Below are 230,686 nucleotides of genomic sequence, written 5' to 3'. Positions count from 1 at the left end.
GGACCAGAACTGGACCTGTTCCGGCATCCCGTAATCGTTGCGCACGCAGCCAACCGACAGGTGCGCGCTCCCGGAAGCGTCGCCCACCTGGGTCGGAAAATCATTTTCCTCGGACAACACGATATCTTCACCACGCGCAAAGGCATCACGCGCCTCTTCCGCAGCCAGCGGGCGCATGGCTTCAAAGCTAACCATCTGCGCATGGCCGTAAAAGACAGAGGAGCGCACGCAGCTCGCGGAAATCATCAGCCCGTCGTCCTGCAAAATTTTTCGCGTTTGATCGACAATGACACGCTCTTCGCGCACGGTGCCTTCGCGATCCGGCACGAACGGCATCAGGTTAAACGCCAGCTGACGGCCAAAGAAATCGTCTTCATCAATCGGAATACCGTTGAGCAGCTTCGCGCTCTGCCCCGCCAGCGCATCCACCGCTTTTTTACCCTGCGCGGAGGCGGAAAGCAGGCTGGTGACGGTAATGCGTGACAGTCCGCCGTCGTCGATCAGCGGCTTAAGCGCGATCAGCAACTGGCTGGTCTGGCTGTCCGGAACCGCAATGATATTGCGATTACGGTAATCGGCCAGCACGAACGGGTTCACCTCCGGCACCACCAGCGGAACGTCTGGTTCGAGGGCAAACAGGCCGCTGGTATCAATCACCAGGCAACCGGCGTTGGCAGCATCCTCGGCATACGTTGCCGCAGCCTCAGCGCCCGCCACGAAAAAGGCAAGTTGCACCTGCGTCCAGTCAAAATCAGCGGCATCTTCCACGCGCACGGTTTTGCCTGCATAGCGCAGAGAGTCTCCGGCGCTTTCACTACGCGCGAGGGCGTACAGTTCACCTACCGGAAATTCACGCTCGGCAAGCGTTTCAAGCAAAGCTTCGCCTACGGTGCCCGTAGCGCCCAGTACGGCAATATTCCAGCCTTCAGACATGATGATGTACTCCAGAAATAGCGATGCTCCCCGCCCCATCAGGCAGGGAGTAAAAAAACAGGATTAACGAATGGGGTGATGAACGGCGTTAAAACCGAGCTGATGCAGCAGCGTTGCCGCCTCAGCGTCGTCGCACTGCACATATAATGAAGACCACTCGCGGCGCTCAAGATAATGTTTACGCAGCTTGTCGAACTCACCCGGTACGCCTGCCACTTTTCGCAGCGGCGCATCGTCGCGGCGCACATCATACACCAAATGCACCAGCCTTTTTAGCGTGGCTTGATCGACCGGCCCCTGCAAGGTGATGCGGCCAAATTCCGGTGCGGGCAGCAGGGTTGCCAGCGCGACCTGCTGACGCTGACCGATAAACTCGCTAAACGCCTCGAAGACCTGAGTGGTGCCACGCGCTTTGCCTTCCAGCGTGTAACCGGCAATGTGCGGCGTGCCGATATCGACCCGATCCAGCAGATCAGTCAGCAGATCCGGCTCCGGCTCCCAGACGTCCAGCACCACGCTCAACGCCTGGCCCGCCTGCAAACAGGCTAACAGCGCGGCGTTATCCACGACCGGTCCGCGACAGGCGTTAATCAGGATGGTGCCGGGTTTCAGGCGACGAATAAGCGCATCGTCTGCCAGATGCAACGTTTTATACGGCCCGTCTTTATACAGCGGCGTATGGAACGTCAGCACGTCGGCTTCCTGTACCAGCTCGTCCAGCGAGCGGAAATCGCCTGCATCACCCTGGTCGGCACGCGGCGGATCGCAGAGCAGCGTGCGCACGCCCAGCGCCTCAAGACGCTCAGCCAGACGCCGTCCGACGTTACCCACGCCCACAATCCCTACCGTGCGATCGGTGAGGGTAAAGCCATCGCGTTCTGCCAGCATCAGCAGCGATGAGAAGACATACTCAACGACGGCAATGGCATTACAGCCCGGCGCGGCGGAAAAACCAATTCCCGCCTGCGTCAGCCATGCTTCGTCAACATGATCGGTACCTGCCGTGGCGGTGCCGACAAATTTAATTCCCTGCCCCGTCAGCAGCGCTTCATTCACTTTCGTGACCGAACGTACCATCAGCGCGTCTGCACCCGCCAGCGCCGCCAGCGGGATCGGACGTCCCGGAACCGCTGTTACCTCGCCCAGACGGCTGAACAGTCCACGCGCGTAGGGCATATTTTCATCAACGAGGATTTTCACGATAAAGTACCTGTCTGAAACGAGAGATCATCAGGCAAGTGTGCCATAATCCCGCCGCCAGGCATACTCGCAAACCTGGTTGAGTATGATGACACTAAGGATCCCGAATGACGCAACCCATCTCAGGTATGCCCGCTCGCCCTCCGGGTGATGGACCTGCCACATCTTCAGTCGCCGGAGAGCAGCCGCTTTCCACCCAGCAGCGTACCGTGCTGGAGCGTTTAATTACGCGTCTGGTCGCGCTGACTCGTCAACAAAGCGCTGAAGTCTGGGCCGGGATAAAACACGATCTTGGCCTGAAAAATGAGATGCCGCTGCTGTCGCGTCATTTTCCTGCCGCTGAGCAAAACCTTACGCAGCGGCTGGATGCGGCTCAGCAGAGCCACAGCAACCGTCAGACGCTGGCGCAGCTCACCGAGCTTTTGAATCTCGGCAACAATCGCCAGGCGGTGAGCGATTTCATCCGCCAGCAATACGGACAAACCGCGCTCAGCCAGCTTTCGCCTGAGCAGCTTAAGGGCGTGCTCACCCTGCTCCAGAATAACGAGCTATCCATTCCGCAGCCGCAGCAACGGCCGGGGACCGATCGTCCCCTGCTGCCGGCTGAACATAATACGCTTAATCAACTGGTGACGAAGCTGGCGGCGGCCACCGGTGAATCCGGCAAGCTGATCTGGCAGTCAATGCTGGAGCTTTCCGGCGTGAAAACCGGGGAGCTGATCCCGGCCAAACAGTTTACCCATCTGGTAACCTGGCTCCAGGCGCGACAGACGTTAAGCACGCAGCCTGCGCCAACGCTGCACACGCTTCAGGCCGCGCTCAAGCAGCCGCTGGAACCGCAGGAATGGGATCAGCTTCAGGATCACGCCCGGCAACACTGGCAGGTGACCGCGCAGTCTGTGCTGACTACGGCACAGGTGCAGGATTTGTTGAATCAGGTCTTTTTGCGCCGGGCAGAACGCCCGCAGCATGCCCCGGAAATTGGCGATATTCAGCCGATCCATCGTCCGTTTGCGCCGTTATATGACACCGTTAAAGCCATGTCAGCGCGTCCCGGCCTGATGTTAATTGCGCTGCTCGTTGCTTTCGCTGTGCTGTGGCTGGTGCTGTAAAGGCTTGCCCCTGCGCCAGAACGGCGCAGGGACGTGATGCTTACTCGGTGGGTTGCGTGGCATTGACCTTATTCGCCGCGATCACAAACGGCAGATAGATAAGCGTTGCCGCGGCCAGACACAAAAGCCCCACCACTAACGCCATCCAGTTTCCGCCCGTACCAAAAAAGGCAATCAGTGGCCCGGGCGTGGTCCACGGCACGGCATACGCGATGGGTGGAATAATACCGGTACTAATGAAGATATAACCAATCAGCGAGCTGACCATCGGCACCAGGATAAAGGGTATAAGGAATATTGGGTTCAGAACAATGGGCAGCCCAAACATCACCGGCTCGTTAATGTTAAACAGCCCCGGCACAAAAGACATCTTCGCCAGATCGCGGTAATCTGAACGACGCGACGCGATAAAAACCGCGAGCAGCAGTCCCAGCGTCATGCCTGAACCGCCGTAATTGGCAAAGGCATCGTTTATACCCGTCCAGGTAATAGGGTAAGGCGCGCCCCACGTATCGCCGTGCTGCGCCGCCCACGACAGGTTTTCCAGATTGGCCTCGGAAAAAATCGATTCACGGATCGCCGCAATGGTATTGGGTCCGTGGATGCCGAGGAACCACAGCAGATTAGACACTACGCCGAGAATAAGCACCGCAAAGATATTGGTCCCCATATTTTTCAGCGGGGCCTGAATGAGCTTGTAGATCAGGTCGTTCAGCCCTTCCGGAGAAAGCATTAGCAACAGGTAATTGAGAATCGAAAAAAGCATCATCACCACGATGATGGGGATTAACACCTTAAAAGAACGCGCCACCGCGGGTGGAACAGCGTCCGGCATGGTAATGGTGATTTTTGGGTTTTTCGCTAACCGGCAGAATAGTTCGCTGGACAGCATCGCCACGATCACCGCGACAAATAGCCCCTGCGGGCCGAGATATTTGGTGGTCATATAGGTCTGACCACTGATTTCCTGATACGGCGTATACACCACAAAGAAAGCGCCAATGGCGGTCAGACCGCAGAGCAGATCGTCTTCGTGAAAACTTTTAGCCATATTTCTGCCCACCAGGAAAGCAATCAGGATCGACATAATATTCACCGAACCATTCATCACTGGCGTAAAAATAGCCTGCGCCTTCTCAAGGTTGGGGAATATCGCCTTCAGATGGAGCAAGGTTGCCAGAAAACCATCCGGCGATAATATGGCAAAATTGATTAATACAATGATGGAGCTGGCCATCACAATAGGAAACGATAAAATAAACGCATCACGAATTGCAGAGACATGCCGCTGCGAATTCAGTTTAATCGCCACCGGGACAAGGACTTTCTCCATCCCTCGTTCAAACGAGCTCATAAACGACATAATGACTCCTTGCTTTACAAAAACTTATCTCCTTCGGTAGCCACACTTTATTGAACGTTAACCTTTTCTTTTGTTATTTTGATCACATTTAACTACTGCAACCGCAATATTAAAGATATCTTTCACGTAGTAATATATATAAAACAAAAGTAATTAAGACCTCACATTAGCAACATGAATAATTACAGCAAAATTGCTGTAAAATATCAGCTTAAACATAAGCGTTCAGCTAATAACGTTCATTTTCGCTACCCAAACAGCGTTAATGATAAGCAGAAGTCGCCGCTCCTCTGATGGAGGCAGCGACAAGTTTTGATTTACGCTTTACGAAACGATACCAGAGTGACAATAATCCCAACCACTGCGGAGACCGCGCCTGCCAGGAAAACCGATGGGTAGCCGTATGACGTCGCCAGAACTCCCGCCAGCGGGCCGGTGAGTCCCATCGCGATATCCTGGAAGGCCGCGTAGCCTCCCAGTGCCGTGCCACGCACCTGCGGCGGTACGCGCTTCACTACTTCCACACCCAGCGCCGGGAAAATTAGCGAACATCCGGCCCCCGTCAGCGCTGCGCCAGCCATCGCCACCCAGGAGACGGGTGCCAGCCACAGCAGCGCCAGCCCGGCGGTCTCAACCAGCAGCGAGAAAATAGCCACCCTGACGCCGCCCAGACGATCGGGCATCCAGCCAAACAGGATCCGCACCAGCACAAAAGCACCGCCGAATGCGGTAAGCGTAAAGCCGGCCATTGACCAGCCGTTACTGGCGAAATAAAGGGAAATAAACGTGCTGATAACGGCAAACCCGACCCCCTGCAACGCCAGACCTAAGCCTGGCTGCCAGATAAGCCCGACCACGCTCCATAATGAAGGACGCTCCCCGCCGTGCGCAGGCACCTTGCGTACCGTGCCGTTAAAGGCCCAGGCCAGCAGCGGCAGTAACATGGTAACAATCGCCAGCGTGGCAAAACCGTAGCGGTCGTGAATAAACAGCCCCAGCGGCGCACCGGCGGCCAGCGCGCCAAAAATGGCCATCCCATTCCAGGACATCACTTTACCCGAGCGCGCAGGCCCAACCAGCCCCATGCCCCAGGTCAGGGTGCCGGTCAGCAGCTGGCTTTCACCAAAACCGAGGATCAGGCGGCCAATGATAAGCAGGCCAAATTTTGCCATTGGGTCAACAGGCAACAGCGCCGCCAGCAGCCAGGCACCACCCGCTAACGCGCAGGCGAACATGCCCTGCATCACCGAGCGTTTTGCGCCGTACTGATCGGCCAGACGTCCGGCATAGCCACGGGTTAACACGGTCGCAAGAAACTGAATACCTACGGCCAGGCCCACCATGGTGTTGCCATAACCCAGCTCCTGATGCACAAACAGCGGAATGACCGGCAGCGGGATCCCGACCGTCATGTAGGTCAGAAAAACGGCAAAAGCGGTGCGAAAAAGCGCGGTATTTCCCGACGTGGAATTGTTCTGAGGTGTTGCAGATGACATGCATTACTCCTAAATGCGAAGTAAGGCGGGAAGAAGCCACGCCCCCTTCACCCAAATAAACAGGATTAAGGTGCGTTGGATAACGTTAAACGCTTACGCATTATCGCGTTGATAATGTTGGGGCGGAATTTTGCCTGCCGGAAGCGCGGATTGTCAACACTCTACGTCATCATTACTTATCACTGCGGGCAAAAGCGCACTGATCCCCTGAGAGTTAAAGAGCGAAATAGCGCGCTGTTTCTGTTCCGCTGTCAGCTGTCTGAAAATAAAGCGCCACGTATCTTCAAGCGGCAACGTCCCGGCCTCCTCCTCGACCCGACCGTAAACAGGTTCATTAAGCAGCCAGGGGCGGACATACAGGGGAAACAGAGAAATATGGTACTCCCAGGCTTTTGAACCTTTACGCTTGCGAATAAGGTCTGGCTTGTCCTTCGCCAGTTGATTAAGCCGTTCGCGCACCGAGGGCGCTGTTGTAGGATAGCCGGGCAACGCCAGACACTCCTTCACCGTAAACCACTCTTTTGCCATCAGATCGTTTTCCTTTCCCTGATCAAGAATGTTTTTAACTTTTGTGTCACAAAATATAGTCGATGGGCTTGTATTACCCGTTTTGGTCGACAATTCGTCCTGATAAAAAAGAAAGAAACATTCTTTACTAACTTTCTTTTGTGATTTAAGGTGCCTCATTCCTGGCTCAAACAGGTATATCGGCACCGATATAATAGTAAGGATTATTCAATGGAAAGTAAAATCCAGGACTGGCATCGCGCAGATATAAAAAGCGCACTGGAAAAGAAAGGTAAAACGTTGCGCGATTTGTCGCGCGAAGCGGGCCTGTCTCCCGATTCTCTGCGAAATGTTTTCACCCGCCGCTGGGCGAAGGCCGAAGCGATTATTGCCGATGCGCTGGACGTCTCTCCTGAAGTGATATGGCCATCGCGCTATCCCTCCGCTAAAAACGACACGCCTGCTGAAAAACATTTGTCTGGAACTGATTCATAATTTAAATATATATAAGATTAAGCATTATAAATCATATGTAATTACTTCTAACTTTTTTATAACTCGCCCTGCTTCAGCATCTTTTGTAAAAAAGCGCGATCGGCACAGGCGCTTAATAAAACCTGTAACGTAAACACGTAATAGGGATTGTTATGGTCTGGAATAAACGTTCAGCAGGGAATTATGCGAAAGCAAATGCTCATGCTCACTCAATAAGAAAGTGTGCGGAATACACCCGCAAGGCGATTGCGGCGGGAGGTATTAACATTGGGAATACCTTTCATGCGAAAGATTACGGCCCTCTCCTGGAAACCGCAGGATTTAGATCTATCGGACCCTATGAGTCACCGAAGGTCGGTGATGTGGTCGTTATTCAGCCTTATGAAGGCGGTAACCCCAGCGGCCATATGGCTATTTATGATGGGCAGGACTGGTACTCCGATTTTAAACAGCGCGACATGTGGGGAGGCCCAGGCTACAGAGCGGCGCAACCCGCCTACAAAATATACAGGAAAGAATAATGCGAATACTTTTTATGCTGCTGATGATAGTCACTCTCGGTGGCTGTAGTGCTGCTCCTCATGACAGTACTGATACGGTCAGACAGTTTTATCATCACTATATGGCGCGCTACACCGCCGACGACACAACTGCTCTCGATGATTATTCAGATCCACTGTATCAACACTATGTGGCTAACGATGTCATTACCAGGCTGAAATATATCGCCAGTCTTGATGAACAGGAGATCGTCAACTCGGACTATTTTTTATATGTACAGGATTTTTCACCCGCGTGGGCGGCGACGTTCAGAGTAGGAAAAGCAAGCGCATTTCTGGGGGGGGAGCAGGTAGATGTCTGGATCGGCGGTCCGGGAGACCCGGAACAACATCTGAAGGTCTTTACCCGACGAGAAAATGGCACCTGGAAGATTTATCGTGTCAGAGACGAGGGACATCATTACGAGCAGGCCATCTACAGCGCGGGCGCGGTGGCACAGGCAGCGGCGTGGGCCGAGCAGCTAAAAAAAACATAACACCGCCCCAGGTTTCCAGAGTGAGTGCTGATGCCACCCTGCCGGGCTGTAGGTGCATCAGACACTACTTTGCAGCAGAAAAATTAAAGAGCACAACGCAGGCCCAGCTATTATTCAGCGCATGGAGCAGCATCGGGATGAGCAGACCGCCGTTATTGATCCTCACCGTGCACAAAATGGCTGAAAAAATGAAAAGGTAAATGAACGTGCTTACCGCCGAGTACTGAATGTGGATCAGCGCAAATAGCCCGGACGTGACAATGATGCCTGCCGTTTTTGCATAACGCCCCCAGCCAATGCTGCTATTGAGCACAAACCCGCGGAAAATAATTTCTTCGTTAATCGGCGCAAAGAGGCTTATCGCCAGAATAGTTGCCCACTTCACAAAGGGAGTTTGCCGAGGGAGTTCACTAAGCCACGGCTCCGGCTGAGCAAAATAGCCGTGGATATACGTCAGCACAATCAATGCAAATGCAGGCAGCAGAAAATCCTGAAAGGTGAAGCGTCCCAGCGTCAGAAATGCGTAGTGCCGGGAGTATAATTTCCACGCCAGGACGGCGAAAGGGCAAAGGATAACGGCAGTAACAAATGACAATGCCAGCCCTGACTTATAAAGCGCAGTATAACCGGGTAAAAACCATACCAGAAAAAAGCATGCATACCAGCCGATAAACCCTGCCAGGCATGACATTGTATGATTCAGGCGATCTGAGAGGCTATTCATGATGTGTTTTACGGTCCCTGTATTATCTACCCTGAAATGCAAAAAAACTGGCTACATCATATAGCCAGTTTTGTCCTTTTGCGAAAACCGCCCCGCTTACGCTTTCAGCTTGCGCATAACCAGCGTAGCGTTGGTGCCGCCAAAGCCGAAGCTGTTGGACATCACGGTTGTCAGTTCGCGCTCGGTCGGCTCGGTAACGATGTTCAGGCCAGCCGCCTGCTCGTCAAGCTCGTCGATGTTAATGCTCGGCGCGATAAAGCCATGCTCCAGCATCAGCAGAGAGTAGATCGCTTCCTGCACGCCAGCGGCACCCAGAGAGTGACCGGTCATCGCTTTCGTTGCAGAGATAGCCGGAGAGTGGTCACCAAAGACTTCACGGATCGCGCCCAGTTCTTTCACGTCGCCAACCGGGGTGGACGTGCCGTGGGAGTTCAGGTAATCGATAGGGGTATCGACACCGTGCATGGCCATCTGCATGCAACGCACCGCGCCTTCACCTGATGGAGCCACCATATCAGCACCATCAGAGGTTGCGCCATAACCAACGATTTCCGCGTAAATATGCGCACCGCGTGCCAGGGCATGTTCGAGTTCTTCGACCACAACCATACCGCCGCCGCCAGCGATAACAAAACCATCACGGTTGGTGTCATAAGTACGGGACGCTTTTTCCGGCGTGTCGTTGTATTTGGTCGACAGCGCGCCCATAGCGTCAAATTCGCAGGACATTTCCCAGCACAGTTCTTCACCGCCGCCAGCAAATACAATGTCCTGTTTACCCAGTTGGATCTGCTCTACCGCATTGCCGATACAGTGCGCGGAGGTGGCGCACGCGGAGCTGATAGAGTAGTTCACACCGTGGATTTTAAACGGGGTGGCGAGGCAGGCAGACACGCCAGAGGCCATCGCTTTCGTCACGACATAAGGACCCACGGCTTTCAGACCGCGCGGACCGCGCATCGCGTCGGCACCGAAAACCTGGAATCGTGGGGAGCCGCCGCCGGACCCTGCAATCAGGCCAACGCGCGGGTTATTCTGGTAAACCTCATCAGAGAGACCGGCATCAGCAACAGCCTGCTCCATTGAAAGGTATGCATAGATAGAAGCATCGCTCATAAAGCGCACGACTTTACGATCGATGAGGCCAGTGGTATCCAGTTTTACGTTGCCCCAAACGTGGCTACGCATGCCGGCGTCCTTCAGCTCCTGAGAGAAAGTGATCCCTGAACGTCCTTCACGCAGAGATGCCAGGACTTCCTGCTGGTTATTACCGATGCTGGAAACGATGCCCAGGCCAGTAATCACTGCACGTTTCATTCAATACCTCTGTAAGTCCACTATTTAAAGATTCGAATCGCACAATAGCGTACACTTGTACGCCGAACAAGTCCGATCAGCCAAATTATGTTGAAATTTGCTCCGGCCCGCACACATCGCTAAGATCGTGCTACTACCTGTCAGACGAGTAACTTACGTGAAACATAACGCCATACAACCCGCCAACCTTGAATTCAACAATGAGGGTACACCTGTTTCTCGAGATTTTGATGATGTCTATTTCTCAAACGATAACGGGCTGGAGGAGACGCGTTACGTTTTTCTTGAGGGCAATCAGTTACAGGAACGTTTCATCACGCATTCCCGTCCCTGTTTTGTGGTCGCTGAAAGCGGATTCGGGACCGGACTGAATTTTTTAACGTTGTGGCAGGCGTTTGCCGCCTTTCGCAACGCGCATCCGCAGGCAACCCTGCAACGGCTGCATTTCATTAGTTTCGAGAAATTCCCTCTGCGGGCAGAAGATCTGCGGCTTGCGCACCAGCACTGGCCGGAGCTGGCGACCTGGGCGCAGCAGCTTCAGGCCCAGTGGCCGTTGCCGTTTGCCGGATGCCATCGGCTGTTACTGGAGGGGGGGCAGATCACGCTTGATCTGTGGTTTGGCGACATTAATGAACTCACCGATCGGCTGGATGATTCCCTTCAGCAAAGCGTTGATGCCTGGTTTCTGGATGGTTTTGCCCCGGCAAAGAACCCGGATATGTGGACGCCGCAACTGTTTGCTGCCATGGCGCGGCTTGCCCGTCCGGGGGGCACGCTGGCCACCTTCACCTCAGCGGGTTTTGTCCGCCGGGGGTTGCAGGAAGCCGGTTTTACCATGCGCAAACGTAAAGGGTTTGGTCGCAAGCGCGAGATGCTGACGGGCGTGATGGAGCAGACGTCTGCGCCTCTCGCTCACGCGCCGTGGTTCGCCCGCACGGGAACGACCGCGCGTGAGGCAGCAATCATCGGTGGAGGTATCGCCAGTGCGCTACTGACGCTGGCACTCCTGCGTCGCGGCTGGCAGGTGACGCTTTACTGTGAGGATGCCCTTCCCGCTCAGGGCGCGTCTGGTAACCGTCAGGGAGCGCTCTATCCGTTACTCAGCGCTCACGATCGGGCGCTGGCACGCTTCTTTCCGTCTGCTTTCACCTTTGCCCGTCGTCTTTACGATGCCCTGCCCGTCGAGTTCGATCATGACTGGTGCGGCGTGACCCAGACAGGCTGGGACGCCAAAAGTCAGCAGAAGATAGATCAACTGCTGGAAATGGCCCTGCCGCCCGAAATTGCCGTCGCCGTTGACGCTCAGCAGATTGCCCGGACCACCGGCGTCGCCACTGGCTGCGGCGGCGTGCAGTACCCGCTCGGCGGCTGGCTGTGCCCGGCACAGCTCACGGCAGCCGTGCTGGCGCTGGCAGCCCGCCACGGCTTGCGCACCGTCTGGCAAAAGCAGTTGGTCACGCTGAAAAAGGCGGACGGCTACTGGCAGTTAGCGTTTGCGGATGGCGACGAGATGCAGCATAAGGTGGTTGTGCTGGCAAACGGGCACAAAATAACCCGTTTCCCCCAGACGGCAACGCTTCCGCTGTACGCCGTCGGCGGTCAGGTGAGTCATATCCCGACCACGCCGTTGCTCTCCCGACTGCGGCAGGTGCTGTGCTATGACGGCTATCTAACGCCGCAAAACCCTAATAATCAGCAGCATTGTATCGGGGCCAGCTACCATCGCGGGCAGGATGAGATTCAGTACACGCAAGACGATCAGCAGCATAATCGTCAGCGGCTTATTGACTGCTTCCCCGATGCGCGGTGGGCGCAGGACGTGGATGTAAGCGCAGGCGAAGCCCGTTGCGGCGTGCGCAGCGCCACCCGCGATCATTTGCCGATGCTCGGTAACGTACCGGACTACGAGGCTACGCTACGCGCCTATGCCGGGCTGGCGGAGAGCAGAGAAAACGCGGCCAGCGCACCGGTTTACGACGATCTGTTTATGCTGGGCGCGCTCGGCTCACGCGGTTTGTGCAGCGCCCCGCTGGCGGCGGAGGTGCTGGCATCGCAGATGAGCGATGAACCCTTGCCGTTGGATGCGGAGACGCTGGCCGCGCTGAACCCTAACCGGTTCTGGGTGAGGAAATTGTTGAAGGGTAAAAAGGTGAAAACGCCGGTGGAGTGACGGCCGCTCCATCCGCGGATGCCCGGCGGCGCTGCGCTTGCGCGGGCCTACAAGTGGATCTCATCGATTATGAGTGAGGAACACAGGCCGGGTAAGGCGAAGCCGCCACCCGGCATTATTTGCACAGCGCCAGCCGTTATTTAAACTTCGCCTGCTGATATAACGTATCCCACATCCCCAGCACCAGCGACTGATCGCGCGGAGAAAGCTCGCCGGCATGAATTGCGGTTTGCAGACTATTAGTCACCTGGGCGTAAACGGCTTCCGGTGAATGGTCATCGCCACTTTCCAGGTCCGCCACCGCCAGCGTCAGGTGCCCTCGCAGATAACCGCTGGCAAATAACTCGTCATCACTGGCGTGCTCAACCATATCATCAATTAGTGCCAGGATACGTGATTCAAACTCCGCGATCATCTTCTTTCCTCTTGTCTTAACGTGGCTACAGGTCTTCAGGCCACGGGAACTGTTCTGCCGTCAGCGACGGCGTATGATAATACTGTTGTAATGCGTTGATAAAACGTGCCGGACGTTCCGGGATCCCCTGCTCCAGGTAAGCCATCACCTGCGCATGTACGCGACGCTGGAAAACAATCCGATCCGGCTCAAAATCGCCCTCCAGGTTGTCGCAACTGACGTTAAAGGGATAGCCCGCCGCCACGCAGAACAGCCAGTCAAAGGCCTGTGGTTTGACTTCCACATCCTCAAACCTACCCTGAGTGGCCGCATCGCGACCGTCCGGGCAGTACCAGTAACCGAAATCGACCAGTTCACGGCGCGCTTTACCGGCGATGCACCAGTGAGAAATCTCATGCAACGCGCTGGCATAGTAGCCGTGAGCGAAGACGATGCGGTGATACGGCACGCTATCGTCAGCAGGAAGATAGATCGGTTCGTCGTCGCCTTTAATCAGACGGGTATTAAAATCATCGGCGAAGCAGCCGTTAAAAATCTCAATCAGCTGCTCGTAGTTATGCGTACTGTTCATTAGTTCATCCCCAACCAGTGGAGGATCTCCTGTCCGTGGCTGTCATAAAGTAATTTGGCGCTCATTACCGCAGAAACAATGACAATCATCGGGCGGATCAGCGTTTGTCCTTTACTGAGCACCAGTCTCGACCCCATGCGGGCACCGATAAATTGTCCAATCAGCATCACAAAGCCTGTTGCCCAGATGACTTTGCCGCCAAGAATAAAAAGGAGCAGGCCACCCACATTGGATGTGGCATTAAGTACTTTGGCGTGAGCGGTGGATTTGGCGAGGTTATACCCGCACAGCGTGACAAACGCCAGCGCGTAAAACGACCCCGCGCCGGGGCCAAAAAAACCATCGTAGAAGCCCACGCAGCCGCCTGCCACCAGCGCAAACGGCAAGCCATATAAACGACGCTGGCGATCGTCTTCGCCCAGTTTCGGCATCAGTAAAAAATAGAGACCGATGCAGATCACCAGAATCGGCAGGATCTGGCGCAGCAAATCTGCTTTAACAAACTGCACCAGCAGCGCGCCGCTGGTCGACCCGATAAAGGTCATCAGAATATTCAATTTCTGCTCGCCAAGATTCACCACCTTACGGCGAATAAAGTAGAGCGAAGCAGAGAGCGAACCGCCGCAGGCCTGAAGCTTATTAGTGGCCAGCGCCTGTGCAGGCGACATGCCTGCCGCCAGCAGCGCGGGCACCGTCAGTAGCCCCCCGCCGCCGGCCAGCGAGTCGATAAATCCGGCCAGCAGGGCGACAAAAAACATAACCGCCAGCATCAGCGGCGACATCATAAACAGTTGGCTAAACGTATCCATTTACAGTACATGCTCATCCAGTAGCGCCTGACAGGAAGGATGCAGCGGAGGCGGCGTCTTCTTCGCAGGTGGGGTTGTTCCAGGTTTTGCTGGCTCAAACCAGCTTTGCAGTTCGGCTCCACAACCGTCACCCGGCGGCGGCGGTGTCTGATCCTGACATTCCAGACTGTCGGCCGGGCAGCGCAGCCGCACGTGCATATGCGCGCGATGCTGGAACCACGGACGAACCTTATTCAGCCAGTCGCGGTCGGTGCCGGCATCCAGGCAAAGCTGCTGCTTGATAGCCGGATTGACGAAAATGCGTGTCACTTCGGTATCCTGCGCCGCCAGCTTGATCAGGTTGCTGATGTCCGGCTGCCACAGCGATGAGACCACGTGCTTGCCGTCGCGGGAGACGAGGTCCAGCGCCTGCGGCTTCAGAAGCTGCGCTGAGGTCCAGCGCGTTTTCGGCAGTTGCAGAAAGATATCGACATCCAGCCCCGACTGGTGGCTGGCATGGCCGCCGTTAAAGCGCCCGCCCGCTGGCATCCCCATATCGCCAATCAGCACCGTACCCATGCCGAGATTATGTACCCGGCTGGTCAGACGCTGAATAAACAGCAGCAGATCCGGATGGCCGAAGTAGCGACGCTGATCGGTGCGCATCACCTGATAGTCGTCCGATTCAAGCGGTAGCGCCTGCGCACCAATAATGCAGCCGTTGGCAAACGCGCCAATCGACTGCGGACTACCGGGGATCGGCTGGGTAATTTTCTGCCACGGCGTTGCCGCCGGGGCAGCGGCGCTGGCGAGCAGCGTCAGCAGTGCAAGAAGCGCTTTTTTCATGGTTACCAGCGTGGAAGCGTTGTCGTGACGTCAGCGTTTTGCGCGCGCTGACGCATCAGATGGTCCATCAGCACAATTGCCAGCATCGCTTCGGCAATTGGCACGGCACGGATGCCAACGCACGGGTCGTGGCGGCCTTTAGTGATCATCTCCACTTCTTCGCCGCTACGGTTGAGGGTGCGACCCGGCACGGTAATACTGGAGGTCGGCTTCAGTGCGATGTTGGCAACAATCTGCTGACCGCTGCTAATGCCGCCGAGAATGCCGCCCGCGTGGTTGCTCTGGAAACCCGCCTGAGTGATCTCATCGCGGTTCTGACTACCGCGCAGGGCGACTACCTCAAAACCATCGCCTATTTCGACCCCTTTCACCGCGTTAATGCTCATTAGCGCGTGGGCAATGTCGGCATCCAGACGATCGAATACCGGCTCACCCAGCCCCGGCGGCACGCCATCCGCGACGACAGTGACTTTTGCGCCAATAGAGTCGCCCTCTTTTTTCAGGCCGCGCATCAGCTCATCCAGCGCCTCGATGTTATCCGGATCGGCACAGAAGAACGGGTTCTGCTCAACCTGATCCCAGTCTTTGATCGCCAATGGAATATCGCCCATCTGGGTCAGGCAGCCGCGAATAACAATGCCGAATTTTTGCGCCAGGTATTTTTTGGCGATCGCCCCTGCCGCTACGCGCATGGCCGTTTCGCGGGCGGAAGAACGCCCGCCGCCACGATAGTCGCGCAGACCGTATTTTTGCTCATAGGTATAGTCAGCATGCCCCGGACGGAACAGATCTTTGATAGCACCGTAATCCTGCGAGCGTTGATCGGTATTTTCGATCAGCAGACCAATACTGGTCCCGGTGGTCACCCCTTCAAAAACGCCGGACAGAATTTTGACCTGATCCGGTTCGCGGCGCTGGGTGGTGTAGCGCGAGGTGCCTGGACGGCGGCGGTCCAGGTCGTGTTGCAGATCGGCTTCGGTCAGCGGAATGCCCGGTGGCACGCCATCCACGATGCAACCAAGCGCCAGACCGTGAGATTCACCGAAAGTGGTTACGCGAAAAAGTTGTCCAATACTGTTTCCTGCCATCACGGCTCCGTTATCGTTGTTGTGTTGTTGAGCGCCAGATTAGTCTTTGTAGATGCTGAAATATTCGCGCGCCGCCACCAGCTGCGCTTTGGTCAGCATAAAGACGCCGTCACCGCCGTTATCAAACTCCAGCCAAGTGAACGGCACATCCGGGTATTGTTCCATCAGATGTACCATGCTGTTACCCACTTCACAAATCAGAATGCCGTCGTCAGTGAGATAGTCCGGGGCGCAGGCGAGGATGCGACGCGTCAGCTTCAGACCGTCGCTGCCGGAGGCGAGGCCCAGTTCCGGCTCGTGGCGATACTCATTCGGCAGATCGGACATATCTTCCGCATCAACATACGGCGGATTGGTGACGATCAGATCGTACTGCAACGCCGGCAGGTCGCGGAAGAGATCGGAACGGATCGGCGTCACCTGATTGATCAGACCATGTTCTTCAATATTGTGCTCGGCCACCGCCAGCGCTTCCGGCGAAATATCAACCGCATCCACTTCGGCTTCCGGGAACGCATACGCACAAGCGACGGCGATACAGCTGCTGCCGGTACACATATCGAGAATGTGCTGCGGCGCATGGCTAATCAACCCGGCAAAGCGGTTGTTAATCAGCTCACCGATTGGCGAACGCGGCACCAGCACGCGCTCGTCGACGTAGAATTCGTGGCCGCAGAACCACGCTTTATTCGTGAGATAGGCGACCGGAATACGCTCGTTGACCCGGCGGATCACCCGCTCCACGATGCGGTGTTTTTCGCTGGAGGTCAGGCGCGCGCTGCGCATATCTTCCGGGATATCCAGCGGTAGCCAGAGCGTCGGCAGTACCAGTTGCACGGCTTCATCCCACGGGTTATCGGTGCCGTGGCCGTACCAGATATTTGCCGCGCTGAAGCGGCTAACCGACCAGCGCAGCATGTCCTGAATGGTTTGCAGCTCGTTTACCGCTTCATCAACAAAAATTTTATCCATCGTGCTCTCCAGGGCATGCTCGCATTAAATTCGGCGGCTAGTTTGCCACGAAGACGGTGATAAATCAGCATTCACGCGCGGTCGAAACGGGGAAAAAATGCGTTTTCGCTGAACAGGCCGCCCCGGAGTCGGGTAAACTACCCGAAAGTATTGATGAGACTGTGAAATGAAAAAGAAAGAACCACTGACCGGGGAGGATAAGGCACTGTTCCGTCAGTTGATGACCGGCACGCGCCAGATTAAGCAGGACACCATTGTTCATCGCCCCATCCGTAAAAAAATCACCGAAGTGCCGGTAAAGCGGCTAATTCAGGAGCAGGCCGACGCCAGCCATTTCTTTTCCGATGAATTCCAGCCGTTGCTGAATACCAACGGGCCGGTGAAATACGTGCGCGAGGATGTCAGCCATTTCGAGCTGAAAAAGCTGCGGCGCGGGGATTACTCACCTGAACTGTTTCTGGATCTGCACGGATTAACGCAACAACAGGCGAAGCAGGAGCTGGGCGCGCTGATTGCGGCCTGCCGCCGCGAGCATGTTTTTTGCGCCTGCGTTATGCACGGCCACGGTAAACATATTCTGAAGCAGCAAACGCCGCTGTGGCTGGCTCAGCATCCACATGTGATGGCCTTTCATCAGGCGTCAAAAGAGTACGGCGGAGATGCCGCATTGCTGGTATTGATTGAAGTGGAAGAGTGGCAGCCACCGGAGCTGCCATAGCGTTCTGGCGGGTTGCTTAAACGCTTCCCGCCGCGAATCAGATCGCTTTTGGCATCTTCAGATTGCAGGGGTTCATCTGCCAGTTGAAAGTACCTTTGCCGTCAGCATCAAGGGTAACGCTGGCAATCGCCGAGGTGGAGAACATCGGCGGCGTTTCGCCAGGGCAGAGTTCAGCCACCAGATAGCCGACCAGCGGCAGGTGAGAGACCACCAGTGCCGACGTTACGCCTTCATCGGCCAGCATCTGAAGATACGCATGAACCTGACCGACATCGCCGCCGGGCGTAAGCTCGGGCAGCACATCGACTTTTGCAGGCAGGTGCATACACTCCCCTACCACATCCAGCGTTTGTTCAGCGCGTAAATACGGGCTGACCAGAACGCGTCCAATATTCACTTTTTGACCTTTCAGCCAGGTTGCCATCAGACGGGATTCATCACAACCACAGTGGGTTAATGGACGAGCCGAGTCGCTGGCAGCCTCGAGAGCTGCGTCGCCGTGACGCATGATAAAAACTTGCATATTGCACCGCTTTTGTTAACCAGAAGCACCCAGATTTTCCGCAGAGGACATCACATTCATGCAGAAAGCCAGGTGGCCGGGCATTGTGCCTTATCCGTTTGCTCAATGAAACGCTGTGTTTTACCTTAATGGCATAAGTATAGTCAATCAGTGTTTACAAAATAACCGAATGACTCTTTACAGCGCTATCACTCTCTTATTTGACCCTCAATTTCCGGGTCAGTTTCCTTACGCGACCAAAAGGTCTGTCGTTGCTCCGCCATGCGTAACAAGGCATCGCACGGGGTAAAACGTGGACCATACTGGGCGGCAAGACGTTGCAGAACCGCAACCACTTCATTAGCCCCCAGCGTATCCATATAGCGGAATGGCCCTCCCAAAAATGGGGGGAAACCAATGCCAAAAACGGCACCGATATCACCATCACGCGCACTGCGGATAATATCTTCCGCATAGCACCGCGCCGCCTCATTTAGCATCATCATGACGCATCTTTCACTCATTTGTTGGGGTGAGAGTGCGCTGCTCTGCCCGGTGGCTCCAATCAGCGGGTAAATCGCCGGGTCGGGCTGCTTTTTGCTTTTACGCCCTTTTAGCGGGTAAAGATAGAAACCCCGGCCATTTTTTCTGCCTTTGCGATCGTCGTTCAAAATTGCGCTAATAATGTTTGCCGGCGGGCTAAAACGTTCTCCATATGCCGCCTCCAGCACCGGAATAATCTTCGTTCCGGTATCAATGCCGACCTCATCAAGTAGCTGGACAGGGCCAACCGGGAAGCCAAATTTTACCAGCGCGCGATCAACCTGGTCGATTTTCGCGCCTTCCGTCAGCAGACGCATGGCTTCATTGATATAGGGTGCGAGAATGCGGTTAACATAAAACCCGGCTTTATCGGCCACCACTATCGGCGTTTTACCCTGTTTTTTCGCCAGCTTGACGGTGGTGGCAATAGTTTGCGGCGAGGTGGTCGCATGGGGGATCACCTCCACCAGCGGCATTTTTTCTACCGGACTGAAAAAGTGCAGGCCGATCACCTGCTGCGGACGTGCAGCCTGCGCGGCAATATCGCTGATAGGCAACGAGGAGGTATTAGAGGCAAAAATGGTCGTCGGCGCGCAGTGAGTTTCAACCTCCGCCACCATCTGCTGTTTTAGCGCCAGATCTTCAAATACCGCTTCAATCACCACATCGCGATGGCGAAAGCCGTGATAGGTCGTCGTGCCAGAAATTAACGCCATCTGGCTGTTACGCTCAGCCGGTTTGAGATGGCGACGGCGGACTTTGGTATCCAGCAATTCCCAACTGTATTTCAGCGCGTGGTTAATACCCTGCGGCTTGATATCTTTGATCCGCACCGGCAGTTTGCCTTTGCTGGCGGTGACATGGGCAATGCCGCCGCCCATTAACCCACCGCCGAGTACGCCGACTGACCGCAGCGGCCCCGCTGACGCCTGCGCGCCCGGATCTTTTTTAACGTCTGTGCTGGCAAAGAAAATGGCCCGCAGCGCGCTTGACTGCGGCGTCATCGCCAGTTCACCAAAGGCGCGCGCTTCGGCGTCATAGCCGCTGCTGCTGCCCTGACTTAACCCGGTTTCAATGACCTGTAAAATCCGCTCGGTCGCCGGATAGTTGCCCTGGGTTTTATGCGCGGTTTTTTTGCCCACCACGCGAAACAGTACGTTACGGCCTAAAGGCCCGGCCAGGATACGCTCGCGCACCGGCAGGCGACGGGACGGACGCCCTTTTTTAGCCATTTCTACGGCGGCATCCAGCAATATGGAGACCGGCACCACTTCATCGACAAGGCCCACCTTTAACGCCTGCCGCGCTCTGAGTTGTTTCCCCGTCAGGATCATCTCCAGCGCGGTACTGACGCCAATCAGCCTCGGCAGACGCTGAGTCCCGCCGGAGCCGGGCAGCAGCCCAAGCTGCATTTCCGGCAAGCCGAGCACGGTTTTGGGATCGTCAGTACAGATCCGCGCATGGCAGGCCAGCGCCAGCTCGAGGCCACCGCCCAGACAGGCTCCGTTAATAGCGGCGACTACCGGGATGGGCAACGCATGGATGTCCGCCATGATTTGCTGCCCCTGACGCGCCAGGGTTTCCGCCTCCTGCGCCGTTTTGCAGTTGCCGATCATATTGATATCGGCCCCGGCAATAAAATTGTCGTCTTTCGCGGAAATGAAGACCACGCCAATCAAGGCTTTGTTATCGCGGATTTGCTTGAGGATAGCGCGTACCTGATGACCAAATTCCGCCTTCAGAGTATTCATTTTTTCGCCGGGCACGTCGATAGTGATTACCGCAATGTTGTCCGCCCGCACGCTGAGGGTAAACGCTGATGTCATCTCCATTATTCGGCCTCCAGAACCATTGCCGCGCCAAGACCACCTGCCGCACAGGCAGTCACTAAACCAAATCCGCCGCCGCGTCGACGAAGTTCATGCAGCGTCTGGGTGATCATCCGCGCCCCGGTGGCGGCGAAAGGATGACCATAGGCAATCGATCCCCCCAGCACGTTAAACTTACTGTCATCCACTTCCCCCGTGGCCTGGGTTCTTCCCAGCACCTCGCGGGCAAAGCGGTCACTGGCGAGCATTTTCAGGTTGGTTAAGGTCTGCGAAGCAAAAGCTTCATGCATATCGAACAGGGTTAAATCGGCGAGCGTTAAGCCTGCGCGCTCCAGTGCCAGCGGCGTGGCCCATGCCGGGCCGAGTAGCATATCCTGCCAGACGTCGATGGCGGTGAAAGCGTAACTACGCAGGTAGCCGAGCGGCACCAGCCCCAGCTCTCTGGCGCGCGATTCGGTCATCAGGATCACTGCCGCCGCACCGTCGGTTAAAGGGGTACTGTTCGCCGCCGTCACCGTCCCGTGTTTACGATCGAACGCCGGACGCAGTTTGGCATAGTCAGCCAGAGAAGAATTGGTGCGCACGTTATTATCGCGCTCAACGGGATCGCGGTATGGCGGTGCATAAGCCGTCATCACTTCGTCTGCCAGCTTACCCTCTTCCCACGCGCGAGCGGCGAGCTGGTGCGATCGATGCGCCAGCGCATCCTGTTCTTCACGCGTGATCCCCCAGCTTTTCGCCATCTGTTCCGCCGTATCGCCCATGCGCAGGCCGGTCGAATATTCGGCGACCGCAGGCGGCACCGGCAGCAAATCACGTAAGCGCAGGCGGGAAAAGAGTTGCAGGCGCTGGCTCAGGGTGCGGGCTTTATTCGTATCCACCAGCGTGCGGGCCAGTTTTTTACTGACGCCAATCGGTAAGACAGAAGAAGAGTCCGCACCACCGGCGATCCCGGCGCGAATAGTTCCGGCCATCAGGCTTTCCGCCACGTTTGCCACCGCCTGAAAACTGGTGGCACAGGCACGGCTGACGCTATAAGCATCGGTATGCACGCTCATGCCGGTACCAAGCACGATTTCACGGGCGATATTCGGCGCTTCCGGCATCTGCACTACCTGACCGAATACCAGTTGTTCGATGATTTCTGCTGGAATTTCACTGCGAGCCAGCATCTCACCGACCACCATTTTTCCCAGATCGATAGCCGGAACGCCGTGAAAGGCGGTTGCCTGGCGGACAAAGGGGGTCCGTAACCCGGAAACAATGGCAATGCGATCGCCCTGACGGGTGACAAGCGGTAGTGCCTGACTCATAACGCTCCCCTGTTAACAAAAATAAATCAAGTGGTCTGACCTGAACATAGTCTTAACCATTTTTTTACATTTCGCCAAGCGGAGGTGGAGAAAAGTGGGAGCTAAAACACACGGATAGAAAAGAAAACGCCTCCGCAGAGGGAGGCGCTGAAAGGAGGTTTAACGCAGGCCGAGCTGGAAAATGAGCGTTTCGGCTTCGCAGGCAAACTGGAAGTCGATATCCAGTTTTACGCCTTCAGCCACATCGGTAAAGTTTGAGGTAATCTGGCATGGCTCAGACTCAACGCCGCGTGCTCTTTCAGTCAGCGCTGCCAGCGTCTCTTCTGCGTCAGCGCGGTTAGCGAATACCCGGCTGTAAGACGCGGTGCAGTCGGTATTGTCCATAATGGTACCAACATCCATACAGCAGCAAACCGGAGTTTCATCAGCACTACATTTACTCATTGTAGATTTCCTCTTTCTATAACACCTGAACACTATTGCGTCTATTTTACGCTCTACAACTGAGGGTCTCCAGTCGTTAATTTCCTGTAAGCGGATTAGTGATGAAAATCACATTTAAAAATGATCTAAAACAAAATTCGCCATCATTAGAAGCGAGCAAAGGGGGTAAATTTGCCAGCGGGATCGCGTTTCTTAGATCATATTCGAAAAAATTTAGAAACATACTTGCAACATACCATCTGGTCAGACCTATACTCTCGTCACTGGTCTGCTTTCTCTGCCGTACAACAGACCCTACACTTCGCACTTCGTTACACCATGTAACTTTTTTAAATAAAAAATAACTCAATGAGGTTATGGTCATGAGCCAGAAAACCCGGTTCACCAAGTCTGCTCTCGCAGTGGCAGTGGCAATCGTTTCAACTCAAGCCTGGTCAGCAGGCTTCCAGCTAAATGAATTTTCTTCCTCTGGTCTTGGCCGCGCGTATTCAGGCGAAGGCGCTATTGCCGATGACGCCGGAAACGTCAGCCGTAACCCCGCTCTTATTACCATGTTTGATCGCCCTACCTTTTCCGGCGGCGCGGTTTTTGTGGACCCGGATGTGAACGTATCGGGCCGCTCTGCTGTTGGTAATGACGCCAGCCAGGATAATATTGCGCCGACCGCATGGGTACCGAACCTGCACTTTGTTGCCCCGATTAATGATCAATTTGGCTGGGGCGCTTCCGTCACTTCCAATTATGGTCTGGCAACTGAATTTAATGACAGTTTTGCCGCAGGTTCGATGGGCGGGAAAACCGATCTTGAAACACTGAATCTGAATTTAAGCGGCGCTTACCGCTTAAATAATAGCTGGAGCTTCGGCCTCGGTTTTGATGCCGTCTATGCACGAGCAAAAGTAGAACGTTATGCTGGCGACCTGCCGCAAATTATCGGCGCGAATATTCCTGCGCTGGTGCGTTCCGGCCAGCTTACGCCGCAGCAGGCAGCCGCGGTTGGCGCGCAGGCGGGTGGGATTAGCCGCGATACACAAATTGCGCATCTGAAAGGCGACGAGTGGGGCTTCGGCTGGAACGCCGGTATTCTGTATGAAGTTGATAAGAACAACCGCTATGCCCTGACCTACCGCTCAGAAATTAAAGTCGACTTTGATGGCGACTATAAGAGCAGTCTCCCGGCGACGCTGAATCCGGTCAATGCCGCGCTGGGCCTCGGTCTGCCATACGGCACCGGCGGTTCAACTATCGACGGTTCACTTAGCCTGCATCTGCCTGAAATGTGGGAAGTCTCCGGCTATAACCGCGTCGCGCCGAAATGGGCCGTTCACTACAGCCTGGCCTATACCAGCTGGAGCCAGTTCCAGGAGCTGAAAGCCAAAGGTAACGGCGGTAATACCCTGTTCTACAAAGATGAAGGCTTTAAAGACGCCTACCGTATCGCGTTAGGCACAACCTATTATATGGATGATAACTGGACCTTCCGCAGCGGTATCGCTTTTGATGACAGTCCGGTTCCGGCAGATCAGCGCTCCATCTCTATTCCTGACCAGGATCGTATGTGGCTGAGCGCCGGTACGACCTACGCCTTTAATAAAGATGCGTCGGTGGATGCGGGTGTTTCTTACATGCACGGCCAGCACGTTAAATTTGAAGAAGGTCCATACCAGTTCAAATCTGAAGGTAAAGCCTGGCTGTACGGCGTTAACTTCAACTACGCGTTCTAATTTTTTGCCCGGCGGCGTCCGTCGCCGGGTTTATTTCATCATTTTGCTAATCAGGGCGCTAAATTGCTCGCGCTCCCCGGCACTCAGTTTCGTCAGAAACGCCTCATCGACACCGTCACCTACCGGCCTGCTTTTCTCCAGTAAACGCTTCCCCGCATCTGTCAGGAACACAAACCGACGACGTTTGTCTGAAGGATCATGCTCCCGGCGCACCAGACCACGGCTTTCCATGCGGCTAAGCATCTCCGCCAGCGTGGCTTTGGTACTCACCGCCGCTTCCGTCAGCGCCACTTGTTCAATGCCCTGATGCTCTTCAATGGCACGCATCACGGCATATTGTGGTTTGGTCAGTTCAGGCAAGTCGTGCTGCCAGCGGGCGGTGTGTTGCTGAAAGAGCTGGCGTAAAAGATGAAAAGCTTCATCCCGTAATTTCATGATTGCTCCCTCGCAAGTGCTTTCTTTTATCATAACGTTTTAGGTCCTCAATAATCACCCTTCGCATATTGATTAAACGTGCGCGTCGGAGGTCAACATGTTGCCAGCCAGGGAATTGAGGTGTAATTTCTGTAAATAAAGTTCGCATACGAACAATGAGGATACTCTGCAGGTGGCCCTGCTGAGTTTTTCACAGGAGAATAAACAATGGCTTTCGATGACTTACGCAGCTTTTTGCAGGCGCTGGATGACCAGGGGCAACTGCTGAAAATCAGTGAAGAGGTCAATGCCGAGCCGGATCTGGCCGCTGCCGCCAATGCGACGGGCCGTATCGGCGACGGCGCACCCGCACTGTGGTTTGACAATATTCGTGGTTTCACCGATGCCCGTGTGGCCATGAATACTATCGGCTCCTGGCAGAACCATGCGATTTCGCTGGGATTAGCGATGAACACGCCGGTGAGAAAACAAATCGACGAGTTTATCCGCCGCTGGGACAACTTCCCCGTAGCACCGGAACGCCGCGCAAATCCGCCCTGGGCGGAGAACACCGTTGACGGTGATGCTATCAACTTGTTCGACATCCTGCCGTTGTTCCGCCTCAACGATGGCGACGGCGGTTTCTATCTCGATAAAGCCTGCGTCGTCTCGCGCGATCCACTCGATCCGGATAATTTTGGCAAGCAGAACGTCGGCATCTACCGTATGGAAGTCAAAGGCAAGCGCAAACTTGGCCTGCAACCGATCCCGATGCACGATATTGCGCTGCATCTCCATAAAGCGGAGGAGCGCGGCGAAGATTTGCCGATTGCCATCACCCTCGGTAACGATCCGATCATCACGCTGATGGGCGCCACGCCGCTGAAATACGATCAGTCTGAATATGAGATGGCGGGCGCGTTACGCGAAAGCCCCTACCCGATTGCCACCGCGCCGCTGACCGGCTTTGACGTGCCGTGGGGATCGGAGGTGATCCTCGAAGGGGTGATCGAAAGCCGTAAACGTGAAATCGAAGGGCCGTTCGGCGAATTTACCGGTCACTACTCGGGTGGTCGTAACATGACCGTGGTACGTATTGATAAAGTCTCTTATCGCAACAACCCGATTTTTGAGTCGCTGTATCTGGGGATGCCGTGGACGGAAATCGACTACCTGATGGGACCTGCTACCTGCGTGCCGTTGTATCAGCAACTGAAAGCCGAGTTCCCGGAAGTGCAGGCGGTCAACGCCATGTACACCCACGGCCTGCTGGCCATTATCTCCACCAAAAAACGCTACGGCGGCTTTGCTCGCGCGGTTGGCCTGCGCGCCATGACCACGCCGCACGGCCTGGGTTACGTCAAAATGGTCATTATGGTCGATGAAGACGTTGACCCGTTCAACCTGCCGCAGGTGATGTGGGCGCTCTCCTCAAAGGTCAACCCGGCGGGAGATTTGGTGCAACTGCCGAACATGTCGGTACTGGAACTCGACCCCGGTTCAAGCCCGGCGGGGATCACCGACAAACTGATTATCGACGCCACCACCCCGGTTGCGCCGGACAACCGTGGCCACTACAGCCAGCCGGTGCAGGATCTGCCTGAAACCAAAGCCTGGGCTGAAAAACTGACCGCTATGCTGGCTAACCGTAAGTAAGGAGGAAAAGATGATTTGTCCACGTTGCGCCGATGAACATATTGAAGTGATGGCGACATCGCCGGTAAAAGATGTCTGGACGGTATACCAGTGCCAGCACTGCCTGTACACCTGGCGCGATACCGAACCGCTGCGCCGCACCAGCCGCGAGCATTATCCTGAAGCGTTTCGCATGACGCAGAAAGATATCGATGAATCGCCGATGGTGCCGAGCATTCCACCATTGCTGGCGGCGGATAAACGCTAACAAAAAGGCCGCAAACGGTCAGGTTTGCGGCCTTTCGTTTATTCTGAGTCGATATCTTTCAAATCGCCTTCAATCGCCTTCGCGTTCGGGTTTTCCTGCGGCTTCAGCTTACCACCGTTAGCGATAAAGTCATGACGCTGGAAGTAGGCTTCACGCACCATGATATATGGGTCGGAAGACTGACGCAGCAGACCGTCTGAATCCAGCAGTTGCGCGCGGGTTTCTACGCCTTCCACTGCCCATTTACCCACTGACAGCGGCCATGTCAGCCAGGAGAGTACCGGATAGGTGGTATCCGCCATATCGCCGACGTCTTCACGCAGGGTAAAGCTGCCGTAGAAGGGAAGCTGCAAATAAGGACCATAACCCACGTCATAATGACCGAGCGTACTACCAAAACGGTGCGGTTCAACACGCTGTAGTTTCGGGTTCGCCATCCCGGCAACGTCGATAAAGCCGCCCATTCCTAATATCGTGTTCAGGAAGAAGCGGGTGAAATGCACCATCCCCTGATACGGATCGCCCTGCAGGAAGTAGTTAACCATCGTCGCCGGCTCTTCAAGGTTGCCGGTGAAATTTCCCAGGCCGGTACGCGCAGGTTGCGGCACATAATCGCGCCACGCCACCGCGACAGGACGCAGAACATACGGGTCCACCACGTTAAAGTTGAAATCGTACATGGTGCGGTTAAATCCTTCGAAAGGATCTGAACGCCCCTGTTGGTCCCCGGAGCTTGCGCAGCCCACCAGTAAAGTAGCGCCCACTGCAAGCGCCGACAGCCGAAAATTCATAGATGTCTCCCTGTAAAATATGGCTATCGCTGTTTGCCATCTGACGGAACGGGTGAAAATCCGCCTCATCGCATGCAAGTGATTGTATCAGCACGTTTCACGATGTCTACGCACGCAGGCAATATGGCTGCGACCTGCATTCAGCATAGCCTGTATTTGGCGGTCTGGTTTCACCAAAGAGTGTAAACATACGCAGAAACATTCTTAACACTATTTATGCTTTCAGACCAAAAAAAATCGTCTTGTTCCGCATCCTCGTTTCCGCGCAAAGCCGCTACGCTTAGAAGATATTTTCGAAGCAGGTGAAACGCATGGACAAGTTAGAAGAAGAAAAAATTGGTAAAGAGGAAGACGACCACGCGGTTGAGAGCGACGAAAAATCGCAGGGTAAAGACATTGAAGTTGATGAGGACCGACTCCCCTCCCGTGCGATGGCAATCCACGAACATATTCGCCAGGACGGAGAAAAGGAGCTGGAGCGCGATGCGATGGCCCTGCTGTGGTCAGCCATTGCCGCCGGCCTGTCGATGGGGGCATCGCTTCTCGCCAAAGGCATTTTTCACGTTCAGCTTGAAGGCGTGCCGGGCGGTTTTCTGCTGGAAAACCTGGGCTACACCTTCGGCTTTGTGATTGTCATCATGGCGCGCCAGCAGCTCTTTACGGAAAACACCGTGACGGCGGTGCTGCCGATTATGCAAAGCCCTACCTTGCGTAATATCGGCCTGCTGCTAAGGCTGTGGGGCGTGGTACTGCTGGGTAACCTGATCGGCACTGGCATCGCCGCCTGGGCATTTGAATATATGCCGGTGTTTGACGAGCCGACTCGCGATGCCTTTGTAAAAATCGGTATGGACATCATGAAAAACACGCCGTTTGAGATGTTTGCCAACGCCATTATCTCCGGCTGGATTATTGCCACTATGGTGTGGATGTTCCCTTCCGCAGGCTCGGCAAAAATCGTGGTCATTATCCTGATGACCTGGCTTATCGCCCTGGCGGATACCACGCATATCGTGGTGGGCACGGTCGAGGTGCTGTATCTGGTGTTTAACGGCACCCTGCCCTGGCAGGAGTTTTTCTGGCCTTTCGCCCTGCCGACGCTTGCCGGTAACATCTGCGGCGGCACCTTTATTTTCGCCCTGCTCAGCCACGCGCAGATCCGCAATGACATGAGCAACGCGCGTAAGGCGGAAGCAAAGGCACAGGCCAAAGAGCGGGAAAAAGAGGCTAAACAAGGCTGAATGGCGACTCTTTAAGCAGTCAGGCGTGCAGATGCTTAACGCAGGAACGATTTACCGTTATACTCTTGCCGCCTTGTCCCCTTAGTTAAATGGATATAACGAGCCCCTCCTAAGGGCTAGTTGCAGGTTCGATTCCTGCAGGGGACACCATAGTGACTCTTTCTGCCTTCTACGAACACCTCTCACCATGCGTCACACAGGGCTCCAGCCCGTTTCTCATTTTTATCTATTTCCAGTAAAGCGTCCCCCGGCCACGAACAGAAGCGTCACTTAACGTTAGAATTTCATGAGTGCCCTATCCCTTGACCAACATGAAAACGATACAATAAACGCGAAAAAAATTTCCCTGATCCGAAACTGCAAACCGGGCTGAATCATTAATTAAATCAATAAATACATATTAGTTTATATTTTATATTTATAGAATACATATTAATTTATATTTTATATTTATAGTTTGATGAAATTTCAAACACACCAACTTGATTTTAAAAAAAGCACTTTGACATAAGTTATCACAAAGAGTAATATCCCGAAGGATATAATATATTAATAATTTTTTTATTAAACCACTTTATAAATAACAGCGCTGGTTCATTTATTAACTCTTTTATTTAGAAAGTGGAGGGCAAATTTTGAAATTACAATACCAGAAAGGGATTTTAGCAATTGGCGCACATCCAGATGATATTGAACTAGGATGTGGTGCATCGTTGGCGCGTCTAATCGCAGAAGGCTATTATGTTATCGCAGTTGTAATGACAGCAGGCACCAGCGGTTGTAATAAAGATGTTGACCGTCACAATGAGTCCAAAATGGCGCTGTCATTCCTGGGGTGTCAGCAAATTGTGCACCTGGATTTTGAGGATACGCGAACATCACAACAGCTTGATGAAATGATTAAAGCGCTGGAGGACGTGATCAAACATCGTTTCCCTCCCCAGGTTAGACTCATCCGCGCCTATACGATGCATGACAACGATCGCCATCAGGATCACCGTGCCGTACATAAGGCTTCTATTGTTGCCTGTCGTAATATACCGCAGATACTGGGTTATGAAACACCTAGTACCTGGCTTACGTTTATTCCACAGGTTTTTGAGAATGTTAGTGAGGAAAAATTCACTAAAAAAGTGCAGGCCATTTCTTTACATCAAAGTCAACAGCATCGTGATTATATACAATCTGAACGCCTGCGTACTGTAGCTCAATTTCGCGGTCAGCAGGCTGGTTGTAACTTGTGTGAAGGTTTTGTTGTTCATAAAATGATTCTCTAAGAAAATATGAAAACTATTATTTTTATTATGATGAGTATCGGTGTGCTGCTTTGGTTTGTCACGACACTACGACGTAAACCCAGCTTAAATAAAAACAGCATTGATGCGATTATCCCAGCATACAATGAAGGACCGTGCCTGGCGCAATCGCTGGAAAACCTGCTATTAAACCCTTATTTCCACCGAGTTATTTGTGTTAACGACGGTTCAACAGATAATACAGAATCTGTCATGCAGCAAGTAAAAGAAAAATGGGGCGATCGCTTTATAGCCGTAACCCAAAAAAATACCGGTAAAGGCGGGGCTTTAATGAATGGTCTTAACTACGCGACCTGCGCCCAGGTTTTTCTCAGCGATGCCGATACCTATGTCCCTCCGGATGAAAATGGAATGGGATTTATGCTGGCAGAGATTGAGCGTGGTGCCGACGCTGTTGGTGGCATACCCTCGACCCATTTACAGGGTGCGGGTATCCTGCCTCACATACGCGCCACTGTAAAATTGCCTATGATCGTCATGAAAAGAACGTTGCAGCAACTATTGGGCGGTGCACCTTTTATCATCAGCGGCGCATGTGGGATGTTTCGCACAGAGGTCCTGCGTAAATTCGGCTTTTCCGATCGAACAAAAGTCGAGGATCTCGATTTAACGTGGACGCTGGTCGCCCAGGGCTATCGTATTCGGCAAGCTAATCGCTGCGTTGTCTATCCACAAGAGTGCAATACATTACATGAAGAGTGGAAACGCTGGCGTCGCTGGATCGTTGGTTATGCCGTCTGTATGCGATTACATAAGTCATTACTTTTGAGTCGGTTTGGTATTTTTAGTATCTTACCAATGGTATTGGTCGTTCTATATGGCATTTTTATTTATATTACGACATGGACTCGTATCACTATAGATATTGGTCCACACGGAATTATCTTTTCGCTTTTTCCTTTAATCTGGATGGGAGTGGTATGTTCCATAGGTGCTTTTAGCGCATGGTACCACCGTTGCTGGCAATTAATATTGCTGGCACCTTTCTCGGTTTTTTATGTACTTCTGGCCTATTCAATTTGGATTATCTATGGATTTATTGCCTTTTTTACTGGACGTGAACCACTCCGCGACAAGCCCACTCGCTATGCCACCACGTTGGTGGCAGCGCCAGGAAATTATTCCCTGCCAACTCCCGGTAGCGCTGAAGAGTTATCTGAAGCTTAATCAAACGGATAGCAAAGAGATATCAATAGCGTCAGGGGTTATTATTGATGAGAGCGCAGGTGAAGTTCTTATAGGTTCTGGTACACGAATATGCCATGGGGCTGTCATTCAGGGACCGGCGATAATAGGTGCGAACTGCCTGGTTGGCAACTATGTTTTCATTCGCCCTGGCACAATGCTTGGCAACAATGTCCGTGTAGGTTTTGCAACAGAAATAAAAAATGCATTGATTGAATCAGAAACGGTCATTGGTCCCCAATGTTTCATTTCTGATTCGGTTATTGACCGAGAAGTCTATATTGGTGCACAGGTAAGAACCAGTAACCATCGACTGGATCATAGCGCTATACATGTTCACATAAATGGAGAACATATCAATACCGGTTTAGAAAAACTGGGGTGCTACATTGGCCCACGGACACGAATTGGTGTTCAGGTCATTATTTTACCTGGCCGTTATATCATGGCAGATACGTTAGTTGGACCACGAATTACTATTGAGCACAATCTCAAAAAAGGAAAATATATCCTTAAACAAGAGATCCTCCAGACTGAAGGTGAAAAATAGTGAAAAGGATTTTATATACGTCAATTGCTGTTGGCTTACTCACTGCCACCGCTGAAGCAAAAGACTTAAGCTTAACAGCCGGGTATAATTTTACTGACTATTCAGGAGTTCATGGCACTCGTCATATTTCGTCGGTTGAAATAAAAAATAAACTCGAGTCCGGAGCGGCCGTATTTAATATTTCCCAGGGTAAACGCGACTATGGTCAAGGAGAATCCTGGGATGCTTTGCAGGGTCGGGGAACACTTTGGTATAACTGGAATCCATGGTTATCAAGTAAAACAGGGATCGCGATCGCCGAAAATACGCCAGTATTCAGCCGTAAAGATTTACAGCAGGATATCAGCCTGAAATTAATCCCTCAAACGCTATTGACCTTTGGTTATCGCTATGCAAATTACTTTGACGATACGAATATGAATGCCTGGTCTGGAGGTTTTTCGCTTTACACCGGGCCATTCATTACCTCCTGGCGTTATACATATTATGATACCGTAGGGATTGGTAGCAGTTATAGTAATATTATTTCATTAAGGTTAAATGACAGTAACGGTTCCGGTAATACCCAACTTTGGCTGAGTAAAGGAACAGGTGCTTATGCCTATGAATGGGATCCTGAAACACGTAAAGGAAAACTGAAAAGCATTAGCCTTCGTCGCGTACAATCACTGACTAAGCAGCTAAGTTTAGGGTTAACAGTGGGTAAGCAGTGGTATGATACCCCTGTGGATAATTACCATAGTTTACAAGGTGTGGCTGACATCACCTGGACGTTTTAATCCTTCTGTAATACTGGATTATTCACCAGAATGTAACAATCAGGTACGATAATTCCTCGCAGGTTTATCGTACCTGATTTTTAAACAATTAATTGCGAAAAAAACGCAAGAATAATGCTGTGATCTTCGTTCAGCATTCGCTATTTCCCTGTTAACATGTTACAGAGAATAGCTAACGTTTTAGATTAAAAAGATCTTCAAATCGATAAACAGAATGCATATTTTTTTACTTTTGTGCGCGACTACCTTAGACACTTATCAATGCTGAAGTCACTAGCCATTGTCTATCTTGTAAACCTAAATATATTCCTATAATGCTTCTCCCCCTCTCGTTTTTATGCCGAATTTTGTATTAAGTTCTCCTGACAAAAAAATTATTGTCAGGAGGACAACATGAAAAATACCTCTCCCGCAATGGAGAAAGTCAGTTGGGCAGGCTATCTGGCTTTTTTTGTCACCATTATCTTTTTTTCGGGTATGTTCGCGAAAAGTACAGAGTGGTGGCGAGTTTTTGACTTTACCGTATTGAACGGTTCATTCGGACAGATTAACGCGGCGGGTGAAAAAGCCATCTCCTTTCGGGGCATTGGCGGTACCGGCGCAAAAGATGGTTTTCTCTTCGCACTGGAACTCGCCCCCTCGGTCATTCTCTCGCTGGGAATTATCTCTGTTACTGAAGGGCTGGGTGGATTGCGCGCCGCACAGCAGCTGATGACCCCCATTCTGCGTCCGCTACTCGGCATTCCTGGCATCTGTTCTCTGGCGCTGATTGCCAACCTGCAAAATACCGATGCGGCAGCAGGGATGACCAAAGAGATGGCGGAAGAAGGCGTCATCAACGAGGAAGAAAGAGCCATTTTTGCCATGTATCAGACCAGCGGCAGTGCCATTATTACCAACTATTTTTCTTCCGCTGCTGCGCTGTTTACCACCATCACCGTTCCGGTTATTACGCCGCTGGCAGTGATCCTCATATTTAAATTTATCGGCGCAAACCTGCTCAGGCTGTGGATTGCACAGATAGAAAGCCGTCAGGCAGGGAGAGCGTAACGTGACCGTACAAACGCGTAAAAATATTATGGATCTCTTTACTGACGGGGCGCGGCGCGGTTTTACCATCGCCACAACCAGTCTGCTGCCCAACGTGGTGATGGCGTTCGTTATCATTCAGGCGCTGACCGTCACCGGGCTGCTCGAGATCGTCGGTAAAATTTGCCAGCCGGTGATGGCGCTGTGGGGCCTGCCGGGGGAAGCCGCAACGGTGCTGCTGGCTGCGGTCATGAGCATGGGTGGCGGGGTGGGCGTATGCGCCAGCCTGGTGGCATCCGGTGTACTGAACGGCCATGATGCCACCGTGCTTCTGCCCGCCATTTATTTGATGGGAAACCCGGTACAAAACGTGGGTCGCTGCCTGGGTACAGCCGGCGTGAAGCCAAAGTATTACCCGCACATTATTACCATTTGTGTCATCAACGCTCTGCTCTCCTTGTGGGTGATGCAGGCACTGGTTTAAAAGGAGTCTTATATGGATTTGTCAGTGCTGGGGCTAAAACTCTTCCGCCAGGCGGAGGTTTACTCACCCGATCATCTTGGCCTGCGGGATGTGCTGGTTGCCGGCGGCAAAATTGTCGCTATCGAGATGAATATCGACCCACAGGCATTACCCGATTGCGAAGTGATCGAGCTGAACGGTGCGATCCTGTGCCCGGGGTTTATCGATCAGCATGTTCATTTGATCGGCGGCGGTGGCGAAGCGGGTCCTCATACCCGCACGCCTGAGGTGCGCTTATCGCATCTGATTAAAGCGGGCATTACCTCGGTGGTTGGATTGCTGGGCACGGATGGTATTACGCGCCATCCGGAATCATTACTCGCCAAAACGCGCGCGCTGGAATACGAAGGTATCAGCGCGTGGATGCTTACCGGCTCCTACTCGCTTCCCTCCACCACCCTTACCGGCAGTATCGACCGTGATGTGGCGCTGATCGATAAAGTGATCGGCGTGAAATGCGCTATCTCCGATCATCGGTCCTCCGCACCGCAAAGCAGTGAGCTGGCGACAATGGCAGCACAGGCAAGGACCGGCGGGCTTCTGGGCAGCAAAGCGGGCATTAGCGTCTTTCATATGGGAGACAGTCCGCGATTGCTTGAACCGATCTATGAGGTGTTACAGAACTCCGATGTTCCCATCACTAAACTTCTGCCGACGCACGTCAATCGTTCAGAGACGCTCTTTTTAGCGGCGCAGCATTTTGCCCGTGAAGGCGGCTATATCGATATTACCAGCAGCATTGATGCTCCCGTCGATCCGGCGACGGCAATTGCCACCGCGCTAACGGACAGAGTCCATCTGTCACGCCTGACATTAAGCTCTGACGGTAATGGTAGCCAGCCGGAGTTTGATGAAGAAGGCAACTTAATTGGCTTCGGCGTAGCGGGTTTTGAATCAATGCCGGAAACGGTCCGCCAGTTGGTGCAGCAACATAACATCCCGCTAAACGTGGCGCTGCATCCGTTGACCCGCAACGTCGCCGAGTTCCTGGGGCTGGCGCATAAAGGCCAAATCGCAGTGGGCTGCGATGCGGATCTGGTGGTATTGAACGACGATTTGTGCGTGCAGGATGTCTGGGCCAAAGGAAAGGCCATGATGCGCAAAGGCAGTGTCTGCGTTAAAGGTACATTTGAATAAAAATCATCGCGGCGAAGGTTATCCGGCCTTCGCCCCCTCCCCCGCCTGAATCGGTGACATCTCCTGCAAATCCACATAATACCAGGTTCGCTGGATGTTGATTTATTACTTCATGAAATCAAAGTGTCGCCGATATGAGACACTCATAAGTAACTAAATTTAAATAGAAAAACGACGCTTGTCACCACACTTTTTTAGGCGTACATTAGCCCCCGTGTTGCGTTACCAGACGCAAAATTCTGGGGTGGTGCTGGTGTCAGAAAAGAGATAAATCTCAATTCGGGACGGGTGCAGCGTCAGCTCTCTATACTCAGTGAGCCTTGTTCTTTTGGCGTATCAATGGATACGCGGAGCGATGAAACGTGAAATATTTTTTTATGGGCATTTCGGTGATGGTAATTGTCTGGGCCGGAACATTTGCCTTAATGATCTGAGCAAAAATGAGTGTAAAAAAAGCGCCTGACGGCGCTTTTTTCATTCCTGCCCTGCGCTCTCCGCCAAGACCTTCGGCGCAGCAGGAAGCAGGCCATCTGCCCGGAACATGGCTTTAATGCCACGAATAGCCTGACGGATGCGATCGCGGTTCTCGATCAGCGCAAAGCGGACGTGAGTGTCGCCATAATCTCCAAAGCCGACGCCCGGCGAAACGCAGACCTTCGCATCCTGAAGCAGCTTTTTAGCAAACTCCAGTGACCCCATTGCCGCATACTGATCCGGAATTTTGGCCCACACGTACATAGACGCTTTGGGCATCTCCACCATCCATCCGGCTTCATGCAGCCCTTTAACCAGTACATCGCGGCGGCGTTTATACTGCTCGGCAATATCCTTCACGCACTGCTGATCGCCTTCCAGTGCGGCAATGGCCGCTACCTGAAGTGGCGTGAACGTACCGTAGTCGTGGTAACTCTTAATTCTCGCCAGCGCATTGACCAGCGTTTTATTCCCCACCATAAAACCGATACGCCAGCCCGCCATATTGTAACTTTTCGACAGGGTGAAGAATTCGACCGCCACATCACGCGCGCCGGGAACCTGCATAATGGACGGCGCTTTCCAGCCATCGTAGACAATATCGGCGTAGGCCAGATCGTGTACCACCAGCACATCGTAACGCTTTGCCAGCGCGACGACTTTTTCGAAAAATTCCAGCTCCACGCATTGCGCGGTAGGATTCGACGGGAAACCGAGGATCATCATCTTCGGCTTGGGATAGCTCTCCCGGATAGCACGCTCAAGCTCGTTAAAGAAATCGACGCCTTCCACCAGCGGGACGGAGCGTACCTGCGCGCCCGCTATCACCGCGCCATAAATATGGATCGGATAGCTGGGATTCGGCACCAGCACCGTATCGCCATGATCGAGCGTCGCCAGCATCAAATGCGCCAGCCCCTCTTTCGATCCGATGGTGACAATGGCTTCGCTTTCCGGATCGATATCGACCGCATAGCGATCCTGATACCAGCGCGAGATAGCGCGACGCAGGCGCGGAATGCCGCGTGAGGTAGAGTAGCCGTGCGTATCAGGACGCTGCGCCACGGTACACAGCTTTTCAACAATATGCGGCGGCGTCGCCCCGTCGGGGTTGCCCATACTGAAATCGATAATATCTTCGCCGCGCCGACGCGCAGCCATTTTCAGCTCAGCCGTAATATTAAAAACATAAGGGGGAAGACGATCGATACGCGTGAAACGGCGTTCAGGAGTGAACTCAGCCATAAATACCTCAGATTACGTTAGCGCCCGGACCGTCCGAGCGACGCGGCCACTGATGTGGCACGTTTAGAAAATAACCCGAAAAAATTCATGCTGTCGAGAGGGAAAGACAAAAATAATGGCCGCCCGTTAAAACGGGAAGTCCAAAAAAGATATTTGTTCAAATCAGGATGTATTTAGCGATAAATGAAATATTTATTTAACACAATGATATAAAATAATTCACCTCAAAGCATCCGCCTGCTCGCATGTTCCCAGCATGTATGCACACATTATCCAATCCCCTTTTAATTTTGTGGTATTTCCTCATTCATCAGCAAGACGTGCTGCTGGTCATCTGTCGCCAGGTTTTTTATCATAGTGTTTTCACACGCTTTACATGGTCGTCCCATGCACGAAATATTTACTATGCTGCTGGCGGTTTTCGATCGCGCGGCATTGATGCTTATCTGCCTGTTTTTCCTGATCCGCATCCGCCTGTTTCGCGAACTCTTGCACAAATCAGCGCATACTCCCCAGGAGCTGCTGGCGGTGACCGCGCTCTTTTCGCTATTCGCCCTGTTCAGCACCTGGTCAGGCGTGCCGGTGGAAGGTTCGCTGGTTAACGTGCGGGTGATTGCGGTGATGTCCGGCGGCATTCTGTTCGGCCCGTGGGTGGGGATCCTGACCGGCATTATTGCCGGGATCCATCGCTACCTGATCGATATTGGTGGCGTGACGGCGGTTCCCTGTTTTATTACCAGCATTATTGCCGGGATCCTCTCTGGCATCATTCACCAAAAGGTTCCCAAAGCACAGCACTGGCGCATTGGCATCCTCGGTGGAATGCTCTGTGAAACCCTGACGATGATCCTCGTCGTCGTATGGGCTCCCACTCTGGCGCTGGGCCTCGATATTGTCTCTAAAATTGGCGTGCCGATGATCCTCGGCAGCGTCTGTATTGGCTTTATCGTCCTGCTGGTGCGCAGCGTGGAGGGCGAAAAAGAGGCCAGCGCTGCCCGCCAGGCTAAGCTGGCGCTGGATATTGCCAATAAAACGCTGCCGCTGTTTCGTAACGTCAATGTCGAATCACTACGCCAGGTCTGCAATATTATTCGCCGCGATATCAATGCGGATGCGGTCGCGATCACCAATAACGATCGCGTACTGGCCTATGTCGGCGTCGGTGAAGATAACTATCATGATAACGATGATTCCATAAGCCCCACGACCCGGCAGGCGATCAATTCCGGTAAGATCATTATTAAAAACAATGATGAAGCTCATCGCACACCGGAAATTCACTCCATGCTGGTGATCCCGTTATGGGAAAAAGGCATCGTGACCGGCACGCTCAAAATCTACTATTGCCACGCCCACCAGATCACCTCTTCGTTACAGGAAATGGCGATTGGTCTGTCGCAGATAATCTCCACGCAGCTGGAGGTTTCCCGCGCCGAGCAGCTGCGGGAGATGGCAAATAAAGCCGAGCTGCGCGCATTGCAGAGCAAAATTAATCCGCATTTCCTGTTTAACGCCCTGAATGCGATTTCCTCATCCATTCGCCTCAATCCGGATACCGCGCGCCAGCTGATTTATAATCTTTCCCGCTATCTGCGCTATAACATTGAGTTAAACGACGATGAACAGATCGACATCAAAAAAGAGCTGTATCAGATCAAAGACTACATTGCGATTGAACAGGCGCGATTCGGCGACAAGCTGACGGTCATTTATGACATTGACGATGAAGTGAGCTGCGTTATTCCCAGTCTGTTGATTCAGCCGCTGGTAGAAAATGCCATTATTCATGGCATTCAACCCTGCAAAGGCAAAGGCGTGGTGACCATCAGTATTGCCGAGTGCGGTAATCGGGTACGAATTAGCGTTCGCGACACCGGCAACGGTATCGATCCTCAGGTCATCGAACGGGTAGAAGCCAATGAGATGCCGGGTAATAAAATCGGCCTGCTTAACGTTCATCACCGGGTCAGATTGCTGTACGGCGAAGGACTGCACATTCGCCGACTGGAGCCGGGTACCGAAATTGCGTTTTATGTACCGAACCAGCGCACGCCGCTTGCCGCGCCGGCAACGCTGCTGACCTGACCGGAGAAAACAATGAAAGTCATTATTGTCGAAGACGAAGTTCTGGCACAGCAGGAGCTAAGCTGGCTTATTAAAGCGCACAGCCAGATGGAGATTGTCGGCACGTTTGATGATGGTCTCGACGTGCTGAAATTTCTTCAGCACAACAAAGTCGATGCGCTGTTTCTTGATATCAACATTCCTTCGCTGGACGGCGTGTTGCTGGCGCAAAATATCAGCCAGTTCGCGCATAAGCCGTTTATTGTGTTTATTACCGCCTGGAAGGAACATGCGGTAGAAGCGTTTGAACTGGAAGCGTTTGACTATATCCTCAAGCCTTACCAGGAATCGCGGATTATTACCATGCTGCAAAAGCTGGAAAGCGCATGGCAGCAGCAAACGGGTACTGGCGTCAGCCCCGCCGTCATCCGTGAAAATGACACTATCAATTTGATTAAAGACGAGCGTATTTACGTCACCAGCATCAATGATATTTATTACGCTGAAGCCCATGAGAAAATGACGTTTGTCTATACCAAACGCGAATCCTGGGTGATGCCAATGAACATCACCGAGTTCTGTAGCAAGCTGCCTGCGTCGCATTTTTTCCGCTGCCACCGCTCGTACTGCGTGAATCTGAATAAAATTCGCGAGATTGAGCCGTGGTTTAACAACACCTACATTCTGCGCCTGCGCGATCTGGAATTTGAGGTGCCGGTAAGCCGCAGCAAAGTGAAAGAGTTTCGCCAGTTAATGCATCTGTAGACGAGTGCCGGGCGGCGCGTCGCCCGGCATATATTACAGGGTCTGTCCCAGAGTCTGACGCAAATGCGCGCCGGAGCCGAGCAGGCCAGGGTTATCGTGAACAATCAGATACACCGGGATATCCTGAACGTAGGCTTTGAAACGACCTTTATCTTCAAAGCCGCCGCGGAAACCTGACGCTTTGAAAAATTCCAGGAAACGCGGCACGATGCCGCCGGCAATATACACCCCGCCAAAGGTGCCGAGCGTGAGCGCCAGATTACCGCCAAAACGGCCCATAATGACGCAGAACAGGGATAATGCACGACGACAGTCGATGCAGCTATCTTCCAGCGCGCGGGTGGTAATATCTTTCGGTTGCAGGTTTTCCGGCAGCCGTCCGTCGGATTTCACAATGGCCCGATACAGATTTACCAGCCCAGGTCCGGAAAGCACGCGCTCGGCGGAAACGTGTCCCAGCTCGGCACGCAGTTCTTCGAGAATGATCGCTTCTTCTTCGCTGTTTGGCGCGAAATCTACGTGACCGCCCTCGCCCGGCAGGCTGACCCAACGCTTATCAACGTGCACCAGATGCGCGACGCCAAGACCGGTTCCCGCACCGTATACGGCAATCGGTTTACCCGCCACGGCCTGCGCGCCGCCAAACTGGATCAGATGCTCGTCTTTCAGCATCGGAATGGCCATTGATACGGCGGTGAAATCATTGATGATTTCCAGGTGCGCAAAGCCGAGGTTTTTTTTCATTTCGGCAATCGAAAACGCCCAGGTATGGTTGGTCATTGCCACCCAGTCATCGGTAATCGGGCAGGCAATAGCAATACAGCCGTCTTCAACCTCAACGTTATGTTCCTGCAAATAAACGCGCACCACCGCTTCAAGGCTGGGGTAATCCAGCCCTGAATAGGTTTTGGCCTGGGAAATTTCACCCGTGGTGACATCGCATAATGCCAGGCGCGCGTTCGTGCCCCCCACGTCCCCCACTAAAGCATATTTTGTCATTCTTTTACTGCTCCGCTAAAGTCAGAATAATCTTTTGGCACACTGTAAATTCATGACGAGCTAACAACAATGTCCATGTCATAAGTGCCCCCGGATTATAGATCTATATCACATAATAACTTTACCGTTTCAGCACTAGTTGCACTAACGCTCTGTAAAAGTTTGGGCACAGTGATGCCCGAGCTCAGTTAAAAGGAAATCATCATGCTCCATCCGCGAGCCAGAACCATGTTGATATTGTCTGTCCCCGCCCTGTGCATTGGAATCGCATCCAGTCTGATTCTGATAGTTGTCATGAAAATTGCTGCCGTGTTGCAGTTTGTCCTGTGGACGAGCGTGCCTGCACGGCTGGGGATAGCGCTCGACTCCTCAGTGTGGATGGTGCTGATACTCACCCTGACCGGCGTGGCGGTGGGTTTAGTGATCCAGTTTAGCGCTGGTCACGGTGGGCCCGATCCGGCAACCGAACCGCTGATCGGTGCGCCGGTTAATCCCGTGGCGCTTCCGGGGCTGGTGATAGCGTTAATTCTCGGGCTGGCAGGCGGCGTTAGCCTCGGGCCGGAGCATCCGGTGATGGCGGTGAATATTGCGCTGGCCGTGGCGCTGGGCGCGCGGTTTTTCCCGCGGGTTAACGCCCTGGACTGGACGATCCTTGCGTCTGCCGGGACGATAGGTGCCCTGTTTGGCACGCCCGTCGCGGCGGCGCTGATTTTCTCCCAAACGTTAAGCGGCAATAGCGAGGTCCCGATGTGGGACCGACTGTTTGCCCCACTACTGGCCGCTGCCGCGGGTGCGCTAACGACCGGCCTCTTTTTTCATCCACAGTTTTCGCTGGCGATCCCGCATTACACCCAGCTAAAGCTGGTTGATATCGTCAGTGGCACGGTGGTGGTCGCCATCGCTATCGCGGTGGGGATGGTCGGGGTCTGGTGCCTGCCCCGTCTGTATACGCTGATGCACCGGCTTAAATACCCGGTGCTGATCCTCGGCGTTGGGGGATTTGCCCTCGGCCTGCTGGGTATCATTGGCGGTCATATTACGCTGTTTAAAGGGCTGGATGAGATGCAGCAGCTGGGCTTCAGCCAGACGCTGAGTGCCTCCGACTTTTTACTGATCGCGGTGGTGAAACTGGCGGCGCTGATCGTTGCCGCCGCCTGCGGATTTCGTGGTGGACGGATCTTTCCGGCGGTCTTTGTCGCGGTAGCGCTGGGACTGGGGCTGCACGCGCATGTTGACGCTGTGCCCGCAGCCATTACCGTTTCCTGTGCCATTCTCGGGCTGGTGCTGGTAGTGACGCGCGACGGCTGGCTAAGCCTGTTTATGGCGGCGGTTGTCGTCCCGGACACGACGCTGCTGCCGTTGCTGTGCATCGTGATGCTTCCGGCATGGCTTTTACTGGCGGGTAAGCCGATGCTCATGGCATACCGTAAGAAAGAGTAACAAGATTATCGGGTTACATCTTAGCTTCACAGGGACAACAGTCTGAGAAACACGCTTTTTTGTGAACACCGTCAGGTAATTACGCCTGAAAACGTGTACTGTGTAAACGCATACATTTGTCTTTTGAGAAGGATAAAAGCATGGTTTACCAGGCAAATTCCGCACGTTATGAGACCATGGAGTATCGTCGCTGTGGGCAGAGCGGGCTAAAACTTCCGGCGGTATCGCTGGGGCTATGGCACAACTTCGGCGATGCAACGCTGGTGGAAAAAAGCCGCGAGCTTTTGCAGCACGCGTTTGATCTTGGCATTACCCATTTTGATTTAGCCAACAACTACGGCCCGCCTCCGGGATCGGCTGAAAGCAATTTTGGCCGCATCCTGCGCGAAGATTTTCTGCCCTACCGCGATGAGCTGATTATCTCTTCCAAAGCGGGCTATACCATGTGGGACGGCCCTTACGGCGACTGGGGCTCGCGCAAATATCTGATTTCCAGCCTCGATCAAAGCCTGAAGCGAATGGGGCTGGAGTATGTGGATATCTTCTATCACCATCGTCCGGATCCGGATACGCCGCTAATTGAAACCATGCGCGCGCTGGATCATATCGTGCGTCAGGGAAAAGCGCTTTACGTAGGGATTTCCAACTATCCGGCGGAACTGGCGCATCAGGCGATAGATATCCTTAACGATCTCGGCACGCCATGCCTTATCCATCAGCCTAAATATTCGATGTTTGAACGCTGGGTGGAAGGCGGATTGCTGGACGTGCTACAGGAAAAAGGCGTGGGCAGCATCGCGTTTTCACCGCTGGCAGGCGGCCTGTTAACGGATCGCTATCTTAACGGCATTCCGCCGGACTCCCGCGCCGCCAGCGGCAGCCGCTTTTTAAATCCTGAGCAGATTACCGAAGGCAAAGTCGAAAAAATCCGCCAGCTTAACGCGCTGGCAGAAAAACGCGGGCAGAAGCTGTCGCAGATGGCGCTTGCCTGGGTGCTTCGCGGTGACCGCGTGACGTCTGTGCTGATCGGTGCCAGCAAAACTGCGCAGCTTGATGACGCGGCAGGCATGCTTAAAAACCGCCATTTCAGCGAACAAGAGTGCGCCGCCATCGACGCGATTCTGAACCGCGCTGACTGACACGTTTTTTAACAAAAAATGCGCCTGAACGTAATTTAAGAGTTAAACCGATGCTACGGAGCTTTACTGCCCCGTAATATTTGTTTAACAGGCCGATATCGATCCGGTCGTGAAGGAGAAAATTATGTTCAGGTCGCTGATTCTGGCTGTGGTACTGGCCGCCTCAACCGCCCCGCTTGTTGCCAGCGCGGAAGAAATTACCCTGTTGCCATCGGTTAAGTTACAGATTGGCGATCGCGATCGTTCAGGTCACTATTGGGACGGCGATCACTGGCGCGATCGTGATTACTGGCACCGGAATTACGAATGGCGGCAAAACCGCTGGTGGCGTCATGAACCTCCACGTTACCGGGGATGGGATAACCGCCGCGCTTATGAACGCGGCTATCGCGAAGGCTGGCACGACCGCAATGACCGTCGTGGTCCTCCCGGACGCGGCCATCACGGACACCATCATTAAGATAAAGCCGTGGCCTGGATCAGGTCACGGCGTTTTATCAGGCTAAATCCAGTAATGTTCCCACCAGCAGCCAGCCGTTAAGCACCACCACCAACACCACAATCGTCCAGCCGGTCCGCTTAACCAGGGTGCTATTGACCAGCTCCCCCATCAGTTCACGGTTACTGGTAAACACCAGCAGCGGCACCAGCGCCAGCGCAATACCGAAGCTGAGCAGCACCTGGCTCATCACCAGAATCCGCGTCGGATCCAGCCCCATCAGGATCACAATAAACGACGGCAGCATCGTCACCGTGCGGCGCACCCACAGCGGAATGTGGAAACGAATAAAGCCCTGCATCACCACCTGCCCGGCAAGGGTCCCGACAACCGTTGACGACAGCCCGGCGGCTACAAGACTCAGGCCAAATACCGTTGCCGCTGCATGGCTGAGCAGCGGTTCCAGCGTCAGATATGCCTCTTCCAGATCCGCAATCCCGGTGTGGCCGTTGAAGTGAAACGCCGCCGCCGCGGTCGCCATCATCGCCAGGTTAACGAATCCGGCGATAGTCATTGCAAACGCCACGTCCCAGCGGGTCGCGGAGTAACGCTCTTTACGCGTACCGGCGTGTTGATTCTGGGTCAGAGAAGAGTGCAGATAAATAACGTGAGGCATTATCGTCGCGCCCAGCACGCCAGCGGCAAGGAATACCGCATCCGTACCCGGCAGCGAAGGGATAATCATGCCGCGCGTCAGGGCTGCCATTTCAGGCCGGGAGAAGATCAGCTCAACAATATAGGCCGCAGCAACAAACAGCAGCAGTCCACCGATCACCACTTCCAGCGGTTTTTGCCCACGACGCTGGAGCATCAGGATTAAAAAAGTCGCGATCCCGGTCAGCACCGCCCCCTGCAACAGCGAGACGCCCAACAGCATTTTAAAACCAATCGCGGCCCCGATAAACTCCGCCAGATCGGTCGCCATAGCGATGATTTCCGCCTGCACCCAGTAAAACCAGACCAGCGGACGCGGATAGTGATCGCGAATTTGTTCCGCCAGGTTTTTGCCGGTAGCGATACCCAGCTTGGCGGACAGCACCTGGATCAGCATTGCCATCAGGTTCGCCCAGACCACCACCCACAGCAGCTGATAGCCGAAACTGGCCCCTGCCTGGATGTTAGTGGCAAAGTTACCCGGATCGATATAGCCGATAGCGGCAATGAACGCTGGCCCCATTAGCGCCAGTCTTAGCCTGCGCGCGGCCCTGCCGGTACTACTCTCAACGCGACTGTTGCTCATTCTTTGCCTCTAAATATAGCCTTTGCTATGTTTCATGCTATCAAAATGAGAATGATTATCAAGATCATTTATAAAGTTGAAATTGATTTCTCTGATAGGCCGAAACAATGGCCGGGCTGGATGTCTGGTGGAATGGTATTTGTTTTAGTTATCGGTGCTAATGTTAACAGAGTAGTACATCAGCGCAACATTTCACCCTTTCCGATGACATAATTAAAATGTCTGGTAGATCACTATTTTTGAGATTGCTCACAGGAACTTACTATATTGCGGGTTTGATCTCGTTTTCTTTGGTGTTGTTACATAGAATGTGCACGAAAACTAAACCTGCCTCATATTCGGAGCAAATATGTCCGCCGTTCTGCACTTTATCCTGGCGTTAGTCGTTGTTGCGCTGCTCGCTCTGCTGGTCAGCAGCGACCGTAAAAAAATTCGCATTCGCTATGTCGTTCAACTTCTGGTGATTGAAGTTTTACTGGCCTGGTTCTTCCTTAACTCGGACATTGGCCTGGGTTTTGTGAAAGGCTTCTCCGAAATGTTCGAAAAGCTCCTCGGCTTTGCGAACGAAGGGACTAACTTTGTCTTCGGCAAAATGAATGATGAAGGTCTGGCATTCTTCTTCCTGAAAGTGCTGTGCCCTATCGTCTTTATCTCCGCGCTGATCGGTATTTTGCAGCATATTCGCGTGCTGCCGGTGGTGATTCGTGCGATTGGTTTCCTGCTCTCCAAAGTCAACGGCATGGGCAAGCTGGAATCCTTTAACGCCGTCAGCTCGCTGATCCTGGGACAATCCGAGAACTTTATCGCCTATAAAGATATTCTCGGCAAGATGTCGCGTAACCGCATGTACACCATGGCGGCAACCGCAATGTCTACGGTATCCATGTCTATTGTCGGCGCGTACATGACCATGCTTGAACCTAAGTATGTTGTCGCCGCGCTGGTACTTAACATGTTTAGTACCTTTATCGTCCTGTCGCTGATCAACCCTTACCGCGTTGACGCGCATGAAGAAAACATCCAGATGTCGAACCTGCACGAAGGCCAGAGCTTCTTCGAAATGCTGGGTGAATACATTCTGGCAGGGTTTAAAGTGGCCATTATCGTTGCGGCGATGCTGATTGGCTTTATCGCTCTGATTGCTGCGCTGAACGCCCTGTTTGCCACCGTCACCGGCTGGTTCGGCCATAGCATCTCCTTCCAGGAAATCCTTGGCTACATCTTCTACCCGGTTGCCTGGGTGATGGGTGTTCCGGCACATGAAGCGTTGCAGGTTGGTAGCATCATGGCAACCAAACTGGTCTCGAACGAATTCGTGGCGATGCTGGACCTGCAAAAAGTGGCCGCTACGTTGTCGCCGCGTTCGCAGGGCATTATCTCCGTCTTCCTGGTATCCTTCGCTAACTTCTCGTCTATCGGGATTATCGCGGGTGCCATCAAGGGCCTGAACGAAGAGCAAGGTAACGTGGTTTCCCGCTTCGGCCTGAAGCTGGTCTACGGCTCAACGCTGGTGAGCGTGCTGTCTGCGTCTATCGCCGCGCTGGTACTGTAATCCCCTCCTGAATAAGCCGGGACGCGTTCCCGGCTTTTTTACGCCTGTCGTTTATCCCACACCATAAAAAGCGTATGCCTTGCCATTATGGCAGTCAGCGCGATAAAGAAATGATGCCGGAAGGCGTTGTCTGTTTTTTCTGCCGGAATAAAAAAACCCCCGCCAAAGGCGAGGGTCTGAATGGTGGTGGAGCTAAGCGGGATCGAACCGCTGACCTCTTGCATGCCATGCAAGCGCTCTCCCAGCTGAGCTATAGCCCCACATCATCTTTACGCACCAAACCTGATGGGAGCAGGATTTGGTGGAGCTAAGCGGGATCGAACCGCTGACCTCTTGCATGCCATGCAAGCGCTCTCCCAGCTGAGCTATAGCCCCGTTGCGTAAAGCTTGTCGAGTAGACGGGCGGCATAATATGAATTCCCTTCCTCAGTGTCAACGGCAAAATGGGTTTCTGCCTTTCGTTTGCTGAAAAAGCAGGCAACCCCAAATCAGGTTGCGAGCCGCCTCGCAGCACGCCGTTATTCTTATCACGCTTTCCAGTAAAATGATGCTATAACATGACCTACTAATTCCACACACCAGGTCAGGGAATAGTATGATCAAGGAACGAATGACGCCGGATGAAATCGCGCGTCTCACCGGCTACAGCCGGCAGACTATTAATAAGTGGGTACGCAAAGAAGGGTGGGAAACCTCGCCAAAACCAGGCGTACAAGGTGGTAAAGCGCGGCTGGTTCATGTCGATGAACAGGTACGGGAATTTATCCGCAGCGCCCGCCGGGCTTCAGACAATACGGCAACCTACCATGCAGCGGTCAATGACACCTCGTTTGACATGCTGCTCCTCACGCTAGCCAATGAAATGACCGATACCGAACAAAAACAACTCACCTCACTTTTACTACGTGAAGGCATCACCGGTTTGCTGGAACGTCTTGGAATTCGTAGCCAGCCATCATGATCACATTACAAAGTAAAATGACAACCGATGAGTTAGCGGAATGCCTCGGTATGACGAAGCAAACCATCAACCGCTGGGTCCGCGAGCAAAAGTGGCGTACCGAGAAAATTCCGGGCGTAAAGGGTGGACGTGCAAGGCTGATTCATATTAACCAGCAGGTGTGCGAATATCTGACCAATGTCCCGGCGCTGCGCCACCATACGATGCCTCTTCTGGCCAACGATGTCGGTCATGAATATGGCGTGGTTGACGTGAACACTCCACTTCATCAGATTTACCAGATCCTGCAAAAATTGACGCCGACGGAGCAGCAACAGCTCAATGTCTTTTTAGCGCGGGAAGGGATTCGCGTTTTTCTGAATCGTCTGGGGATTGGCGACGAAAGCTAAAAGGGATGCCTGAGGCGGGTTACCTCCTCAGGCATGATTGACGCGGTTACTGCTGTTTTTCACGCTCAGCAATAAAGGCGAGCGCTTTATTGATGCGCTCAATGCTGCGGGTCTTACCAATAGCATGCACCGTCACGTCCAGCGCCGGAGACTGCCCTGCCCCGGTTACCGCTACGCGCAGTGGCATACCGACTTTACCCATCCCGACTTCCAGCTCGTCCGCCGTCGCCTGAATGGCGTGGTGCACGTTTTCCGCTGTCCAGTCGGAGAGTGCAGACAATTTGTCGCGTACCACTTCCAGCGGCTGACGCGCTACCGGGCGCAGGTGTTTTTTCGCGGCATCCGCGTCAAACTCAGTAAAATCTTCGTAGAAATAGCGGCAGCTCTGCGCCATCTCTTTCAGCGTTTTGCAGCGCTCGCCCAGCAGTTGCACCAGCTCACTCAGCTGCGGGCCGGTACGGGTATCGATATTTTCCTGCTCAATATGCCACTGTAAATGGGTAGCGACATATTCCGGTGCCAGCGTGTTGATATAGTGGTGGTTCAGCCACTGCAATTTTTCGGTATTAAATGCACTCGCCGATTTGCTCACCGCGTTCAGGGAGAACAGGTTAATCATCTCTTCACGGGTGAAGATCTCCTGATCGCCGCTCGACCAGCCCAGGCGCACCAGATAGTTCAGCAGCGCTTCCGGCAGGTAGCCGTCGTCACGATACTGCATTACGCTTACCGCACCGTGGCGCTTGGAGAGTTTTTTGCCGTCGTCGCCGTTGATCATGGAAACGTGAGCGTAGACCGGCACCGGCGCGTTCAGCGCTTTCAGGATGTTGATCTGACGCGGCGTGTTGTTGATATGATCTTCACCACGGATGACGTGAGTGATTTCCATATCCCAGTCATCAACCACAACACAGAAGTTATAAGTCGGCGAGCCGTCGGTGCGGCGGATAATCAGATCGTCCAGCTCCAGGTTACTGAACTCAATCGGACCACGGATCTGATCGTCAAAAATAACCGAGCCGTCCTGCGGGTTAGCAAAACGCACCACGCACGGTTCGTCATCCGCATGATGTTCATGACCGTGGCGGCAGCGGCCGTCGTAGCGCGGCTTTTCACCTTTCGCCATTTGCTCTTCACGCAGTGCGTCCAGACGCTCTTTAGAGCAGTAGCACTTATAGGCGGTGCCTGCTTCCAGCATCTCGTCAATCACCGCGTTATAACGGTCAAAGCGTTTGGTTTGATAGTATGGGCCTTCATCCCACTCCAGGCTCAGCCAGTTCATCCCGTCCATAATGGCTTCAATAGCTTCCGGGGTGGAGCGTTCAAGGTCGGTGTCCTCAATACGCAGCACAAACTCACCGCCGTGATTACGGGCAAAAAGCCAGGAGTAAAGAGCAGTACGTGCACCGCCGACGTGCAGATAGCCGGTCGGGCTGGGCGCGAAGCGAGTTTTGATTTTCATGAAAAGGCCTTACGTTTATAAAGATGCCGACAACCGGCAAATCCTGAAAAATGCGAGGCGGATATTCTATCACTCCCGCCTGATTCCTCAATGTTGTTACCGTTGGAAGGTCATGCTTTCCTGTTTTTGTTTAGAAATCATGCCGAATTGCGCCCTCAATCATGGTTTTGTTTAATTTTACGACGAACGAACAAAAACTTAAGAAAAGGCGTTGACTCATTTTCAACTCTCCCTATAATGCGACTCCACACAGCGGGGGTGATTAGCTCAGCTGGGAGAGCATCTCCCTTACAAGGAGAGGGTCGGCGGTTCGATCCCGTCATCACCCACCACTACTTCGGTAGTCTCCGCCGTGTGAAGCAAGAAATTGAGAAGTGGGTGATTAGCTCAGCTGGGAGAGCACCTCCCTTACAAGGAGGGGGTCGGCGGTTCGATCCCGTCATCACCCACCACTTTCTCACCAGCTGGATTTCTTGCAGTAAATTGAAGTACCGAAGTGGGTGATTAGCTCAGCTGGGAGAGCATCTCCCTTACAAGGAGAGGGTCGGCGGTTCGATCCCGTCATCACCCACCACTTCGGGTCGTTAGCTCAGTTGGTAGAGCAGTTGACTTTTAATCAATTGGTCGCAGGTTCGAATCCTGCACGACCCACCAAATTCAAACAAAAGCGCCTTCTGGCGCTTTTGTTGTTTTCAGGCACCGCGCCACAAATCCTGATCGTTATCTTGCCCGGTAGCCATAGCCTGCCGGGCAATAACGCCTTCAGTAATCGCCTTTACTCCACCAGCGAATGGCAATTAACGATGGTGTTTCATCGTTTTCTGCCGATAACCCTTATTTACAGCCAAAAGGGTAAAAATCATGACGACCATTTCCTCCGCTTTACCCGCGCAAAGCAGCGGCAGCGCCTCTTCCGAGATCGCCGGAATTTACCGGCAGATAACCAAACTCACCCAGCAGCTTAAAGAGCTGGCAGATTCCAGCCTCGGCGCGGATGAGAAGCAAAAGCAGCAGGAGTTGATCCAGTCGCAAATCGCAATGCTTCAGGCGCAGCTGGCGATGCTGCAAAGCAAGCAGCTGGAAAAGTCACAGCAGGAACAGGCGCAGGCAGAAAAAGTCGAAGGCGTTAATCGCCCCTCCGCCGACAATCAGATCGATATTTATATTTGATAGAGCGGATCCTGCGCCCGCCCGGCTGCCAGCTCACCTGCCTGGGCGCGAACGATTTCCCACAGCGCTTGCGCGGCAGTGGAGAGTGAACGGTTTTTCCTGCGTGCCAGCATCAGTTGCCTCTCCATTCCCGGCGTCAGACGCTTGACGATCAAATGACTGTCCTGCGGTAATGGCAGCGCCAGCGCGGGAAGCACGCTGATGCCGATCCCCGCTTCCACCATCGGAAACAGCGTGGCCGGGTGACCAATCTCCTGCACAATTTGGGCGCTCACAGAGAAGTGAGCCAGCGCGGCATCAATCAGCGGTCGGCTGCCGGAGGCGTAGTCCTGAAGGACCAGCCGCTCAGACTGGAGATCGTGCCAGTCGATGCTTTCGCGGCGGGCAAAGCGGTGATCCTGACGGCACAGCAGCAAAAAAGGTTCGGAAAGGATCGTTTCACACTGCAAATCGTTGACCGCGCCGGGATCGATAACAATACCAAAATCCACTTCGCCCTGACGAATGCTCTCCAGCACCCACTGCTGCGGGCGATCGTGCAGCACAAAATCGATCTCCGGATAGCAACGGTTACTTTCAGCGATGCACTGGGGGATAAGATGCGCGGAGATGGTCTGGCTGGCGGCGATCCGGACCTTCCCGGTTAGCTGCGTGCCCACCCGCCCCGCTTCCCGCAGCGTGCTGTGAAGTTCATCCAGCACTCGCTCAAGCCGCGAGGCCAGTTGTTGCCCGGCCTCGGTCAGCGCTACTTCACGCGTGGTCCGGTCCAGCAGGCGCACGCCGGTTTGTTGCTCCAGCTCCTTAACACTATGGCTGACAGCCGACTGACTTAATCCGACGATCTCCCCTGCCCGGCTGAAACTTCGGGCATGAGCGACGGTAACAAAAACGCGAAGCTGACGGAGTGAGTAATTCATCTGTTTTATTCATGAATAGATGCAATAAATCAATTTTATTTCTCAAACCGGAAGAAGCACAATAGGAATATCGATTTTCAGGAGCCTCTATGAAACTTTTTCGTATCCTCGATCCCTTTACGCTTACCCTGGTCTGTGTGGTGTTGCTGGCCTCCTTCTTCCCTGCGCGCGGCAATTTTGTGCAGTATTTCGAGTGGCTGACCACGGCGGCCATCGCGCTGCTGTTTTTTATGCACGGTGCCAAGCTATCGCGTGAGGCCATTATCGCGGGCGGCAGCCACTGGCGGCTGCATTTGTGGGTCATGTGCAGCACGTTCATCCTGTTTCCGGTTCTGGGGATACTGTTTGCCTGGTGGGCACCGGTGAATGTCGATCCGCAGATCTATACCGGCTTCCTCTATCTGTGCATTCTGCCTGCCACGGTGCAGTCGGCGATTGCCTTTACGTCTCTGGCGGGCGGTAACGTTGCGGCGGCCGTCTGCTCTGCTTCGGCCTCCAGCCTGCTGGGGATCTTCCTTTCACCGCTGCTGGTGGGGCTGGTGATGAATATGCACGGTGCGGAGGGAAGTTTACAGCAGGTCGGCAAAATTATGCTGCAACTGCTGCTGCCGTTTGTCCTCGGACACCTTTCTCGGCCGCTGATTGGCGACTGGGTGGCGCGGCATAAAAAGTGGATCGGCAAAACCGATCAGACCTCGATCCTGCTGGTCGTTTACTCTGCCTTCAGCGAGGCGGTGGTTAACGGCATCTGGCATAAAGTCGGGCCGGGTTCACTCCTCTTTATCGTTATCGTGAGTCTGGTACTGCTGGCGATCGTCATTGCGGTGAACGTTTTTGTTGCCCGTAAAGGCGGCTTTAATAAAGCGGATGAAATCACGATTGTGTTCTGCGGGTCGAAGAAAAGCCTGGCGAACGGCATTCCGATGGCCAATATTCTTTTTCCGGTGTCGGTGATTGGGATGATGGTTTTACCGCTGATGATTTTCCATCAAATTCAGCTGATGGTATGTGCGGTGCTGGCGCGTCGCTATAAACGCCAGACTGAGAAGTTGCAGGCGCAGGCGCAAACCCACGCCGCAAAAGTTTAAAGCGGACGTTTCAGGGGCTGCACCAGCTGTGTCAGCCCCTCGGTTTTGATTAGCAGCGTTATCGCCATCAGTTCGCCCAACCGCCCGGCAGGGAACGCATCTTTGCGGGCGAACCACAGCAGATACTCCTCCGGCAGGTCGATCAGCCTGCGCCCCTGATATTTACCAAACGGCATCACCGTATTGGCAATCTCGATAAGCTGCTCTTTCTCCACTTAATCCCCCAGCAGGCGGATCATTTCCGCTTCATCGATAACCTCAATCCCCAGCTCCTGAGCTTTTGCCAGTTTGGAGCCTGCGGCTTCTCCGGCAATCACCAGATCGGTTTTTTTCGACACGCTACCGGACACTTTTGCCCCCAGCGCCGTCAGACGATCTTTGGCATCATCGCGCGACATCAGGGTCAGGCTACCGGTCAGCACCACCGTTTTTCCGGCAAATGGGCTGTCGATCTCTTCAGCTTTAACAATCACCGGCGCGGGCCAGTGGATACCCACGTCCTCAACCAGCTGGCGGATGACGTCACGGTTGCTGTCTTCCTCAAAGAAGTTGAAGACGTGTTTTGCGACAACCACGCCGACATCCGGCACTTTTTGCAGATCGTCCACCGTGGCCGCCGCTAACGCCTCCAGGCTACCAAAGTAGCTTGCCAGCCCCGCTGCCGTAGATTCACCCACTTCACGAATGCCCAGCGCATACAGGAATCGGGCGAAGGTGGTTTCTTTAGCGGCGTCCAGCGCGTTAACCACGTTCTGCGCGGATTTAGGCCCCATTCGATCCAGCCCGGTCAGTTTTCCTGCCGTCAGACGGAACAGATCAGCCGGAGTATGAACATACTCTTTCTCCACCAGCTGATCGATAATTTTGTCGCCCATGCCGTCCACGTCCATAGCCCGACGCGAGACGAAATGCTTGAGCGCCTCTTTACGCTGGGCACCGCAGATCAGGCCGCCGGTACAGCGGGTAACCGCTTCGCCCTCAACGCGTTCAACGTCAGAGCCGCATACCGGGCAGTGGGCCGGGAACACAATGGGACGCGTTTCATCAGGGCGCTCGGAGATGACCACGTTAACGACCTGCGGGATCACGTCTCCGGCGCGGCGGATAACCACTCTGTCGCCAATGCGCAGCCCAAGGCGCTCAATTTCATCAGCATTGTGTAAGGTCGCGTTGCTGACCAATACGCCAGCCACCTGCACCGGCTCCAGACGGGCGACCGGCGTGATGGCTCCGGTACGTCCTACCTGAAACTCAACGTCGCGCACCGTGGTCATCTGCTCCTGAGCGGGGAATTTAAACGCCACTGCCCAGCGCGGCGCGCGGGAGACGTAACCAAGCTGTTCCTGAAGCGCCAGAGAATCCACCTTGATTACTACGCCGTCAATGTCAAAACCCAGCGTTGGACGATCTTCACCCACCTGATGATAGAAGGCCAGCACCGCTTCCGGAGAATCACACAGACGCACGCGATCGCTTACCGGCAGTCCCCAGGCTTTGAACTGCTGCAAGCGCCCCATATGACTGGCGGGCAGCTCGCCACCTTCCAGAATACCGATCCCGTAGCAGAAGAAGGTCAGCGGCCGTTTTGCTGTAATGCGCGGATCGAGCTGACGCAGCGATCCTGCCGCCGCGTTGCGCGGGTTAGCGAAAACTTTACCGCCCTTTTTACGCGCCTCTTCGTTGATTTTCTCAAACCCGCTTTGCGGCAGAAAGACTTCCCCACGCACTTCCAGACGCGCCGGAATGCCCTCGCCGTGCAGCTTCAGCGGGATCGCGCGGATCGTCCGCACGTTGGTGGTGATATCTTCACCGGTGGTCCCGTCACCACGCGTTGCCGCCCGCACCAGCACGCCATTCTCATAAAGAATGCTGACCGCCAGACCATCAAGTTTCAGCTCACAGCAGTATGTCAGGGCATCGGTGTTCTTGAGTCGGTCCTGCACGCGCTTGTTAAACGCCAGAAAGCTCTCGTCATCAAAAACGTTGTCCAGTGAGAGCATCGGTACTTCGTGGCGAACCTGACTAAACGAGGTCAGCGGCGCGGCACCGACACGCTGAGTAGGCGAGTCCGGGGTGATCAGATCCGGATGCTGTTCCTCAAGCGCCCGCAGTTCGCGCATCAGCCTGTCGTATTCGGCATCGGGCACCTCCGGCGTATCCATCACGTGATAAAGATATTCATGATGGCGAAGCGTGGTTCGCAGCTCAGTCAGTTGTTGTTCAATAGAGTCCATATCACACCATCAATATAAAAAACCCCCGACATGCGGGGGTTCAGAAGGAAGAGTGAAGCAGCCAGCCGTTATGCGTTGGCTTCTTTCACCTCGCGAATACGATCCTGATACTCACGCAGTTTTTGCGGGGTCATCATCCGACGCTGATCGTCGAGTACGACGCCCCCTACCTCATCGGCAATATATTGTGCGGATTGCAGCATCAGTTTGAAGTTCTGCAATTCGTCGCCGTAAGAAGGTACCTGCATAAACATGGTGACGCCTGGGGTAACAAAGTCCGTCATTGATTCAGACTCGAAGAACCCTGGTTTAACCATGTTTGCCAGGCTGAAGAGCACCGGACCACCGCCATCAGTACTCAGATGACGATGGAAGATATTCATTTCGCCAAACTTGAAGCCCGCCTGTTGGATGCTGTTGATCAACAGCTCACCGCTGATCTGCGCGCCCTGATGTGCAGAGACGTTCATCACAATAACGGTTTCGGCACGCTTCGGCTTTTCAGGTGCGGGAGCCGCTTCAGCCGGTTGTGGCTGGTGCTGCGGTTCAGGTGCAGACTGCGGTTCATGTACCGGCTGCGGCGCGTGTTGCGGTGCTGGCGGCTGCGGTGCCTGGCGCACGGGCTGCTGCTGCACCGGTTGTTGAGGCTGTACGGGCTGCGCATGCTGAACGGGTTGCGGCTGCTGAACAGGCTGCTGCGACTGCATCGGCGGCTGTTGCTGAACGGGCGGCTGACGCACCGGCGCTTCCTGCGGTACAGCAGGCGGGACCTGACGTGGCTGCGCCGACTCATAAGGCGGCTGATAACGGTGCTGCGGCTGTTGAGGCACGTCATGTTCCCCAGGCGCGGCGTTAACCCGGTGGACGCGCACTTCTCCTACGCTTTCAACGTCATCGTCGAAATCGCGGTTATCAGACTCGTCATCATCACGCTGCGACTTCATGCGCTTAAGTGGGCGATCGCGAAACATAGAAGAGCGCTCTTTACGGCTGGTCCAGAAACCGTGAACCAGTAAAGCGATTATGGCGATCGCGCCAACAATGATTAATATCAGACGCAAATCCTGCATCATTATATTCTCTGTTGTTCTAACACCTTGCCACCACGGCAAACATTTACACCTTAAGAGTATTTGCCGATTACGTTGAGTGCAAGTGCGCTCGCGGATTTCACCGCATAAAGATGAACTAAATCGTGCCTTTTGCTGTTTTTTCGAACATTTCTCATCTGGTCATTGTCACTCAACCGGATAATATAGGCGCGTTACTCATCTGGCAGCAGTAAAAGGAGCTTTGCCCGAACATGACGTCCTCCTCTTCAACCTCCTCACGAAGCGGCATTTTTTACTTTTCTCAGGGATGGAAATTGATCGCGCTTCCAGGTATCCGGCGTTTCGTTTTTATGCCGCTACTCATTAACGTTCTGCTGATGGGCGGGGCGTTCTGGTGGTTATTTACCCGCCTCGATCGCTGGATCCCTGCCCTGCTGAGCTATGTGCCCGGCTGGCTACAGTGGCTCAGCTATATTTTATGGCCGCTGGCGGTGATCTCCATCCTGTTGGTCTTCGGTTATCTTTTCTCAACGATTGCTAACTGGATTGCCGCGCCGTTTAACGGCCTGCTGGCAGAACAGCTTGAGGCTCGCTTAACCGGGGCAACGCCACCTGATAGCGGCATCCTCGGGATTATGAAAGATCTGCCACGGGTCATGAAACGTGAGTGGCAGAAACTGGCCTGGTATCTGCCCCGAGCCGTAATCTTACTGATTCTCTATTTTATTCCTGGCATCGGGCAGACCGTAGCCCCCGTGCTCTGGTTCTTGTTCAGCGCCTGGATGATGGCAATTCAGTACTGTGATTATCCTTTCGATAACCATAAAGTACCGTTTCGCACCATGCGCGAGGCGCTGCAAAAACGCAGGATGACCAATATGCAGTTCGGAATGGTGGTTAACCTCTTCACTATGATCCCGTTCGTCAATCTGATTATCATGCCCGTGGCGATATGCGGGGCAACGTCGATGTGGGTAGACCAGTACCGTCAGGATCATGCTTTATGGCGATAAGCACAGCGGCTGGATAATTCCGCGTCTTATTCCATACTGGACACCATTATTTCCCGGTAGCATATAGATATGCGAAATCCTTACTTCCGCATATTGTCTGAGCAGGTATGCTGGTGCCGTCATCCCAAATTTCAAACAGTTAAGGACAGGCCATGAGTAAGATTTTTGAAGATAACTCGCTGACTATCGGTCATACGCCACTGGTTCGACTGAACCGTATCGGTAACGGACGCATTCTGGCGAAGGTAGAATCACGTAACCCGAGCTTCAGCGTAAAATGCCGCATCGGTGCCAATATGATTTGGGATGCCGAAAAACGTGGCGTATTAAAAGCGGGTATCGAACTGGTCGAGCCGACCAGCGGTAATACCGGGATCGCGCTGGCCTATGTCGCTGCCGCGCGTGGCTATAAACTCACGCTGACCATGCCGGAAACCATGAGCGTTGAGCGCCGCAAGCTGCTTAAAGCGCTGGGCGCGAATCTGGTACTGACCGAAGGCGCAAAAGGCATGAAAGGTGCCATCCAGAAAGCGGAAGAAATTGTCGCCAGCGATCCGTCTAAATATCTGCTGCTTCAGCAGTTCAGCAACCCGGCTAACCCGGAAATTCACGAAAAAACCACCGGCCCGGAAATCTGGGAAGATACCGACGGTCAGGTTGATGTTTTCATCTCTGGCGTCGGTACCGGCGGTACGCTGACGGGCGTAAGCCGTTACATTAAAAATACCAAAGGTAAAAGCGATCTGATCACCGTGGCGGTTGAGCCAACCGATTCACCGGTCATCGCGCAGGCGCTGGCTGGAGAAGAACTGAAACCGGGCCCGCATAAAATTCAGGGTATCGGTGCAGGTTTCATCCCGGGCAACCTGGATCTTAAACTGGTCGATAAAGTGGTCGCCATTACCAATGAAGAGGCGATTTCTACGGCACGTAAGCTGATGGAAGAAGAAGGCATTCTCGCCGGCATCTCTTCTGGTGCAGCCGTGGCGGCAGCCCTGAAATTGCAGGAAGATGAAACCTTTACCAATAAGAATATTGTGGTTATCCTACCCTCTTCGGGTGAGCGTTACCTGAGCACCGCACTGTTTGCCGATCTGTTCACAGAGAAAGAGTTGCAACAGTAGTGCCAGGTTGTAAAGAATGCGTAAAAAAGCACCCTCCCGGGTGCTTTTTTTGTGGCGTACTTCAAATTTTTGCCCCCACGGGCATTGCTTCACCCCGCCAGGTCTGGTATTTAACCAGCAGAATTATTTTGATCCGCGAAATTATTCAAAAGTGGCTTTTCCGCAGGCTGAATCGATTTTATGATTTGGTTCAAATCTTGCTTTCGCGGCATAATGTTTAATGACGCGCTAAACGTCTACGGCCAGTAGTTCCTGTCCCGGATTACGTTTACAGGTAACTGTGTCGTAACCGTTAACGCAGGCGCTTATTGATCCAGGCTAAAGTTTGACCGACAGGCTAAACTTTAGATCCACAACACTAAACCTATAAGTTGGGGAAATATAATGTTCCAGCAAGAAGTTACTATTACCGCTCCGAACGGTCTTCACACCCGCCCTGCTGCTCAGTTTGTGAAAGAAGCGAAAGGTTTTACTTCCGAAATTACTGTGACATCTAACGGCAAAAGCGCCAGCGCAAAAAGCCTGTTCAAACTGCAAACTCTGGGTCTGACTCAGGGTACCGTAGTCACCCTGTCCGCTGAAGGTGAAGACGAGCAAAAAGCAGTTGAGCATCTGGTTAAACTGATGGCTGAACTCGAGTAAGTTCACGGGTTCTTTTCAATATCAGTCACAAGTAAGGTAGGGTTATGATTTCAGGCATTTTAGCATCCCCGGGTATCGCTTTTGGCAACGCGCTGTTGCTCAAAGAAGATGAGATTGTCATCGACCGGAAAAAGGTTTCTGCCGACAAAGTCGATCAGGAAGTTGAACGTTTTCTGAGCGGTCGCGCCAAAGCGTCTGCCCAGCTGGAAGCCATTAAAACCAAAGCTGGCGAAACTTTCGGCGAAGAAAAAGAAGCCATCTTTGAAGGGCATATCATGCTGCTCGAAGATGAGGAGCTGGAGCAGGAAATCATAGCCCTGATTAAAGATAAATACATGACTGCGGACGCCGCAGCGCATGAAGTTATCGAAGGGCAGGCAACTGCTTTAGAAGAGCTGGATGATGAATACCTGAAAGAACGTGCGGCTGACGTACGTGATATCGGTAAGCGTTTAATGCGCAACATTCTGGGCATGCCAATTATCGACCTGGGTTCTATTCAGGACGAAGTCATTCTTGTTGCTGCCGACCTCACCCCGTCAGAAACTGCACAGCTGAACCTGCAAAAGGTGCTGGGCTTTATTACTGATGTTGGTGGCCGTACTTCCCACACGTCTATCATGGCGCGTTCCCTTGAACTGCCGGCCATCGTGGGCACCGGTAGCGTAACGGCTCAGGTGAAAAACGGCGATTATCTGATTCTGGATGCCGTAAACAATAAAGTTTACGTCAACCCAACTAATGAAGAAATTGAGCAACTGCGTGCCGTTCAGGAGCAGGTTGCCAGCGAAAAAGCTGAACTGGCTAAACTGAAAGATCTGCCGGCTATCACCCTTGACGGTCATCAGGTTGAAGTGTGTGCCAACATCGGTACCGTGCGTGATGTAGACGGTGCTGAGCGTAATGGCGCTGAAGGCGTGGGCCTGTATCGTACCGAGTTCCTGTTTATGGATCGCGATGCCCTGCCGACCGAAGAAGAACAGTTCTCTGCCTATAAAGCGGTTGCTGAAGCCTGTGGTTCTCAGGCGGTAATCGTGCGTACCATGGATATCGGCGGCGATAAAGAGCTGCCATACATGAACTTCCCGAAAGAAGAAAACCCGTTCCTCGGCTGGCGTGCCGTACGTATCGCAATGGATCGCAAAGAGATCCTGCGCGATCAGGTGCGTGCGATCCTGCGCGCTTCTGCTTTCGGTAAACTGCGCATTATGTTCCCGATGATCATCTCTGTAGAAGAAGTCCGCGCGCTGCGCAAAGAGATCGAAATCTACAAACAGGAACTGCGTGACGAAGGTAAAGCCTTTGACGAGTCAATCGAGATTGGCGTAATGGTGGAAACACCGGCTGCGGCAACTATCGCACGTCATCTGGCAAAAGAAGTCGATTTCTTCAGTATTGGTACCAATGATTTAACCCAGTACACCCTGGCGGTTGACCGTGGTAATGATATGATTTCACATCTCTACCAGCCAATGTCACCGTCCGTACTGACGCTTATTAAGCAGGTTATTGACGCTTCTCATGCAGAAGGTAAATGGACAGGCATGTGTGGTGAGCTTGCAGGCGACGAACGTGCTACACTTCTGTTGTTAGGGATGGGTCTGGATGAGTTCTCAATGAGCTCCATTTCTATCCCGCGCATTAAGAAAATTATTCGTAACACGAATTTCGAAGATGCGAAGGTATTAGCAGAGCAGGCTCTTGCTCAACCGACAACGGACGAGTTAATGACGCTGGTTAACAAGTTCATTGAAGAAAAAACAATCTGCTAATCCACGAGATGCGGCCCAATTTACTGCTTAGGAGAAGATCATGGGTTTGTTTGATAAATTGAAATCTCTGGTTTCTGATGATAAGAAAGACACCGGAACTATTGAGATTATTGCTCCGCTGTCTGGCGAAATCGTGAATATCGAAGACGTGCCGGACGTTGTTTTTGCTGAAAAAATCGTTGGTGATGGCATTGCTATCAAACCAACCGGTAACAAAATGGTTGCACCGGTTGATGGTACCATCGGCAAAATCTTTGAAACCAACCATGCGTTCTCTATCGAATCTGACAGCGGCATTGAGCTGTTCGTACACTTCGGTATCGACACCGTTGAACTGAAAGGCGAAGGCTTTAAGCGTATCGCGGAAGAAGGTCAGCGCGTTAAAGTTGGCGATCCGGTTATTGAATTCGATCTGGCACTGCTGGAAGAGAAAGCCAAGTCTACCCTGACGCCGGTTGTTATCTCCAACATGGACGAAATCAAAGAGCTGATCAAACTGTCCGGCAGCGTGACCGTTGGTGAAACTCCGGTTATCCGCATCAAGAAGTGATTCTTGCCGCAGTGAAAAATGGCACCCTCGGGTGCCATTTTTTTATGCTTTGCGCTCTGTCGGAGGGAGAATTAATTCGTCACAACCGCATTGCTGTGTCCAGGTCATGACCTCCAGCACTCGCTCTGCGGCATGCTGCGTCGCAAGGGTCAGCGGAACACCCTTAACGATACCGCTAATCAGTTCGGCACAGAACAGATCGCCCGTCCCTTTAAGATCGGTTTTCACCCGAGGATGCTCAATCACATCAACACCCTCCGCCGTCACTACCGCCACATTGATGGTATCGCCGGTTTCACCTGGCGCACTGGTGATCACAATCCACTTCAGCGTGTCCGAAAGCAGCGATGTCGCCGCAGCTACCGCCTCTTGCAGCGTGCCGCACGGTTTTCCACTCAGCATTTCCAGTTCAAACACATTTGGCGTCAGCCCTTCTGCCAGCGGCAGCAGGTGGTGGCGATAAGCTTCTGGAATTTCCGCTTTTACGTACATTCCGCTATCGGTATCGCCGATCACCGGGTCGACCAGAATCGCGACCTCCGGATGGCTTAGCCGCACCGTTTTCAACCACTCCGCCAGTAGCGCAATTTGCTCCGCGCTGCCCATATAACCAGTCGTTACGGCTTTCAGCTCGCGTAGCGCATCGCGCTCGCTCAACGCCTGTAGATAACCACGGAACCAGTCGGCGGGAATAATCCCCCCATAATACGTTTCGTAATGCGGCGTGTTGCTGAACAGCACCGTTGGCACCGCCGTCACCCGTAAACCGTTCGCTTTGATAGCAGGTACAGCGATGCTATTACCAACGCTGCCGTACACTACCTGTGACTGAACGGCGACAATATCGGTCTGCAACGCCCGATGTTTGTCGTCAAAAAGCACTGACTGTATATCACTATCCTGGCCCACACACTTCTCCTGTCGCTGGCTCGCGGGTTAACGCCTCGCTACTAGATTATTTTCATCGTTGTATGAATGACGGTTTTCGGCTTCACCGTCTTCTGATATCAGAGGAGAGCGCTAGCCCGCCCCTGACGGGTAAGAATTTTGCGCGTTTATGAAAAAGTTAGCAAATGTCTTGTCCGCCACCGGACGCCAGACGTGCAACTTCTAACGTCGCCAGCGGTCTGACAAACGGTAACTGATTAAGTGAAAAGGATTATTCAATGAAGAAAACGATTTGTGCCGTTGTTGCCCTGCTGATGGCGCTTCCTGCGTTTGCCAAACTTAATGCCCACGAAGAAGCGCGTATCAATGCCATGCTCAATGCGCTGGCGCAAAAGCAGGATCTGACCTTTGTTCGTAACGGCGATGCGCATAACTGCGAGGAAGCGGTTTCCCATCTGCGCGTAAAACTGGGCAACACCCGTAATCGCATTGATACCGCCGAACAATTTATCGATAAGGTTGCCTCATCATCATCGATTACCGGGAAGCCTTACATTGTGAAAATCCCCGGTAAAAGCGATGAAAACGCGCAGCCGTATTTGCATGCGCTGATTGCAGAAACCGATAAGACCTTGTAACCGTAGCGCCAGGTGACCACGTCGCGGACCGATTAAATCCCCGCCCCCTGGCTGAAGTGCTCTTCGCCAAATACGCCGGTGGAGAGATAGCGGTCGCCGCGATCGCAGATAATCGCCACCACCACCGCGCCGGGCGTGGAGCGCGCCACGCGCAGCGCGCCCGCTACCGCGCCGCCGGAACTGACGCCGCAGAAAATACCTTCGCGCACCGCCAGTTCGCGCATGGTGTTTTCAGCGTCCTGCTGATGAATATCCAGCACCTCGTCTACCAGCGAAGCGTTATAAATCCCCGGCATATACTCCGCAGGCCAGCGGCGAATGCCCGGAATGCTACTCCCCTCTTCCGGTTGCAGGCCAACAATGGTCACCGGTTTTGCCTGCTCACGCAGAAAACGCGACACGCCGGTAATGGTGCCAGTGGTGCCCATGCTGGAGACAAAATGGGTGAGGCGGCCTGACGTCTGCCGCCAGATTTCCGGGCCGGTGGTGGTGTAATGCGCGTAGGGATTGTCCGGGTTGTTGAACTGATCCAACAATTTGCCTTCGCCATTTTCAGACATTGCCAGCGCTAAATCCCGCGCGCCCTCCATGCCCTGCTCTTTACTGACCAGCACCAGCTCCGCGCCGTAGGCACGCATCGCGGCGCGGCGCTCCTGGCTCATGTTATCCGGCATCAGCAGCTTCATACGGTAGCTTTTCAGCGCGGCGATCATCGCCAGCGCGATGCCGGTATTGCCGCTGGTGGCTTCGATAAGCACGTCGCCCGGCCTGATATCGCCGCGCTTTTCCGCCTCGACAATCATCGACAGCGCCGCCCGGTCTTTCACCGATCCCGCCGGGTTATTGCCTTCCAGCTTGACCCAAATTTCACTGCCGTTGTCCGGCCCCAGACGTTGTAATTTGACCAGCGGCGTATTGCCGATAGTGTGTTCTAATGTATTCACGTTTTCTGCCCAGGAAAAAGCCGGGTGGCGCTACGCTCACCCGGCCTACAAAATTATGACATATGCTGTAGGCCCGGTAAGCGAAGCGCCACCGGGCGATAAACCTGCAAATTAACCTATCAGGCGGATTCCGCCAGCGCAAGCTTCTGCCGGGATTCTATACGTTCATTGCCGTTATACAACCGGGCATTCTGTAGGCCGACAAACAATCTTTCTCCGCGAACCGGCGCGTTTTCATCCTGCATGACTACCGTCAGCGGTTCGTTATACCACCCCAGCGGCTGCACGACTAATTGGGTGTAGTGGCCTTTTGGACTGGCTTCCAGTACCTGAACCGGCAGCGGCGCATCCAGACTGGTGCGACGGCTAATATCCACTTCCCACGGGCGCAGGAACAGTTCTACCGGCCCCTGAAAGGCAGGCGTATAGCCCAGCGGCCAGCGGTGCGCGCCGACGTGGAACTGTCCGCCGCGGATCGTACCTTTTAGCCGGTTGACCTCGCCCATAAACTCCAGCACGAAGCGGGTGGCGGGTTCACGCCAGACCTGATCCGGGACGTCCACCTGCTCGATATTTCCCTGACTCATGACCACCACGCGGTCGGCGACTTCCATCGCCTCTTCCTGATCGTGGGTCACAAACACGCTGGTAAACTTCAGCTCTTCATGCAGCTGACGCAGCCAGCGTCGCAGCTCTTTACGCACCTGCGCGTCCAGCGCGCCGAACGGTTCATCCAGCAGCAAGATTTGCGGCTCCACGGCCAGCGCACGTGCCAGCGCCACCCGCTGCTTCTGCCCGCCGGACAGCTGCGCCGGGTAACGTTCAGCAAGATGCGCAAGCTGAACCATCTCCAGCAGACGGGTTACTTTGGCTTTGATGGTCGCGGCGTTCGGTCGTTCGCGACGCGGCAGGACGGTCAGGCCGAACGCAATATTGTCGAACACCGTCATATGGCGAAACAGCGCGTAGTGCTGAAAGACAAAACCCACTTTGCGATCGCGCGCGTGCAGGCGGCTGACGTCGGTGCCGTGAAAGCGAATATTGCCGCTGGTTTGATGCTCAAGCCCGGCAATAATGCGCAGCAGCGTCGTTTTACCGGAACCAGACGGCCCGAGCAGCGCCACCATTTGTCCGGAGGGGATATCCAGCGAGATATCATTCAGCACCTGGGTGCGACCAAAAGACTTCTTAATTCTGGCAATCTCAATGCTCATGATTTCCCTCCTGTTGCAGGCGGCGCTCCTGATTGCTCAACCGCCACTGCAACGCACTCTTTAAAAACAGGGTCAAAATCGCCATCAACGCCAGCAGGGCGGCGGCGGTAAACGAGCCGACGGTGTTATAGTCCTGCTCCAGCAGTTCAATTTGCAGCGGCAGCGACAGGGTTTCACCGCGAATAGAGCCGGATACCACCGACACCGCGCCGAACTCGCCAATGGCGCGGGCGTTGGTCAGCACCACGCCGTACAATAACGCCCAACGAATATTTGGCAGCGTGACGCGGCGGAACATCTTCCAGCCGGATGCGCCGAGTAAAATCGCCGCCTCATCTTCATGGCTGCCCTGGCTGAGCATCACCGGCACCAGCTCGCGCACCACAAATGGACAGGTCACAAAGATAGTCACCAGCACCATGCCCGGCCAGGCAAACATCACCTGTAGGTTATGCTCATCCAGCCAGCCGCCGAGCGGGCCGTTTGAACCGTAAAACAGCAGATAAATCAGCCCCGCCACCACCGGCGACACGGCAAAGGGAATATCCAGCAACGTCAGCAATAGCTGGCGGCCAGGAAAGTTAAAGCGCGTCACCAGCCAGGCCAGCAGCGTGCCGAACAGCAGGTTGACCGGTACGGTAATAAGAGCAATCAGCACCGTCAGCCAGATGGCGTGCAGCATGTCCGGATCGCTTAAGTTTTGCAGTACCGGCACCAGTCCTTTGCTGAAGGCCTGCACGAAGATATAAATCATCGGCACGACCAGAATGAACGCCGACAGCAGTACGCCCGCGCCGATCAGGAACCATTTCCCCCAGTTCACGCGGGGAGCGTCATAACGTTTCAATTGAGTCAATTCCGCCATTAATGACCTACCACGCGCCGACCAAAGCGACTTTGCAGCGTATTGATTGAGAAGAGCAGCAGCAGTGAGACCGCGAGGATCACCGAGGCGATGGCGCTGGCCGCCGGATAATCAAACTCCTGCAAGCGCACAAAAATCATCAGCGAGGTCACTTCCGTTTTCCAGGCGATATTACCGGCGATGAAAATCACCGCGCCGAATTCGCCGAGGCTACGGGTAAATGAGAGCGCCACGCCCGCCAGCAACGCCGGAGAAAGCTCGGGCAATACCACTTTACGAAAGCTTTGCAGCCGGGTCGCGCCAAGCGTTTCCGCCGCCTCTTCGTACTCCGGCCCGAGTTCTTCCAGCACCGGCTGAACGGTACGCACCACAAACGGGATGCTGGTAAAGGCCATCGCTACGGCAATCCCCAGCCAGGTATAGGTTACTTTGATATCAAACTTCGCCAGCCACTCGCCGTAAAAGCCGTTTACCGAGAACAGCGACGCCAGCGTCAGACCCGCCACCGCCGTTGGCAGCGCAAACGGCAGATCGATAAGCGCGTCCAGCAGCGTGCGTCCGGGGAAACGATAGCGGGTTAAGATCCACGCCATCAGCAGGCCGAACACGCCGTTGAATACCGAGGCCACAAACGCCGACAGCAGCGTCACTTTATAGGCGGCGACCACCTGCGGATTGGTGATCACCTCCCAGTATTGCGCCCAGCTCATCTGGGAAAGCTGCATGACCAGCGCGCTTAACGGCAGCAGCATGATCAGGCAGACGAACAGCAGGCTGGTGCCAAGACTTAAGGTGAAGCCCGGCAGCACGCGCCGGGAAGAGACAGCAAACATCACTTACGCCCCGCCGCCAGCAGCTTATCTAATTCGCCACCGCTGGCGAAGTGCGTTTTCATCACCTCAGGCCAGGAGCCGAAACGCTCTTCCACGCGGAACAGCTCGGTCTGCGGGAATTTGTCTTTCAGTTTATCCATCACCTGCGCGTCGTTTACGCGATAGTAGTAGTCGGTGATGATGGTCTGTGCCTGTGGACTATAGAGCCAGTTAAGGTACGCCTTCGCGGCTTTCTCGGTGCCGTTGGCTTTGACGTTTTTATCCACCCACGCCACCGGGAACTCCGCCAGAATGTTGACTTTCGGCACCACAACCTCGAAGCCCTGCGCTTCGTACTGTTTGCGGATGTTATTCACTTCCGACTCAAAGGTGATTAGCACGTCGCCCAACCCGCGCTCCACAAAGGTGGTGGTAGCCCCGCGGCCGCCGGTATCAAATACTTCGACGTTCTTCAGAAACTGGGTCATAAACTGCCCGGTTTTCGCTTTATCGCCACCGTCGGCTTTATCCGCCGCGCCCCACGCCGCCAGGTACGTATAGCGCGCGTTGCCGGAGGTTTTCGGGTTCGGGAAAATCAGTTTTACGTCAGAACGCACTAAGTCATTCCAGTCGTGAATATTTTTCGGGTTGCCCTTGCGCACCAGGAAGGCCATCGTCGAGTAGAACGGCGAGCTGTTATTCGGCAGGCGGCTCTGCCAGTCCGCCGGGATCAGCTTGCCTTTGTCATGCAGGATCTGCACGTCGGTGACCTGATTGTAGGTCACCACGTCGGCCTTCAGCCCCTGAAGGATCGCCAGCGCCTGTTTTGATGACCCGGCATGCGATTGTTTAATGGTCAGCTTATCGCCGCCGTTGTCTTTCGCCCACTGCTGTTCAAAAGGAGGATTGAGGGCGGCAAACAGCTCGCGGGAGACATCGTAAGAGCTGTTAAGCAGTTCGGTCGCCTGCGCCTGCGCGGCCAGCAGCAGTGACGCCGCCAGGACCAGATACCTTGTTTTCAGTGATTTAGCGGCCATTGCGCACCCTTATAAATTTGATGACTTTCTAATAGCCATAATATTTATAACGGACACCAAAGGAGTAACGGTTTTATATACCGTTTGGTGATTTGCCAGTCGAAAAGGGAATAAGAAATAGCGGGGCAGCATGACGCGCTGCCCCATTTGACTAGTGCTTCAGCGCGCCGTAGACGCCGTCGACAATCCAGCCGTAGGTGGCCGCCGGAAGCTGGCCGCTGACAAAGACGTTGGGATTCGCCTGCGGGTCCGCTACCGGCGAGTGGGGTTTGTTGCCGAGGATCACGATGGCCATATGGTTAACCGGATCGATAGCCGTCAGCGTACCCGTCCAGCCGGTATGACCGTAGGTCTGCGGGGTAGCCAGCACACCGAAGGTCGCAGTCATGGAGGCGTTAGCATTGACGCGCCAGCCCAGGCCAAACGTGGGATCGTCTTTTGAACTATGGGTAAACGCCTCGACGGTTTTCCGATCGAACAAGGTGACATTTTTATAGCTGCCGCCGTTGAGCATCAGCTGCATCAGGACGGCCATATCACCGGTGTTGGAGAACAGCCCGGCGTGGCCGGAGACGCCGCCCATCGCGTACCAGGCTTTTTCATCGTGCACTTCGCCCTCCAGGGTGGAGGTACGAATATGAGGAAAGTCGATAACGCCGTCGCGGGTATTGCCGTGCAGTTCCGTCGCGGCAATTTGCTGGCGCTGAAAGCCTTTTTGCAGCGGATTAAAGACCGTATGCGTCAGGCCCAGCGGGCGATAAATCCTCTCCTCGACGTATTTATCCAGCGGCATGCCGGTGACCGATTCGATGATAAAGCCGAGGATCATGTAATCGACATCGCTATAAACATGTCGGGTGCCGGGAGAATAATCCAGCGGCGTGCGTTTAATCATCTCAAGCGTGGTGGCTTTATCCTGCGAATATAACGCGCCCGCGACCTTTTTATTCGGGTATTGCGGATCGGCGGGGAAACCGGCGGTGTGATGTAAAATATCGACGATACGCAGCCGGTCCTTGCCTTTGATCTTATCCGTGGGCCGGTCGGCAAAACCGGGAAGGTATTTAGAGACGAGATCATCGACGCTGATTTTCCCTTCGTACACCAGCTTTTGCAGCGCGAAGTTGGTGGCATACATTTTCGTATTAGAGGCGAGATCGTACAGGGTCTCCGGCGTTGCCTTGACGGGCGCGGCCATTAACGCCGAGCCGTCGTATTTTTTCGCGTAGCCCCAGGCTTTCTGATAAACAATGTGATTATCCTTCAGAATAAGCAGGTTCATCCCCGGATAGCCCGCGTCAATCTGCTGCTGGATCCAGACATCCAGTTGATGCAGTTTCTGGCTATCAAAACCTGCTGACTCCGGGCTGGCATGGGTTAACGGCGGATAATCCGCCGCCTGAGCGGGAGCCCAGATGGCGAGCAACGCCGCCAGTAAAATAGTTGATTTCATGGCTATTCCTTTAACTTAGATCGACATTTTTACAGCCAAACAGCGCGGTGATAATAAACCCCGCGACGTAAGCTATCAGGATCCCGCCGCCGTATACCGCAATCGCGGGCAGGATCCCGTCATGGGAGGTCATCAGCGGCAAGGCCACCAGACCGGAAGGGCCAAAGGCGCTGTTCAGACCGACCGGCAGCCCCAGCCAGGCAATCGTCCCGATAAACAAGCCGCCGACCGCGCCGCCCAGACAGGCGGTAATGAAGGGCTTCATGCGCGGCAGCGTAACGCCGTAAATCAGCGGTTCGCCGACGCCAAGCAGGCCGGGGATGATCGCGCCACGAATTTGCGAGCGAAGCAGCGAGGTGTTATCAGAGCGCCAGTACAGCGCCAGCGCCGCGCCCACCTGCCCTGCGCCTGCCATAGAGAGGATGGGGAACAGGGAGTTGAACCCTTGCGAATCCATTAGCGCCAGATAGACAGGAATAAAGCCCTGATGAACGCCGAAGACCACCGCAATCAGGAATACCCCGGCCAGCACCGCGCACCCCAGCGGGTTGCTGTTAAGATGCATAAATAGCCAGGACATGCCCTGGAACAGCCAGACCCCGACAGGCATGATAATGATAAAGGTCAGCGCTGCGGTGATGATTAACGTCAGCATTGAGGTCAGGATCATATCCAGTTCGTCAGGCACGTAGCGCCGGATCACGCGCTCGATTTTCGCCCCGGCCCACGCCGCCAGCAGCACGCCGATGATATTGCCGCGCGGATCGATAGCCATGCCGAAGAAATCCTGCAACCCGGAGTAGTAGCCAACCGTTGCCTCGGGGTTATAACCGAGGATAAAGAGCGAGGCGATGATCGCGCCGTTAACGCCGGTGCCGCCAAAGGCCTTCTGCGCGTTATAGCCGACCAGCAGCACCAGGAAAGTAAACAGGCCCTTGCTGAAAACCTTCAGAAAATTCAGCGCATCCGGTAGCGTCCCTTTTGCGTCTGGCGCAATATGCATTAGCGTGCCGATTAAGGTCGCGATCCCCAGCATCAATCCTGCCGCAATAAAGCCGGGAATAAGCGGGGTAAAGATGGTGGCGAAATTCGCCAGAAACTGTTGAACAGAGGATTGCTGTTTACTTTTCAACTGGCTTTTATTTTCTGCGGCAATGGATTTGAGATCCTGATTACCGAGAAGCGCATTCATTGCTTCTGCCGCGCGCTGGGCTTTGCCGACGCCAAAGACCACCTGAACTTCATTGCCATTGATCACTACCCCACTCACCTGTCCGGCGAGTTTTTCACTGATGTTGTTATCGACCAGCGCAGTGTCTGCGACGCGCAGCCGCAGGCGGGTCATACAGTTACCGCATGAGGTAATATTTTTTTCCCCGCCGACAAGGGCGATAATATGCTCCAGTAAATCCTTACCGATTGTTTTAGCCATGTTTATCCTCATCTGTTCCACAGAAGATTGAATAGAAACATTATGCGCTCAGGGAGCGTGGCGCACAGCGTTGGACGAAGGATTTTCCAGAAAGGTCACAGTATGGGTGGGAAAGAGGGATAACGCATTTTAAAACAATGACAAGGAGGAACGTTACGGTTTGGGGGCAGTGGGGCACACAGGCTGAGGCATTATGCGTGGTGATGCCGGATGGCGGCTGCGCCTTATCCGGCCTACAGGGTTGCGTGATTTACCCGGCCCACGCGCTCGCGGTATTACCCCCATAGGCCCGTGCAAGCGAATGCGCCGCCGGGCAATGTGGCACACAGGCTGAGACATTGTGCGCGATAATGCCGGATGGCGGCTGCGCCTTATCCGGCCTACAGGGCGACGTGATTTACCCGGCCCACGCGCTCGTGGTATTACCCCCGTAGGCCCGTGCAAGCGAATGCGCCGCCGGGCAATGTGGCACACAGGCTGAGACATTGTGCGCGATAATGCCGGATGGCGGCTGCGCCTTATCCGGCCTACAGGGTTGCGTGATTTACCCGGCCCACGCGCTCGCGGTATTACCCCCGTAGGCCCGTGCAAGCGAATGCGCCGCCGGGCAACGTGGCACATGGCCAGAGCCATTTTGGGAAATAATGCGGGGCTATCACAAAAACGTCCGCCCCGTGTTGGTTACAGCGCCAGCAGCCTGTTAAGAGACGGCGCAAAGTAATAACCACCCGTTACCGGTCTGGTAAAGCGCAGCATGGCGTCACGCTTGCCGTCGGTATCGCCAAACATGCTCAGCAACTGTTGTTCAATATTGTGCAGACGCGCGCAGTAGGCGCAGAAATAGAGACCGTGAGTGCCGCTGGCCGTGCCGTACGGCAGGCTCTGACGGACAATTTTTAGCCCTTTGCCATCCTCTTTCAGATCCACGCGGCTGAGGTGAGAGGTCACAGGACGTTCGTCGCCGTCAATTTCCTCATTAGCGCTTTTGGTACGCCCAATCATCATTTCCTGATCGTGAACGCTCATCCGATTAAGCTGTTTGAGATTATGTTCCCAGCGCTGAACGAACACATAGCTGCCGCCCGCATCCACACCGTCTTTGATCACCGCCACGTCACGACGCGTTTCTTCACCCGCCGGGTTTTCGGTACCGTCGACAAAACCACTCAAATCGCGATCTTCCACCCAGCGGAAGCCGTGGATCTCTTCCTGCACGTCCAGCGCGTCGCCGAACGCTTCCAGCGCCGCCTGGGCAACAGAGAAATTGACGTCGTGACGCAGGGAGAGAATATGGATCAGCACGTCATACTGGGTTGCCGGAGCCAGACCTTTGCCGTAAGGAATAAAGTCCTTCAGCTCTTCAGCCCCTTCGCCGCCGCTCAGTTCACGCCACGTTTTATGACCGAAAGCCACTACCGCACCAACCTGCGCGTCAGGGAACTGCGCCTGAAAGGTTGCCAGCTTATCGGCAAAAATTTTACTGCCCGCGCGCAGGGAGTCGATCTCCCCTTTAACATTGGCTTCGATCCAAATCGCCGCGCGACAATGTTCTGGCAAAATGCCACTCTGAACCTGGGACATTGCTTCTCCTGAGAAAAAGCCACGCAACGGTGGCGTTAATGCAGCTATTGTACCGCGTTTTCAGGAGGGCAATTTGTTCAGGCGCAAATTAACGACGCCAGATAATTTTGCTTACTTTCCAGCTTTTCAGCGTATCGTCGGACGGCATTAGATCTGCCGGACCGCTCCATTCGCCAGTAAACAGGTAGCTGATATGCTGGCTACCTTCTGCCTTACACTCAACGTCGCCAGCGTGATCGCCCGAGGCTTTCTGACAGCTGCCGTAGGCTTTTTTATACAAGTCGCTGAAGACACTGCCGATTTCCCCACCATCGGCCGTTTTAATATCCGGGTCCTGAATATCAATTTGGCTGACCGTGCCGCTATCGCCGTTAATCACCAGCGCAACTTTATTATCTTTCATCGCTTCAAAAAAGCGCACGATATTGCCGTTATCGGTTTTCATGCCGCTACGAAGGTGGTAACTGCTGCCCAACGCCTCGCTGATATCTTCTTCTTTCAGCGGCGTCGCGCTGGTGATCCCGGCGACGCCCTGCTCTGTTACTTCGCCGGAGGAGCCAAACCAGTTCCACGGATTTGCCGCCGACCAGTTAACCGAGGAGATTGTTGAACACCCTGCCAGTGCCAAAGGCATAACGCACATCAATAAGCGAAGCGATTTCATTCACACATCCTCTCTTTTAAATTCAACGCCTGTTGGAGTACAGCGACGGCAAAAAGTGCCGTTTAATCTTCCTGGCGAGTAAAACAAGCACGTAACCGTCGACTTGTCAGCAGCCACCACAGGGCATAAACATCCAGCACCACCAGCGCCAGCCCGGTCCCGCTGACCGTCTCGCCGAAATACCACAGCAAGGGCTGCCAAAGCAGAAGCGTCATCTGAGCGAGGATTAATACCCAGCGTAACGCAGTCCATAGGCGGGGAAACGCCTGGCGTCGGCCGGTAAATAAGAAGGCTACCACGGCGGGCACACCCGGCAGCAAGCCCCACCAGAAGTTATCGTGATCGGGGTAGAACAGGTTCAACAACGTGTCGCCCTGCCCGCGCGACGCGCCCGCCATAATAAACAACACCCAGGTGCGGGCCTGAAGCACCAGCACGCACCAGAAGAGAAAGGGCAGTTTTAACAGCCCGTTACGATCGTAATCAGAAGGAAAATACATACGCCCGCCTGAAAATAAAACGGCATTATACACATCCTCCTTCTGATTTCCTGCCCGTCGGGAAAGTCCGGATCGGGTCCGGTTCCAGCCTGTCTTTTCTGTAATGACCGCTCATAATAACGAGCATTTCATTGACAAGGAGTCTGTATGTCTTTTTTTCATTATGGTCTGCTTGCAGGCGTGTTATTTTCCGTCACCGCCTGTGATGATGCCAAAGAGGTGATTACGATACCGGATACCGGTCATCAGGTAACCGTCAGCAATCAATCGCTGCGCGAAGCACGTAAAGGCTTTAGTACCCACATCATCCAGAAAAGTTTCACCGACTCGGGCAATCTGGTCACACCGCCCAAAGACGTCTATACCCTGACGAGCTACCCGACGAAGCTCGGAAAGATGGCCGCCTACGTTACGCCCGATCCCCACGATGGCAAGCGCCACCCGGCGGTGATCTGGATCACGGGCGGCTACGGCGGATTAAGCGACGGTGAGTTTCACTGGCAGCCACAGCCCCGCGACAATGACCAGAGCGGCAGCGCGTTCCGCAAAGCCGGGCTGGTGGAAATGCTGCCGAGCTTCCGTGGCGAAGACAATAACCCTGGCAGCTATGAAATGTTTTATGGCGAGCTGGACGATATCGACGCCGCTTACGACTGGCTGGCGAAGCAGCCGTGGGTCGATCCTGACCGTATTTATCTGGCCGGACACAGCACGGGCGGTACGCGCGTCTTACTCGCCAGCGAATATAGCGATAAATTCCGTGCGTATTTCAGCCTCGGCGCGGTGCCGGATTTGAAAGCGCGTATCGAAGGCGGAGAGATGATGGTCCCGGTCCCCTTTGAGAAAACCGACGACGAGTATCGTTTACGTTCACCCGCAACATTTATCAAATCCATAAAAAAACCAACGTGGTACTTTGAAGGTGGAGAATATTACTGGAAGGCTTTCGACAATATTGCCGCTTTCGTTAAAAAAGAGAAAATCCCGCTCACCATTAATAAAATACCGAACGGCGATCATTTCACCATTATCGCCCCGGTGACCGAAATGATTGCACAGAAAATCCTCCAGGATACCGGCACGGAGTGCAATATATCATTCAGTAAGGACGATCTGGCGCGCATCTCCAGCGAGATCGAATAATAGCCTTTGCCCCCTGTCGTTCGACGCGCCAGGGGGAACGCGTCATTCAATTTTAAAAAGGAAACAGTAAAGGCTTAGTACTCTTCATCTTCAATCAATCGCTTACCCAGAATCAGTACGTCGGCGGTTTCATACCCCAGCCGTTCATACATGCCCAGCACCACATCATTGTCTTCCCGCACCATAATCTGCACTTTCGGGCAGCCGCGGGCGATGAGTTTTTTCTCCAGCCGGTTTAATAATGCATTGGCAATGCCGCGCCCGCGATATTCCGGATGTACGCCGAGGTAATACGCTGAACCGCGATGTCCGTCATAGCCGCCCATCACCGTGCCAACCACTTCGCCGTTCACTTCAGCCACCAGGAACAAACTGACGTCATGATTTACTTTACGTTCGATGTCCATTTCCGGATCGTTCCATGGACGCAGCAGATCGCAGCGCTCCCACAGAGTGATGACCTCTTCGAAATCTTGCTGGCGAAATACGCGTATCTCCATGGTATTGGGTGCCTTTTCAGGTTAAAAAAACTGATTATGGCGCGAACGTGTCGATTAGCCAATATCTTGCGAAACCAGAGTAAAAAAATGGCATAATGTCGCCCGTTCATGTATTGAAATGAAAAGTAAAACAATTCTCATCGCGATTGTTCGTAACGGCCATCGCGATACGATATAACATCTGTCACCTTTTTCTTTACAACCCAGGCCGAATGAGCACTTTTAAACCACTGAAAACACTCGCATCGCGCCGCCAGGTACTTAAAGCCGGGCTGGCTGCCCTGACGCTGTCAGGTATGTCCCACGCGATAGCCAAAGACGCTGCCCTTAAAACCAGCAACAGCCACAGCAAACCCGCCGCAAAAAAAGCCGGTGCCAGACGCATGGTCGTCCTCGATCCTGGTCATGGCGGTATTGATACCGGCGCGATTGGCAGCAGCGGCTCTAAAGAAAAACATGTCGTGCTGGCGATTGCCAAAAACGTGCGATCCATTTTGCAAAGCCACGGCATCGACGCTCACCTGACCCGCACCGGCGATACTTTTATTCCGCTTTACGATCGCGTGGAGATCGCCCATAAACACGGTGCCGATCTGTTTATGTCGATCCACGCGGACGGCTTTACGAACCCTTCCGCGGCAGGCGCATCGGTATTCGCCCTCTCCAACCGAGGCGCGAGTAGCGCCATGGCGAAGTATCTTTCCGATCGCGAAAACCGCGCGGATGAAGTTGCCGGTAAAAAAGCCACCGACAAAGATCATCTGCTGCAACAGGTGCTGTTTGATTTGGTGCAGACCGACACCATTAAAAACAGCCTGACGCTCGGCTCGCATATTCTTAAAAAGATTAAGCCGGTGCACCGTCTGCATAGCCGCAGTACGGAACAGGCGGCGTTTGTGGTGCTGAAATCGCCGTCCATTCCTTCGGTGCTGGTGGAAACGTCCTTCATCACCAATCCGGGAGAAGAAAAGCTGCTCGGTACGACGGCGTTTCGCCAGAAGATCGCCAGTGCCATCGCTTCCGGCATCATCAGCTATTTTAACTGGTTCGATAATCAAAAAGCTCACGCCAGGAAACGCTAATGAAACCCGACGCCCAACAGGTAAAAGCCTTTTTACTCCAGTTACAGGATGATATCTGTCAGCAACTCTCTGCGGAAGGCTGCAATACCTTCACGGAAGATAACTGGCAACGCGAAGCGGGCGGCGGCGGTCGCAGCCGGGTGCTACGCAACGGCGGCATTTTTGAGCAGGCAGGCGTCAATTTTTCGCACGTCTTTGGTGCCGAGATGCCCGCCTCCGCTACCGCGCACCGTCCGGAACTGGCCGGGCGCAGCTTCGAAGCGATGGGCGTATCGCTGGTGGTTCACCCGCGTAATCCGTATGTGCCTACCAGCCATGCCAACGTGCGCTTTTTTATCGCCGAAAAACCAGGAGCCGATCCGGTATGGTGGTTTGGCGGCGGTTTTGATTTAACGCCTTACTATGGTTTTGAAGAAGACGCCGTGCACTGGCATCGCACGGCGCGGGATATTTGTCAGCCGTTTGGCGATGATGTTTATCCACGCTATAAAAAGTGGTGCGACGACTACTTCTTTCTCAAACATCGCAACGAACAGCGCGGCATCGGCGGCCTGTTTTTTGACGATCTGAACACGCCGGATTTCGATACCTGCTTCGCCTTTATGCAGGCGGTCGGGAAAGGCTATACCGAGGCGTATATGCCGATTGTCGCCCGTCGCCGGGGTATACAATTCACCGAACGCGAGCGCGATTTCCAGCTTTACCGTCGCGGTCGCTATGTGGAGTTTAATCTGGTATGGGATCGCGGCACGCTGTTTGGCTTACAAACGGGCGGGCGCACGGAGTCTATTTTGATGTCAATGCCGCCGCTGGTGCGCTGGGAATATGATTATCAACCGGAGGAAGGCAGTCCGGAAGCGGCGCTGAGTGAGTTTATTCAGGTGCGGGAGTGGATTTGAGAAAATCGTTATAAATACGATTTCAGTGTATTGATGGCTGGAACTGATAGTGTTTAGCCAGGGTTTAACGGCGAATAATGTTTGAATAAACTTATCCACGCTGATTGGTACGTAATCAGTAAATAAGGCAGCCAGAAGGCTGCCTTAGACAAAAAGAGTCAAACGCTTTTACAGCGGCTGCGTCTGCGCCTCTACCACCGCCAGCGCCACCATATTCACGATACGACGAACCGAGGCGATCGGCGTTAATACGTGAACGGGTTTCGCCACGCCCATCAGTACCGGCCCAACGGTCACGCCTTCCGAACTGGAGACGCGCAGCAGGTTGTAGCTGATGCGGGCGGCTTCCATATTCGGCATCACGAGGATGTTGGCCGAACCTTTCAGCGGGCTGTCCGGCATCCGCTCGTTACGGATGCTTTCCACCAGCGCCGCGTCGCCGTGCATTTCACCGTCGATCATTAGCTCAGGCGCGCGTTCGCGTACCAGCGCCAGCGTATCGCGCATTTTGGTCGCCGCCGCGCAGTTGGATGAACCGAAGTTGGAGTGCGACAGCAGCGCCACGCGCGGTTCGATACCGAAGCGACGCACGGTTTCTGCCGCCATGACGGTGATTTCCGCCAGCTGTTCCGGCGTCGGATCGTCGTTGACGTAGGTATCGGCAATAAAGGTGTTACCGCTCGGCAGCAACAGCGCATTCATCGCCCCTGCCGCATGCACGCCCTCGCGGTAGCCAAACAGCTGCTGGATGACGTTGAAATGCTCATGGTAATCACCAATCGTGCCGCAGATCATACCATCGGCTTCACCACGCTGCACCATGATCGCGCCGATCACCGTGGTGTTGCTGATCACCGCGCGCTGCGCCTGCTCCTGCGTCACGCCACGGCGTTTCATGATGTTGTAGTACTCCATCCAGTACTCTTTGAAGCGCGGATCGGATTCGTTGTTGACGATCTCAAAGTCAACGCCGGGTTTGATTTGCAGACCCAGCTTCTGAATACGCATTTCAATCACGCCCGGACGACCCACCAGAATCGGTTTCGCCAGACCCAGCGTCACCAGCTCCTGCGTCGCGTGCAACACGCGATTATCTTCCCCTTCCGCCAGTACAATGCGCTTCGGCTCACTGCGTGCCTGAGAGAAGATCGGCTTCATAAACAGGTTGGTTTTATAGACAAATTCGCTGAGCTTATCGACGTAAGCATCAAAGTCTTCGATAGGACGAGTCGCGACGCCGGAATCCATCGCCGCTTTCGCCACTGCCGGGGCGATTTTAACAATCAGACGCGGATCGAACGGTTTAGGAATGATATATTCCGGGCCAAAGCTCAGATCCTGATCGCCATAGGCGGACGCCACTACTTCGCTCTGCTCGGCATGTGCCAGCTCGGCAATCGCGTGTACGGCTGCCAGTTTCATCTCTTCGTTGATGGCGGTTGCGCCAACGTCCAGCGCGCCACGGAAGATGAACGGGAAGCACAGCACGTTGTTGACCTGGTTCGGGTAGTCCGAGCGTCCGGTACAGAGAATCGCATCGGGGCGCACTTCCTTCGCCAGCGGCGGCAGGATTTCCGGTTCCGGGTTAGCCAGCGCCAGAATCATCGGCGCGCGCGCCATTTTTTTCACCATCTCAGGGGTCAGCACTTTCGGACCCGAGCAGCCAAGGAAAATGTCTGCGCCTTCTACTACGTCAGCCAGCGTGCGTTTTCCGTCATCCTCTACCGCATACGCGGCTTTGGTCTCGGCCATATTCGGTTCGCGGCCTTTATAGATAACGCCTTTCGAGTCGCACACCACAATGTTGTGTTTTTGCATCCCCAGCGCCACCAGCAGGTTCATACAGGCAATCGCTGCCGCGCCCGCGCCGGAAACCACCATCCGCACGTCGGAGAGATTTTTCTCCACCACCCGCAGGCCGTTAAGAATAGCCGCCGTACTGATGATGGCCGTACCGTGCTGGTCGTCATGGAACACCGGAATGTTCATGCGTTCGCGCAGTTTTTTCTCAATATAGAAGCACTCAGGAGCTTTGATATCTTCGAGGTTGATCCCGCCAAACGTCGGCTCCAGCGCGGCAACCACGTCGATCAGTTTGTCCGGATCGTGTTCGTCAACTTCAATGTCAAAGACGTCAATCCCGGCGAATTTTTTAAACAGCACGCCTTTACCTTCCATGACGGGCTTACCTGCCAGTGCGCCGATATTTCCCAGACCCAGTACGGCAGTACCGTTTGAGACCACCGCCACCAGGTTGCCACGCGCGGTGTATTTATACGCCGCCAGCGGATCCTTCTCGATTTCGAGGCACGGTGCCGCGACGCCCGGAGAGTAGGCCAGCGCCAGATCGCGCTGAGTAGCGAGCGGTTTGGTTGGCGAAACCTGGATTTTCCCCGGAACAGGGTACTGGTGGAAATCAAGTGCGCTTTGTTTCAACTGGTCATCCATCTTCTTGTTCCTTTCATTTCGGACTAAAGGTGATTCTGATGCTCACCTGGAGGTCTACAGAGATCCCGATGTAAGAGAGGCTCACCGGTGGGATAGCCCCTAGTATCGCCCCAGACGACTTCATAAACTTTGAAGGCCGCCAAACTCTTACTATCTCAAAATACAATTTTTTAACAAAACACACACGAACTCGTTGCAGCTATCGCCAGCAAGACCCTCCCGGTCTGCTATGCTTTTTGGTTATGTACGTTGTTTTTCATCCAGAAGTGCGAGCCTAAGCACTCGTATACCTTTTTGCTTTTTAAGGAGTCTTTAATGAACCAGCTAGACGGTATTAAACAGTTCACCACCGTCGTGGCTGACAGCGGTGATATTGAATCCATTCGCCACTACCAGCCAGAAGACGCGACCACCAACCCTTCCCTGCTGCTGAAAGCGGCGGCGCTCGACCACTTCGCCCACCTTATTAAGGATGCGATTGAGTATGGCAAGCAGCGCGGTAAGACGCAGGAGCAGCAGGTGGCGGAAGCCAGCGACAAACTGGCGGTCAATTTTGGTGTGGAAATTCTGAAAAGCGTGCCGGGCCGCGTCTCCACCGAAGTGGACGCCCGTCTCTCTTATGACAAGCAAAAAAGCATCGATAAAGCGCGAAAATTTGTTCAGCTTTATCAGGATCAGGGTATCGATAAATCGCGCATTCTGATCAAGCTGGCCTCGACGTGGGAAGGTATTCGCGCCGCAGAGGAGCTGGAAAAAGAAGGCATCAACTGTAACCTGACGCTGCTTTTCTCCTTCGCCCAGGCGCGCGCCTGTGCGGAAGCTGGCGTATTCCTGATTTCACCTTTCGTCGGGCGTATTTACGACTGGTATAACACACGCAAGCCGATGGACCCCTATCGCGTTGATGAAGATCCGGGCGTTAAATCGGTACGTAATATCTATGACTATTACAAACAGCATCGCTACCCCACGATCGTGATGGGCGCGAGCTTCCGCAAAACCGAACAGATCCTGGCGCTGGCGGGCTGTGACCGCCTGACCATCTCACCCGATCTGCTGCAAAAATTGCAGGACAGCAACGATCCGGTTGAGCGCAAGCTGGTGCCGCCGTCCACGACGTTCCATCGTCCGGCTCCGATGACCGAAGCCGAATTCCGTTGGGAGCATAACCAGGATCCTATGGCGGTAGAAAAGCTGTCGGACGGTATTCGTCAGTTCGCCGTCGATCAGCGCAAACTCGAAGATTTGCTGGCCGCTAAACTGTAACTTATTGTCACGGAGAACATTATGTCCCGAAGAGAGCTTGCCAACGCCATCCGCGCCCTGAGTATGGATGCGGTCCAGAAAGCCAATTCTGGCCACCCTGGCGCACCGATGGGCATGGCGGATATCGCTGAAGTGCTGTGGAACGACTTCCTTAAGCACAATCCCACCGATCCCACCTGGTATGACCGCGACCGTTTTATTCTCTCCAACGGCCACGCCTCAATGCTGCTGTATAGCCTGCTGCATCTTTCCGGCTACGATCTGCCGATAGAAGAGCTGAAGAACTTCCGTCAGCTGCATTCTAAAACGCCGGGACACCCGGAGATTGGCTATACGCCGGGTATCGAGACGACAACCGGGCCGCTCGGACAGGGTCTGGCTAACGCTGTCGGTCTGGCGATCGCCGAACGCACGCTGGCCGCGCAGTTTAACCAGCCGGATCACGAGATTGTCGATCACTACACCTATGTATTTATGGGCGACGGCTGTCTGATGGAGGGCATTTCGCATGAGGTCTCTTCCCTGGCAGGCACCCTGGGCCTCGGCAAGCTGATCGGTTTCTACGATCACAACGGGATTTCTATCGACGGTGAAACCGAAGGCTGGTTTACCGATGATACGGCGAAACGCTTCGAGGCGTATCACTGGCACGTGGTGCATGAGATTGACGGCCACGACCCGGAGGCGATCAAAAAAGCCATTCTGGAAGCGCAAAGCGTCAAAGATAAACCGTCATTAATTATCTGCCGGACGGTGATTGGTTTTGGCTCGCCGAATAAAGCCGGGAAAGAGGAATCGCACGGCTCTGCGCTCGGTGAGGAAGAGGTGGCGCTGGCCCGCAAGCAGCTTGGCTGGAATCACCCTGCCTTTGAGATCCCGAAAGAGATCTACCGCGCCTGGGACGCCCGTGAGCGGGGGGAAAAAGGTCAGCAGTCATGGAAAGAGAAAATGGCTGCCTATGAAAAGGCGCATCCGGAGCTGGCCGCAGAATTTAAGCGGCGGATGAGCGGCGGAATGCCGGAAGAGTGGCAGCAGACGGTGCAGGATTACATCAACAAATTGCAGGCGGAGCCGGCGAAAATCGCCAGCCGTAAAGCCTCGCAGAACGCGCTTAACGCCTATGGCCCAAGCCTGCCTGAACTGCTTGGCGGCTCGGCTGACCTTGCGCCCAGCAACCTGACGATCTGGAAAGAGTCGGTATCGCTGAAAGAAGATCCGGCCGGTAACTATATTCACTACGGGGTGCGTGAATTCGGCATGACGGCAATCGCTAACGGCATTGCCCATCACGGCGGATTTATCCCCTACACCGCCACCTTCCTGATGTTTGTCGAGTATGCGCGAAATGCGGCGCGTATGGCGGCACTGATGAAGGCGCGGCAGATCATGGTCTACACCCATGACTCCATCGGACTGGGGGAAGATGGTCCGACGCACCAGGCGGTCGAACAGCTTGCCAGCCTGCGCCTGACGCCAAACTTCAGCACCTGGCGTCCGTGCGATCAGGTAGAGACCGCAGTGGCATGGAAAGCGGCGATTGAACGCCATCACGGGCCGACGGCGCTGATCCTCTCTCGTCAGAATCTGGCACAGATGGAGCGAACCCCGGAACAGGTAGCGGATATCGCACGCGGCGGCTATGTGCTGAAAGATGCGGGCGGCAAACCGGACCTGATCCTGATTGCCACCGGCTCGGAACTGGAAATCACCGTGCTGGCGGCAGAAAAACTGCGTGCGGAAGGGGTTGCAGTACGGGTGGTCTCCCTGCCCTCTACCGATACGTTTGACAGTCAGGACGACGAATACCGTGAATCGGTATTGCCGTCTGACGTCGCTAAACGGGTCGCGGTGGAGGCCGGGATCGCCGACTACTGGTATAAGTATGTCGGGCTAAAAGGCGCGATTGTCGGCATGACCGGCTATGGCGAATCTGCCCCGGCTGAAAAACTGTTCCCGTACTTCGGCTTTACTGTAGAAAATATCGTCGAGAAGGCGAAAAAAGTGCTTAACGGGTGATCCACAACGTGGGCCAGGCATCTGGCCCCTGCCAGTTATCGCAGTTGGGTTCCTCCGCATAACGCACCAGACTGAAGCGCTGGCCATCAAAACGCCAGCGCGTCTGAATACCGCAATCTGCCATTCCCCGCCCTTTTGCCAGCGTCGTCAGTTCACGATTTTTCTCATCGAATCCGGCGTTCATCAATTCCATATCCGTCTCACCGCTGCCCGGCGTAAACGGCAGACGTAAACGTACCTGATACGAGGTAAAAGGCTTACGTCGCGACACCAGCCAGGCGAGGTCGACCGTATTATAAGCGCCTGCCTCACAGCTTATTGCCATCAACGCTTTATTATCGGTCAACGCCCAGATACGCACCTCGCGGCGGCTGGGATCTAATGAACACTGAATATTGCTCACTTTCCAGTTGCCGTAGTCCAGCAGCGCGCTGCGTTCTTCATGGCTTAACGGCGTTGGCGTCGGATTCACTGCCACCACCTCTTTAAGCGCAGGAGCAGGCGGGACGCGGAGCGGCGGGTTATTCCCTTTGCCAATCCAGGCCGTCTGGCTACCCACGCGTTTTTGCCGATCGTCAATAAACAGCAGCGCGGCCTTCAGTCCTTTCAGGGAAATAGTCTGTTGTCCGCCGACCAGGGTAATCGCCTGCCCGTCCTGAATCTGGGCTAAAAACGCGGCGACCGTTGCACCGTCGTTAGTAATGATACGTAATGGATCGATGCGCCAGCGCGGGGGAGTGAATTTCAGGGGTTGTCCATCAAAGAGAAGGCGTGGTGCAATGGCGGAGCGTTTCGATAAGGGCGTTTCCATTCCGCCAAGCTCAATACGCAGGCTGGCGTCGGTATGCGCGCCTGCGCTGCGACCGATGGTCATCACCAGACCAAAGTGCTGACCCGTATTACGCGCCACGCAAAAATTTTGGTTATTACAGGTGACCTGCCAGTCGGTAAACGCCTGTTGCGCAGGCGCAGCCCACGCAGCGGAGGCCCAGCACCCTCCGATGAACCAAAACAGCAAAACGCGAAAATACATGAACGGCACAGCCCCGGCAGAATAGAGTCATTTCACACAGGGCGTAACTCTACTGGCAAAAATGTGCCGCTCAATCGGAATTATCGGATTGCGCTCATTAAAAGTGGTTGACCAGATATTAGCGTTGCATAAGCCCGGATGCCTGAAGATATTGCAGCAGAATCACCGCCTTACCATCGCGGATTTCGCCGCTGGCGACCATTTCCAGGGCGCAGCTGAACGGAATTTCCAGCACCTCAATATCTTCATCTTCCACACCGCCGCCTGCGTTGGCGCGCAGCGAATCGTCGTATTCGGCAATAAAGAAGTGCACGATTTCGGTCACGCCGCCGGGAGACATATAGAGTTCAAAGACCTTACGCACCTCGCCGACCCGATAGCCGGTTTCTTCAATTGCCTCTTTGCGGATACAGGCTTCCGGCTCGTCGTCGTCCAGCAGGCCCGCGCAGGTTTCGATAAGGCGGCCGTCTTCATTACCATTGACCCACGTCGCCACGCGGAACTGACGGATCAATACCACGGTATGTTTATCGCGGTTGTATAGCAGGATAGTCGCGCCATTTCCCCGATCGTACACTTCACGCTTATGGCGGATGACTTCGCCATTTTTTCGCGTTAAATCGTAGGTAATATTGCGCAGAACGAAGTAGTTTTCGGAGAGGATCTTATCTTTTATTACGTCAATCTTGAACGACATACAGGCTCCGCGATGTAAGAAGGAAGGGTTATCTTACGCCGCGAAGCCGGGTTTGTCGTTAATGCGCTTTAACCTGGCTTACGCCCAGCCATTGCAAAATACCCTGCGCCGCGTGGCGTCCTTCCGCCATCGCGGTCACTACCAGATCGGCTCCGCGCACCGCATCGCCGCCCGCGAAGATTTTCGGGTTGCTGGTCTGATAGCGATAGCGGCTGTTCACGCTGGCGGCAATCCGTCCCCAGCTATCCATCTGGACACCCTGCGCTTCCAGCCACGGCATCCGGTGGGGATGGAAACCAAAGGCCATGATGACCGCATCCGCTGGCATCACAAACTCGCTGCCGGGCACTGGCTTCGGAGCACGGCGGCCTTTCGCATCCGGTTCACCGAGTTGAGTACGCAGAAAACGCACGCCGCTGACGCGCCCCTCCCCGTCGACTTCAATCGTCACCGGCTGAACGTTAAATTCGAATTCCGCCCCCTCTTCCCTGGCGTTTTTCACCTCTTTCTTCGACCCCGGCATGTTCGCTTCGTCGCGTCGATAGGCGCAGGTGACTTTACTGGCCCCGTGACGCAGCGCGGTACGCACGCAGTCCATCGCCGTATCGCCGCCGCCCAGCACCACGACATTCTGCCCCCCGGTGTTGATCTAGGGCGACTGCGGCGACTCGCTTAACCCCATCACGTTTTTAGTGTTGGCGATCAAAAACGGCAGCGCGTCATAGACGCCCGGCGCATCTTCATTCGGCAGATCGGCCTTCATCGAGCGGTAGGTGCCGACACCGACAAATACCGCGTCATACTCTTCCAGCAGGGTGGTAAGCGGGATGTCTTTATCGATTTCGCAGTTAAGCTCAAAACGGACGCCCATCGCGGTAAAGATCTCCCGACGCCGTGCCAGCAGCGATTTATCCAGCTTGAAGGAGGGAATACCAAAGGTCAGCAGCCCGCCGATTTCCGGATGCAGATCGAAGACCACCGGCTGCACGCCCTGACGGACCAGCATATCGGCGCAGGCCAGACCCGCCGGGCCAGCGCCAATAATGGCGACGCGTTTGGCGGTGGCAGTGATGTGTCCTAAATCAGGCCGCCATCCTTGCGCCAGCGCCCGATCGGAAATATAGCGTTCAATATTCCCTATCGTCACCGCACCGTGTGGATCGCGCACGGTGCAGGCACCTTCGCACAGCCGATCCTGCGGGCACACGCGGCCAGTGATTTCCGGCAGACAGTTGGTCTGATGCGACAATTCCACCGCATCCATAATGTCGCCCTGCTTCACACGCTCAATCCACTGAGGGATATGATTGTGCAGCGGGCAGGTCCATTCACAAATACTGTGCTCGCCGCAGGTCAGGCAGCGTGCGGCTTCCTGCTGCGCCTGAACATTGCTGAACGGCAGATAGATCTCCGCAAATCCGCTTTTGCGGGCGGCGATACCCAGTTTAGCCGGCTCGCCGCGCGGCGGCGTGGCGTTCATTTGATCGCGTTTGCTGCGTACCGGCACGCTTTGCAATTCAGGCCAGTGCTGCGTTTCACGCCGGGCAGCGTTCAGCCGACGCGCTTTCGCCAGCCCGGCCAGCCGCTCTGGGGTCATAATGTGCAGTGCGTCTGCCGGGCAGTTCTGCACGCAGGCCGGCCCGCCCTCCCGCATCGCGCATAAATCACATTTATGCGCGCTGGCTTTCACTCTTCCTGAGGCAACCGGCGCAATGACCATCTGCATGGTGCCAAACGGACAGGCCACCACGCAGGATTTACACCCGATACACTTTTCGTTATCGACCTGCACGGCGAGATCCACTAACTGAATGGCACCGTTGGGACAGCTACGCGCACACGGCGCGTCTTCACAGTGATGACAGGTCACGGCGTTGCGCTGCTCCCCATTTTTCACTACCGTAATGCGCGGTCTGAAATGCGATTTGGCGATGACGTGCTGCTCATCATTGTGCGCCATTACGCAGGCAACTTCACAGGCGTGGCAGGCAATACATTTTTCACTATCAGCCATAATAAAACGATTCATGGCAGGGTTCTCTTGTTGCGGAATAAGCCTCAATTTCTATAGGTGTATTTTCTTAACCGAACTCCGCAGACCCGGCAATGGACATTTGCCCGGAAAACCGCAATATGTTGTAGGAACCTGTAATAGATCAATTTATCTGGCATCGTTTGAAATTACGTTTCATTCGCCGCTGCCAGCAGGGTTTACACTGCACAGTAAGCGAATGTAGAGAAAGACGGGAAAGCGGCATGATAACTTACATTATCTCCTTAATTTCTCCACAATTACGCCCGGCCTTGTCGCTACAGTGTTGCGAGCAATGCAATAACAAAATATGAGCAAATGAGGTTCTGATTCCGATGGCGAATTTCTTTATTGATCGCCCCATTTTTGCCTGGGTGCTGGCGATTCTGCTGTGCCTGATGGGGACCCTGGCAATTTTCTCGCTACCCGTTGAACAATATCCCGACCTCGCGCCGCCTAACGTGCGTATTACGGCCAACTATCCCGGTGCTTCTGCACAGACGCTGGAAAATACGGTGACGCAGGTTATTGAACAGAATATGACCGGACTCGACAATCTGATGTATATGTCGTCGCAAAGCAGCGCCACCGGTCAGGCCACCGTAACCCTGAGTTTTATCGCCGGAACCAATCCTGACGAAGCCGTGCAGCAGGTGCAAAACCAGCTTCAGTCAGCGATGCGCAAACTGCCGCAGGCGGTGCAGGATCAGGGGGTGACGGTACGTAAAACTGGCGACACCAACATTCTGACCATCGCCTTTGTGTCCACCGATGGCAGTATGGATAAGCAGGACATCGCGGACTACGTCGCCAGTAATATTCAGGAGCCGCTCAGCCGTATCAACGGCGTGGGCGATATTGACGCCTACGGTTCGCAATATTCCATGCGCATCTGGCTGGACCCGGCCAAACTGAATAGCTTTCAATTGACAGCAAAAGATGTGACGGACGCTATCGAGTCGCAAAACGCGCAGATTGCCGTCGGTCAGCTCGGCGGCACGCCGTCGGTCGATAAGCAGGCGTTGAACGCCACCATTAACTCACAGTCGCTGCTGCAAACGCCGCAGCAGTTCCGCGAGATTACGCTGCGGGTGAATCAGGATGGCTCTGAAGTGACGCTGGGTGACGTGGCGAGCGTCGAAATGGGGGCCGAGAAATATGACTATCTCAGCCGCTACAATCGCCAGCCCGCGTCCGGTCTGGGGGTCAAACTGGCATCCGGGGCCAATGAAATGGCGACGGCGGAACTGGTGCTGCACCGTCTGGATGAGCTCTCGGCGTATTTCCCGCACGGACTGGAATATAAAGTCGCCTACGAGACTACCTCTTTCGTCAAAGCCTCCATTACCGATGTGGTCAAAACGTTGCTGGAAGCCATTGTGCTGGTGTTCCTGGTAATGTACCTGTTTTTGCAAAATTTCCGCGCCACGTTAATTCCTACTATCGCGGTTCCCGTGGTGCTGATGGGCACCTTCGCCGTGCTTTACGCCTTCGGTTACAGCATTAATACCCTCACCATGTTTGCGATGGTACTGGCTATCGGCCTGCTGGTCGATGACGCTATCGTGGTGGTGGAAAACGTCGAACGTATCATGAGCGAGGAAGGGCTTTCGCCGCGCCAGGCGACGCGAAAATCGATGGGCCAGATCCAGGGCGCGCTGGTGGGCATTGCAATGGTGCTTTCCGCCGTGTTTGTTCCCATGGCGTTTTTTGGCGGCACCACCGGCGCAATATATCGCCAGTTCTCAATTACTATCGTCTCGGCCATGGTGTTGTCCGTGCTGGTGGCGATGATCCTGACGCCTGCCCTGTGCTGCACCCTGCTTAAACCGCTGCATAAAGGTGAGCAGCACGGGCAGCGCGGATTTTTCGGCTGGTTTAACCGCACGTTTAATCGCAATGCGCAGCGTTATGAATCTGGCGTGGCGAAGATCCTCCATCGCAGCCTGCGCTGGATACTGATTTACGTGCTTCTGCTTGGTGGCGTGGTGTTTATCTTTCTGCGCCTGCCCTCTTCCTTTTTACCGCAGGAAGACCGCGGCATGTTTACCACCTCGGTTCAGCTTCCCAGCGGCTCTACCCAGCAGCAGACGCTGAAAGTCGTGCAGAAGGTAGAGGACTATTTCTTCAGCCACGAGAAAGACAACGTGACCTCTATTTTCGCCACTATTGGCTCCGGTCCGGGCGGTAACGGGCAGAACGTGGCACGCATGTTTATACGCCTGAAGGACTGGGATGACCGCGATATGAGCACCGGCTCCTCTTCCGCCATTATTGAACGCGCGACGAAGGCTTTTGCGCATATCAATGAAGCGCGCGTCATTGCCAGCAGTCCGCCAGCGATCAGCGGCCTCGGCAGCTCTGCCGGGTTTGATATGGAGTTGCAGGACCACGCCGGCAAAGGCCACGATGCGCTGATGGCCGCCCGTGACCAGTTGCTTGAACTTGCCGGGAAAGACACCTCGCTCACCCGCGTGCGTCACAACGGCCTCGACGACAGCGCGCAATTGCAGATAGATATCGATCAGCGTAAAGCGCAGGCGCTGGGCGTAAGCATCGACGATATTAACGATACGCTGCAAACCGCGTGGGGCTCCAGCTACGTTAACGACTTTATGGATCGCGGAAGGGTGAAAAAAGTTTACGTTCAGGCGGCGGCCAAATACCGCATGCTGCCGGGCGACATTAATCTGTGGTACGTGCGTAACAAAGACGGCAATATGGTGCCGTTCTCCGCCTTTGCGACCTCGCGTTGGGAAACCGGATCGCCGCGTCTGGAACGCTATAACGGCTATTCCGCGCTGGAGATAGTCGGTGAAGCGGCACCGGGCGTCAGCACCGGTAGCGCGATGGATACGATGGAAAAACTGGTGCGTCAATTACCCGGCGGCTTCGGCCTGGAGTGGACCGCCATGTCCTACCAGGAGCGGCTTTCCGGCGCGCAGGCCCCGGCGCTCTATGCCCTCACCGTGCTGGTTATTTTCCTCTGTCTTGCCGCGCTCTATGAGAGCTGGTCGGTGCCGTTCTCCGTTATTCTGGTGGTGCCGCTTGGCATTTTGGGTGCGCTGCTCGCCACCTGGATACGCGGTCTGGAAAACGATGTTTATTTCCAGGTCGGGCTGCTGACGGTCATTGGCCTGTCGGCGAAAAACGCCATTCTGATTGTGGAGTTCGCCAATGAGATGAACCAGAAGGGTGAGGATTTAGTGAAAGCCACGCTTGACGCCTGCCGCCAGCGTCTGAGGCCCATCCTGATGACCTCGCTGGCCTTTATTTTTGGCGTGCTGCCAATGGCAATCAGTACGGGCGCAGGCTCGGGTAGCCAGCATGCAGTGGGTACCGGGGTGATAGGCGGCATGATCTCAGCGACCATTCTGGCGATTTTCTTCGTCCCGCTGTTCTTTGTGCTGGTACGCCGCCGCTTCCCGCTTAAGCCGCGACGCGAGTAAGATGTTCAACAGACATGAACAAAAAAAGCGACCTTAACGGTCGCTTTTTCATTGTACTGTGCTGACTGCCGACGCAGTTCAGGATTTTATTTGCGCAACATGCCTTCAATAAAATCTTTCCAGTTCCCCAGTTCACGTTCAATCATATACAACCTCTCTTTCTTATTATCGCTATTTTACAAAATTCTTTTTTATATGTGAAGAAAATTACACCACTGCAATGATTGTCGCCTCCTGGAGTACGCTTAGCGGGTTAAACATAATATGAGCGCAGTACGTTATTTTTTATGTGACACATAGCAACATTTTGCAATATCCTTGTTCAGAAAAACGTAAATATAACCCACATCAATTTCAGGGATAGTTTCGCCTCTGCCAGCACGCCAGCTGCTCAGAATGCCGAAGTAGCGCATATAACAAACAGGTTAATTGTGTTAATCATCAACGCCATCATTGTTAGCATGCGTACTTTATCTTGTTACAAATTAGATTCTGTATGACAATAATATGACGAGCCGCGCGGTAAATACGATGACGGCGCAGTAATAAGCGTCCGAGTGGAGAAAAGGGTTATTTATACGTTTCTGTTATGACCCGCTTTTATTTTCAGCCCAATCTGAAATTCATATGACGGGCGAATCAATACAGTTACTTTTTATGCAATTTATATAAAATTCGCTGCTATACGAGTAATTATGCGACAATAGTGAATAACTAAATATCGTTCAAACCATCTGAACAAAAATAACAATTCAACGCAAAAGGGTTAAACATGATCGTTCTGTACGGCATTAAAAACTGCGATACCGTCAAAAAAGCGCGCCGCTGGCTGGATGAGCATGACCAGACTTATCGATTTCATGACTACCGTAGCGACGGTCTGGACGATAAACTATTGAGCACGTTTATTAGTGAGCTTGGCTGGGAAGCGTTGCTGAATACCCGCGGCACCACGTGGCGTAAGCTGGATGAGGCGCAAAAAGCGGCGATAAAAGATGCGGATTCAGCGGCCGCATTGATGCTCGAAATGCCAGCAATCATCAAACGCCCATTGCTCTGCGCGCCCGGGAAGCCTATGCTGCTTGGTTTTAACGATTCAGGTTACCAGACCTATTTTGACGAGGTGTAGTGTATGTCTTGCCCGGTCATTGAGCTGGCACAGCAGCTTATCCGCCGCCCTTCCCTGAGTCCCGACGACGCGGGATGCCAGGCATTAATGATTGAACGCCTGCGTGCGATTGGTTTTACCATTGAGCATATGGATGTGGGTGATACCCGTAATTTCTGGGCCTGGCGTGGACAGGGCGAAACGCTGGCCTTTGCCGGACATACTGACGTGGTACCCGCCGGCGACGCCGATCGCTGGATTAACCCGCCGTTCGAACCGACGATCCGCGACGGTATGCTGTTTGGGCGCGGTGCGGCGGACATGAAAGGTTCGCTGGCAGCGATGGTGGTCGCCGCTGAACGTTTCGTGGCGCAATATCCGCATCACCGGGGTCGGCTGGCATTTCTTATTACCTCAGATGAAGAAGCCAGCGCAAAAAACGGCACCGTTAAAGTCGTTGAAGCGCTGATGGCGCGCCATGAAAGAGTGGATTATTGCCTGGTGGGTGAACCCTCCAGCACGGAAGTCGTGGGTGATGTCGTCAAGAATGGCCGTCGCGGTTCGCTCACCTGCAACCTGACCATTCACGGCGTGCAGGGCCACGTAGCCTATCCGCATCTGGCCGATAATCCGGTGCACCGGGCTGCGCCGATGCTAAACGAACTGGTCGCGATTGAATGGGATCGTGGTAACGACTACTTCCCGCCGACCAGTATGCAGATCGCCAATATTCAGGCAGGCACCGGCAGCAATAACGTCATTCCTGGCGATCTGTTCGTCCAGTTTAACTTCCGTTTCAGCACTGAGCTGACGGATGAGCAGATTAAAGCCCATGTGGTTGCCCTGCTGGAAAAACACCAGCTGCGCTACACCCTGGACTGGTGGCTTTCCGGGCAGCCGTTCCTTACTGGCCGAGGCAAACTGATTGAGGCGGTGGTCAATGCCATTGAGCACTATAATGAAATTAAACCGCAACTGTTAACCACAGGCGGCACGTCAGACGGACGTTTTATCGCCCGCATGGGGGCACAGGTGGTTGAACTCGGTCCGGTCAACGCGACCATTCATAAAATAAATGAGTGCGTTAACGCTGCCGATTTGCAACTGCTGGCCCGAATGTATCAGCGTATTATGGAACAACTCGTCGCCTGACGCGCCGCACAACATAGAGGATTCGCACATGGAATGGCTGACAAAATACTGGTGGGTTCTGGTACTGGTTTTTCTGGTAGGCGTACTGCTGAACGTAATAAAAGATTTGAAACGCGTCGATCACAAAAAATTCCTTGCCAACAAGCCAGAACTGCCCCCGCATCGTGACTTTAATGATAAGTGGGACGATGAAGACGACTGGCCGAAGAAAAAGTAATGCTGACGGCGGAAAAGCGCGCCTTTTCCGCCGTTTTTATTTTCAGAACAGTTCAACAATCCCGTCATCGTTCGGCTTGCCGCCGCTTAACGCCTCATCAAAGTAGCGTTTTGGCACGGTGTAACGAAGATGATCGAGCGCAAGCTGCATACTGCGATCGTCGACGGCATGTCCCAGATCTTCCACGATATCCAGCGTGGCATCGCCACCCGCGCTGACCAGCGCTTCCTGCGCGGCAACCGCCCAGGCAAGGTCAATCACCGGATCGTCGCCACCGTGAATCAAATGGACGGTGGTGGCGGTTGAGGCCGTTGCTGGCAGCGTGGCGTAGCGGCCGTTAAAGGCAATCACCCGCGAAGCAAGGTGCGGTTCTGCCTTAATGCTCTCGAGCGACATAATCGACCCCTGAGAAAAGCCAATCAGCGCCGTCGCCTGCGGTCCAACGCCGCTTTGCTGCTGCCAGTAGCGCACCGTGTCGATAAAGGTCGGCATAATGGCGTCAATGCGCGCCTGACGGTTGGTTTCAGTGATGTCCTGAACGGAGAACCACTGACGACCGGGTGCCGGGCCGGACGGTTCCGGTCCGCCGATGCTGACGATCAGCGCATCCGGGAAAAGCGGCGCGAACCAGCTACCTAACTGGCCCATTGAGACCGGGTTATCGCCCACGCCATGAAACAGCAGCAGCAATTGCTGCGCCGGTGTGGTCGGACTCTGGACGATAAAATGATCGTGTTTCATGGCTGTCTCCTTTGTTCTGACAGGCAGTTTACGCCGTCCGGGGGTAATGACCATGCCATTTAACTGAATGAGTTAGTTAAAAATATTGCAGTTGAACCACCTTGTCGCGCAGCGATTCCGTCCGCGCGGCGTCGAGTTTTTTCATCGCACAGGCGGCCTCCTGACGCATCTGGTTAAGCAGTGCTTTACGCCCGCTCAGCGCCAGTTCGGCGCAGAGCGCGGTCTCACTCTGTTGCGCCAGCCTTCCACGCAGCGCAGGGAGCGGCAAAGTGACCTGCTGTCGCAGACGATTGAGGCTGCCGACGCAGGAGAGCAGCGGTCGATGGGCAAAGGCAAACCCCGCCAGCTCCCACCAGTCATCTTCATTAAGCATAGCGTCATCGCTGGCAGTCAGCGGCAATGTCTCGTCAAGCCACGGCACCAGCCAGGGCAGATCGCGCCTCAGGCGCTGATGCTCATGCGTCGCCAGCGCCTGTCCGCTGGCAGTGAAGGGGCGGATCGCCATCGCGGTATAGCAGCCGCTACTCGCTTCACGATGGCTGCCTATGCGCACCAGCATAAAGCCGCAGCGCTGCCAGAAACACCATAGCTCGGGCGTATAGCCGAAGCTGACCGACAGATAGTCGCAACCCTCTGTGGCGCGACAGGCCCGCTCCACCAGCCGCTGACCGATACCTTCACGCTGGCGCAGCGGATGCACCGCAATACGCGTAATCCGTCTTGCGCTGAGCGTGGCGGCAAACGGGCTGCCGCCGTGCGCTGCCAGCGACTGAGCGACCAGATTGCCGCGCGGGCGGCGAAATCCTGCCCACACCGCCTGACTCAACCCGGCGCTCAGGCCCCCCTCCTCCACCAGCCACAGCGCGCCAGCCGGAACGGTGTCACTTTGAGCGGCGATAAAATGCTGCCCCGGCGCGTCCATCATCCGGCGTAAATCCAGCGGCGACGTGCGGTAGTGCGCCCCCGACAGCAGTTGATACAGTGCGGCGGGCAGTTGCGGCTGCTCCTGCCACGCCTGCTGCTCTACGCTGCTAAATTGCAGCGTCCCTTCTGGCCGGACGGAAAACGTCTCATCGTTAAATAACAGCGCCGCGTTAATGACCGTTTCCAGCGGGCAATTCTGCGCCCAGCGCAGCGGCTGTTCGAGCGTGAACGTCTTAAGTTGCGGAAAGCGGGCACAAAACTTGAGCAGAAATCCGCGTCCGGTGCCTTCGTAGCCCTGAACGGTGGTGGTCAGCAGCACGCGCGAAAAACGCGCCGTTAGCCGCTGCAATAGCGGGCCGGGGATCGCCGCCGCTTCATCAACAATCAGCCAGTCGGCGGCTGCCCGCGATGCCAGCAACGCATCGGGGGCCATAAAGTGATAGCGATCGCCCGCAAACGCGGCCAGCACATCGGTCGCCGCTTTCGCAGGTGCGGTAACGATAGCGGTGCCGCGTAATTGCCGAATAAACATGCCCGCCAGCGCCGATTTTCCACGCCCGCGCTCTGCGGTCAGCACCGCGACACCTTCAGGTGAATGAATCAGCTGGCTAAGCACCTGTCTCTGTTCAACATCCGGTTCGCCGGAGGCCGGACACCACGTGGGTCTGGCGGGATAAACTGGCACCCGTAGCGGCTGCCCCTGCTGCCAGACCAGAGTGTGAGGGTGTGATTTAAGGATACGGCAGAAGTGATGGACAAAATTGGGCGTCGGAATAGGCGCGGAAGTGTCGCTCCAGCGCACAGCATCGTCGTCGGGTTGCGCAGGCCAGTCCGCCAGCGGCGGCACCAGCAGCACCAGCCAGCTTCCGGCCCGCAGCGTTCCGCCAAGCGCAGCTAAGGCCGCCACGTCAAAGCCGCTACGCGCGTCAAAAATGGCGTGATGAAACTCGCGGCCCAGCAGGGTGACCAGCGCGCCAGGCAGACAATGCGGTTCGGACATAGCCTGCGGACTCACGGTCAGCCAGTCGCCGGGCAGGCTCTGGCGCAGGGAATTAGCCTGCACCAGACTCCACGCCGCATCGCCGCTCACCACCAGCAGGCGGCGGATGCCCTCCTGTGCCATCGTCGCCGTCAGCGCGCGTAGTTCGTCCATGACTGCCCTTTGTCGAATTAAAGTGATTTACCGAAAGTATTACACTGCGCCGGATCGCCGCTGTCAAAACCGCGTTTAAACCAGGTATAACGCTGCTCGGAGGTGCCGTGGGTAAAACTGTCCGGCACCACGCGGCCCTGATTTTGTTTTTGCAGGCGGTCGTCGCCGATAGCTTCAGCGGCATTAAGCGCTTCCTGCACGTCCCCCGCTTCCAGCACATCCTGCTTCTGCATATCGTTGCCCCAGACGCCGGCAAAGCAGTCGGCCTGCAATTCCATGCGCACGGAGAGATGATTTACTTCCGTCTGAGACGCGTTTTGCTGCTGCTGGCGCACTTTTGCTTCGATACCCAGCAGCTTCTGCACATGATGCCCGACTTCGTGAGCAATGACGTAGCCCTGGGCAAAATCACCGTCCGCGCCAAGTTTGTTTTTCATATCGTCATAAAACGAGAGGTCAATATACACGGTGCTGTCCGCCGGACAGTAAAATGGCCCCATGACTGACTGTCCGGTGCCACAGCCGGTGCGGGTCGCGCCGCGATACATCACCAGCCGCGGCTGCTGATACTCACGCCCCATTGCGGAAAATTGTTTTGTCCACGTATCCTCTGTGGTCGCGAGGATGACTTTGGTGAATTTTGCCGCTTCTTCATCCTGCGGACTGACTGAGCGCTGCGTCTGCTGCTGAGAGACCTGTTCTCCCGTGAGCAGACCGGTCAGATCCACCCCGTAATACCCCGCCACCACGACCACCAGCAGGATCACAATTCCGCCTTTGCCCGTTGGAATACGAAATCCCCGGCCGCCGCCCATCATTGGCGATCCAGAGTCGTTCCGCCTGTCCTCTACGTTGTCACTTTCCCGACGCCCTTGCCAGCGCATAACGACCTCTGTCTTTTAGTTATTGATGTTAATTATGATCGTAGGCGGTATAGCGCAGGATTACCACTGAAAAGCGGCGACAAAAGCCAGAGGATGGGGCCATCCTCTGGTGAAGGATAACGAAACCGGATTAATCCAGCTTCACGCCCAGACGATGCGCCACCGCTTCGTAGGCTTCGATAACGCCGCCCAGACTCTGACGGAAGCGATCTTTGTCCATTTTATCCAGCGTTTCTTTGTCCCACAGACGGCTGCCGTCCGGAGAAAACTCATCGCCCAGCACGATTTCGCCTTTGTACAAACCAAACTCAAGTTTGAAATCGACCAGGATCAGCCCGGCATCATCAAACAGTTTTTTCAGCACGTCGTTAGCTTTGTAAGTCAGCTCTTTCATCCGCGCGAGATTTTCTTTGCTCACCCAGCCGAAGGTTTCGCAATAAGAGTCGTTGATCATCGGATCGTGCATGGCATCATTTTTCAGGAACAGGTCGAACAGCGGCGGGTTCAGCTCGATACCTTCTTCAATGCCCAGACGTTTCACCAGCGAACCGGCGGCACGGTTACGGACCACACACTCTACCGGCACCATATCCAGTTTTTTCACCAGACATTCGGTGTCTGAAAGCAGCGCTTCCATCTGCGTGGGGATGCCCGCTTCAGCCAGTTTGCTCATAATGAAATAGTTGAATTTATTATTCACCATGCCTTTACGATCAAACTGCTCAATGCGCGCGCCGTCCCCTGCTGACGTATCATTGCGGAATTCGAGCACCAACAGATCCGGGTTTTCCGTGCTGTGTACGGTTTTCGCTTTACCACGATACAACTCAGCTTGCTTTTGCATCTTTATTACCCCAGCTATGATTTAACGTTAAAAATTGTGCTTTTTTACCGACGCACACGTTTGCGTGGCCGCCAGAAAAAAGGGCCGGATTGCTCCAGCCCCTGATATTACTTACTGAATGCAGCCTGGAATACGGCGACCAGCGCGTCGTTCTGCGACTGGGTCAACGTATGACCTTTCGGGTCGATAAACTGCAAGCTGCTGCGGTTATCGAGATCGCCGACCTGCAATTTATAGTCGCCGGAGACCAGACCCGGATCGCTTGCGCCCAGCTCCTGCCAGTCGCTGTCAGACAGCGGCTTGTAGGTTACCGCCAGGTTACCCTGCGAACGAGTGCTGTCCGTGACTTTCATGCCCACTTTTTCCAGCGCAGCTGGCAGACGCTGCCAGACAACGTTGAACGGACCGCGGACGACCAGCATTGGTAAACCGGTGTCGTCGGCAGCGCTTTGTACGTCAAGCGTGCTGCTGGTACGGCTTTGCGCGGCGTTCTGCGCATCGGTGGCGTTTTTATCCAGTCCGGCGGAGATCACGTTCAGCATTTGCGCACTATAGCGCTGTAATGAAGAGACGTCGGCAACCGGCTTGCCGGCCTGTTCAAGATTAACCAACTTAACCGTGACCGCCTGCTGATAGCCTTGCGACTTCACGCTCACCTGATAACGACCACGATACTGTTCGTCTTCGTCCAGACGGTTCCAGTTAACCCAATCTGTCGTCAGGGTCTGGCTGGCGTCATCGCGTTTATCAATGGCGTAGTTCTGTGCCTGAAGCACGCTGACCACCTGCGGCCACAGTGAACTGCTGCGGTTACCTTCAACCAGCAGCGTGGAGGTATCACCGTTAAACTGGGTACGCGCCCCGGAGACCAGCGCCAGCGGCTGAGCCGGCGGACGGATGTCCAGTGCTTTACCCACCGCCCCGCTGCCGTTGGCGACAGGAACGTTATAATCACCATTTTGAACCGGCAGAATCATGCCTGCTGGCGCATGTAGTTCGGCAAGCGGTGCCGCATCCAGGTATGACTCGTCGCCGCTGACCTGACGCTTGTAGCGCGAGTCAGAATTACAGGCGGCGAGAAGCATCACAAGCGAAACACCCGCTACCTTCGCCAGGCGCGACTTCTGTACTGAGTAAGCCATCAAATCTCCCTAAACTTTACAGCAATCCGGCATGCTTCAGCGCTGCTTTGACGATTTCACGACCGTGGTCGGTAATCGGCGTCATCGGCAGGCGCATCGTATCGGTCGCTACAAGTCCCAATTCCTTACAGGCCCATTTCACTGGGATCGGATTGGGTTCGACAAATAATTTAGTGTGTAACGGCATCAGGCGCTGATTAATGACGCGAGCCTCAGCAAACTGCCCTTGTGCCGCCAGTTTACACATTTCAGCCATATCACGGGCTGCAACGTTTGTAGTCACCGAAATGACGCCGTGGCCGCCGAGTTGCATAAAGTCCATCGCGGTCGCATCATCGCCGCTCAGCAGAACAAAGTCATCTGAAACCAGCTCTTTGATCTGATGAACACGACTTAAGTTCCCCGTCGCTTCCTTAATACCGACAATATTTTTTATTTTGGACAGTCGGCCTACGGTTTCGGGCAGCATATCGCACCCGGTACGGGAAGGCACATTATACAGAATTTGCGGCAGGTCAGTATGCTCGGCAATTGCTTTGAAGTGCTGGAACAACCCTTCCTGAGTCGGACGGTTGTAGTACGGCGTCACGGTCAGGCAACCGACGATGCCGCTATCGTTAAAACGTTGGGTCAGGCTAATCGCCTCTGCGGTTGCATTCGCTCCCGTTCCGGCAATAACAGGGATGCGACCATCGGCAAGCTCAAGCGTCATCATGACCACATCGCCATGCTCATCGTGGCTCAGCGTTGCAGATTCACCCGTGGTGCCGACCGAAACGATGGCTGACGTTCCGTTATCCACATGATAATCAATCAGTTTTTTCAGGCTTGACCGGCAGACTTTACCTTTTTCATCCATCGGTGTGACAAGCGCTACAATACTTCCCGTGAACATGGGTCATCCTCTGTGCTGACAAGAACCTTAATGGTACGTTTGGTACTGCAATAAAAGCAAGAGACTCAGACCTTTGAGCCTGTTGTATGACGGTTTTTTTTGTGCTTTCCTAATGATTACCCTCCCTCTGACAGGAAGAACAGGTTTGACAGCCTCATCACAACACTATCTGGTTATCACTGCGCTGGGGGCTGACCGTCCAGGGATCGTGAATGCGATCACCCGTCACGTCAGTAGTTGCGGTTGTAATATCGAGGACAGCCGCCTGGCGATGCTCGGCGATGAATTTACCTTTATTATGCTGCTCTCCGGAAGCTGGAACGCCATTACGCTTATTGAATCGACGCTACCGTTAAAAGGGGCTGAGCTGGATTTACTGATCGTCATGAAGCGCACCACCGCCCACCTGCGTCCGGCAATGCCGTCAATGGTCTGGGTTCAGGTAGAGGTGGATGATTCTCCGCATCTTATTGAGCGCTTTACCACCCTGTTTTATACTCATGAGATGAATATTGCCGAACTGGTATCGCGTACTCAGCCCGGTAGCGAGAGCGCCGTTCCGCAGCTATTTATCCAGATCACCGCCCACAGCCCGGCCTCGCGGGATGCATCACTTTTTGAGCAAGCGTTTAAAGCCCTATGTACAGAACTGAATGCGCAAGGCAGTATAAACATCGTCAATTATTCACAGCATGATGAACAGAATGGAGTGTAGTAATGAATCCACTGAAAGCCGGTGATATCGCACCGAAATTTAGCTTGCCCGATCAAGACGGTGAACAAGTAAATTTGGCCGACTTCCAGGGGCAGCGAGTGCTGGTTTACTTTTACCCGAAAGCCATGACGCCAGGCTGCACCGTACAAGCATGTGGTTTACGCGATAACATGGATGATTTGAAAAAAGCGGGTGTGGACGTGCTGGGCATCAGCACGGATAAACCAGAAAAGCTGTCACGCTTTGCCGAAAAAGAACTGCTGAATTTTACGCTGCTTTCCGATGAAGACCACCAGGTTTGCGAACAATTTGGCGTCTGGGGCGAGAAATCCTTCATGGGGAAAACCTATGACGGCATTCACCGCATCAGCTTCCTGATTGACGCTGACGGTAAAATTGAACACGTTTTTGACGATTTCAAAACCAGCAATCACCACGATATCGTGCTGAACTGGGTGAAAACCAACGCCTGATATGCCTGATGCGGCCTCGCTTACGCGCAGGCCGCTTCGTCTACTCGTCGAGCGTCAGTCCATCCGGCCACGCATGGACCACGGCTTTGATTAGCGTCGCCAGCGGAATCGCAAAGAACACGCCCCAGAATCCCCACAGCCCGCCGAAAATCACCACCGACAGAATAATCACCAGCGGATGCAGGTTGACCGCTTCAGAAAACAGTACCGGCACCAGCAGGTTGCCGTCCAGTCCCTGAATAATAAGATAGACCGCAAAACAGCTCCAGAACTCGGTGCCAAGGCCAAACTGGAAAAGCGCCACGCAGACCACCGGAATGGTGACAACAAATGCGCCGATGTAGGGGATCAGTACTGAGAAACCGACCAGTACCGCCAGCAGCAGCGAATAGTTGAGGCCAAATAAAATAAACCCAATCCAGGTCGCCACGCCAACGACGATCATCTCCACCACTTTACCGCGAATATAATTGGTAATTTGCTGGTTCATCTCCTTCCAGACCTGCCCTGCCAGCCCGCGATTGCGCGGCAAAATGCGCCGCACCGCATTGAGCATCTGCTCTTTATCTTTGACGAGGAAAAAGACCATCAGCGGCACCAGCACCAGGTAGACGGCGATGGTCAGTAACCCGACCAGCGAGGCAAGCGAGTATTTCACCACTGAATCGCCGAGGGTCAGCATCCGCGAGCGCATATTTTCTGCCATCGCATCAATAATGCCCGCGTCCATTAACGCCGGATAACGGCGTGGGAGGTTGGCAGCGTACTCAGACAGCTTATTGAGCATTCCCGGCATATCGCGGATCAGATAAATCCCCTGCTGCCAGGCGACGGGGAAAACCACCAGCGCCATTAAGAGAAGAATACCGACAAAAAGCACCAGTACCATGGTCGCGGCCCAGCGCCGGGAGCAGCCGATGCGCTGTAGCCGTGCGGTAGGCCACTCCAGCAGATAGGCCAGTACGATGGCGACCAGTAACGGTGCCAGCAAGCCGCTGAAGAAAAACAGGATACAAAAACCCGCCACCAGGATGACCAGCAGCGCAATCGCCTCCGGATCGCTAAAGCGACGGCGATACCACTGCATTAACATTTCTAGCATAGAACCTTCCCTGCGGGCATGACTGGAGCAATAGATAAGAATTGTATCGAACTGTCACAAAAAAGACTTCGCTTTTTACGTGCTATCACGGAAACATTATCCGTTGCACAATTATTATTTTCTTTGCTCAGGCAGACGGCTACACTCGCAGCTCACCAACGGTGGAACATTACGTGACATTGCCGGTCAAACTGGCAAATTCAGATAACAGGATTGAGGTTATGTTCAGGCAGTTGAAAAAAACGCTGATAGCCACTCTTATCGCCACGCTAACGCTGGGACAGGCGCTGCCCGCCTTCGCCGATCCCGCGGATACGCTGCCGGATATGGGCACCTCCGCAGGAAGCACGCTCTCCATTGCTCAGGAACTGCAAATGGGGGATTACTACGTTCGCCAGCTCCGCGGCAGCGCACCGTTAATCAACGACCCTTTACTGGTTCAGTATATTAACTCGCTGGGGATGCGGCTGGTCGCGCACGCCAACTCCGTACGCACGCCGTTCCACTTCTATCTGATTAATAACGACGAAATTAACGCCTTCGCCTTCTTTGGCGGCAACGTGGTTCTGCACTCTGCCCTCTTTCGCTACGCCGACAACGAAAGCCAGCTGGCGTCGGTGATGGCGCACGAGATCTCCCACGTCACCCAGCGCCACCTGGCGCGGGCGATGGAAGATCAAAAAAACAACGCACCGCTGACCTGGGCGGGCACGCTGGGTTCGATTCTGCTGGCGATGGCCAGTCCGCAGGCCGGGATGGCGGCGTTGACTGGGACGCTGGCCGGTTCGCGCCAGGGAGTGATCACCTTTACCCAGCAAAACGAACAGGAAGCCGATCGTATCGGCATTCAGGTGCTGCAACGTTCCGGGTTTGATCCGCAGGCGATGCCCGGTTTCCTGGAAAAGCTGCTGGATCAGGCGCGCTATTCGTCGCGCCCGCCGGAAATTTTGCTCACCCACCCGCTGCCGGAAAGCCGACTGTCCGATGCGCGCAACCGTGCCAATCAGATGCCCGCCGTGGTGGTCCAGTCTTCCGCCAGTTTTTATCTGGCGAAGGTGCGTACTCTGGGGATGTACAATTCCGGACGTAATCAGCTCACCAGCGATATGCTGGAGAGCTGGGCGAAAGGCAATATTCGCGAGCAGCACGCCGCGCAATACGGTCGGGCGTTACAGGCCATGGAGGCGGGTCGCTTTGCAGAAGCCAGCCAGACGCTACAGCCGCTGCTGAAAGCCGAGCCGAATAACGCCTGGTATCTTGACCTTGCCACGGATATCGATTTGGGACAGAAGAAAAACGCCGAGGCCATTGCCCGCCTGAAGAATGCCAGTGAGATCCGCACCAATCCGGTGTTACAACTCAACCTGGCGAACGCCTATGTGCAGGCTGGCCAGACCCGTGAAGCTGCGACTATCCTGAATCGCTACACCTTTACCTACAAAGACGATCCTAACGGCTGGGATCTGCTGGCGCAGGCCGAAGCGGCCAACGGTCATCGCGATCGTGAGCTGGCAGCGCGTGCGGAGGGGCAGGCGCTGCTGGGACGGCTCGACCAGGCCATTACGCTACTGAGCAGCGCCAGCGCGCAGGTTAAGCTCGGCAGTCAGGAACAGTCGCGCTACGATGCGCGTATCGACCAGTTACGCGCCCTACAGCAGCGCTTCCGCCCGTATGAAAAAATGTGAGGAATGTTCATGTCCGACACGGTAACGATTTATCATAACCCACGCTGCTCTAAAAGCCGCGACACCCTGAGCCTGCTGAAATCGAACGGCGTCGACCCGCAAGTAGTGCTTTATCTGGAAACCCCGCCGGATGCAGCCACCCTGCGCGAGCTGTTAACGATGCTCGGCATGACCGACGCGCGTGAACTGATGCGCCAGAAAGAGGATCTCTACCGCTCTCTGAACCTGGCCGATGAACATCTGAGCCAGCAGGAACTGATTCAGGCGATGGTGGAACATCCTGAGCTTATCGAAAGGCCGATTGTCGTTAACAACGGTCAGGCACGCATCGGTCGCCCGCCGGAGCAGGTGCTGGAAATTGTCAGTTAAACGGCATCGCGCCGCAGCGCCTGTAAAAAAGCCTGTGGCGTTATCCCTCCCAGTTTTTTCTGCGTTCTTCCCTCGTTCACCAGTAAACACAGCCGTGCCACCAGCTCGTCAGGCGTCGAGTTGCGGGCCACCGGGATAATTTCCGCCAGCGGCGTTGATACAATAACAGGCTGCGCATCCACCGGCGGGGAGATTAGGATGGCATGCATTCCTTTATCCAGCAGCCAGGGATCGAGGGCAGCAGGCAGGTCGATACCGCACCACGAACTTCCTTTTGTCTCAACGCATTGTATATTAACCGGACAGTGTGTCAGCGCCTCTTCAAGCCAGTTCACCAGCAATCGCGACGACATTCCCGCATAGACCCGCGCATACCACCAGCCACTTACCGGTTCCTGCGCCATGAGCAAATGGTGTTCGCCATCATCTTCCCTGTGCAACGACAGCAAAAAGTAATGCAGGTTGAGCTGTTGCGGCACGATACCCGCGCTGAGCGCCTTTTTTCCCTTTGGTAGCAACGTTCCGCGCGACGGGCGTGCCGGTTTCAGGTAACGATTGAGGGTCGCACGCGACAGGGGGATCTCCAGTCCCTGAGTCACGAAAAACAGCAAATCATCCAGAGGTGCCTGTAGCATTTCCCGCAGGGCGTTGATCAGAGCGACCTGCTCCTGTCTCAGTGCTTTGTGTATTTTTCCAGGCGTTGTCAGCCGATCCGCCGTATTTTCCCGTCTGCGCCAACGCCTGACCGTCGTCACCGAAATACCCAGCTCCAGCGCTAGTTCGCGATCGCTTTTATCCGACTCCTGTAAATATTTTCGCACCCTTGGGGTCGTGGTAGCGTTGGCATGCAGCTTAATTTCCATGATAACTCCTGTATCACACCCTAACTAATCATGTGAGATTTATTCTAGCGTGCAAATAAAATGTGACCAGATTCACCTTCCTGCCACAGGGATTAATGAATAATCCCCCAGTAGCTTCTCATTACATAACACACACAATACCGATTAATCTTGTACGGAGTTCACAATGAACAATGTTCTGGGATTTCTTGAAGCGAAACTGATGCCGCTTGCCGCCAGGACCGCGCAGCAGCCTCATCTGTGCGCCATTCGCGGTGCCTATGTTTCTTTCATGCCGTTTATTATCGTCGGTTCGATCCTGCTGGTGATTTCTTCCTTTCCCAATCAGACCTATCAACAGTTTATGTCGCAGGCGTTTGGTGAGAACTGGAGCGCTATCGTCGAGATCCCGTTTAACGCGGTATTCTCAACCATGGCGCTGTTTATCAGTTTTCTTGTCGCTTACCGTCTGGCTGAGCAGCGTGCTGACGATCGTATCTCCTGCGGCGTGCTGGCGCTGGTTTGTTTTTTGATCCTCACGCCCTTCCTGAAAGTGGCGGAGAACGGCGGCATTACCGTGATGCCCGTGGAATGGATCGGCACTCGCGGTCTTTTTGTGGCGATGATCGGCTCGCTACTGTGGACGGAACTGTTCTGCTGGCTAAAGTGTAAAAAGCTGGTAATCAAAATGCCGGACGGCGTTCCCCCGGCGGTACAGGAGTCTTTTGCCGCGCTGATCCCCGCCCTGCTGGTGATGATCCTGGTGCTGGCGATCCGCATTGGCTTTGAAAATACCCCTTACCGAACCATCCACCAGTTTATTTACGAGGTAGTGGCCACACCGGTACGCCATTTCGGCACCTCTTATTTCGGCGCGCTGATGACGGTCTTCAGCATTACTATTCTGTGGTCGGTGGGCATCAACTCTGGCTCTATGGTTAACGGCATTATCCGCCCGCTGTGGATGGAAAATCAGACCGACAATATTGCCGCGATCCAGGCCGGAACCACACCGCCGCATATCATCACTGAACAGTTTTTCGACATGATCTGGATGGGTGGCGCGGGGGCCACGCTATCGCTGGTGATCGCCATGCTGATATTCGCACGTAGCAAAAACATGCGCGAGGTCGCGCGCCTTGGCGCGGGTGCGTCACTCTTTAATATCAACGAGCCTGTGTTATTTGGCCTGCCGGTGATCATGAATCCCATTATGCTGATCCCGTTTAACCTGGTGCCGCTGGTGCTGGTGACCGTGCAGTATGTGGCGATGAAAATCGGCGCGGTAGCGGTCACTACCGGCGTTTTTATTCCATGGACGCTGCCACCGGTTATCAGCGGTTTCATTGTTACCGGACATCTTTCCGGCAGCATTATGCAACTCCTCAATCTGCTGATTGGCGCGATGTTGTATCTGCCTTTTATTCGCATTGTCGACAAACAATATCGCAGTGCAGAACGTAATATGGATAACGCCGCGGGCGCGCTGGCGAAACAGGAGTAAGGGATGTGGGGAATTATTGCAACCTGGCGGATGGCGCTGGAAGGCGTTTCAACATCGGCGACGGCGCTACAGGCCGGAAGCGCGGCAGCGACATCGGTAGTGGATGCGGTCGTCACCGTCGAAGATTATCCGCTCTATAAATCGGTAGGCTATGGCGGTCTGCCTACTGAAAACGGCGAAGTGGAGCTTGATGCCGCCTGGATGGATGGCGACACGCTGGCCTTTGGCGCGGTGGGTAACCTGATAGATATCGCCAATCCGGTAAAAGTGGCGCATGCGCTGGGTCGGCAGCGTTATAACAGCGTGCTGGTCGGTCAGGGTGCCCGGGAGTGGGCACTCAGTCAGGGCTTTACGCCGAAAACGATGTTAACTGACCGCGCGATGCAACACTACCGCAAGCGATGCCGGGAAACGCTGGATAAGGGCCTCAGCCCCTACGACGGCCACGATACGGTGGGTATCATCGCTCTTGACCGACAAGGCTCAATGAGTGTCGCCACGTCCACCAGCGGCCTGTTTATGAAAAAGCGCGGCCGACTGGGAGACTCGCCCATCATCGGCTCGGGATTCTACTGTGACAGCGAAACCGGGGCGGCAACCGCGACGGGGATGGGCGAAGATTTAATGAAAGGCTGCACCAGCTACGAAATTGTCCGCCGCATGGCGCAGGGCATGACTCCGCAACAGGCGGCGGACTCAGTAATTTACGAACTGGAAGATAAGCTGATGTCGCGCTTTGGTCGCGCGGGCGATCTGTCGGTGGTATGCATGAACCGCCACGGCGAATTCGGCGCAGCCACCAACATCAAAACATTCTCCTTCGTCGTGGCTACCGCAACCCAGCCGCTAACCGTCTTCCGCGCCGATCGGCTTCAGGAGAAAACCCATTATCAGCCGGTGGATGACGACTGGATGCAGGCGTATAACGCCCGCATCCGCGCGCCCATTGAGGAGTAAAACATGATTGATTATGCGCTTACCGACAGGCTTGCCGGCGATCTGACGCAAAGTCACCTGATCACGTTTCCCGGTAGTCCCCTCTTCGACCAGCCGCTCTATCGGGCGATGCCGATAATTGACGAAATGGAAGCGCTTGCTACGCAGGGGAAGCTCGCGGACACGCGCTTTGGCTGCGCTCCCTTCGCACGCATCACTCTGCTGCCATCCGGCGTCTGGCATGACAGCGTCACCGATGCGCTGCTCGACCTCCTGCGCCCGTTGTTCACCGACACGGCGTGCCCTCAGGTCATTATCGACTGCTCGCACATTGATGAGGTGGTACTGGCGAAGACGCTGCGCTTCTTATTTAACCTCTCGCATCAGCTGGTGGATCTGGGTCTGAAAACCGGACAGTCACCGACGACCCGCCTGCGCCGTGTTATCGGCTACTGTCCCCGGGAAACCCAGCCGCAACGGGAAACGCTGTTCCACCAGCAGCACGTTATCGCCAGTGGCATGATTGCTGCCCGCCGACTGGCGGATTTACCCTCAGAACAGTGTACGCCACAGTATGTGGTAGATGAAGCGCAGCGACTGTGCGCCGCCTTTCCTGCGCTGCGCTGCGAGGTGCTGGATGAAAACGCTATCGTCGAGCAAGGGCTTGGTCTGCTGTATGCAGTGGGTAAAGGTGCGGAACGGCCGCCCCGCCTGCTGGCTATTCACTATGACGGCATCGCTGACGGACCGGTGCGCAGCTACGTTGGCAAAGGTATTACGTTTGATACCGGCGGGCTGTGGCTAAAAGAGGGTGCCGGCATGTACACCATGAAATATGACATGTGCGGCGCAGCGAACGTCCTTGGATTGATGCTCAGCATCGCTGGCCTCGCGCTGCCGGTAAGGGTAATGGGCGTGCTGGCGCTTGCGGAAAACGCCATCGGGCCGAATGCCATGCAGCCCGGTAGCGTGGCGCGCGCCTGCAACGGCATGACGGTGGAGATCAATAATACCGACGCCGAGGGACGTCTGGTGCTATCCGACGCCCTCGCCTGGGCCAGCCTGCGCCATCCCGACACACGTTATATCATCGATCTCGCCACCCTCACCGGCGCAGTGGTAAAAGCGCTGGGCTATGCGTTAAGCGGGTTGATGACGCAGAATGAGTCCCTGCGCCAGGCGTTAACCCTGGCAGGTCAACAGAGCGGAGATGAAGTCTGGTCGCTGCCGCTTGACGCGCGGCTGAAAAAACAGACCGAAAGCGCTATCGCCGATCTGTGCAATACACCGGGCAACAATGCCGCCATCAGCGCGTCCGCTGCCTGGCTGCTGCACCATTTTTGTCCGTCAACTATTCCGTGGGCACATCTTGACGTAAGCGGCACGGCGCTATGGCGCGAAAGCGGAAGAAGCGTTGCCTCCGGGCGGCCGATCCCGCTGCTGATACAGCATTTGCTTAACGATATTGCGAGCAGTCAATAAGAACACAGGCGTGTCGCTCGACACGCCTACAGCTTGAGGATCTCTTTAACGAAGGGAATCGTCAGCTTACGCTGGGCGGTGATCGATGCCCGATCGAGCTGATCGAGGGTCATAAACAGCGTGCGCATCTCCCGATCCAGCCGCTTTAACAGAAAACGGCAGACATCTTCCGGCATCTCAAACCCCCGCTGGCGCGCGCGCAACTGCAAAGCCTGGAGCTTATCTTCATCTGACAGCGGCTGGAGTTTATAAATCTGTCCCCAGTCGAGGCGCGAAGCCAGATCGGGGAGACCCAGCTTAAGCTGACGCGGCGGCCGATCGCCGGTGATCAGCAGGCGGGTTTTGCCGGATTCCAGGATGCGGTTATAGAGATTAAACATCGCCATTTCCCATGGCTCATCCCCGGCAATGCATTCGATATTATCGATACACACCAGCGAAAGCTGCTCCATTCCTTCCAGCACTTCCGGTACAAACCAGGTGCGTTTATCCAGCGGTACATACCCCACCGCATCGCCACGCTGGGAGAGTTCAGCGCAGGCCGCGTGCAGCAAGTGGCTGCGCCCTGCCCCTTCGCGGGACCAGATATAGATATAGCCGCTGTGATCCTGGCGCAGCGCGTTTTGCAGTGCGGCCAGCAAAGAGGGGTTATCGCCCGGCCAGAAACTCGCAAAGGTTTCGTCGTCGGGAAGATAGAGTGGCAGTGAGAGCTGCGCCGGTGTGTTCAGGTGGACCTCTGTCTGGGCTTGCAAAAATCGCCTTGAGTTTATCACAAAACCGGAGACTGAGAACCGGGTGGATCGCCACCCGGTGAGTGGATCATCTTGTTTATGCGTCTTTATCCGTGGCATCCAGCACGATTTCTTCCGGACGCAGCATGCTGATAAGCTTAAAGATCAGGCTCAGGGCAACACCCACGATGGTCGCCAGCGCCATGCCTTTCAGTTCGGCCGCGCCAATGTGCACCTTCGCACCGCTGACGCCAATGATCAGAATGACCGAGGTCAGGATCAGGTTTTGCGCTTTGCTGTAATCCACTTTTGATTCGATCAGCACGCGAATACCGGATGCGCCAATCACCCCGTACAGCAGCAGCGAGACGCCGCCCATCACCGGCAGCGGAATGATCTGAATGGCGGCGGCCAGTTTCCCCACGCAGGAGAGCAGGATGGCAATAATCGCCGCGCCGCCGATAACCCAGGTACTGTAAACGCGGGTGATCGCCATCACGCCGATATTTTCACCATAGGTGGTGTTTGGCGTGGAGCCAAAGAAACCAGAAACGATGGTCGATAGCCCGTTAGCAAACATCGAACGGTGGAGGCCCGGATCGCGAATCAGGTCTTTTTTGACGATGTTGGCGGTAACCACCAGATGTCCGACGTGTTCGGCAATCACCACCAGTGCGGCAGGCAGAATGGTGAAGATAGCAAACCACTCAAAACGCGGGGTGTAGAACGTCGGCAGCGCGAACCAGTGCGCCTGCGCAATCGGTGTGGTATCCACAACGCCCATTACGAAGGAGAGCGCATAGCCTACCAGCACGCCAATCAGGATCGGGATAATCGCCAGAAACCCGCGGAACAGGACCGAACCAAAAACGGTCACCCCCAGCGTCACCAGCGAGATAATAATGGTTTTAGTATCAGCAGATTGTCCGTCTGGCGGCAGCAAGCCCGCCATATTCGCGGCGACGCCTGCCAGCTCCAGACCGATAACCGCCACAATGGCCCCCATCGCCGCCGGCGGAAACATGACGTCCAGCCAGCCGGAACCGGCTTTTTTGACAATAAAAGCAACGAGACAAAACAGCACGCCACACATAATAAAGCCGCCGAGCGCCACTTCATAACCCAGCGGCAGAAGCAGCAGCACCGGGGAGATAAAGGCGAAACTTGACCCGAGGTACGCCGGGATTTTGCCTTTACATATGAAGAGATACAGCAATGTACCGATGCCGTTAAACAGCAGCACCGTGGCCGGGTTAATGTGGAATAAAACAGGCACCAGCACCGTTGCGCCAAACATGGCAAACAGGTGCTGCAAACTAAGCGGGATTGTCTGTAAAAGCGGCGGTCTTTCACTCACCCCGATAGCACGGCGCGTCATAGTATTACCTCTGAATGTTGTATGTGGGTTGTTTTACTCAAAAAAAAGCCGACTCTCAAAGTCGGCTTTTTTTATTTATTCATTTACTTGGTACCAAAGAGCTTGTCACCGGCATCGCCGAGACCCGGAATAATGTATCCGTGCTCGTTAAGCCCCTGGTCAATGGACGCGGTATAGAGCTCGACGTCCGGATGCGCTTTCTCCAGCGCCGCAATACCTTCCGGTGCCGCCACCAGTACCAGCACCTTGATGCTGGAGCAGCCCGCATTTTTCAGCAGGTCGATGGTCGCAATCACAGAGCCGCCAGTTGCCAGCATGGGGTCAACGATCAGCGCCATACGCTCATCGATATTGGAGACCAGCTTCTGGAAGTACGGTACAGGCTCAAGCGTTTCTTCGTTGCGGTACATCCCTACCACGCTGATGCGCGCGCTCGGTACGTTCTCCAGTACGCCTTCCATCATCCCCAGACCCGCACGCAGGATAGGTACAACGGTGATTTTTTTACCTTTAATCTGGTCGATTTCTACCGGGCCATTCCAGCCTTCGATAGTCACTTTTTCCGTTTCCAGATCGGCTGTCGCTTCATAGGTCAGCAGGCTACCCACTTCAGAGGCGAGTTCGCGAAAGCGTTTAGTGCTGACATCCTGCTCACGCATCAGACCCAGCTTGTGTTTGACGAGTGGGTGTTTCACTTCAACGATCTTCATTCTCTTTCTCCTTTGAGGGGCAGCCACAAAAAAAATCGACGGATTATACCGCCTTTCTTTTAGTCGACAATATTTTTTTGTTTGATGTTGATCAAGCATATGCGCGTAAAGGAAAATTTCATCTACTAATTAAAACGTTACGGGGAAGCAAATCAGAGAAACTCACATGGCGCTCGCTTTCGTGAGTCGACAGACGGCTATAGCGGAAGAAAAAAAGCGGCCAGCCGGTGACTGACCGCTAAAACGAGGATTAAAGTTTTTCGCCGTTAGTGGCAATCACCTGCTTATACCAGTCAAACGATTTTTTGCGGCTGCGGGCCAGCGTACCGTTGCCGTCGTTGTCTTTGTCGACGTAGATAAAGCCGTAGCGTTTTTTCATCTCGCCGGTGCCGGCGGAGACCAGATCGATACAGCCCCACGGCGTATAGCCCATCAGATCCACCCCATCTTCCACGACCGCTTTTTTCATTTCGGCGATATGGGCAGAGAGATAGTCAATACGATACTGGTCGTCGACTGAACCGTCTTTTTCCAGCACATCGATCGCGCCAAAGCCGTTTTCAACGATAAACAGCGGTAGCTGATAGTGATCCCAGAACCAGTTCAGGGAGTAGCGCAGGCCCACCGGGTCAATCTGCCAGCCCCAGTCGGATTTCTGCACGTGCGGGTTGGAGACCAGGCTTTTCGTTTCGTCGTAATCCAGCTGCGGATTATCGGCGGTCGCTTTGGTGGCGAACGACATATAGTAACTAAAGCCAATGTAGTCGACGCAGCCCTGTTTCAGTGCGGCGAGATCGTCTTCGGTGATATCCAGGTTAAAACCGCGACGATCGAAATAGTTCAGCAGATGCTGCGGATAGCTGCCGCGCACGTGAACGTCGGTGAACCAGTAGCGACGATGCATGGCGTTCATCGCCATCATCATATCGTTCGGCGCACAGCTCAGCGGGTAGATCGGGCACATGGCGATCATGCAGCCTACCTGCAATGACGGGTTGATCTCCCTCGCCGCTTTCACCGACAGGGCGCTGGCGACCAGCTCGTAGTGCGCGGCCTGGTACATCACCGGCTCACGATCTTCACCAGGCGCATATTTCAGCCCGGAGTTGGTGAACGGGGCGAAATCTTCGTGATAGTTAGCCTGGTTGTTGATCTCGTTAAAGGTCATCCAGTATTTCACTTTATGCTGGTAGCGGGTAAAAACCACCTTCGCGAAACGGACAAAGAAGTCGATCAGCTTGCGGTTACGCCAGCCGCCGTACTCCCTGACCAGATGATAAGGCATCTCGAAGTGAGAAAGCGTAATCACCGGTTCAATACCGTACTTCAGGCACTCATCGAACAGATCGTCATAGAATTGCAGGCCCGCTTCATTCGGCTCCTGCTCATCGCCTTTCGGGAAAATACGCGTCCAGGCGATTGAGGTACGGAAGCATTTGAAGCCCATCTCGGCAAACAGCGCAACGTCTTCTTTATAGCGATGATAAAAATCGATGGCTTCGTGGTTAGGGTAGTTTTTCCCCGGCAGCACGCCGTCGGTAATTTCACGTGCCACGCCGTGCGCGCCGGCGGTCATTACATCGGCCACGCTCGCGCCTTTACCGCCTTCCTGCCAGCCGCCTTCCAGCTGATGCGCTGCGACCGCGCCGCCCCACAGAAAACCTTCTTTAAGTCCGGACATGTTCTCTCCCTCATGAACGATCGCCGTCTGGCGACCGGTGTTGCTGATTGAAATGGTAAACTGCGCCGATCAATCCGGCGTCGTTGCCGTGACTGACGGTATCGATGTATTCCGCAATGCCGAACCAGGCCAGGTGTTCGCGCAGCAGCGCCAGAAAACCCGGGCGTTCGACAATACCGCCGCCGATCAGAATCGTCTGCGGATCAAATAAATTAACGAGGTTATACAGGCCGGTACCGAGGCCGTTTAAGAAATCCGTCACCAGGCGCTGACAGACGACGTCGCCTGCATCAAAGCGGTCGAAAATCTCCTCGCCGGTGACCTCCTCCAGCGCTTTGCCGACATGTTCGGCGTAGCGGTAGCGTAAAACACGCAGCGTGCAGTTTTCATTCATGGAGTAGCGACGAACGTCGCGGGAACCGGGGCGTTCGGTTTGCATATAGCCAAACTCGCCTGCGCGAAAACGCGCGCCGTGCACTAGTTGGTTGTTACAGAAAATCGCCCCGCCGATGCCGGTACCAATGGTTAACACCAGGAAGTTCGCCATCTCTGCGCCTTTACCCTGCCAGCGTTCGGCCAGCAGTACGCAGTTAGCGTCGTTCTCAATGGCGACGGGAAGCCGGACCTTTTCTTCAAGCCACTGTTTGATGGCGAAATTATCGAACTTGCGGATTGCGCCACCCATCGTAATAAAGCCGGTGTGTGGGTTGACGTAACCGGGCGCGCTGATGGCAACCCCTTCACACTCCGGATGGGCCGTTATCCATGTCAGCATGGCCTGTAAAATCTCGTCGCCATCGCTGTCGTTGATCGTCTGCTTTCCCTTGTCCAGCAGCTCTCCCGTGGCGGTGACCACGCCCATTTTTAACGCGGTGCCACCAATATCAAATGCGGCAATTTTCATCCTGTTTCGTCCTCCTGAATCCCGTCAGAACCCGCTTAGCGCTTTTCTCAACCCAAAACAGAAACCGGTTTCATTGGCATGATGGTCACTCACGGGCACGGAGGCAAGCATAAGAATGTACCCGGTTTCATTTTCGTGAACAGTATCAAATTTGTGTCTCTGCACGTTGTTCAGTGTCTGGCACAAAGCAGGCTCGCAAACGTTTGCTTTCCCTGTTAGAATTGCGCCGATTTTATTTCTACCGCAAACGCGTGGGGACTCAGCAGTGACCGATAAAACCTCTCTCAGCTATAAAGATGCCGGTGTTGATATCGATGCGGGCAACGCTCTGGTCGACCGTATCAAAGGCGTGGTGAAGAAAACCCGTCGCCCGGAAGTGATGGGCGGTCTGGGTGGCTTTGGCGCGCTGTGCGCCCTGCCGCAGAAATATCGCGAGCCGATTCTGGTCTCCGGCACCGACGGCGTAGGAACGAAGCTGCGTCTGGCGATGGATCTAAAACGTCACGATACTATCGGTATCGATCTGGTGGCGATGTGCGTCAACGATCTGGTGGTCCAGGGCGCTGAGCCGCTGTTTTTCCTTGATTACTACGCGACCGGCAAGCTGGATGTGGATACGGCGGCCAGCGTTATCAACGGCATCGCCGAGGGCTGCCTGCAATCCGGCTGCGCGCTGGTGGGCGGTGAAACTGCGGAAATGCCGGGGATGTATCACGGCGACGATTACGACGTGGCCGGGTTCTGCGTGGGCGTGGTGGAAAAATCGGAAATTATTGACGGCAGTAAAGTCGCTGATGGCGACGTGCTGATCGCGCTGGCCTCCAGCGGCCCGCACTCCAACGGCTATTCGCTGGTACGCAAGATAGTGGAAGTGAGCGGCTGCGATCCGCTGACCACCGATCTTGACGGCAAGTCGCTGGCGGATCACCTGCTGGCCCCGACCCGCATCTACGTGAAATCCATTCTGTCGCTGATTGAGAACATCGAGGTACATGCGATTGCCCACCTCACCGGCGGCGGTTTCTGGGAAAATATTCCACGCGTGCTGCCGGATAATACCCAGGCGGTGATTGACGAATCCTCCTGGCAGTGGCCCGCCATTTTTGACTGGATGCAGCGTGCGGGTAACGTCAGCCGTCATGAAATGTATCGCACCTTTAACTGTGGCGTCGGCATGATCGTCGCGCTGCCAGCAGCTAATGCAGATAAAGCCATTGCATTGCTCAATGATAAGGGTGAAAAGGCGTGGAAAATCGGTATCATTAAATCTTCTGATTCCGACGAGCGCGTGGTCATTGAGTAATGAAAAACATCGTGGTGCTGATCTCCGGCAACGGCAGTAATTTACAGGCGATTATTGACGCCTGCGAGCAGAAAAAGATCGGCGGCACACTGCGTGCGGTATTCAGCAATAAGGCCGACGCGTTCGGCCTTGAGCGCGCGCGTCAGGCAAACATCCCGGCGCATGCATTAACGGCCAGTCAGTTTGCCAGCCGCGAAGCTTTCGATCGTGAACTGATGCTGGAAATTGACGCCTATGCGCCAGATGTAGTGGTGCTCGCGGGCTATATGCGGATTTTAAGCCCGGAATTCGTGGCGCACTATCAGGGACGGCTGTTAAACATCCACCCTTCTCTGCTGCCCAAATATCCGGGCCTGAATACCCATAAGCAGGTGCTGGAAAACGGCGATGAAGTCCACGGTACGTCGGTGCATTTTGTGACTGACGAACTGGACGGCGGCCCGGTTATTTTGCAGGCCAACGTGCCGGTGTTTAGCGGCGACAACGAGGACGAGATTACCGCACGGGTACAGGCGCAGGAGCACGACATCTATCCACTGGTGATTAGCTGGTTTGTTGCTGGCCGTCTTGAAATGCGCGACAACGCGGCGTGGCTGGATAACGTCAAACTGCCCGCGCAAGGTTATGCCGCGGAAGAGTAAACTTTTGCCGCTGTACCCTGTGTGCCCGACGGCGCATTCGCTTGCACGGGCCTGGGAAAAGATGACAACGTCGTGATATCACCCGCCCCCGTAGGCCAGGCAAGCGCAGCGCCTCCCGGCAAATACGACGCGGTGGCCGACCATTAATCTGCCCCTCTCATACCGCGCCGCTATTTTTGTCAATTTTATCCCTCCTTGCCGCCCTACCGTTCGGTTTGCTGTCATACTTTTCTGGCACAGTTGGACATTACATGGCAAAGCTCGCCATAATGACATTGAGACGGATTTGGCACGTCCAGTGAAAGAACCGGAGTGTGAGTGGTAATGGGTCAGGAAAAGTTATACATCGAAAAAGAGTTGAGCTGGTTATCCTTTAACGAACGCGTGCTTCAGGAAGCGGCAGATAAAAGCAACCCGCTGATTGAGCGGATGCGGTTTCTGGGGATCTATTCGAACAACCTTGATGAATTCTACAAGGTGCGATTCGCCGAGTTAAAACGGCGCATCATCATCAGCGAAGAACAGGGAATACAGACCAGTTCGCGGCATCTGCTGGGAAAAATCCAGTCGCGGGTGCTGAAAGCCGATCAGGAGTTCGACAGCCTGTATAACGAGCTGCTGCTGGAGATGGCGCGCAACCAGATTTTCCTCATCAATGAACGTCAGCTTTCCGTTAACCAACAAAACTGGCTGCGTCTCTACTTCAAACAGCATCTGCGCCAGCACATTATCCCGACGCTTATCAACCGTGAAACGAATCTGGTTAACTTCCTGAAGGATGATTACACCTATCTGGCGGTGGAAATTATTCGTGGTGACGACACGCGCTACGCGCTGCTGGAGATCCCGTCAGACAAAGTGCCGCGCTTTGTGAACCTGCCGCCGGAAGCGCCGCGTCGCCGTAAGCCGATGATCCTGCTGGATAACATTTTGCGCTACTGTCTGGATGACATTTTTCACGGCTTCTTCGATTACGACGCCCTTAACGCCTACTCGATGAAGATGACGCGCGACGCCGAGTATGATCTGGTGCATGAGATGGAATCCAGCCTGATGGAACTCATGTCCTCCAGCCTGAAACAGCGCCTGACCGCCGAGCCGGTGCGCTTTGTCTACCAGCGCGATATGCCCAATGCGCTGGTGGAGGTGCTGCGGGAGAAACTGAGCATTTCCCGCTACGACTCCATCGTGCCGGGTGGTCGCTACCATAACTTTAAAGATTTCATTAGCTTTCCCAACGTGGGCAAAGCGAATCTGGTCAATAAGCCGCTGCCGCGCCTGCGTCATATCTGGTTCGATAACCAGAAGTTCCGTAACGGTTTCGACGCAATTCGCGAGCGCGACGTGCTGCTTTATTACCCGTACCACACCTTTGAGCACGTACTTGAGCTGCTGCGTCAGGCCTCTTTTGACCCGAATGTGCTGGCAATCAAAATCAATATTTATCGCGTGGCGAAAGATTCGCGCATCATTGACGCCATGATCCACGCCGCGCATAACAGTAAAAAAGTCACCGTGGTCGTGGAATTACAGGCACGCTTCGACGAAGAGGCGAATATTCACTGGGCGAAACGTCTGACGGAAGCGGGTGTCCACGTGATCTTCTCCGCGCCGGGGCTGAAAATTCACGCCAAACTGTTTCTTATCTCGCGTAAAGAGGGCGATGAGGTGGTGCGTTACGCCCATATTGGCACCGGCAACTTCAACGAAAAAACCGCGCGGCTCTATACCGACTATTCGTTGTTAACCGCCGATGCGCGCATCACCAATGAAGTGCGTCGCGTCTTTAACTTTATTGAAAACCCGTATCGCCCGGTCAACTTCGATTATCTGCTGGTATCGCCGCAAAACTCACGGCGTCTGCTGTATGAAATGATCGACCGGGAAATCGCCAATGCCCAGCAGGGGCAGCCGTCCGGTATCACGTTAAAATTAAATAACCTGGTCGATAAGGGACTGGTTGACCGGCTGTATGCCGCTTCTGGCTCCGGCGTGCCGGTGAATCTGCTGATTCGCGGGATGTGCTCGCTTATCCCCAATCTGGAAGGCCTCAGCGACAATATTCGCGTTATCAGTATTGTCGACCGCTACCTTGAGCATGACCGGGTTTACATCTTTGAGAACGGCGGCGATAAGCAGGTCTATCTCTCCTCCGCGGACTGGATGACGCGAAATATCGACTATCGCATTGAAGTGGCCACCCCGCTCCTCGACCCGCGCCTTAAACAGCGGGTGCTGGATATTATTGACATCCTGTTTAGCGATACGGTAAAAGCCCGTTATATCGATAAAGAACTGAGCAATCGCTACGTGCCGCGCGGTAATCGCCGCAAGGTACAGTCGCAACTGGCGATTTACGACTACATCAAATCACTCGAGCAACCTGACTAACGCTATGCCAATACATGATTCGTCACCACGACCGCAGGAGTTCGCGGCGGTCGACCTTGGTTCAAACAGTTTTCATATGGTCATTGCCCGTGTGGTGGATGGCGCGATGCAAATCATCGGTCGCCTGAAGCAGCGCGTCCATCTGGCGGACGGCCTCGGCGACGATAATATGCTGAGCGAAGAAGCGATGGAGCGCGGCCTGAGCTGCCTGTCATTATTTGCCGAGCGCCTGCAAGGATTCGCGCCGTCGAGCGTCTGCATCGTGGGAACCCATACGCTCCGCCAGGCGCTGAACGCCACTGATTTTCTTAAGCGTGCGGAAAAGGTGATCCCCTACCCGATTGAAATCATCTCCGGGAACGAAGAAGCGCGTCTGATTTTTATGGGTGTCGAGCATACGCAGCCGGAAAAAGGCCGCAAGCTGGTTATTGATATCGGCGGCGGTTCAACGGAACTGGTCATCGGTGAGAATTTTGAACCGAAGCTGGTGGAAAGCCGCCGCATGGGCTGCGTCAGTTTCGCCCAGCTTTATTTCCCGGGTGGCGTCATCAGTAAGGAAAACTTCCAGCGCGCCCGGATGGCGGCAGCACAAAAGCTTGAGTCGTTAACCTGGCAGTACCGGATTCAGGGCTGGAACGTGGCGCTGGGCGCTTCCGGCACCATTAAAGCCGCGCATGAAGTGCTGCTGGAGATGGGCGAAAAAGATGGCTTTATTACCCCGGAGCGGCTGGACAAACTAGTGGCGGAACTGCTTCAGCATCGCAGCTTCGACGCGCTGAGCCTGCCGGGATTATCCGAGGAGCGCAAAGCCGTTTTTGTACCGGGTCTGGCGATCCTGTGCGGCGTCTTTGACGCGCTGGCCATTCGGGAACTTCGCCTGTCCGACGGCGCGCTGCGCGAAGGCGTACTCTATGAGATGGAGGGTCGCTTCCGTCATCAGGATGTGCGCAGCCGCACCGCCAAAAGCCTGGCAAATCAGTACAATATCGACAGCGATCAGGCGCGACGCGTGCTGGATACCACGATGCAGATGTACGAACAGTGGCAGACACAGCAGCCGAAGCTGGCGCATCCGCAGCTGGAAGCGCTGCTGAAGTGGGCCGCCATGCTGCATGAAGTGGGCCTGAACATCAACCACAGCGGCCTGCATCGCCACTCCGCGTATATTCTGCAAAACAGCGACCTGCCCGGATTTAATCAGGAGCAGCAAACCCTGATGGCGACACTGGTTCGCTATCATCGCAAAGCGGTGAAGCTGGATGACCTGCCGCGGTTTACGCTGTTCAAAAAGAAGCAGTTCCTGCCGTTAATCCAGCTTTTACGCCTGGGCGTGCTGCTGAATAATCAGCGCCAGGCTACCACTACCCCGCCCTCCCTGGTGCTGGAGACGGACGACAATCACTGGACCCTGCGCTTCCCGCACGGCTGGTTCAGCCAGAACGCGCTGGTGCTGCTCGATCTGGAAAAAGAGCAGCAGTACTGGGAAGCCGTCACCGGCTGGCGGCTCAATATAGAAGAGGAAAACTCACCCGATATCGCGGCGTGAACCTGTCCGGGCGTCAGCTACTGACGCCCGTTATTTTTATCGCCGGGTTTAAATACCGTCAGAAAAGAGGGGAGTTGGTTTCGCAGCCGTCTGCGCTTTCAATGTTTCTTCCAGCAGCTGCGGTTCGCCGAGTAAATACCCTTGCAAATAATCAATGCCCAGCGAAACCACCGCGGTGCGTATCTCTTCGCTTTCGACATATTCTGCCACCACCTGCATCTTTTTCATCCGCGCCAGATGGCAAATAGACGCCACGATTTGATAATCCAGGCTATTGGACACGATACTGCGGATAAAACTGCCGTCGATTTTAAGGATATCCGCATCCACGCTTTTTAAACGCGCATAGCTTGCATAGCCGGTACCAAAATCGTCTATGGCTATCTGACAGCCCATCTTCTGTAGCTTTGCCAGCGTCTTATTCGCCTGCTCTACATTTGCCAGGCTATCACTTTCCGTCACTTCAAAGATAAGCTGCCATGCCTCTACCTGATACTCATCCAACAGCATCTGTACTTCACGGTGAAATTGCGCACGACAGACGGAGGACGGCGAAAGATTGATCGAAAAACGGCAGGCTGGCATTGCTTCACGGTGCTGTGCCATAAATCGCAGCGTATTTCTGATAACCCATAAATCGATGCGTGACGACAAACCGAACTCATGCGCCACTGGCAAAAATTCAGTGGGGCTAATCAGCTCGTCGTTAGCACCGATCAGCCGAAGCAGGATCTCATGATAGGTATCGCCGCGAACACCGACAATCGGCTGCGCCATCAAACAAAACTGATCCTGCTCCAGCGCCAATTGTAGCCGGTTCATTAACGCAATTTTATCTTTGAGATCCCGCTGAAGGTGCATCGCCATCCGCTTTTGCAGATTTTCAGGATGATTCGTCGCCAGCGACAGGTCAGCAATGGTGCTTAACTCCCCCAGCAGGAGATAAATATGCGTCACCGGCGAGCGCACATAGCAATAGCTCATGCCGACCTGTGGCTGCAAAGGCATACCATCCCAGATAAAACGGAATCGCTTAATATGATGATCAATCTCTTCTATACGGCTTTGATATGCTTCAGTATTCAGACGAAACACCAGATCGTTGCCGGACATCTGATAGACGCCCTCGTCAGGCGTAAGTAGCGTAGTGATCCAGTTCGCCAGCTGCTGTTTATACTGAATACGCAACATGACGCCATAATTTCGTCCCAGCAGTTCCAGCTCAGGAATACGGATAAAACAAAGCACCGACCACGGAAAACGATGCAACGCCCGGTTAAGCGCGCGTAGATTCGGCAGATGCACCACCGGATCAAGAAAAGCCAGCATACGCGCCCGTCGATTGACGGTTCTCTGATGCATCGCCAGGATGGAGATAAAGACAATAACGAACGAATACACCAGATAGCTTGATGAGGTAATGGCCAGTTGCGTCTCGTACCCCAGAAATAAAGGGATGTAACCGTGATAAAAATGGACGGAGATAATCAGTACCGGCGTCCAGATCAGGGACATAAAGCGATAGCCGTAGCGGATGGCCCCCCATAACATCACAGGCAGCAGCAGAGAAAAGGTGTAGTTCGTACTGAAGATTGAATTGTTCTGTTCAAGGGGCATACAAAGCATCACCATTAGCCCAATGAATATAAACATCCAGACGACAATTTCTCTTTTGGTCACTTTCGGATCGAATTGCAAACGCAATTGCGAAAAATAAGCGCGTATATAGAGAGGATGGCGAATGATTCGGATAATATAATAACAAAGTGGAACCCCGATTAAGTTTCCAACTAATAACGCCTGGTAATTAATCAGGATATTAATCATAAAGGGTGTGCCAATATTCGATTCCTGGTGCAGATTATAAATATCAAAAAGTCCGACCAGTTGATAAAGAGCAATGAATAACGTTGCGGGACAAAACGCCTGCCAGAAAATGCGCTGAAAAACCAGACTCACGTTGCCATGAGAGACATTACGCCGGTTAGGTGTAAAAGCGCGATAGCCTGCCCAGCTGAGAATGACGGGAAGAAGAAAATGAACAATAATTAGGGCATTATTCGCCAGCCCCATATGCTGATAGTCATATAAAAAGAAGGCGAGCACGATACCCGGTATTGCCGCCCAACCAAAAAAAAGCATCAGGCTGATCGTTAATGCCAGCGGCAGGAAAAAAAGCACTACGGTTCCTGTGCTGATATGAGCGAACGTATTCGCTTTACTGATTAGCGGAAGTACAAAGCAAGGTAGAAAAAGCGGCAAGCTCCACCATCTATCTCTGTACTTAACGTAAAGTTTACTTAGTTTCATAAATGCTCAGCAGAATACCCGGCGTCCTGCGGGGCATATTCAGACAGGTATCCCACCTGGCAGCAAAGCTGCAAAGACTATCTTGCGCAATATAACTCTTAGAGTTTAATTATTACCGCTGGGTGACATTTGATGCAAGTCAAATATTAAAGCCTCATTAATCAATTATTACCTTTACTACAATCTGGTAGTACTTATTAATTATTAACGTAAATGTATTAATTATATTTCATAACAAGATATGATGAATCAACTGACAGAATTTTACATCACATCCAATTGACCCTTACGCCACACTGTGTCTTAATGTATCTATCGCCCCGCTCTGTGGGTATACCTCAAAGGACCTTTTGTGAGTCAGGTTACCAGTATGCGAAACCGACATCGATTTAACAGTCGCATGACCCGTATCGTATTGCTTATCAGTTTCTTCTTCTTTTTCGGACGTTTAGTCTACTCTTCCATCGGTGCCTGGCATCATCATCAAGACAAAAAACAGACTCAGCAGTCCAGCCTGACCATAGAAACGTCCACCCAACGCTGATTTTTTCTGCTTAGATGCAAAAAAGGCAGCCAGTGGCTGCCCTGAAAATGTGTGCGTGAAAGTCATTCCCACTCAATCGTCGCTGGCGGCTTCCCGCTGATGTCGTACACCACGCGCGATATCCCGTTGACTTCATTGATAATACGGTTAGATACCCGGCCCAGGAAGTCATACGGCAGGTGCGCCCAGTGGGCGGTCATAAAGTCGATGGTTTCGACCGCACGCAGGGAAACCACCCAGTCGTACTTACGGCCATCGCCCATCACGCCGACAGAACGGACCGGCAGGAAGACGGTGAACGCCTGGCTAACTTTGTTGTAGAGATCCGCTTTACGCAACTCTTCAATGAAGATCGCGTCGGCGCGACGCAGCAGGTCGCAGTACTCTTTCTTCACTTCGCCCAGTACGCGCACGCCGAGGCCCGGTCCCGGGAACGGATGGCGGTAGAGCATATCGTAAGGCAGACCGAGTTCGAGACCGATTTTACGCACTTCGTCTTTGAACAGCTCACGCAGCGGTTCAACCAGGCCCATTTTCATCTCTTTCGGCAGGCCGCCGACATTGTGATGAGATTTAATAACGTGCGCTTTACCGGTTGCAGAAGCCGCAGACTCGATAACGTCCGGGTAGATGGTGCCCTGCGCCAGCCATTTCACGTTTTCCAGCTTCAGCGCTTCTTCGTCGAACACTTCAACAAACACGCGGCCGATGATCTTACGCTTGGCTTCCGGATCGTTTTCGCCCGCCAGCGCATCGAGGAAGCGTTTTTCACCTTCAACGTGCACGATGTTCAGGCCGAAGTGGTCGCCAAACATGTCCATTACCTGCTCCGCTTCATTGAGACGCAGCAGACCGTTGTCGACAAACACGCAGGTCAGGTTTTTGCCGATGGCGCGGTGCAGCAGCATGGCGGTAACGGAGGAATCCACGCCGCCGGAGAGGCCGAGGATCACTTTATCATCACCCACCTGCTCGCGAAGGCGGGCAACGGCGTCGTCAATAATTTTAGCCGGGGTCCACAGCGCTTCACACTGGCAGATATCGCGCACGAAGCGCTCCAGCATACGCATCCCCTGACGGGTATGGGTGACTTCCGGGTGAAACTGCACGCCGTAGAAGCGTTTTTCTTCGTTCGCCATAATCGCAAACGGGCAGGTTTCGGTGCTGGCGACGGTGACGAAGTCGGAAGGGATGGCCGTCACTTTATCGCCGTGGCTCATCCACACGTCGAGCAGCGGTTTGCCGTCAGCGGTGAGAGAGTCTTCGATGCCGCGGATCAGGGCGCTGTCGGTTTTCACTTCAACCTGCGCATAGCCAAACTCACGCTCGTTCGAGCCCTGAACATGGCCGCCGAGCTGCATCGCCATAGTCTGCATGCCGTAGCAAACGCCAAACACCGGCACGCCAGCCTCAAAAACATACTGCGGCGCGCGCGGGCTGTTGTTTTCAGTGGTGCTTTCCGGGCCGCCGGAAAGAATGATACCGCTGGGATTGAATTCGCGAATTTGTGCTTCCGTGACATCCCACGCCCACAGTTCGCAGTAAACGCCAAGTTCACGCACGCGACGCGCTACCAGCTGAGTGTACTGAGAACCAAAATCCAGAATGAGAATGCGATGTTTATGAATGTTTTCCGTCATTGACGCTAATTCCGAGGCAAGTGAAACAGGCTAAATAAATCGCCCGACACATAGTCGGGCGAAGAAAATCAGGAACCCATACGATAGTTCGGGGATTCCTTGGTAATGGTGACATCGTGAACGTGGCTTTCCTGAATGCCCGCGCCGCTGATGCGAACAAATTCCGCCTTCGTACGCAGCGCGTCGATGGTACCACAGCCGGTCAGACCCATACAGGAGCGCAGGCCGCCCATCTGCTGATGAATGATCTCTTTCAGGCGGCCTTTATAGGCCACGCGACCTTCGATACCTTCCGGCACCAGTTTGTCGGCAGCGTTGTCGCTCTGGAAGTAACGGTCGGAAGAACCTTTAGACATCGCGCCGAGCGAGCCCATGCCACGGTAGGATTTGTAAGAACGGCCCTGATAGAGTTCGATTTCACCCGGCGATTCTTCCGTACCCGCCAGCATTGAACCGACCATCACCGCGCTTGCGCCAGCGGCAATCGCTTTGGCGATGTCGCCGGAGAAACGGATGCCGCCGTCGGCGATAACCGGGATACCTAAGCCTTCCAGCGCTTCCACCGCGTCAGAGACGGCGGTGATCTGCGGCACGCCCACGCCGGTCACGATGCGGGTGGTACATATAGAGCCAGGACCAATGCCGACTTTCACCGCGCTCACGCCCGCTTCAGCCAGCGCGCGTGCGCCTGCGCCGGTCGCCACGTTGCCGCCGATGATTTGCAGGTCCGGGTATTTTTCACGGGTTTCACGGATGCGTTGCAGTACGCCTTCAGAGTGGCCGTGGGAAGAGTCGATCAGCAGCACGTCAACACCCGCCGCCACCAGCGCATCCACGCGCTCTTCGTTGCCAGCACCTGCGCCGACGGCCGCGCCTACGCGCAGACGTCCCTGCTCGTCTTTACAGGAGTTTGGTTTACGTTCCGCTTTCTGGAAGTCTTTCACGGTGATCATGCCGAGCAGGTGGAAGCTATTATCAACGACCAGCGCTTTTTCGACGCGTTTTTCGTGCATTTTAGCCAGCACGACTTCACGCGCTTCACCTTCACGCACGGTAACCAGACGTTCTTTCGGCGTCATATAAACGCTGACCGGCTGGTTCAGGTCGGTAACAAAACGCACGTCGCGGCCGGTGATAATGCCCACCAGCTCGTTGTCCTCGGTCACCACCGGGTAGCCCGCGAAGCCGTTACGCTCGGTCAGCGCTTTCACTTCGTGCAGCGTGGTGGTCGGCAGCACGGTCTGCGGGTCGGTAACCACGCCGGACTCGTGTTTCTTCACGCGACGCACTTCTTCCGCCTGACGCTCGATAGACATGTTTTTGTGAATAAAGCCGATGCCGCCTTCCTGCGCCAGCGCAATCGCCAGCCGCGCTTCGGTAACGGTATCCATCGCCGCAGAGAGCATCGGAATGTTCAGGCGAATGGTTTTCGTCAGCTGCGTGCTGAGATCGGCGGTGTTCGGCAAAACGGTGGAGTGAGCGGGAACGAGGAGGACGTCGTCAAACGTCAAAGCTTCTTTAGCGATACGTAGCATGGGCAATATCTCTGACCTGGGGGTGGTTAAATATTGCCGTGGCATTATACAGAGCGTAACCGATTGCTTCTACATTTTTTTATCAAAATGCTTGCGATTGCTGACATGCGGGTTACTATCGATCGAATAACCCGCTGATTTAAAATTTGATCTCGCTCACATGTCACTATCTCAATCCCCTGCTATTTATACCGTTAGCCGCCTGAATCAGACCGCGCGTTTGCTGCTGGAACGAGAAATGGGCCAGGTCTGGATCAGCGGCGAGATCTCCAACTTTACCCAGCCCGCTTCCGGCCACTGGTACTTCACGCTCAAAGATGACACCGCTCAGGTGCGCTGCGCAATGTTTCGCAACAGCAACCGCCGCGTCACCTTTCGCCCGCAGCACGGGCAACAGGTGCTGGTGCGCGCGAATATCACGCTCTACGAGCCGCGCGGTGACTATCAGATTATCGTCGAGAGTATGCAGCCCGCAGGCGAAGGGCTGCTCCAGCAGAAATATGAACAGCTAAAAGCTACGCTTCAGGCACAAGGGCTGTTCGGCCAGGAATTTAAAAAGCCGCTGCCCTCGCCTGCTCACTGCGTCGGGGTGATCACCTCGAAAACCGGCGCAGCGTTGCACGACATCCTCCACATACTGAAACGTCGCGATCCCTCGCTGCCGGTGGTGATTTACCCCACGGCGGTCCAGGGCGACGACGCGCCGGGGCAGATTGTGCGCGCCATTGAACTGGCGAACGCACGCAAAGAGTGCGACGTGCTGATCGTCGGGCGCGGCGGCGGTTCGCTGGAAGATTTGTGGAGCTTTAACGACGAACGCGTGGCGCGGGCGATTTTTGCCAGTACCATTCCGGTAGTCAGCGCCGTCGGCCATGAAACGGACGTCACGATTGCCGATTTTGTCGCCGACCTGCGCGCGCCAACGCCTTCGGCGGCAGCGGAGATGGTCAGCCGTAATCAGCAGGAGCTGTTGCGCCAGATGCAGGTCGGGCAGCAGCGCCTTGAGATGGCGATGGATTATTATCTGGCAAACCGCCAGCGCCGCTTTACTCAACTCCATCATCGCCTGCAACAGCAGCATCCGCAGTTACGCCTTGCCCGCCAGCAGACCTCGCTGGAGCGGCTGCGTCAACGCATGAGCGGCGCGCTTGAAGCCCAGTTAAAACGCGTTGCCCAGCGCCAGCAGCGCGCTGCTCAACGGCTGAATCAGCAAAATCCGCAGCCGCGTATTCACCGCGCCCAGTCGCGCATGCAGCAGCTGGAATATCGTCTGGCAGAAAATATCCGCGCGCGGTTAAGCGAACAGCGCGAGCGGTTCGGCAATGCGGTTACCCATCTGGAAGCGGTCAGCCCGCTGGCGACGCTGGCGCGCGGCTACAGTGTCTCCACCGCAACCAACGGTAAGGTGCTGAAAAAAGTGAAGCAGGTAAAAGCAGGCGATGCGATAACCACCCGACTGGAGGACGGCTGGGTGACCAGCGAAGTGACTGCTATCAGGCCAGTAAAAAAGAGTCGTTTAAAATAAAAATAGCCATGCTCAGGTGTTCATAATCTGCTCTTTGTCCGCAACAAGAAGATCGGTATGAGCACTACGGTATTACCTCGCCTTTCCTCGCTACCGCCGCCGCTTTAGCGGTATTCATCGCCGTTGACATTATCTTGATTGACGCTGGCGTCAGTGCGGATTCGCCAGGCAAACCAGCGCCTGATTATCACGTAAGGTCTTCGTCGAATAGACTGCACCGGTCATAAGGTAGATAACCTGATAATAGGCACCTGCTTTATCAGATACCCACCAGCTAAACTCCGAGCGATCGACCGGCCAGCCAAACCGTTCCCCCAGTTGGCCGTCGGGATAATCCTTATAGAGTCTTTGCATCTCACTCAGCGTCGGCTGATAGGCATCAGGACAGCCGGATTCGCTCGCCAGGCCCACGCCGTCATGGTTAAACAGCGCCCAGATCTCATTGCCGTAGACACGAGAACCGAAGGTATTTGACTCTGCTGGCGCTTCCACCATCATCTGTGGCCGCTTAAACACTACACCATCACTGCTGGTGACCGTTTCCGGCATATGGCCCCAGTACTGCGCCTTATCGGTATCCGGGCTGGTTACCACGGTAAAAATCACATTAAGCGACGCGCTTAGATTAGGATAATCATCCATTTTTGCCGTGATCGCGGTCTTAAGCCCCATCCCGGTATCCTGCCTCAGGCTGAACGTCGCCGAGCCGTCTGCGCCGGTGACGCCATGATAAATGTCGACGTAGCGCGGTAGTTCAATGGTTGTTGCCGTCGGCGTCAGTTCCTGTAGCGTGAGATCGTCCGTTGTACCGCCGTTTCCGGTCTCTTTCACAACCCCGGCACGATTTATCCCTTTGCTGCGCGAAAGGGTAAACGGCGCATTTGCCACTGGCATGCCGCTGGCGTCTTTAATCGTGACGGTCATCGGTATCGCTTCACCCGTTTTCACCTTCACCGCATCGCTAACCGTCGCGGAAAGACTGGATGTCAACTCAATTGTCGCCGGTAGCGCCGCATGAGGATCGACCAGACAGACCTGCGCGCCGGTCGTTCCCGCCGAGCTGTTACTGGTTTTAGCACCGTTATCCAGCCGCATGAACTGATAGTCCTGGGTTTTCACCACTCTGTCCAGAGCCCACCAGTATTTACCCTGAGTAACGGGCCAGCCATAAAGTGTTTCAAGTTCGCCGCCAGGATGATCGTTATATAGCGTTTGTAGATCGTTTAGCAGTGGTTGATACGCTTCATCACACCCGGTAACCCCCGTTTTTTGTGCGCTGGTTTTACTGACCAGCGGCCAGGTTTCATTATCGGCTTTAAAACTGCCAGAGGTGCCACCCGACATTTCGCTATACAACAGTGGACGGTGGAACGTAATCCCGGCGCTGGTAGTCACCGTTTCCGGCATATGGCCCCACATGTTGGCTTTACCGCTGTCCGGGGTGGTCTGCACCGTGAACACGACCGGCTTCGCCGCACTGGTCGTCGGCGCAGTATATAAACTGGCGGTCAGAACATTTTTAACGCCGGGCGACTGGTTCCCAACAAGATTAAACGCCAGTGTGCCATCGTCTCCGGTCACGGCATAATAGTTATAATTTGCCGCAAAATCAGTATCCGAATAGCTATCAAAAGCCAGGTTAAAGTCCTTCGCCCAACCGGTATAGCTGGCGTTACGCGCCACTCCCACATCGCGGACCAATACAACAGGGGTATTGCCTAGCGGATTGCCTGCCGCATCGGTAGTCCTGATGACAAAGGGAATCGACTCGCTGTCTTTCACCTTGATCGCCTGCGCGGCGCTATCTTCAGGCAATGAAGAAAAGAGTTCAATCCGCGTCGCCTGCGCCATTGGCGTCGCGGCGCAAATTTGATACTGGGTGCCGTTTGCATCATTAGTAGATTGTGTGCGGCGAGCGCCATCGTCCAGATCGACGACATAGAAAGAACTGGGTTTGGCGGTCGAATATTTGACGGAATAGGAGTAAGTTCCACTCCAGTAAGAACGGTCGATCGGCCAGCCCTTTTCGGTTTTTATCGTTCGGTTAGGATAAGTATTGTAGAGCGCATCCAGCCCCCCTGCGGACGGGTAATAGCCGATAGCACAGTTGGCGGGGTTAGGCTTCGAACTGTCTGGGCCATAAAACGTCGCCCAGCTTTCATTGTCCTCCAACCAGTTGTAACTATTCGCCGTGCTGCCAACCTCCGCCTGCAGCAGCGGGCGATGATACACTGTGCCATCCGACGCTCTCACCGTCTCCGGCATATGCCCCCACATTTGGGCGACTTTAACATCCGGGCTGGTAACAACGGTAAAGATGGTGTCGATGCTGGCGCTCACGTTAGCGTTGTTATACAGCGCGGCGGTTACGGCGACGCGGGTGCCGTGGGTGTCCGGGCGCGTGACGTCAAGGATAACGGTGCCATCCTCGCCGGTCATCTTACCTATACGGGATTGGGTATCGTTAAGCGCTTCCCCGTCGATCACTACCGGCGAGACAATAGGATCGGCGTTACCGCCGTTCAAGGGCTGCGAGCTGTGTTTTTCACCCTGCCGGGTATAGCCATCGCCGCGATTCAGCACAAACGGCGCGCTGGGCAGCGGATTGCCGTTAGCGTCTTTTACCGTCACTTTTAACTTCAACGTATCGCCCTTTTTCACCTTCACCGCGTGCTCGCCGTCGCCGTCATACCACAGCGAAGCGTCTACAGGCTCAATGGTGATAGAGGTGGCGACCGGGTTATCGGCGGTCAGACAACTGGTATAGTCCGAATCGCTACTACCGCCAACGCTTTGCGCGCCGCTGTCCAGCGTCAGCGCTTTCCATGTCGTCGCGCTGGCGAGAGAGGAGGACCAATACGGCCTGACAACTGGCCAGCCCTGCACGCCGTGCATCGTGCCGCCGCTGTTGGCATCATACAGCGCCTGGATCTGGTCGAGACGCGGCAGGCGGTTTACCGCACAGCCGCCCTTATTCTCATTGCCCGCCGCGTCGGAATGCTGCACCCGCGCCCAGGTTTCGTTATTTTCCAACTGGCTGCGGGTAGCGGAAACTTCCGCCGCCAGCTTCGGCCGCGTGAAGGTCATATCCCCGACGGTAATCGTGTCGGGCATGTGGCCCCACATATTCGCATCTGGCGTATCCGGGCTGGTCGCCACGGTAAACTTGACGCTACGCGAGACAGGCGAGCGGATCAGCGACTCCGTTGGTGCCACTTCCAGCGGCGTTACTACGCCTGGGCCGCGCGGCTGTTCAATGATGATTTCCGCATCGCCCTGCGCGTCCGTCTGGCCGTGATAGACCATTGCCCCCTGCCCCGCGCCGTAAGCGACGCCATCAATAAGCAACTCGCCGTTACTGGGATCGGTAAAACCGGTTGACAACCCGTCACGTCGCCTGCCAGCGGACAAGGTAATGGTGAAATCCGTATGCGGTATCGCTTCACCGTTGAGTGCATTTGTTGAGTGGACGTTCATTTTGATCTTCTCGCCCACTTTGGCGACCGCATCCTTCACGGTAACGTCATCACTAAAGTAGACGTCAAGCACCGCCACCATCTCATTCGCCGAGCAGGTAAGGTAGTTCGGCTCATTGCTGAATCCTTTACCGCCGTCCTTCAGGCTAACGTGAGCGGTCTGCTCGTTCTGGCTCTCCGCCGCAATATAGGCATGCAGCCCGGTCGGCCAGCCGTGTTCGGTTTCCATTTTATTATCGGGATTTTCGCCATACAGATGCGTCAGTGTTGACGTTCCCGGCACCTGACCCGTACCGCACATCGCCGCTGCCGATGCCTCCGAGTTAAATGTCGCCCAGTCTTCGTTATTTTCGCTTTGCTGACCGCTGGCGTGACCGCCTGTCTCGCTCACCAGTAAGGGGCGTTTATACAGGTTGCCCGCATCCACAATGCCTTGCATATGGCCATACATATTGGCCCCGTCAACATCCGGGCTGGTAATCACAGTGAATATTACGCTGAAGGGATAGGTGACATTGCCGCCTTCGTCATCTGGCATCACGATGCGAATCGGCGTCTCCACGCCCACGCCATTATCATGCTGCAACGTCAGGTGAACCTGACCGTTGGCGTCGGTTACCCCGGTGTAATGTTCCGGCGAGGAGGCGCGCATATCTTCCGAATGGATAACCACCCGCTGATTATCCCACTCCGCGTTATGCGCCCCTTTACGGTTAGTGGCCGGATCGAGGAGTAGCTCCATGTAGCGATAAGGCAGCGGTTTTTGCGTATCCCGGTCCACCACGGTCATCACCAAATCAATGGTTTCGCCGACTTTCGCTTTATAGGGTGCCTCGGGTGAAAGCGTAATTTGCGGATGCGCGGGCGGGAGGGCTTTATCCACGCAGCTCACCAGGAACTCGGATGAGTCGCTTTCCCGCGCCACCTGCCCGGAGTCCATATGCACGGCGGCGTGGTAATCATACAGATCCTTAGTGGAAGACCAGTACTGCGCGTGACTTTCCTGGGGCAGCGGCCAGCCGGGATAGGTCGCGGCGGTGTCATGGGCGTTTCTCATCGCCACCAGTTGCTCAGCGTCCGGCAGGATAGTGCAATGGTTGTCCGCGGCGGCCCAGTTAAACTGCGCCCAGGTTTCATTAGCGCTGACGATGCTTCCGTTCCTGTCGCTGGCCTCTTCCGCCAGCTTTGGCCGGGTGAATTTATAGGTTACGCCGTTCAGTTCAGCAGTGACGCTCTCCGGCATGTGGCCGTACATCGCCGCCTGTTCGCTGTCCGGGCTGGTCAGGGTGGTGAAAATAACATCCGTTTCAGCAGTAAGATCCGGGTAGTTTTCTGAACTGACGACCAGATGCGTTTTCACGCCGGGGCCGTTGGCCTGGGTGACGACCACCGTCGCGTTGCCCTGCGCATCGGTCACTCCACGATAAAGGGTTTTGGTGGTAGTCAGTTCCGTATCGCCAACGTGTACTGGCCGGTCATTATTCACTGCGCCTTTACGATTGATCGCATCGTCACGGCGGATCACAAAAGGCGCGTTGCCGACCACCTCTCCATCACAGCCCTGCGTCGTAACGCTCAGGGTGATGCTTTCGCCCACCTTCGCTTTGGCGGCTTTCAGCGCGTCGTCAAAGCGATCGGCGCTGACCGTTACCGGCGTCCCAACGGCGGGCGCGACATCAATAGCGATTTTTTGTTTTAGCAGCGGTACCGTATTAATGTTGGGTTCGCCGGTGGCGGTCCAGAGATAGAGCACCGGCGCGGGCGAATCGTCGCTGGATTCAATTTCCGGCCAAACCACGAAATGACGCCCGGCCATATTCTGGGCGCAGAAAGATTTATTCTGCACCGGCTGCGGGTTAAGCGGTTCATCCGGCGCGGCGGCATCGGCCCATACCAGCCCCACGGCAGGCACCTGCTGGTTTTCCCAGCGCAGAGGCGTATTGGTGAAAAGATCGCCTTCGGTATCCAGTTCATTAACGGCCAGCATCGCACGGCTGTCAGCGTCAACGCTAAAATCGCGCGGCATCGCGGTAAACGCCACCGGGTTGGACTGGTCAGTCTTTAATACTATGCTGCCCTGATAAACTGGCACCTGTGCGCCGTCGGCCTGAGGTATTGTGCCGTTAACGGCACCAGTGGAAGTACTCAGTTCCTGCCAGGCACCGCTCTTCAGGTTAGCAGACGCGGGTACAGAATAGACGCCTGCTATCAGCAGCAGCGCCAGTACAAAACGGTATACCTTATTCTGCAATTTCCCGGCCATGAGTCCCATCCACCTGATTTTCTTCTCTGTATGCTCTGTATCGCTCAACACACTTTGCTTAACGCCCGATTAAGCAAAATGCGCGGAAAATGCCACTCCCCATAGGGAGCGGCATTTTGAGGACAACTTATTTGCGTCTGTAGTCGATGGACAGACCAAAGCCCTGGACGCCATCGGTTCCCACGATAACGCCGCCCTCCGCGCCCTCGAACGCCGTTTTCGCTTCGGCGTTGGTAACCGGGATAACGAGGTCGTGGTTGTTGTAACTTTCGTTGACAATCCCCCCCTTGCCGGTACCGGCAATTTTGCTGGTGCCGGTAAATTTCCAGCGGTAATCGTACTGATCGGTAACTTTTTCGTCGGCCTGGTATTGATTGTCGCCGTTTTTATCACGCCACAGCAGCACCTTGTAGGTGGTGTTGGTTTTGAGCTTCGTCTCAGTACCCAGCAGGTTGGTCTGAGAACCCGCCTCGTAAATCACAACATGGACGTTTTCATTAACTACCGGCCCTTCCGGAATATCGTCATCATCCGAACCGCCGCCTGCGTTGGTGGACAGGTCGTTGAGCAGCAACTCCGTCGCCACGTAAGGGTCCCCGGTAGTGGTGGTTGGGGTGATTTTAATACCAATGTAGCGATCGGCATCTGCCGCCTGGATTTCATAGGTATCGCTGCCTTTGGTGCCGATCTCTTTGCCATCGCTACCGTTCTGATCGCTGTAGCTCATCCACTGTACGGTAGCTTTGGTTGCCGTATTGTTGGCATCCAAATCGCCTTCCATATCACCAATCGCCCAGTTAACCGTGACCTTGTCGCCGACGTGCAACTGCTTTTCCCCGTCATTCGAGGCACTTCGATTGCCACGGTCGATAGTCACCGTCACATGGTCTTTATCGGTATCGCCAGCGTTCTTCGCGCTGCGGGTGATCCACGGCACCGTCCCCTGAATAGTGCCGGTAGTTTCGCTGACAATCTGCCACCTGCCGGTTTTCAGATTATTATCCGGCGCAGCCACCGCGGCAGGAACCGCACAATACCCGGCGACGACCAGCGCCAGCGCGACCTTTGTCAGCCGCCGTTTCACTATTGCTTGCATTAAGGCTCTCCTTTTCTTCAAAATTCAGCGACTGGCCGGTCGGCCATTACGCCGACGCTATTGCTTCTGGCTGTACGTTACGCGTAAGCCATAGCCCTGTACGCCGTCTTCTTCGTTAGCGGCAAATTTCTGCACCGCTTCGCGGTTTGTGGCAGGAAGGACTAAATCTTGATTACGGGTGTTAGCTTGCTCCCCGGTATGCCCGTTGATGCTGTGCCCGGTGAATTCCCACTGGTAGTCGTACAACGCCATCTCTTCTTCGGAAAGTTGCTCCGACATCTGGAACACGCCGTCGTTGTTTTTGTCGCGCCACAGCAGGAACCGGTAGGTGTTATTCACCGTAGGATGTTTGTCTACTTTATCAATCAGATTGACGGGCCTGGACGTGTTTTTTTGATAGATAATAGCGTTCAGGCCATCGATGGTCTCACCGATAAAAGTGACATCAACAAAGTTACTGTCGCCGTAAGCGTCTTCTTTCGCCTTCCAGCGGAAGGTGCCGGGTAGCGTACTGGAGAGCGTGACCGTGCCCGCCTCTTTGTCGCGTTTGGCGATAAACACGCAGGGAGTTTCCGTAGAGCAGGGTTTGTCGGTCAGGGTGACTTTTTTATCGTTGTTGTCGTATAGCTCTGGCGTCATAACGTCATCCACCAGCTCGTTGCCGTTGCGGTCGGTGCTGTCGCCGAAGGCGTCGGTGAGCAACACATCCATCACTACGCCATCCACCCCGTCCGCCTGCGCGCTGGCCTCATGGCTATGGTCGGTGCGGTCGGGATCGGCGATATTATCGACAATCAGTTCAATCTTGCGCCCCTGGCGGACGGTAACCGCCACCACGCCGGAGGTCTCTTTGTGGCCTTTTTCATCTTCCAGCGTGATGCGTACTTTCCAGCTGTTCAGCGCTTCGCGCTCTGCTTCTGTGCTGGCGTTCACCCATGCAGGCAGCACCAGATTCCAGCGGTTGTTATTGCCTTCGGTCAGCGCGTCCGCCTTCACTACCGGCATGACCAGGGTGCGGTTGGCGTTATTCTTCGCCTGCCAGGAGGCGGTGGCGATTTTGTAGTGGTGGTTAATCAGGGCGTTAATCGTCCACTGGCATTTCTCAAGGCCAATGCCCTCCTCCGGCGTGTCTTTTACCACGCATTCCGGGTGCGTATTGGTCTCGGACGCTTTCAGCCACAGCGTGACGTCCAGCGGATCTTTTTCGCGGTATTCGAGGATGATGAAGTTGTTACGATCGACAAAATCGGTGCGGCTACCGATAAGCGAGTGCTGGATTTTGACGTTTTCCGGGTCGAGCTGCGCCGCCAGCGGCGTACCGAACTGATAGTTCACGGTAGCGTTAACGCTGAAATCGTTGCTGTCGCCGGTGCCAGCTTTGTAATCCGTGCCGACGGTCAGCAGCGGCACCGGCGTATAGTTCAGCCCCAGGGTGACTGCGTGAGGGTCTTTTTGCAGGTTGTCCTTACCGAACAGCGCCACCTCGTCGCCGTAATACTGCTCAAACACCAGCTTCGTGCCAATCTGCGGATAAAACGGCAGCCACGTCTCGGCGCGCACGTCCCAGCCGCGCGCCGGGCGCTCTTCATAAAAGTCGAAATCGTCAGAGTCTTTCCAGTCGGAAAGCGGATGATAGTAGTTGCCGGAAAAACGGAGAAAATCGGTCCAGGCTTCGGTGCCTATGCCGAGGCGGCGATGGCCGCGCGTGAAATCGTAATCGTAGAAGACGTTGCCGCCGAGCAGCCAGTCGTTGACGTTTTGCCGCACGCCAATCCCCACGTTACCAATGGTACGTTCCTCCTTGCGCTGGACGGAAAACTGGCTAAACAGCAGCGTGCTTTGGTTGTCATACCACGGGACAAAATAGTCCAGCGAACTGCCTTCGAGATCGCCATCTTCCCCCACCGATAAATTGGTGCGCACTTTCCCATAAGGCGACATTAGCCCTTCGATATAGGACTGCGTGGAGGAGGTAATTTGATTTTGCAGATAGCTTCGCGCCTGGGATTCCAGCGCTTCCGGGGTAAGGTTTTCAAAACCCTGAGTGGCGGAACTGGTGATGTAATCGCGGGTCTGTTCTTTAAAGGATTTGCCTTTTTCTTCCTGTTCTTCTTTTTGCGCGGCGCTGCTGGCCAGATCGGGGAGGTCATTATGCTCGACGGGCGTTTTTTCGGTGGCAGCGACCCCGGAAGCTACATATGAGCCTCCTGCAATTAACATTAGACATATTAAGCGCATCCATCGCACCATTCAAAAATCCCTGTTTGAATTTTATTTCGCTGTCAAAAAATATTTTATCCAACTGCTGTAAGAAAAAATCTAAATAAATTCCTAAAAACACATGGGCCGCTCTTATTACTTAATCAGGTATTAGTTTCTCCCGGCGGCTTGATATATAAAACAGGATTAATAAAAGAAAATAATATTTATGGGAAGAATATATTTAATTATTATATAATAAATTCAACGCGTTTTTTTGAAATTAATCCATGACCGTTATGACAGAAATAATCTACCGCGCCGCAGGCTTTAAGCACGTCCAGCGGCTGATGGCATTCCGGACACAGCGGCGTTAGCGTGAAATCCTGATGGCAGGAAGCGCAGCGCGCCTGGCCGCCGTTTTGTTCAAGTGGATGATTGCAGGTTGGGCAGTTGAGTTGCATAACACCTCCGGAAAACAGTTTCGTTACAGGAAAGCATAACACAATATGACTGCCGCCCGCGCTATCGGCAGACGGTGAAGCGCCAGAGCGTTGAGGATACCGGTCAGGTGCCGACGTTTTGTCGCCGCTGTCGGCTCAACTTACGATATTGTTGCGGTGACATGCCGGTGTACTTATTGAAGATGCTGTAAAAACGGCTGCTGGAACAAAACCCGGCGGTGAACGCCACATCAAGGATTTTTTTATCGGTATCGCACAACTGCGCACGAACGTGATTGATACGCATGATCGTAATGTACTGCTTTATTGTAAGCTGCATAACGCGCTGGAAGAGTCCCATTGCGTAGTGAGAATTCAGTTTAACATGCTCGGCGACATCGTTAGTGGTGAGCGCCCGATCGTAATTATTCGCAATAAAGGCCAGCATTTGACTTACGTAAAATTGTGCATGGCGGGAAATACTATTTTTGTGTGCAGGCGAGGTTTTATTGACCAGAACCGGCTGCCAGCCTGAGAGACTAAAGCGTTTTAACATCAGACCTATCTCATCAATGGCAATTTGCTGAATCTGTTCATCCTGACAATTAACCTCTTGCTGCCAGCGCTGAACCTCAAAAGCGCTAAGCTGTTGCGGAACCTGTGATGTGATCACCATCCCGTGCGTGACATGGTTGATTAATTCCCTGTCAAGCGGCCAGGAAAGAAACAGGTGCATCGGTAGATTAAAAATCGCCATATTCCGACAGGTGCCCGGACGAATAAGCTGATGCGGAGTACACGCCCAGAACAGGGTGATATGCCCCTGCTTTATTGAAATGACCTCATTGTTAATCAGGTACTCCACATCGCCGTCAAAAGGAACATTGATCTCAATTTGTCCGTGCCAGTGGCTGACGGGCATCGCGGTCGGCGGGCGTAGCTCAATATCCATATGTTGATGTTCAGCATAGAGCGCCAACGGGCTACGATTTTTTTTATCGTCTTTATCACACATGTACGGGTCGAAGAGGACGGGCTGCGTATCCATTGTTGTTCCTTATCCTGAAATACCAGAGCACCAGGCAACCTTGCTTTAGATCGAAACGAACCGTTATTTGCAGCATAACGCCATTTTTAGGCTAATTACTGCGCTTTTATCGCTATTTATTCCCATAAATTCAGATCATCTGCGCCCTGGTGCGCAATCTGAGTTTCCGGGAAGGCTCACCGGTGAAGCCGGAGGCTTTTCCCGCCAGCCGGTGACACCCTTGCCCTGCTAATTCTGCACGCCGGACCATGTATCCAGCGTTCAATGAGTTTCAGGATCCCCTTTTTGAGCACTGCGTCGCAGTAAAACGGAGGATGTTCTGGGGAATGTTCAGGCGTTATACACAGGAGGAGTCTTATGCCTGGTTCAATATTACGTTTAGAAAGCGCGACGACAGATGTCATCGTCAGGACGCATCCATTCGCTGAAATCCTTTACTGGGGTCCGCACATTCACAATTTCTGTCCTGAGGACGCAGGAATATTTGATCGCCCGCTACCGAATAGCGGCCTTGATGTGGATGCTCCCCTCACCTTAATGGCTGAAGTCAGCAATGGGCTTTTTGGCTCGCCGGGCATTGAAGGTCATCGTCAGGGGTTAGATGGTTCGCCCTTATTCACGACGACAGAGGCGACGCAGTACGAACAAAAATTAATTATTACCAGTGAAGATCGCCAGGCGGGGCTGCGCCTGTACAGCGAAATGGAGCTGGACAACAGTGGCGTGCTCAACGTGCGTCACGGGTTGACTAACTTACGCCCGGAACCGTGGCAGGTGGATCGGCTGGCCGTAACCCTGCCGGTTGCCGAACGGGCCAAAGAGGTGATGGCATTTCATGGCCGTTGGATCCATGAATTCCAGCCGCATCGATTAACGCTTGAACATAACAGTTTCGTGCTGGAAAACCGGCGCGGTCGCACCTCTCACGAACATTTCCCTGCCCTTATTACCGGGAGTCCGGCCTTTAGCGAAATGCAAGGTGAAGTCTGGGGCGTCCATCTGGCCTGGAGCGGCAATCATCGCCTGCGCGCCGGGGTAAAAACCGATGGCCGGCGTTATTTACAGGCGGAAGCACTCTATTTGCCGGGTGAAATGGCGCTTACCGAGGGCGAAATTCTGTGGACGCCACAGCTTTTCGCCAGTTATTCAGCGCAGGGACTCAATGGAATGAGTCAGCAATTTCACAGCTACTTGCGTGAAAAGATCATTCATTTCCCGGCGAATAAACCACGGCCTTTACATCTTAATACCTGGGAAGGGATCTATTTTGACCACGATCCGAACTACATCATGCGTATGGCGGATGAAGCCGCCGCGCTCGGCGTGGAACGCTTTATTGTCGATGATGGCTGGTTTAAAGGACGCAATGACGATTGTGCGGCGCTGGGCGACTGGTACGTCGATAAGAAAAAGTATCCTGATGGCCTGATGCCGCTTATCCAGCATGTGAAATCGTTGGGTATGGAGTTTGGCATTTGGGTTGAACCGGAAATGGTTAACCCGGATTCAGATCTATACCGCGCTCACCCTGACTGGGTGTTATCGCTACCGGGCTACAAGACGCTCACCGGACGCCATCAGTATGTGTTGAATCTGAGCATTCCGCAGGCGTTTGATTATCTGCTGGAGCGAATGAGCTGGTTACTGGGCGAGCATCCTGTCGATTACGTGAAGTGGGATATGAATCGCGTACTGGTGCAACCGGGGCATAAAGGTAAAGCTGCCGCTAACGCCCAAACCCGCCTGTTCTACCGTCTGGTGGACGCCCTTATTGAACGCTTTCCGCATGTTGAATTTGAAGCCTGCGCTTCGGGTGGCGGGCGCATAGATTATGAAGTTTTGAAACGCAGCCACCGCTTCTGGGCTTCAGATAACAATGATGCGCTTGAACGCAACACTATCCAGCGCGGAATGAGTTATTTATTCCCGCCGGAGATCACTGGAGCGCATATCGGCAGCGATTGCTGTCATGCGACGGACCGCCAGCATACGATCGCCTTCCGTGGGCTCACTGCGCTGTTCGGTCATATGGGGCTGGAATTAGATCCCGTCGCTGTCAGCGAGCAGGAGCGTGAAGGCTACCGCAAATATGCCCTCTTATATAAGCAGTGGCGCGAGTTAATTCACCACGGCCTCTACTGGCGCGTGGATATGCCAGATGCCACTACGATGGTACAGGGTGTCGTGAGTGACGACAGGCAAAAGGGATTGTTCCTCGTGAGCCAACTGGCAATGCCGGATTACTCACTCACATCGCCGCTGCGTTTTCCGGGCCTGGATACCAATGCACGTTATCAAATCACCATGCTCGATCCGTCGACTCTCCCGCTGATCGGTAAAGGCGGTCATACCATGCACAAACTTCCGGCGTGGACGCTAACACCGCAAACGGCCAGCGGAGAATGGTTACAAAAAGCCGGGCTGATCCTCCCCGTGCTTGATCCAGAGAGCGCCATTTTGATTGGTTTACAGCGTTTGTAATCACTACTGGCCGCATCGTGCGGCCCTGAAGGGAGAATAACAATGAGCATTGCGAACAGTCATTATATGCGGAATCCCAATTTTTGGATTTTTGGCTTCTTCTTTTTTATTTACTTTTTTATTATGGCAACCTGTTTTCCTTTTCTTCCGATCTGGCTATCAGATGAGATTGGATTAAGTAAGACAGATACCGGCATCGTTTTTTCCAGCCTGTCACTGGCCGGTATTTGTTTCCAGCCAGCACTGGGATTTATTTCCGATAAACTGGGCCTGAAAAAAAACCTGATGTGGATTGTCGCCATCGCCCTGGTCTTTATTGCCCCTTTTTTCCTCTACGTCTTTGCCCCGTTATTAAAGGTCAATATCTGGTTAGGAGCATTAAGCGCTGGCCTCTATATCGGTTTTGTCTTTTCAGCTGGTGCTGGCGCGATGGAGGCATATATTGAGCGCGTCAGTCGCCATACCGGGTTTGAGTATGGCAGAGCACGGACTTTTGGCTGTCTGGGCTGGGGCTTATGTGCGACCACGGCTGGCTTTTTGTTCGGTATCAACCCTGACTATGTGTTCTGGATGGGCTCAGCGGCAGCGGTCGTATTATTAGTGCTGGTCTGGATAGCTAAGCCGCAGGCGGATCCAGGCGCGTTAGTGGACGTAAATGTCTCGCGTCCGGCTGTCGATTTGAAAACGGTAGGACGTCTGTTTTGCGATCGTAAATTGTGGATGCTCATGCTGTATGTGATTGGCGTATCCTGCATCTACGATACCTACGATCAGCAATTCGCCACGTTCTTTAAATCTTTTTTTGCGACCCCTGCGGAAGGTAACCGGGCTTTTGGTTTTGTTACTACCGCCGGGGAAGTATGCAACGCAATAGTGATGTTCTGTTCGCCCTGGATTATTAACCGCATCGGTGCAAAAAACACATTGTTATTGGCCGGGCTGGTCATGACAACGCGTATGATTGGTTCGTCTCTGGCAACAAATGAAATAGAAGTTATTGTTTTAAAAATGCTTCATGCATTAGAAGTACCGTTTATCCTTATTGGCATATTTAAGTATATTACGGGCGTATTTAATCCGTTATTATCCGCTACTATTTATCTGGTCGGTAATCAGGTCGCTTCGAAAGTTGCCTCAATATTCATGTCCTCTTTTGCAGGCAGTATGTATGACAGGATTGGCTTTCAGCATACCTATATGATATTTGGCTGCATTGCGCTCACTTTTACGGTTATTTCAGCATTCACACTGACAAAATGTAAAACGGAAAAGGCAGAAGCTAAGGCGGAAATACGCGTGTAATCCAGGCTCTCCGGTTACTTCAAGCGGGCCTGTTTCCCGGCCCGCTTGAAGTCAGTGATTACTTGCTTTTCTTAATGTGTTTAATCAGACGCTTACGCTTGCGCAGCTGATTCGGCGTCAGCGTATTACGTTTGTTGGCAAACGGGTTCTCGCCTTCCTTGAACTGAATGCGGATCGGTGTGCCCATCACGTCCAGCGACTTGCGGAAGTAGTTCATCAAATAACGCTTGTAGGAATCCGGCAGGTCTTTCACCTGATTGCCGTGGATCACCACAATCGGCGGGTTATAACCGCCGGCGTGAGCGTATTTCAGCTTCACACGACGCCCACGTACCAGCGGTGGCTGATGGTCTTCAGAGGCCATAGTCATGATGCGCGTCAGCATCGCCGTGCTGACACGACGCGTTGAGCTGTCGTAGGCTTCACGAATGGATTCAAACAGGTTACCCACGCCGCTACCGTGCAGCGCAGAGATAAAGTGCACCCGTGCAAAGTCGATAAAGCCCAGGCGGTAGTCCAGCGTCTCTTTCACCTGCTCTCTGATTTCCTGGCTCAGGCCGTCCCACTTGTTGACCACAATCACCAGTGAGCGCCCACTATTGAGGATAAAGCCCAGCAGCGAAAGGTCCTGATCGGAAATCCCTTCACGAGCGTCAATCACCAGCAGGCATACGTTGGCATCTTCAATGGCCTGTAGGGTTTTAATGACCGAGAATTTTTCGACCGTATCGGTAATTTTTCCGCGCTTACGCACCCCGGCGGTGTCAATGAGCACATATTCGCGTTCATCGCGCTCCATCGGGATATAAATACTGTCGCGGGTGGTGCCCGGCATGTCGTAGACCACCACGCGCTCTTCACCGAGGATGCGGTTAGTGAGCGTGGACTTACCTACGTTCGGACGGCCGACAATGGCGATTTTGATCGGCAGATCCTGCGGATTGAAGTCGTCCTCTTCCTCTTCAACCTCGGTACCGTTCTGCTCAGCTTCAAACTGCTTCCAGTACTCGGCCTCTTCGTCCACCTCTTCCGGCGGGTTCACATCGTCAACAAACGGCAGCAGGACGTGTTCAAGCAGGCTGACCACACCGCGACCGTGCGAGGCGGCGATAGGATGGATATCGCCTAACCCCAGCGACCAGAAGTCTGCGACGGCCTGATCCGGGTCGATGCCATCGGTTTTGTTGGCAACGAGAAACGTCGGTTTTTGACGCGAGCGCAGATGCTTCGCAATACCTTCGTCCGCAGGCATCAGGCCAGCGCGGGCGTCGACCATGAACAGCACGACATCGGCCTCTTCAATCGCCAGCAGCGACTGCTCGGCCATGCGGGTTTCTACGCCCTCTTCCGTGCCGTCAATACCGCCGGTATCGATGCAGATAAACTCACGACCTTCCACCTCAGCACGACCGTACTTACGGTCACGCGTCAGCCCGGGAAAATCCGCCACCAGCGCATCGCGGGTGCGTGTAAGACGGTTAAATAGCGTGGATTTTCCGACGTTAGGGCGTCCGACAAGCGCGACCACAGGAATCATGTTTAAAGCCTCATTAACTCAAAATTTGTGACTATCTGCTTTACCGGGTGGCGCTTTGCTTACCCGGCCTACAGATATTCAGTCAATCTGTAGACCCGATAAGCGAAGCGCCAGCGGGCATAAAACAGTAATAATAAAAATAGCAAACGGCCCCTGATCTGGCAGGAGCCGTTTTTCACTGGATCAGCGCGCTGTGTTAACGCGTAATGGCGTACAGCGTACCGTCTTTCGCCTGGATCAGCAGTTTGCCGTCCGCGACGACAGGTTCAGTCAGGAAGCCGGAGCTGTCCACTTCCTGCTGTGCGACGAAATGCCCATCGTCAGGATTAATCCAGTGCATATAACCTTCGCCATCGCCGACCACCAGGGAGCCGTTGTAGAGCACCGGCGCGGTCAGATTGCGGTGCAGCAGATCGCTCTGCGTCCACTGCGTCACGCCGCCGTCGGTCGTCAGCGCCAGCAGACGGTCGTTCTGATCGACGATATAGATATGCCCGCCGTCAACGATGAAATCATTGACCGAACCCAGCTCACGTTTCCACATGATTTGGCCGCTACGCAGATCCAGCGCCGTCAGGTTGCCGTTATAGGCCAGCGCGTAAATCACCCCGTCTACTACCACTGGCGTGGTATCGACATCGCTCAGGCGGTCGATCTCCGTTGGGCCGGTCGCCTGGGAGATACGCTGTTGCCAGATCATCTGGCCCTGCTCCATCAGCACCGCGCTGACGCGACCGTTGTCGCCGCCAACGATGGCAGCGCCAAAAGCGGTTACCGGCGCAGATTCACCACGCAGCGACAGCGCAGGCATGTCGAGGTTAACGGTCCACTTGACCGCGCCGCTCGCCTGATCCAGCGCCTGAAGCTGGCCGTTGCTGGTGTGGATCAGCACCACGCCATCGCTGACCACCGGGCGAGAAAGCGCTTCGCCAGCGACACTCGTCTGCCAGGCGACGGTACCGTCGCTGGTATTCAGTGCATATACCTGCGCTTTTTCGCTACCGACATAAACGTGGCCACCCTGGACCGTCACGCCGCCGGACAGCAACGCCGGAGAAGACGACATCCAGCCCTGTTTTTCCGCCAGATTAACGCTCCAGACCTCTTTACCGTCGTCCGCATTGACGGCTTTGACAGTACCGCGACGATCCGCCGCATAGACCACGCCGTCAGCAAAAGCCGGATGGAGGTTAGAATAAAACTCGCCGATTCCGCTTCCCACGGACGTGTCCCACGCCTTGCCCGGCGTGAACTGGTTTTCAACCTGCGGCAGCGGAGACATTTTGACAACGTCTTCTTCGCCGTTAAACAGTGAGCAGCCGCTTAATAAAGTGACTGTAAGCACGCCAGGCAGAAGTAATTTACGCAATTGCATCGGGTCCCTCTCAGATGGACAAATTATTCATTTTCATGCGCATCATTTCACTCAGCGCAGGCGAAGAGTCGCTTTTCACACCCGCTTCCCATGCAGCGTGCGCGCCCTTTTTATCACCTTTGCTCAGCAATATTTCACCACGCAAATCGGCGACGATAGCCGTCCAGCCTTCACCCTTGATATTTTCCAGCGTTTTCAGCGCCTCATCGGCCTGTTTTTGCTGAAGCTGCACGCGCGCGAGGCGCATGTTAATTACGGACTGCAAGTTTTCATCCGACGCGTCGGCCAGCCCCTGCTGTAACTGTTTACTGGCTTTATCCAGTTCGTTTTTGTCAACGTACTGCTGGGCCAGTTCCAGGGATGCAAAGGCCCCGTAGACGTTCTTATTTTCCGCCGCGAATTTCTCAGCAGCAGCCAATGTTTCCGGTTTATCGGCACGCAGCGCAGAAACGGTATTGTCATAGGTGAGTGATGAAGTTCTTGACGCCTCAACCTGATGACCCGTCCAGTAACGCCAGCCTACCAGCGCACCAATACCTAAAATTACCCCAACGGCCAGCGCTTTGCCGTTTTCAGCGAAGAAGCGTTTGAGCGCCTCAACCTGATCGTTTTCGTTCTCGTACATTTCCACGCCGTCTTACTCCTTAGCTCAGTAAAGTGCGCAAATGCGCGGCAACACTATCCTGCTCGACTGCCGTTTGCTCACCAGAGCGCAAATCCTTCACTACAACGGTATGGTTAGCAATTTCAGATTCACCCAGTACCAGTGCAACGCGGGCACCCCATTTGTCGGCACGGGCAAACTGTTTCTTAAAGTTGCCGCCACCGTGGTTTGTCATCAGCTTCACGCCGGGAACGTCGTTACGCAGACGCTCAGCGAGGTTCAGTGCCGCAGACTGCGTTTCCGCGCCTGAAGCCACCAGGTATATATCGACAACAGGATCGGCAGTAAATTCCGGATTAACTGCCTGAACTAATAAAACAAGTCGTTCCAGGCCCATCGCAAAACCCACCGCCGGCGTTGCGCGTCCACCTAACTGTTCAACCAGGCCGTCGTAACGTCCGCCTGCACAAACCGTCCCTTGTGCGCCAAGGCTGTTGGTGACCCATTCAAAAACGGTGCGGTTGTAGTAGTCAAGACCACGAACCAAACGCTGATTAATAGTATAAGGAATGCCTACCGCTTCCAGCAGTTTACACAAGCCTGCAAAATGCTCGCGAGACTCATCATCAAGGTAATCAGCCAGTTCAGGGGCATCGTTCAGCAACGCCTGCACCTGCTGGTTTTTGGAATCCAGCACGCGCAGTGGGTTGCTGTACATGCGGCGCTTACAGTCTTCATCGAGCTGATCTTTATGCTGTTCAAGGAACGCGACTAAGGCTTCACGATAATTTGCGCGGGCATCAAGCGAGCCAATCGAATTCAGTTCAAGCGTTACGTGTTCAGCGATACCCAGTTCACGCCACCAGCGGGCGGTGAGCATGATCAGCTCAGCGTCGATATCCGGCCCTTGCAGGCCAAAGACTTCCAGCCCCATCTGATGAAACTGACGGTAGCGGCCTTTTTGCGGGCGTTCATGACGGAACATCGGACCGATATACCACAGGCGCTGTTCCTGATTGTGCAGGAGCCCATGTTCAATACCGGCGCGAACACAACCCGCCGTGCCTTCAGGACGCATGGTTAACGAGGTGACTTCTTCTGCATCGCGCTCACGATCGTTGAACGTGTACATCTCTTTTTCAACCACATCGGTGACTTCACCGATAGCGCGTTTGAACAGATGCGTTTGCTCAAGGACAGGCGTACGAATTTCACGATATCCATAGGATTCGACGACACCCTTGATGATCTTTTCAACCCGTTGCCATACTGCGGTATCTTCCGGCAAATAATCATTCATACCGCGTACAGACTGAATTTTCTTTGACACGTTTATTCTCTATTCTGAATATAAATATGAACCCAAAGCGCTTCTCCGAACGATGCGGGAGCAGCAATACGCGTTCAATCATACACGGGAAGCTACGCGCTTCCCATCACGTTATTTTTCAAGTTGCTGCACGTCAATCCTGCGGGCCTGATCGAGAATGCTGGCCTTCGCCCGAATACGGGCTTCAAGCTGGCCGATCATATCGTCGTTATCAAGACGGTCTTTACGCACACCATCTTCATACAGCCCGCTTTTTTTATTGCCGCCGGTTACGCCAAGCGTGGAAACCAGTGCTTCGCCAGGACCATTCACCACGCAGCCGATGATCGAGACATCCATCGGCGTAATGATATCTTCCAGTCGCTGTTCCAGCGCATTGACCGTGCCGATCACATCGAATTCCTGACGCGAGCAGGTCGGACAGGCGATGAAGTTGATCCCACGTGCGCGGATGCGCAGTGATTTCAGGATATCAAAGCCCACTTTGATCTCTTCCACCGGATCGGCTGCCAGCGAGACGCGCAGGGTATCGCCGATCCCTTCAGAGAGCAGCAGTCCGAGACCGATCGCCGATTTCACCGCCCCGCTGCGTGCGCCGCCCGCTTCGGTGATCCCCAGATGCAGCGGCTGATCGATTTGCTTCGCCAGCAGGCGATAGGATTCAACGGCGAGGAATACGTCGGAGGCTTTTACGCTGACTTTGAATTGATCGAAGTTAAGACGATCGAGATGATCCACATGGCGCATTGCGGATTCGAGCAGCGCCTGCGGCGTCGGCTCACCGTACTTTTCCTGTAAATCTTTTTCCAGCGATCCGGCATTGACGCCGATGCGGATGGGGATGTTTTTATCGCGGGCGCAGTCGACAACGGTGCGAATACGCTCTTCGTTACCGATATTGCCAGGGTTGATACGCAGACAGTCAACGCCGTATTCCGCCACTTTCAGCGCGATACGGTAGTCAAAGTGAATATCCGCGACCAGCGGGACGTTCACCTGCTGTTTGATCAGCTTGAACGCTTCGGCGGCGTCCATCGTCGGCACGGAGACGCGAACGATATCGGCTCCCACGCGTTCCAGCGCTCTGATTTGGTTAACCGTGGCCTCAACATCCGTCGTGCGGGTGTTGGTCATTGATTGTACAGCGATGGGCGCACCATCGCCGATTGGCACATTCCCCACGTAAATCCGTTTCGATTTCCGGCGTTGAATAGGGGCCTGGTTATGCATGAAAACTCTCCTGCGGTGCCCGTCTGTTACTGTGCTGCTGACTGGTCGGCATTGAGAGTCAGACGTGCAACCTGATTAGATCGTACAAAGCGGCTCAGATCGACCGGTTTTCCCTGGAACTGAATCTGGACCGCAGCCGGGGCACCAATTTTAAGCTTATATGGCAGTTGACCGCTAAGGTTTAAGTGTCCACCGCTACGCTGAGTTCCGCTATAGATTTTCTTACCGGTAGCGTCGGAGACTTCCAGCCAGCATTCGGCGTTGAAATCCATTACCAGCGCGTTGGCATCTGCCGGGGTGGTTACACCAGCCTGATCGGTAGGCAGCGGCGCGGGCGCAGGCGTTGGCTCAACACTGACCTGAGAAGGTGAAACCACCGTATTTGCCTGCGTGTTTTCCGCTGGAGCGGTGGCGGCAGGAGATGGGGTGGTCGCTGGCGCTGGGGTGGTTTGAGGCGCAGAAGCCGTATCCGGCGTCGTATTCAGCGGGACCGCGTTAGATGGTTCGGAATCCGGCGGCGTGCCGGTATCCATCGGAACGCTTTGATCGTGGGTGTCGCTGGCATTCAGTTCGGCGGAGGACTGCGCTTCCATCGTATTGATCTCTTCCTGCTGCGCTTTATGGTTTTGCCACCACCACAGGCCGGTAAAACTGAGCACGACAAAAAAGATAATCCAGGTAATAAAGCTCATCATCCAGCCGCTGCGCTTCTTGCGCTGCTTGCCGAGGGCGAAGGTCTGCATCGGGGCGACCTTCGCCGCTCTCATCGGTGCCTGCTTCTCCATCATGGGAAGCAGTTCTTCTTCAGGAATATGCACCAGACGTGCATAGGAGCGGATGTAGCCACGCAGGAATGTTGAAGCCAGATCGGCAGGAGCCTTATCTTCTTCAATATCGCGAACCGTGGACACCTTCAGGCATAAGCGTTCTGCAACCGCTTGTTGGCTGAGTCCGAGTTGCTCACGGCCGTTGCGTAGTCGCACGCCGGTGGTTTGTGCTTCATGTTGGTCTTGGGTGGCTTCAGTATTCATTCGCTACAACTGCTGGTACGTGAAATTAAAATTCTGGTGCCGGCCAGTGCCCGCACCGCGAAAAATTTGCCTGGTCAACAACAGACAGTATATGACTGTCAGGCTAACTATCACAGAACAGCTTAAGCATGTGTTGCTAAGCTGTTGTTGTATCGCTACATACTGCCTTAAAGCTGGCAAAAACGCACCGTAATTATTACTCTCACGAGTGGGTTTCTCCCAACCATTCAACATATTTATGCACTACGCGCCATGCCCGGTGCGCAGTGCTCAGCTTTTCAGACCGCCTTAACGGCAATCGGTTCACCCTGCATACGTTTACGCATTGTACGCTTAGTACGGTCGATAACATCCCCTGCCAGCTGTCCGCAGGCGGCGTCGATATCATCACCGCGCGTTTTACGCACGATAGTGGTAAAACCGTAGCTCATCAGCACTTTACAGAAGCGGTCGATACGGCTGTTTGAGCTGCGACCATACGGTGCACCCGGGAACGGGTTCCATGGGATCAGGTTGATCTTACACGGCGTGTCTTTTAGCAGTTCTGCTAATTCATGCGCGTGCTCGGTACCATCATTGACGTGATCCAGCATGACATACTCAATGGTCACGCGCCCCTGATTGGCATTGGACTTATCCAGGTAACGACGTACGGAAGAGAGGAACGTCTCGATATTGTACTTTTTGTTAATCGGCACAATTTCATCACGGATTTGGTCGTTAGGCGCGTGCAGGGAAATGGCCAGCGCAACGTCAATCATATCACCCAGTTTATCCAGCGCAGGCACTACGCCTGAGGTAGAAAGGGTAACGCGACGTTTGGAGAGACCAAAACCAAAGTCGTCCAGCATAATTTCCATGGCTGGTACCACGTTAGTCAGGTTAAGCAGCGGCTCGCCCATTCCCATCATGACGACGTTGGTGATAGGACGCGTACCGGTGACTTTCATCGCGCCGACAATTTTCGCCGCGCGCCAGACCTGACCGATAATTTCCGACACGCGCAGATTGCGGTTAAAGCCCTGCTGAGCGGTGGAGCAGAATTTACACTCTAACGCACAGCCAACTTGTGAGGAGACGCACAGCGTCGCGCGATCGTCTTCCGGAATATAGACCGTCTCGACGCGCTGATCGCCCACGGCAATCGCCCATTTAATCGTGCCATCGGAAGAACGCTGTTCTTCAACCACTTCCGGGGCGCGGATTTCCGCGACCTCTTTAAGCTTGTTGCGCAGCACCTTGTTGATATCCGTCATATCATCAAAGTTGTCGCTGCAATAGTGATACATCCACTTCATCACCTGATCGGCGCGGAAGGGTTTCTCGCCTAAGTCTTTAAAAAACTCGCGCATCTGCTGACGGTTGAGATCCAGCAGGTTAATTTTTCCATCTTTATTGGCAACCGCCGGGATGGCGATCTCAGGCGTGACATTAAGTTCTGACATAATTTAATCCGGCCTCGTTATTACACGTTATGGCCCCTGGAGGGTTGAAAAAGAAACGCCCCGTTAAACGGGGGCGCTGCATTGTACAAATTATGCTGCACAGATGCCACGCCTGCGCGCGACATTCGTGAAATAAAGTGTAAAGAGGGATATTAGCGGGTGCGCGGGCACACTTCGCCTTCGCCGAAGAAGTAAGCGATTTCACGCTCAGCGGACTCGACGGAGTCGGAACCGTGGGTGCCGTTCTCGGTCAGGCTGTCTGCGTAATCCGCACGCAGGGTGCCCGCCAGGGCGTTCGCCGGGTTGGTGGCACCAAGAATTTCACGATGACGACGCACGGCGTCTTCACCTTCCAGCACGGTAACCACGATCGGGCCGGAAGTCATAAAAGAGACCAGGCCGTCAAAGAAAGGTTTACCCTGATGCTCAGCATAAAAACCGCCCGCTTTCTCAGAGGTGAGATGCAGCATTTTGGTACCGACAATTTTCAGACCTGCTGTTTCAAAACGAGCAAAGATGCTGCCAATAACGTTTTTTGCCACCGCATTCGGTTTGATGATGGAAAAAGTACGTTCAATAGCCATAATAACCTCTGTTTGTTGTTCTGCCGTTGCACATCGCGCGGGATCCAGGAGCGCGAATTATAATGAGCAACTGTAACGTTGCCTATGGATGAAGATAACATTTTTTTAAAATAAAATGAGTTTTAGCAACAAGTACGGCGCATACCGTGCTGATGCTGGCGGCAAAGCGGGCACAATCCGTTTTCACTCTCCCAGGATACAAAAGCACGCTGGCAATTCGGGCATCGCACGGTAAACAGCGCTTGCTGGCTCAGGGGTTCGCTGCGCGGCCCGGCCTCAAGCGTAATGGCCTGAGAGGGACAAACCGCCTGGCAATTTTTGCAGTCGGTGCAACGTGCTGATTCAATTTCAAAAAAATCCTCTGTCAGGCGTAACGCACTTTCCGGACAAACGCGTGTACAGGCTCCGCAAAGGTGGCAGCGCTGGCGGTCAACGAGCGGGATCATCTCGCTAAACTGCGGATAAAGCTGCCGCAAACGACGCTTTCCCGTCGGGACGCTGGCATAATGCACTGACGCTTCACGCGCCTGAAACAGTGCCCGCCTCGCCACGTTAACCCCGGTAGCCGCAGGCGGGAGCAGACGCCAGACTGGCTCCTGATAGCGCTGTAGCACCAGATTCAGACGTGCCACCGCCAGCGCCCAGCCGGGGTGCGCATCGACATCGCAGGCGACGGCGCGAATGTGATAAAGACGATGCCAGATTAACAGTTCCGCCGTACTCGCTGGCTGAAGAGACAGCGGCGCAACCAGCGCATCCTCGCGGTAATGGCGGGACGGCGCGGTAATACCGTGAATGGCTTCGCTGGGGCAGGCAAAGAGACAATCCCCACAGTGCAGGCAGTGTTCAGGGGCAAGCGTTACCTTCCCCTCAACAAACGTCAACGCCTGCACAGGGCAGACATCCACGCAGGCCTGGCAGGAAGAACGGTGCAGAAGATGATGCGTGCAGGAGACACCGATCGCCGGTGCCTCCTGAGGTTGTGCCAGTAAAAAACGCACGGTTAGCCGATGCTAAAAAAGACAAAGCGCAGGATCACTTCGGCAATCACCAGCAGCAGGCTTCCGAGAATGAGCGAGCCCTTGGCTTTTCTCAGTCCGCCGACAGTGAAGCAGAAAAGCCCCACCACCGATACAACCCAACCTGCGATATACACATCGTGTAGCTGTTGCAGGCGCACTAACGGCGCATGGGGAAGCGTCACGATCTGCTGGCTGGCGTCCATGATGGCGTTAAACCACAGCGGTTGAACCAGCAACCGGGCCAACACCATGATCGCCACCACCACCACAGCACATTTCGCCAGCTGTGGTAAGCAGGTCCAGCGCCCTTTCAGCGCCATCAACGCGATGAGCACCGAGCCAACGATGCCAGCGGTACCGTAGAACAGAAACAGCGTATTGACGTGTTGCCAGGTGATCACCGAGGTATGCATGTAAATCTGCCCCATGCAATACACGTCAATAACGCCAAACAGCGCCGCCAGCGGCAGCAGCAGTTTCCCGCCCGGCTTACGGACAATCATCAACAGGCCGCTCAACCCCAGTACGGCGAGGTAGAGAGAGGCAAATACCACCTCACGGCTGAGCCAGGAGCTGGCAACGTGCCGTAGCGCATTAAGCGCGTTCAGCGGATACCCCATATGCAGCATTGAGGCCAGCAGACCAGTGCAGGCCATCACAAACGCGATCACGACGCCGGGCAGCATGGACCCGGCGCGCGAACGCAGCAGCGCCAGCCATAAGGTCACACCTACCGAGCCTTGCAATAGCAGCGTAAAGAGCAGTAGTGGTAACTCATGCATGATGCTGCTCCTCTTTTTCTGCACCCTGATGCGGCTTAATCACCAGACTCGGATGAGTGATACTGGCTTCCGGTAATCCTTTCACGCTGTCTACGCTACCGTATTTCACACGCAGCTCGTCGATGGGACCGAACTTAATCGCTCCCAGCGGACAGGTTGCCACGCAGACCGGCTGCTCACCTTTGGCCTGTAAATCGACGCAGAAATCGCATTTTGACATCTGCCCCGTCTGGCTATTGAGCTGTGGCGCGCCGTAAGGACAGGACCACGCGCAGTAGCCGCAGCCCACGCATTTATCGGTGTTGACGCGCACGATCCCGTCGCCCGGACGCTTGTGCATTGCGGTAGTCGGGCAGTTTTTGGTGCAGATCGGATCGGCACAGTGGTTACAGGAGATGGAAAGCGTGTAGGCAAACACGTTGTTTTGCACCCCGCCCTGCCCGGTCGGAATAAATCCTCCGCCGTTCACCTCATACACGCGACGGAAACGACGCCCCACTTCCAGGTTATTTTTGTCTTTACAGGCCACCTGGCAGGCTTTGCAGCCAGAGCAGCGGGAAGAATCGATAAAAAAGCCGAGCTGTTTATCGCTCACCGGCGGATAGTCTTTAAACTGACTCATGCTTTGGCTACCTCCACGAGCATGGTTTGATGGGAGTTGCCTTTCGCCAGCGCCGTAATACGGGCCGAGCTCAGCACGTTGGCGCAGCCGCCACGGTCGATACCCTGCGCATCCGGTTGCCACCAGGCCCCCGCCTGCATCGCTACCACGCCGGGAATAATGCGCGGCGTCACTTCTGCCGGAACAATACTCACGCCGCGATCGTTATGAATGCGCACCTCGTCACCCTGATTGATGCCGCGTTTTTGTGCATCCTGCGGGTTGATCCACAGTTTTTGGATCTGCACTTCCTGCAACCAGGGATTCGCGTACTGCGTGGAGTTGGCGCGGTTTTTGCCCTTCCAGGTGATCATCTGTAGCGAATATTTTTCGCTCAGCGCGTCTTCCGGCCCTTCATGGGCAGGGACGTAATGCGACAGGGCCGGAATTTCCGGATGGTGCATGTCGTACAGCCGTTTTGAAAAGATCTCAATCTTGCCGGACGGCGTCTGGAAAGGATGATTTTCCGGATCGCGAATATTGTCCTCAAAGGCGATATACGGCTCGCTTTTGAACAAATGCTGACGCGTTTTTTGCAGGGTGGCGAAATCGGGCAGATTTTCATCAGGCATAGCCAGACGGGTTTGCTCCCAGATATGCTCGATCCACGCTTTCTCATCACGGCCCTGGCTGAACTCTTTTTCGATCCCCAGTTTCGCCGCCACATCGCGCAGCCACTCGTAGTCGGAGCGGCGTTCGAATTCAGGCTCGATCAGTTTTTCTGACAGCACCAGATAGCTGCCGGTACCCCAGGTTTCACCGATATTCCACCGTTCCATAAAGCTGGTTTCCGGCAGCAACAGATCGGCGTATTTAGCGCTCGGCGTCATGAACAAATCACTCGCCACAATGAACTCAATTTTGGATTCATCTTCCAGCAGACGGGCCGCCTGGTGCAGGTCAGGGTTCTGGTTGGTGAGATAGTTTCCGGCCAGCGAGAACAGCAGACGAATATTGCTGTCGAGTTTTTCCGCGCCTTTAAGGCCGTCCTGCGGCGTCACTTTTGACGCATCATCCGCCGCCTGCATCCAGTTCATCACCGAAATCTGGGCTTTTACCGGGTTATCCGGCATCTCCGGCCCGACGCAGAACTTACGGTTGGCACAGCCGCCATAGCCTGCCGCCCAGCCGCCTTTTACGCCGACGTTACCGGTGATGGTCGCCAGCAGCGTCGAGCCACGCGCGGTACGTTCCCCGCAGTTGTGACGCTGCGGACCCCAGCCCTGAATCAGCGCCGCCGGTTTGGTACTGGCGTAATCACGCGCCAGCTGACGAATGGTTTGTGCCGGAACGTGGGTGATCGCTTCCGCCCACTCAGGCGTTTTATGCACGCCGTCCTTCGCGCCGGTAAGGTATGCCACCAGCGATTCGTTTTCCGGCACACCTTCCGGCATCGAGTCTTCATCAAAACCCAGCGTGTGACGACGAATAAAGGCCTCATCATGCAGCTTCTCGGTGATGATGACGTACATCATCGCATCCATCAGCGCATTGTCGGTGGTAGGCAGTAGCGGGATCCACTGGTCAGCCAGCGACGAGACGGTATCCGAATAGCGCGGATCGACTACGATAAAGCGGGTTCCGTTCTGCTTCATCTGCTGGAAGAAATGGTTAGTATGACCAAAAATGGTCTCCGTCGGGTTATGCCCCCAGAGGATCACCAGTTTGGTGTCGAGCAGCGTATCCAGCGAGTTGCCGCTGGCGGCCACGCCGTAGGTATAGGGCGTGGCGGCGGCGGTATTCCCCATGCTGACGGAGTGATAGCTCGCCAGATAGCCGCCCGTCATGTTCAGCAGCCGCTGCGCCATCAGATTGCCGGAGAAAGTGCCGCCGGAAGTGGCGGTGCCAACGTGCATATAGCGCGACGCGGGGCCGTACTTAGCGGTAATGCTTTTCAGCTTATCGGCAATCATGGTGGTGGCTTCGTCCCAGGAAATTCGCTCGAACTTTCCTTCTCCACGCTTGCCGACGCGCTTCATCGGGTATTTCAGACGATCCGGATGGTAGACAAACTTACGGTAGCCGCGACCACGCACGCAGGCGCGCATGATGGGCATTTGCGGGTCGAGCGCGTCGTCCGGACGCGTGGAAATGCGGGTAACGACACCATCCTGCACATGCGCACGGATGTCACATTTACCGCCACAGTCGAAGGTACTACAGGTGTGGACTACGCGCTCAGCGGTACCGCTTTCTGCCGCTGGCTGGACAGGTTCGCTGGCTGCGTGGCCTGGCGCGGTAAAGAAAGGCAGGGCAATCATGGCGGAACTGGCCTGGAGGAAATGCCGCCGTGATAAATGAGGTAGCAACTCCTCGGGTGGGCTATTTTTCGAACTCATTACGCTTCATCCATAAATGAAAGCGATTTTGCCGCTTTCCGGACGAGCGGCTTTTGACTATCGTCAAAAAAAGCTAAGTTATTAATTTTTAAGTAACTTAACCGAAATAATTCTTATTTATATTGAGATTGATGACAACCCTGTTTTGCTCTTATATTCGCCATTTTTCCAGGTGGCGGCTTCGCCTTACCCGGCCTACAAAAAGCAGCATTATCAACCGGTTATTCGCAATCTGTAGGCCTGTGCAAGCGAAGCGCCGCCAGGCATAATTCTACGGGATCACGTTTATCAGCAGTCTGATTTATTCCGCCTGTTTTCAGCGTAATTCAAACGTCACCGTAGCGACCTGCCCTGCGTCATCCATCACCACAAGCTGATAGCTCTGCGCTTTTTCAAGTTGCAGAGTGATGACGTTTCCTGCGTCGCTCAGCGCTTCGCCGTTTAAAAACCACCATCTGCGGCCCTCTCCGCCGGTCGTCTGCACCGGCAACGAGACAGTCATCTGACCTGGCAAATGGCGAATGACCGCGCCTTCACGGACACCGGAGAGCACCAGCGGCAGGATGTTTTGCTGCTGTCGCGGCGGGCAGGTGCGGGAAGCCGCCGGAAGACGCGCGGCGCGGCGCTCCGCTGCCGGTAGCCAGGGTTCCAGCGGCAACGGCCAGACCTGAAGCTCTTTTTTCACGGCGTCCGGACAATCCGCCGCGACCCGCTGTCCGTCGGCATTCAGCCAGACAGGGAAACGAATCCCCCGAATGCCTTCCTGACTTGGCAGCAGCAGCGTCGGCGGCTGGCTATAATCCAGCAGCCAGGTCGCCAGGCGGCGGCGGCAGTTGGTATCACCGGGGGGCAATGCCTGGCCTCCCGGCCAACAAATCGTGGCGGCGCTGACCGATGACGGACGCGGATCGACCGGCACACGTTCTCCCGTAGTGACGGGACGCGATTGCAGAATATTATTTAGTTGGTTAAGCAGCGGTACCGCGCTGGCGAAACCAAACTGGCCGGCCACCGGCGTCCCGTCCGGGCGTCCGGTCCAGATGCCGATGGTATAACGGGCATTTAAGCCAACCGCCCAGGCATCACGGTAGCCGTAGCTGGTGCCGGTTTTCCACGCCAGCGGCGCGACGCGTGGCAACGAGCCGTCCGGCAGAGGTTGATCTTCTCCGCCGAGGATGCGACGAATAATCCACGCCGCTCCCGGCGACAACAGCGGTCGCTCGATCAGCGGATCGTCCGGCAGCAGACGCAGGCGGCCCGCTTTGCCGTGACGGGCAAAGGCGCTGTACGCGGCGGTGATATCCTCCAGCCTGGCCCCCGCGCCGCCGAGGATCAGCGCCAGGTTAGGCTGGGCGTTTGCAGGCAGGATCAACGGTAATCCGGCATTACGCAGCCGGGCGGCAAACTGTTTAGGCCCGTAGGCTTCCAGCACCTGAACGGCGGGCAGGTTCAGCGAGCGGACCAGCGCGTCGCTCATACTGACCGGACCGTGGAACCCGCTGTCAAAGTTACCGGGACGATAGTCCCCTACCCGACGCGGCACGTCCTGAAGCAGCGACGCCGGATGGATCAGCCCTTCATCCATCGCCATTCCATAGACGAAGGGTTTAAGCACCGATCCCGGCGATCGGATCGCCGCAACCATATCCACATGCCCAAAGCGACTGTCATCATTGATATCTGCCGAGCCTACCCAGCCACGCACCTTCATGTTGGTATGATCGACGACGATCATTGCCAGCGAGCTGCGCGGCGGCAGGCGCGATTTCCAGTTCATCGCCAGCTCTTCCATTTGCCGTTGCAGCGTGGCATCAAGGGTAGTGACAATTTTATCCTGCTTACTTTTCGCCAGTACCCGGCGCGAAAACAGCGGGGCCAGCTGCGGCATCTGGCGGGGGAACAGCCAGACCGGCTCCTGCTGCGCCTCTTTTACGCGCGCCGCGGGCCAGACGCCCTGGGTGAGCATCCGTTCAAGGACTTTGTCCCGCGCCGCCTGAGCGCGTTCCGGCCAGCGATCCGGGCGCAGGCGGCTGGGGGCCTGCGGCAGCACGGCTAATAACGCGGCTTCCGAATAGCTGAGCTGCGTGGGGGCTTTTCCGAGATAGGCCCAGCTGGCCGCGCCGACACCCTGTAGCGTACCGCCAAACGGCGCACGGTTAAGATAGAGGGTCAGGATGTCGCGTTTTGACAGGTGCCATTCCAGTTGCAGGGCGCGCCAGACCTGGCGGATCTTGCCGCCAAAGGTACGCGGATGAGGATCAAGTAAGCGCGCCACCTGCATAGTGAGGGTGCTGCCGCCAGAGACGACATGCCCAGAGGTGAGATCCTGCCAGGCAGCACGGAGTATCGCCAGCGGGTTAATGCCAGGATGTTTCCAGAACCAGCGGTCTTCATATTGCAGCAGCGCCTCGATATAGCGCGGCGAGACCTCCTCCGGCGTAACCGGATAACGCCAGATCCCGTCAGCATCGGCAAAGCGCCACAGTGGCGTCCCGTCTTCCGCCACCACCACGCGTGCAGGGGTAACGTCTTTTAACGGCAACGGCCACAGGCGATCGGCAGTGAAGACCGCCAGCCACAGCACCAATGGAAAACCCGCCAGCCAGAGCCAGCGGGTTTTTATTTTACGCAGTGCAGGCATATTACGGCGTGACGATCAGCGGTCCATTCGTCGTTCCGGTGGCGCGCCACTGTGGAACATACATGGATTCCACCTGCGGCGCAGGCAGCTGATAGGTTCCCGGCGTTACCGCACGCGCCAGATAAACCAGCGTCACCGGCTGCCCTTCATTCACCGCTACTGCCGCCACAAAGCGATCGTCGCGAAATTCAACGTGCTGAATATCCGCCTGCTGCATCTGCGTGACCAGCGCTTGTACTTCTGTAGCATTATCTTCAAGGCTGGCGCTGCTGTTGGCAAGGTTCTGGTTTTCCAGCTCCAGGCCCGCAGGCAGCAGATCGACCACCAGCGCGTCCGGCACGTTCTGGCTGGCCGTCACTTCAAGCTGGACGAGTACCAGATCGCCGCTACGCAGCGCGCTCAGTGATTTCGTCTGCCCTTTGGTGTCATAGATATGGCGTTCAATATGCAGCACATTGCTTGACGGCGCGGGCGCATATTCAGGATAGCCCGTGCTGTCCAGACGCAGCCACAGCGGCTGGCTACCGGTGTTGGTCACCTGAAGAGCCGACAGCTGATCGGCCGTCACATTCCGCACCTGCGCTTTATCGGCGCTGAGCGGCTGCGCATCAAGCGAGGTTTGCGCCTGCCAGTTACCCGGCAGATCCTGCAATCCTCTGGCGGCAAGGAACAGGGCGTTGGTTTCCTGCGTTGAAAGCCAGCGCTGACCAAATGCCTCTTCCGAAAGCGTCGTCAGCAGACGGTTTTGCTGGTCCGGCAGCAGATTGTTTTCTTTCAACAGCGTCAGCATCATGGCGTCATCGCGCAGCACGCTGCCGTAGTCCGCCACCCAGACGTGATTGTTGGTACGCGGCGTTTTCATCGCCAGCTGAAGCGCCTGCTCGCTGCGCGGCGCATCGCCCATCGCTTTCAGCGCGATGCTGAGCTGCAACAGCGGCAGACCAGAGGCCGCCTGTTCATGACGCTCCCAGATTTCACGCAGTGCGCCCAACGGCGCTTTCTGCTGACGCGCCAGCACCAGCGCGGCGTAAGCCTGCGCCGCAAAGCGGCTCGCCTGAGCGTTATCGCTGTAGCGAATGGTCATCAGCCCCGGCTCCTGGAGATAGCGCAGCAAACGGTTGTTGCCTTTGCTCATCGCCTCTGCCGGAACGCTATATCCCTGCTCGCTGGCGCGAACCAGGAAATCCATCACATAAGCGGTAAGCCAGTACTCTTCCTGACCGTCTTTATCCCACAGGGCAAAACCGCCGTCTGCGCGCTGCATTTGCAGCAGACGGGAGATACCAAGGTCAATCGCGGCACGGCGTTGTTCATCGCTGTCGCCTTTAATACCCAACGTTTTCAACTGCGCGGCGCTGGTGTAGAGCGACGGGAAGAGACCGCTGGTTGTCTGCTCAAGGCAACCGTAAGGATAAGCTTTCAGCTCACGGATATAGCGCGCCAGATTCAGCGGCGGTTTACCGCTCAGCAGCAACTGGCCTTGCAGGGTCGCCGGCGAGAAGTTCTGGAGCGCACCCGCCGGTATCTGCCAGCTTTCACCCGCCTGAAGCACGGTACCCAGATTCACGGTTTGTGCCGGGAAAGCCGGACGCACACCAAGTTTCCACTGTTTTTGCATCGGCGGCAGATTTTCACCCGGCAGGTTAACGCCGCTGATGGTGGCATCAATTTCCCCCTCGCCATAACCCTCCTGCGCACTGACCGGCACGAACAGCGTAACGCGCACGCCTGGATCGATTTTCAGCGGTCCCGGCTGCGAACCTTCCAGCGTTAACAGACCGCTGGTTTTAAGGGCGACGTTGAGCGTTTGCGGTTTATCGGTAAGGTTAGTGACATCCAGCGTCAGACGAGAAGTATCGCCGCTGGCGATAAAGCGCGGCATATTGAGCTCGGCAATCACCGGCGCGGCAACCACCACTTTATCTTCGCTGCTGCCAAAATCTTCTGTCGTCCACGCCTGCGCCATGACGCGCAGTTCGCCGTTAAAATCGCCAATGGGTAGCGTGACCGTACCTTCACCATTGTCATCCAGTACTACCGGCTGCGCCTGCTGAGCGATGATGTTAACGTGATTAACCGGCGGTTTACCCCCACGGTTAAGTTCGTCGCCGTCGCCACCAAAGCGCAGGCTGGCAAGACGTCCCTGACCTTCAATGACCTGACCGTAGATATCATAAATATCCGCACCGTAGCGTTTTTGGCCGAAGAAGGCTTTCCACGGATCCGGCGTCACATAGTCGGTAATGTTCAGCACGCCGCTATCTACCGCCGAGAGCAGGACGTTAACCTGTTTCGGCAGCGCGCCCTCTTTCACGCTGGCTTTCACTTTCACCGTCAGCGGCTGGTTAGGACGCATTTTGTCCGGGCTATCCAGCGCAATATTCAGACGACGATTTTCATCGCCCATCGGCAGATGCAGAATGCCAACGGCGCGTTTCGGCGTGGCCGAGCGGGATTTATCGCCGGGACGAACCACCAGCGTACTCAGATAGAGATCGTGACGGTTCCAGTTTTTATCGATGGGAATAGTGAGATCCATACCGTCGGCGGGAACGTCAATTTCCTGCCACCACAGCGGCCCTTCGCTGGACTCCACCATCGCATAGCCTTTCCCGGCGGCAGGCGCGGCGATATGCAGCTTGATACTGTCGCCCGGTTTGTAGAAAGCTTTGTCCAGCTTCATGGTCACGCGATCCGGACGCGCTGCGCCGGTACCGTCGCTATTGTCCTGCCAGCTGTAGCCAGCCCAGAAGCGCACGCTGCTGACCGTGTCATTCGGCGCTTTCACTTCCAGACGATAAGAGCCCCACTCGACCGGGAAGCTGACTTTGCCAGTGGCATCCGCCGCCAGATCCAGCGACTGTTCGCCTTCCACCAGGTCTTTCTGATCGAACTGCGACTCCCAGCCTTCGCTTTCTGACCAGTTCCAGAAATAGTCGCGACGCTCGCGGATCAGGCGAACCTGCAACCCTGAAACCGCTTTTTTCTGCCCCTGCGCGTTGGCGTAGACAATATCAAACGCCGCGTTGCTGTTCTCTTCGACCACTGGCTGATTGACGGTAGAATCGGTGCGATAGTCATACACCGCTTTGCTGGCAAACTGAGGGCGAATGCCCGGCAGGGTATCCGCCGGCCAGATTGCCTGTTCGGCACGACGGGTCACCGGACGACCGCCGGATTCCAGCAGGCTGGCCTGTAACAGTACCTGCAACGGTGAATGCGCTTCCTGCCACTGGCTGTCGGTAGAGACCTGACCGTGGCCTTTCGCATCCAGCTTCAGGTTGACCTCATCCAGAGTGCGAGAGAGGTTATCTTCGCTGACGTCGCCGAACTGGAAGCCGGGCAGTGCTTCAACCGCTTCACGCAGCGGGCGCAGGAACAGTTTGCCCTGTAGGGTGTTGCTCGCCGCCGGCGCGCCGTACAGATAATAGCCAACCACGTCAAAATTAACGCTATCGGCCGGGGCCAGCGGCGTTTTTTGCGCGGTCAGATTCAGCGCCATCCGCTCCGGCATAAAATCTTCAACGTTGAAATCCCACAGGCGCGGCTGGTTGTCGCCGGTATTGGCGCGAATGTGCCACATCCCGGTGGCGGCGCTGCTTTCCAGCGGGTAGTTAAAGCGATACAGCCCGTTTTCCGCCTTGCTCACTACCGTGCGGATCACCTGTCCGTCAGGCTTGATGACTTCCAGCTTAACCGGCTGATCGGCCAGCGCTTTACCATCGCTGTCACGCAGTAAGCCGTTGAGGATCACCGTTTCGCCCGGGCGATAGAGATCGCGCGGGCCAAACATGAAAAATTGTTTACTAAAACCCGGGTCGCCGGCGATTTTAAACTCGGCCAGATCCAGCGCCGGGAGATTAAGATCCAGCAAGGTGGTCTGCCCGTCTTTACGCGCCAGCAGCAGCGCCCCGGCTTTTTCACTTTGCAGCGTGGTGCGACCGTGACTGTCACTGGTGGCCTGCGCCAGGGTTTGCCCTTTTTCATTCAGCAGCATGACATCTACACCAGACTGCAATGCGCCGTTTTCCAGGCTCTGGGTAAAGACTTCCAGCCGGTTATGATAGCGGTGGGTCGAAAGGCCGATATCGCTCAGCGTAAACAACGTGGCGGCATTGCTGTAACTGTAATGCCCGGCCTGATTCATGACCGCAATATAAACGCCCGCCTGCTGCAACGGTTTGATGTCGCCAAGTGGCAGCATCAATTTTTCCTGGGTATTTTTGGCCGGATTGAGGTCGAAACGCCCGGTATAGACCAGGTCGGCCATCTTCAGCAGTTCATCCGATTCCCAGTTTGACAGCGAGCTGCGATATTCCCACTGGCTAACGAAAGCGGCCAGCGATTCAGGTTTCACACGGAAAAAATTAACGTCGATGTTATCAACGTTCAGCGCCATGACCGGCAGACCTTCAACCACTTTGCCCGGCAGCAGCGAACCACGGCTGGCAAATCCGACAGACGGCTGAATATTACGTGTGGTGATGGCTTTCTCAAAAGATTTGCCGAAGGTCGCTTTGTTAAGGGCGATAACGCCGCTATCAACCGTCAGTACCAGGTTGCGGTTTGGCTCCAGATGGCGCAAACGCAGTTCTTTCAGATTAGGAGCCAGCTCCCACGCGCCGTCAACTTTGCCCTCTTTTTTATCGACCAGATGAACGGTGCGGGAAAAATCCTGCTCGGGATCGAGGGGAATAGAGAATGTCAGCACCAGCGTCGCGGCACCTTCAAGCTGGACTTCAGAAGCATCCAGCAAATTCAGCGCCTTGCCCTGACTTTGCGCCGCCAGTTTTTTAAGCTGTTCAGCATCCGGTTTTGCCGGTGGCGTTTTCGCCTGCTCTGCCGTTGAGGCCGACGCGGCTGCCGGAGCCGCCGCCTGAGTTTTATTATTGTCATCGCATCCAGCAAGGCTGAAGGCGGCCACCAGCGTAAGCGTTAGTGCCGTCAGGCGGAACTGTTTCATTTATTAATCCCTGGCCGAAATGCCGTCAATCACGGTTGACAATATTATGCGCAACTTTCAGGAATACAAAAGTCCGAATAATGGTTGTTGAATCTTTATCGCAAGATATTTTTCGTTATTGCAGGTTGTTACATCACTCACACTCTGGAAAGTAACATGTTACATCAGACGTCATTTGTTTTTAAAACAATCAGATAGATGGATTAACAGCCTGACTGACTGCTACGGTAATGCTATTGCACGGTTCTATAACAGAGGGAAGCGTATGAAACGAGCCGTTAACGCCCTACAAAACTTTGGCAAGTCACTTTACGGTCCGGTACTCATCTTACCTATCGTTGGGTTATTTATCGCCTTTGGTAACATCCTGGGTAACGGTAATCTGGCTGAATACCTGCCTTTTCTCGGCTATCCACTGGTGCAAAGTATCGGGCAACTTATTGCCAAATCCGCCGTGTCGGTGCTGGTCAATCTGGCGCTGGTGTTTGCGGTGGGCATTCCCATCGGCCTCGCCGCGCGGGATAAGGGCTATGCGGCACTGATCGGCCTGGTGACGTTCGTGGTGTTTATCAACGCCATGAACGTGACGTTACAGCTTCAGGGCGCGCTGGCTCCCGCCGGGCAGATGCGCGCCGCCGGGCAAAGTATGGTGCTGGGCGTGCAGGTGCTGGAGATGGGCGTGTTTGCCGGGATCCTGACCGGCGCGCTTTCCGGCTATCTTTATAACCGCTATTCCGGGGTGCAATTTTCCGGGGCGATGGCGATTTACTCCGGCCACTGTTTTGTCGCCATTATCATGCTGCCGGTGTCGATTGTTCTCGGCGTGGTGATGAGCGAACTTTGGCCGTTCGCCCAGCAGGGTATCAGCACGCTGGCGCTGTTGATTAAAAGCTCGGGTGCCTTTGGCGTCGCCATTTACGGTTTTCTTGAACGCATTCTGGTGCCTACCGGCCTGCATCATCTGGTCTATACCCCTTTTCTGTATACCGAACTGGGCGGCACCTCGGATGTCTGCGGGGCGATGTATCAGGGTGCGCGTAATATTTACTTCGCTGAAATGGCCTGTCCTGACGTTAAGCAATTAAGCAGCACCGTGGTCTGGGACGCGCGCGGCATCAGTAAGATGTTCGGCCTGCCCGCCGCCGCACTGGCGATGTACGTCACCGCCAGACCGGAGCGTAAAGCGGCGGCAAAAGCGATTCTGATCCCCGCCGCGCTGACCTCAATGCTGGTGGGCGTCACCGAACCTATCGAGTTTTCCTTCCTGTTTGTCGCGCCAATGCTGTTTGTGGTCCACGCCGTGCTGACCGGCATCGGCATGATGCTGTTTTATCTGCTGGGCGTTCATGCCATCGGCGCAAACGGCATTATCGATTTCGTGCTTTACAACCTGCCGCTCGGCACGGAGAAATCCAACTGGCCGATGTACATCGTGGTGGGGCTGATTATGTCGGTGCTCTATTTCGTGGTCTTCCGCTTCCTGATCCGTCATTTCGATATGAAAACGCCGGGGCGTGAGGAAGAGGAGCAGGGGACGCGCCTGTACAGCAAGCAGGATTACCAGGCAAAAGGCCAGAATGACGGACTTGGCGAAGCGATTATCGCCGGGCTGGGCGGACGCGAGAATATCGACGTCGTCGATAACTGCTACACCCGCCTGCGCGTCACGGTCAAAGACGTCGCCACCATCGACGAGCCGCGTCTGAAGGCCACCGGTGCGAAAGGCGTCATCAAACAAGGCAATAACGTTCAGGTAGTCTACGGGCTGCATGTGAAAAAAATGCGCGAGGCCGTTGAGTCGGTACTCTGAAGGAGGCAAAAATGTTGAAACCCCCATTTATTTTATCCATCGCGGGCGGCGGTAGTACCTACACCCCTGGCATCGTCAAAAGTCTGATGATGCGGCTGGAGGATTTCCCGCTGGCTGAAATTCGCCTCTACGACATTGATGAAGCCCGGCAGAATACCATTGCGCCGGTAGTAGAAAAAGTCATCCGCGATCACAGTCAGTCGATTAAATTTACCGTCACCGGCGATCCAGAAACCGCCTTCAGCGGCACACATTTTGTCTTTGCCCAGATGCGCGTCGGCCAGTACAAGATGCGCGAAAAGGATGAAAAAATTCCGCTGAAACACGGTGTGGTGGGTCAGGAAACCTGTGGACCAGGTGGGCTGGCCTACGGGCTGCGCACGATCCTGCCGATGGTCGAACTGATCGATATGGCGGAACGCTATGCCGATAAAAAAGCGTGGATCGTGAATTACTCAAACCCGGCGGCGATTGTGGCCGAAGGCGTGCGCCGCCTGCGGCCCAATGCCCGGGTGCTGAACATTTGTGATATGCCGGTGGCGGCAATGCGCAATATGGGCGCGATCCTCGGCGTGGACAGGCATAAATTGCAGGTGGATTATTTTGGTCTCAACCACTTCGGCTGGTTTACGCGCGTGCTGGTGGATGGCGAAGATCGCCTGCCGGAACTACGTCGTCATATTGCCCGTTTCGGTCTGCTGACCGAGGATGCGGCGCAAACCGATCCCCAGCATGCCGATCCGTCATGGGTGAAAACCTGGCGCAACATTAAGCCGATTATGGATCATTTCCCCGAGTATCTGCCGAATCCGTATCTGCAATATTATTTGATGCCCAATGACATCGTGGAGCATCAGGATCCGAATTACACCCGCGCGAATGAAGTGATGAACGGGCGCGAGAAAAAGCTGTTCGCCGCCGCCGAAGAGTACAAGCGCAGCGGGATCCTGCCGGATGCGTTTCACGTCGGCGTGCACGGGGCGTTTATCGTTGATGTCGCCTGTTCGCTGGCCTTCGATCTGCGCCAGCGCCATTTGGTTATCGTCGAGAATAAAGGCGCGATTGCCAATCTGCCTTATGATGCAATGGTCGAAGTGCCTGCCTATATTACCAGCGAAGGGCCGGAGCCGGTCAGAATGGGCGCGGTGCCGCTGTTCCATCAGACGCTGCTGATGCAGCAACTTGCTTCAGAGCAGCTGCTGGTGGAGGCGACGATTGAGGGAAGCTATGAGAAAGCGCTTCAGGCTTTTACGCTGAACCGTACCGTTCCGACCATGCAGCATGCGAAGGCGATCCTCGACGATATGATCGAGGCCAACCGCGATTACTGGCCGCAACTGCAACAAGCCTGGCAAAATGGGGAGGCGATCAAATAATTTCGCCGTGGGCTTGCTTGTCGGCGTGAGAAAAAACACCGACAATTCAGGGATGATGAATACAACGGAGGCAAGCATGTCCACTTCATTTTTTGTCGCGGCCGACTGGCTGACTGAACACGCTGCGGATCCTGAAATCCAGATTATCGACGCACGAATGGCACCTCCCGGTGTGACCGATCGCGACGTCGTCGAAGAGTATCGCGCCGGGCATATCCCCGGCGCGATTTCATTTGATATTGAAGCGCTTTCCGATCATACCAACCCCCTGCCCCATATGATGCCGCGCCCGGAAGCGTTTGCAGTTGCCATGCGCGAGCTTGGTGTGAATAAAGATAAGCATCTGGTGGTTTACGACGATGGCAACCTGTTCTCTGCGCCGCGCGCATGGTGGATGCTGCGCACGTTTGGCGCTCAGCACGTCTCGATTCTGGCCGGTGGACTGGTTGGCTGGCTGCGCGACGATCTCCCGCTGGAGTCAGGGGTTGCCAGCGTGTCCGAAGGTGAGTTTGAAGCGGAATATGACAGCGACGCGGTAAAACGGCTGACCGACGTGATGCTGGTCAGCCATGAGAGGACGGCGCAACTGATCGATGCGCGTCCCGCCGCGCGGTTTAACGCTGAAGCGGATGAACCCCGCCCCGGCCTGCGCCGCGGCCATATTCCCGGCGCACTGAACGTCCCGTGGAACGATCTGGTGGTCAACGGCGAACTGAAAACGACCGATGAGCTGAGCGAGATATTTGCTCGTCAGGGGGTTGATCTGAGGAAGCCCATTATCGCCAGCTGTGGCTCCGGCGTTACGGCGGCGGTGGTCGTGTTGGCCCTGACTACGCTTGGTGTCAATGATGTGAAACTCTACGACGGCTCCTGGAGCGAATGGGGCGCACGCGCCGATTTGCCGGTTGAACCCGCGTCATAATGGATAACCGCCTGGCTCCTCTTCTTTCGCGCGGGGAGCTACTTACCCGCGCGGAATACCGTGCTCTGGCGCACCTGACGGAGCACCCTTTGTTGGTCGGCCATATCACGGTGCGGGAGCTGGCGAAAAGAACCTATGTCTCCACCGCGACGATTGTACGATTGTGTCAGAAGCTGGGCTTTAGCGGCTATAGCGAGTTTATCTGGCATTGTAAACAACTCTTGTCTGACACTCCGCATATCCGTGAGCCGTCCCCTGACACGGTTGATCATCTGCCGGAGCTGTTTGCGCGCTTTGTCGCCAACTATCAGCAGACCTTTCGCTGGGTCAGCATGGAGAAACGCCAGCGGTTCTCTGCCCTTTTGCGCGATAAAGAGAGTTTTTTTCTTTACGGCGCGGGGTTTTCTTATCTCTTCGCGGAATACCTGACCAAAAAATTACAGGTGCTGGGCAAAGCGGCGTTTATTTCCGGCCCTGGCGACAGCCGCAATATTTTTCTCAGCAACGCCGCACGCTATCAGGTATTTATCGCCGTTTCGCGTAGCGGGGAAACCGAGCAGGTTTTGGATAAAGCAAGGATCGCGAAAAATGTCGGCATGACGGTGGTGGCGTTTACCCGCGCATCGGCGAATAGCCTTGCTGCCCTGGCCGATCTGCATTTCGCGCTGTATGACGAAGCGGTGCATTTTGCGGCTGAAGCAGCCGGGATCACGTCGTTTGAATCGAATCTGGTGTTGCTGATTGATTTACTGCTGCTGGAGGCAACGGAGTAATGCACGGGATCGCGCCCATAAAAAAACCGCCTGTGCAGGCGGTTTTTTTAATGCTGGTCCGGTTCGCGGCCTTTCCAGCGGGCTGTGTTGCTAAAGCAACGCAGGTACTCCCCAGTACAGGAATAGTGCTTTTTCAAAACACTTAAGTCAAGCATCCCTATGGAATAACCACACTAAAATCATGCATACCGCCCTTCGGGGCGGCTTTCCATTCAAATAATCCGGTTCTGTTTAAAATCACGCAGGAAGCTGCCCCAGCGCTTTTCGTAGAACGGCGTGATATGCGCCAGCATAAAGTGGCTGATGCCCTTTTCACCTTCCGTGACCTGACAAAGATCGACAGGCTCGTCACCGGGCAGCGTATCGCTCGCCACGCTACCGGCAGCGTGGATAATCTCTTCGATATCCCCTTCTGCTTCAATACCAATCAGCAGGTTTGGCTGCTGATCCGCGCTTTCTTTGATCGAGCAAATAAAGGCACGCTTCACCGTTTTCAGGGTTTTAAACAGGGTAATCAGCGAGTCGATCATCTGGGCGGGTGGTTCCGCGACTTCGGATAACAGAAGCGACGTTCCCCCTTCCAGCACCTGCTGCGTGCTGAGCGGGTTGCCTTCGTCCGCAATCAGATGACTGATTTCACGCGGGGTAAATTCCTTTCCGGTGGGCAGTTTGGCATTGAGGAACAGCGTTTCGCCGAGCGTCATCTCAAACAATGTGCGCACTGGCATCACAACAAATGCCTGTTCTGCGGTGACCGCCTGCTGTAGCGCCTGCAATGAGGAAAAGAAGGGCACCACGGAGGTTCCATCGTCTTTTTCCCAGTGCTGAAGATCCAGCGCGCTATCCGCGACTACGGCTTCACCTTCGGCAGCCGTTCCCGGCACCCAGACGGTCGATTCCAGCAGGGTGCGGAAAAATGCCGGACGGTGTGCCGGTTCGGTCGCCGCCTGCTCCAGCAGGGATTCTAATTCGTTTTTTGTGTCGGACATAAGCTCGCTACTTCAAAAATGCCGGGTGGCGCTCCGCTTACCCGGCCTACGGTTCGCTGGGGAATTAAGTGAAGCGCAACAGTGGGTAAGGCGGGTAAGCGACACGCCCCCGCCACACGATTTACTCTGCGATCAGCAAATTCGCAAGGGTGCGCACGCCAAGGCCGGTCGCACCTGCGGCCCACTGTTCCACTGCGCCTTTACGGTAGGTCGCAGAGCAGTCGATATGCAGCCAGCCCTGCTGGTAGTTTTCCACAAAGTGCGACAGGAACCCGGCGGCGGTACTTGCGCCTGCCGGATAGGTGGCGCTGCCGGTATTGTTCAGCTCGGCAAAGTTAGACGGCAGCTGGCTACGGTGGAACTCGGCCAGCGGCAGACGCCAGAACGGTTCATTCTCTGCCTGCGCGCTCGTCAGCAGACGGTTTGCCAGCGCGTCGTCGAAGCTGAACAGCGCGTGATAGTCGTTACCCAGCGCGGTTTTCGCCGCCCCGGTCAGGGTTGCAGCATCAATCAACAGCTCCGGCTTCTGCGCCGAGGCATCAATAAGGCCGTCCGCCAGCACCAGGCGGCCTTCGGCGTCGGTATTCATCACTTCAACGGTTTTGCCGTTACGATAATGAATAATATCGCCCAGTTTGAATGCGTTACCGCTGACCATGTTGTCAGCACAGCACAGGTACAGTTTCACGCGCTTGTTGAGGCCACGCTGAATAGCGAATGCCAGCGCCCCGGTCACCAGCGCCGCACCGCCCATGTCGGACTTCATTGAGTCCATAAAGGCGCTTTGTTTCAGGCTGTAGCCGCCGGTATCGAATGTAATTCCTTTACCCACCAGGCAGGCATAGACCGGGGCGTTTTTATCGCCCGTCGGGTTATAGTCGAGGGCTAACAGGACTGGCTGACGATCGGAACCACGGCCGACGGTATGCAGCCCGAGGTAATTCTGCTCGCGCAGATCTTCACCTTTGGTAATACGATAAGAGACCTGCTCGCCCGCCACGCCGGACAGCAGATCCACCGCACGCTGTGCCAGTTGCTCAGGGCCAACCTCTTCGGCTGAGGCATTGATAATATCGCGCACCCAGTCGATGATTTTCAGACGACTATCCAGCTCTTTCTGCTCTGCTGCTTCCAGCGTCGCCCACTCCACTTTACGGCTGCCCTTCGGCCCTTTATAGCCCTGCCAGAAGGCCCAGCTGCGATCTGCATCCCAGCCTTCGCCGGCCAGCTGAACGTGTTTAATGCCCAGCCCGTCGATTTTACGCGCCGCGCGCTGGATCAGGGCCAAATCATCTTTACCGTTCAGGTGCAGGGAAATGCCGTCATTGTTGATGCTGTAAGCGGCTTTCTCACCCCAGCGCGCGTCGGCGGGCTGCGTGGAAAGCGTAATTTTCATGGCGTCGGTTGTCATCGTTTTATCCTTTTTTATTAGCCCATGTATGCAAAAGGGCCGCCCGAAGGCAGCCCGACAACTTATTCTGCTTCATCTAACCAGACTAGCAGAATCGCCTCCAGAATTTTTTCATTGGATGCGTTTGGATCGTCATCGAAATCGTCGAGTTCGCAGATCCATTGATGCAGATCGGTAAAACGCACGCTTTTCGGATCGAGATCCGGACGGCTGTCATACAGCGCCTCGCCGATTTCGCGGCTGTCGGTCCACTTCAGTCCCATCTTAATGCTCCCGCGCGTGGTTAATGGTGTAGCGAGGGATCTCGACCACCAGATCGTCGTCGGTGACGAGCGCCTGGCAGCCTAAGCGGCTTTCCGGCTCCAGACCCCAGGCTTTATCCAGCATGTCGTCCTCGTCTTCCGTGCTCTCCGCCAGGGAGTCAAACCCTTCACGCACGATGCAGTGGCAGGTGGTGCAGGCGCACGATTTTTCGCAGGCGTGTTCGATTTCAATGCCGTTGCGCAGGGCAACGTCAAGAATCGTTTCGCCAGTCTCAGCTTCCAGAACTGCGCCATCAGGACAGAGATCCTGATGAGGCAGAAAAACAATCTTTGGCATATTAAACCTCGTCCACGGAGTGACCTTTCAGCGCGCTGCGGACGGACTGGTCCATGCGGCGAGCGGCGAACTCCTGGGTTTGCTTATCAACATTTTTAATGGCTTGTTCTATGGCGTCAGTATCATCGCCTTCGGCTGCGACGCGCAGATGAGCGGCGGCCTCGTCAATCACCTGACGCTCTGCGACGCTTAGCAGCGCGGCATCGGCAGCGAGCGCGCCGGTCAAACTCTCCAGCACGCGCGCGGCTTCGACTTTTTGCTCCGCCAGCATCCGCGCCTGGACATCCTGCGCGGCGTAGCTCATGGAGTCCTGGATCATGCCAGCGATTTCGCTATCGGTCAGCCCGTAGGACGGTTTGACCTGAATGGACGATTCCACGCCAGTAGATTTTTCCATCGCCGTCACGCTCAGCAGACCATCGGCATCGACCTGGAAGGTGACGCGAATGTGCGCCCCGCCCGCCGGCAGCGCCGGAATACCGCGCAGGGCAAAGCGCGCCAGAGAGCGGCAATCCTGCACCAGCTCGCGCTCACCCTGCATGACGTGGATGGACATCGCGGTCTGGCCGTCTTTAAAGGTGGTGAATTCCTGCGCACGGGCCACCGGAATGGTGGTATTACGCGGAATGACTTTTTCGACCAGGCCACCCATGGTTTCCAGCCCCAGCGACAGCGGGATCACATCCAGCAGCAGCATTTCGCTGTCCGGCTTATTGCCGACCAGAATATCCGCCTGGATCGCCGCGCCGATGGCGACGACTTTATCCGGGTCGATTGTCGTCAGCGGCGTGCGGCCAAAGAATTCGCCCACGCGCTCACGCACCAGCGGTACGCGGGTAGAACCGCCGACCATCACCACTTCCAGCACCTCTTCGGCTTCCACGCCCGCATCTTTCAGGGCGCGACGGCAGGCCATCAGGGTGCGCTTAACCAGCGCGGAGATGAGATCGTTAAACTGTGCGCGGGTCACCTCGCCTTTCCAGCCCGCTACCTCAACGGCGGCATGGTCGGCATCGCTCAGCGCGATTTTAGCGGCAATGGCGGCATCGAGAAGCTGGCGCTGTACACGGTCGTCGCTGCGGTCGGCCAGGTTTGCCTGCTCGCGGAAATGATCGGCCAGCAGATGATCGAAATCATCGCCGCCGAGCGCAGAATCCCCGCCGGTGGCCAGCACTTCAAATACGCCACGGCTTAAACGCAGGATGGAAATATCAAAGGTGCCGCCGCCGAGATCGTAGACGGCAATCACGCCCTCTTTACCGGAACCCAGACCGTAGGCAATCGCCGCAGCGGTTGGTTCATTCAGTAAACGCAGAACGTGCAGACCCGCCAGACGTGCGGCATCTTTGGTGCCCTGACGCTGAGCGTCATCAAAATAGGCCGGAACGGTGATCACCACGCCATCCAGTTCACCCGCCAGCGCTTCACTGGCGCGGGCGCTCAGGGCGCTCAGGATATCGGCAGAGATACGCACTGGATTCAGTACGCCCGCAGGCGTTGCGATCATCGGCAGGCCGTTCTCACTGGCCTGAAGCTGATAGGGTAAATGCGGATAACGCGCAGTGATGTCGGCCAGAGAGCGACCCATCATGCGTTTAACGGAGCTGACGGTATTCGCGGGGTCCTGGGCGGCGCGGTCGCGTGCGTCATAGCCCACAACGTGCCCCTGCGTCTGGTAATGCACCACGGACGGCAGTAAATGTCGGCCCTGATGGTCAGGCAGCGTTTCAGCCTGGCCGCTGCGCACGGTAGCGACCAGCGAGTTGGTGGTGCCTAAGTCAATACCCGCCGCCAGACGACGCTGGTGCGGCGCGGCACTCAGACCCGGCTCACTAATTTGTAATAAGGCCATAATTGCTTCCGAAATTAAAAATCGAGCAGCTTTTCTTCGAGTTGTTCTGCTGAGCTTTGCAGTTTATCGAGAAAACGTAGTTTACGCACGGTATCCGCCGCCGCTTCCCACGTCTCACGATCGAGTTGTTCCACCATATGCTGATGGCGGGCGGTATACATGCCCTTCACCCGTTTGATAAAGCCTTCCAGCCGCGCTTCGTCTTTTGCCTGGGCGATTTCATCCAGCTCTTCGCGCAGCTCGAGCTGTTCCATCAGGAAAGCGGTATCGCGCACGGTATGCTGCTCGCTGGCGAGATCGAAACCGTGCAGCGAAAGCAGGTATTCAGCGCGCATCAGCGGATGGCGTAGCGTTTGCCAGGCCTGGTTAATCGTCGCCGATTTCTGCACCGCGGCCAGCTGTTCCGCTGGCGTGCCGCTGGCAAATTTATCAGGATGAAACTGACGTTGCAGATCCTGAAAACGCGTGGTCAGCGCCTGAATATCGACAGGATAGCGAGCGGGTAAACCAAAAAGAGTGAAGTAATCCATAACAATCTTAGGGTTAGCCTGTTAAAACAAACCCCACACGCAGGGTTGCTGCGGTGGGGTTTGTTGATGACACGGGGTTAAACGTTGAAGCTTTCGCCGCAGCCGCACTCGTCTTTTACGTTCGGGTTGGTGAATTTGAACCCTTCGTTGAGACCTTCTTTGACGAAGTCGAGCTGCGTGCCGTCCAGAAATTGCAGGCTCTTGCCGTCGATCACGACTTTAACGCCTTTGTCTTCGAACACGGTGTCTTCTGCCGCCGGCTCGTCAACAAACTCCAGCACATAGGCCATCCCGGAACAGCCGGAGGTTCTCACCCCCAGACGCAGGCCGAACCCTTTACCACGGTTGGTCAGGAAGGTATTTACTCGCGCGGCAGCACTGTCGCTCAGGGTAATCGACATAGAAACCTCTGTTATTTCACTTCACGTTTGCTTTTGTAATCTGCGATAGCGGCTTTGATGGCGTCTTCTGCCAGGATGGAGCAGTGAATTTTCACCGGCGGCAGTTCGAGTTCATCAGCAATGTCGGTATTTTTGATTGCCTGCGCTTCGTCAAGGGATTTTCCTTTCACCCATTCGGTGACCAGCGAGCTGGAGGCGATAGCCGAACCGCAGCCGTAGGTCTTGAAGCGCGCATCTTCAATGATACCGTCATTGTTCACTTTGATCTGCAACTTCATTACGTCGCCACAGGCCGGTGCACCGACCATGCCGCTGCCAACGTTCTCGTCGCTGTTGTCGAAAGAGCCAACGTTGCGCGGGTTCTCGTAATGATCAATAACTTTTTCGCTGTATGCCATGATTGAATTCCTCTTATCTACCGATTAATGATGTGACCATTCGATGCTGTTGATATCCACGCCCTGCTTGAACATTTCCCACAGCGGAGAAAGGTCGCGCAAACGGCCAATGGAGTTACGAACCAGCTTGATGGTGTAGTCAATCTCTTCTTCGGTAGTGAAACGACCTAAAGAGAAACGGATAGAGCTGTGTGCCAGCTCATCGGTCATGCCGAGCGCGCGCAGCACATAAGACGGCTCCAGGCTCGCAGACGTACAGGCGGAACCCGAAGAAACGGCCAGGTCTTTCAGCGCCATAATCAGCGACTCGCCTTCAACGTAGTTAAAGCTGACGTTGAGGATATTCGGTGCGCCCTGCTCAAGGTCGCCGTTCAGGTACACTTCTTCCATGTCCTTCACGCCTTCCCACAGACGGTTACGCAGACCGCGCAGACGCGCCATCTCGCTTTCCATCTCTTCTTTGGCGATGCGATACGCTTCGCCCATGCCGACGATCTGGTGAACCGGCAGCGTACCGGAACGCATGCCGCGTTCATGACCGCCGCCGTGCATCTGTGCTTCGATGCGAATACGCGGTTTACGACGCACGTACAACGCGCCGATGCCTTTCGGGCCATAGATTTTGTGGCCGGAGAAGGACATCAGATCCACTTTCAGCTGGCTCAGGTCGATAGGCAGTTTGCCAACGCTTTGCGTCGCATCAACATGATAGATAATGCCACGTGCACGGCACAGGTCGCCGATGGTCGCGATGTCCTGCACCACGCCGATTTCGTTGTTAACGTGCATGATGGAAACGAGGATGGTGTCGTCACGCATCGCCGCTTCGAGCTCTTTCAGATCGATAATGCCGTTACGCTGCGGTGCCAGGTACGTGATCTCAAACCCTTCACGCTCCAGCTGACGGCAGGTGTCCAGCACGGCTTTATGTTCAGTTTTGCTGGTGATGATGTGCTTGCCTTTTTTCTGATAAAAGTTGGCCGCACCTTTAATCGCCAGGTTGTCAGATTCAGTCGCACCAGAGGTAAAGACGATTTCACGCGGATCGGCACCGACCAGATCGGCAATCTGGTTACGGGCGATATCTACCGCTTCTTCGGCCTGCCAGCCGAAACGGTGTGAACGGGAGGCCGGATTACCAAAGGTCCCGTCTAAGGTCAGGCACTGCATCATTTTCTCGGCAACACGCGGGTCCACCGGCGTGGTTGCGGAGTAGTCGAGATAAATCGGTAATTTCATTGCTCTTAAGCTCCGTACATCACTCATCAATGCAAGGAATCAGGCAACCGGCGAGATAGTTAACCGGGTTAACGGAATTAATGCCCCCGGCCTGATTCAGAATACTTTTTTTGCTCCGCCGTTCAGTTATCTGAGCGACGGGCACTTTTTATTAGGCGCGTAACTTAACGTTGATCTGGTCCTGCGAACGGACGGTGCGCGGCGTCTCAAGGGTATGCTGACGGTCGGACACGTCAAGGATTTCCTGGTTATTCACCAGTTCACCCAGGGTAATGTTATTCAGGAAACCGGTCAGACGGTCGCTCAGATCGCGCCACAGCGCATGGGTCAGGCACTTATCGCCGCCCTGGCAGCCGCCTTTACCCTGACAGCGGGTGGCGTCAACGGATTCATCAACGGCACTAATCACTTCGCCGACGGCGATGCTGCTTGCATCTTTACCCAGCAGGTAGCCACCGCCTGGTCCACGCACGCTGGAAACCAGACCGTTTTTGCGTAGACGGGAGAACAGTTGTTCCAGATAAGAAAGGGAAATCCCCTGACGTTCAGAAATATCAGCCAACGGTACCGGGCCGGATTCGGAGTTGAGCGCAACGTCCAGCATTGCGGTCACGGCATAACGCCCTTTAGATGTCAGTCTCATGTCTTACTTAACCTCAAACCTGGCCCTGCCTGGGCATTTTTATTAAAATCGGGGTGTACTGCATAGCAGGGCCAAGTCTGACATTCCCGACTAAAATGGTCAACTATTTACTTGACTGTTTTAGTCAGGTATTTAACGTTCCGTGCGTTTGGCGCGTCTGTCGTGGCTGTGATGCCGGGTGGCGCTGCGCTTACCCGGCCTACATACATTATGTACGATCCAGCATTACGTACGGAAATTCACCCTCCGTAGGCCCGTGCAAGCGCAGCGCCGCCGGGCAAAGCAACTCTGGGGCCGCGTAGCGTTGTCGCGACAGTCAAACGTCACTCTTCTTTATGCTTCTGCTCAATCGACGCCAGCACCCCGCGCAGGATATTCAACTCCTGGCTTTCCGGGCGCGCGCGGGTGAACAAACGGCGCAGCTTATTCATCACCTGACCCGGATGGCTTTCGCGAATAAAACCGGTCGCCAGCAGCGTTTGCTCCAGATGCCCGTAAAAACGTTCGAGATCGTCTACCAGCGGGTACGGCGTTTCTTCCGGCGCAGCGATATCACCCTTATCCTGCTCCTGAGTGGCCAGCCACGCCATGCGCACTTCGTAGGCGATAACCTGTACCGCCATCGCCAGATTCAGCGAGCTGTACTCCGGGTTGGCAGCAATCGCCACGTGATAATGACACTTCTGTAGTTCGTCATTGGTCAACCCTACGCGCTCACGGCCAAACACCAGCGCCACCGGCGCATGTTCAGCCTCCGCCACGCTTTTCAGCCCGCACTCACGCGGATCGAGCATCGGCCACGGCAGGGTGCGCGAACGGGCGCTGGTACCGACGACCAGACTACAGCCGGTCAGCGCGTCATCCAGCGTTTCTACGATATTGGCATTGCCAATAACATCACTCGCGCCAGCCGCCAGCGCGATGGCCTGCGAGTCCGGTTTGACCAGAGGATTGACCAGCCACAGATTAGTTAATCCCATGGTTTTCATTGCGCGGGCCACAGAGCCCATATTGCCGGTGTGAGAAGTTTCCACCAGCACAATTCGAATATTTTGCAGCATTGTCTTTCTTCGGCTAAAGATTATTCGGGCATATTATCATAAACCGAAGACATAATCCGAATTCGCTGTTATGATATGCGCCGATTTTCCCCGTTCTTTAACATCCAGTGAGAGTAACCGATGCATCCGATGCTGAACATCGCCGTGCGCGCAGCGCGCAAGGCGGGTAACCTGATTGCCAAACATTACGAAACGCCTGATTCCGTCGAAGCCAGCCAGAAAGGCAGCAATGATTTCGTAACCAACGTCGATAAAGCCGCCGAAGCGCTGATTATCGAAACCATTCGCAAATCTTACCCGCAACACACCATTATCACCGAAGAAAGCGGTGAACACGCAGGCGAAGATCAGGATGTACAATGGGTTATCGATCCACTGGATGGCACCACCAACTTCATCAAACGTCTGCCGCACTTCGCGGTCTCCATCGCCGTGCGCATTAAAGGCCGCACTGAAGTCGCGGTGGTCTACGATCCTATGCGTAACGAACTGTTCACCTCCACCCGTGGTCAGGGCGCGCAGCTGAACGGCTATCGTCTGCGCGGCAGCAGCGCACGCGATCTGGATGGCACCATCATTGCTACCGGCTTCCCGTTCAAAGCGAAACAGCACGCTCCTGCGTATATGAAGATCCTCGGTAAAATGTTCACTGAATGTGCCGACTTCCGCCGCACCGGTTCTGCCGCGCTGGATCTAGCCTACGTCGCCGCGGGTCGCGTAGACGGTTTCTTTGAAATCGGCCTGAAGCCGTGGGATTTCGCCGCCGGTGAACTGCTGGCACGTGAAGCAGGCGCGCTGGTATGTGATTTCACGGGTGGTCATAACTACATGATGACGGGCAATATCGTTGCCGGTAATCCGCGTGTCGTCAAAGCGATGCTGGCAAACATGCGTGACGAACTGAGCGAAGCGCTGAAGCGTTAATCGCCTGACCTGGCCCCCGCGTTGTCGGGGGCGGGTTTAAAAGCTGAGACGGTATGGATACCATGATTCTGATAAAGCACTGGAAGCGTTTATTTATTATTTTCGTCCTCGCATTCTGCGCCTTTCTGCTGCCGCGCGTCGCCCTCAACTTCTTTTACTACCCTGATAACCATTACTATGGCTATCGCCCGGCTATTTTCGAGCGCGTCGATTTTACCGCCAAAGACGGTACGCACCTGACGGGCTGGTTTATTCCCTCGACAAAAGGCCATCCTCTCGAGGCGAACGCAACCGTCATTCACGCGCATGGCAATGCGGGCAACATGACCGCCCACTGGCCGCTGGTCAGCTGGCTGCCTGAACGCAACTTCAATGTTTTTATGTTCGATTATCGTGGCTTCGGCGACTCTCAGGGTAAACCGACGCCGGAAGGACTGTGCGATGATACAGAGAGCGCCATTGATTATGTGCGCCAGCGGGAAGATATCGATCCTGAGCGCCTCGTGCTACTGGGACAAAGCCTCGGCGGCAATAACGTCATCGCCGCCGTCGGGCGCGGCGATCGCCAGGGCATTAAAGCGATTGCCATTGATTCGACGTTTCTTTCGTATTCAGCGAGCGCCAGCGATGCCATCCCCGGTATCGGTTTTCTGTTAGATGACGACTATAGCGCGGAGCGATACATCGCTTCACTCAGCCCCATCCCGCTATTACTGCTGCATGGCACCGATGATCATGTTATCGCCACATACCATACAGAAAAGTTGTTTGAGCTTGCCGCTGAACCGAAACAAAAAATCATTATTCCCGGCGGCAAACATATCGACGCGTTTACCTCGCGCCACGGCGATATTTACCGGGATAAACTGGTTGAGTTTTATCTCTCCGCGCTGGCGCATTAAAAAGGACGCAGGCCACGCGCGACGGGTTGTGCGCTGAGCCACATCACCAGCGCCGCGGCGATAAGCACGCCGCCGCCTGCCAGTGCCAGCGTCGCCCAGCCGACCTGCCGCCACAACACCGGCGCTTTATTGTCGCTAAGTTTCACCGCCAGCGAGCGGAAGCTGTGCACCAGCAGCGCCAGCGATGAGATGGTAATCGAGGTGCCCGCCGCCATCGCCAGCGCGGAGAGTACGCCCCAGCTAAAGACGCCGATCACCTTGCTGAACAGCAGCACCATAATTGCCCCGGAGCAGGGGCGCATTCCCATCGACAGCACAATCATTAGCCTGGCCCGCCAGTCATCGCCCGCCTGCCGTTGCTCGGGGGTGGGCAAATGCTGATGTCCGCAGCCGCAATGCGCATGATGCTGATGATGGGGCGTAAACGCGGTAAATTTTGGCCTGCGCAGCAACAGACGCAGTTTTTTCAGCGCCCGCCAGCACAGCAATACGCCCAGTACGCCGACCAGCGCGTAACTGCCCTTCTCCAGCCAGAAGCTGCTGAGGTGTAATTCCCGCGCGGGCAACTGCAACACGGTGAGAACAATCACCACCAGCGCAATCGCCACCAGCCCCTGAAGCAGGGATGCCGCCAGCGTCAGCCCGATGCTCGATTTAAGCTGCGAAGGATGGGTGGCAAGCCAGGTGGTTATTACGATTTTGCCATGCCCCGGCCCCAGCGCGTGCAGTATGCCGTAGGTAAAACTAAACAGCAGCAGCGAAGCCCCGGCCCGCAGCGGACTGGCGGCAACCGCCTGGAGCAGTGCGCTCATCCGCTGGTTTACGTCGCGCTGCCAGATAATGCTTTTGATCATCACCTGCGGCCAGTCATGCCACAGCCACATTGCGCCTGCCAGCGCCAGCAGCAAAAAAAGCGCCAGCGGCCAAAGGTGAAGCCAGCGTCGCCTGCGGCGAACCGGATTTAAAACGAGGGACATTGTAATACCACCTGTTGTGCAAACTGCTTACCCAGATCCATATCCTCCGGCGGTGCATCAGCTTTATCCAGCGACAACGCGTACGCGGTCATTTTTTCATCCGGCTTCGGCGTATGAAGCGTCAGGGTACAGCGTGAGGCATCCTGGCCTGCAAAAGCAATATCGCCTTTCCCGGCGTAGCTCATATCAACGAAGTACGTTGGATCGAAGGTCGAGAAGGTGTACGTTTGCCCGGACAACGGCTGCGGCTCAGCCAGCGGCAGCACAAAGGTCAGCACCGCCTTGTGCCCTTCCCGGGCGAGATGATATTCCGACGGGCGGTTCATGAATTTCACTTTCTGTCCGTTGTGCCACATCTCGCTAAAATAGTGCTGCCCCAGCACGTTAGCCATCACTTCCGCCGCCAGCTTTTTCCAGATTTCATCCCCCGGCTTCGCATCGCCCGCATCATAAAGCAGGTCCGCAGAGGTGATTTCATCCATCGTCCAGCGCATTTTGAGCGCGGTAAATTGCCCGTTTGCGGTTATTGCCTCGCTGCGCATGCTGATAAAACTGTGGGGATGCGCGGCTACAGGTAGCGATAAAAACCCGAAAATGAGCGCCAGGGCGCACGCTTTAACTTTGTTCATGAGCTTCTTACGTGAAAAATTCTGTGACATTCCCCAGCATTCCTTATGGAAAGAGGTCCGGCTGCGCTTTCGCACTGCGATCCTTTAGCTATTCTTATACACAAATCCTTCAGGTTGCATCAGGGCAGTCAATAAAAGCCTTTCTGCAACGTACATGAATACGTTGCACGGGTAAATGCGCCCGACGCCATTTGCAGGATCCCGAGAACATTAACCCGTTAACTGGAACCATACAGATGATGACACTTACCGCTCCACCATCTGTGCTTTCCAGTCCACAGCGCCGGTGTCAGGTGCTGTTGATGCTGTATCTGCCGGGGCACACGATCACCCCTGACTTTATTGGCAGAGTGAATAACGTAGAGAGTGCCGTGACCCGGCAGGATATCGCTGAGGCGAATCAGGAGATCCAGCGTTATCATCGTCTCACCATCAACTCGCAGCCGGACGGTAGCTATCGGATTGAAGGCACCACTCTCGACCAGCGCCTGTGCCTGTTGCACTGGCTGCGCCGGGCGCTGCGACTGTGCCCGCATTTTATCGATCAGCACTTCACGCCCGCACTGAAATCGCAAATGAAAGTGCAGGGTATCGCGCGCACGCTTTATGATGAAACCAATTTGCAAGCGCTGGTCAATCTCTGCGCCCGGCGGCTGGAGCGGCAGTTTGAATGCCGCGACCGGCATTTTCTGCGGCTCTACTTACAATACTGTTTGCTTCAGCATCAACTGGGGCTGTCGCCAGAGTTTAACCCGGCCCAGCAGCTCTGGACGCAGGCGCGGGCTGAGTATATCGCCACCACGGATGTTATTCGCCACTGGCAGCGTCGGGTGACGCAAAAACTTCATACCAATGAGCATCTTTTTCTGAGCCTGCTGTTTATGGTGCTGAGAACGCCGGATCCGTTGCGTGACGCGCATCAGCAGGACAGCCGCCTGCGTCTGATGATTGGTCAGCTTATCACCCGCTTTCAGCAGCTGGCAGGCCGACGTTTCAGTGATGAAGAGGGACTGAGCCGCCAGCTTTATATTCATCTGGTTCAGGCGCTGGATCGTAGCGTATTCGGTATCGGCATCGATAACAGTCTGCCGGAAGAGATCAATCAACTTTATCCACGCCTGATGCGCACCACCCGCGAGGCGCTGCGCTGTCTGGAGGACGGTTACGATCTTCAGTTTACCGATAATGAAGCCGGGCTGATTGCGGTGATCTTCGGGGCCTGGCTGATGCATGAAGACGATCTGCATGAAAAACAGGTACTGCTGCTGGTCGGCGACGATCCGGTGCTGGAGCAGGCGCTTGAGCAGCAGCTGCGCGAGTTGACGCTGTTGCCGCTCAATATTAAATATCTTACGCTTCATGCCTTTCAGACGCAGGGCGCGCCGAAGGAAGTGACGCTGGTGGTCACGCCTTATGTGACGCTTCTGCCGCTGTTTTCTCCGCCGTTAATCCACGCCGAACAGCCGCTCAGCGTGAATCAACGCGAACATATTCAGCAGATGCTGGAATCTTAACGCTGCGCCGCCACGCGGGGGCGCAGCAGCATCGCCGGGAGCGCCAGTAGCGCCATCACCCAGAAAACGCCCTGCTGAAGATGCTGATAGAGGAAACCGGCAAATACGGTCATGACGGCAATGCTGCCGCCCATTGCCACCGCCGAATACATCGCCTGTAAGCGGATAACCTCGCTGCCCTGCCGCGCGGAAATGTAGCGCATCGCCGCAAGGTGGCAGACGGTGAACGTGCCACAGTGCAGAATTTGCGCCACGATAAGCCACGGTAGCGCCGTGGACCAGCCGAGGATCCCCCAGCGCAGCAGACCGCACACGGCGGAAAGCAGCAGCAGATCGCGGGCGCTAAACCGACGAAACACCTTTTTACTCAATGCAAACGTCACCACCTCCGCGACCACGCCCAGCGACCATAAATAGCCCACGGCGGAAGCAGAGTAGCCCGCGCCCTGCCAGTAAATCGCGCTGAAGCCATAATAGGCCGCATGTGCGCCCTGCAAAAAGGAGACACAGGTCAGAAAGCGCCAGTGCTGGACCAGCAGATTACGCCAGGCACCCCACCCTGCCGCCTCCTGCTGACGCTTCTCACCCTGTGGCATAACCGAAGGACGCAACAACATACCGATTAACATCGACGCCACGCCCACGGTAAGCAGCGCCAGAATGGCCTGCGAGTCATACAGGCTGACCAGTTTACCGGTCAGCGCGGAACCAATCACAAACGCGATAGAGCCCCACAGCCGCACGCGGCCATAGTCCATCGTAATTTGCTTTTGCCAGGTGTTTGCCAGCGCATCGGTCAACGGCACCAGCGGCGAGAAGAAGAGGTTGAATCCCACCATCACGACCATCAGCCACGCCACCTGCGTGCCAAACCAGAAGGCCAGTGCGAACACCAGCGTTAACAGCGCCAGTACGCGTAAGGCCATAATCAGACGAGAGGGATCGCTCACCCGCGGCGCAATCAGCAGGCTGCCGAGAAAACGCGCCACCAGCCCTGAGCCAAGCAGCAAACCGATGGTTTCTGGCGTCAGCCCGGTGCCTTTCAGCCAGACGCTCCAGAAGGGCAGAAAAATACCGTAGCTAAAAAAGTAGGTGAAATAACTGAGCGCCAGCCAGCGCGTCGAGTGCAAAACCATGATCCCCTCCCGTGTGGAGGCGATAGTCTGGCGATAAACGGTGCGGCTTGCAACGTTAAGCAACACATTATCAACATTGCTGAAAAACAGGCAAAAAAAAGGCCGCACGAGGCGGCCTTTGCAAACAATAAAGAATCAGGCGTAAACCGGGAAGCGTGCGCAGATATCCAGCACTTTACCTTTGATGCGCTCGATAACCGCGTCATCATTGATATTGTCCAGAACGTCACACATCCAGCCGGCCAGCTCTTTCACTTCAGCTTCTTTGAAGCCGCGACGGGTCACGGCCGGAGAGCCGATACGGATACCGGAAGTGACAAACGGGCTCTTCGGATCGTTCGGCACGCTGTTTTTGTTGACGGTGATGTTGGCGCGGCCCAGGGCGGCGTCAGCTTCTTTACCAGTCAGATTTTTATCTACCAGGTCCAGCAGGAACAGGTGGTTTTCAGTACCACCGGAAACCACTTTGTAGCCGCGGTTCAGGAACACTTCTACCATCGCTTTGGCGTTTTTCGCTACCTGCTGCTGGTAAACTTTGAACTCTGGTTCCATCGCTTCTTTAAGCGCCACGGCTTTCGCCGCGATAACGTGCATCAGCGGGCCGCCCTGAGCGCTGGGGAATACGGCAGAGTTCAGTTTTTTGTACAGCTCCTCATCGCCGCCCTTCGCCAGAATCAGGCCGCCGCGTGGACCGGCCAGCGTTTTGTGGGTGGTGGTGGTCACAACGTGAGCATGCGGAACCGGGTTCGGGTAAACGCCTGCGGCGATCAGTCCTGCGACGTGCGCCATATCGACGAACAGCCAGGCACCGATGCTGTCGGCAATTTCACGCATTTTTGCCCAGTCAACCACACCAGAGTAAGCAGAGAAGCCGCCGATAATCATCTTCGGTTTGTGTTCCTGCGCCTGCTTCGCCATATCTTCGTAGTCAATCTTGCCGGACTCATCAATACCGTAAGGAATGATGTTGTACAGCTTGCCAGAGAAGTTCACCGGAGAGCCGTGAGTCAGGTGACCGCCCTGCGCCAGGTTCATACCCAGAACGGTATCGCCCGGTTGCAGCAGCGCGGTGTAGACCGCGAAGTTGGCCTGAGAGCCGGAGTGCGGCTGGACGTTGGCGTAGTCAGCGCCGAACAATTCTTTCGCGCGATCAATCGCCAGTTGTTCGACGATATCCACGTATTCGCAACCGCCGTAGTAGCGTTTGCCCGGATAACCTTCAGCGTATTTGTTGGTCAGCTGAGAGCCCTGCGCCTGCATTACGCGCGGACTGGTGTAGTTCTCGGAGGCGATCAGTTCAATGTGCTCTTCCTGACGTACTTTTTCTTGCTCCATCGCCTGCCACAGCTCGGCATCATAATCGGCAATGTTCATTTCACGCTTTAACATCCGCATCTCCTGACTCAGCTAACAATTAAAATTGGGCAACGGCGGACAGTATAACCGATTGCCATCGCGATAACAGGTCTTGACAAACGATTTTACGCAAACGATTGGCATGGCGTCATATCAGGGTTTTGGGATTAAAGATCTTACGCCCGGCAATGGAATTCTTTTCAGGTTAAAGGTGCGATTTTTTCACGTCGCAAAGAACCATTTACAAGATAAGGTTATTTTTATAAGATGCATTTGAAATACATATTATAAAGAGGGACGTTGCAATGCTCGATTCACAAACTATCGCTACGGTGAAAGCCACCATTCCCCTGCTGCTGGAAACCGGTCCCAAACTGACCGCGCATTTTTACGATCGCATGTTTGAGCACAATCCAGAACTTAAAGACATTTTCAATATGAGTAATCAGCGTAACGGCGACCAGCGCGAAGCGTTGTTCAACGCCATCGCCGCCTACGCCAGTAATATTGAAAACCTCCCGGCGCTGCTGCCAGCGGTAGAGAAAATCGCCCAGAAGCACACCAGTTTCCAGATCAAGCCGGAGCAGTACGATATCGTGGGCGAGCATCTGCTGGCCACCCTGGATGAAATGCTCAGCCCTGGTCAGGAAGTGCTGGACGCGTGGGGCAAAGCCTACGGCGTGCTGGCGGGCGTTTTTATCAATCGCGAAGCCGAGCTGTATCAGGAGCACGCCAGCAAAACCGGCGGCTGGGAAGGCACGCGAGCGTTTCGCATCGTCGATAAAACGCCGCGCAGCAGCCTGGTCACCAGCTTCGAATTTGAGCCGGTCGATGGCGGTCCGGTCGCCGATTACCAGCCAGGCCAGTACCTCGGCGTCTGGCTGAAGCCAAAAGATTTTCCGTATCAGGAGATTCGTCAGTATTCGCTGACGCGTAAAGGCGACGGCAAGCACTATCGCATCGCGGTTAAACGCGAGGCGGGCGGGCAGGTTTCTACCTGGCTGCATAATGAAGCGAACGTTGGCGATGTCGTCTATCTCGCCGCGCCGGCGGGTGATTTCTTTATGCATGTTGCGCCAGAAACACCCGTTACGCTTATCTCCGCAGGCGTGGGGCAAACGCCTATGCTGGCAATGCTGGATACGCTCGCCCAGAGCAAGCACCCCGCGCCGGTTAACTGGTATCACGCGGCGGAAAACGGCGACGTTCACGCGTTTACCGATGAGGTGATGGCGCTGGGCAATGCCCTGCCGCAGTTTAACGCCCATATCTGGTATCGCCTGCCGACCGAGGCAGACCGCCAGGCGGCCCGTTTTAATAGCGAAGGTTTGATGAATCTGCGTCAGTTGAAAGGGACGCTGAGCGATGCTGAAAGCCAGTATTATCTCTGTGGTCCGGTGGCATTTATGCAGTTCGCCGCGCAACAGCTGATCGAACTGGGCGTGACAAAAGACCACATTCACTACGAATGTTTCGGCCCGCATAAGGTGCTGTAAGCGCCTGAGGTTAATGACAAACCGGGTTTTGCTATTTTGTACGCCGTTTTGCCGGGTGGCGGCTTCGCCTTACCCGGCCTACAAAAAATCTTCAATATCAACAAGTTAACAACACCCGCAGGCCTGTGCAAGCGAAGCGCCGCCAGGCATAACTCCACGGTATAACGTTTGTCATCAATCTGAATTGCTGTAAGCGCTTCTCCCTTGCCAGACCTGCGATAATCATTTTGCCCTTAAGGTTGCCGTCTGGCAGAAATGCGGGCCGGCAAAGCGTGTTATTATTAACGTTTCTATTGATTCGTTAGAGCGACTTTATGCAGCAATCTGTTGTCCGCGTCGGGGAATGGCTGGTCACGCCTTCGGTTAATCAAATCAGTCGTCAGGGACGTCAGATTACCCTCGAACCACGTTTGATCGACCTTCTCATGTACTTCGCTCAGCACCCGGATGAAGTCCTCAGCCGCGATAATATTATTGATAACGTATGGATGCGGACGATTGTCACCAACCACGTTGTCACCCAGAGTATTTCCGAGCTTCGCAAATCGCTGCGCGATGGCGATGAATACAGTCCCGAATATATCGTCACCGTCCCCAAGCGGGGTTATAAACTGACCGCCTCGGTGGTCTGGCCCGACGATTCGGAAATCGCGAACTCGTTTCCGCCAGTTCCGGCCCCCGCCGCGCCTGATGAATTGCCTGCCGCGCCCGTGCCCGCGCCAACCGCGCCCCTTCCCCCGGTGAAAACGAGAAAATCCCGTATCGGCACCTGGCTTTTATTCCTGCTCTCGCTGAGCGCGCTGATGGCGCTGATTTTGATGTCGGTCATTCATCACACGCCGGCGGTGACAAAATCGCGGCTGTTGCTGAATCCCCGCGATATCGATGTACGTTTTGACGGCGGCAACTCCTGTAATAACTGGGTTTCGCAGAAGTCCTATGCCATTGGACTTGGTGGGCTTATCACCACGTCGCTCAACACCTTCTCCACCTATATGGTGCATGACAAAACCAACTACAGCGTCAACGAACCCAGCAGTTCCGGAAAAACGCTGACCATCCGCTTTGTTAACCAGCGCCATTATCGCGCCCAGCAGTGCTTTATGTCGGTACTTCTGCTGGATAACGCTGACGGTTCAACCATGCTGGATAAGCGTTATTTCATTACCGACACCAACCAGATCGCCATCCAGGACGATCTGTTTAACAGTCTGTCGGATGTCCTGACGCAGCCCTGGCCTGAGCGCATGCAGGCGCAACTCGCCCAGTTCCGCGTTCCGCAGCCCACGTCATTGTCCCGTTTATATGAGGCGCGTCAGCTGGCTTTTAGCGGCGATGTACAATCGCTGAATAAAGCCAGTGCGCTTCTGGACACCCTCATTAAACAGTCTCCTGAGTTCACCTATGCCCAGGAAGGCAAAGTGCTGGTGGATGTCCTGCGTCAATCTCAGCAGACGTTCGACCCGCAACAAATGGCGACGTTAAATGCAGAACTGAAAAAGTTAGCGCAAATTCCTGGTATTCAGCAAACCTCTCTGTTTTATAAAGTGCAAACTATTTATCTGCTGGGTAAAGGCGATGTCGATGACGCCTATGATGCCATCAATAAAAGCATTGCGCTGGAGATGTCATGGCTGAACTATGTACTGTTAGGGAAGGTATACGAGATGAAAGGTGAAAATCGCCTGGCGGCAGATGCCTATCTCACCGCGTTTAATTTGCGCCCCGGCGAAAATACCTTGTACTGGATTGAAAATGGCATATTTCAGACGTCCATAGACAAAGTTGTGCCCTACCTTAAGGTTTTTCTTGCGAAAGAATAATGAAAGAATAATGCAAAAGCTGGCATCAGTGAAAAAAATAGTTTAACTGATGCCAGTAAAACGTAATAAAGATGTTATTAAAAATATTCAATGTTAATTTTTGCAACACAAATTCCGCCTGCAACGCACCTCACAACTCTCTGTAAATAAAGAATGTTTATCTTTTCCTGACAGTTTTGTTTATCTTTTTCCTGTTACCTGAAAAAGCTCAAGTTATCACTTTTACGATGTTTGTGTTTATTTCACTTTTACTTTAGGACTTTACTTAGCCTGCTCAGTAATCTTGTCGGCAGTTGGACGGGTCAATGATTATTTATGATTCACCGATCCGGTTCTCAAAATACCGCTGAGGAGATATAAACATGAGTTCTGCTAAAAAAATCGGGCTATTTGCCTGTACCGGTGTGGTTGCCGGTAATATGATGGGGAGTGGGATTGCCTTATTACCCGCGAACCTCGCCAGCATCGGAGGCATTGCCATTTGGGGTTGGGTAATATCTATTATCGGCGCGATGTCTCTGGCTTATGTCTATGCCCGACTGGCGACTAAAAACCCGCAACAGGGTGGCCCGATTGCATACGCTGGTGAATTATCTCCGGCCTTCGGTTTCCAGACCGGCGTACTTTATTACCACGCAAACTGGATTGGTAACCTGGCCATCGGCATTACCGCCGTTTCCTATCTTTCAACCTATTTCCCGATTTTAAATAATCCGATTCCTGCCGGGATCGCCTGTATTGCTATCGTCTGGTTCTTTACCTTTATCAATATGCTGGGCGGAACCTGGGTAAGCCGGTTGACCACCATTGGCCTGTTCCTCGTGCTGATCCCGGTCGTGCTGACCGCGGTTGTAGGCTGGCACTGGTTCGATATCGCTACCTATCACGCGAACTGGAACACCTCTACCACCACCGATCCGCATGCCGTGATTAAAAGTATTCTGCTGTGCCTGTGGGCGTTCGTCGGTGTGGAATCCGCCGCCGTCAGCACCGGGATGGTGAAAAACCCGAAACGTACCGTACCGCTGGCGACCATTCTGGGAACCGCACTGGCCGGTATCGTCTATGTTGCCGCAACTCAGGTGATGACCGGTATGTATCCGGCATCGCAGATGGCCGCGTCGGGTGCACCGTTCGCGCTTAGCGCCTCTACCATTCTGGGCAACTGGGCTGCGCCGCTGGTCTCTGCATTCACCGCCTTTGCGTGCCTGACCTCGCTGGGTTCCTGGATGATGCTGGTCGGTCAGGCAGGTGTTCGCGCCGCCAACGACGGTAACTTCCCGAAAGTGTACGGCGAACTGGATAAAAACGGCATTCCGAAGAAAGGTCTGCTGCTGGCCGCGCTGAAAATGACTGGTCTGATGATCATCATCACCATCATGAACTCCAACGGTGGTAAAGCGTCCGACCTGTTCGGCGAACTGACCGGGATCGCGGTGCTGCTGACCATGCTGCCTTACTTCTACTCCTGCGTTGACCTGATCCGCTTTGAAGGCATCAACGTTCGCAATGCGGTAAGTCTGGTCTGTTCGGTTCTCGGCTGCGCGTTCTGCTTCATCGCCCTGATGGGTGCCAGCTCCTTCGAACTGTCCGGCACCTTTATCGTCAGCCTGATTATCCTGATGTTCTACGGTCGCAAAATGCACCAGCGCCAGAACAGCGAAGACGGTACTGCCGAAGCACTTTAATCACTACTCCCTAATTTCAAGGCTCTTCTCTTCACCTGCCACATTGTCGCGGGAAGGGCCTCCTTTATCTGGAATAAGACTATGTCTATGAACGTTATTGCCATCATGAATCACATGGGTGTCTATTTCAAAGAAGAGCCTATCCGTGAACTGCACCTTGCGCTGGAAAGCCTGAACTTCCGCATCGTTTATCCGAACGACCGCGAAGATTTACTGAAACTGATTGAAAATAATGCCCGCCTTTGCGGTGTGATTTTTGACTGGGATAAATACAATCTCGAACTGTGCGAAGAGATCAGCGCGCTGAACGAGTACATGCCGGTTTATGCTTTCGCTAATAGCTATTCCACGCTGGACGTTAGCCTGAACGATCTGCGCATGCAGGTTCGTTTCTTCGAATATGCCCTCGGCGCAGCAGCCGATATCGCGGCGAAAATTCGTCAGAATACCGATGAATACATCGACACCATTCTGCCGCCGCTGACCAAAGCGCTGTTCAAATACGTTCGCGAAGGTAAATACACCTTCTGTACGCCGGGCCACATGGGTGGTACCGCGTTCCAGAAAAGCCCGGTCGGCAGCATCTTTTACGATTTCTTCGGCCCGAATACCATGAAATCGGACGTGTCGATTTCTGTCTCTGAGCTGGGTTCTCTGCTGGATCACACCGGTCCGCATAAAGAGGCTGAAGAGTATATCGCCCGCGTGTTTAACGCCGAGCGTAGCTACATGGTGACCAACGGCACCTCCACCGCCAACAAAATCGTCGGCATGTACTCGGCACCGGCGGGCAGCACGGTACTGATTGACCGTAACTGCCACAAATCGCTGACCCATCTGATGATGATGAGCGATATTACGCCGATTTACTTCCGTCCGACCCGTAACGCCTACGGCATCCTCGGTGGTATTCCGCAGAGTGAATTCCAGCGTGCCACCATTGAAAAACGCGTAAAAGAGACGCCGAACGCCACCTGGCCGGTGCATGCGGTGATCACCAACTCGACCTATGACGGCCTGCTGTATAACACCGACTACATCAAGAAAACGCTGGATGTGAAATCCATCCACTTTGACTCTGCCTGGGTGCCTTATACCAACTTCTCCCCGATCTATGCCGGTAAGTGCGGGATGAGCGGCGGTCGCGTTGAAGGCAAGGTGATCTATGAAACCCAGTCCACGCACAAACTGCTGGCGGCGTTCTCGCAGGCATCCATGATCCACGTGAAAGGTGATGTCAACGAAGAGACCTTCAACGAAGCCTTTATGATGCATACCACCACCTCTCCGCATTACGGCATCGTGGCCTCTACCGAGACCGCAGCGGCAATGATGAAGGGTAATGCCGGTAAGCGTCTGATCAACGGTTCTATTGAGCGAGCAATTAAGTTCCGTAAAGAGATCAAACGCCTGAAAGGCGAATCCGACGGCTGGTTCTTTGATGTCTGGCAGCCGGAACATATTGATGGCCCGGAGTGCTGGCCGCTGCGTTCTGACAGCGCGTGGCACGGTTTCAAAAACATCGATAACGAACACATGTACCTTGACCCGATCAAAGTCACCATTCTGATGCCGGGTATGAAGAAAGACGGCACCATGGATGACTTTGGTATTCCGGCAAGTCTGGTCGCCAAGTATCTCGACGAGCGCGGCATCATCGTGGAAAAAACCGGTCCGTACAACCTGCTGTTCCTGTTCAGCATCGGTATCGATAAAACCAAAGCGCTGAGCCTGCTGCGTGCGCTGACCGAATTTAAACGCGCGTTCGACCTGAACCTGCGGGTGAAAAATATCCTGCCTTCGCTGTATCAGGAAGCGCCGGAGTTTTATGAAAATATGCGTATTCAGGACCTGGCGCAGAATATTCATAAACTGATTGCGCACCATGATCTGCCGGACCTGATGTTCCGCGCGTTTGAAGTGCTGCCGTCAATGGAAATGACGCCGTATGTCGCGTTCCAGAAAGAGCTGCACGGTGAAACCGAAGAGGTGTATCTCGAAGAGATGGTGGGTCGCGTTAACGCCAACATGATCCTCCCCTATCCTCCGGGTGTTCCGCTGGTGATGCCGGGTGAGATGATCACCGATGCCAGCCGTCCGGTGCTGGAGTTCCTGCAAATGCTCTGCGAAATCGGCGCGCATTATCCGGGCTTCGAAACCGATATTCACGGTGCCTACCGTCAGGCGGATGGTCGCTATACCGTTAAAGTGCTGAAAGAGAATAACAAGTAAGTTGAAACCAGAAGGGAAGCGGTCTGCCGCTTCCCTTCAGACCGCTGACAAAGTGGACTGTCAGGGGAAGCACCGGGATTGGGTTCCCGGAGGGAGGACCCATCCGGTGGTCGCCCCGTGTTCCACGGACGGTTTGTTATCAACCGCCTCGTTTTTTCAAAGTACAAGGAATCGACATGAAAACACCCTCACAACCGCGCGCGATTTATTACATCGTGGCGATTCAAATTTGGGAATACTTCAGCTTTTACGGCATGCGTGCCCTGCTTATCCTTTATCTTACCCATCAGCTTGGCTTTAATGATAGCCATGCCATCGATCTCTTCAGCGCTTACGCTTCTCTGGTTTATGTCACTCCCATTCTCGGCGGCTGGCTTGCCGACCGCCTGCTCGGCAATCGCACGGCGGTTATCGCTGGCGCACTGCTGATGACGCTCGGCCATATCGTGCTGGGGTTAGGCTCAAATTCCGCGCAGAGTTTGTATCTCGCGCTGGCGATTATTATCTGTGGCTACGGCCTGTTTAAATCCAATATTAGCTGTCTGCTGGGCGAGCTTTACGCCCCGGACGATCCCCGACGCGACGGTGGATTTTCCCTGCTCTACGCAGCCGGGAATATCGGCTCCATCGCAGCCCCTATCGCCTGCGGGCTGGCGGCGCAATGGTACGGCTGGCACACCGGCTTTGCGCTGGCAGGCATTGGCATGTTCATTGGCCTGATGGTCTTTATTAGCGGTCATCGCCATTTTCGCCATACGCAACATGTTAATCGCCCGGCGCTGCGAACGGTTAAATTTTCCCTGCCGGTCTGGAGCTGGCTGCTGCTGGCGCTGTGCATCGCGCCGCTGTTGTTTACCCTGCTGCTAAAATACGATGCGGCTGGTTATTTGCTGATGCTGGCAAGCGCTGTCGCCGCCGGGATCGTGGCGCGCATTATGTTCAGGTTTCCTCAGCACCAACGCGCGCTGTGGCAAATCGTTCTGCTGATGTTGACCGGGACGCTGTTCTGGGTGCTGGCCCAGCAGGGTGGCAGTTCGATTAGTTTGTTTATCGATCGCTTTGTGAATCGTCACTGGCTGAGTTTTGAGGTGCCAACGGCGCTGTTTCAGTCGGTGAATGCGGTGGCGGTGATGGTCGCAGGCGTCGTTCTGGCATGGCTGGTCAGCCCTCAGACCTCGGTGCTTCGCGTGTGGCTGAAATTTGCGGTCGGGTTGGTGCTGATGAGCGCGGGTTTCCTGCTGCTGGCCCTGAATGCCCATAGCGCTCAGCTGCACGGACAGGCATCAATGGGGTTGATGATTACCGGACTGGCGCTAATGGGATTTGCCGAGCTGTTTATCGATCCGGTGGCGATGGCGCAGATCACCCGGCTTAATCTGCCCGGCGTGACAGGGGTGCTGACCGGGATTTATATGCTGGCCACCGGCGCAGTCGCCAACTGGCTGGCCGGAATCGTCGCCCAACAAACCACCGAATCGCAAATCAGCGATGTTGCAGTGGCCGCTTACGGACGCTTTTTCTGCCAGATGGGAGAATGGACGCTGGTCTGCGTGGGATTGATGATTGCGATCGTTGGCATCCGCTGGCTAGGGGGCCGTGCGGTGCGGGTTCGCTGCCAGTAGCTGCGGCGTGGCTATGCCCGGTGGCGCTGCGCTTACCGGGCCTACGGGTTACGTGCAACTCGTTGATATGGCAGATTTTGTAGGCCGGGTAAGGCGCAGCCGCCACCCGGCATAGTGCTCCGGAGCGAGAGTGAGTTGGTTGACGCTTACTCTCGCCGTCCAGCAGGCCACCTGTCAGATCGCTGCGTCGTCTTCTTCGCCGGTACGGATACGCACCACACGTGCCACGTCAAAGACGAAGATTTTACCGTCGCCGATTTTTCCGGTCTGCGCGGTGCGGATGATGGTGTCCACACAGGTATCGACAATATCGTCGGTAACCACAATTTCAATTTTCACTTTCGGCAGAAAATCCACCATGTATTCCGCGCCACGATACAGTTCGGTGTGGCCTTTTTGCCGGCCAAAACCTTTGACTTCCGTTACTGTCATTCCGGTGATGCCGACTTCGGCCAGCGCTTCACGCACATCATCCAGTTTGAAAGGTTTGATAATCGCATCGATCTTTTTCATGGTGTTCCCTGGAAACGTTGTCTGGTTTATTCGCGTAAACGGTTGCTCACCGTATCATATCTCAGTCCCGGAAGGCGCGACAAATTACTCTTTAAAGTCGTTAGCATCCAGTTCATGACGCGAAAGCAGTTTATAAAATTCGGTGCGGTTACGCCCTGCCATCCGCGCCGCATGCGTGACGTTACCTTTGGTGATTTGCAGCAGCTTGCGCAGGTAGTTGAGTTCGAACTGGTTACGCGCATCGGCAAAGGTGGGCAGCGCCGTGTTTTCGCCCTCCAGCGCCTGCTCCACCAGCGCATCGCTAATCACCGGCGATGAGGTGAGCGCCACGCACTGTTCAATCACGTTGACCAGCTGGCGCACGTTTCCCGGCCAGCTCGCCGTCATGAGCCGCTTCATGGCATCGGTGGAAAAAGCACGCACGAAAGGCTTATGCCGATCGGCTGAAAGCCGCAGCAGATGATTCGCCAGCAGCGGGATATCTTCGGTACGGGCAGCAAGCGTTGGGATCTTAAGGTTTACCACGTTGAGGCGATAGAAGAGATCCTCACGAAACTCACCGCGCGCCATTGCTTTTGGCAGGTCGCGATGGGTGGCAGAGATAATGCGCACGTCAATGTCGAGATCGCGGTTGCTGCCCAGCGGACGAACCTTGCGCTCCTGAAGCACGCGCAGCAGTTTGACCTGTAATGGAATCGGCATATCGCCAATTTCATCCAGAAACAGTGTGCCCCCCTCTGCCGCCTGAAACAGCCCTTCACGGTTACTGACCGCCCCGGTAAACGCCCCGCGCGCATGGCCGAAAAGCTCGGATTCAAGCAGTTGTTCCGGCAGCGCGCCGCAGTTAATGGCGATAAAAGGCTGACCACTACGCGGGCTGGCGTTATGAATCGCCTGGGCGAAAACCTCTTTCCCGGTACCGCTCTGACCATTAATTAATACGCTCACGTCTGACTGGGCGACCATTCGCGCCTGCTCCAGCAAGCGCAGCATCACCGGACTGCGGGTGACAATGGATTCCCGCCAACGCTCGTCAGTATTTGGTGCCGAGTGTTCCAGCGCATCGTTAATCGCTTTATAGAGGGCGTCTTTATCTACCGGCTTGGTCAGGAAACTGAAAACGCCCTGTCGGGTCGCGGCGACCGCATCCGGAATCGAGCCGTGGGCGGTGAGAATAATCACCGGCATGCCTGGCTGGAGCTTTTGAATGCCGGCGAAGAGCTGCATGCCGTCCATCTCATCCATCCGCAGATCGCTAATCACCAGATCGACTTTCTCGCGGTTGAGTACGCGTAAGCCTTCCTGGCCGCTTTCCGCCGTCACCACGCTGAATCCCTCGCTGGTCAGACGCATGCCCAGCAGTTTTAGGAGTCCGGGGTCGTCATCCACCAGTAAAAGGTGTGCAGGCTTACGGCTTATCATGGCTATCCTCGTCGGCAGGCTGATTCTCTTTAGGCTCGGCGGGTTTATCGCCAGCATGGCTGGCGTCTGAACTGAAATTGCCCGCAGGTTTACGGGAGGAAAGCTGACGTTCGATATCGGTCAGGCTCTCCAGTTTGCGGGTAGTGGCATCGAGTTGGCTTTGTAAGAACTGCTGCTGCTGGCGCAGGGTATCCAGCTCCCCGTCGGTAGACTGTTGCAGTTTACTGTAGCGGTAACGCTCCTCCGAAAGCTGCAACTGTAATGCCTGACTGTCGCGCCAGAGCTGATACATCGGACGCACCTGCGCCGGAATTTGCGGGCTTAAGGCGTCCAGACGGGTCACGCTGTCCCGCCGTTCAACCGGGGTGATTCTGGCATTAGCCAGCATGATCCCGCGCCGGAAAGCATCCTGCCAGGTGTCATCTGAATAGGTTCGCGCCTCGGATCTCGCCTGTTGAGGAGAAAGGCGTTCCGCGCAGTCAATGCCACGCAGCCAGTAAAGCGGATTTTTATCACTTTCGGCATTGCTTGTCGCCCAGATGTTTGCGCAGTCAGTTGAGAGAAAATCAGCAACCTGACTCTGGGGAATTTTGGTCTCGGCTTTATCCAGCGCGCGGTGCGGTAAATGCGAGGAGCAACCAGCCAGCAGCAGGCAGGAAAAAGGGAGCGTCAAAAAACGGCGGGGAAAAGCTGCATGATAAAGACGTGCCAGAATGTGTGACATATTCACCAGATTTATATTCATTGTAGGTTGTCCGGCCCCGACACGGGAAGTTCGATGCGAAAACAGACGTTGCCCGTACTTTCATCAACGAGATGAAGTTCGCCATGCATCCTGCGAATACAGTCACGGGCGATACTCAGGCCCAGTCCACTGCCTTTAACCGCGCCTTTACGCTGATGGCTGCCCTGATAAAACGGCTCGAAAATCATCGCTTTTTCAGCATCCGGGATCGGTGTGCCGGTATTACTCACTTCAATGCGCACCCGGTTATCATAGCGCTGACTGCGAATGTAAATGTTACCGGATTCATTGCCATAGTGCACCGCATTCGAATAAAGATTATCCAGCACGCTCATCAATAGCATCGGCTCTGCCAGGCAGGCGGGTTCATCAAGCGTGACGCTGGTTTGCATCATTTTTGCCCGCGCCGGAAGACTGTGCGCCGACATCACCATGTCGACCAGCGGGGCAAGATCGACATGCTCAAGTTCGATGGCGCTGTCCGCCAGTTTACGATTGTAATCAAGCAATTGCTCAATTAGCTTTTGCAGGTTACGGCTACTGTCATCAAGGATATTCACCACTTCGACCTGCTCTGCGGTAAGCGGCCCAACCACCTGATCGGCTAACAGTTCGGTGCCTTCACGCATGCTGGCCAGCGGCGTTTTCAATTCATGGGAGAGATGACGTAAAAACTGGTGACGTTGCGCTTCGAGCCATGACAGGCGTTCGCTTAGCCAGATAATGCGTTGACCCACGGAGCGTAGCTCGCGCGGTCCGCGAAACACCACGGTGTTGCCCAGCGAGCGGCCTTCTCCCAGACGGTTGATCATACGCTCAATGCCTTTCACCGGTCCAATGATCATCCGGGTAAATAGCAGCACCATCAGCAGGCTAACCAGAAAGAGGAGCAGCGCCTGCCAGCCAAAAAACTGGCCGCGTTCGGCGATTTCCTGCTGGAGCTGCTGACCACGAGAAAAGACAACGGCACGCGTGGCCTGCACCATATCGGTATTGGCGCTGGCGAAGGCTTCTAACTGGCGGGCGGATTGGGTCGTGGGGCCATTATTGAGACACTGTAACTGGGCCAGCGCGTTGAGATCCTGACGCAGAACCTGGTAGAGCTTGTCATCCGGTAGCACACCAGCGTGGGCATCCAGCATGTCGATGTAGCGCTTACGCTGCCCCTGATACACCCGTGCCAGAGTAGGATCGTCGAGCACGCAATACTGGCGATAGCTGCGTTCCATCTCCAGCGCCGCATTGATCATCGCCTCGCTACGACGCGCGTCAATCAACGTGGTGCGGTTGGTCTGCGCGGCCTGCGCGCTAAGCGCGTTCAGGCTTTGCCACGCCTGCCATGCCAGTACCAGTAGCGGCAGCAGGATCAGCAAAAACGCCAGCATAACCAGTTGTCGTAGTGAACGAGGGAAAATGGACCAGCGCTTCAAGGTGTTACTCTCATCAGACCCGAATAGGGCGATGCTAACTGAGGCGGAAGGCAGATACAATAAAGCCGGGTATTAACCCGGCTTTATTATGTAATAAGGCGGTGCCTAACTCGACGTTTCGCCCGATGGTTGATAAAGCGCAAGGCTATTATCAGAAGCTGGACGGCAGGCACCTTGTTGTGCGTCATTCGAGGTTTATGTAGCGCTTCCCGGAGGGGCTGACATAAGAAGGTGAATGAGCCACTGGTCTGTATTATGCAGCATATGTGCCATCTTTAAAAACTATTTGTTATTGCTATGTTTTAAAAGGAATTTATATAAAATAAGTGTGCTTATCAGGACGATGGTTTTTCGCTCAAAGTGTCGCCAAAAAACAACACCTGGGAATATCATATTTTTTATATTATAAAATCAAAGAGTTAAGTGTCGCTATCTGGAGACAGACCTTAAGCACAATGTCGGGTTTTGCAGACACCTTTGATCGATTCTTCGCTATAAAAAAGCCGGGCGTTACGCCCGGCTTTTGTTGGCTGATACAGTGCCCCACCGCTCTGCCGGGTGGCGCTGCGCTTACCCGGCCTACGTTTTTTACGCGCTGAACGCCAGAGCGCCAGGTTGATTGTAGGCCCGCGCAAGCGAAGCGCCGCCGGGCAAAGTAGCACAATTTCAGCGCCTGCCTGACGGTATTGCCGGACGGCGGCTACGCCTTACCCGGACTGAATCACCCAAGCTGCTTGCGTGCGTTGCGGAAAATACGCATCCACGGGCTGTCCTCGCCCCAGTTTTCCGGATGCCATGAGTTACTGACGGTGCGGAAAACACGCTCCGGGTGCGGCATCATGACGGTAACGCGCCCGCTTTCGCTGGTGACGGCGGTAATGCCGTTTGGCGAGCCATTCGGGTTCGCCGGATAGGTTTCAGTCACCTTACCGAAATTGTCCACGTAGCGCAGCGCTACCAGCCCTTTGCTCTCAAGCGTCGCCAGATGCGCCGCATCACGCACTTCCACACGCCCTTCCCCGTGTGACACGGCAATTGGCATCTGCGATCCCACCATGCCCTGTAACAGCAGCGACGGACTTTGCATCACTTCCACCAGACTGAAACGGGCCTCGAAGCGATCGGAGTGGTTACGCACGAAGCGCGGCCACTGTTCGCTGCCGGGGATCAGCTCGCGCAGGTTCGACATCATCTGGCAACCGTTGCAGACGCCAAGTGCCAGCGTTTGCGGACGGTGGAAGAACGTCTCGAACTCATCGCGCACGCGGTTATTAAAAAGAATGGATTTGGCCCAGCCTTCCCCCGCGCCCAGCACATCACCATAGGAGAAGCCGCCACAGGCCACTAACGCCTGGAAGCTCTCCAGCCCGGTACGCCCTGCCAGCAGATCGCTCATATGCACATCAATGGCATCAAAACCCGCACGGTGAAACGCCGCGGCCATTTCAACATGCGAGTTGACGCCCTGCTCGCGCAAGACGGCCACTTTTGGACGAGCACCGGTGGCGATGTAAGGCGCGGCAATATCCTCATTGAGATCAAACGAGAGCGTGACGTTGAGACCCGGATCGTTGTCGTGGCGCTTTGCCTCGTGTTCCTGATCGGCACATTCCGGGTTGTCGCGCAGGCGCTGCATCTGCCAGGTGGTTTCCGCCCACCACAGGCGCAGTGTGGTACGGCTTTCGCTAAAGACCGCCTGCTCACCCGCAGTGATGACAAAACGGTCGCCCGGCACCGCCTGACCCAGATAGTGAACACAATCGCCGAGACCGTGCGCGTTTAGCACGCCCTCCACCGCCTCACGCTCTGCGGCACGTACCTGAATGACCGCGCCCAGTTCTTCGTTGAACAGCGCCGCCAGGCGATCCTCACCGAGGCTGGCAATATCAGCCTCAATGCCACAGTGACCGGCAAAGGCCATTTCCGCCAGCGTAACCAGCAGGCCGCCGTCGGAACGGTCGTGGTAAGCCAGCAACTGACGCGCCGCCACCAGCGCCTGAATGGCATCGTAGAACCCTTTAAGCTGCTCAACGCTGCGCACATCGGCTGGCGTATTACCTAACTGACGGTAAACCTGCGCCAGTGCCGTGGCACCCAGCGCATTATGACTTTTACCCAGATCGATCAGCAGCAGGGCGTTATCTTCCACCGAAAGCTGTGGCGTAATGGTCTGACGCACATCTTCTACGCGGGCAAACGCGGTGATCACCAGCGACAGCGGCGAGGTCATTTCGCGCTGTTCGCTGCCTTCCTGCCAGCGGGTTTTCATCGACATGGAGTCTTTACCCACCGGGATCGTCAGCCCTAACGCCGGACACAGTTCTTCGCCCACCGCTTTTACTGCTTCATACAGACCGGCGTCTTCGCCCGGATGCCCGGCAGCGGCCATCCAGTTGGCGGAGAGCTTAATGCGCTTGATGTCGCCGATTTGGGTGGCGGCAATATTGGTCAGCGCTTCGCCGACCGCCAGACGCGCAGACGCGGCGAAGTCCAGCAGCGCCACCGGCGCACGTTCGCCCAGCGACATGGCTTCACCATAGTAGCTGTCGAGGCTGGCGGTGGTGACCGCGCAGTTAGCTACCGGTATCTGCCAGGGGCCGACCATCTGATCGCGCGCCACCATGCCGGTCACGGTACGGTCGCCAATCGTCACCAGGAAGGTTTTCTCTGCCACCGTTGGCAGATGCAGGACACGATTCACCGCCTCCGCGACGGTAATGTTCTGGCGATCAAAAGCATCGCCCGCCGCTTTACGCGTCTGTACGTCGCGGGTCATTTTCGGTGTTTTACCGAGTAGCACATCCAGCGGCAGATCGACAGGCTGATTATCGAAGTGACGGTCATTCATCGTCAGATGCAGCTCTTCAGTCGCTTCACCGATCACCGCATACGGCGCACGTTCGCGCTGGCACAGTTCGTCAAACAGTGAAAGCTGGTCAGCCGCCACCGCCAGTACATAGCGCTCCTGCGATTCGTTACACCAGATTTCCAGCGGGCTCATGCCGGGTTCATCGCTGAGCACATCGCGCAGTTCGAATTTTCCGCCGCGCCCGCCGTCGCTGACCAGTTCAGGCATGGCGTTAGACAACCCGCCCGCGCCTACATCGTGAATAAAGAGGATCGGGTTAGCGTCGCCCAGCTGCCAGCAACGGTCGATCACTTCCTGACAGCGCCGTTCCATCTCCGGGTTATCGCGCTGCACGGAAGCAAAATCAAGATCCGCATCAGACTGACCCGAGGCCATTGATGACGCCGCCCCGCCGCCCAGGCCGATATTCATCGCCGGACCGCCGAGGACGATCAGCTTCGCTCCGACCACGATCTCGCCTTTCTGCACGTGATCGGCACGGATATTACCGATCCCACCGGCCAGCATGATCGGCTTATGGTAGCCGCGCAGCTCTTCACCGTTGTGGCTATTGACCTTCTCTTCGTAAGTACGGAAGTAGCCGTTCAGCGCCGGACGGCCAAATTCGTTGTTAAACGCCGCGCCGCCCAGCGGGCCATCGGTCATGATATCCAGCGCGGTGACAATACGTTCCGGCTTGCCGAAATCTTCTTCCCACGGCTGTTCGAAGCCGGGAATACGCAGGTTAGAAACGGAGAAGCCCACCAGCCCGGCTTTAGGTTTCGCACCGCGCCCGGTTGCCCCTTCGTCACGGATTTCACCGCCTGAACCGGTTGCCGCACCGGGCCACGGAGAGATCGCCGTGGGGTGGTTATGGGTTTCGACCTTCATCAGGATATGCGCATCTTCCTGGTGGAAGTCATAGCGCCCGGTTTTATGGTCGGCAAAGTAGCGGCCCACCGCCGAACCTTCCATGACCGCGGCATTGTCTTTATACGCCGACAGCACGAAGTCCGGGGTTTTCTCAAAGGTGTTTTTGATCATCTTAAACAGCGATTTCGGCTGCTGTTCGCCGTCGATGACCCAGTCGGCGTTAAAAATCTTATGGCGGCAGTGCTCGGAGTTGGCCTGCGCAAACATATACAGTTCGATATCGTTCGGATTGCGGCCCAGTTTGCTGAAGGCAGCGTGCAGATAATCAATTTCATCATCCGCCAGCGCCAGCCCGAGGCGCAGGTTAGCGTCAACCAGAGCCTGACGCCCTTCCCCCAGCACATCGACGCTGGTCACTGGTGTCGGCTGGTGATGAGCAAACAGCTGTTCCGCTTCTTCCTGCGAGGTAAACACGGTCTCCATCATGCGATCGTGGAGTTCTGCGGCAACCGTCTGCCACTGTTCAGCCTTCAGCGTTGACGCTTCGACATAATACGCCACGCCACGTTCAAGGCGGTTAATCTGCTGTAAACCACAGTTGTGAGCGATGTCGGTGGCTTTAGAAGACCAGGGAGAGATGGTGCCCGGACGTGGCGTCACCAGCAGCAGTTTTCCTGAAGGGGTATGACTATTGAGATGCGGGCCGTAGGTCAGCAAACGCTCAAGTTGGGCGTGCTCTTCCGCTGTCAGCGGCGCGTTAAGATCGGCAAAATGGACATACTCAGCGTAAAGGGTGCTTACCGGCAGGTTGAACGCCTGAAAGCGTGCCAGCAGTTTGTTAATTCGGAATGCCGACAGTGCAGGCGAACCACGCAGAATTTCCATCATAATCTCTCGTCTTCTCAGTTTTCAGTGTGCGCAAGGGGGGAAAACGGGCGTCATTATAAAGAATAGTGAGCCATGACGAAACCGTTTGCGTCGAAATAAAATGCCGCCGCATTTTTAACATTCAGTGTGGCACATGGCCTGAAAAAGTTGCCAGACGGCGTAATGTTAAGCAAAATGCCGCTCTTTCTGAAACATCCGCTCACATTATACGGGCCGAGAAACCTCAGGGTCAGGCACAGCGAAGAGAATTAACTATTTGAAAAAATTAAAGATTAATTACCCGCTGTTGGGCATTGCTGCGCTGCTACTGTTCGTCGCCCTGTCAGCCGCATTTGTCTGGCATCACTGGCCGGAAAACCGTATTGCAGCGATAAAGGCGCGCGGCGAACTGCGTATCAGTACCGTCACCTCGCCGATGACCTATATCAACATTAACGGCAAAGTCGAAGGTTTTGATTACGAGCTGGCGCAGCAGTTTGCCGACGAGCTTGGCGTGCGCCTGAAAGTGACGGTCAGGCCAACCATCGGTCAACTGTTTGATGACCTTGATAACGGTAAGGCCGATATCCTGGCCGCCGGTCTGGTATGGAACAGCGAACGGGCAAAACACTATCAGCCCGGTCCACCCTACTCCTCTGTTTCACAGCAGCTGGTTTACCGGGTGGGAAACAGCCGTCCACGATCGCTGGCGGCCATTGATGCCAGCCAGCTCACCATTGCCCCGGGTCATGCGGTCATCAACGATCTGCGTGAGCTGAAGGCCAGGAAGTTCCCGGATCTTAACTGGACGGTCGACGATAAACGTAGCAGCCAGGTGCTGATGGAGGATGTGGTTGCGGGGCGGATTGACTATACCATTGCCGATTCCGGGGCCATCAGCCTCTTCCAGCGCGTCCATCCGGAACTGGCGGTGGCGCTGGACGTGACCGATGAACAGCCTGTCACCTGGTTTAGCGTGCAGGATGACGATAAAACCCTGTCCGAGGCGATGCGCGTTTTCTTTGGTAAGACGAGCACAGAGGGAGTTATTGCGCGTCTGGAAGAGAAGTATCTCGGACACGGCCAGGATTTTGACTATGTTGATACCCGCTCATTCCTGCGGGCGATTGACAGCACCCTGCCGGATTTCCAGCCGCTATTTGAGAAGTATGCTGACAGTATTGACTGGCGTTTACTGGCCGCCATTTCTTATCAGGAGTCGCACTGGGACCCGCTGGCGACGTCGCCAACCGGGGTACGCGGCATGATGATGCTGACCCGCAATACGGCGCAAAGCCTGGGCTTAAGCGATCGTACCGATGCCGAGCAAAGTATCAGCGGCGGGATGCGCTATCTGCGGGAGCTGATCGGCAAGGTGCCGGAGACCGTCCCGGAAAACGAACGGATCTGGTTTGCGCTGGCGGCATACAATATGGGCTACGCGCATATGCTGGATGTCAGGGCATTAACCGCAAAACAAAATGGCAATCCCGATAGCTGGGCAGAGGTCAAACAACGTTTACCGCTGCTCGCTCAGAAACCCATTTACAGCAGCCTGACCTATGGTTATGCGCGGGGACATGAAGCCTACGCGTTTGTGGAAAACATCCGTAAGTATCAAATCAGTCTGGTGGGCTATTTGCTGGAGAAAGACCGGTTAACGGAAAAAGCGCTTCAGCTTTCGCGGGCCTATCCGGTGGTGCCTGCCGATACGCTGGTACAGGAAGCGCCGCCTGTTGTTCCGTTCTTATCGATGCTCAACAAGAACGCTACGTCTGCGAAAGCACCGATTCTGACTGAAGGTGCACGGCGCTAGCTCTGCCCCTTCTCTGCCTGCTTGAGAGCTTTCTTGACCTGCCGGCGATGACGGAAAAAATCGCTGAGCAGCGCGGCGCATTCTTCCCCCAGCACGCCCTCGGTAAATTCAACCCGGTGATTCATGCCGGGATGATGCAACACATCCATTAACGATCCGGCGGCCCCGGTTTTAGCGTCACGTGCGCCAAACACCAGGTGCCCGATACGGCTATGGACCATCGCCCCGGCGCACATTACGCACGGCTCCAGCGTGACATACAGTGTGGTATCGACCAGACGATAGTTTTGTAGCACCAGTCCGCCCTGACGCAGCGCCATAATTTCCGCATGCGCGGTCGGATCGTGACGCCCTATCGGCCGGTTCCAGCCCTCGCCTATGACCTGATTATTATGAACCAGCACCGCCCCGACCGGCACTTCGCCCTCGTCCCAGGCCCGTTGAGCCAGCGTCAGCGCGTGGCGCATCCAGTGTTCATGATTCAGTTCGTGGTCGGACAAAGCGGACACTCCAGAGAGAAAAGCGGGGCGCATTATACACAGCCGTTATCTTTTAAACACCCTTCTCATTCGAGTTGCTGGAGCGTACCGAGCGGCGTGACGCGCCAGCGGTGCTGGCAGAAATAGAGCAAGGGGTTATCCTGTTTGCTGTCGCTGTAGCCGCTGTACAAGCGCAGCGGCGTACCGATGCGGCGCTCCAGTTGCGCGACCTTTTCATGGCCCAGGCAACGCATGGTCAGCACCCAGCCTCCATTACGCCGGGCGATCTGACTGGCGATAAGGTTAACTCTCGGCAGCCAGGGTGTATCAATGTAGACCTGCTCCACCAGCGGCTGTGGCGAGCCGGTGATTAACCAGACGTCGGCATCGGTACTGGTCAGATAGTCGGTTAACCGATTATGTACCACGGGAAAAGCAGTGACGTGCTGGCGAAACCAGGCGACAAACTGGCTTTCCAGCCGTTTTAAGCGCGCTTCGCTGTGACCGAAGGTGCAGCCCCACAATAATAAGCTCATCGGCCAGCGCGCGGCGCGGCCTTTGACCAGCAGCGCGATGCCGATGACCGGGAGTAAAGGCAGGACAAGCAGCGCATTTAAGGGTTGATGGCGCAGAAGATAGCGCAAGAAACTGCCGAACATATCCTGCTGATGCAGCGTTCCATCAAGATCAAAAAATACGACGCGACGCTCATTAGTTGCCAAACCTTACTCCTCAGGATCTTAAGCTGCGATCGCCTGACCGCAATATGCCAGACGGTAAACACTTTAATTAGCCTAACAGATAGATCCTGATTTTTCCGGTCCTGAGCGTCACAAGTTCCTGCTGTCAGCCGTTAACGGGCTTCCAGCGCGGCACGTAAAAAACCGCGATGCTCCTCAAGCCGGTCGCGAGCACTTGCGGAATCCAGGCCTGTCAGCACCATCAGGATCGCCGGTTTCACCTCATGATCGGTCTGTTGTAACACCTGTTCCGCCTGTGCGCGCTCAACGCCGGTCGCTTCCATCAGCATTCGGCAGGCGCGGTCGACCAGCTTGATGTTAGAGGCTTTCATATCCACCATCAGGTTCTGATATACCTTGCCAAACTTCACCATCGCACCGGTCGAGATCATATTCAGCACCATTTTCTGTGCCGTACCGGATTTCAGGCGCGTAGAGCCAGTCAGCGCTTCCGGGCCAACAACCGGAGAAATCGCAATGGCGGCTTCGCTGGCAATCGGCGAGGCGGGATTGCAGGAGATGGCGACGGTCGTGCAGCCGGTGGCTTTTGCATAGCGCAGCCCGCCAATCACGTATGGCGTACGCCCGGAAGCAGCAATGCCAACCACCAGATCCTCTGCGGTCAGATTAAGCGCTTTCAAATCCTCTTCGCCGAGTTGCAGGCTATCTTCCGCGCCCTCCACCGCTTTCAGCAGCGCGCCGGGGCCACCGGCAATCAGTCCCACCACCAGACCGTGCGGCACGCCAAATGTCGGAGGACATTCGGACGCATCCAGTACGCCCAGGCGACCGCTGGTACCCGCGCCCATATAGATAATGCGTCCTCCCGCCTGTAGCGCCATTGCTGCCGCATCGACGGCTTTTGCCACCTCATCCAGCACGGCCGCTACCGCTGGCGCGACCTGTGCATCTTCGTGATTCAGTAAACCAACCATTTCACGCGTCGATACCCCGTCCAGCGCCATCGTCCGCGCGTTACGGGTTTCAGAAATCAGCGAGCCAAGATTCATTTTGTCCCTCCAGAATATTTAATTCATAATAACCTGACTATATTGGAATATAATATTCAGACAGGCGAGCTTTTTTTCGTCAAAAACCTGTTATTCGCTGGAGAAGTTATGAACTGTTTGAGCCGTATTCGTCAGCGTTATCCGGCGCTGGCCCAGAGCGATAAAAAGCTGGCAGATTTTTTACTTTCACACCCCAATGAAGCCCGGCATTTCAGCTCGCAGCAGCTTGCTCAGGAAGCGGGCGTCAGTCAGTCCAGCGTGGTGAAATTTGCACAAAAATTAGGCTTTAAAGGTTTTCCGGCCCTCAAGCTGGCGATTAGCGAAGCGCTGGCCAGCCACTCTCTTCCTCCTTCAATGCCGGTGCATAACCATATTCGCGGAGACGATCCCCTGCGTCTGGTGGGTGAAAAACTGATTGCCGAGAAACTCGCGGCGATGCACGCCTCGCTGGATATCAACAGCGAAGACAAGCTTCTGGAGAGCGTGCAGATGCTGCGCGGCGCACGACGGATAATCCTGACCGGCATTGGTGCCTCCGGTCTGGTGGCGCGAAATTTTGGCTGGAAGCTGATGAAAATTGGCCTGAATGCGCTTATTGAGCTGGATATGCACGCCCTGCTGGCAGTGGTACAGGCGATGTCTCCCGACGATGTGCTGCTGGCGATTTCCTATACCGGTGAACGGCGTGAAATTTGTCTGGCCGCTGAGGAGGCGCATCGGGTTGGCGCGAAGGTGTTTGCCATTACCGGATTTACGCTTAATACGCTCCAGCAACGCGCATCCCACACGCTTTATACTATTGCGGAAGAACAGGCCACCCGCAGCGCCGCCATCTCGTCCACCAGCGCGCAGATGCTACTCACGGATCTGCTGTTTATGGCGCTGGTACAGCAGGATCTGGAGCACGCGCCGGATCGTATCCGTCAGAGCGAGGCGCTGGTGAAAAAACTGGTCTGAACAAAAGATCGGCGTATAATGCCCGCCCTGTTTGTGTTGCTTCTGAGAATTTCCTGATGGCGCTGTTAATTACCAAAAAATGCATTAATTGCGATATGTGCGAACCCGAATGTCCTAACGAGGCCATTTCAATGAGTGACAGCATCTACGTGATTAACAGCGAGCGCTGCACCGAATGCGTGGGACATTATGAGACGCCGACCTGCCAGAAAGTGTGCCCGATCCCCAATACCATCCTGAAAGATCCGGCACACATCGAAAATGAAGAACAGCTGTGGGACAAGTTTGTGCTGATGCACCATGCGGATAAAATCTAGCGCTCAATGATCACCGTGGCGCAGGCGTAATGACGCTCATCCGCCAGCGTGACGTGCGTTGAGGTGACGCCCATCGTTTCCGCCAGACGCAGCGCCTCTCCCCAGAATCGCAGGCGCGGTTTTCCCAGCTCGTCGTTGTACACTTCAAACTGATTAAACGCCAGACCGTTACGAATACCGGTGCCGAAGGCTTTCGCCGCCGCCTCTTTGACCGCGAAACGCTTAGCCAGAAAACGCACCGGCTGCTGGTGCGCTTCCCAGATGGCCCACTCGTTATCGCTGAGCACCCGCCGCGCCAGGCGATCGCCGCTGCGGGAGATCACCGCCTCAATGCGGGCAATCTCCACGATATCGGTGCCTAAGCCAAGAATCGCCATTAACGGCGCGCATCCTGCATCAGGCGCTTCATTTCCGCCACCGCCTCTTTCAGCCCGCTCATCACTGCCCGGCCAATAATCGCGTGACCGATGTTCAGCTCATGCATTTCCGGCAGTGCGGCGATGGCCTGCACGTTGTGATAGGTCAGGCCGTGACCGGCATTGACCTTCAGGCCCAGACTGGCGGCCCAGGTCGCCGCGCGGGCGATGCGCTCCAGCTCGCGGGCACGGTCAGCGTCATTTTCCGCATCGGCATAGCAGCCGGTATGAATTTCAATGTAAGGCGCGCCGACGTCCGCCGCCGCTTTAATCTGCTCGTTGTCGGCATCGATAAACAGGGAAACCTGAATGCCTGCGGCAGCAAGGCGCTGGCAGGCATCGCGCATTTTGTCGCGTTGCCCGGCCACGTCCAGCCCGCCTTCAGTGGTCACTTCCTGACGTTTTTCCGGCACCAGGCAGCAGAAATGGGGTTTCGTTTCGCAGGCAATGGTCAGCATCTCTTCGGTGACGGCCATTTCCAGATTCATGCGGGTGTCGAGCGTCTGACGCAGGATCTTAACGTCGCGGTCGGTGATGTGACGGCGATCTTCACGCAGGTGAACGGTAATGCCGTCCGCCCCCGCCTGCTCGGCAATAAACGCCGCCTGTACCGGATCCGGATACGCCGTACCGCGCGCGTTACGTAGCGTGGCGATATGATCAATGTTGACGCCTAACAGTAAATCAGCCATGACAATCCTCAATAGTCTTCCAGGTCAGAAATTTTGCGAGCCGCTAGCGCTTCGGTACAAACTGGCGAAACAGCTCCCGGCTCTTTAACGGTTTACCACCAAGATAAGGCTTGAGCGCTATGCGGGTAAAGCGTTTCGCGGCGCGCAGGGTATCAGCATCAGGAAATTCCCGGCTGGCCAGTGCCCTGAGATGGTGTCCGGTAAAGGTATTGTTATCAATGACCACACTGGCAATAAAGCCTTTTTCTTCACGGTAGCGATAGGTCATGGTCTCTTCCACCGGTTCACCGGTTCCGGCACAGTGCAGAAAATCGAGGCCGTAGCCAAGATGACCGAGCAGTGCCAGCTCAAATCGCCGTAGCGCAGGTTCAGGGGAATCGGTCGCACCCGCCAGCGCCTGAAGGCAGTGCAGGTAGTCAAAGAAGAGCTCAGAGAAGCGCGTCTCTTGTTCCAGCACGCGGGCGAGCAGTTCGTTAACGTACAGGCCGCTGTAGAGGGTGATACCGCTTAAGGGGAGCGCCAGAGAGACGGCTTCGGCGCTACGCAGGGTTTTGACTTCACCGCGTCCGCCAAAGCGCACCAGCAGCGGCGTAAAAGGCTGGAGAGCGCCTTTGAGGTTAGAACGTTTGGCTCGCGCGCCTTTAGCGACAAGGCGCACGCGTCCCGACTCTTCCGTGAAGACGTCCAGCATCAGGCTGGTTTCGCTCCACGGCCGACTATGCAGAACGAATGCGCGCTGCCAGCCTTCCATCAGGTTTAGCTCTTAAAGGTCGTCAACGTAGCCGAGGCTGCGCAGCGCGCGCTCGTCATCGGCCCAGCCAGATTTCACTTTCACCCACAGCTCAAGATGCACTTTGGCTTCGAACATCTCTTCCATGTCTTTACGCGCTTCGATTCCGATGGTTTTGATTTTGGCCCCTTTGTTGCCAATGACCATCTTCTTCTGCCCTTCACGCTCAACAAGGATCAGACCGTTGATGTCGTAGCCGCCACGCTCGTTGGTGATGAAACGCTCAATCTCCACCGTCACCGAGTAAGGCAGTTCGGCACCGAGGAAACGCATCAGTTTTTCACGGATGATTTCAGAGGCCATAAAGCGCTGCGAGCGGTCGGTGATGTAATCTTCCGGGAAATGGTGGATCGCTTCCGGCAGGTGCTTGCGCACGATCCCGGCAACGGTATCGACGTTCATCCCGGTTTCTGCGGACATCGGTACGATGTCGAGGAAGTTCATCTGGCTGGCGAGGAACTGTAGGTGCGGCAGGAGATCGGCCTTTTCCTGCACGTTATCGACTTTATTCACCGCGAGGATCACCGGCGCTTTACCGTCACGCAGCTTGTTAAGTACCATTTCATCGTCCGGCGTCCAGCGCGTGCCTTCGACCACGAAAATCACCAGCTCAACGTCGCCAATAGAGCTGCTGGCCGCTTTGTTCATCAGACGGTTGATAGCGCGTTTTTCTTCCATGTGCAGGCCCGGGGTATCGACGTAAATCGCCTGATACGGGCCTTCAGTATGGATACCGACAATGCGGTGACGGGTCGTTTGTGCCTTGCGGGAGGTGATCGAAATCTTCTGCCCCAGCAGGTTGTTCAACAGGGTCGATTTACCAACGTTAGGACGCCCTACGATGGCAACAAACCCGCAATAACTTTTTTCTTCGCTCATTCCAGCTCCAGTTTTTTCAGCGCCTGTTCGGCGGCAGCCTGCTCCGCCTTACGACGGCTGGAACCTGTGCCTACCACCGGTTCACTCAGGCCGCTGACCTGGCAGTGGATAGTAAATTCCTGATCGTGGGCTTCGCCCCGTACCTGTACCACCAGATAAGACGGCAGCGGCAGGTGACGGCCCTGTAAATATTCCTGTAAACGCGTTTTCGGATCTTTTTGCTTATCGCCAGGGCTGATTTCATCCAGACGCGTCTGGTACCAGCTCAGGATCAGTTTCTCGATGTTTTGAATATCGCTGTCGAGGAAAACCCCGCCGATTAATGCTTCGACCGTATCCGCGAGAATAGATTCACGACGGAAGCCGCCGCTTTTCAGCTCGCCCGGCCCGAGACGCAGGCATTCGCCCAGCTCAAATTCGCGGGCGATTTCTGCCAGCGTATTGCCGCGCACCAGGGTCGCGCGCATACGGCTCATATCGCCTTCGTCTACCCGAGGAAAGCGATGATAAAGCGCGTTAGCAATGACATAACTTAAAATGGAGTCGCCGAGAAATTCCAGACGCTCGTTGTGTTTACTACTGGCGCTACGATGCGTTAACGCCTGCTGCAACAATTCCTGATGATGAAAAGTGTAGCCCAGCTTCCGTTGAAGCCGATTAATTACGATGGGGTTCATGCGATACCAATAAATGAATGCGTCAACAATTCAGCACACGAAATCGACCTGAGGAGGGAATCAACGCGTTTTCGTGTGCTGTCGCCCCCTTGCGGGAGACAATCTGAAACTTCGGTGGAATATTCTATACACAACGACAAAGGATGTCGTTAGTTTGAAGGGATTTATATCTTAAATAATTCATCTTGCCGCCAAAATGACAGCAAGATGAACGTTCAGGACCGGTTAATGGATACCGCCGATGCGACTTAAGCGCACGCCGGTCGGCCATTCGCCTTCCTGTTTCTCAAAACTCATCCAGATAGCCGTCGCCCGACCCACCAGATTCGCTTCCGGCACAAAGCCCCAGTAACGGCTGTCCGCGCTGTTATCACGGTTGTCGCCCATCATGAAGTAATGTCCCGGCGGTACGATCCAGGTCGCCAGCTGCTGACCCTGTTGCTTGTAATAGACGCCAAGCTGGTCCTGAGCAATAGGTACGGTCAATATGTTGTGCGTCACGTCACCCAGCGTTTCTTTACGCTGCGCCAGGCGAATGCCGTTTTCCTTCGACTCGTTCTGCGGCACCTGGAAGAAACCGCTGGTCGCTTCACCACCGTTACGACGGGCAAAGGTCTGCACGAAATCGCTCGGTTCCACGTCCGAGTAGGTCACCGGCAGCGCGCTGCCGCAGGCCTGACCAGAACTACAGCCAGGCTGGATGGTGACCTGCTTGGCAACCGGATCGTAAGTCACTTTATCACCCGGCAGGCCCACGGCGCGCTTGATGTAGTCAAGGCTCGGATCTTCCGGATATTTAAACACCACCACGTCGCCGCGCTTCGGATGTCCGGTTTCGATGAGCGTTTTCTGGTAGATCGGATCTTTAATGCCGTAAGCAAACTTTTCCACCAGAATAAAATCACCGATCAGCAGCGTCGGCATCATTGAACCCGACGGGATCTGGAACGGTTCATAGATAAAGGAACGCACGATCAGCACAATCGCCAGTACCGGAAATATGGATGCCCCGGTTTCCAGCCAGCCCGGTTTCGGGCCAACTTTTTTCAGCGTTTTTTTATCCAGCGCGTCACCCGCAGCCGCCTGCGCCGCGGCCTGACGTTCCCGCCGTTTGGGGGCAAAGATGAATTTATCAATGCACCACAAAATGCCCGTCACCAGTGTGGCAATCACCAGAATCAGGGCAAATTTATTCGCCATGCCAACTCCTTAAGAATTATTTACCGTCTTTACCGACATGCAGAATGGCGAGGAAGGCTTCCTGCGGCAGCTCAACGTTACCGACCTGCTTCATTCGCTTCTTACCTTCTTTCTGCTTCTGTAGCAGCTTTTTCTTACGGCTGATATCGCCGCCATAACATTTTGCCAGCACGTTTTTACGCAGCTGTTTCACCGTCGAGCGGGCAATGATATGGGTACCAATCGCCGCCTGAATCGCAATATCAAACTGCTGGCGCGGGATCAGCTCTTTCATTTTCTCCACCAGCTCACGACCGCGGTACGGCGCGTTGTCGCTGTGGGTAATCAGCGCCAGGGCGTCAACACGTTCACCGTTGATCAGCACGTCCACGCGCACCATCCGCGAGGCCTGGAAGCGTTTGAAGTTGTAATCCAGCGAGGCGTAACCACGCGAGGTGGATTTCAGACGGTCAAAGAAGTCGAGTACCACTTCCGCCATCGGAATTTCATAGGTCAGCGCAACCTGATTGCCGTGGTAGACCATGTTGGTCTGTACGCCGCGTTTTTCCACGCACAGGGTCATCACGTTGCCCAGATATTCCTGCGGCAACAGCATATGACACTCGGCAATCGGCTCGCGCAGTTCAAAGATGTTGTTGACCGGCGGCAGCTTGGAAGGGCTATCGACGTAAATCACTTCTTTTGCCGTGGTTTCAACTTCGTAAACTACGGTCGGCGCGGTGGTGATCAGATCGAGATCGTATTCACGCTCCAGACGTTCCTGAATGATCTCCATGTGCAGCAGGCCAAGGAAGCCGCAGCGGAAACCGAAGCCCAGCGCCGAGGAACTTTCTGGCTCGTAGAACAGGGAGGCATCGTTAAGGCTCAGTTTGCCCAGCGCATCGCGGAAGTTTTCATAGTCGTCAGAGCTGACCGGGAACAGACCCGCGTAGACCTGCGGCTTCACTTTTTTGAAGCCCGGCAGCGCTTTTTCTGCCGGGTTGCGTGCCAGCGTCAGGGTATCGCCTACCGGCGCGCCCAGAATGTCTTTGATTGCGCAGACCAGCCAGCCCACTTCACCACACTTTAGCTCGGTGCGATCGACCTGCTTCGGCGTGAAGATCCCGAGACGGTCGGCGTTATAGGTCTGGCCGGTGCTCATGACTTTGATTTTGTCGCCTTTACGCAGGGTGCCGTTTTTCACGCGTACCAGGGAGACAACGCCAAGGTAGTTATCGAACCAGGAGTCGATGATCAACGCCTGCAACGGACCGTCGGGATCGCCCTGCGGCGCGGGAATGTCGCGTACCAGACGTTCCAGCACGTCCTGCACGCCGATACCGGTTTTCGCCGAGCAGCGTACCGCGTCGGTGGCGTCGATGCCGACGATGTCTTCAATTTCTTCCGCCACGCGATCCGGATCGGCGGCAGGAAGGTCAATTTTGTTGAGGACCGGAACCACTTCCAGATCCATTTCCATCGCGGTGTAGCAGTTTGCCAGCGTTTGCGCTTCAACGCCCTGTCCGGCGTCCACTACCAGCAGCGCACCTTCGCAGGCGGCCAGCGAACGGGAAACTTCATAGGAGAAGTCAACGTGTCCGGGGGTGTCGATAAAGTTCAGCTGATAGGTTTCGCCATCGGCCGCTTTAAAATCGAGCGTAACGCTCTGCGCTTTAATCGTAATGCCGCGCTCGCGCTCCAGATCCATGGAATCCAGTACCTGAGCTGCCATTTCACGGTCGGACAGGCCGCCGCAAATCTGGATAATACGGTCAGACAGCGTCGACTTACCGTGGTCAATGTGAGCAATGATCGAAAAGTTACGTATATTCTTCATATATGGAGATTATTTTGCCTTACGGATACCAGGAGGCCACGATTCTGAGCCTGACGTTTTTTAGTCTGAAACGCCGCATTCTACACTACAACATGAACGCGAGGAAATGCTCATCCTGTACCAGGAGAGAGGAAGGGTCTTACTCGGCGATGCGTAGTTCATCCGGGGGAAGGCCAACGCTCAGGATCACCGGCTGCCACGCTTCACGCGTTGCCAGAGTGGCGGAAAAACCGCGGGCGATTAAGAAGCCGCCAACGCCGCCGAGGATCGCCCCGCATAATGCGGCAACATCGCTGGAAAACAGTAGCTGAAAAAGGGATGCGACGATAAACAGCCCCACCAGCGGCGACATATAGACCAGCAGCGCCGAACTCAGCAGGCTGGCTTCGGCAATACCAAGCTCGACCTTTTGACCCGCGATCAGCGGTTGCGCGCTGGGCACGGTAATCGTGTGGCTGGTCTGCGGGCCGAGTTTGTTCAGCACGCGACTGCCGCAGCCTGCGCGAGACGCGCAGCTATTGCAGGAGGATTTGACATCGCAGTTGACCTGCGCGAGACCGTTTTGCCAGGAGACAACGGTCGCCCACTCTTTAATCATTGGACGGCCTTGAATTTGACGCTGTCAGCAATGCGCTTCGCGGTTTGCGGAGGCAACTCGCCAACAATGGTGATTTCGGTGTTATCCCGCAGCGTGGTGCTGACGGTACGTCGCCCGGTACGCAGTATTTGATCGCTGCTGGAAGGCGTGGCGCGACTCACGTTCACGGAGAAACTGAACAGGCCGTCCGAGTAGAGACGCGATTCGATGGGTACATCTACCGTCGGCAGCGAGCGGCGGCTGCTGGAAACCTCACTAAACCCTTGCGGCAGCCAGGACGGATTCCAGTTAAAGGTGACTTTATCGCCCGCCGGTACCGAGAGCAGCGGCGGAAGATTGGCTTTCGCCAGATTCTGCATGTTGCTGGCGACGGTATCGTTCATGTTGAACGCGATAACGCGGAACTGCTCCAGCGTTTCGCCGTCGCGATCCAGCAGGTCGACCCGCATCGGCAGTTTGGTTTCCGAATCCAGCCAGACAATGTAGCTGTATCGCGTGCCATCCCGTGCCACGACACGGATCACTTCGCACAGGCGATCTGCAATGCGGGTTCTGCCGACGGAGATGAAATCATACCAGGGCGAGAGACGTTTGAAGTTTGTGTAGACCAGCGACGGCAGCGAATCGACGATATAATCGCCATTGAGCGTGAAGGGATCGAGACCCGGCTCAAAATAGCTGATCTCGTTGCCGCGCTGCACCACTTCGCGGCGCGGGCCGTCCATCTGCAAAAGTTGCGCCAGCGTCTGATTGTCCAGTCGCGCGTGACGATAACGCAGAGATTCGACGCCTTGTTTATTGATGCTGATGAAAGACAGCTCGTAATTGAGTGACTGGCTGGCCAGGTTCATCTGCTGCAACAACGCCCCGGACGAAACATCAGCCGAGGCGTTGACAGAGAAAAACAGGCTACCAGCCACGAGTGACATGGCACACCAAAGTTGCTTCATTACTGCGATTGCGTTCCTAAAGTCTGGTTACCCGGCACCTGAACTGCGGCCTGCTGCGTTTGTGCCTGTTCAAACTGAAGTTGTTCAGAATGCAGACGACGCTGGAGTTCATAGTCCTGCAACATCGCGTTAATGCGACGACGCTGCTCCTGAACCTGCTGCTGCTGACCACCGCTGGCGGCAACGGATGAATCTGCCGGCACGCCCAGACTTACCGGACTCGCTTTACCCATCATGGGCAAGGTATTAAAGACCGGCGTTTCAGGCTGCTGGGCTGATTCACCCTGCTCATTATAGTGCTGGACGCCAACAATAACTGCAAGCGATACGCACGCGGCCACGCCCATTTGCGTCAGCTGGCTGGCCCACGGGCGGACTTTATGCCAGAACGGCATTTTCTGCCACTGGTGCGGCGCAGGCTGCGCTTCCGGGATGAGGGACGCAGGTTCGTTCTCAATGGCGGCCATCACGCGGGAAGAGATATCGAAATGGAGAAGATCACTCGTCTCGCCTCGCAGCGAATCACGAATGAGATGGTAACTCTCCCAGGTTTTTTGCATTTCTGAAGAGCGAGACAGCTCGTTGAGCAGCTCGTTATCCAGCATTTCACCATCCATTAAAGCGGAAAGTTTTTCTTTCTGCATGCCTAATACCCTTTCAGTATCCCGCTATCGTCAACGCCTGATAAGCGGTTGAACTTTATTATCAATAGCTTCCCGAGCACGGAAGATGCGCGAACGCACTGTACCAACCGGACAATCCATGATGACGGCTATCTCTTCATAGCTCAGGCCATCCAGCTCACGCAAGGTGATAGCCATGCGTAAATCTTCCGGAAGCATCTCTATGGTTCGAAAAACGATCTGTCTCAGTTCTTCTGACAACATTAAGTTCTCAGGGTTCGAAATTTCTTTCAGTGCGCCGCCACTCTCGAAGTTTTCCGCTTCACTGGCATCCACATCGCTGGATGGTGGACGACGCCCCTGAGCAACCAGGTAATTTTTGGCCGTATTGACCGCAATGCGGTACAGCCAGGTATAAAAAGCACTATCTCCCCGGAATGAATCCAGCGCACGATAGGCCTTGATAAACGATTCCTGCACAACATCAGGCACATCGCCTGAAGGTACATAGCGGGAAACAAGACTCGCCACCTTATGCTGATAGCGCACCACCAGCAGGTTGAAAGCTTTTTGATCTCCCTTCTGGACCCGTTCAACCAGAATCTGGTCCGTTAACTGCTCGCTCATCCGAGGTAATGTCTCCTCAAACCCAATATCCACGCGTAATCGAAACGCCACTCTATACACTGCAATATGAGCAAGCAGAAGGTTAGAGTGTCAGTTGTATGTAAAGTTCCGTCACGCCATTGTTTTAGTGAATGTCCACCGACCGTTCGTTATCACTCATTATAAGTCTGTTAGACGTGTACTACGCCCTTTCCATGAGCTAATGCTGTAGCACGCTTGCAGAGTAACGTAACACAGGGACGATTTCACCATAAAATCCGCAACTAACGATCAGCTTCGCAAAATATTTTCCTGATTTCACGTTACCGCCTCTTCCGCCTCGCTGTTTAGCCATTACAGCAAAACGTAAAAAAATAGTGCTAATACTGTAAATACGGTGCTATGCTCGGGCAACCATGTTTAGTAAATTAAACAAATACGATGAACACTACACCAGAGTATTCCTGTGATGTACTGATTATTGGCAGCGGAGCCGCGGGTTTATCGCTGGCATTACGCCTCGCTGAGGACCGTTCCGTGATGGTCTTAAGTAAAGGTCCAGTGAACGAAGGCTCGACCCTGTATGCGCAGGGAGGCATCGCCGCCGTTTTTGACGAGATGGACAGCATTGCGTCACACGTTGAAGATACTTTAGTCGCAGGCGCGGGACTCTGCGAGCGAGACGCCGTTTCCTTTGTCGCCAGTAATGCGAAGCACTGCGTGCAGTGGCTCATCGATCAGGGTGTGCTTTTCGATACCCAGGTTCAGCCCAACGGTGAAGCGGGCTATCATTTGACCCGTGAGGGCGGTCACAGCCACCGTCGGATCCTGCACGCCGCCGATGCAACCGGTAAAGCCGTGGAAACGACGCTGGTGGGAAAAGCGCTGGCCCATCCTAATATCCGTATTCTTGAACGCAGCAATGCGGTCGATCTGATCGTTTCCGATAAGATCGGCCTTCCCGGTCCCCGTCGCGCGATCGGCGCGTGGATCTGGAATCGCAATCTGGAACAAGTGGAAACCTGCCGGGCCGCAGCGGTGGTGCTGGCCACGGGCGGTGCATCGAAAGTTTATCAATATACCACTAACCCGGATATCGCCTCCGGCGACGGCATTGCGATGGCGTGGCGCGCCGGTTGCCGGGTCGCCAATCTCGAATTTAATCAGTTTCACCCCACCGCGCTGTTTCACCCCCAGGCGCGTAATTTCCTGCTGACGGAAGCGTTGCGCGGTGAAGGCGCATTTTTAAAACGCCCGGACGGTTCGCGCTTTATGCCTGATTTTGACGAGCGCGGCGAACTGGCCCCGCGAGATATCGTCGCGCGGGCTATCGATCATGAGATGAAGCGCCTCGGCGTAGAGTGTCTCTATCTTGATATCAGCCATAAGCCGGAAGCCTTTATTCGCCAGCATTTTCCAATGATTTATGAAAAGCTGCTGGGACTCGGTATTGACCTGACGAAGGAACCCGTGCCGATTGTGCCCGCCGCGCACTATACCTGCGGCGGCGTGATGGTCGACGAGGCGGGCCGTACCGATGTGGACGGACTGTATGCCATTGGCGAAGTGAGCTATACCGGCCTGCACGGCGCTAACCGAATGGCGTCTAATTCACTGCTGGAGTGTCTGGTCTATGGCTGGTCCGCCGCCGAGGATATTAAAAAACGGCCATCGGTGGCCGGGGAGAGGGACGCCCTTCCCGCCTGGGATGAAAGCCGGGTCGATAATGCCGATGAACGCGTGGTGATCCAGCATAACTGGCACGAGCTGCGGCTGCTGATGTGGGATTATGTCGGGATTGTGCGCACCACCCGCCGACTGGAGCGGGCGCTGCGGCGGATCACGATGTTGCAACAGGAAATTGATGAGTATTACGCCCATTTCCGCGTCTCCAACAACTTACTGGAGCTGCGTAACCTCGTGCAGGTTGCTGAGCTGATTGTGCGCTGCGCGATGATGCGTAAAGAGAGCCGGGGTCTGCATTATACGCTGGATCACCCACGGCAGTTGCCGGATGCGGGTCCCTCTGTCCTGATCCCTGCGCATTACATAAACAGATAAAACATCCGGGTCAGGGCAGTATAGCTTTCTGAATACTGCTGCTCTGGCCCGCGGATCGCCAGCCGGTCGCTGTAGTACTCTCCGGCCTGCGGCGAAAATGCCAGCAGGACGCGATGCGGTAGCCGGGTCTCAGTTTCAGCGATATCGGTCCGCAAGCGTAAATGCCAGCCGCCGGACTCCGCCAGTTGCGTAAACGCCATGCCGACCTCGACCGGTAGCACGACGCAGAAAAAGCCCTCTTCAGTGATACACTCCGCAGCGCAGGCCAGTAATCCCGCGTGATCAAGTGACGTGGTATAGCGGGCCTGCTCACGCTGCTCGCTGCGGCACTCAACCCCTTTTTCAAAATAGGGCGGGTTGCTGATGATTAACTGATAACGCTTGTGTTGCAGGGGCGTCCACTGCTGGATGTCCGCCGTATGTACGGTAATGCGTGCGGCCCAGGGCGTCTGGCTGATATTTTCCTGCGCCTGTAACGCCGCCTGCTCATCAAGTTCGACAGCATCGATAATCACATCATCCGCAGTCCGCTGAGCCAGCATTAAGGCCAGCAGTCCGCTTCCTGTGCCGATATCCAGAATACGCTGCACCTGAGCAACGGGTGCCCATGCACCGAGTAAAATACCGTCGGTGCCGACTTTCATAGCGCAGCGATCGTGGGCGACAAAAAATTGTTTAAACGTGAATCCATTCCGGCGCAGTACGGATTTAGACTGAGACATCGTAAGCACTCTTCCTGATATCATCTTTATAGCTTAAGGTTATGCACAATACCGGAGAACAGATAGCCACACAAACAGATGAACATTGTGGCCTTAACGTCTATAATCAGCGCCCCACACTGAGGTAGAACATGACTGTAACGACTTTTTCCGAACTCGAACTTGACGATAGCCTGCTGGATGCGCTCCAGGAGAAAGGCTTCACGCGCCCGACCGCCATTCAGGCTGCCGCAATTCCGCCTGCGCTGGAGGGCCGTGATGTCCTTGGTTGCGCACCGACAGGCACCGGTAAAACGGCGGCATTTTTGCTGCCAGCGTTGCAGCACCTGATCGACTTCCCGCGTAAAAAATCTGGCCCGCCACGTATCCTGATCCTCACGCCAACGCGTGAACTGGCCATGCAGGTTGCGGACCATGCTCGCGAACTGGCAAAAAATACGCATCTGGATATCGCCACGATTACCGGCGGCGTGGCGTATATGAACCACGCGGAAGTCTTCAGTGAAAATCAGGACATCGTGGTCGCCACCACCGGTCGCCTGATGCAGTACATTAAAGAAGAGAATTTTGACTGCCGTGCGGTTGAGACGCTGATCCTTGATGAAGCCGACCGCATGCTGGATATGGGCTTTGCCCAGGATATTGAGCACATTGCTGGTGAAACCCGCTGGCGCAAACAAACGCTGCTGTTCTCCGCTACGCTGGAAGGCGATGAGGCGATCAAAGATTTTGCCGAGCGTTTGCTGGAAGATCCGGTGGAAGTGTCAGCCACGCCGTCCACCCGCGAACGTAAGAAGATCCATCAGTGGTATTACCGCGCTGATGATGTTGAACATAAAACCGCTCTGCTGGTTCATCTGCTGAAGCAGCCTGAAGCCACGCGCTCTATCGTCTTTGTGCGTAAACGCGAGCGCGTGCACGAGCTGGCAAACTGGCTGCGTTCCGCAGGCATCAATAACTGCTATCTCGAAGGCGAGATGGTGCAAGTCAAACGTAACGAAGCCATCAAGCGTCTGACCGATGGCCGGGTAAACGTGCTGGTTGCCACCGATGTTGCCGCCCGCGGGATCGATATTCCTGATGTCAGCCACGTATTTAACTTTGATATGCCACGCAGCGGCGACGCCTATCTGCACCGTATTGGCCGTACCGGCCGTGCGGGGCGTAAGGGGACGGCCATTTCGCTGGTAGAAGCACACGACCATTTGTTACTCGGCAAAGCAGGTCGCTATATCGACGAGCCACTAAAAGCCCGTGTGATTGATGAGCTACGTCCGACCACGCGCGCACCAAGTGAAAAATCGACCGGCAAACCGTCGAAGAAAGTGCTGGCAAAACGCGCCGAGAAAAAAGAGAAAGAAAAAGAGAAGCCGCGCGTGAAAAAACGTCACCGCGACACCAAAAATATCGGTAAGCGACGTAAGCCGAGCGCTGAGGCCGCGCCGCAGACAGAATCTTCAGAGAAATAAAAAACGCCGGGCATGCCCGGCGTTTTTTTATCTGCCGCTAAAAATCAGAGGCTTTCGGTAAAGGTACGGGCGATAACGTCGCGTTGCTGTTCAGGCGTCAGCGAATTAAAACGTACCGCATAGCCAGAAACACGGATGGTCAACTGCGGATATTTTTCCGGATGCTCAACGGCATCCATCAGCGTTTCACGACGCAGTACGTTAACGTTCAGGTGCTGACCGCCCTCAACGCGAACTTCCGGCTGCACATCCAGCGGCACTTCGCGGTATTCAATTTCACCCAGTTTCGTTACCGGAACGATATCATCTTCAGCAAATCCCGCTTTTGCACATACGCAGCGCGCTTCGCCTTTTTCGTTATCCAGCAACCAGAATGAGTTCAGCAGATCGTCGTTAGCGGCTTTTGTAATCTGGATACCTGTAATCATGTGATGCCTCCTTGGGCTACATTTCATTTTCTTGTTGACCAGCTCTGGCCAATTGGTAAAACCATTGTTGCTTGAGTGTATATATAACAGTCAAGCCATCCGCATTCTTTGATTTAAATCAACAAAAACCACACATCAAAAATGGTCATACTGGATATTATTGTTTTATATCAATTTTTACCGTGAGTATCGGCAAAAAAATTTCGTAAAGTTTAAACTTTTTTTGCGCCTGCTATCGGATAAAACGTCGGCAGATTTTGTGATGCGCACAGAAGCAGTTAAGCTATCTCTATTACCCTTTGCAGGAGAGCAAAATGACCACGTCCTTAACCTGGCATGACGTACTGGCGGAAGAGAAAGCGCAGCCTTACTTTGTTAACACCCTTCAAACGGTTGCTGCTGAACGTCAGGCAGGCACCACGATTTATCCGCCGCAAAAAGATGTCTTTAACGCCTTCCGTTTTACGGAACTTGGCGAGGTTAAAGTGGTAATTTTAGGACAAGATCCGTATCACGGCCCGGGTCAGGCGCACGGATTATCTTTCTCGGTACGGCCTGGCGTGGCGATCCCGCCATCGTTATTGAATATGTATAAAGAACTTGAGGCGACGGTTCCGGGATTTACGCGACCTGCGCATGGTTATCTGGAAAGCTGGGCCCGACAGGGCGTTTTGTTGCTCAATACGGTGCTGACGGTGCGGGCGGGTCAGGCACATTCTCATGCCAGCCTTGGCTGGGAAACCTTCACCGATAAAGTGATTAGCATTATTAATGAGCACCGTGAAGGGGTCGTATTTTTACTGTGGGGCTCGCATGCGCAGAAGAAAAGCGCGCTGATTGACGGCAAACGTCATCACATTCTGAGAGCGCCGCACCCTTCTCCCCTTTCAGCACACCGGGGCTTTTTTGGCAGTAATCACTTCGTGCTGGCAAATCAGTGGCTGGAGCAGCATGGTGAAAAGCCGATTGACTGGATGCCGGTGCTCCCTGCCGAATCAGAATAAAAAAAGTCCGGCCTGTGTGTTCACAGAGCCGGACTTTTTATTTCAGTAGAACGGTCAGATTTTATTCTGTCGCCACCACTCGGCGAGCATTACACCCGCTGCCACCGAAACGTTCAGGCTTTCCACATTACCTGTACCATCGATGGCGATGTTCATATCTGCAACCTCGTGAGCGGCATCAGAGACGCCGTCGCGCTCCTGACCGACCACCAGCACCATTTTACGCGGCAGTTCAGCGTCAAACAGCGGCGTACCGGTATTGCCACAGGTGGCAACAATGGTGTAGCCCGCCTGACGAAACTCTTCCAGCGCAGCGATCACGCTGTCGCCGGTGATAGGCTGGACGTGTTCCGCACCGCCTTCCGCCGTACGGATCGCGGCACCGGATTCCAGCACAGCGGCATCATGCACTACTACCCCTTTGATACCAAAGTGGGCACAGCTACGCACGATGGCACCGAGGTTATGCGGGTTAGCGATATCTTCCATCGCCAGCACGCAATCGGTCTCACCGGCCTGGGCAACCCACTGCTTCACTGAGGTACCGTTACGTTTTTTAATCAGGAAGCAAACGCCGCCGTGGTGATCGGTACCGGACGCTTTGGCCAGCTCTTCATCATCCACCACGTGATATGCCTTGCGGTTCGCCGCCATCCAGCGTAACGCTTCTTTAAAACGCGGCGTAACGCTCTGGATAAACCACGCACGTACGATGGAATCCGGACGGCTCTGGAACAGGGCCTGACAGGCATTTTCACCATAAACGCGGGTTTCTTCGGCACGCTGACGGCGCAGCACTTCCGGATCGATAAAGCTCTTACCGCTGATGCCGCCGTGATCGGGTTTTACCGGCGTATCATCAGTCGGTGCACGGGAAACCGTACGCCACGGTGAAGAGGAGTCACGATCGCGGTTGCGATCCCGTGAGCCTCGATCCTCGCGGGAAGGACGACGACCACCTTCGGCACGGGACGATCCAGGACGGCCACCGCCTTTCCCGGTTCGTGGATTGTAAGTACGTTTATCCGAGTCGTCGTCGCTACGGACGTACATTACTTTTACCTTGCCGCTTTTATTCTTAATTTCGTCGTTGTCGTTCATGCTTTCCTCCACCAGCGCTGCGCGAAGCGCGCAGATTACCTGATGTACACTCGCTTCGCCATGTTTTCGTTCAAAAGCCTGTGTCTATTGTACTCATCGAATAAAACACGTTGTTGTTTAAAACAGACTCAACAATAATATGTAACATTAAAGAAACATTCTGGCGATCTCGCCATTCTGTCACCTTCTTACCCTGAGGTTAGTTATGAATACCGTTTGTGCCAGCTGCCAGGCGCTTAACCGCATTCCGGACGATCGAATGGATGATGTAGCGAAATGTGGACGCTGCGGTCACGATCTGTTCGATGGCGATGTGATCAACGCGACCGGTGAGACACTCGATAAACTGCTAAAGGATGATCTCCCCGTGGTCGTCGATTTCTGGGCACCGTGGTGCGGCCCATGCCGTAACTTCGCGCCGGTCTTCGAAGACGTGGCGGAAGAGCGTAATGGTAAAGTGCGTTTCGTTAAGGTCAATACCGAAGCCGAGCGTGAATTGAGCGCCCGCTTCCGCATCCGCAGTATCCCGACAATCATGATTTTCAAAAAAGGCGAAGTTGTCGATATGCTTAATGGCGCAGTGCCGAAAGCCCCTTTCGATAGCTGGCTGAACGAATCCCTCTGACGTCAGCGGGGCACTGCTTGTGCCCCGTTCTTACCTCTGCGACAATGGCGTTTTTTCTGTGCGCCTTCCATGACTGATAATGCCGTACTTCGCCTTCGCGCCGAGCGACTTGCTCGCGCAACCCGCCCTTTTCTTGCCCGTGGTAATCGCGTTCGCCGCTGTCAGCGCTGTCTTCTGCCGCTGAAAACCTGCCTTTGCGCCACCATCGTGCCCACCCAAGCCCAAAGCCAATTTTGCCTGGTGATGTTTGACACCGAACCGATGAAGCCCAGCAATACCGGGCGTTTAATTGCCGATATTTTGCCGCAAACCACTGCCTTTCAATGGTCGCGCACCGAGCCGCCTCAGGCGTTGCTTGAGCTGGTCGCTAATCCGGATTATCAGCCGCTGGTGGTTTTCCCTGCCTCTTATGCGGGTGCGGAACGTCAGGTTCTGGCTGCCCCTCCGTCGGGCAAACCGCCGCTGTTTATCATGCTGGATGGCACATGGCCAGAGGCGCGAAAAATGTTTCGTAAAAGCCCGTGGCTGGATAGCCTGCCGGTGATTTCTGTCGATCTGGCGCGGGTGTCGTCTTATCGTCTGCGCGATGTTCACGCCGAAGGCCAGTATTGCACCGCCGAAGTGGCGATTGCGCTGCTGGATCTGGCGGGCGACATTGAGGCAGCCACGACGCTTGGCAACCATTTTTCGCTTTTTCGTGAGCGTTATCTGGCAGGAAAATCAGCACATCAGGGCAACATCACAGCAGCATTAGCAGAAAGCGTTTAAAATCATTCGGTCACTTCTGCATAAGGAAGACAGGAATGAGTCAGCGAGGGCTTGAAGCGCTACTGCGGCCTAAATCGATAGCGGTTATTGGGGCATCCATGAAACCGCAGCGGGCCGGTTATCTGATGATGCGTAATTTACTGGCGGGCGGCTTTAGCGGGCCGGTTTTGCCCGTCACTCCGGCATGGAAAGCCGTCCTCGGGGTGCTGGCCTGGCCGGATGTCGCCAGCTTACCTTTTACGCCCGACCTGGCCGTGCTTTGTACTCACGCGCGTCGCAACCTCACACTGCTTGAGGCGCTCGGTGAAAAAGGATGCAAAACCTGCATCATTCTTTCTTCCCCTCCCGAACAATTTGCCGAGCTACAGTCCTGCGCACGACGCTATCAGATGCGCCTTCTCGGCCCGAATAGCCTTGGCCTGCTGGCCCCGTGGCAAGGGCTTAACGCCAGTTTCTCCCCGGTGCCGATTACCCGTGGTAAGCTGGCATTTATTTCCCAGTCGGCGGCGGTTTCCAACACCATTCTGGACTGGGCGCAGCAGCGGGAGATGGGATTTTCCTATTTCATTGCGCTGGGCGATAGCCTGGATATTGACGTTGATGAGCTGCTTGATTTTCTCGCCCGCGACACCAAAACCAGCGCCATCCTTCTCTATCTTGAACATTTAAGCGACGCCCGACGCTTCGTTTCTGCCGCCCGTAGCGCCTCACGTAATAAGCCGATCCTGGTGATTAAAAGCGGACGTAGCCCGGAGGCGCAACGTTTGCTCCATGTGAATTCCGGAATGGATCCGGCCTGGGATGCCGCGATTCAGCGCGCTGGCCTGCTTCGCGTTCAGGATACGCATGAACTCTTTTCCGCCGTTGAAACGCTGAGTCATATGCGGCCCTTGCGCGGCGAACGCCTGATGATTATCAGTAACGGCGCTGCCCCTGCTGCTCTGGCGCTGGATACGCTATGGCTACGCAATGGCAAACTCGCCTCGCTCAGCGAGGAGACGCGTCAGCAGCTACGTCAGGCGCTACCGGACACGGTCAACGCGGCGAATCCCCTCGATCTGCGCGACGACGCCAGCAGCGAGCACTATCTTGCCGCGCTGAACATCCTGTTAAGCAGCCAGGATTTCGATGCGCTGATGGTGATCCACGCCCCCAGCGCCGCCGCGCCAGGCACCGCCTGCGCGCTGGCGCTGATTGATGCGCTCAAACGCCATCCACGCGGAAAATACGTGACGGTGCTGACCAACTGGTGCGGGGAGTTTTCTTCGCAGGAGGCGCGACGCCTGTTCAGCGAAGCCGGGCTGCCCACCTACCGCACGCCGGAAGGCACCATCACCGCGTTTATGCATATGGTGGAATACCGGCGTAACCAGAAGCAGTTGCGGGAAACGCCTGCCCTGCCGGATAACCTTGCCGCGAATACGGCTGAAGCACACAGCCTGCTCCAGCAGGCGCTGGCGGAAGGTGCTTCCTCGCTGGATACCCATGAAGTTCAGCCGATTTTACAGGCGTATGGTCTGCATACTCTGCCAACCTGGATTGCCAGCGACAGCGCCGAAGCGGTGCATATCGCCGAACAAATTGGCTACCCGGTGGCGTTGAAGTTACGCTCACCGGATATCCCACACAAGTCAGAAGTTCAGGGCGTCATGCTGTATCTGCGTACCGCCAGCGAAGTACAGCAGGCCGCCGATGCGATCCTCGATCGGGTGAAAATGGCGTGGCCGGGGGCGCGCGTTCACGGTCTGTTAGTACAAAGTATGGCTAACCGTGCCGGGGCGCAGGAATTGCGCGTGGTCGTCGAGCACGATCCCGTTTTCGGTCCGCTGATCATGCTTGGCGAAGGTAACGTTGAATGGCATGCGGACGATCAGGCCGCCGTCGCCCTGCCGCCGCTGAATATGAATCTGGCTCGCTATCTGGTGATCCAGGCGATCAAAAGCAAGAAGATCCGCGGGCGTAGCGCGTTGCGCTCGCTGGATATCCCGGGTTTGAGTCAACTACTGGTACGGGTGTCAAACCTGATCGTCGACTGCCCGGAAATTCAGCGGCTGGATATTCACCCGTTGCTGGCGTCGGCAGAAGAGTTTACCGTGCTGGACGTTACGCTGGAGATTGCGCCTTTTGAAGGCGATCGTGAGAGTCGGCTGGCGGTGCGATCGTATCCGCAGCAGCTGGAGGAGTGGGTGGATTTAAAGAACGGTGAACGCTGCCTGTTCCGGCCGATCCTGCCGGAAGATGAGCCGTCGCTTCAGCGCTTCATAGCCCAGGTAACAAAAGAAGATCTGTACTATCGCTACTTTAGTGAAATCAACGAATTTACCCATGAAGATTTAGCGAATATGACCCAGATAGACTACGATCGGGAAATGGCGTTTGTGGCCATTCGTCCGTTGGATGAGGGGGAAGAGATCCTCGGCGTTACCCGCGCTATCTCAGATCCTGATAATATCGATGCGGAATTTGCCGTGCTGGTCCGCTCCGATCTTAAGGGGTTAGGTCTGGGTCGACGTCTGCTGGAAAAACTCATCAATTATACCCGCGATCACGGACTGGAGCGGCTGAACGGCATTACCATGCCGAACAATCGCGGTATGGTCGCCCTGGCGCGTAAACTGGGATTTGATGTTGATATCCAGCTCGAAGATGGCATTGTTTGCCTGACGCTCATGCTGACCGGGTCCGGTAACACTTAAGTAAGCTGCTGGAAATGTTGATCACTTTGGCAGGCAACGGTGATATGATTGCTCGCTTAAGTCGTCTGCCTGGTACAGAGGACCCTTCAATAAACAGAGAAGAACCGCACTGTGATGTTGTCAAAATTTAAGCGTAATAAACATCAACAACACCTTGCCCAACTACCTAAGCTTTCTCAGTCAGTTGATGATGTTAAGTTCTTTTATAATCCCGCTGATTTTCGGGAAGCGTTGTTGGCCAAAATTGCCAGCGCTACGCGCCGAATTTGCGTTATCGCTCTCTATCTGGAGCAGGATGACGGTGGTCAGGGTATTTTATCGGCACTCTATGAGGCCAAACGCCTGCGTCCTGAACTGGATGTCCGCGTGCTTGTTGACTGGCATCGCGCCCAGCGCGGCCGCATTGGTGCCGCCGCAGCAAACACCAATGCTGACTGGTATTGCCGTACTGCGCAGGAAAACCCTGGCGTAGACGTTCCCGTTTATGGCGTGCCGGTAAATACCCGGGAAGCGCTGGGCGTCCTGCACTATAAAGGTTTCATTATTGATGATGCCGTTATCTATAGCGGTGCCAGCCTCAATGACGTCTATCTGCATCAGCACGATAAATACCGCTACGATCGTTACCAGTGGATCCGTAATGCGCGAATGGCTGACATTATGTTCGACTGGGTGGATCAGAACCTGATCCAGGGACGCGGCGTAAATCGTCTCGATACCGACTCACGTCCTAAAAGTCCGGAAATCAAGAATGACGTTCGCCTCTATCGCCAGGAACTGCGCGATACCAGTTATCACTTCCAGGGTAATGCGGATAACGAACAGCTGGCGGTGACGCCGCTGGTCGGTCTGGGTAAATCCAGCCTGCTGAACAAAACGATTTTCCATCTGATGCCCTGCGCAGAGCAGAAGCTGACGATTTGTACGCCTTATTTTAATCTTCCCGCCGTGCTGGTACGCAATATCATTCATTTGCTGCGTGAAGGTAAGAAAGTGGAAATTATCGTGGGCGATAAAACGGCCAACGATTTCTATATTCCTGAAGATCAGCCGTTTAAAATCATCGGCGCGCTGCCCTATCTTTACGAGATCAACCTGCGTCGCTTCCTCAGCCGTCTGCAATACTATGTGAATACCGATCAGCTTATTGTTCGTCTGTGGAAAGACGAGGACAATACCTATCATCTGAAAGGCATGTGGGTGGATGACGAATGGATGCTGCTGACCGGGAATAACCTGAATCCGCGCGCGTGGCGTCTGGATCTCGAAAATGCGATTTTAATTCACGATCCGCGTCAGGAGCTGGCCGCGCAGCGAGATAAAGAGCTGGATCTGATCCGCACTCACACCACCGTGGTTAAACACTATTGCGATCTACAAAGTATCGCTGAGTATCCGGTGAAGGTACGTAAGCTGATCCGCCGTTTGCGACGGATCCGCATCGACAGGCTAATAAGCCGTATCCTGTAATAGTAAGCCCCGCAGCGTCGGGGCTTTTTTATGAGGCTCGCCATGCGTTATTTACTGCTTTGCGGTGTTTTGCTTCTCTCTGGCTGTAGTCATATGGCTAACGATAGCTGGAGCGGTCAGGATAAAGCCCAACACTTTATCGCCTCTGCCCTGCTTTCCGTTGCGGGTAATGAGTATGCACAGCATCAGGGGATCGGCCGCGACCGTAGCGCGGCTATTGGCGTTATGTTTTCTCTGGGACTGGGAGCCTCGAAAGAACTGTGGGACAGCCGCTCCGAAGGAAGCGGCTGGAGCTGGAAAGATTTCGCCTGGGATCTTGCCGGCGCGACTACCGGCTATACGGTATGGCAATTAGCGCAACACTAAAGGCGCAGACCCTTCCCTTTTTTGTGCAGCATCAGTGAGACGACGAAAGCAACGGCTCCCAGCGCGGTGACATACCAGAAGAAAGTAGTTTCTGAGCCTATTGATTTCAATGACAAGGCAACGTACTCCGCCGATCCACCAAACAGCGCATTGGCAACAGCATAGGAAAGCCCTACGCCAAGCGCTCTGACCTGCGCCGGGAACATCTCGGCTTTCAGGATGCCACTAATCGAGGTATAGAAACTGACGATGATGAGGGCGCACATCACCAGCGCAAACGCGGCATAAGGCGAAGTGACATTTTGCAGCGCGGTCAGGATGGGGACAGTGAATAACGTGGTAAGGCCGCCAAAACAGAGCATCGAAGCACGACGCCCAATTCTGTCTGATAATGCACCAATCAACGGCTGTAGCAGCATAAACACAAACAGTGCGGCGGTCATAATTCCGCTGGCTACATTGGCATGCATCCCGGCCGTATTCACCAGATATTTCTGCATATAGGTGGTAAAGGTATAGAATGCCAGCGAGCCGCCCGCCGTGAAGCCGAGTACCATAATGAAGGCTTTGCGGTTGCGCCACAGGCCTTTGAACGATCCAGCCTCTTTCAGGGCACGTGTTTCGTGCTTCGAGGTTTCATCAAGCTGACGGCGCAACCAGAGCGCAACGACAGCCAGCACAGCGCCTAAGGCAAACGGAATTCGCCAGCCCCAGGCGCGGAGTTCAGCATCATCCAGCACTTGCTGCAAAATCACCACGACCAGCAGCGCCAGTAACTGTCCGCCGATAAGCGTAACGTACTGGAATGAAGCAAAAAATCCTTTGCGTCCTTCAAGGGCGACTTCACTCATATAGGTCGCGCTGGTGCCATATTCGCCGCCAACGGAAAGCCCCTGGAATAGCCTGGCAATCAGCAACAGCGCCGGTGCCCATGTACCAATGGCGTCGTAGCCCGGCAGACAGGCAATCACCAGAGAGCCGAGGCACATCATGCATACTGAAATCAGCATAGAGGCCTTGCGTCCGCGTCGGTCGGCGATACGCCCAAATAGCCAGCCGCCGATAGGGCGCATCAAAAAACCAGCCGCAAAAACGCCTGCCGTTTGCAGCAGCTGCGTCGTAGTGTTACCGGAAGGGAAGAAGATATGCGCAAAATAGAGTGAGCAGAAGGAGTAGACATAGAAATCAAACCATTCCACCAGGTTACCGGAAGAGGCCCCGACAATAGCCCATACCCGACGCCGCACTTCCGGTGCATCAGCTTTGTTTTTATCGGTGCGCTGAATAATTTCTGCCATGCTGTTCTCCGTGATATCAGGCTTGTTCAGCCTTTTGTTTTGGAGATCCAGATTACGCGGGCTGAAAAAGTAAATAAAGTGTTAATTATTTGTTGGCTAATTTTTATCCCCATTCAGCCTGGTGCTGGCGTTTACGTTTTAAGTAATCATCATCTTCGCGGATTTTGTCCCACCATCCTTTGAAAACCGTCGCTGCGGCTGCTTTGGTAGGATCGTTACCTCGGGTATTCAGGCTGCCATCTTCTGCATACTTTTTGCCGCCTTTATAGTTGGCATAGCGTCTGGCGCGGGTATAACCCATCTGAATAAATTTACGCGCCATATCCATACCGACAAAATCATCCTGCTGACGGTAATCTTCAAACAGTTGGTAGATTTTTTCGGCAGATTTGATCGCTGATGCTTCGTCTTTGTAGCGCCAGAAAGGCAGGATCTCGCTTTTATAGGGTTCGACCAGTAATACACCTTGTTCGCCCCGACCTACCTGATATAGCTCGGGATGCTGGCGAAAGTTAATGCTGGAAAAGTCTTGTTGATAGTTGAAGGGTTTGATAGCCAATGGAGATCCTCTTTGCCTGAATAAGCAACTTAAGGATAGTTCATTGGATTGGGTTCTGGTGGCAATGCGCTTACCGGGCCTGGGAAGTGGCACAATAATCGCGTTTGCTGGCAGGATCAGCAGGCTGCCTCCGACACAGCGATTATGGCAGAACGCAGAAACGCAAAAAGCCCATCCGTCAGGATGGGCTTCTCACTTATTTGATGCCTGGCAGTTCCCTACTCTCGCATGGGGAGACCCCACACTACCATCGGCGCTACGGCGTTTCACTTCTGAGTTCGGCATGGGGTCAGGTGGGACCACCGCGCTGTTGCCGCCAGGCAAATTCTGTTTA

198 protein-coding genes, 7 tRNA genes, 1 rRNA gene and 2 pseudogenes (1 of these 208 cut by a window edge) are annotated in these 230,686 nt (G+C 54.8%); 86 read left to right on the top strand and 122 right to left on the bottom strand.

Going from position 1 to position 230,686, the window contains the following annotated elements:
• Together INT84_RS07390 and pdxB are read right to left on the bottom strand one after the other, a co-directional pair.
• Window positions 1-933, bottom strand: partial view of an aspartate-semialdehyde dehydrogenase gene (locus tag INT84_RS07390; RefSeq protein ID WP_194206286.1) — the 5' portion only. Its footprint begins 78 nt before the window's first position; 933 of the gene's 1,011 nt are visible here — the first part of the coding sequence; its start codon is at window positions 931-933; its stop codon lies off the left edge, out of view.
• Between the two features lie 63 nt (window positions 934-996).
• Complete coding sequence (gene pdxB / locus INT84_RS07385; protein ID WP_194206285.1) at window positions 997-2,133, bottom strand: 4-phosphoerythronate dehydrogenase PdxB; 1,137 nt, start codon at window positions 2,131-2,133, stop codon at window positions 997-999.
• Window positions 2,134-2,240: 107 nt separating this feature from the next.
• On the opposite strand from pdxB, the gene flk reads away from it, so the two are divergent.
• The gene (gene flk, locus INT84_RS07380) at window positions 2,241-3,245 is read left to right on the top strand and encodes a flagella biosynthesis regulator Flk (protein WP_194206284.1); all 1,005 of its coding nucleotides are present in this window, start codon (window positions 2,241-2,243) and stop codon (window positions 3,243-3,245) included.
• A 40-nt stretch (window positions 3,246-3,285) separates the two neighbouring features.
• Here the strand turns inward: flk and INT84_RS07375 are convergent, their stop codons facing one another.
• The 3 genes from INT84_RS07375 to INT84_RS07365 all read right to left on the bottom strand — a co-directional run bounded on the left by INT84_RS07375 (window position 3,286) and on the right by INT84_RS07365 (window position 6,632).
• Window positions 3,286-4,608, bottom strand: a complete 1,323-nt coding sequence (locus INT84_RS07375; protein WP_194206283.1) for a PTS sugar transporter subunit IIC — start codon at window positions 4,606-4,608, stop codon at window positions 3,286-3,288.
• 317 nt (window positions 4,609-4,925) lie between these two features.
• On the bottom strand, window positions 4,926-6,104 hold the full coding sequence (locus INT84_RS07370; protein WP_194206282.1) for an MFS transporter: 1,179 nt from the start codon (window positions 6,102-6,104) through the stop codon (window positions 4,926-4,928).
• A 153-nt stretch (window positions 6,105-6,257) separates the two neighbouring features.
• Entirely contained in the window at window positions 6,258-6,632 is a 375-nt protein-coding gene (locus tag INT84_RS07365) for a DNA-binding protein (RefSeq protein ID WP_194206281.1), read from the bottom strand.
• 210 nt (window positions 6,633-6,842) lie between these two features.
• On the opposite strand from INT84_RS07365, the gene INT84_RS07360 reads away from it, so the two are divergent.
• The 3 genes from INT84_RS07360 (at window position 6,843) to INT84_RS07350 (ending at window position 8,142) form a co-directional block, all read left to right on the top strand.
• Entirely contained in the window at window positions 6,843-7,106 is a 264-nt protein-coding gene (locus INT84_RS07360; RefSeq protein WP_194206280.1) for a helix-turn-helix transcriptional regulator, read from the top strand.
• Between the two features lie 152 nt (window positions 7,107-7,258).
• The gene (locus tag INT84_RS07355) at window positions 7,259-7,627 is read left to right on the top strand and encodes an NlpC/P60 family protein (protein ID WP_194206279.1); all 369 of its coding nucleotides are present in this window, start codon (window positions 7,259-7,261) and stop codon (window positions 7,625-7,627) included.
• Window positions 7,627-8,142 (top strand): YbjP/YqhG family protein, encoded by a 516-nt coding sequence (locus INT84_RS07350; protein ID WP_194206278.1) that lies wholly within the window; start codon window positions 7,627-7,629, stop codon window positions 8,140-8,142. The genes INT84_RS07355 and INT84_RS07350 overlap by 1 nt, the downstream gene beginning before the upstream one ends.
• Window positions 8,143-8,206: 64 nt before the next feature.
• On the opposite strand, the gene INT84_RS07345 is transcribed toward INT84_RS07350, so the two are convergent.
• Both INT84_RS07345 and fabB read right to left on the bottom strand, forming a co-directional pair.
• Window positions 8,207-8,737: a CPBP family intramembrane glutamic endopeptidase gene (locus tag INT84_RS07345; RefSeq protein WP_194206277.1), complete on the bottom strand. Its 531-nt coding sequence runs from the start codon at window positions 8,735-8,737 to the stop codon at window positions 8,207-8,209.
• A gap of 225 nt (window positions 8,738-8,962) precedes the next feature.
• Window positions 8,963-10,183, bottom strand: a complete 1,221-nt coding sequence (fabB, locus tag INT84_RS07340) for a beta-ketoacyl-ACP synthase I (RefSeq protein WP_194206276.1) — start codon at window positions 10,181-10,183, stop codon at window positions 8,963-8,965.
• A 157-nt stretch (window positions 10,184-10,340) separates the two neighbouring features.
• On the opposite strand from fabB, the gene mnmC reads away from it, so the two are divergent.
• On the top strand, window positions 10,341-12,353 hold the full coding sequence (gene mnmC / locus INT84_RS07335; RefSeq protein ID WP_194206275.1) for a bifunctional tRNA (5-methylaminomethyl-2-thiouridine)(34)-methyltransferase MnmD/FAD-dependent 5-carboxymethylaminomethyl-2-thiouridine(34) oxidoreductase MnmC: 2,013 nt from the start codon (window positions 10,341-10,343) through the stop codon (window positions 12,351-12,353).
• Between the two features lie 136 nt (window positions 12,354-12,489).
• On the opposite strand, the gene INT84_RS07330 is transcribed toward mnmC, so the two are convergent.
• The 6 genes from INT84_RS07330 to prmB are packed head-to-tail and all read right to left on the bottom strand — an operon-like array spanning window position 12,490 to window position 17,033.
• Entirely contained in the window at window positions 12,490-12,768 is a 279-nt protein-coding gene (locus INT84_RS07330; protein ID WP_194206274.1) for a YfcL family protein, read from the bottom strand.
• A 25-nt stretch (window positions 12,769-12,793) separates the two neighbouring features.
• Window positions 12,794-13,339: an elongation factor P hydroxylase gene (locus tag INT84_RS07325; RefSeq protein ID WP_194206273.1), complete on the bottom strand. Its 546-nt coding sequence runs from the start codon at window positions 13,337-13,339 to the stop codon at window positions 12,794-12,796.
• On the bottom strand, window positions 13,339-14,148 hold the full coding sequence (locus tag INT84_RS07320) for a sulfite exporter TauE/SafE family protein (protein WP_176920298.1): 810 nt from the start codon (window positions 14,146-14,148) through the stop codon (window positions 13,339-13,341). Before INT84_RS07320 ends, INT84_RS07325 begins: the two co-directional genes overlap by 1 nt.
• Window positions 14,149-14,973, bottom strand: a complete 825-nt coding sequence (gene mepA, locus INT84_RS07315) for a penicillin-insensitive murein endopeptidase (protein WP_194206272.1) — start codon at window positions 14,971-14,973, stop codon at window positions 14,149-14,151.
• A 2-nt stretch (window positions 14,974-14,975) separates the two neighbouring features.
• Window positions 14,976-16,061 (bottom strand): chorismate synthase, encoded by a 1,086-nt coding sequence (gene aroC / locus INT84_RS07310; RefSeq protein WP_176920296.1) that lies wholly within the window; start codon window positions 16,059-16,061, stop codon window positions 14,976-14,978.
• Window positions 16,062-16,100: 39 nt separating this feature from the next.
• Window positions 16,101-17,033, bottom strand: coding sequence for a 50S ribosomal protein L3 N(5)-glutamine methyltransferase (gene prmB / locus INT84_RS07305; RefSeq protein ID WP_194206271.1), 933 nt, complete (start codon window positions 17,031-17,033; stop codon window positions 16,101-16,103).
• Between the two features lie 166 nt (window positions 17,034-17,199).
• Between prmB and smrB the strand changes: the two genes are divergently transcribed.
• Window positions 17,200-17,751 carry an endonuclease SmrB gene (gene smrB, locus INT84_RS07300; RefSeq protein ID WP_176920294.1) on the top strand — a complete coding sequence of 184 codons (552 nt, stop codon included), beginning with the start codon at window positions 17,200-17,202 and terminating at the stop codon, window positions 17,749-17,751.
• Window positions 17,752-17,788: 37 nt separating this feature from the next.
• Here the strand turns inward: smrB and sixA are convergent, their stop codons facing one another.
• The 4 genes from sixA to INT84_RS07280 form a co-directional block, all read right to left on the bottom strand.
• On the bottom strand, window positions 17,789-18,274 hold the full coding sequence (gene sixA / locus INT84_RS07295; protein WP_176920293.1) for a phosphohistidine phosphatase SixA: 486 nt from the start codon (window positions 18,272-18,274) through the stop codon (window positions 17,789-17,791).
• Between the two features lie 188 nt (window positions 18,275-18,462).
• Complete coding sequence (fadJ, locus tag INT84_RS07290) at window positions 18,463-20,628, bottom strand: fatty acid oxidation complex subunit alpha FadJ (RefSeq protein ID WP_194206270.1); 2,166 nt, start codon at window positions 20,626-20,628, stop codon at window positions 18,463-18,465.
• A complete protein-coding gene (fadI, locus tag INT84_RS07285; protein ID WP_194206269.1) occupies window positions 20,628-21,938 on the bottom strand; it encodes an acetyl-CoA C-acyltransferase FadI in 1,311 nt (436 codons plus the stop codon). The genes fadJ and fadI overlap by 1 nt, the downstream gene beginning before the upstream one ends.
• A gap of 159 nt (window positions 21,939-22,097) precedes the next feature.
• Window positions 22,098-22,382 (bottom strand): YfcZ/YiiS family protein, encoded by a 285-nt coding sequence (locus INT84_RS07280; RefSeq protein WP_194206268.1) that lies wholly within the window; start codon window positions 22,380-22,382, stop codon window positions 22,098-22,100.
• Window positions 22,383-22,744: 362 nt separating this feature from the next.
• Here INT84_RS07280 and fadL point away from each other — a divergent pair, with 362 nt between their 5' ends.
• Window positions 22,745-24,106 carry a long-chain fatty acid transporter FadL gene (fadL, locus tag INT84_RS07275; protein WP_194206267.1) on the top strand — a complete coding sequence of 454 codons (1,362 nt, stop codon included), beginning with the start codon at window positions 22,745-22,747 and terminating at the stop codon, window positions 24,104-24,106.
• A 30-nt stretch (window positions 24,107-24,136) separates the two neighbouring features.
• Here the strand turns inward: fadL and INT84_RS07270 are convergent, their stop codons facing one another.
• On the bottom strand, window positions 24,137-24,541 hold the full coding sequence (locus INT84_RS07270; RefSeq protein WP_194206266.1) for a MarR family winged helix-turn-helix transcriptional regulator: 405 nt from the start codon (window positions 24,539-24,541) through the stop codon (window positions 24,137-24,139).
• Window positions 24,542-24,748: 207 nt separating this feature from the next.
• On the opposite strand from INT84_RS07270, the gene INT84_RS07265 reads away from it, so the two are divergent.
• Together INT84_RS07265 and INT84_RS07260 are read left to right on the top strand one after the other, a co-directional pair.
• Window positions 24,749-26,176 (top strand): non-oxidative hydroxyarylic acid decarboxylases subunit C, encoded by a 1,428-nt coding sequence (locus tag INT84_RS07265; protein WP_194206265.1) that lies wholly within the window; start codon window positions 24,749-24,751, stop codon window positions 26,174-26,176.
• A 10-nt stretch (window positions 26,177-26,186) separates the two neighbouring features.
• Window positions 26,187-26,423 carry a non-oxidative hydroxyarylic acid decarboxylases subunit D gene (locus tag INT84_RS07260; RefSeq protein WP_194206264.1) on the top strand — a complete coding sequence of 79 codons (237 nt, stop codon included), beginning with the start codon at window positions 26,187-26,189 and terminating at the stop codon, window positions 26,421-26,423.
• A gap of 38 nt (window positions 26,424-26,461) precedes the next feature.
• Here INT84_RS07260 and mlaA read toward each other — a convergent pair whose 3' ends face one another.
• Entirely contained in the window at window positions 26,462-27,214 is a 753-nt protein-coding gene (mlaA, locus tag INT84_RS07255) for a phospholipid-binding lipoprotein MlaA (RefSeq protein WP_176920285.1), read from the bottom strand.
• A 311-nt stretch (window positions 27,215-27,525) separates the two neighbouring features.
• On the opposite strand from mlaA, the gene INT84_RS07250 reads away from it, so the two are divergent.
• The 10 genes from INT84_RS07250 to ypdK all read left to right on the top strand — a co-directional run bounded on the left by INT84_RS07250 (window position 27,526) and on the right by ypdK (window position 35,408).
• Entirely contained in the window at window positions 27,526-28,455 is a 930-nt protein-coding gene (locus INT84_RS07250; RefSeq protein WP_194206263.1) for a formate/nitrite transporter family protein, read from the top strand.
• Window positions 28,456-28,530: 75 nt separating this feature from the next.
• Window positions 28,531-28,605: transfer RNA gene (locus INT84_RS07245), tRNA-Arg, on the top strand.
• A 485-nt stretch (window positions 28,606-29,090) separates the two neighbouring features.
• Entirely contained in the window at window positions 29,091-29,732 is a 642-nt protein-coding gene (locus INT84_RS07240; RefSeq protein WP_194206262.1) for a PIG-L deacetylase family protein, read from the top strand.
• 6 nt (window positions 29,733-29,738) lie between these two features.
• A complete protein-coding gene (locus tag INT84_RS07235; protein ID WP_194206261.1) occupies window positions 29,739-30,938 on the top strand; it encodes a glycosyltransferase family 2 protein in 1,200 nt (399 codons plus the stop codon).
• Complete coding sequence (locus tag INT84_RS07230) at window positions 30,859-31,506, top strand: acetyltransferase (RefSeq protein ID WP_194206260.1); 648 nt, start codon at window positions 30,859-30,861, stop codon at window positions 31,504-31,506. Before INT84_RS07235 ends, INT84_RS07230 begins: the two co-directional genes overlap by 80 nt.
• Window positions 31,503-32,285 (top strand): YaiO family outer membrane beta-barrel protein, encoded by a 783-nt coding sequence (locus INT84_RS07225; protein WP_370529657.1) that lies wholly within the window; start codon window positions 31,503-31,505, stop codon window positions 32,283-32,285. Before INT84_RS07230 ends, INT84_RS07225 begins: the two co-directional genes overlap by 4 nt.
• Window positions 32,286-32,678: 393 nt before the next feature.
• A complete protein-coding gene (locus INT84_RS07220; RefSeq protein WP_194206258.1) occupies window positions 32,679-33,335 on the top strand; it encodes a nucleoside recognition domain-containing protein in 657 nt (218 codons plus the stop codon).
• Between the two features lies 1 nt (window position 33,336).
• Window positions 33,337-33,798: a YjiG family protein gene (locus INT84_RS07215; protein ID WP_194206257.1), complete on the top strand. Its 462-nt coding sequence runs from the start codon at window positions 33,337-33,339 to the stop codon at window positions 33,796-33,798.
• A 12-nt stretch (window positions 33,799-33,810) separates the two neighbouring features.
• Window positions 33,811-34,974: a beta-aspartyl-peptidase gene (iadA, locus tag INT84_RS07210; RefSeq protein ID WP_194206256.1), complete on the top strand. Its 1,164-nt coding sequence runs from the start codon at window positions 33,811-33,813 to the stop codon at window positions 34,972-34,974.
• A gap of 362 nt (window positions 34,975-35,336) precedes the next feature.
• The gene (ypdK, locus tag INT84_RS07205; protein WP_099458783.1) at window positions 35,337-35,408 is read left to right on the top strand and encodes a membrane protein YpdK; all 72 of its coding nucleotides are present in this window, start codon (window positions 35,337-35,339) and stop codon (window positions 35,406-35,408) included.
• Window positions 35,409-35,448: 40 nt separating this feature from the next.
• Here the strand turns inward: ypdK and alaC are convergent, their stop codons facing one another.
• A complete protein-coding gene (alaC, locus tag INT84_RS07200; protein WP_194206255.1) occupies window positions 35,449-36,693 on the bottom strand; it encodes an alanine transaminase in 1,245 nt (414 codons plus the stop codon).
• A 387-nt stretch (window positions 36,694-37,080) separates the two neighbouring features.
• Here alaC and INT84_RS07195 point away from each other — a divergent pair, with 387 nt between their 5' ends.
• Window positions 37,081-38,778 carry a sensor histidine kinase gene (locus INT84_RS07195; protein ID WP_194206254.1) on the top strand — a complete coding sequence of 566 codons (1,698 nt, stop codon included), beginning with the start codon at window positions 37,081-37,083 and terminating at the stop codon, window positions 38,776-38,778.
• A gap of 12 nt (window positions 38,779-38,790) precedes the next feature.
• Entirely contained in the window at window positions 38,791-39,522 is a 732-nt protein-coding gene (locus INT84_RS07190) for a LytTR family DNA-binding domain-containing protein (RefSeq protein ID WP_194206253.1), read from the top strand.
• 33 nt (window positions 39,523-39,555) lie between these two features.
• On the opposite strand, the gene glk is transcribed toward INT84_RS07190, so the two are convergent.
• Window positions 39,556-40,521, bottom strand: a complete 966-nt coding sequence (glk, locus tag INT84_RS07185) for a glucokinase (protein ID WP_194206252.1) — start codon at window positions 40,519-40,521, stop codon at window positions 39,556-39,558.
• 204 nt (window positions 40,522-40,725) lie between these two features.
• On the opposite strand from glk, the gene INT84_RS07180 reads away from it, so the two are divergent.
• From INT84_RS07180 to INT84_RS07170, 3 genes are all read left to right on the top strand, one after another.
• Window positions 40,726-41,961, top strand: coding sequence for an ion channel protein (locus tag INT84_RS07180; protein WP_194206251.1), 1,236 nt, complete (start codon window positions 40,726-40,728; stop codon window positions 41,959-41,961).
• Between the two features lie 140 nt (window positions 41,962-42,101).
• Window positions 42,102-43,100 carry an L-glyceraldehyde 3-phosphate reductase gene (gene mgrA / locus INT84_RS07175; protein ID WP_194206250.1) on the top strand — a complete coding sequence of 333 codons (999 nt, stop codon included), beginning with the start codon at window positions 42,102-42,104 and terminating at the stop codon, window positions 43,098-43,100.
• Window positions 43,101-43,224: 124 nt separating this feature from the next.
• A complete protein-coding gene (locus tag INT84_RS07170) occupies window positions 43,225-43,560 on the top strand; it encodes a DUF2502 domain-containing protein (RefSeq protein ID WP_194206249.1) in 336 nt (111 codons plus the stop codon).
• Between the two features lie 37 nt (window positions 43,561-43,597).
• Here the strand turns inward: INT84_RS07170 and INT84_RS07165 are convergent, their stop codons facing one another.
• A complete protein-coding gene (locus tag INT84_RS07165) occupies window positions 43,598-44,839 on the bottom strand; it encodes an Nramp family divalent metal transporter (protein WP_194206248.1) in 1,242 nt (413 codons plus the stop codon).
• A 349-nt stretch (window positions 44,840-45,188) separates the two neighbouring features.
• Here INT84_RS07165 and nupC point away from each other — a divergent pair, with 349 nt between their 5' ends.
• Window positions 45,189-46,391: a nucleoside permease NupC gene (gene nupC / locus INT84_RS07160; RefSeq protein WP_103674456.1), complete on the top strand. Its 1,203-nt coding sequence runs from the start codon at window positions 45,189-45,191 to the stop codon at window positions 46,389-46,391.
• Between the two features lie 184 nt (window positions 46,392-46,575).
• Here nupC and INT84_RS07155 read toward each other — a convergent pair.
• Window positions 46,576-46,651 (bottom strand) — tRNA-Ala (locus INT84_RS07155).
• Window positions 46,652-46,690: 39 nt separating this feature from the next.
• Window positions 46,691-46,766 (bottom strand) — tRNA-Ala (locus tag INT84_RS07150).
• 220 nt (window positions 46,767-46,986) lie between these two features.
• Between INT84_RS07150 and INT84_RS07145 the strand changes: the two genes are divergently transcribed.
• Both INT84_RS07145 and INT84_RS07140 read left to right on the top strand, forming a co-directional pair.
• A complete protein-coding gene (locus INT84_RS07145) occupies window positions 46,987-47,352 on the top strand; it encodes a YfeC-like transcriptional regulator (protein ID WP_194206247.1) in 366 nt (121 codons plus the stop codon).
• Window positions 47,349-47,741 (top strand): YfeC-like transcriptional regulator, encoded by a 393-nt coding sequence (locus INT84_RS07140; RefSeq protein WP_176920271.1) that lies wholly within the window; start codon window positions 47,349-47,351, stop codon window positions 47,739-47,741. Before INT84_RS07145 ends, INT84_RS07140 begins: the two co-directional genes overlap by 4 nt.
• A 46-nt stretch (window positions 47,742-47,787) precedes the next feature.
• Here the strand turns inward: INT84_RS07140 and gltX are convergent, their stop codons facing one another.
• Complete coding sequence (gltX, locus tag INT84_RS07135; protein WP_194206246.1) at window positions 47,788-49,203, bottom strand: glutamate--tRNA ligase; 1,416 nt, start codon at window positions 49,201-49,203, stop codon at window positions 47,788-47,790.
• Window positions 49,204-49,459: 256 nt separating this feature from the next.
• Between gltX and INT84_RS07130 the strand changes: the two genes are divergently transcribed.
• From INT84_RS07130 to INT84_RS07110, 5 genes are all read left to right on the top strand, one after another.
• Window positions 49,460-49,535: transfer RNA gene (locus INT84_RS07130), tRNA-Val, on the top strand.
• A 44-nt stretch (window positions 49,536-49,579) separates the two neighbouring features.
• A tRNA-Val gene (locus tag INT84_RS07125) sits at window positions 49,580-49,655 on the top strand.
• A 46-nt stretch (window positions 49,656-49,701) separates the two neighbouring features.
• Window positions 49,702-49,777 (top strand) — tRNA-Val (locus tag INT84_RS07120).
• A gap of 4 nt (window positions 49,778-49,781) precedes the next feature.
• A tRNA-Lys gene (locus INT84_RS07115) sits at window positions 49,782-49,857 on the top strand.
• Between the two features lie 207 nt (window positions 49,858-50,064).
• Entirely contained in the window at window positions 50,065-50,373 is a 309-nt protein-coding gene (locus INT84_RS07110; protein WP_194206245.1) for a FlxA-like family protein, read from the top strand.
• On the opposite strand, the gene INT84_RS07105 is transcribed toward INT84_RS07110, so the two are convergent.
• Window positions 50,364-51,290, bottom strand: a complete 927-nt coding sequence (locus INT84_RS07105; protein ID WP_194206244.1) for a LysR family transcriptional regulator — start codon at window positions 51,288-51,290, stop codon at window positions 50,364-50,366. The genes INT84_RS07110 and INT84_RS07105 overlap by 10 nt on opposite strands.
• Before the next feature lie 89 nt (window positions 51,291-51,379).
• On the opposite strand from INT84_RS07105, the gene INT84_RS07100 reads away from it, so the two are divergent.
• A complete protein-coding gene (locus INT84_RS07100) occupies window positions 51,380-52,378 on the top strand; it encodes a bile acid:sodium symporter family protein (protein WP_194206243.1) in 999 nt (332 codons plus the stop codon).
• Here INT84_RS07100 and INT84_RS07095 read toward each other — a convergent pair.
• The 3 genes from INT84_RS07095 to zipA all read right to left on the bottom strand — a co-directional run bounded on the left by INT84_RS07095 (window position 52,375) and on the right by zipA (window position 55,685).
• Complete coding sequence (locus tag INT84_RS07095; protein ID WP_194206242.1) at window positions 52,375-52,593, bottom strand: DUF3820 family protein; 219 nt, start codon at window positions 52,591-52,593, stop codon at window positions 52,375-52,377. The two genes, INT84_RS07100 and INT84_RS07095, sit on opposite strands and share 4 nt — an antisense overlap.
• Window positions 52,594-54,612: an NAD-dependent DNA ligase LigA gene (ligA, locus tag INT84_RS07090; RefSeq protein WP_194206241.1), complete on the bottom strand. Its 2,019-nt coding sequence runs from the start codon at window positions 54,610-54,612 to the stop codon at window positions 52,594-52,596.
• A gap of 68 nt (window positions 54,613-54,680) precedes the next feature.
• The gene (zipA, locus tag INT84_RS07085) at window positions 54,681-55,685 is read right to left on the bottom strand and encodes a cell division protein ZipA (protein WP_194206240.1); all 1,005 of its coding nucleotides are present in this window, start codon (window positions 55,683-55,685) and stop codon (window positions 54,681-54,683) included.
• Between the two features lie 230 nt (window positions 55,686-55,915).
• Between zipA and cysZ the strand changes: the two genes are divergently transcribed.
• From cysZ to crr, 5 genes are all read left to right on the top strand, one after another.
• On the top strand, window positions 55,916-56,677 hold the full coding sequence (gene cysZ / locus INT84_RS07080; protein ID WP_194206239.1) for a sulfate transporter CysZ: 762 nt from the start codon (window positions 55,916-55,918) through the stop codon (window positions 56,675-56,677).
• Window positions 56,678-56,829: 152 nt separating this feature from the next.
• Window positions 56,830-57,801, top strand: a complete 972-nt coding sequence (gene cysK / locus INT84_RS07075) for a cysteine synthase A (protein ID WP_176920260.1) — start codon at window positions 56,830-56,832, stop codon at window positions 57,799-57,801.
• A 384-nt stretch (window positions 57,802-58,185) separates the two neighbouring features.
• Window positions 58,186-58,443 carry a phosphocarrier protein Hpr gene (ptsH, locus tag INT84_RS07070; protein ID WP_002913505.1) on the top strand — a complete coding sequence of 86 codons (258 nt, stop codon included), beginning with the start codon at window positions 58,186-58,188 and terminating at the stop codon, window positions 58,441-58,443.
• A gap of 44 nt (window positions 58,444-58,487) precedes the next feature.
• Entirely contained in the window at window positions 58,488-60,215 is a 1,728-nt protein-coding gene (gene ptsI / locus INT84_RS07065) for a phosphoenolpyruvate-protein phosphotransferase PtsI (protein ID WP_194206238.1), read from the top strand.
• A 40-nt stretch (window positions 60,216-60,255) separates the two neighbouring features.
• The gene (gene crr, locus INT84_RS07060) at window positions 60,256-60,765 is read left to right on the top strand and encodes a PTS glucose transporter subunit IIA (RefSeq protein ID WP_049841435.1); all 510 of its coding nucleotides are present in this window, start codon (window positions 60,256-60,258) and stop codon (window positions 60,763-60,765) included.
• 42 nt (window positions 60,766-60,807) lie between these two features.
• On the opposite strand, the gene pdxK is transcribed toward crr, so the two are convergent.
• Window positions 60,808-61,674, bottom strand: a complete 867-nt coding sequence (gene pdxK, locus INT84_RS07055) for a pyridoxine/pyridoxal/pyridoxamine kinase (protein ID WP_194206237.1) — start codon at window positions 61,672-61,674, stop codon at window positions 60,808-60,810.
• Between the two features lie 257 nt (window positions 61,675-61,931).
• Between pdxK and INT84_RS07050 the strand changes: the two genes are divergently transcribed.
• Window positions 61,932-62,291 (top strand): YfeK family protein, encoded by a 360-nt coding sequence (locus INT84_RS07050; RefSeq protein WP_194206236.1) that lies wholly within the window; start codon window positions 61,932-61,934, stop codon window positions 62,289-62,291.
• Between the two features lie 32 nt (window positions 62,292-62,323).
• Here INT84_RS07050 and cysM read toward each other — a convergent pair whose 3' ends face one another.
• The 10 genes from cysM to INT84_RS07000 form a co-directional block, all read right to left on the bottom strand.
• Complete coding sequence (gene cysM, locus INT84_RS07045; protein ID WP_194206235.1) at window positions 62,324-63,235, bottom strand: cysteine synthase CysM; 912 nt, start codon at window positions 63,233-63,235, stop codon at window positions 62,324-62,326.
• 119 nt (window positions 63,236-63,354) lie between these two features.
• Entirely contained in the window at window positions 63,355-64,449 is a 1,095-nt protein-coding gene (cysA, locus tag INT84_RS07040; RefSeq protein ID WP_176918577.1) for a sulfate/thiosulfate ABC transporter ATP-binding protein CysA, read from the bottom strand.
• Window positions 64,439-65,314 (bottom strand): sulfate/thiosulfate ABC transporter permease CysW, encoded by an 876-nt coding sequence (gene cysW / locus INT84_RS07035; protein WP_176918578.1) that lies wholly within the window; start codon window positions 65,312-65,314, stop codon window positions 64,439-64,441. Before cysW ends, cysA begins: the two co-directional genes overlap by 11 nt.
• Window positions 65,314-66,147 carry a sulfate/thiosulfate ABC transporter permease CysT gene (gene cysT / locus INT84_RS07030; protein WP_194206819.1) on the bottom strand — a complete coding sequence of 278 codons (834 nt, stop codon included), beginning with the start codon at window positions 66,145-66,147 and terminating at the stop codon, window positions 65,314-65,316. The genes cysW and cysT overlap by 1 nt, the downstream gene beginning before the upstream one ends.
• On the bottom strand, window positions 66,147-67,163 hold the full coding sequence (locus INT84_RS07025) for a sulfate ABC transporter substrate-binding protein (RefSeq protein ID WP_194206234.1): 1,017 nt from the start codon (window positions 67,161-67,163) through the stop codon (window positions 66,147-66,149). Before INT84_RS07025 ends, cysT begins: the two co-directional genes overlap by 1 nt.
• Before the next feature lie 151 nt (window positions 67,164-67,314).
• Window positions 67,315-68,616, bottom strand: a complete 1,302-nt coding sequence (gene pbp4b, locus INT84_RS07020) for a penicillin binding protein PBP4B (protein WP_194206233.1) — start codon at window positions 68,614-68,616, stop codon at window positions 67,315-67,317.
• Between the two features lie 10 nt (window positions 68,617-68,626).
• Window positions 68,627-70,048 carry a PTS N-acetylmuramic acid transporter subunit IIBC gene (gene murP / locus INT84_RS07015; protein ID WP_194206232.1) on the bottom strand — a complete coding sequence of 474 codons (1,422 nt, stop codon included), beginning with the start codon at window positions 70,046-70,048 and terminating at the stop codon, window positions 68,627-68,629.
• A gap of 681 nt (window positions 70,049-70,729) precedes the next feature.
• Window positions 70,730-71,629 carry a Dyp-type peroxidase gene (locus INT84_RS07010; RefSeq protein WP_194206231.1) on the bottom strand — a complete coding sequence of 300 codons (900 nt, stop codon included), beginning with the start codon at window positions 71,627-71,629 and terminating at the stop codon, window positions 70,730-70,732.
• An 88-nt stretch (window positions 71,630-71,717) separates the two neighbouring features.
• Entirely contained in the window at window positions 71,718-72,293 is a 576-nt protein-coding gene (locus tag INT84_RS07005; protein ID WP_176917074.1) for an RpoE-regulated lipoprotein, read from the bottom strand.
• A gap of 62 nt (window positions 72,294-72,355) precedes the next feature.
• Window positions 72,356-72,793 (bottom strand): DUF2919 domain-containing protein, encoded by a 438-nt coding sequence (locus INT84_RS07000; protein WP_194206230.1) that lies wholly within the window; start codon window positions 72,791-72,793, stop codon window positions 72,356-72,358.
• A 147-nt stretch (window positions 72,794-72,940) separates the two neighbouring features.
• On the opposite strand from INT84_RS07000, the gene INT84_RS06995 reads away from it, so the two are divergent.
• Window positions 72,941-73,936, top strand: a complete 996-nt coding sequence (locus tag INT84_RS06995) for a S9 family peptidase (protein WP_194206229.1) — start codon at window positions 72,941-72,943, stop codon at window positions 73,934-73,936.
• Window positions 73,937-74,010: 74 nt separating this feature from the next.
• Here INT84_RS06995 and INT84_RS06990 read toward each other — a convergent pair.
• Window positions 74,011-74,439: pseudogene (locus tag INT84_RS06990) on the bottom strand (GNAT family acetyltransferase); the annotation flags it as partial.
• A 209-nt stretch (window positions 74,440-74,648) separates the two neighbouring features.
• On the opposite strand from INT84_RS06990, the gene amiA reads away from it, so the two are divergent.
• Both amiA and hemF read left to right on the top strand, forming a co-directional pair.
• A complete protein-coding gene (amiA, locus tag INT84_RS06985) occupies window positions 74,649-75,518 on the top strand; it encodes an N-acetylmuramoyl-L-alanine amidase AmiA (RefSeq protein ID WP_194206227.1) in 870 nt (289 codons plus the stop codon).
• The gene (gene hemF / locus INT84_RS06980) at window positions 75,518-76,417 is read left to right on the top strand and encodes an oxygen-dependent coproporphyrinogen oxidase (protein WP_194206226.1); all 900 of its coding nucleotides are present in this window, start codon (window positions 75,518-75,520) and stop codon (window positions 76,415-76,417) included. The genes amiA and hemF overlap by 1 nt, the downstream gene beginning before the upstream one ends.
• A gap of 168 nt (window positions 76,418-76,585) precedes the next feature.
• Here the strand turns inward: hemF and maeB are convergent, their stop codons facing one another.
• Window positions 76,586-78,865 (bottom strand): NADP-dependent oxaloacetate-decarboxylating malate dehydrogenase, encoded by a 2,280-nt coding sequence (gene maeB / locus INT84_RS06975; protein WP_194206225.1) that lies wholly within the window; start codon window positions 78,863-78,865, stop codon window positions 76,586-76,588.
• A gap of 315 nt (window positions 78,866-79,180) precedes the next feature.
• Between maeB and tal the strand changes: the two genes are divergently transcribed.
• Together tal and tkt are read left to right on the top strand one after the other, a co-directional pair.
• Entirely contained in the window at window positions 79,181-80,131 is a 951-nt protein-coding gene (gene tal, locus INT84_RS06970; protein ID WP_176917086.1) for a transaldolase, read from the top strand.
• A 21-nt stretch (window positions 80,132-80,152) separates the two neighbouring features.
• A complete protein-coding gene (gene tkt / locus INT84_RS06965) occupies window positions 80,153-82,147 on the top strand; it encodes a transketolase (protein WP_194206224.1) in 1,995 nt (664 codons plus the stop codon).
• Here the strand turns inward: tkt and INT84_RS06960 are convergent.
• The 3 genes and pseudogenes from INT84_RS06960 to aegA form a co-directional block, all read right to left on the bottom strand.
• Window positions 82,137-83,180: a DUF1176 domain-containing protein gene (locus tag INT84_RS06960; protein ID WP_194206223.1), complete on the bottom strand. Its 1,044-nt coding sequence runs from the start codon at window positions 83,178-83,180 to the stop codon at window positions 82,137-82,139. The genes tkt and INT84_RS06960 overlap by 11 nt on opposite strands.
• Window positions 83,181-83,298: 118 nt before the next feature.
• On the bottom strand, window positions 83,299-83,877 hold the full coding sequence (nudK, locus tag INT84_RS06955) for a GDP-mannose pyrophosphatase NudK (protein WP_194206222.1): 579 nt from the start codon (window positions 83,875-83,877) through the stop codon (window positions 83,299-83,301).
• A 58-nt stretch (window positions 83,878-83,935) separates the two neighbouring features.
• Window positions 83,936-85,906, bottom strand: a pseudogene (gene aegA / locus INT84_RS06950) (formate-dependent uric acid utilization protein AegA).
• A gap of 338 nt (window positions 85,907-86,244) precedes the next feature.
• Between aegA and acrD the strand changes: the two are divergent.
• The gene (gene acrD, locus INT84_RS06945; protein ID WP_194206221.1) at window positions 86,245-89,358 is read left to right on the top strand and encodes a multidrug efflux RND transporter permease AcrD; all 3,114 of its coding nucleotides are present in this window, start codon (window positions 86,245-86,247) and stop codon (window positions 89,356-89,358) included.
• Window positions 89,359-89,444: 86 nt separating this feature from the next.
• Here the strand turns inward: acrD and ypfM are convergent, their stop codons facing one another.
• On the bottom strand, window positions 89,445-89,504 hold the full coding sequence (ypfM, locus tag INT84_RS06940) for a protein YpfM (protein ID WP_015572204.1): 60 nt from the start codon (window positions 89,502-89,504) through the stop codon (window positions 89,445-89,447).
• A 626-nt stretch (window positions 89,505-90,130) separates the two neighbouring features.
• Between ypfM and INT84_RS06935 the strand changes: the two genes are divergently transcribed.
• The 3 genes from INT84_RS06935 to INT84_RS06925 are packed head-to-tail and all read left to right on the top strand — an operon-like array spanning window position 90,131 to window position 91,835.
• Window positions 90,131-90,487 carry an ArsC family reductase gene (locus INT84_RS06935; protein ID WP_194206220.1) on the top strand — a complete coding sequence of 119 codons (357 nt, stop codon included), beginning with the start codon at window positions 90,131-90,133 and terminating at the stop codon, window positions 90,485-90,487.
• Between the two features lie 3 nt (window positions 90,488-90,490).
• The gene (dapE, locus tag INT84_RS06930) at window positions 90,491-91,618 is read left to right on the top strand and encodes a succinyl-diaminopimelate desuccinylase (RefSeq protein WP_194206219.1); all 1,128 of its coding nucleotides are present in this window, start codon (window positions 90,491-90,493) and stop codon (window positions 91,616-91,618) included.
• A gap of 28 nt (window positions 91,619-91,646) precedes the next feature.
• Complete coding sequence (locus INT84_RS06925; RefSeq protein ID WP_176917094.1) at window positions 91,647-91,835, top strand: YpfN family protein; 189 nt, start codon at window positions 91,647-91,649, stop codon at window positions 91,833-91,835.
• A 42-nt stretch (window positions 91,836-91,877) separates the two neighbouring features.
• On the opposite strand, the gene ypfH is transcribed toward INT84_RS06925, so the two are convergent.
• From ypfH to dapA, 6 genes are all read right to left on the bottom strand, one after another.
• Window positions 91,878-92,576, bottom strand: coding sequence for an esterase (ypfH, locus tag INT84_RS06920; RefSeq protein WP_194206218.1), 699 nt, complete (start codon window positions 92,574-92,576; stop codon window positions 91,878-91,880).
• Between the two features lie 76 nt (window positions 92,577-92,652).
• Complete coding sequence (locus tag INT84_RS06915) at window positions 92,653-94,653, bottom strand: tRNA(Met) cytidine acetyltransferase TmcA (RefSeq protein ID WP_194206217.1); 2,001 nt, start codon at window positions 94,651-94,653, stop codon at window positions 92,653-92,655.
• A 17-nt stretch (window positions 94,654-94,670) separates the two neighbouring features.
• Entirely contained in the window at window positions 94,671-95,537 is an 867-nt protein-coding gene (locus INT84_RS06910) for a neutral zinc metallopeptidase (protein WP_194206216.1), read from the bottom strand.
• Window positions 95,538-95,667: 130 nt separating this feature from the next.
• A complete protein-coding gene (gene purC, locus INT84_RS06905) occupies window positions 95,668-96,381 on the bottom strand; it encodes a phosphoribosylaminoimidazolesuccinocarboxamide synthase (protein ID WP_194206215.1) in 714 nt (237 codons plus the stop codon).
• Between the two features lie 107 nt (window positions 96,382-96,488).
• Window positions 96,489-97,523, bottom strand: coding sequence for an outer membrane protein assembly factor BamC (gene bamC / locus INT84_RS06900; RefSeq protein WP_194206214.1), 1,035 nt, complete (start codon window positions 97,521-97,523; stop codon window positions 96,489-96,491).
• A gap of 16 nt (window positions 97,524-97,539) precedes the next feature.
• Entirely contained in the window at window positions 97,540-98,418 is an 879-nt protein-coding gene (gene dapA / locus INT84_RS06895) for a 4-hydroxy-tetrahydrodipicolinate synthase (RefSeq protein WP_194206213.1), read from the bottom strand.
• Between the two features lie 145 nt (window positions 98,419-98,563).
• Here dapA and INT84_RS06890 point away from each other — a divergent pair, with 145 nt between their 5' ends.
• On the top strand, window positions 98,564-99,133 hold the full coding sequence (locus INT84_RS06890; protein WP_228065987.1) for a glycine cleavage system transcriptional repressor: 570 nt from the start codon (window positions 98,564-98,566) through the stop codon (window positions 99,131-99,133).
• Between the two features lie 2 nt (window positions 99,134-99,135).
• On the top strand, window positions 99,136-99,606 hold the full coding sequence (bcp, locus tag INT84_RS06885; protein ID WP_176917101.1) for a thioredoxin-dependent thiol peroxidase: 471 nt from the start codon (window positions 99,136-99,138) through the stop codon (window positions 99,604-99,606).
• A 40-nt stretch (window positions 99,607-99,646) separates the two neighbouring features.
• Here bcp and INT84_RS06880 read toward each other — a convergent pair whose 3' ends face one another.
• The gene (locus INT84_RS06880) at window positions 99,647-100,708 is read right to left on the bottom strand and encodes an AI-2E family transporter (RefSeq protein ID WP_194206212.1); all 1,062 of its coding nucleotides are present in this window, start codon (window positions 100,706-100,708) and stop codon (window positions 99,647-99,649) included.
• 221 nt (window positions 100,709-100,929) lie between these two features.
• Between INT84_RS06880 and bepA the strand changes: the two genes are divergently transcribed.
• Together bepA and arsC are read left to right on the top strand one after the other, a co-directional pair.
• On the top strand, window positions 100,930-102,393 hold the full coding sequence (bepA, locus tag INT84_RS06875) for a beta-barrel assembly-enhancing protease (protein ID WP_194206211.1): 1,464 nt from the start codon (window positions 100,930-100,932) through the stop codon (window positions 102,391-102,393).
• Window positions 102,394-102,402: 9 nt separating this feature from the next.
• The gene (arsC, locus tag INT84_RS06870; RefSeq protein WP_194206210.1) at window positions 102,403-102,762 is read left to right on the top strand and encodes an arsenate reductase (glutaredoxin); all 360 of its coding nucleotides are present in this window, start codon (window positions 102,403-102,405) and stop codon (window positions 102,760-102,762) included.
• Here arsC and INT84_RS06865 read toward each other — a convergent pair.
• A complete protein-coding gene (locus INT84_RS06865) occupies window positions 102,759-103,625 on the bottom strand; it encodes an XRE family transcriptional regulator (RefSeq protein ID WP_194206209.1) in 867 nt (288 codons plus the stop codon). The genes arsC and INT84_RS06865 overlap by 4 nt on opposite strands.
• Before the next feature lie 166 nt (window positions 103,626-103,791).
• On the opposite strand from INT84_RS06865, the gene INT84_RS06860 reads away from it, so the two are divergent.
• Genes INT84_RS06860 through INT84_RS06850 form a run of 3 tightly spaced genes read left to right on the top strand, consistent with a single transcriptional unit; the run spans window position 103,792 to window position 107,526 of the window.
• Window positions 103,792-105,108 carry a PTS sugar transporter subunit IIC gene (locus INT84_RS06860; protein ID WP_194206208.1) on the top strand — a complete coding sequence of 439 codons (1,317 nt, stop codon included), beginning with the start codon at window positions 103,792-103,794 and terminating at the stop codon, window positions 105,106-105,108.
• Window positions 105,109-105,111: 3 nt separating this feature from the next.
• Window positions 105,112-106,065 carry a N(4)-(beta-N-acetylglucosaminyl)-L-asparaginase gene (locus tag INT84_RS06855; protein WP_194206207.1) on the top strand — a complete coding sequence of 318 codons (954 nt, stop codon included), beginning with the start codon at window positions 105,112-105,114 and terminating at the stop codon, window positions 106,063-106,065.
• Between the two features lie 3 nt (window positions 106,066-106,068).
• A complete protein-coding gene (locus INT84_RS06850) occupies window positions 106,069-107,526 on the top strand; it encodes a M17 family metallopeptidase (protein WP_194206206.1) in 1,458 nt (485 codons plus the stop codon).
• Between the two features lie 26 nt (window positions 107,527-107,552).
• Here INT84_RS06850 and INT84_RS06845 read toward each other — a convergent pair whose 3' ends face one another.
• From INT84_RS06845 to bglK, 5 genes are all read right to left on the bottom strand, one after another.
• Window positions 107,553-108,254 (bottom strand): DnaA inactivator Hda, encoded by a 702-nt coding sequence (locus tag INT84_RS06845; protein WP_228066068.1) that lies wholly within the window; start codon window positions 108,252-108,254, stop codon window positions 107,553-107,555.
• A 100-nt stretch (window positions 108,255-108,354) separates the two neighbouring features.
• The gene (uraA, locus tag INT84_RS06840; protein WP_194206204.1) at window positions 108,355-109,635 is read right to left on the bottom strand and encodes a uracil permease; all 1,281 of its coding nucleotides are present in this window, start codon (window positions 109,633-109,635) and stop codon (window positions 108,355-108,357) included.
• Between the two features lie 83 nt (window positions 109,636-109,718).
• The gene (gene upp, locus INT84_RS06835; RefSeq protein WP_176917111.1) at window positions 109,719-110,345 is read right to left on the bottom strand and encodes a uracil phosphoribosyltransferase; all 627 of its coding nucleotides are present in this window, start codon (window positions 110,343-110,345) and stop codon (window positions 109,719-109,721) included.
• A gap of 250 nt (window positions 110,346-110,595) precedes the next feature.
• Window positions 110,596-112,026 (bottom strand): 6-phospho-beta-glucosidase, encoded by a 1,431-nt coding sequence (locus INT84_RS06830; RefSeq protein WP_194206203.1) that lies wholly within the window; start codon window positions 112,024-112,026, stop codon window positions 110,596-110,598.
• Between the two features lie 10 nt (window positions 112,027-112,036).
• Window positions 112,037-112,930, bottom strand: a complete 894-nt coding sequence (gene bglK, locus INT84_RS06825) for a beta-glucoside kinase BglK (RefSeq protein WP_194206202.1) — start codon at window positions 112,928-112,930, stop codon at window positions 112,037-112,039.
• 265 nt (window positions 112,931-113,195) lie between these two features.
• Here bglK and purM point away from each other — a divergent pair, with 265 nt between their 5' ends.
• The 4 genes from purM to ppx all read left to right on the top strand — a co-directional run bounded on the left by purM (window position 113,196) and on the right by ppx (window position 118,811).
• Entirely contained in the window at window positions 113,196-114,233 is a 1,038-nt protein-coding gene (gene purM / locus INT84_RS06820) for a phosphoribosylformylglycinamidine cyclo-ligase (protein WP_194206201.1), read from the top strand.
• Window positions 114,233-114,874: a phosphoribosylglycinamide formyltransferase gene (gene purN, locus INT84_RS06815; protein ID WP_194206200.1), complete on the top strand. Its 642-nt coding sequence runs from the start codon at window positions 114,233-114,235 to the stop codon at window positions 114,872-114,874. The genes purM and purN overlap by 1 nt, the downstream gene beginning before the upstream one ends.
• Window positions 114,875-115,198: 324 nt before the next feature.
• Complete coding sequence (ppk1, locus tag INT84_RS06810; protein WP_194206199.1) at window positions 115,199-117,265, top strand: polyphosphate kinase 1; 2,067 nt, start codon at window positions 115,199-115,201, stop codon at window positions 117,263-117,265.
• Between the two features lie 4 nt (window positions 117,266-117,269).
• On the top strand, window positions 117,270-118,811 hold the full coding sequence (ppx, locus tag INT84_RS06805; RefSeq protein WP_194206198.1) for an exopolyphosphatase: 1,542 nt from the start codon (window positions 117,270-117,272) through the stop codon (window positions 118,809-118,811).
• 48 nt (window positions 118,812-118,859) lie between these two features.
• On the opposite strand, the gene INT84_RS06800 is transcribed toward ppx, so the two are convergent.
• Window positions 118,860-121,121, bottom strand: coding sequence for a sensor domain-containing phosphodiesterase (locus INT84_RS06800; RefSeq protein ID WP_194206197.1), 2,262 nt, complete (start codon window positions 121,119-121,121; stop codon window positions 118,860-118,862).
• A gap of 352 nt (window positions 121,122-121,473) precedes the next feature.
• On the opposite strand from INT84_RS06800, the gene INT84_RS06795 reads away from it, so the two are divergent.
• Window positions 121,474-121,665 (top strand): YfgG family protein, encoded by a 192-nt coding sequence (locus tag INT84_RS06795; RefSeq protein ID WP_176917120.1) that lies wholly within the window; start codon window positions 121,474-121,476, stop codon window positions 121,663-121,665.
• Window positions 121,666-121,727: 62 nt separating this feature from the next.
• Here INT84_RS06795 and guaA read toward each other — a convergent pair whose 3' ends face one another.
• On the bottom strand, window positions 121,728-123,305 hold the full coding sequence (gene guaA, locus INT84_RS06790) for a glutamine-hydrolyzing GMP synthase (RefSeq protein ID WP_194206196.1): 1,578 nt from the start codon (window positions 123,303-123,305) through the stop codon (window positions 121,728-121,730).
• A 68-nt stretch (window positions 123,306-123,373) separates the two neighbouring features.
• Window positions 123,374-124,840 (bottom strand): IMP dehydrogenase, encoded by a 1,467-nt coding sequence (gene guaB, locus INT84_RS06785; protein WP_194206195.1) that lies wholly within the window; start codon window positions 124,838-124,840, stop codon window positions 123,374-123,376.
• Window positions 124,841-125,000: 160 nt separating this feature from the next.
• Here guaB and xseA point away from each other — a divergent pair, with 160 nt between their 5' ends.
• Window positions 125,001-126,365 carry an exodeoxyribonuclease VII large subunit gene (xseA, locus tag INT84_RS06780; protein ID WP_194206194.1) on the top strand — a complete coding sequence of 455 codons (1,365 nt, stop codon included), beginning with the start codon at window positions 125,001-125,003 and terminating at the stop codon, window positions 126,363-126,365.
• A gap of 150 nt (window positions 126,366-126,515) precedes the next feature.
• Here the strand turns inward: xseA and INT84_RS06775 are convergent, their stop codons facing one another.
• From INT84_RS06775 to melR, 5 genes are all read right to left on the bottom strand, one after another.
• Window positions 126,516-132,104, bottom strand: coding sequence for an adhesion domain-containing protein (locus INT84_RS06775; RefSeq protein WP_194206193.1), 5,589 nt, complete (start codon window positions 132,102-132,104; stop codon window positions 126,516-126,518).
• Window positions 132,105-132,231: 127 nt separating this feature from the next.
• Window positions 132,232-133,200, bottom strand: a complete 969-nt coding sequence (locus INT84_RS06770) for a SinI family autotransporter-associated protein (RefSeq protein WP_194206192.1) — start codon at window positions 133,198-133,200, stop codon at window positions 132,232-132,234.
• 57 nt (window positions 133,201-133,257) lie between these two features.
• Window positions 133,258-135,450, bottom strand: a complete 2,193-nt coding sequence (gene sinH, locus INT84_RS06765) for an intimin-like inverse autotransporter SinH (protein ID WP_194206191.1) — start codon at window positions 135,448-135,450, stop codon at window positions 133,258-133,260.
• A 200-nt stretch (window positions 135,451-135,650) separates the two neighbouring features.
• Window positions 135,651-135,863 carry a zinc ribbon domain-containing protein gene (locus tag INT84_RS06760; protein ID WP_194206190.1) on the bottom strand — a complete coding sequence of 71 codons (213 nt, stop codon included), beginning with the start codon at window positions 135,861-135,863 and terminating at the stop codon, window positions 135,651-135,653.
• 103 nt (window positions 135,864-135,966) lie between these two features.
• Window positions 135,967-136,890 carry a transcriptional regulator MelR gene (gene melR / locus INT84_RS06755; protein WP_194206189.1) on the bottom strand — a complete coding sequence of 308 codons (924 nt, stop codon included), beginning with the start codon at window positions 136,888-136,890 and terminating at the stop codon, window positions 135,967-135,969.
• 357 nt (window positions 136,891-137,247) lie between these two features.
• Between melR and INT84_RS06750 the strand changes: the two genes are divergently transcribed.
• Both INT84_RS06750 and INT84_RS06745 read left to right on the top strand, forming a co-directional pair.
• Entirely contained in the window at window positions 137,248-139,371 is a 2,124-nt protein-coding gene (locus INT84_RS06750; RefSeq protein ID WP_194206188.1) for an alpha-galactosidase, read from the top strand.
• A gap of 42 nt (window positions 139,372-139,413) precedes the next feature.
• Window positions 139,414-140,673 carry an MFS transporter gene (locus INT84_RS06745; protein WP_194206187.1) on the top strand — a complete coding sequence of 420 codons (1,260 nt, stop codon included), beginning with the start codon at window positions 139,414-139,416 and terminating at the stop codon, window positions 140,671-140,673.
• A gap of 58 nt (window positions 140,674-140,731) precedes the next feature.
• Here INT84_RS06745 and der read toward each other — a convergent pair whose 3' ends face one another.
• The 14 genes from der to INT84_RS06675 all read right to left on the bottom strand — a co-directional run bounded on the left by der (window position 140,732) and on the right by INT84_RS06675 (window position 162,217).
• Window positions 140,732-142,210, bottom strand: a complete 1,479-nt coding sequence (der, locus tag INT84_RS06740) for a ribosome biogenesis GTPase Der (protein ID WP_176917132.1) — start codon at window positions 142,208-142,210, stop codon at window positions 140,732-140,734.
• A gap of 196 nt (window positions 142,211-142,406) precedes the next feature.
• The gene (gene bamB / locus INT84_RS06735; RefSeq protein WP_194206186.1) at window positions 142,407-143,585 is read right to left on the bottom strand and encodes an outer membrane protein assembly factor BamB; all 1,179 of its coding nucleotides are present in this window, start codon (window positions 143,583-143,585) and stop codon (window positions 142,407-142,409) included.
• Between the two features lie 10 nt (window positions 143,586-143,595).
• The gene (locus tag INT84_RS06730; RefSeq protein WP_194206185.1) at window positions 143,596-144,216 is read right to left on the bottom strand and encodes a YfgM family protein; all 621 of its coding nucleotides are present in this window, start codon (window positions 144,214-144,216) and stop codon (window positions 143,596-143,598) included.
• A 13-nt stretch (window positions 144,217-144,229) separates the two neighbouring features.
• On the bottom strand, window positions 144,230-145,519 hold the full coding sequence (gene hisS / locus INT84_RS06725; protein ID WP_194206184.1) for a histidine--tRNA ligase: 1,290 nt from the start codon (window positions 145,517-145,519) through the stop codon (window positions 144,230-144,232).
• 111 nt (window positions 145,520-145,630) lie between these two features.
• Complete coding sequence (gene ispG / locus INT84_RS06720; protein WP_176917136.1) at window positions 145,631-146,749, bottom strand: flavodoxin-dependent (E)-4-hydroxy-3-methylbut-2-enyl-diphosphate synthase; 1,119 nt, start codon at window positions 146,747-146,749, stop codon at window positions 145,631-145,633.
• A 26-nt stretch (window positions 146,750-146,775) separates the two neighbouring features.
• The gene (gene rodZ, locus INT84_RS06715; protein WP_194206183.1) at window positions 146,776-147,780 is read right to left on the bottom strand and encodes a cytoskeleton protein RodZ; all 1,005 of its coding nucleotides are present in this window, start codon (window positions 147,778-147,780) and stop codon (window positions 146,776-146,778) included.
• A gap of 278 nt (window positions 147,781-148,058) precedes the next feature.
• Window positions 148,059-149,225: a bifunctional tRNA (adenosine(37)-C2)-methyltransferase TrmG/ribosomal RNA large subunit methyltransferase RlmN gene (locus INT84_RS06710; protein WP_194206182.1), complete on the bottom strand. Its 1,167-nt coding sequence runs from the start codon at window positions 149,223-149,225 to the stop codon at window positions 148,059-148,061.
• Window positions 149,226-149,377: 152 nt separating this feature from the next.
• A complete protein-coding gene (ndk, locus tag INT84_RS06705; protein ID WP_103677702.1) occupies window positions 149,378-149,809 on the bottom strand; it encodes a nucleoside-diphosphate kinase in 432 nt (143 codons plus the stop codon).
• Window positions 149,810-149,931: 122 nt separating this feature from the next.
• Window positions 149,932-150,810, bottom strand: coding sequence for a 4Fe-4S binding protein (locus INT84_RS06700; RefSeq protein ID WP_194206181.1), 879 nt, complete (start codon window positions 150,808-150,810; stop codon window positions 149,932-149,934).
• 2 nt (window positions 150,811-150,812) lie between these two features.
• Complete coding sequence (locus INT84_RS06695; protein WP_194206180.1) at window positions 150,813-151,613, bottom strand: DmsC/YnfH family molybdoenzyme membrane anchor subunit; 801 nt, start codon at window positions 151,611-151,613, stop codon at window positions 150,813-150,815.
• A complete protein-coding gene (locus INT84_RS06690; protein WP_194206179.1) occupies window positions 151,606-152,235 on the bottom strand; it encodes a DMSO/selenate family reductase complex B subunit in 630 nt (209 codons plus the stop codon). Before INT84_RS06690 ends, INT84_RS06695 begins: the two co-directional genes overlap by 8 nt.
• Entirely contained in the window at window positions 152,232-154,613 is a 2,382-nt protein-coding gene (locus tag INT84_RS06685) for a DMSO/selenate family reductase complex A subunit (RefSeq protein ID WP_194206178.1), read from the bottom strand. Before INT84_RS06685 ends, INT84_RS06690 begins: the two co-directional genes overlap by 4 nt.
• A 316-nt stretch (window positions 154,614-154,929) precedes the next feature.
• A complete protein-coding gene (gene pbpC / locus INT84_RS06680) occupies window positions 154,930-157,254 on the bottom strand; it encodes a peptidoglycan glycosyltransferase PbpC (protein WP_194206177.1) in 2,325 nt (774 codons plus the stop codon).
• 1 nt (window position 157,255) lies between these two features.
• Window positions 157,256-162,217: an alpha-2-macroglobulin gene (locus INT84_RS06675; protein WP_194206176.1), complete on the bottom strand. Its 4,962-nt coding sequence runs from the start codon at window positions 162,215-162,217 to the stop codon at window positions 157,256-157,258.
• 265 nt (window positions 162,218-162,482) lie between these two features.
• Here INT84_RS06675 and INT84_RS06670 point away from each other — a divergent pair, with 265 nt between their 5' ends.
• The 4 genes from INT84_RS06670 to INT84_RS06655 all read left to right on the top strand — a co-directional run bounded on the left by INT84_RS06670 (window position 162,483) and on the right by INT84_RS06655 (window position 167,098).
• Window positions 162,483-164,027: a PTS transporter subunit EIIC gene (locus tag INT84_RS06670; protein ID WP_194206175.1), complete on the top strand. Its 1,545-nt coding sequence runs from the start codon at window positions 162,483-162,485 to the stop codon at window positions 164,025-164,027.
• 11 nt (window positions 164,028-164,038) lie between these two features.
• The gene (locus INT84_RS06665) at window positions 164,039-165,403 is read left to right on the top strand and encodes a 6-phospho-alpha-glucosidase (protein WP_194206174.1); all 1,365 of its coding nucleotides are present in this window, start codon (window positions 164,039-164,041) and stop codon (window positions 165,401-165,403) included.
• Between the two features lie 76 nt (window positions 165,404-165,479).
• Entirely contained in the window at window positions 165,480-166,325 is an 846-nt protein-coding gene (gene sseA, locus INT84_RS06660) for a 3-mercaptopyruvate sulfurtransferase (protein ID WP_194206173.1), read from the top strand.
• Complete coding sequence (locus INT84_RS06655; RefSeq protein ID WP_194206172.1) at window positions 166,325-167,098, top strand: MurR/RpiR family transcriptional regulator; 774 nt, start codon at window positions 166,325-166,327, stop codon at window positions 167,096-167,098. The genes sseA and INT84_RS06655 overlap by 1 nt, the downstream gene beginning before the upstream one ends.
• A 212-nt stretch (window positions 167,099-167,310) precedes the next feature.
• On the opposite strand, the gene sseB is transcribed toward INT84_RS06655, so the two are convergent.
• From sseB to trmJ, 11 genes are all read right to left on the bottom strand, one after another.
• Window positions 167,311-168,087: an enhanced serine sensitivity protein SseB gene (gene sseB, locus INT84_RS06650; protein WP_194206171.1), complete on the bottom strand. Its 777-nt coding sequence runs from the start codon at window positions 168,085-168,087 to the stop codon at window positions 167,311-167,313.
• A gap of 121 nt (window positions 168,088-168,208) precedes the next feature.
• Complete coding sequence (pepB, locus tag INT84_RS06645) at window positions 168,209-169,498, bottom strand: aminopeptidase PepB (protein ID WP_194206170.1); 1,290 nt, start codon at window positions 169,496-169,498, stop codon at window positions 168,209-168,211.
• 62 nt (window positions 169,499-169,560) lie between these two features.
• Window positions 169,561-169,761 (bottom strand): Fe-S cluster assembly protein IscX, encoded by a 201-nt coding sequence (gene iscX / locus INT84_RS06640; protein WP_194206169.1) that lies wholly within the window; start codon window positions 169,759-169,761, stop codon window positions 169,561-169,563.
• A 1-nt stretch (window position 169,762) separates the two neighbouring features.
• Window positions 169,763-170,098, bottom strand: coding sequence for an ISC system 2Fe-2S type ferredoxin (gene fdx, locus INT84_RS06635; RefSeq protein ID WP_176917153.1), 336 nt, complete (start codon window positions 170,096-170,098; stop codon window positions 169,763-169,765).
• Window position 170,099: 1 nt separating this feature from the next.
• A complete protein-coding gene (hscA, locus tag INT84_RS06630) occupies window positions 170,100-171,950 on the bottom strand; it encodes a Fe-S protein assembly chaperone HscA (RefSeq protein ID WP_194206168.1) in 1,851 nt (616 codons plus the stop codon).
• Between the two features lie 14 nt (window positions 171,951-171,964).
• Window positions 171,965-172,480 carry a co-chaperone HscB gene (gene hscB / locus INT84_RS06625; protein WP_194206167.1) on the bottom strand — a complete coding sequence of 172 codons (516 nt, stop codon included), beginning with the start codon at window positions 172,478-172,480 and terminating at the stop codon, window positions 171,965-171,967.
• 77 nt (window positions 172,481-172,557) lie between these two features.
• The gene (gene iscA, locus INT84_RS06620; protein WP_176917156.1) at window positions 172,558-172,881 is read right to left on the bottom strand and encodes an iron-sulfur cluster assembly protein IscA; all 324 of its coding nucleotides are present in this window, start codon (window positions 172,879-172,881) and stop codon (window positions 172,558-172,560) included.
• A gap of 11 nt (window positions 172,882-172,892) precedes the next feature.
• Window positions 172,893-173,279, bottom strand: a complete 387-nt coding sequence (gene iscU, locus INT84_RS06615; protein ID WP_103677685.1) for a Fe-S cluster assembly scaffold IscU — start codon at window positions 173,277-173,279, stop codon at window positions 172,893-172,895.
• A gap of 24 nt (window positions 173,280-173,303) precedes the next feature.
• Window positions 173,304-174,518 (bottom strand): cysteine desulfurase, encoded by a 1,215-nt coding sequence (iscS, locus tag INT84_RS06610; protein ID WP_176917157.1) that lies wholly within the window; start codon window positions 174,516-174,518, stop codon window positions 173,304-173,306.
• Between the two features lie 151 nt (window positions 174,519-174,669).
• Complete coding sequence (gene iscR, locus INT84_RS06605) at window positions 174,670-175,161, bottom strand: Fe-S cluster assembly transcriptional regulator IscR (protein ID WP_176917158.1); 492 nt, start codon at window positions 175,159-175,161, stop codon at window positions 174,670-174,672.
• Window positions 175,162-175,484: 323 nt separating this feature from the next.
• Entirely contained in the window at window positions 175,485-176,222 is a 738-nt protein-coding gene (gene trmJ, locus INT84_RS06600) for a tRNA (cytosine(32)/uridine(32)-2'-O)-methyltransferase TrmJ (protein WP_194206166.1), read from the bottom strand.
• Window positions 176,223-176,342: 120 nt separating this feature from the next.
• Here trmJ and suhB point away from each other — a divergent pair, with 120 nt between their 5' ends.
• A complete protein-coding gene (gene suhB / locus INT84_RS06595; RefSeq protein WP_176917160.1) occupies window positions 176,343-177,146 on the top strand; it encodes an inositol-1-monophosphatase in 804 nt (267 codons plus the stop codon).
• A gap of 53 nt (window positions 177,147-177,199) precedes the next feature.
• Window positions 177,200-178,048 carry an alpha/beta hydrolase gene (locus INT84_RS06590; RefSeq protein ID WP_194206165.1) on the top strand — a complete coding sequence of 283 codons (849 nt, stop codon included), beginning with the start codon at window positions 177,200-177,202 and terminating at the stop codon, window positions 178,046-178,048.
• On the opposite strand, the gene INT84_RS06585 is transcribed toward INT84_RS06590, so the two are convergent.
• Both INT84_RS06585 and INT84_RS06580 read right to left on the bottom strand, forming a co-directional pair.
• Window positions 178,045-179,025, bottom strand: coding sequence for a nickel/cobalt transporter (locus INT84_RS06585; protein WP_194206164.1), 981 nt, complete (start codon window positions 179,023-179,025; stop codon window positions 178,045-178,047). The two genes, INT84_RS06590 and INT84_RS06585, sit on opposite strands and share 4 nt — an antisense overlap.
• Window positions 179,010-179,654: a DUF1007 family protein gene (locus INT84_RS06580; RefSeq protein ID WP_194206163.1), complete on the bottom strand. Its 645-nt coding sequence runs from the start codon at window positions 179,652-179,654 to the stop codon at window positions 179,010-179,012. Before INT84_RS06580 ends, INT84_RS06585 begins: the two co-directional genes overlap by 16 nt.
• 236 nt (window positions 179,655-179,890) lie before the next feature.
• Between INT84_RS06580 and csiE the strand changes: the two genes are divergently transcribed.
• Window positions 179,891-181,168, top strand: coding sequence for a stationary phase inducible protein CsiE (gene csiE, locus INT84_RS06575; RefSeq protein WP_194206162.1), 1,278 nt, complete (start codon window positions 179,891-179,893; stop codon window positions 181,166-181,168).
• Here the strand turns inward: csiE and INT84_RS06570 are convergent.
• Window positions 181,165-182,304 carry a 3-phenylpropionate MFS transporter gene (locus tag INT84_RS06570; RefSeq protein WP_194206817.1) on the bottom strand — a complete coding sequence of 380 codons (1,140 nt, stop codon included), beginning with the start codon at window positions 182,302-182,304 and terminating at the stop codon, window positions 181,165-181,167. The genes csiE and INT84_RS06570 overlap by 4 nt on opposite strands.
• A 135-nt stretch (window positions 182,305-182,439) precedes the next feature.
• Window positions 182,440-183,693, bottom strand: coding sequence for a serine hydroxymethyltransferase (gene glyA, locus INT84_RS06565; protein ID WP_194206161.1), 1,254 nt, complete (start codon window positions 183,691-183,693; stop codon window positions 182,440-182,442).
• 272 nt (window positions 183,694-183,965) lie between these two features.
• On the opposite strand from glyA, the gene hmpA reads away from it, so the two are divergent.
• The 5 genes from hmpA (at window position 183,966) to dtpD (ending at window position 192,521) form a co-directional block, all read left to right on the top strand.
• Window positions 183,966-185,156, top strand: a complete 1,191-nt coding sequence (gene hmpA, locus INT84_RS06560; RefSeq protein ID WP_194206160.1) for an NO-inducible flavohemoprotein — start codon at window positions 183,966-183,968, stop codon at window positions 185,154-185,156.
• Between the two features lie 314 nt (window positions 185,157-185,470).
• The gene (cadC, locus tag INT84_RS06555) at window positions 185,471-186,979 is read left to right on the top strand and encodes a lysine decarboxylation/transport transcriptional activator CadC (RefSeq protein WP_194206159.1); all 1,509 of its coding nucleotides are present in this window, start codon (window positions 185,471-185,473) and stop codon (window positions 186,977-186,979) included.
• A 362-nt stretch (window positions 186,980-187,341) separates the two neighbouring features.
• Window positions 187,342-188,667, top strand: a complete 1,326-nt coding sequence (cadB, locus tag INT84_RS06550; RefSeq protein ID WP_194206158.1) for a cadaverine/lysine antiporter — start codon at window positions 187,342-187,344, stop codon at window positions 188,665-188,667.
• 87 nt (window positions 188,668-188,754) lie between these two features.
• A complete protein-coding gene (gene cadA, locus INT84_RS06545; RefSeq protein ID WP_194206816.1) occupies window positions 188,755-190,899 on the top strand; it encodes a lysine decarboxylase CadA in 2,145 nt (714 codons plus the stop codon).
• Between the two features lie 176 nt (window positions 190,900-191,075).
• The gene (gene dtpD / locus INT84_RS06540; RefSeq protein WP_194206157.1) at window positions 191,076-192,521 is read left to right on the top strand and encodes a dipeptide permease DtpD; all 1,446 of its coding nucleotides are present in this window, start codon (window positions 191,076-191,078) and stop codon (window positions 192,519-192,521) included.
• A gap of 174 nt (window positions 192,522-192,695) precedes the next feature.
• Here dtpD and glnB read toward each other — a convergent pair whose 3' ends face one another.
• The 5 genes from glnB to purL all read right to left on the bottom strand — a co-directional run bounded on the left by glnB (window position 192,696) and on the right by purL (window position 201,240).
• Window positions 192,696-193,034 carry a nitrogen regulatory protein P-II gene (gene glnB, locus INT84_RS06535; RefSeq protein WP_002438074.1) on the bottom strand — a complete coding sequence of 113 codons (339 nt, stop codon included), beginning with the start codon at window positions 193,032-193,034 and terminating at the stop codon, window positions 192,696-192,698.
• An 84-nt stretch (window positions 193,035-193,118) separates the two neighbouring features.
• On the bottom strand, window positions 193,119-194,453 hold the full coding sequence (glrR, locus tag INT84_RS06530; RefSeq protein ID WP_370529656.1) for a two-component system response regulator GlrR: 1,335 nt from the start codon (window positions 194,451-194,453) through the stop codon (window positions 193,119-193,121).
• Window positions 194,443-195,201 carry a two-component system QseEF-associated lipoprotein QseG gene (gene qseG / locus INT84_RS06525; protein WP_194206155.1) on the bottom strand — a complete coding sequence of 253 codons (759 nt, stop codon included), beginning with the start codon at window positions 195,199-195,201 and terminating at the stop codon, window positions 194,443-194,445. The genes glrR and qseG overlap by 11 nt, the downstream gene beginning before the upstream one ends.
• Window positions 195,198-196,631 carry a two component system sensor histidine kinase QseE/GlrK gene (qseE, locus tag INT84_RS06520; protein ID WP_194206154.1) on the bottom strand — a complete coding sequence of 478 codons (1,434 nt, stop codon included), beginning with the start codon at window positions 196,629-196,631 and terminating at the stop codon, window positions 195,198-195,200. The genes qseG and qseE overlap by 4 nt, the downstream gene beginning before the upstream one ends.
• A gap of 721 nt (window positions 196,632-197,352) precedes the next feature.
• Window positions 197,353-201,240, bottom strand: coding sequence for a phosphoribosylformylglycinamidine synthase (gene purL / locus INT84_RS06515; RefSeq protein ID WP_194206153.1), 3,888 nt, complete (start codon window positions 201,238-201,240; stop codon window positions 197,353-197,355).
• A gap of 256 nt (window positions 201,241-201,496) precedes the next feature.
• Between purL and mltF the strand changes: the two genes are divergently transcribed.
• Window positions 201,497-203,035 carry a membrane-bound lytic murein transglycosylase MltF gene (gene mltF, locus INT84_RS06510; RefSeq protein WP_194206152.1) on the top strand — a complete coding sequence of 513 codons (1,539 nt, stop codon included), beginning with the start codon at window positions 201,497-201,499 and terminating at the stop codon, window positions 203,033-203,035.
• Here mltF and tadA read toward each other — a convergent pair.
• The 3 genes from tadA to murQ all read right to left on the bottom strand — a co-directional run bounded on the left by tadA (window position 203,032) and on the right by murQ (window position 205,264).
• A complete protein-coding gene (gene tadA / locus INT84_RS06505; RefSeq protein WP_194206151.1) occupies window positions 203,032-203,568 on the bottom strand; it encodes a tRNA adenosine(34) deaminase TadA in 537 nt (178 codons plus the stop codon). The two genes, mltF and tadA, sit on opposite strands and share 4 nt — an antisense overlap.
• Window positions 203,569-203,600: 32 nt before the next feature.
• Window positions 203,601-204,236, bottom strand: coding sequence for a phosphatidylglycerophosphatase C (yfhb, locus tag INT84_RS06500; RefSeq protein ID WP_176917176.1), 636 nt, complete (start codon window positions 204,234-204,236; stop codon window positions 203,601-203,603).
• 131 nt (window positions 204,237-204,367) lie between these two features.
• Window positions 204,368-205,264 (bottom strand): N-acetylmuramic acid 6-phosphate etherase, encoded by an 897-nt coding sequence (gene murQ, locus INT84_RS06495; RefSeq protein WP_194206150.1) that lies wholly within the window; start codon window positions 205,262-205,264, stop codon window positions 204,368-204,370.
• A gap of 108 nt (window positions 205,265-205,372) precedes the next feature.
• Between murQ and INT84_RS06490 the strand changes: the two genes are divergently transcribed.
• Complete coding sequence (locus tag INT84_RS06490; RefSeq protein WP_176917178.1) at window positions 205,373-206,221, top strand: MurR/RpiR family transcriptional regulator; 849 nt, start codon at window positions 205,373-205,375, stop codon at window positions 206,219-206,221.
• A 56-nt stretch (window positions 206,222-206,277) separates the two neighbouring features.
• Window positions 206,278-206,538, top strand: a complete 261-nt coding sequence (locus INT84_RS06485) for a YfhL family 4Fe-4S dicluster ferredoxin (protein WP_194206149.1) — start codon at window positions 206,278-206,280, stop codon at window positions 206,536-206,538.
• Here the strand turns inward: INT84_RS06485 and acpS are convergent.
• The 12 genes from acpS to rseD form a co-directional block, all read right to left on the bottom strand.
• Window positions 206,535-206,915, bottom strand: a complete 381-nt coding sequence (acpS, locus tag INT84_RS06480; RefSeq protein ID WP_176917179.1) for a holo-ACP synthase — start codon at window positions 206,913-206,915, stop codon at window positions 206,535-206,537. The two genes, INT84_RS06485 and acpS, sit on opposite strands and share 4 nt — an antisense overlap.
• Window positions 206,915-207,646, bottom strand: coding sequence for a pyridoxine 5'-phosphate synthase (pdxJ, locus tag INT84_RS06475; RefSeq protein WP_194206148.1), 732 nt, complete (start codon window positions 207,644-207,646; stop codon window positions 206,915-206,917). Before pdxJ ends, acpS begins: the two co-directional genes overlap by 1 nt.
• A gap of 43 nt (window positions 207,647-207,689) precedes the next feature.
• Entirely contained in the window at window positions 207,690-208,397 is a 708-nt protein-coding gene (recO, locus tag INT84_RS06470) for a DNA repair protein RecO (RefSeq protein ID WP_194206147.1), read from the bottom strand.
• 12 nt (window positions 208,398-208,409) lie between these two features.
• Complete coding sequence (gene era, locus INT84_RS06465) at window positions 208,410-209,315, bottom strand: GTPase Era (protein ID WP_103677656.1); 906 nt, start codon at window positions 209,313-209,315, stop codon at window positions 208,410-208,412.
• Window positions 209,312-209,992 carry a ribonuclease III gene (rnc, locus tag INT84_RS06460; RefSeq protein WP_176917182.1) on the bottom strand — a complete coding sequence of 227 codons (681 nt, stop codon included), beginning with the start codon at window positions 209,990-209,992 and terminating at the stop codon, window positions 209,312-209,314. The genes era and rnc overlap by 4 nt, the downstream gene beginning before the upstream one ends.
• 225 nt (window positions 209,993-210,217) lie before the next feature.
• The gene (lepB, locus tag INT84_RS06455; protein WP_194206146.1) at window positions 210,218-211,192 is read right to left on the bottom strand and encodes a signal peptidase I; all 975 of its coding nucleotides are present in this window, start codon (window positions 211,190-211,192) and stop codon (window positions 210,218-210,220) included.
• 16 nt (window positions 211,193-211,208) lie between these two features.
• Complete coding sequence (gene lepA, locus INT84_RS06450) at window positions 211,209-213,008, bottom strand: translation elongation factor 4 (RefSeq protein ID WP_194206145.1); 1,800 nt, start codon at window positions 213,006-213,008, stop codon at window positions 211,209-211,211.
• A 139-nt stretch (window positions 213,009-213,147) separates the two neighbouring features.
• Window positions 213,148-213,606 (bottom strand): SoxR-reducing system protein RseC, encoded by a 459-nt coding sequence (gene rseC, locus INT84_RS06445; protein ID WP_176917185.1) that lies wholly within the window; start codon window positions 213,604-213,606, stop codon window positions 213,148-213,150.
• Window positions 213,603-214,556 carry a sigma-E factor regulatory protein RseB gene (rseB, locus tag INT84_RS06440; protein ID WP_176917186.1) on the bottom strand — a complete coding sequence of 318 codons (954 nt, stop codon included), beginning with the start codon at window positions 214,554-214,556 and terminating at the stop codon, window positions 213,603-213,605. The genes rseC and rseB overlap by 4 nt, the downstream gene beginning before the upstream one ends.
• Window positions 214,556-215,200 carry an anti-sigma-E factor RseA gene (gene rseA, locus INT84_RS06435; protein WP_194206144.1) on the bottom strand — a complete coding sequence of 215 codons (645 nt, stop codon included), beginning with the start codon at window positions 215,198-215,200 and terminating at the stop codon, window positions 214,556-214,558. The genes rseB and rseA overlap by 1 nt, the downstream gene beginning before the upstream one ends.
• A 30-nt stretch (window positions 215,201-215,230) precedes the next feature.
• On the bottom strand, window positions 215,231-215,806 hold the full coding sequence (gene rpoE / locus INT84_RS06430) for an RNA polymerase sigma factor RpoE (protein WP_176917188.1): 576 nt from the start codon (window positions 215,804-215,806) through the stop codon (window positions 215,231-215,233).
• Window positions 215,803-215,871, bottom strand: coding sequence for a rpoE leader peptide RseD (gene rseD / locus INT84_RS24325; RefSeq protein ID WP_245880248.1), 69 nt, complete (start codon window positions 215,869-215,871; stop codon window positions 215,803-215,805). Before rseD ends, rpoE begins: the two co-directional genes overlap by 4 nt.
• A 355-nt stretch (window positions 215,872-216,226) precedes the next feature.
• On the opposite strand from rseD, the gene nadB reads away from it, so the two are divergent.
• On the top strand, window positions 216,227-217,846 hold the full coding sequence (nadB, locus tag INT84_RS06420; RefSeq protein ID WP_194206143.1) for an L-aspartate oxidase: 1,620 nt from the start codon (window positions 216,227-216,229) through the stop codon (window positions 217,844-217,846).
• Here nadB and INT84_RS06415 read toward each other — a convergent pair.
• Window positions 217,831-218,568: a tRNA1(Val) (adenine(37)-N6)-methyltransferase gene (locus INT84_RS06415; protein WP_194206142.1), complete on the bottom strand. Its 738-nt coding sequence runs from the start codon at window positions 218,566-218,568 to the stop codon at window positions 217,831-217,833. The two genes, nadB and INT84_RS06415, sit on opposite strands and share 16 nt — an antisense overlap.
• 131 nt (window positions 218,569-218,699) lie before the next feature.
• On the opposite strand from INT84_RS06415, the gene srmB reads away from it, so the two are divergent.
• On the top strand, window positions 218,700-220,037 hold the full coding sequence (gene srmB / locus INT84_RS06410) for an ATP-dependent RNA helicase SrmB (protein ID WP_176917191.1): 1,338 nt from the start codon (window positions 218,700-218,702) through the stop codon (window positions 220,035-220,037).
• Between the two features lie 44 nt (window positions 220,038-220,081).
• On the opposite strand, the gene grcA is transcribed toward srmB, so the two are convergent.
• Window positions 220,082-220,465, bottom strand: coding sequence for an autonomous glycyl radical cofactor GrcA (gene grcA, locus INT84_RS06405; RefSeq protein WP_103677645.1), 384 nt, complete (start codon window positions 220,463-220,465; stop codon window positions 220,082-220,084).
• A gap of 314 nt (window positions 220,466-220,779) precedes the next feature.
• Here grcA and ung point away from each other — a divergent pair, with 314 nt between their 5' ends.
• Window positions 220,780-221,469 carry a uracil-DNA glycosylase gene (ung, locus tag INT84_RS06400; RefSeq protein ID WP_194206141.1) on the top strand — a complete coding sequence of 230 codons (690 nt, stop codon included), beginning with the start codon at window positions 220,780-220,782 and terminating at the stop codon, window positions 221,467-221,469.
• Window positions 221,470-221,523: 54 nt separating this feature from the next.
• Here ung and INT84_RS06395 read toward each other — a convergent pair whose 3' ends face one another.
• Window positions 221,524-222,570 (bottom strand): tRNA/rRNA methyltransferase, encoded by a 1,047-nt coding sequence (locus INT84_RS06395; protein WP_194206140.1) that lies wholly within the window; start codon window positions 222,568-222,570, stop codon window positions 221,524-221,526.
• A 205-nt stretch (window positions 222,571-222,775) separates the two neighbouring features.
• Between INT84_RS06395 and trxC the strand changes: the two genes are divergently transcribed.
• From trxC to INT84_RS06370, 5 genes are all read left to right on the top strand, one after another.
• The gene (trxC, locus tag INT84_RS06390) at window positions 222,776-223,195 is read left to right on the top strand and encodes a thioredoxin TrxC (protein WP_176917704.1); all 420 of its coding nucleotides are present in this window, start codon (window positions 222,776-222,778) and stop codon (window positions 223,193-223,195) included.
• Window positions 223,196-223,264: 69 nt separating this feature from the next.
• Window positions 223,265-223,963: a tRNA-uridine aminocarboxypropyltransferase gene (locus INT84_RS06385; protein WP_194206139.1), complete on the top strand. Its 699-nt coding sequence runs from the start codon at window positions 223,265-223,267 to the stop codon at window positions 223,961-223,963.
• A gap of 35 nt (window positions 223,964-223,998) precedes the next feature.
• Window positions 223,999-226,659 carry a protein lysine acetyltransferase gene (gene pat, locus INT84_RS06380; RefSeq protein WP_194206138.1) on the top strand — a complete coding sequence of 887 codons (2,661 nt, stop codon included), beginning with the start codon at window positions 223,999-224,001 and terminating at the stop codon, window positions 226,657-226,659.
• Window positions 226,660-226,773: 114 nt separating this feature from the next.
• The gene (gene pssA / locus INT84_RS06375; RefSeq protein ID WP_194206815.1) at window positions 226,774-228,129 is read left to right on the top strand and encodes a CDP-diacylglycerol--serine O-phosphatidyltransferase; all 1,356 of its coding nucleotides are present in this window, start codon (window positions 226,774-226,776) and stop codon (window positions 228,127-228,129) included.
• 42 nt (window positions 228,130-228,171) lie between these two features.
• Window positions 228,172-228,495 (top strand): YfiM family lipoprotein, encoded by a 324-nt coding sequence (locus tag INT84_RS06370; protein ID WP_194206137.1) that lies wholly within the window; start codon window positions 228,172-228,174, stop codon window positions 228,493-228,495.
• Here the strand turns inward: INT84_RS06370 and INT84_RS06365 are convergent.
• From INT84_RS06365 to rrf, 3 genes are all read right to left on the bottom strand, one after another.
• The gene (locus tag INT84_RS06365; RefSeq protein ID WP_194206136.1) at window positions 228,492-229,793 is read right to left on the bottom strand and encodes an MFS transporter; all 1,302 of its coding nucleotides are present in this window, start codon (window positions 229,791-229,793) and stop codon (window positions 228,492-228,494) included. The genes INT84_RS06370 and INT84_RS06365 overlap by 4 nt on opposite strands.
• A gap of 103 nt (window positions 229,794-229,896) precedes the next feature.
• Window positions 229,897-230,352: a DUF4385 domain-containing protein gene (locus INT84_RS06360; protein ID WP_194206135.1), complete on the bottom strand. Its 456-nt coding sequence runs from the start codon at window positions 230,350-230,352 to the stop codon at window positions 229,897-229,899.
• A gap of 205 nt (window positions 230,353-230,557) precedes the next feature.
• Window positions 230,558-230,673, bottom strand: a 5S ribosomal RNA gene (gene rrf / locus INT84_RS06355).
• Between the last annotated feature and the right edge of the window lie 13 nt (window positions 230,674-230,686).

The organism is Superficieibacter sp. 1612_C1 (assembly GCF_015234305.1).
Classification (GTDB): domain Bacteria; phylum Pseudomonadota; class Gammaproteobacteria; order Enterobacterales; family Enterobacteriaceae; genus Superficieibacter.
This window is presented reverse-complemented; position numbering and strand designations above follow the sequence as displayed.

Excerpts from the sequence above, each read along its gene's own strand:
- INT84_RS07100 (WP_194206243.1), top strand. The coding sequence starts at position 51,380 with ATGAAACTTTTTCGTATCCTCGATCCCTTTACGCTTACCCTGGTCTGT.
- pdxJ (WP_194206148.1), bottom strand. The coding sequence starts at position 207,646 with ATGGCTGATTTACTGTTAGGCGTCAACATTGATCATATCGCCACGCTA.
- INT84_RS06385 (WP_194206139.1), top strand. The coding sequence starts at position 223,265 with ATGACTGATAATGCCGTACTTCGCCTTCGCGCCGAGCGACTTGCTCGC.
- sixA (WP_176920293.1), bottom strand. The coding sequence starts at position 18,274 with ATGCAAGTTTTTATCATGCGTCACGGCGACGCAGCTCTCGAGGCTGCC.
- INT84_RS07050 (WP_194206236.1), top strand. The coding sequence starts at position 61,932 with ATGAAGAAAACGATTTGTGCCGTTGTTGCCCTGCTGATGGCGCTTCCT.
- INT84_RS07370 (WP_194206282.1), bottom strand. The coding sequence starts at position 6,104 with ATGTCATCTGCAACACCTCAGAACAATTCCACGTCGGGAAATACCGCG.
- pbpC (WP_194206177.1), bottom strand. The coding sequence starts at position 157,254 with ATGCCTGCACTGCGTAAAATAAAAACCCGCTGGCTCTGGCTGGCGGGT.
- der (WP_176917132.1), bottom strand. The coding sequence starts at position 142,210 with ATGATTCCTGTGGTCGCGCTTGTCGGACGCCCTAACGTCGGAAAATCC.
- INT84_RS06850 (WP_194206206.1), top strand. The coding sequence starts at position 106,069 with ATGATTGATTATGCGCTTACCGACAGGCTTGCCGGCGATCTGACGCAA.
- INT84_RS06710 (WP_194206182.1), bottom strand. The coding sequence starts at position 149,225 with ATGTCAGAACTTAATGTCACGCCTGAGATCGCCATCCCGGCGGTTGCC.
- INT84_RS06415 (WP_194206142.1), bottom strand. The coding sequence starts at position 218,568 with ATGTCTCAGTCTAAATCCGTACTGCGCCGGAATGGATTCACGTTTAAA.
- INT84_RS07000 (WP_194206230.1), bottom strand. The coding sequence starts at position 72,793 with ATGTATTTTCCTTCTGATTACGATCGTAACGGGCTGTTAAAACTGCCC.
- INT84_RS06685 (WP_194206178.1), bottom strand. The coding sequence starts at position 154,613 with ATGAGTTCGAAAAATAGCCCACCCGAGGAGTTGCTACCTCATTTATCA.
- INT84_RS07350 (WP_194206278.1), top strand. The coding sequence starts at position 7,627 with ATGCGAATACTTTTTATGCTGCTGATGATAGTCACTCTCGGTGGCTGT.
- INT84_RS06585 (WP_194206164.1), bottom strand. The coding sequence starts at position 179,025 with ATGTCCCTCGTTTTAAATCCGGTTCGCCGCAGGCGACGCTGGCTTCAC.
- INT84_RS07140 (WP_176920271.1), top strand. The coding sequence starts at position 47,349 with ATGATCACATTACAAAGTAAAATGACAACCGATGAGTTAGCGGAATGC.
- rseB (WP_176917186.1), bottom strand. The coding sequence starts at position 214,556 with ATGAAGCAACTTTGGTGTGCCATGTCACTCGTGGCTGGTAGCCTGTTT.
- mepA (WP_194206272.1), bottom strand. The coding sequence starts at position 14,973 with ATGAAAAAAGCGCTTCTTGCACTGCTGACGCTGCTCGCCAGCGCCGCT.
- INT84_RS06675 (WP_194206176.1), bottom strand. The coding sequence starts at position 162,217 with ATGAAACAGTTCCGCCTGACGGCACTAACGCTTACGCTGGTGGCCGCC.
- zipA (WP_194206240.1), bottom strand. The coding sequence starts at position 55,685 with ATGATGCAGGATTTGCGTCTGATATTAATCATTGTTGGCGCGATCGCC.
- rnc (WP_176917182.1), bottom strand. The coding sequence starts at position 209,992 with ATGAACCCCATCGTAATTAATCGGCTTCAACGGAAGCTGGGCTACACT.
- INT84_RS07320 (WP_176920298.1), bottom strand. The coding sequence starts at position 14,148 with ATGGATACGTTTAGCCAACTGTTTATGATGTCGCCGCTGATGCTGGCG.
- INT84_RS06760 (WP_194206190.1), bottom strand. The coding sequence starts at position 135,863 with ATGCAACTCAACTGCCCAACCTGCAATCATCCACTTGAACAAAACGGC.
- sseB (WP_194206171.1), bottom strand. The coding sequence starts at position 168,087 with ATGTCCGACACAAAAAACGAATTAGAATCCCTGCTGGAGCAGGCGGCG.
- trmJ (WP_194206166.1), bottom strand. The coding sequence starts at position 176,222 with ATGCTGCAAAATATTCGAATTGTGCTGGTGGAAACTTCTCACACCGGC.
- iadA (WP_194206256.1), top strand. The coding sequence starts at position 33,811 with ATGGATTTGTCAGTGCTGGGGCTAAAACTCTTCCGCCAGGCGGAGGTT.
- iscA (WP_176917156.1), bottom strand. The coding sequence starts at position 172,881 with ATGTCGATTACCCTGAGCGACAGTGCTGCCGCGCGAGTAAATACCTTC.
- purC (WP_194206215.1), bottom strand. The coding sequence starts at position 96,381 with ATGCAAAAGCAAGCTGAGTTGTATCGTGGTAAAGCGAAAACCGTACAC.
- acrD (WP_194206221.1), top strand. The coding sequence starts at position 86,245 with ATGGCGAATTTCTTTATTGATCGCCCCATTTTTGCCTGGGTGCTGGCG.
- trxC (WP_176917704.1), top strand. The coding sequence starts at position 222,776 with ATGAATACCGTTTGTGCCAGCTGCCAGGCGCTTAACCGCATTCCGGAC.
- INT84_RS07250 (WP_194206263.1), top strand. The coding sequence starts at position 27,526 with ATGGACAAGTTAGAAGAAGAAAAAATTGGTAAAGAGGAAGACGACCAC.
- cysA (WP_176918577.1), bottom strand. The coding sequence starts at position 64,449 with ATGAGCATTGAGATTGCCAGAATTAAGAAGTCTTTTGGTCGCACCCAG.
- acpS (WP_176917179.1), bottom strand. The coding sequence starts at position 206,915 with ATGGCGATTCTTGGCTTAGGCACCGATATCGTGGAGATTGCCCGCATT.
- nupC (WP_103674456.1), top strand. The coding sequence starts at position 45,189 with ATGTCCGCCGTTCTGCACTTTATCCTGGCGTTAGTCGTTGTTGCGCTG.
- INT84_RS07105 (WP_194206244.1), bottom strand. The coding sequence starts at position 51,290 with ATGAATTACTCACTCCGTCAGCTTCGCGTTTTTGTTACCGTCGCTCAT.
- flk (WP_194206284.1), top strand. The coding sequence starts at position 2,241 with ATGACGCAACCCATCTCAGGTATGCCCGCTCGCCCTCCGGGTGATGGA.
- INT84_RS06490 (WP_176917178.1), top strand. The coding sequence starts at position 205,373 with ATGAACTGTTTGAGCCGTATTCGTCAGCGTTATCCGGCGCTGGCCCAG.
- INT84_RS07330 (WP_194206274.1), bottom strand. The coding sequence starts at position 12,768 with ATGATCGCGGAGTTTGAATCACGTATCCTGGCACTAATTGATGATATG.
- pepB (WP_194206170.1), bottom strand. The coding sequence starts at position 169,498 with ATGACAACCGACGCCATGAAAATTACGCTTTCCACGCAGCCCGCCGAC.
- INT84_RS06690 (WP_194206179.1), bottom strand. The coding sequence starts at position 152,235 with ATGAGTCAGTTTAAAGACTATCCGCCGGTGAGCGATAAACAGCTCGGC.
- INT84_RS07005 (WP_176917074.1), bottom strand. The coding sequence starts at position 72,293 with ATGAAATCGCTTCGCTTATTGATGTGCGTTATGCCTTTGGCACTGGCA.
- INT84_RS06750 (WP_194206188.1), top strand. The coding sequence starts at position 137,248 with ATGCCTGGTTCAATATTACGTTTAGAAAGCGCGACGACAGATGTCATC.
- upp (WP_176917111.1), bottom strand. The coding sequence starts at position 110,345 with ATGAAGATCGTTGAAGTGAAACACCCACTCGTCAAACACAAGCTGGGT.
- INT84_RS06590 (WP_194206165.1), top strand. The coding sequence starts at position 177,200 with ATGGATACCATGATTCTGATAAAGCACTGGAAGCGTTTATTTATTATT.
- bamC (WP_194206214.1), bottom strand. The coding sequence starts at position 97,523 with ATGGCTTACTCAGTACAGAAGTCGCGCCTGGCGAAGGTAGCGGGTGTT.
- INT84_RS07170 (WP_194206249.1), top strand. The coding sequence starts at position 43,225 with ATGTTCAGGTCGCTGATTCTGGCTGTGGTACTGGCCGCCTCAACCGCC.
- cysZ (WP_194206239.1), top strand. The coding sequence starts at position 55,916 with ATGACGTCCTCCTCTTCAACCTCCTCACGAAGCGGCATTTTTTACTTT.
- qseG (WP_194206155.1), bottom strand. The coding sequence starts at position 195,201 with ATGAATATAAATCTGGTGAATATGTCACACATTCTGGCACGTCTTTAT.
- tal (WP_176917086.1), top strand. The coding sequence starts at position 79,181 with ATGAACCAGCTAGACGGTATTAAACAGTTCACCACCGTCGTGGCTGAC.
- fabB (WP_194206276.1), bottom strand. The coding sequence starts at position 10,183 with ATGAAACGTGCAGTGATTACTGGCCTGGGCATCGTTTCCAGCATCGGT.
- pbp4b (WP_194206233.1), bottom strand. The coding sequence starts at position 68,616 with ATGAAATCAACTATTTTACTGGCGGCGTTGCTCGCCATCTGGGCTCCC.
- fdx (WP_176917153.1), bottom strand. The coding sequence starts at position 170,098 with ATGCCAAAGATTGTTTTTCTGCCTCATCAGGATCTCTGTCCTGATGGC.
- INT84_RS06960 (WP_194206223.1), bottom strand. The coding sequence starts at position 83,180 with ATGTATTTTCGCGTTTTGCTGTTTTGGTTCATCGGAGGGTGCTGGGCC.
- ndk (WP_103677702.1), bottom strand. The coding sequence starts at position 149,809 with ATGGCTATTGAACGTACTTTTTCCATCATCAAACCGAATGCGGTGGCA.
- iscU (WP_103677685.1), bottom strand. The coding sequence starts at position 173,279 with ATGGCATACAGCGAAAAAGTTATTGATCATTACGAGAACCCGCGCAAC.
- INT84_RS06570 (WP_194206817.1), bottom strand. The coding sequence starts at position 182,304 with ATGGTTTTGCACTCGACGCGCTGGCTGGCGCTCAGTTATTTCACCTAC.
- fadJ (WP_194206270.1), bottom strand. The coding sequence starts at position 20,628 with ATGGAGATGACATCAGCGTTTACCCTCAGCGTGCGGGCGGACAACATT.
- ung (WP_194206141.1), top strand. The coding sequence starts at position 220,780 with ATGACCACGTCCTTAACCTGGCATGACGTACTGGCGGAAGAGAAAGCG.
- ppk1 (WP_194206199.1), top strand. The coding sequence starts at position 115,199 with ATGGGTCAGGAAAAGTTATACATCGAAAAAGAGTTGAGCTGGTTATCC.
- bepA (WP_194206211.1), top strand. The coding sequence starts at position 100,930 with ATGTTCAGGCAGTTGAAAAAAACGCTGATAGCCACTCTTATCGCCACG.
- INT84_RS06830 (WP_194206203.1), bottom strand. The coding sequence starts at position 112,026 with ATGTCCGGACTTAAAGAAGGTTTTCTGTGGGGCGGCGCGGTCGCAGCG.
- melR (WP_194206189.1), bottom strand. The coding sequence starts at position 136,890 with ATGGATACGCAGCCCGTCCTCTTCGACCCGTACATGTGTGATAAAGAC.
- guaB (WP_194206195.1), bottom strand. The coding sequence starts at position 124,840 with ATGCTACGTATCGCTAAAGAAGCTTTGACGTTTGACGACGTCCTCCTC.
- INT84_RS07025 (WP_194206234.1), bottom strand. The coding sequence starts at position 67,163 with ATGGCCGCTAAATCACTGAAAACAAGGTATCTGGTCCTGGCGGCGTCA.
- INT84_RS07180 (WP_194206251.1), top strand. The coding sequence starts at position 40,726 with ATGCTCCATCCGCGAGCCAGAACCATGTTGATATTGTCTGTCCCCGCC.
- INT84_RS06670 (WP_194206175.1), top strand. The coding sequence starts at position 162,483 with ATGAAACGAGCCGTTAACGCCCTACAAAACTTTGGCAAGTCACTTTAC.
- INT84_RS07325 (WP_194206273.1), bottom strand. The coding sequence starts at position 13,339 with ATGAACAGTACGCATAACTACGAGCAGCTGATTGAGATTTTTAACGGC.
- INT84_RS07165 (WP_194206248.1), bottom strand. The coding sequence starts at position 44,839 with ATGAGCAACAGTCGCGTTGAGAGTAGTACCGGCAGGGCCGCGCGCAGG.
- lepA (WP_194206145.1), bottom strand. The coding sequence starts at position 213,008 with ATGAAGAATATACGTAACTTTTCGATCATTGCTCACATTGACCACGGT.
- iscX (WP_194206169.1), bottom strand. The coding sequence starts at position 169,761 with ATGGGACTGAAGTGGACCGACAGCCGCGAAATCGGCGAGGCGCTGTAT.
- alaC (WP_194206255.1), bottom strand. The coding sequence starts at position 36,693 with ATGGCTGAGTTCACTCCTGAACGCCGTTTCACGCGTATCGATCGTCTT.
- era (WP_103677656.1), bottom strand. The coding sequence starts at position 209,315 with ATGAGCGAAGAAAAAAGTTATTGCGGGTTTGTTGCCATCGTAGGGCGT.
- tkt (WP_194206224.1), top strand. The coding sequence starts at position 80,153 with ATGTCCCGAAGAGAGCTTGCCAACGCCATCCGCGCCCTGAGTATGGAT.
- gltX (WP_194206246.1), bottom strand. The coding sequence starts at position 49,203 with ATGAAAATCAAAACTCGCTTCGCGCCCAGCCCGACCGGCTATCTGCAC.
- prmB (WP_194206271.1), bottom strand. The coding sequence starts at position 17,033 with ATGGATAAAATTTTTGTTGATGAAGCGGTAAACGAGCTGCAAACCATT.
- murP (WP_194206232.1), bottom strand. The coding sequence starts at position 70,048 with ATGGCTAAAACAATCGGTAAGGATTTACTGGAGCATATTATCGCCCTT.
- ligA (WP_194206241.1), bottom strand. The coding sequence starts at position 54,612 with ATGGACTCTATTGAACAACAACTGACTGAGCTGCGAACCACGCTTCGC.
- sseA (WP_194206173.1), top strand. The coding sequence starts at position 165,480 with ATGTCCACTTCATTTTTTGTCGCGGCCGACTGGCTGACTGAACACGCT.
- purN (WP_194206200.1), top strand. The coding sequence starts at position 114,233 with ATGAAAAACATCGTGGTGCTGATCTCCGGCAACGGCAGTAATTTACAG.
- ptsI (WP_194206238.1), top strand. The coding sequence starts at position 58,488 with ATGATTTCAGGCATTTTAGCATCCCCGGGTATCGCTTTTGGCAACGCG.
- INT84_RS07280 (WP_194206268.1), bottom strand. The coding sequence starts at position 22,382 with ATGAGTAAATGTAGTGCTGATGAAACTCCGGTTTGCTGCTGTATGGAT.
- hmpA (WP_194206160.1), top strand. The coding sequence starts at position 183,966 with ATGCTCGATTCACAAACTATCGCTACGGTGAAAGCCACCATTCCCCTG.
- INT84_RS07365 (WP_194206281.1), bottom strand. The coding sequence starts at position 6,632 with ATGGCAAAAGAGTGGTTTACGGTGAAGGAGTGTCTGGCGTTGCCCGGC.
- murQ (WP_194206150.1), bottom strand. The coding sequence starts at position 205,264 with ATGAATCTTGGCTCGCTGATTTCTGAAACCCGTAACGCGCGGACGATG.
- INT84_RS06745 (WP_194206187.1), top strand. The coding sequence starts at position 139,414 with ATGAGCATTGCGAACAGTCATTATATGCGGAATCCCAATTTTTGGATT.
- fadI (WP_194206269.1), bottom strand. The coding sequence starts at position 21,938 with ATGAGTCAGGCACTACCGCTTGTCACCCGTCAGGGCGATCGCATTGCC.
- bcp (WP_176917101.1), top strand. The coding sequence starts at position 99,136 with ATGAATCCACTGAAAGCCGGTGATATCGCACCGAAATTTAGCTTGCCC.
- rseC (WP_176917185.1), bottom strand. The coding sequence starts at position 213,606 with ATGATTAAAGAGTGGGCGACCGTTGTCTCCTGGCAAAACGGTCTCGCG.
- suhB (WP_176917160.1), top strand. The coding sequence starts at position 176,343 with ATGCATCCGATGCTGAACATCGCCGTGCGCGCAGCGCGCAAGGCGGGT.
- INT84_RS07220 (WP_194206258.1), top strand. The coding sequence starts at position 32,679 with ATGAAAAATACCTCTCCCGCAATGGAGAAAGTCAGTTGGGCAGGCTAT.
- crr (WP_049841435.1), top strand. The coding sequence starts at position 60,256 with ATGGGTTTGTTTGATAAATTGAAATCTCTGGTTTCTGATGATAAGAAA.
- uraA (WP_194206204.1), bottom strand. The coding sequence starts at position 109,635 with ATGACGCGCCGTGCTATCGGGGTGAGTGAAAGACCGCCGCTTTTACAG.
- INT84_RS06860 (WP_194206208.1), top strand. The coding sequence starts at position 103,792 with ATGAACAATGTTCTGGGATTTCTTGAAGCGAAACTGATGCCGCTTGCC.
- lepB (WP_194206146.1), bottom strand. The coding sequence starts at position 211,192 with ATGGCGAATAAATTTGCCCTGATTCTGGTGATTGCCACACTGGTGACG.
- xseA (WP_194206194.1), top strand. The coding sequence starts at position 125,001 with ATGTCACTATCTCAATCCCCTGCTATTTATACCGTTAGCCGCCTGAAT.
- INT84_RS07190 (WP_194206253.1), top strand. The coding sequence starts at position 38,791 with ATGAAAGTCATTATTGTCGAAGACGAAGTTCTGGCACAGCAGGAGCTA.
- INT84_RS07145 (WP_194206247.1), top strand. The coding sequence starts at position 46,987 with ATGATCAAGGAACGAATGACGCCGGATGAAATCGCGCGTCTCACCGGC.
- INT84_RS06865 (WP_194206209.1), bottom strand. The coding sequence starts at position 103,625 with ATGGAAATTAAGCTGCATGCCAACGCTACCACGACCCCAAGGGTGCGA.
- INT84_RS07360 (WP_194206280.1), top strand. The coding sequence starts at position 6,843 with ATGGAAAGTAAAATCCAGGACTGGCATCGCGCAGATATAAAAAGCGCA.
- cadC (WP_194206159.1), top strand. The coding sequence starts at position 185,471 with ATGCAGCAATCTGTTGTCCGCGTCGGGGAATGGCTGGTCACGCCTTCG.
- INT84_RS06580 (WP_194206163.1), bottom strand. The coding sequence starts at position 179,654 with ATGAACAAAGTTAAAGCGTGCGCCCTGGCGCTCATTTTCGGGTTTTTA.
- recO (WP_194206147.1), bottom strand. The coding sequence starts at position 208,397 with ATGGAAGGCTGGCAGCGCGCATTCGTTCTGCATAGTCGGCCGTGGAGC.
- mlaA (WP_176920285.1), bottom strand. The coding sequence starts at position 27,214 with ATGAATTTTCGGCTGTCGGCGCTTGCAGTGGGCGCTACTTTACTGGTG.
- INT84_RS07355 (WP_194206279.1), top strand. The coding sequence starts at position 7,259 with ATGGTCTGGAATAAACGTTCAGCAGGGAATTATGCGAAAGCAAATGCT.
- INT84_RS06665 (WP_194206174.1), top strand. The coding sequence starts at position 164,039 with ATGTTGAAACCCCCATTTATTTTATCCATCGCGGGCGGCGGTAGTACC.
- dapA (WP_194206213.1), bottom strand. The coding sequence starts at position 98,418 with ATGTTCACGGGAAGTATTGTAGCGCTTGTCACACCGATGGATGAAAAA.
- INT84_RS07110 (WP_194206245.1), top strand. The coding sequence starts at position 50,065 with ATGACGACCATTTCCTCCGCTTTACCCGCGCAAAGCAGCGGCAGCGCC.
- INT84_RS06910 (WP_194206216.1), bottom strand. The coding sequence starts at position 95,537 with ATGCGCTGGCAAGGGCGTCGGGAAAGTGACAACGTAGAGGACAGGCGG.
- dtpD (WP_194206157.1), top strand. The coding sequence starts at position 191,076 with ATGAAAACACCCTCACAACCGCGCGCGATTTATTACATCGTGGCGATT.
- dapE (WP_194206219.1), top strand. The coding sequence starts at position 90,491 with ATGTCTTGCCCGGTCATTGAGCTGGCACAGCAGCTTATCCGCCGCCCT.
- guaA (WP_194206196.1), bottom strand. The coding sequence starts at position 123,305 with ATGACGGAAAACATTCATAAACATCGCATTCTCATTCTGGATTTTGGT.
- glk (WP_194206252.1), bottom strand. The coding sequence starts at position 40,521 with ATGACAAAATATGCTTTAGTGGGGGACGTGGGGGGCACGAACGCGCGC.
- pssA (WP_194206815.1), top strand. The coding sequence starts at position 226,774 with ATGTTGTCAAAATTTAAGCGTAATAAACATCAACAACACCTTGCCCAA.
- csiE (WP_194206162.1), top strand. The coding sequence starts at position 179,891 with ATGATGACACTTACCGCTCCACCATCTGTGCTTTCCAGTCCACAGCGC.
- INT84_RS06995 (WP_194206229.1), top strand. The coding sequence starts at position 72,941 with ATGTCTTTTTTTCATTATGGTCTGCTTGCAGGCGTGTTATTTTCCGTC.
- glnB (WP_002438074.1), bottom strand. The coding sequence starts at position 193,034 with ATGAAAAAGATCGATGCGATTATCAAACCTTTCAAACTGGATGATGTG.
- smrB (WP_176920294.1), top strand. The coding sequence starts at position 17,200 with ATGAAAAAGAAAGAACCACTGACCGGGGAGGATAAGGCACTGTTCCGT.
- hscB (WP_194206167.1), bottom strand. The coding sequence starts at position 172,480 with ATGGATTACTTCACTCTTTTTGGTTTACCCGCTCGCTATCCTGTCGAT.
- INT84_RS06695 (WP_194206180.1), bottom strand. The coding sequence starts at position 151,613 with ATGCATGAGTTACCACTACTGCTCTTTACGCTGCTATTGCAAGGCTCG.
- ypfH (WP_194206218.1), bottom strand. The coding sequence starts at position 92,576 with ATGAAACACGATCATTTTATCGTCCAGAGTCCGACCACACCGGCGCAG.
- mgrA (WP_194206250.1), top strand. The coding sequence starts at position 42,102 with ATGGTTTACCAGGCAAATTCCGCACGTTATGAGACCATGGAGTATCGT.
- cadA (WP_194206816.1), top strand. The coding sequence starts at position 188,755 with ATGAACGTTATTGCCATCATGAATCACATGGGTGTCTATTTCAAAGAA.
- nudK (WP_194206222.1), bottom strand. The coding sequence starts at position 83,877 with ATGTCGTTCAAGATTGACGTAATAAAAGATAAGATCCTCTCCGAAAAC.
- ppx (WP_194206198.1), top strand. The coding sequence starts at position 117,270 with ATGCCAATACATGATTCGTCACCACGACCGCAGGAGTTCGCGGCGGTC.
- INT84_RS06370 (WP_194206137.1), top strand. The coding sequence starts at position 228,172 with ATGCGTTATTTACTGCTTTGCGGTGTTTTGCTTCTCTCTGGCTGTAGT.
- INT84_RS06925 (WP_176917094.1), top strand. The coding sequence starts at position 91,647 with ATGGAATGGCTGACAAAATACTGGTGGGTTCTGGTACTGGTTTTTCTG.
- fadL (WP_194206267.1), top strand. The coding sequence starts at position 22,745 with ATGAGCCAGAAAACCCGGTTCACCAAGTCTGCTCTCGCAGTGGCAGTG.
- nadB (WP_194206143.1), top strand. The coding sequence starts at position 216,227 with ATGAACACTACACCAGAGTATTCCTGTGATGTACTGATTATTGGCAGC.
- maeB (WP_194206225.1), bottom strand. The coding sequence starts at position 78,865 with ATGGATGACCAGTTGAAACAAAGCGCACTTGATTTCCACCAGTACCCT.
- INT84_RS07260 (WP_194206264.1), top strand. The coding sequence starts at position 26,187 with ATGATTTGTCCACGTTGCGCCGATGAACATATTGAAGTGATGGCGACA.
- INT84_RS07195 (WP_194206254.1), top strand. The coding sequence starts at position 37,081 with ATGCACGAAATATTTACTATGCTGCTGGCGGTTTTCGATCGCGCGGCA.
- bglK (WP_194206202.1), bottom strand. The coding sequence starts at position 112,930 with ATGAAAATTGCCGCATTTGATATTGGTGGCACCGCGTTAAAAATGGGC.
- purL (WP_194206153.1), bottom strand. The coding sequence starts at position 201,240 with ATGATGGAAATTCTGCGTGGTTCGCCTGCACTGTCGGCATTCCGAATT.
- rodZ (WP_194206183.1), bottom strand. The coding sequence starts at position 147,780 with ATGAATACTGAAGCCACCCAAGACCAACATGAAGCACAAACCACCGGC.
- arsC (WP_194206210.1), top strand. The coding sequence starts at position 102,403 with ATGTCCGACACGGTAACGATTTATCATAACCCACGCTGCTCTAAAAGC.
- cysT (WP_194206819.1), bottom strand. The coding sequence starts at position 66,147 with ATGTTTGCTGTCTCTTCCCGGCGCGTGCTGCCGGGCTTCACCTTAAGT.
- INT84_RS07270 (WP_194206266.1), bottom strand. The coding sequence starts at position 24,541 with ATGAAATTACGGGATGAAGCTTTTCATCTTTTACGCCAGCTCTTTCAG.
- INT84_RS07230 (WP_194206260.1), top strand. The coding sequence starts at position 30,859 with ATGCCACCACGTTGGTGGCAGCGCCAGGAAATTATTCCCTGCCAACTC.
- INT84_RS06395 (WP_194206140.1), bottom strand. The coding sequence starts at position 222,570 with ATGAACGACAACGACGAAATTAAGAATAAAAGCGGCAAGGTAAAAGTA.
- INT84_RS06855 (WP_194206207.1), top strand. The coding sequence starts at position 105,112 with ATGTGGGGAATTATTGCAACCTGGCGGATGGCGCTGGAAGGCGTTTCA.
- INT84_RS06935 (WP_194206220.1), top strand. The coding sequence starts at position 90,131 with ATGATCGTTCTGTACGGCATTAAAAACTGCGATACCGTCAAAAAAGCG.
- ispG (WP_176917136.1), bottom strand. The coding sequence starts at position 146,749 with ATGCATAACCAGGCCCCTATTCAACGCCGGAAATCGAAACGGATTTAC.
- INT84_RS07010 (WP_194206231.1), bottom strand. The coding sequence starts at position 71,629 with ATGTCCCAGGTTCAGAGTGGCATTTTGCCAGAACATTGTCGCGCGGCG.
- INT84_RS06800 (WP_194206197.1), bottom strand. The coding sequence starts at position 121,121 with ATGAAACTAAGTAAACTTTACGTTAAGTACAGAGATAGATGGTGGAGC.
- bamB (WP_194206186.1), bottom strand. The coding sequence starts at position 143,585 with ATGCAATTGCGTAAATTACTTCTGCCTGGCGTGCTTACAGTCACTTTA.
- rpoE (WP_176917188.1), bottom strand. The coding sequence starts at position 215,806 with ATGAGCGAGCAGTTAACGGACCAGATTCTGGTTGAACGGGTCCAGAAG.
- ptsH (WP_002913505.1), top strand. The coding sequence starts at position 58,186 with ATGTTCCAGCAAGAAGTTACTATTACCGCTCCGAACGGTCTTCACACC.
- aroC (WP_176920296.1), bottom strand. The coding sequence starts at position 16,061 with ATGGCAGGAAACAGTATTGGACAACTTTTTCGCGTAACCACTTTCGGT.
- hscA (WP_194206168.1), bottom strand. The coding sequence starts at position 171,950 with ATGGCCTTATTACAAATTAGTGAGCCGGGTCTGAGTGCCGCGCCGCAC.
- INT84_RS06485 (WP_194206149.1), top strand. The coding sequence starts at position 206,278 with ATGGCGCTGTTAATTACCAAAAAATGCATTAATTGCGATATGTGCGAA.
- cysK (WP_176920260.1), top strand. The coding sequence starts at position 56,830 with ATGAGTAAGATTTTTGAAGATAACTCGCTGACTATCGGTCATACGCCA.
- cadB (WP_194206158.1), top strand. The coding sequence starts at position 187,342 with ATGAGTTCTGCTAAAAAAATCGGGCTATTTGCCTGTACCGGTGTGGTT.
- INT84_RS06655 (WP_194206172.1), top strand. The coding sequence starts at position 166,325 with ATGGATAACCGCCTGGCTCCTCTTCTTTCGCGCGGGGAGCTACTTACC.
- glyA (WP_194206161.1), bottom strand. The coding sequence starts at position 183,693 with ATGTTAAAGCGTGAAATGAACATTGCCGATTATGATGCCGAGCTGTGG.
- INT84_RS07235 (WP_194206261.1), top strand. The coding sequence starts at position 29,739 with ATGAAAACTATTATTTTTATTATGATGAGTATCGGTGTGCTGCTTTGG.
- iscR (WP_176917158.1), bottom strand. The coding sequence starts at position 175,161 with ATGAGACTGACATCTAAAGGGCGTTATGCCGTGACCGCAATGCTGGAC.
- iscS (WP_176917157.1), bottom strand. The coding sequence starts at position 174,518 with ATGAAATTACCGATTTATCTCGACTACTCCGCAACCACGCCGGTGGAC.
- pat (WP_194206138.1), top strand. The coding sequence starts at position 223,999 with ATGAGTCAGCGAGGGCTTGAAGCGCTACTGCGGCCTAAATCGATAGCG.
- INT84_RS06770 (WP_194206192.1), bottom strand. The coding sequence starts at position 133,200 with ATGCAAGCAATAGTGAAACGGCGGCTGACAAAGGTCGCGCTGGCGCTG.
- INT84_RS06365 (WP_194206136.1), bottom strand. The coding sequence starts at position 229,793 with ATGGCAGAAATTATTCAGCGCACCGATAAAAACAAAGCTGATGCACCG.
- rseA (WP_194206144.1), bottom strand. The coding sequence starts at position 215,200 with ATGCAGAAAGAAAAACTTTCCGCTTTAATGGATGGTGAAATGCTGGAT.
- amiA (WP_194206227.1), top strand. The coding sequence starts at position 74,649 with ATGAGCACTTTTAAACCACTGAAAACACTCGCATCGCGCCGCCAGGTA.
- hemF (WP_194206226.1), top strand. The coding sequence starts at position 75,518 with ATGAAACCCGACGCCCAACAGGTAAAAGCCTTTTTACTCCAGTTACAG.
- srmB (WP_176917191.1), top strand. The coding sequence starts at position 218,700 with ATGACTGTAACGACTTTTTCCGAACTCGAACTTGACGATAGCCTGCTG.
- INT84_RS06775 (WP_194206193.1), bottom strand. The coding sequence starts at position 132,104 with ATGGCCGGGAAATTGCAGAATAAGGTATACCGTTTTGTACTGGCGCTG.
- INT84_RS07375 (WP_194206283.1), bottom strand. The coding sequence starts at position 4,608 with ATGTCGTTTATGAGCTCGTTTGAACGAGGGATGGAGAAAGTCCTTGTC.
- INT84_RS06915 (WP_194206217.1), bottom strand. The coding sequence starts at position 94,653 with ATGGACGAACTACGCGCGCTGACGGCGACGATGGCACAGGAGGGCATC.
- cysW (WP_176918578.1), bottom strand. The coding sequence starts at position 65,314 with ATGGCGGAATTGACTCAATTGAAACGTTATGACGCTCCCCGCGTGAAC.
- tadA (WP_194206151.1), bottom strand. The coding sequence starts at position 203,568 with ATGCGCCCCGCTTTTCTCTCTGGAGTGTCCGCTTTGTCCGACCACGAA.
- grcA (WP_103677645.1), bottom strand. The coding sequence starts at position 220,465 with ATGATTACAGGTATCCAGATTACAAAAGCCGCTAACGACGATCTGCTG.
- INT84_RS07265 (WP_194206265.1), top strand. The coding sequence starts at position 24,749 with ATGGCTTTCGATGACTTACGCAGCTTTTTGCAGGCGCTGGATGACCAG.
- sinH (WP_194206191.1), bottom strand. The coding sequence starts at position 135,450 with ATGGTGCGATGGATGCGCTTAATATGTCTAATGTTAATTGCAGGAGGC.
- INT84_RS06880 (WP_194206212.1), bottom strand. The coding sequence starts at position 100,708 with ATGCTAGAAATGTTAATGCAGTGGTATCGCCGTCGCTTTAGCGATCCG.